Raw genomic sequence first — 202,520 nt, forward strand, 5'->3', positions numbered from 1 at the left:
CAAATTGCCCTTTTTGTTTGGCCTAACCAATGATGCCTTTGGTTATATGTTAGCTAAAGTGGATTTTAATAGCTTTAAACGCTATGATTATGTTACAAGAACTAGTTTAGGAGAAATGACGGCAGAGATTTACATGGATCAAGCATTGCAATTGATTCAAGCCAGTCCCAAACCAGTAACGAAATAATCTATTATTCCAGAATTGATTTAAATTGCTGACCTAATTTTGGGATCAACCATCAACCTTACAACCTTGTGTTTTGTAATATGAAAAAACTAAGACTACTTTTAAGCGCATTTATTGCCACAAGCATCTTGACTACTTTAGCCATGGCTCAGCAGTTAGAACCTACATATGCAGAAAAATTAGGCTATCCTAAAGGGAAAAAAGTAGTTATTTTTCACGTGGATGACTGCGGAATGTCATATTCATCCAATCAAGGAGCTTATAAATCCATTGAACAAGGCGTGGCGACTTCCTGTAGTATCATGATGCCATGTCCATGGGCAGCTAGTTTTATTCATTATATCCAGAAAAATCATCCTAATCTAGATGCTGGTCTGCATTTAACGTTGACTTCAGAATGGAAGGATTACCGTTGGCCGGCATTGTCAGGTTTTCAACAAGTACCTACGTTAAGTGATGGTGATGGTTGTTTATGGCATAGTGTTGAACAAGTAATCAAAAATGCGAGTCCTGATGAGGTAGAAAAGGAAATTAGGGCTCAAATAGAACGTGCTACTCGCTTGGGTTGGAAACCAACGCACCTTGATTCCCATATGGGAACTTTGTTTGCTTATCCTCCATTCTTAGAGCGTTATTTAAAAGTAGGTATGGAATTAGGGATCCCTGTGATGTTCCCAGGGGGTAACAATAAAATGTTGATTGAATCTGTCAATAAGCCCTATATCAAAAAAATGAAAGCAGAGGGTAAATGGAAAGAAGGCATGCCTTTACCATCGGCTAAGTTTGGTTTGACGGATTTAGTTGCTGAATCTAAGAAGATTGGTGAAATGCTTTGGAAAGCAGGATTACCGGTATTGGATGATTTACATTCAGATAGTGGAGATTGGAAGCCAGAAGGAAATGCAACTCCTGCCGAATGGGGAAAATACAAAGCAGATCAATGGATTTACCAATTGGAACACATGAAACCTGGCGTGGCGATGTTGATCGTACATAGTAGCGATATTACGGAAGAATTTAAGTTTATCAGTGGTTCAGGAGGTTCTCGTTTAGCTGATATGAACTCCATGATGCATCCAGATTTGAAAGCCTATATAGAGAAAGAAGGTATAATCTTAAGTACTTTCAGAGAGTTGATGGAGCGTCGTAAAAAAGTAAAATAATCACATGAAGTTTTTAAAAATTATTATTGCCCTGCTAGTGTTGTCTTTTCAATCGCTAGCACAGAGTACAGCTATTGTCAAATCGATGCTTATTTTTCCAGGACAAGACAAACATGTCCATGGAAGTAGCTTGGTTCGTTTGCCGAATGGAGATTACTTATCTGTTTGGTTTTATGGCAGTGGGGAAAGGACCGCAGATGATGTTAAATTAATGGGATCCCGACTTAAAAAGGGAGATTCCCAGTGGAGTGAACCATTTTTAATGGCAGACACACCTAATATTCCAGATTGTAATCCAGTTCTATTTCTTAATAAGGAAAATAAACTATTCTTAGTATGGATTGCCGTTCAGGCCAATCAATGGGAGCAGTCGGTATTACGTGTGCGGACATCCATGAATTATTCTAAAGAAGGAGCGCCAGTTTGGGAATGGCAGGATAATATTTTATTAAAGCCAGGGAATGATTTTGCTACTGAGGTGAGTAAAAAATTAAAGCAATTGCCAGAGCACCATATTGGTTGGGCAGGATATGCGCCGAAATATGATGATATGATTTCCAAGGCAAGTGTAGATCCAGTGAAAAGAAGCTTTGGTTGGATGACGCGCATTAAGCCACTTATTTTAGAGAGTGGACGTATTATTTTGCCTCTATATTCAGATGGATTCAATTTTTCATTGATGGCCATTTCAGATGATCAAGGAACTAGCTGGAGACCAAGCTTGCCTTTGGTAGGTCGTGGACCCATTCAACCTGCCGTTGTAAAAAAGAAGAATGGAAACTTGTTAGCTTATTTACGTGATAGTGGAGATAATCCTCCTCGAGTGCATATGAGTGAGTCGGCTGATCAAGGAGAAACCTGGTCGCCATCCGTTAAAACTGATATTCCAAACACGGCTAGTGTCGAGCTTTTGGTACTGAAAGACGGCCGTTTGGCATTTTTGGGAAATGACATCATCGATGGGAGATACCGAATAGGCTTGTTTTTATCTGATGACGAAGGAAAAACGTGGAAGTGGAAGACTTATTTGGAAAATGTAGCTCCCGGAAAAGGTAGTTTTTCTTACCCTTGTATGACACAGAGCCCTGATGGACTATTGCATATTACATATTCATCTCACATAGAGAAAGATCAAAAATCCATCAAATATGTGGTGGTAGACCCGCAGAAAATCAAATCTGAGTAGTGAATTTAAACCTAAACCTATATAATGAAAATCAGTAAATTAAATGTGTTAGTATATGTGTGTCTATTATTGGCCACGCATTTAACTTGGGCTCAAAATAAGGCCAAGCAACCTGTATATCAGGATACCCCATTTTGGCAAGATTATAGTGTCAAATATTACCTTTCCAAAGATCAGGCTATTGATTTAAGTACAAGTTATTCAGACAGAAATGGTAATATCATATTGTTTGGGTCTACTGGCACTCTTTTACCACATGATGGGCAGTTTTTGTACCCTGGTTCTTTGATTAAAGATACCAAATACCGGACAAGTGCTCCTAAGAAAATGGCAGCCTTAACATCTTATCAAAAGCAATTTGTTTTATTGGATGATAAGGCGGTTTTAAGTCATGCTTTTGCTGGAAGTATATACTCTAAACATGAATTAGCTAAGGCCAATCAAGTAGTTGGAGGAAAGGATTTTGCTTTTTTAATTTCAGATGGCACCAGTATTCACTGGGTGAAAGATTCCAAAACATTGTTCAAAGGAAACTTGTCAGGCGATCAAGTGTTGGACATGAAATATCATGCATCTAGCCAGACGTATTTCATCTTGGGAAAACAAGGATTGTATCAATTTTCTCCAGCATCTGGAAGTATTTCAACATTAGTAAGTGGTGGACCTTTCACCGCTTTTGATGTGCTTGAAAATGCTCCAAAAGTTTATGTAGGAGGAAATGATGGGTATCAGATTTATGATATATCCACAAAACAAGTAGGAGAAAAGCAGCAAAAATTACCTTGGACAGAAATTACAGCAATAAAAGCCATTGGAGATAAAATTTGGTTTGGGTCTACCAAAGGGGCATTTGCTTTAAAGAAGGACGGGAAATTTGATTATTATAATGGAGAAAGGTGGTTGCCAAGTAATGTCGTGAAACACATTGCTGAAGGCCCTAAAAATTCAGTTTTAGTTACAACAAGCGCTGGATTGGGACAAATCTGCTTTAAGAAAATGACTTTGCACGACAAGGCAGTTTTTTATGATGAGCAGGTGAGAAAACGTCACATTAGAAATGGCTTCAATGCATCTTTGGATGGGATTCAAAAAGGTAATTTAAGTACAGGGTATTTGGCTGATTCAGACAATGACGGACTTTGGACATCGATGTATTTGGGAGGAGAAATTTTCCGATATGCAGTGACCAAAGATCCAGAAGCATTACAAAATTGTCGAGAGTCTTTAGATGCCATGGAGCGATTATATAAATTAACTCCAGTTCCTGGATTCCCAGCTCGTTCATTTGAGCGTCGTGGTTTTATTTCTAGTTTATCAGATCCAGAGCGTTGGCAGCCATCACCAGATACAGAGTGGGACTTTAAATCTACTACTAGTAGTGATGAGGTGATAGGGCATATTTTTGCTTTTGGTGCTATGGCAGAGTTGGTCGATGATCCTGATTTAAAGAAGCGTTCGATTGTATTGATAGATACCTTGATGTCGCATATTTTGAAAAATGATATGTACCTGATCGACTTTGACGGAAAGCCAACTATGTGGGGAAAATGGAATCCAAAATATGTCAATTCTTTCCCAACGAATGTGGGAGATCGTAAATTGAATTCTTCCAATATTACTTCTATGCTTCAAACGGCATATCATTTTACGAAGAAAGAAAAGTATAAGCAAAAGGCCTTAGAGTTATTGACTAAATATGGCTATTATGAAAACTTAATGCGTCCATTTAGTGTATTAGGAAGAGCAGGAAAAGATGCAGATGCCCATGCTCAAAACATGTCAGATGGTTGGAATCACTCCGATGATGAAATGTATTTTGTGGGTTATTGGGGATTGTATCGTTATGCTTTTAATGATAGTTTGAAAGCGAATTTCAAAAAATCCATCTTAGATCACTGGCAAATTGAGCGTCCAGAGAAAGAAGGAGCTTGGAATATTTTTACAGCTCTAACAGGAACCAAGCAATTCGATTTAAATGAAGCAGCCTGGTATTTACGTGAGCATCCTATGGATATGATTGACTGGGCAATTCAAAATAATCATCGTAAAGATATTGTGAAGGTTGCTGATAATTTCCGTCGTCAAACGACACAGGAAGTATTACCTCCAGATGAAAAACCGATTATGCGCCACAATGCCAATCAGTTTAATATGGACCGCAATGGAGGCAGTGGTTTATCAGAACATAGTGCAGGAGATATCTGGCTTTTACCTTATTGGATGGGCCGGTATTTAGGGGTTATATCTGCGCCTAAAAAGTAATTTTTTCTTAACGTTGTCAAGGTTCAAAACCTTGACAACGTTGAATTTTTCAATTTAGTTTCCCAAAAAATATCGATAAACTGATTTTACGTGATCGGTTTGAATTAGATCTACTCCCAGTTCTTTTGCTTTTTTATAATTGGCAGCTTGGTCGAGCGGTCCTAACACATCGGAATAAACTCGGATATTTTTTTCATGGATGTCTTTCACTAACTGAGCATTCATTTTTAGCCAATTGACATCAAATGCATAAGGGGCCAAACGTTTTATTTTAGCATACATTTCATCTGCTTTATTTAAGCTCGGCATTCTTTTGCTTAGGGGATCTTCCATTTTTAACTTTTCTAAAAAATCATCATCTCCGTAGTAAACGGATTCCTTATCAAGATGATATTGTTTCATTAATTTCAACAAGGGTTTTGGATCCACTTGCTTACAGTCTACGTAAATGTAGGTTTTCGTATTTTTTTGCTTGTTCCATTTTTCTACTAATTGTAGCGTTTCCTCCAAAGTAGGAATTCGTTCATCTGGGAATTGCCCTTCCCAGCCTTTATTAGCTTTTAGTTGCTTGATTTCTGCTAAAGTCAAGTTAGCAATGGGGCCTGTGCCATTCGTTGTACGGTTCAGTGTTCCATCATGTAAAATGACTAATTGATTGTCCTTGGAAGTACGAACATCAATCTCAATAAAATCAACCCCCATATCCAATGTTTTTTGAAAAGTGGCAAGGGTATTTTCAGGTGCTAAGCCCGAGTTTCCTCGGTGTGCGGAAATTCGAAGTTTTTGTTGGGATTTAAAGGACCATGCCTCGATTTGATTGGGGCTATTGGACCGTTGGCAGGACATGATACTAGCCATGGACAATGCCATGAGCCAAATGTTTTTTTTCATAGTAAATAGGTTGTCTTTGTGTTAAAAAGGAATTCCTTTTTTCAAATCAAAATTACGGATCTAATGCCATTTTTAAATGAATATTTGGCCTATTTGGATAAAATCTGAGTAAATTTTTAAATACGTCATTTGATGAGATTTTTCTTTCTTTTTTAGAACAGAAATTGAAGCTAGTTGAATATCAATTTATTGGACAATAACGTTGAAAATTCATTCGTTACGACAACGCTGTCAAGGTTTCGAACCTTGCCAGCGTTAGGAATTTTCATTAACTTCATTACCTATTTACAAGCCCTCAAAACCTATGAAAGCGCATTATTTTTTAATCCTCGCTGGACTGATGATGGCTTGTCAACCTTCTAAGCCTTCAAACACAGCCATGAACCCAGAAAATAGCTTTGGTTACGATTATGATTTATTGAAAAATGATCCCACGACTGTCTTACTGAAACAAGGAAACCAGCAGGTTTTGATTGTTGGAAAATACCAGGCTCGGGTGATGACCAGTAGTTCCCAAGGGGAGGAAGGATTTAGCTATGGTTGGATTAACCATAAGCTTATAAAATCGGGTAAATTAGGGCCTCATATGAATGCTTTTGGAGGGGAAGAGCGCTTTTGGCTAGGGCCAGAAGGTGGGCAATTTTCCGTGTATTTTAAACAAGGAGATCCCTTTACTTTTGAACATTGGCAGACTCCCGAAATAATCGATACGGAGACTTATCCTTTGGTAAAATCGGATAGTCAAAAGGCCTTATTCCACAAGGATTTTGAAATTGAGAATTATTCAGGAACAAAATTCAAGGTTTCGCTAGATCGAGAAATTAAATTATTAAGTGAATCGGAAGCCAAAACGTACTTACAAATCCCATTGGAAGGAATTTCTTGGGTGGGCTATCAAACGGATAACGTATTAAAAAATACAGGGCAAGATTGGGCTAAATCCACCGGTGTTTTATCAATTTGGTTGTTGGGTATGATGAAGGCTTCCGACCAAAACACAATTTTAATTCCTTATCAAAAAGGACAAGAAGCGGCCATCAATGCTGCCTATTTTGGTCAGATTCCAGCGGATCGTTTGATCAAAAAAGACGGCATGCTTTATTTTAAAGCAGACGCGAACTCGAGAGGGAAATTAGGTATTCCTCCTAAAGCCTTGGTGCCTTTGGCGGCAAGTTATGATGCAGCCAATCATATTTTAACGATTCTTCAATTTGATTACCATGGGGATCAAGAGTATGTCAATTCCATGTGGGAAATTCAGGAAAATCCCTTTCAAGGAGATGCCCTAAATGCCTATAATGATGGTAAAAATGATACAGGAACTCAGATGGGAAAATTCTATGAATTGGAAAGTTCTTCACCCGCTATTGCCTTAGCCCATGGGCAGTCATTGCGCCATGTACAAAGAACATTTCACTTAGAAGGTTCGGAAGAGAAATTGGATCAGGTATGTCAAAAACTATTGGGGATCAAATTGGTGGATCTACCTTGGAAATAAGTTAAGTGTATATTGGGAATTTTATCCCTGAAATCACATAAAATCTTGATTAAACGCAAGAAGTGTTTTGAATTTTGAAAAAGAATTGTCTTTTGGTTTAATTTGTTCAAATACTTGGAATGAATGACGATTTTAATAGATGGTTATTCCAAAATTGAACCAATATGAATTCAATCATCTTTAGTTGGCGCGCAAGTGCTTCCGTATTATACATGCACATTTTGTATGTTGCACATTTAAAGTTAGACGAATATTCTTTTTACCATAATCTTACTTTTTTCAATCAGATTCTTCTTACAACAATACTTGTCATTTTACCCATCTTGATTTACATCAAATGGGTATTTGGAAAGGAGAATTTTGTTTCAAATCAATGGTCCTTGATTTATGGTATAATACTTTTAATTACATTATTTTCCTTTAGAATATTTATCCCTGAATACTTACTTTTTCAGCTAGGATTTAGTTTTATCAATCTGTTGATTTTGGGAATTATCCAAAAGTCATTTAATCAATCCAAAACATAGAGTTAAGGTGTAGTTATGATGGATTAGGTTCTACTCCTCATCCATCATACTTCTACGTTGCTTAGCCGCTTGTTTAGTCGTTTTGATGCGGTAATTGAATGTCAAGTTGAATTGTGTTAGACGACCTTGAAACTCTGATTTGGTGTAAAATCCAGTACCTCTCGTCTCAGACCGCATGATTCTAGAACTGAATACATCTAAGATATTCAGCGTTAAAGTTCCATTGCCTTTCATGATGTCTTTACTAGCCGACAAGTCCATCCATGCAATGTAACCTCTTGAACCCTGTGGGGTATTTTGTGGCGCTTCATAATTGGCTCTCAATTGAGCATCTACTCCTCCTCCTAGCTTAAAGCGGGATGTATGACGCGCAAACCAAGAATAGGTATCACTCACATAGTTGGGATCAATGTTGCTGGCATCTGCCTTAGCGCGGAAAATATTGACACTCAAATCGGCCTTCCATATTTTACTTAGATTGGAAGATCCAGTAAATTCGGCACCCATGGAAACTTCATTTTTGAAGTTTTGAGGTAAAGTAACCGAATAGCCATTGGCATCTACCTGACGGATACGATCTATTTTTCCATCAGTATTCCGATAGTAAATGGATGAACTGATACTGCCATTTTCATAGTATTTCACATGACCTAAATCAAACACATCGGTGAATTGAGGATTTAGATTTGGATTACCTGAGAAATAGTTTCGGTTGTCAGAATAGGTTACAAATGGACTTAACTCATTGTAAGTAGGTCTACGAACTCTTCTGGAATAGCCTAGTTGGAATGAATTATCTGCCGACAAAGAATAGGTAAAATGGGCACTTGGGAACAAATTGGCGTAGTTCCTTGGGTTTTTCTCATGCGTTTGCAATAGCTCTGTACGGATGTCTGTCATCTCCCCACGGATCCCCACTTGATAGGAGAATTTCTTGATTTTGGTTCCCCAAATGGCATAAGCAGCTGTGATGTTTTCATGGTAAACAAAATTGTTTTGTAAACCAGGTACTACCGTGAATTCTCCCGTTTCTTGTTTTTGAGTGACAATGTAATCATTGGTCATATCACGGAAACTCGTACGTAAACCCGTTTCTATTTTACCATCCTTTCCTACCGGATTCACATAATCTGCCTGTAATATCCATTGGTGTTCAGCTTCATCATTAAGTGATTTTTGAATTCTAGAATTTTCTGGAAAAGCACTTCCATCAGGTCTTTTACCTACTTGAGTAAATAATTGGTCCGAACTTTCCCAATAATCTAAATAGCGTAAATCAGCAGTAAACTCTTTGCCTTTTCTAGCAAACGATTTTTTGAAGGTCAAGGCATACTCGGAATTTGGCTCCGCTTCTTTTTCGTCTTGCTGGCGATCAGTAATGCTATATAAATTGCTCAAGCTTTTTTGGTAGTCCAAATAATGAAAATCTGAAATACGGCGAACATCGGTTCTTCGAAAAATATATGAACCAGTTAAAACCGTTTTTTCATTGAAAAAATAATCTGCTCCTCCGCGGATATTATTGACCATACCTCTCACATTATTTTGAGAAGTTTGTTGCAAATAATTGGTTTGTCCAGGTGTATAAACTTCTTGGTAAATATTTCCTCTGCCAGGTGTTCTGCGGTAAAATAATCCGTAATTGAGAAAGAAATTCAATTTGTCCTTGCGGTAGTTGACAATCGCTGTAGCACCGAAATTCTCGGGATATCCCGTCGTAGTTTCAATGGCCCCATTAAATCCTTGGTTTTGATTTTTCTTCAAAACAATATTGATGATTCCCGCCATACCCTCAGCTTCATAACGCGCAGAAGGATTCGTAATAACTTCCACTTTTTCAATCAAGTTTCCTTGTAAAGATTGTAGTCCACCTGCTCCACTGATTCCTACCAAAGTAGAAGGTTTACCGTCAATTAATATGCGGACATTGTCACTTCCTCTTAATTTAACCCCACCCTCACCGTCTACTTGAATGGAAGGCAGGTTGCCTAAAATTTCAGAGGCCGTCGCACCACGATTGGCTAAATCTGTGCCAACATTAAATATACGTTTATCCAAAGCCAATTCCATCGAAGCTTTTTGGCCTTTGACAGTTACCTCTTCTAAGGTTTTAGAAGAAGATTTAGCTTCCAAAATACCCAAGTTGATGGTATGATTTTCTTTATTAATACTAATTCCTTTTTGAGTAATGGTTTCAAATCCCACACTTTCAATGACCACATCATAGGTACCATAAACTACTTCGGTAGAAAATTGGCCTTTGTCATCTCCTATTCCACCCGTAATTAATTTTTGAGCTCCCGCTTGAAATATGCGAATGCTAGAAAATGGGACAGGTGCTTTGGATTCTTTTTCAATGATTTGACCTTTAATTTTACCTTTTGGTCCTACTTGGGCTAAAATCGAAAAACTTAGGATTGTAAGAATGAATGTGAAGCTAACTAGGTGTTTAAATTTCATGTTAATTTTATTGACAACCCGAATATGGGCCTTAGAGGTATTAATTTTGGTAAAAATCGACAAAATGGAGATTAATTACAACGTAAATCCAGATAGCGACTTAATAATCAGGGCAGATCAGCGTTTAGGAAAAGGAAATATTTTTGCTTTGGGTAGACAAAAAAGAGTAGTTTATCTATAATTTAATAGCCATCTAAGGAATAAATTTAAATTTCGATATCAAATAACCCTAATGAAATAGCATATGTTAAGATCCCTTGGCCTTGCAGCCCTTTCTGTTACCTCTCCCCAAATTACGTCCACTCAATCTTCTGGTATTTATGTTTCTCAAATGGATCATTTGTTGGGAACTTCCTTAGATCTTAAAATAGCGGCATCGCATTATGGAGCGGCTAAAAAAGCAGAAGCCAGTTTACTAGCGGAAGTGAAACGCTTAAGTCAAATTTTGGGTACTTATCACCCTAGTACCGAGTTTAATCAATGGATGACGAGTCAAGGGGAGTTTAAGCCTGTATCTAACGAATTATTGGAAGTTCTTCAGCACTTTGATGCTTGGCATCAAAAAACAGGAGGCTTGATTAACGCCTCCGCAGAAGAAATCACGCATGTTTGGAAAGAAGCTGTTCATAATAACCAGTTACCTCAAGAAGAGCATATTCAAGCAGCGGTCAACATAGCTCAACAAAAACATTGGGAAATCAATGAGGCTGAACAAAGCATTGCGAGAACCAGTCAAGCTGCCTTACGCTTACATTCATTTGCCAAGTCGTATGTCATGCAAAAAGCTGCTGATATCGCTTTAGCTATGGATGGGGTGAATGGAATTGTATTAAATGTCGGTGGAGATATCATCGTTAAAGGAAATGGGGTAGATCAAATTTCGATCAAAGACCCTCGAAATTTCGCAGAAAATGCCGCACCACATTCCCAAATATTGGTAGAAAATAAAGCAGTAGCCACTTCTGGAGATTATCAAAGAGGGTTCGAAATCAATAAACAATGGTTTTCTCATGTGATGAACCCTTTGACTGGCCAACCTGCCTCTGAAATCATCAGTGCGACTGTTGTACATCCGGATGCCGTAACAGCGGGGGCTTTATCTACGGCCTTTCAGGTGATGAGCCCGGCAGAAAGCCAGCATTTAGCTTCCTCTATCCCTGATACCGATTATTTGATTTTGACGAAGTCGGGAGAAGAATATACAAGTCCCAATTGGAATAATCTTTTAGCCTCGAATGCCCCCAATTTCCGTCCTTCAAGTTTAAGTACGAATATCTTGATGGTCAATCAAAAGGAAAAAATGTGGACAGATAAGCAGGAATTGCAAATTAAATTCGAGTTAGCCAATTTTGAAGGGCGCTTCCGTCGTCCCTTTGTGGCTGTATGGGTAGAAGATGAAAATCATAAGCCAATCAGACGCATCGCATTGTGGTTTAATAAGCCAAGATGGTTGCCAGATTTACGTTCATGGTATGCAGCACAAAGAGAAAGTGCGATTGATATTGCTTCTTTGGCGAGTGCGACTCGTTCACCTGGAGAATATACGTTGGTGTGGGATGGAAAAGATGATGCTGGGCAATTTGTGAAACAAGGAAAATATACGGTGTACATAGAGGCCGCTCGTGAACATGGGACATACCAATTGATGAAACAAGAAATGAATTTCAATGGTAAAGATCAAAAGCAAACGCTTTCTGGTAATGAAGAAGTAACGGGTGCATCATTAAGTTATGTAGCCAAATAAATTAGATTCTATTATTATTAAGAGCCCACGAGTCATTCATGGGCTTCTTTTAACCAAGCATATGAGTACACCCAATTCTAAATTAAAACCTAAGCAAAGTAAACTTCGTCGTTCTACTGCAGAAATCTCCCGCTGGCTACACATTTATTTATCCATGTTCAGCTTTGCGATTGTCTTATTCTTTTCTGTGACGGGTTTAACCTTGAATCATCAAGAGTGGTTACCTGAGAAATCCGATGTTCAGGAGCAAAAAGCGAAGTTGAATGTGGCTTGGGTGAATCAAGTGGATACGGCTAAAATTGCCAAATTGGAAGTAGTGGAACATCTACGAAATACCCATGGAATCAAAGGGCAATTGAATGATTTTAGAATTGATGATGCCGAAATTTCGGTTTCATTTCAAGGGCCAGGCTATACAGCTGATGTGTTTATTGATCGAGAATCTGGGGCTTATGATTTAACTGAAACCCGCATGGGATGGATGGCTGTCATTAATGATTTACATAAAGGTAGAGATACAGGCAAATCCTGGGCTTGGGTGATTGATATTTCGGCCATATTCATGATATTCATTTCAGCTACGGGCTTAATCTTGTTGTTATTTTTGAAGAAAAGAAAATCATCTGGGTTAATTTGGGCACTGATCGGCTTAGCGCTTTCCTATGGAGTCTACCATTTTTTAACTTAAAATAGACTTTTTTGCTAAGAGAGAGGTATTGGAAATGAGATGGTTTTTACCATTATTTGTCATTGATTTGAGCAAAACCCTATCCCAATGTTTGAGAACCTTATTTCTTATTTTGACCATATACCGAGTAGCCATCGTGCCCTCATTTTAGCCGGAGGTATCAGCTTTTTTTGGTTGTTAGAATACGCCATGCCTTTGGTGTCTTTTCGCTACAATAAGTGGAAGCATGCTGGTATAAACCTCTTATTTACCTTCACCACCATCGTGGTTAATTTTGGCTTTGCACTTTGGATTGTGAAACTGAGCGACTGGACCATAGCAAATCAAATAGGTGTTTTACAATGGTTTCCTATGGGAAATTGGGGCCAATTGATTGTGGGATTATTGCTATTAGATCTAGTAGGAGCCTATTTTGTACATTGGGTAGAACATAAAGTAAAAGTGATGTGGAAGTTTCACATGGTGCATCATGCCGACACGATGGTGGATACCACCACGGCCAATCGACATCATCCTGGCGAAAGTGTTATTAGAGCATTGTTTACTATGCTTGGCGTGCTAGTTTGTGGTGCACCCATGTGGTTGGTTATGATTTACCAAAGTTTATCAGTGGTATTATCTCAATTCAATCATGCCAATATTCGCCTGCCACAATGGCTAGATACGCTTATCAGTTATGTGATTGTTTCACCGAATATGCATAAGGTACACCATCATATGAGTCGTCCACAAACAGATTCCAATTATGGAAATATATTCGCCATTTGGGATCGCGTATTTGGGACTTTCAATCGTACTTCTGTGAGCCAGGTACAATATGGCTTAGATGTTTTGGATAATCAGCGAGATGGGGATTTGGGCTACCAAATAAAAGCTCCATTTGATTCCAACATCAAAACGGATTATTAGTAAAGCTCTACGACCATTTCTACTTCTACCGCAGCATTATTCGGTAATACGTTGACGCCAACCGCTGAGCGAGCATGTTTTCCTTTGTCGCCAAAAACGGCCACCATTAAGTCAGAAAAGCCATTCATGACCTGTGGTTGTTGAGTAAAGCTAGGATCTGAGTTAACAAAACCAGTTACTTTCAAGATGCGTTTCACTCTGCGTAAATCACCTAATTGGCCTTTTAAGGTAGATATTAAAGCAATTCCAGCCATTTTCGCTGCTGCTTGACCCTCTTCTACACTTAGTTTATTACCTAGCTTTCCTAGCACAAATCCGCCTTCTGCCTTCTCTGGTAAATGCCCTGATAAATAGGCGATATTTCCTGCCCGAGTAAATTTGACATAATTAGCTAAAGGTGTGCTGGGTTTCAGTAAAGTGATACCTAAAGCTTGAAGACGTTCTTCGGGGCTATCAGGTTTCTTGATAAATAAAAGACACACTGGAGCTGCAACTGCGATGTCCTGTTTGCTGTCCGTTAATAAACCTGTCTGCTGATTAACAGAAAATACTTGAATTCTATTTTCGGTTTGACTGGCCACAAATAACCATTTCCCGCTAGGGTCATAGCTGAAATTTCTTGGCATTTTTGCTACTGTTTGGTAACCCATTGACTTCAATGTCCCATCCGCTTGTATCGCAAAAAGAGCTAGGTTGTCACTAGTAATTCGATTGGAACTAATCAACCATTTCCCATTGGGAGAAATATGTATGTCGGCACTAGCTTTAACGGCTACTTTTGTACTTGTATCAGAAACAATGTTTTGAATTTTGTCCAAGCCATGAGCATTAATTTTAAAGACATCAACTGTACCATTTAGTTCATTGATGACATAGGCGAGCTGTCCATTTGGATGAAAAATCATATGACGTGGACCGTTACCTGCACTCACCGAAATGGATTGATAATTTTCGGACAATGTTCCATCAGGTAAAATAGGATGCCAATGGATTTTGTCAGAACCTAAATCGGGCACATATAAGCTTTTTTGATCGGGAGAAATGGCCACCATGTGGGCATGTGGTGTGTCTTGTCGGCCAGTTACTACGCTGGAACCTTTATAAAAAAAGGATTGAGAAGCAGGTAGCAGCCGGCCATTCTCTTCTGTTTTAAATACATTGAGCGAGCCACTTCCATAATTAGCCACATAGACCGTTTTACTTGCCTCATGGTATTTGACAAAACATGGACCATCGCCGATGGTTGGGCTAGAATTTAATTTGGTATATGTGCCATTGGCATTTCGGGCATAGGCACTAATGGCGGATTTCCCTCCACCTTCTTCTGATACAGAATATAATAAATTTCCATCAGCCGAAAGTGCTTGATACGATGCATTAGGGTTTTCTCGAATGTAGTTGGGTTTCGTTTTGGCAGTAGCTAAATCTAAGTCAAACACTTCGATACCTGGGTTTTTGGCTTTGGTATAGGAACCAACAATTAATTGATATTGGGTAGAATCTGAACTGCCAAAAGCGAATAAGGTATGAATGAATAAGAAGATGGAACTTAACATAGGAAATAGGTTTTTGTGCAACAAGATACGAATGTCCGCAAATTTTGGGTATTTTTCCCAGAACAATTTTCCTAAATCTAATTTTCAATACGATGAAGAAGGTTTTGCTACTGCTCTTTTGGGCATTTCAATCTTGGGCCCAAAATCCCCAAGCTCCCCGGTTGATTGTTCGTGGAGATGATATGGGCTATAGTCATTCGGGTAATTTGGCCTTGATGCAATCCTCCTTGCAAGGGATCCAATCCTCCATTGAAGTGATTGTTCCTTCACCTTGGTTTCCGGAGGCGGTGCAGATGCTACAAGCAAATCCTTCTATTGATGTGGGAATACATTTGGCAATTACGAGTGAGTGGGATAAAGTTAAATGGAGGCCTTTAACAGAGGCCAAAAGTTTGCGTGATCCAGATGGGTATTTTTTTCCGATGGTGTATGCTAACAAAGATTACCCTGGCTTGGCGATAATAGAAAATAAGTTTACGTTGGCAGATATTGAAGCAGAATTTAGGGCTCAAATAGAATTAGCCATCAAAAAAATCCCAAGAATAAGCCACATTTCGTCGCACATGGGATGTTCCAGAATAAATGAAGAAGTGATTGAAATGACCAAAAAATTGGCCAAAGAATATCATTTAATTTATGATAATACGACATACCCTTTTGAGCGAGCTACTTATGCAGGTCCTAGCCAAACATCTGCTCAAAAGATTACCAGTTTTATCCAGATGCTTCGGAAACTTCAAGCAGGCAAGACTTATTGTTTTGTCGATCATCCAGGTTTAGATGATGCAGAATTGAAGGCCGTTTCCCATATTGGATATGAGGGAGTGGCTGCGGACCGACAAGGCGTTACGGATGTATTTACGAGTCAGCAGGTAAAAGCCGCCATTCGAGAATTAGGGATTCAAGTGATTGCATACCGTGATTTGGGACCTAAACCTTGATAGAAATCATATGACCGATAAATAATTTATTCATAGTAGCAGGAAAAGTCAGTTAACAAATTTTTGTACCTTTGAAATTGGGATCATTGAAATGTTCTTTTTGTATCAAATTTGAAAAATGTACGTATGAAATTCTTTAAGAAAATTAATTTTACGACCGAACAAGAGACCATTGCTGAATTAACAGAAGCGGTTAAGCAATATAAAGTAATCCATTTGGCAGGCTATAATTTGCCAATTCCTTTGGAACAATTTTACATCAATTTTGCGGACTCTATCGGTACTCCTTTTAATGAGGACGAAGATTTGATTACAGGAGAAAGAAAGGACAACCGTTGGATAGATATTAGTTATGATCCAGCTATTCCAGATCGTTATAGAAGTAGTAATACCCGTCAGCCATTACATACAGATGATTCCTATGTGGAACTAGGCGATGAAAAATCCTTGCAGTTTTTTTACTGCACATCACGTGCTGCCCGTGGAGGTGCAACCACATTTTTTGATTTACCAGATTTGGTAGATTGTTTAAAAATAGATGGTCAAGAGGAACTATTGGAGCGTTTGATGACCATTACAGTGAATTTTGATAAGGCTGGTCATAAGAAAGTACGTAAGATTTTAGACCAAGATGAATTGGGTTGGTTGGCCAACTGGAATTATTTCTGTGTTGATAAAGACAATACACCTGAAGCCCTTCAATTAGTAGAAGATTTTCATCAATTTTTAGAGACTCGGGTTATCAATGCGGGTTTGGTTTTACCTGTTCAATTAGAACGTGGAGAGGCGGCATTTTTTCATGATGATCGTATTTTACATGGAAGAAATGCCTATTTCGCTTCACAAAAGGGAGAACGTTGCTTGATCAAAGGTAAGATTATATTAGAGCCAGATTTTCAATTGTCCTAGGACATGACGAAAGCTAGCATTCATCGTTTTTCGAATCGTTTACATCAGAAATTAGGTCTAGGTACTTGGCAATTGGGCGGTCCCAATATAGTTCAAGGAAAGGCTATGGGTTGGGGTGAAATTAGCGAAGAAGAATCCTTAGCCATTTTGAGTGCTGCTTTTGAGGCGGGTATTCAATTCATAGATACAGCTGATTCTTATGGTAAAGGATTATCTGAAATCATTGTGGGTAAGGCTCTTCGAGAAGTGAGTTATCCCCAAGATATCATTGTTTGTACCAAATTTGGGAATGTATATTTGTCAGATGGTACTACAGGGCAGGATTTTTCCCCTGAACACCTTTTTGCTAGCGTGAAAGCTAGCTTGCAACGCTTACAGCGTGAGCACATCGACGTCTTGTTGTTGCATTCTCCTCCAGATAATTTTGATTGGGCGAACTATGATCGCGCTCCCTTTGAAGATTTAGTTAGCCAAGGACTTATTCGTCAGTATGGGGTAAGCTCTAAAAGTGTGTATGGGGCAAAACGAGTGATGGATGCGGGATTTGGATCCGTAATAGAAGTAATTTATAATGCTTTGGACCGCCGGGTCGATGAGATTTTACGTTCACATCCTCATCAAGCAGCATATGATATTATCGGTCGGGTACCTTTGGGTTCGGGCTTTCTAAGTGATCGTTTATTAACAGAGGACCCTCAATTTGGCGAAGATGATTACCGATCTCACATGGCATATCGGGATAAAAATTGGATGGTAGAAAATGCAAGAAAATTGGCTTTTTTAGCAGATTTACCGGGAGGATTGTCAGCTAATGCCTTGCGATTTACTTTACAAAGCCCGAATATTTCGGTTGTTATTCCGGGTGCTCGATCAGTGGCTCAGGTTCAATCCAACGTGTTGGCGGCAAATTTACCAGCACTCAGTGAGGCATATATACATCGCATTGAACAATCTGTTCCTTCCGTTCCTGATTGGTGGAAGCCTAGCAAGTAGATTAGTTAATTGGTTTGTTACCTAGATTTGTCAACTTTTCAAAAGTTGACAAATCTAAGTGGGGATTTCCTCTAATTCCAAGCAAGCTATAATCAGCTTTCTGATAAATTTTCGTCAAGAAAGGAGCAAATTCGCTTATTTTGATTTATTTCATGGTAACTAATGATGACCTATGGCAAAATATGTACTTTGGATCAACTTGTTTTTACTTGTTACTACAGGATTTGCTCAAACATCTAAAATCCAAAAGAAAGACGTAGAAGGAGCAGCCAAGATTTTCGACCTGAATTTTACCAGTAATGAAATCGATACCTTATTGTCGGATGTACAAGACAATTTAACCATTTACCAAGAGCAACACCGAGTTCATTTGCCCAATTCCGTTCCATTAAGTCTATGGCAAACAGTACTTCTTCCAGGAGTAAGCGTCAATAAAAATCAACATCCTATCGCATGGACGCAAGCCCATGGAATAGAACTACCCAGCAGACAATCGGCTTTGGCATTTTATACCATTCCTCAACTTGCCGAATTAATCAAAACGAAAAAGATCAGCTCTGTCCAGTTGACCCAATTTTATATCGATCGGATCAAGAAGTACGGAGATACTTTACAATGCCTCATTTCTTTGACAGAATCCCTCGCATTAGAACAAGCGAAGCAGGCCGACGAGGAGATTGCCCATGGAAATTACCGGGGCATATTGCATGGCATACCCTATGGACTAAAAGATTTATTTGCCGTCAAAGGAACTAAAACCACCTGGGGTGCGGCACCCTACAAAGAGCAAATGATTGAGGAAGACGCTTTTGTCTATCAACAATTGCGGCAAGCAGGGGCCGTATTAGTGGCAAAATTTACATTAGGGGCACTAGCTATGGGAGATTATTGGTATGGCGGTAGAACCAAAAACCCCTGGAACCTAGCCTTAGGATCTTCTGGTTCCTCAGCAGGATCTGCTTCCGCTACCGTAGCTGGATTAGTGCCTTTTGCTATAGGTACTGAAACCTGGGGAAGTATTGTTTCCCCTTCCACCGCATGTGGTGCCTTGGGACTACGTCCAACTTTTGGAAGGGTGAGCCGCACTGGAGCTATGGCGCTCAGTTATAGCCTAGATAAAATTGGCCCGATTTGTCGCAATGCCGAAGATGCCGCCATTGTTTTTAATGCCATTCGAGGTACAGATGGCCTCGATTTGTCTGCTACCGAAGCGGCGTTTAATTATTCCAATCAGTTGAATATCAAAAAGTTGAAAATTGGATATGCCAAAAACTATTTTGATAAACTGAAAGATTCTACCGCCAATGAATGGAAGGTAATACAAGTACTTCAACAAGCGGGTGCTACCATCGTACCTGTCGTATTTCCAGAAAAGCAGTTTTATCCATTCCAAATGATGGACATTATCATTGGAGCAGAATGTGCCGCCCAATTTGATGAATTAACTCGATTTAATGTCGATGATGAATTGACCATGCAAAGAAAAGGCGACTGGCCTAACCAATTTAGAACGGCTAGATTCATTCCTGCCGTAGAATACATCAATGCCCAGCGTCATCGATATCTATTGATGCAACAAGTCAATTATCTATTCAAAGATTTTGATGTCATCATCAGTCCAAGCCTTTTTTCAGGCAACCAATTAGCTATTACAAATCTTACAGGTCATCCTGTGGTTTCAGTTCCGAATGGATTTGACAAAAAAACGAATAAGCCGACCAGTATTAGCTTTTTAGGGAACCTGTTCGACGAGGCTACTATTTTGGCTTTAGCCAAATTATATCAAGATGTTACACCTTGGGACAAAATGCATCCAGAGTTGTTTAAATAAAGAAATACTCTCAAACTGGGTTTTGGTCTTCAAATAAAATGCATTCATTTTCTAGTAATCAGGGTAGATAAAATAAGATTTTTTTGAGAAATACTTATATTAGCTTTATCTATTCTAAACTATGATAAATGCAACACAAAAAGAGGCATACCATCGAGACGGTTACTTGATTATGCCTCGACTTTTCTCCCAAGAAGAGATCGATTTACTATATTCCGTGGCCACGGATCAATCTGTGGTTAATCAGGCTTTTGATCTAAATGACCAATCAGGTAAAAAAACGAAACTAACACTTTGGTTTACCGCCGGTGACGATTCTTTTGGCTTAATGTCGCGCAGTAAGCGACTGGTGGAAGGCGTGCAAACTTTATTAGGCGAAGGCGAAGTTTGTCATTTTCACTCCAAAGTCATGCAAAAAGAACCTCGCGTAGGAGGTTCTTGGGAATGGCATCAAGATTACGGCTATTGGTATAAAAATGGTTTCTTGTTTCCTGAAGCAATGATATCGGTTATGGTGGCTCTAACTGATGCCACGATAGAAAATGGATGTTTACAAGTCCTTAAAGGAACCCATAAAATGCAACGCTTCGAACATTTGTTTGCCGGAGAGCAACAAGGGGCAGATATGGATTTTGTGAACGAAGCAGAAAAAATTTCAGAGCTTGTTTATTGCGAGCTAAAGGCCGGTGATGTGTTATTTTTCCATAGCAATATTTTACATCGCTCAGAAGCTAATTTATCCGAGCATGCGCGTTGGTCAGTGATTTCAGCCTATAACCTTTCTTTTAATAAACCTTTCAGAGAAAAGCATACTTCCTGCATTGAACCAGTACAAGTAGTGGATGATACGGCTCTTTTGGCCAGTGGTCAGCGCGTCGTGAATCAAGCGGATTTTTTAAGTAAAGACAAAGAAATAACCTTACAAGATTTAAAATAAAATGGCACAAGTTTGTATTCTAGGAGGTGGATTTATTGGACGATTTTATGCGGATTCATTAACAGGACGTCGTGGGAAAGACCAGGTGAGCGTGGTTTATGCCCGAAAAGAAGAAACGGCGATTCGTTTTGCCAAAGATTTTCAAGTCGCTCATTACACGACTAACATGGAGGAGGCGATTGCTCATCCAGCTACCGAGTTTGTGGTGATTGCTTTACCGAATTACCTGCACGAAGAAGCGGTGATGCTCTGTGTCAAACATAAAAAAGCGGTGTTATGCACGAAGCCTTTAGGGAGAACAGCAGATGAAGCTTTGCGAATGACCCAAGCTTGCGAAAAGGCAGGTATATTTGCAGGATACCTAGAGGATCTTTGTTATACTCCTAAATTTTTGAAGTCACTAAAATCCATCCAATCGGGTGCTTTAGGACGTATTTTATGGGCCAAATCAAGAGAAACACATCCAGGACCACATTCAGATTGGTTTTGGGATATTCAAAAAGCAGGAGGAGGCGCTGTGCTTGATTTAGGATGTCACTGCATCGAAATAGCACGGAATTTCATAGGAAAAGACGTGAAACCTGTAGAAGTGATGTGCTGGGCAGATACCCAAGTGAAACCCATCGATGCCGAAGATCATGCCATTGGTTTGGTCAAATATGAAAACGGAGCTATAGGTCAATTTGAAGTATCCTGGACTTTTCGGGGAGGAATGGATTTACGTGATGAAGTGATGGGAACGGAAGGAACCATTTGGATCAATTCATTTTTAAGAACGGGCTTCGAAATGTTTACCTCAGGAGCAGGCAAATCTTATGTAGCAGAAAAGGCAGAGAGTGATTCAGGTTGGCAGTTTCCCGTCGGTGATGAGGCGCATGAATTGGGTTATACCAATATGTTTACCGACATGTTTGATGCCTATGAAAAAGGAGAAAGTCCTATGGAAACTTTCTATGATGGTTATGTGGTGAATGCCATCATTGATGCCGCTTATCGTTCCGCTAAAACAAAATTGTGGGAACCCGTTCAATTGCCTGAATGGAGAGGTCAAGAAGGTCTTAGTAAACCTTCTGTATTCCAAGAGTATGATGCCGACCATTGGTTTATCAAAGAAGAAATTTTGCCTAATGGTGACAAGAAAGTAATCTTAAAAGTGAAAGCTACAGGGGAAATTATCGAAAAAGAAACTTGGGTATAATGGCCAAAATCATCGTTATCGGCAGTTCAAATACCGACATGGTTATCCAGTCGGAAAGACTTCCTGCTCCAGGAGAAACAGTCTTGGGAGGAACATTTTTTATGAATCCAGGTGGCAAAGGAGCGAATCAGGCTGTGGCAGCAGCTCGTTTAGGAGGGGAGACGTATTTTGTTGCCAAAGTAGGGAAAGATGTTTTTGGTGAAAGCGCCCTCAAGCAATTTACTCTAGAGGGAATACACAGCCAATTCATTTGCCAAGATGATAAACAACCATCGGGTGTTGCATTAATCAATGTGGATGCTCAGGGGGAAAATTGTATAACGGTGGCTTCAGGGGCAAATGCCCGACTCATGCCTTCCGATATAGAAGCAGCCAATTCGCTCTTTCAAAATGGCAATTGGCTTTTGTTACAGCTTGAAATCCCATTAGAAACCGTTATTTATTCGATTGACAAAGCTCATCATGCGGGCTTATCTGTGGTACTAAATCCAGCACCAGCCTGTGCTTTACCTGAGACTTTGTATGCTCATATTGACATCATCAGTCCCAATGAAACAGAAACGGAATTTTTGACAGGAATCCGACCAGTGGATGAAGCTAGCTTATCGTTGGCCTGCGACTATTTTCTTTCCCGTGGGGTGAAACGAGTAGTGATTACTCGAGGGTCTAAAGGGGCTTATTGGAAAACACAAGAAGCTTTTGGCCATGTTCCTGCTCAGCATGTAGTTGCCGTGGATAGCACCGCTGCAGGAGATTGTTTCAACGGGGCCTTGGTCGTTGCCCTTTCTGAAGGAATGGCTTTTGATCAAGCTATCGCTTTCGCTTGTAAAGCGGCTGCATTATCTGTCACTCAATTAGGGGCTCAAGCCTCCATGCCAACACGAGAACAATTATGAAAAAACTCATCCTGCTCTTCTTATGCATTCCCTTTTTTCTAACAGCTCAAAGCAAGAAACAAAAGGTCATTTTTGATTGTGATTTAGGAGATGATATCGACGACGCTTATGCTTTGGCCTATTTATTAACCCAGCAGGATAAGTTGGATATTTTGGGAATCACGACCTGCTATGGTAGAACAGACGATAGAGCCCGTTTGGCCCTAAAGATATTGCATGAAACAGGTCAAGGACACATACCAGTTTTTATGGGTAGAAATACCTCTCATATTGACAAAAGAGCGAATTGGTATGCCGACCAATTTTCTTGGGCTAAAGGATTTGACAAAATAAAACCTCAGTCAAAACCTGCTGCCGATTTCATCATCGAGCAAATCAAAAAATACCCGAATGAGGTGGTGATATTTTCCGTAGGGCCAGTCACTAATTTCTCAGATATTATCCAAAAAGAGCCCCAGATTTTAAAGAAAGCGAAACATATTTATGCCATGTTTGGCTCTTTTGATGTAGGCTATAATCAAAAGAAGCCTATTGATGCAGAATGGAATGTGAAAGTGGATGTTCCTGCTTCACAAAAGTTTGTACAATCTGGAGCAAAGATTACTTATGCGGGCACCGATGTGACTTCCCAAGTAAAACTTTCCGCAGAAAACCGTCGGATTTTGAAGGAGAAGAATACCCCCTTGACGAATGCCCTTACAGATTTATATCAAATGTGGGGTCACGAAACCCCAACCTTGTTTGACCCAGTAGCTATCGCGATGTTATTACATCCCAACTTATTTCAAACGGAGAATCGGCATATTACCGTCGATAATCAAGGATTTACGCGCAGTTCTGACGGAAAGCCCAATGCCATTATTGGGGTAAAAATTCAAGAAGCGAAAGTTCTAGATATTTTGATGGGCCATTATATGAATCAAAAATTTGCTTTAAAACCCTAAAACGATGAAAAAATTCTACTTGGCATTACTTTTTTTGCCCTTCTTGGCATGGTCACAGTCTAAGTCGATCGTCCTTTCTAAACAGACTCTACAAGATAAAATAAAAGGTGGATGGGCTGGACAAACCATTGGTGTGACCTTTGGAGGCCCGATGGAATTTCGTTACAACGGTACCATGATTGATGCCTACCAACCTGTTCCTTGGTACGATGGCTATTTGAAAAAAACCATGTTGGAAAATGCAGGTCTCTACGACGACTTGTACATGGATTTAACTTTTGTCGAGGTATTTGAAAGAGAAGGTTTAGATGCACCTATAGCTTCCCATGCCAAAGCCTATGCGGAGGCGGGCTATGCTCTTTGGCATGCCAACCAAGCAGGTAGGTATAATATTTTGCATGGAATTGGCGCACCCGCTTCCGGGCATTGGAAAAATAATCCTCATGCGGATTGCATCGACTACCAAATTGAATGCGATTTTGCCGGACTGATGTCGCCAGGAATGCCCAATGTAGCATCCAAAATTTCGGATAAAATTGGCCATATCATGAATTATGGAGATGGTTATTATGGCGGAGTATTTTTAGGAGCCTGCTATACCTTAGCCTTTGTATCCAAGGATATTCCTCACATTATCCAAGAGGCTTTGAAAACCATTCCTAAACAAAGTGCTTACTACCAATGTATCTCTGATGTAGTACGTTGGCATAAGCAATATCCCAATGACTGGACCAAAACTTGGTTAGAAGTTCAGAAAAAATGGGCGCAAGATATTGGTTGTCCAGATGGTGTTTTTGCGCCATTTAATATTGATGCCACGGTAAACTCTGCCTATGTGGTGATTGGCTTATTGTATGGCCAAGGAGATTTTACTAAAACCATGGAAATCACTACCCGCTGTGGTCAAGATGCCGACTGCAACCCTTCTTCTGCTGGTGGAATTTTGGGCACCATGTTAGGTTATGATAAAATCCCAAGCTATTGGAAACAAGGTTTAAAAGAGGCAGAAGGAATCGATTTCAAATATACGAGCACTTCATTAACTGATGTGTATAGCATTGGTTTCAAACATGCCTTGCAAAACATAGAAAGAAACGGGGGTAAAATTGTTGGAGACCATGTATATATCCCAATGGAAGCTCCTAAAGCGGTGGCATTTGAAAAGAGTTTTGATGGGGTTTATCCGACTCAGAAAATCGGAGTAGGCAAAGTATTGAAAGATGAATACCAATTTGAGTTTACAGGAAAAGGTTTTGTCGTGAGAGGCGAGACAGCCAAATGGGCATCCACTTCGAATCATAATTTTGACATGGAAGTGTATGTAGATGGTAAATTGATGGAGAAAGCCCAATTGCCAACGGCCTTTACGACTCGTCGACATGAGTTGACTTGGAACTACGATTTAGCACCGGGTAAGCACCAAGTTCGCTTGAAACTATTGAATCCAGTAGAAGGGCAGGAAGTGCGTATGATGGACGTGATTGTCTATGATGCACCAGGTAAAAAATTGACCGATACCCAGTTTTACCGATTGGGGAATTTGCATTAAACCTCTAAATAGGATACTATGTTTATCATCGAAAATTATTTGACGGCCGTTTTACTGTGTATCGTAACGATGCTGTGCTGGGGTTCTTGGGCCAACACCCAGAAGTTGACCAGTAGCCATTGGCGATTCGAATTGTTTTATTGGGATTATGCACTAGGGATTTTGATTTCAGCGATTTTATTTGCTTTAACGCTTGGAAGCGTCGGTGACGAAGGCCGAAGCTTTATCCCTGATTTGAACCAAGCTACCCAAGAGAACCTATTTTCGGCCTTTCTAGGTGGAGTGATTTTTAATGGGGCTAATATTTTATTAGTGGCTGCTATTTCCATTGCAGGGATGTCGGTTGCTTTTCCCGTAGGTATTGGTATTGCCTTGGTATTAGGTGTATTGGTGAATTACCTAGCTGCTCCACAAGGAAGCCCCATCTTGATCTTTGGTGGAGTAGCCTTGATTTCATTGGCTATTATTTTAAATGCCCGAGCCTATAAACAATTGAATGAAGGAGGCTCTGAAAAATTATCTAGCAAAGGTTTATTCTTATCTGTTATCAGTGGTTGTTTAATGGGTTTGTTTTATAAATACGTGGCAGCCTCCATGGCTACTAATTTTGTGACCCCTGAAGTTGGCAAATTAAGTCCTTATACCGCCTTGGTCTTATTTTCCGTAGGTGTTTTGCTGAGTTCTTTTTTGTTCAATACTTGGCAAATGAAAAAGCCATTTTCAGGAAATGCAGTAGGCTTTGGGGATTATTTCCAAGGAACCTTTCAAGACCATGTAATGGGGATCTTGGGAGGAGGTATCTGGTTCATTGGAATGGCCTTGAGTATTTTAGCTTCCGAAAAAGCAGGCCCAGCGGTTTCCTATGGTTTGGGCCAAGGGGCTACGGTGGTAGCGGCTATTTGGGGAATATTTATTTGGAAGGAGTTTGATAAAGCCAAGAGCTCCACCAAAAGTATGCTTAACTGGATGTTGCTCTTATATATCGTTGGTTTGGCTTTATTGATTGGGGCGAAGTAAAAAGAAAAAGTTGTTTTGATTTAAAGGAAATAGATACAATTTAACCGATTCATTCATCGTATTACAACATACACGTTATTTTAACATCATGAAGAATCTCGTATTATTGGTATGTATATTCCTTGGAATCTTTTCCTGTAAAAATTCCACGCCAGACCCTTTGAATGAATCTAATTTCAAGATCAAAGCAGGTTTTATATGCGGATGGGGCTCAGGAATTGATACCTTGGAAATTGCGAATCAAACAGTTCGATATACGTATTATGTGCCACGTAATTCATTGAAGCCTCAAGTTGTTAAGTCTAGGAAATTATCCGACCAAGAATGGGCAGAAATCAAAAATGTGGTGAATTGGTCTCAATTTAATCTCTTGAAATATAAAGCATGTAACGTTTGTTTTGATGGTTGCGATGAGTGGATTGCCATACAGAACGGGGATTTGTCGCACCAAATTACATTTACCAAGGGGCTAAAAATTGATACCATAAGCCCATTGCAAAGTAAAATAGCCCAATTAAAAACCGAGTTGGGTAATTAGGCTTAACCCATCCCAAGAGGGAACCGAACATTTTTTGAAACGAATATCCAAGACATGAAAAAACAACTACTCCTTTTCTTTTCTTTGCTCGGATATTTCTCCCTGCCAGCCCAATCTAAAAAGCCCAATATTCTCTACATTTTGGTGGATCAATGGAGGGCACAATCCATAGGTTATGCGGGGGATCAAGTGGTGAAAACACCTCATTTGGATCAATTAGAAAAGGAAAGCCTCAATTTGCGAAAAACGGTTTCCGGTATGCCTGTTTGTTCCCCTCATCGCGCCTCATTAATTACCGGTCAATACCCCCTAACGCATGGGGTTTTCATGAATGATGTTTTGTTGGATTCCAATAGTACCACCATTGCCAAAACATATAAGCAAGCAGGTTACCAGACGGCATATATCGGTAAATGGCACATGGATGGACATGGTCGGAGTTCGTATATTCCGGTATCGCGCCGACAAGGTTTCGACTATTGGAAGGCTTTGGAATGCACCCATGATTACAACCATTCGGAGTATTATTCAGGGGATTCTCCTGTCAAAAAAACCTGGGAAAGCTATGATGCCATTGCTCAGTCGGAGGATGTTGTGAAGTACTTAAAGGCTCAGTCGAAATCTTCCCAGCCTTTCATGTTGTTTATCTCCATCGGTTCTCCTCATGATCCCTACCAAACCGCTCCTGAGAAGTACCGTAACATGTACGAAAATGTAGAAATTAAGTTGCGAGATAATGTACCCCAAGAAAACAGAGAGAAGGCCATCAAAGATGCACGAGGTTATTATGCCCACATGACAGCGATTGATGATTGTGTAGGTCAAATGTGGCAGGCACTGAAAGACCAAGGATTAGATGAAAACACCATCCTGGTATTCTCTTCTGACCATGGAGATTTATTAGGTTCACATGGGGCTTGGAACAAGCAACAGCCTTATGAAGAAAGTATTCGAGTGCCATTTCTATTGCATTATCCTAAGGTTTTCGGAAAGAAAGGAAAAAAGCTGGATGTCTTATTGAATACACCTGATATCATGCCAACACTTTTAGGTTTGACTCGGATGAAAGTGCCTAAAACGGTGGAAGGTCGGGATTTTTCTTCCATATTGACAGGCAAGAAAAAAGATGATGTTAGCTATACGCTGATTTCTTGCGTACAGCCTTTTGGCCAATGGCCAAGAACTAAAGGTGGACGGGAATACCGTGGTTTAGTATCTAATCGATATACCTATGTCAAAGATTTACAAGGGCCATGGCTTTTATTCGATAACAAAAACGACCCCTTTCAATTGACTAATTTGGTCAATCAAACCAAGGTTAGGGAGGTTCAAAGCCAGATGGAAATGGCTTTGCAGGCGGAGTTGAGAAAACGAAAAGACGAGTTCAAGTCGGGCCTATCTTATGTCAAACAATGGAATTATTTGATTGATGAAACCGAAACAGTTCCTTACCAAAAGGTCAATTATCAAGGAATTCCGATCAAGGATTTGTCCACAGGTTATCCTCAAAACACGAAATAAACATGAAAAGCTGGATCATTTTTGTCTTGTTATGGCTACCATTTTGGGGAATATCTCAAACAAAAAAACCCAATATCATTTTCATTTTGACGGATGATCATCGATGGGATGCTTTGGGCTATGCTGGAAATAAAGTGATCCAAACGCCTGTCATGGATGATTTGGCCCGAAAGGGTATTTACTTTAAAAACGCATTTGTGACCACGCCTATTTGCGCAGCTAGTCGGGCGAGTATCATCACAGGAATGTATGAAAGAACGCATCAATATACGTTTGGACAAGGTGACATCAAGCAGGCCTATGTAGCTCAATCTTATCCAGCTTTGTTGAAAAAAGCAGGTTATTATACTGGATTTTATGGCAAGTTTGGAATACAATATGCCTCATTTGCCTCTTTATTTGATCAAGGAGAAAGTTATGATCGGGATGATAAGTTGAAGGATTATCGGGGTTATTTTTATAAGACTTTAGGAAAAGACTCGGTGCATTTAAGTCGGTATACTGGCCAAAAAGCTATGGATTTTATAGCACAAGTGCCGAGCGATAAGCCTTTTTGTTTATCACTTAGCTTCTCCGCCCCTCATGCTCACGACCCCTCAGAGCTGCAGTATTTTTGGCAACCAGAAGTAGATCATTTATATCAAAACGTGACAATAGCCCCGCCTATCATGGCCACCGATGCGGACTTTTTAGCACAACCAGAATATGTGCGAACAGGAGAGAATAGAACCCGCTGGCATTGGCGATTTGATACTCCTGAAAAATACCAAAGAAGTGTGAAAGGCTATTACCGAATGATATCGGGTGTAGATTTGGAAATAGGGAAGATTCGAAAAATGCTGGTAGAAAAGGGTTTGGACAAGAATACCATCATTATTGTGATGGGAGATAATGGCTATTTTTTGGGAGAGCGACAGTTGGCAGGGAAATGGTTGATGTATGATAATTCGCTTCGTGTACCAATGATCGTATATGATCCAAGGAATCCCAAACACCAAGACATTCAGGATGAAGTATTAAATATCGATATAGCTCCTACCATCTTTGGATTCGCAGGCTTGTCGATTCCAAGTACTTGGCAAGGACAAAATTTGGCTTCTTATGGACATGGGGAAAGACCTGCCAAATCGAGAAAGGATTTTTTGGTAGAACACCTTTGGAAGGTAAAAATTATTGCTTCAAGTGAAGGAATTCGATCCAAACATTGGAAGTATTTCCGTTATCGAGACCACTTGGATCGAGAAGAATTGTATGATTTGAAGCAAGATCCTTTGGAGAAAAAGAATGTAGCTTCTGTTTCAAAATACCGAGATATATTGACGCTCATGCGACAAAAATTGGATCAAAAAGTGGCTGAATTGGAGAGCAAGCGATTAAATTAGTCTTTTAAGTAAAAAATATTTTTTAAGGGATCTAATTCCTTTTGACCCCTCTCTCCGTGATCAGAAAACACGATGACATGTGCTTGAGGATCCTTTTCTTCCAATCGTTGAATCATATTTTTTGCATACAGATCCGCTTCATTTATTTGGTGCTGGTACACGGTATCATGATTCATCACATGATGAAAACTCAGGAAATGTAAAAATTCTAGATGCAGTTTTCCGGAATGAACCTGCTGGAATAATTGCTGATGGTAATGAGCGAAATAGGATGGACTGCCAATTACATTTTCATCGGGAAATAGGTTTTGAAATGATTTTTCCACAATTCTGTTCACGCGAGGTTTAGGAAAAACAGCAAAAAAAATGGACGCACTACTGGGTTCAAACAGGATGCTATGCAATCCGATTTGCCAATTTTTAGGAAAAATTTGATGTAAGTAATTCGTAATATGGTTTTTCAACAAAGCGCTATTGAGAGCCGTAAACTCTTGAGGACAATATTCCAGGCTTAAGTATTGTCTGATTGAACATGGAGTATAAGCTATTTGGGCATTAATCGGTTGTTGGATAAAATGATGACTTTTTAAAATATCGTCAATTTGTGATTTCCAATGGTTTTTTTGTTGGTTTAAATCAGGATACCCATCTAAACAAATGAGATAAATATCTTTTTTGTCCTCTTTCCATTGCTTTAATTGATCAATGATGGGAGAGCGAAATGCTTGGACATGCGCGTCATATTGATAAGCTTTCCAAAGGGAGTACGGAAGAGTTTGAAAAGTGAAAATGACGCCAATGAAAAATATAGCAGTTGCCGTTTTTAGCCACTTGAAATGAAGAATACAACCAATAAATAGGAGATAAATGGAACTAAAAAGTAATGTTCTGTAAGGAAATAGACGTAAAAATGTAGGTAAATGTGGGAGGAGATAGTCAAAAAAAAGGACATCTACTGCAATGGGGAAAAGGGCCAATTGAAAACACAAAGTGTATTCTAAAGCGTATTTCTGGTTGATATACCAAGCGAATGCAAGGAGAGGTAAAATCAGGATATGGCCATTCATTCCTTGGAATTGTTCTAGCAAATACTGAAAAAAGGTATAAGCTAGAAATAGGAAAATGATGATTCGAATGGTTTTAATCTGTTGGGGATTCATGCCATTTACTTTCTTATTGCCAAAAATAAGGTTCGAGTCGAATCCTCTAAATTTACTTCCTGTTTAATATCAAAATTCACGGCTAATTCACTTCTAAATGCATCTAAATGATAGTTTGGGAATGTCATTCCCATTTGCTTTTGGAGTGTTTGTGCTTTGGAATCTTCTAAGGGGACAAATTCAACGATAAGGTATTTTTGACAAAATAACCCAATAAGCGATATCACTTGAGAAATGGAATAATGATTTGTGATGCATAAATGGTGTACAACGGCAAGAGCTAATGTCATCTCAGATTTTCCGCGTTTAGCTAAGTTGGAGAATTCTTGAAAATTATTTCCGAGGTCTGGACTCATTTGGGTTAAATCCGCTACTACAGGATAGATGTTACTAGTAGCATGCTTAGTAAGCAAGGTGTCTAAGTCATCCACGCAATTACTCGCACTTTCTATGGCGATTACCTTAGGCACATGGGATGCTGCAATGAGGCTAAACTCCCCATTATTTGCCCCTAAATCACTTAGAGATTGAGGTTTAGTTTGTTTAATCCAACTTTCAATCTGTTCTTTTTTGTGTTTTAAATAGATGGGAGATTCAATGGACTTTTCATAATAGGATGACCAATGCGTGTTAAATTGATAAGGTTTTTCCCAGCTAAGGAGTGATTTTTCTATCCATTTGAATAGAGATAGTAACGATTGTTTTGAAAATCCTTTTCTTAAGTTTTTTTCTCTGTTCTCAGCATGATCTTGTGGTTGAAACCGACTGTGCCAATGGAGATGAACTAAAATGCTAGGGTAGAAATAAGATGAAATGGGCAATTGTTTACTAACAAATTCCAATGGCAAGCCTTTGATATGAGACCGATAAATTCTTGACCAAGCACTTCCATTAAACTTCATCAAAGTAAATGGCGCAAGAAACTCCTCACAAAATTGACGATAGGAAATCCAAGGACTTTTGTCTTTGAAAAATATAAAAGAACTGGTATCAAATAGTAATGCATTTCCTCGGAACATGGAAAAATTATAAGGTGTTGCATCTTTCAATACCATACCGTATTGTAGCGCTATTTGATTAATTTGTAAATAGGCAATAATGCATTTTTTCCATTGGCTGAATGACCATTCAAAAGGTAAAATGTGGTAGTCGAGCTGCACAGGTTTTAACTCTTTTACGTAGCCATCTGGTAATTTTGTGCCAGGAAATTCCTCATGAGGAATTAAGAGATTCTTATCCGTTAATTCTTGATATAGACCAGACTCCATCAAATGCTGGTATTCTGAAATATATTGTTGGTGTATTAAACGATGGAATTCTCCCTCTCTTTTGATGACTACTGCTGCTGGATCTTTATATGAATATGGAGGCAGTTCAAACATGCTGTTATTTACGATTCATCATTCGACGAAAAAGAGAAGAAACATAAATTTTCATGTTTGAAAAGAAAAGGATCACGGTTAATAATCCACTTAAAATGGCTTGGAAGAATAAGCTGCCTGAGCTAGGGTCTATGTATAATAATAGAGTTGACATGAGTTATTATCTGGTTTTTGAGTTTAGATCGATATATTTCTGCAAAATTATGTGATATATACGAACAGGTCTTGTCGATAATCTTCACAATTCACGGATTGGTCTATTCTAACCTTTTGGGAAGCAAAAAGGGGATAATTGGCTTAATTCATTGAATAGAAGCATTATAACAGAGAATCTCTCTTTAGTGAATATCCATAATAGATGTTCAATAGACTCAGATCCAGTCTATTACTTGGAACTTATGGTTAGCTGATGTCTAAATGGGGTGAATCCCGTAATATAAACTGAAGGTGCTTGTGCAAAAGGTAAGCCTCCTCTTAGATGAATGGCCTTATGTTCTGCTTTGCCTGGTCCAAAAAGAATACGATCTTCTCCTAGAATGTATTTTCCTTCCGCCTCTTTCAATAGATATGCATTGCTTTCCTTTCCACTGGGCATAACTCCTTCGAATTTTCCATCACCCCGAAAGATTAGCTCTAGACTTACAGGAACGCCGTCGGTTCCTTTCATGTCAATGTCGACACTTAATCCAGTAGGAGTTTCCTTTATTTGTATGCTTGTTTCTAAGTATTGAATTTCACTTTGTTTGCGATTACTTCGAGGCATTTTTTCCCAATCTCCACTAGGGTCGATTTGTTCTTTGCTATGTGGTTGAAAATAAGGGCCATCTAATTTTTGTTGAAGTAACCAAGTGTCTCCTACTTGCTTGATTTCATTGGATTGAAATTGACCTTTTCCGAAAAATGAGGCAGCTAATCGAAGTCCTTGCAAAATGGCATTTCCATGATGAAAAGTCAGGAAATTAGGATTATTGATCAAGATGGTGGAATCCCATTGATCTCTTCTAATTCTAACTAATCCAGAATATGGGAATGATTTAACGTAGTTGGTAGGAATGCTATTTCCTGCGGGTAGTTCTTGCCATAAAAAGGGTTCATCCAAAAAGTTTTCTATATGCGTGCCAATCCTAGGGAAATAGGCTTTTTCAATGAGACGACACATGGCAGCAAATCGGGGATTTTTATCTAAAATGGCCAAATATCGGAACCCATAGTAGTAATTTTCAAACATATTAATGCCGCCTTTGTCTTGTCGGTTCGAGGCATCTGTGACAACTTCCATATTAGGATGGACGTAATATAAAGTCATTTCTAGATTCTTTCGAACCGCATCTAGTAGCTCTGTTTTCTTAAATCCATGGACAATTGAAATGAGCGCTTTGTTGATGATAGCCGAATAGATACCTGCACTTTTTTCGGTGTATTGTCCATCTGGATCTAAATCAATATGCTCTTGCAGCCACTGTTCGGCTCGGGCTTTATACCTTGGGTCTGGCCAGATTTGATATAGTTTGGCCAAAGCACCTGAAACGACCCAACGATGGTTGGGAGTATGGACACCACCCACCACCAACGATTCCCCGCAGCGCTTTAAAAACGTTTCTAAGGGGTTCATTAGGCTCGAATAGCGATTATCTACATTGTTTTTTTGTAATAAAACATAAGCGACACTTAGCTTTTCGACACTAAATGCCGTGTCTGGTGGCGAGTGAAAATTGGTACTTAGTAAGTCAATGGTGCCATCTGTATGCTGCATTTTTAGCAAGCATTGACATGCCTGTATAGCTTTTTCAACATGGGCTTTTGATTCGAAAAGACTAGACTCAGGGCTAATAACTGCACAAGCTACTTTTACAATATAATAGCCTGTGGTTTGTGGATTAGGAATGTCATCTCCATCGCGGAAGCCTCCAAAATAGTGGTGCTTAAGGTCCGTAATCCGAAGCGCTTCATAGCGAGGAAAATCTTGGTCATTTTGTTGAATGATTTTACTTAGCCAAGCGGGTTTTTCTACTTTAAGCTTAGTCCCATAAGCCCATTGAGCACTGGATAAAGTTCCTAAACTCATGGCCCCAATTTGTACAAATTTTCTTCTTTTCATAGGAAATTACTTATGAGAAATTTTTTGATATTCTAGGGCAAACATGATAAATGAACCAATGCCAAAACCTTGACCTTCTACGATGGGTCTTCCATAATAATAGTCTTTCATCCCTACGCATGTTCCTCCAGAAACTCGACTGGGACATAAATAGGAGCCTTTGGGTTGAACTAAACTATATTTTTTTAAACCTTGATAAGCAAGGTGTATGGAGGGTAAATACTCTTGGGAACTTAGTAAACCAAGTTCAATGCCTTTGGACATAGAATAGGCAAACATGGCGGTACACGAGCTTTCTTCCCAGTTTTTGGCATCCTGAGGATATAGTAAGAGTTGATACCAATGACCGGTTTGTTTGTTTTGTAAAGAAGGCAAGGTTCGTATGATGGCCAAAAACTCGTTTTTTAACGGCTCATAATAGTTGGATTTGGGACTAATGTTGCTAAGTACATCAACTAAAGTCATGGTGACCCAGCCATTCGCCCGTCCCCAATATTCGCTGCTTTTTCGAGTCTTTTTGTCGGGCCACCCTACCACACTGCAGCCATCATCATAATCTTGTTCATCATCATCCCAGGCATGTACCCAAAGCCCGGTTTCTGGGTTTGCTAAGGATTGGCTGTGAGCTTTAATTTGAGCGTACATGTGGGCTAGGTATTTTTCTTCGCCCGTGGCGCGGTACATTTCCATTAGGAACATGTTGAGCATATAGACCGTGTCGTCCCATAATTCGACGGTTTCTGTCCGATGAGAAATTCCACCGTTTTTGGATCTTGGCGCATTTAGGTAATCTTGGTAAATGGCCTGAGCTTTTATTTTGTATTTTTCTTCTTTGGTTACGCGTGCTAAAAAAGCCATTCCTATCCCAGAGGCGATGGCATTAGGGTGTTTTCCATTAGCGACATCGTATGTTTTATCCATAGCTGTCCGAATGTATTGGAGGTATTGGGACTTCTCAGATGCCGGTTTTGTTTGGTATAAATGAATTAATGAATTCAGAAAAGTTGCTTGACCCCAATCCCAGACGTATTTTTCTGCGGGCATATATACTTCTCTGCCATATCGGTCTAAGGAATCAATCCAAGTTTGGGCTTGAATGGGGAAGACTGCAAAAAATAGGAGAATACTGAAGAAAAGACATTTTCTCATCGCTTAATCATTATTTAAAAGGTCTAGAGCAAAAAAAGGGAAAATGATGGTGGTGAAGCCAAACATTTTCCCTTCAAGATAGAAATTTATATCCTTTATTCTGTGCAAAAATTCATATAAATAGTTATATGAGCCAAAATTGTTAGGATTGTTTTCTCTTTTTCATTACCAAGCTATCAGCTGGGTAATGCGCCTTTAAGCTATCCATTTGAGCTTTAGCCCAAGTGATTAAAACTTCCCTCTGTTCTTTGCTGAGATTAGCTTCCTTGTGTAGTCCCAAATAGGTATATGATTCCAATGGCATTTCTTTTTCTTCTACTGTCTCTGCAATTTCTTCCAATTTATGGTTTTGTACCGCAATAGGTAATTTGGTGAAAGTGGAAAGGTTTAAATGTTTCTTCCCATCATTGATATGATGTGTTAAGAAAAATCCAACTGGCTGAATATTATTATACCATGGATAGGTACTTTTATTCGAATGGCAGTCGTTACATGCTACTTGTAAAATATGATTGACGTTTTCAGGAACTAAGTATTTCGTAGAGATGGCATATGTCTCATCGTTAGTTTCATTTTTTTCTTGATGGATAAATTGTATACCAACCAATAGTACGATTAGGGCAATTAGAATTTTCTTTTTCATGGGTATTGTGGGATTAGACTCGGGTTCTTATTCATCTAAATTAAAGAAAATTGTGAATTTTTCCCCCAATTATACTCAAGTCGTGTATTTTCTGGTAAATAAAATTAGTTTCGAAAGAATAATATAGGGGCAGAGGCGTTGACATTTCAGAAAATTCTTTAGAATTTGGGTATCTACGGAAGATTATGTCTTTTATATAATCAATTAGATATTTAGTGTTATATCTAATTATGTCGATAAGTGTCACATCCATCAAGAATGAATTTCTATTTTACAGTCATACTAAAATGGATTTGCATAGTAAAAATGGAACGCATGATTGGAATTCGTAGTTAACTTATTGAATGTCCATCAAATTTGGATATTTCTCCTGTTGTTCAAAATGATTAGCCTATGCCAAATAAAAATAGTACTGTCAAAAGCCGGAATATATCCTTTTTAAAGGATCTCATTCTCATTACTCTTGGAATATTCTCTGCCTCATTTGGTTTTAAGGGCTTCTTGTTGACCAATCATTTTATTGATGGAGGAGCTACGGGTATATCGTTATTGTTAACGAACGTAACGAAATTACCGCTAGCATTTTTATTGATTATCATTAATATTCCTTTTGTACTTCTTGGATTGCGGGTGATGGGTAAGACTTTTGCTATCAAGACAGCTTTTGCCATTTCAGGCTTAGCAGCTGTTGTGGCATTTGTCCCGTTTCCAGATGTAACAAGTGATAATTTGTTGGTAGCCTTATTTGGAGGATTTTTTCTGGGAGCAGGGATAGGTTTGACCATTCGCGGTGGGGCGGTGATTGACGGAACGGAAGTGTTGGCCATTTATTTAAGTAAGCGATTGGGAACAACGATTGGAGATATCATTATTGCTTTAAATGCTTGTATATTTTTAGCGGCTACCTATTTTTTATCCGTTGAAATAGCCCTTTATTCGATGGTTACCTATTTATCGGCATCCAAAACCTTGGATTTTTTCTTGGAGGGATTTGAGGAATATATGGGGGTGACTATCATTTCTACGGAGCATGCTGCCATTAAGGAAATGATTCAAAAGGAGTTGGGTAGAGGTTTTACCGTATATTCAGGAAAAAAGGGATATGGCAAAAAAGGCGAATCTGAGCATGTGGATATTGTGTATACGATTGTTACACGACTGGAGTTAAATCGACTGAATAATGCTATTGAGCAAATCGATAAAGAGGCATTTGTTGTTATGTCCAGTGTCAAAGATACCAAAGGCGGAATGATCAAACAGAGGCCATTGAAACACTAGAAATTCAAAAATAGAAGGGAGATAGAATCTAGAAAAGAGGGATAACTTTCTTGTTTAGCAATAGATTTGCCCTAATTTGACATAAAAAAAGGAATAAACTTCGCTGGCTGGACTTTGATCGTCAGATAGAAAGAAATTCCTTTTTTATTTATTTATTAAGAACACGGAGCAACTAACCATTTAAGGTAGTTGTGTTGTTTGTTCTTCGAAATTATATCAAACGATTTGAATTGTATTCAATTATTTTTAAAATTCATAGTTCCACTTGACAATTGTCAATTTTCAATGAATTTGTCTTATTGCGGGATAGCTTGATAATCTTGGGCTAGTCGGCTTAAGGTTTCTGGTCTAATTCCGAGAAATTCGGCGATGTATTTATTGGGAATTCTTGAAATACTTTCTGCATATCCAGAGGCTAAAAATGCCTCATATCGGTCTTTAGCACTTGGAATACGCGAAATATAGACTCTTTCTTCGGCAGAAACTAGATAAAATTCAAAGAGTGCCCGATATATGGTGGACATATCTGGGAAGTGTTTCAAACAATATTGTAAATCATCAAAATGTAACGATTCCGTTTGCGTGGCTTCGATGGCTTGAATATTTTCTTTACATGGAGTCCTCATGAAGAATCCACCCACAGAAGTAAAAACATGATTTTCCCAATCGACCCACTGGGTTATTTCCTTGGGACCATGTTGGTAAAAACCGCGAACCAAGCCTTTTTTGATTAAATGTAAATGGCTAAATGGTTCCCCTGCTTGGCAAATGAACTCTCCTTTCTTGAAACTATGACTTTTCATGTTAGCCGATAAATATTCTTTTAAATCCTTAGAAATAGGAGTTATGGAATTGAAAAATATCAGACTATATAGGTTCTTTGGAGTTGGTGAAACCATGGTAGAAGATAAGAAACTAGCTGGTGATTGCCATTGTAAATGGATGGACATATCACAAATTACCTTAAATGTAATGGCTAAATCCTTTAAATAAAAAGGAATGAGGCTACAATTTTTTGAGGGTAAAAAAAAACGAGGACTCGTTGCCCTCGTTTTTTAATTAATCTAGGAGTTATGTTATCTATCCAGCGCGGTGCGATTAATAAATACGTAAGTAGAAATATTTGGTTTTACTCCAAAGAAATCAACTACATAATAGTACACGCCATCTGGTAATTTTTTATCTATAGTCAATACATTGTTAGGAGAGCTTTCTCCACCCCAATCGTTTTTATAGTTTTCTGTTTCAAATACTAAATCTCCCCAACGGTTATAGATGCTTAATCTATTACGGAAGTTTAGTATGCCAGGAATCACTAATTTATCATTTACTCCATCATTGTTTGGTGAGATTCCTTGAGGTACGAAAGTATCACAAGTATCTGGGTCCAATCGATTTGGTATACCATCATGATCGCAATCTGGCAAAGCACCATAATTTAAATCATCTTCTAGTATATCTGGAATACCATCATTGTCATCATCTGGGTCGATATAGTCATAGATACCATCTTTATCTGTATCCAATGGACTATTTAGGCTAGTTCCTGCACTAACACTATCAAGAATACCATCATTATCCGAGTCTGTATCTCTGTAATCAGGTAATCCATCTTTATCGGTATCTACCGGACTATCAGGATTTTTGCCTACTTCAATAAAATCTGGAATACCGTCATTGTCACTATCTAAATCGCGGTAATCAGGCAATCCGTCTTTGTCGGTATCAATTGGTTTCGTAGGATCAAGACCGGCTTCAATTTTATCTTTTATGGTATCCCCATCTGAATCTATATCTCTGAAATCATATAATCCATCTTTATCGGTATCTAATGGAGCATTTGTATTTGGTCCAACTTCTACTTTATCAGGAATGGTATCATTGTCAGAATCTGTATCCTGGTAATCAGGTATTCCATCTTTATCCGTATCATCAGGGATGAGAGAATCTTTACCTGCTTCTAGCGTATCCAGAATCGTATCATTATCAGAATCCGTATCTCGATAATCAGGTAATCCATCTTTATCCGAGTCGATAGGGAGGTTGGTATTTGAGCCAACTTCAAGTCGATCTAAAATGCTATCATTGTCTGAGTCTATGTCAATATAGTCAGCTTTTCCATCTTTATCTGTATCAACAGGTTTAGTTGGATCAGTGCCGGCTTCTACCGCATCGGGGATTCCATCGCTATCTGAATCGGTATCTCTAAAGTCATATTTTCCATCAAGATCCGAGTCTACTGGATTGCGTGGACTCGTGCCTGCTTCTACATTATCAGGAATTTTATCATTATCAGAATCTAAATCCCTAAAGTCTTCTACTCCATCATTGTCACTATCCAATGGTTTGAAACCAGGGGCTCCACCCTCAATTTGGTCTGGAATACTATCTCCGTCCGAATCCAAATCTAAGTAATCTGGGGTACCATCTTTATCGGTATCTACTGGAGATTTTGGATTGTTTCCAGCTTCATAGATATCTAAAATACCATCTCCATCAGAATCCGTATCACGGTAGTCAGCTAGGCCATCTTTATCGGTGTCTACTGGTGTACTTGGCTTGGTTCCCGCTTCTAAAGCATCAGGAATTCCATCTCCATCAGAATCTAAATCTTCAAAGTCTCTAGTTCCATCTTTATCTGTATCCACTGGGTTTTCACAAACTACGCTTTCAACTTGATCAGGAATACCATCACCATCCGAATCTAAATCCCGGAAATTAGGGATTTCATCTCCATCGATATCTCCTCCTAATTCAATTCGATCAGGGATACAATCATTATCAGAATCTAGATCAAGGAAGTCAGGAGAGCCATCTTTGTCGGTATCAATAACCGCTTTGTATTGACCGCGATCATCCCAGCCATCGTCATTGTCGTCATTTCTGTTATCACAAGTGGCACATTTATTCTTACCTTCCCAAGCATCAGGAATACCATCTCCATCTGAGTCCAGATCTAAGTAATTTGGTACACCATCACCATCATTATCCTGAGAGCGTTCATCGCTATCTCCTAACCAGTCACCATCTGAATCTTTATCTCGATAGTTAGGTTTTCCATCTTTATCAGTGTCTCCTGTAAGTTCGATGCTATCATTGATACCATCTCCATCAGAATCCAAGTCTAAATAATCGGGTGTTCCATCTTTGTCTGTATCTGGAATTGGAGCAGGATTTGATTCTAAGAAATCAGCCAAACCATTTCCATTGGCATCTCTTGCAGAGCCATTGATATCCACACGTCCATCATAATTGCTATCAATTACCCCACGAGTATTATTGGTTGCCTCCCAAGCATCCATGATACCGTCATTATCTGAGTCTGTATCCAAGTAATTTGGAATACCATCTCCATCGCTATCGATTGTTCTTTCTTGTGAGTCTAAAATACCATCATTATCTGAATCGAGATCAAGGTAATTAGCATGTCCGTCCCCATCACTGTCAATATTCTTTTCGATGATATCTAAAATGCCATCATTATCTGAATCTGGATCTTGGAAATTTGGAATACCGTCACTATCAAAATCTTGACAATCTCCAACTCCAATATAGCCACCATAACATTCCATGTCGTTGGTTATACCGTCGCCATCGCAATCACCTAGGAAGTAACGTTGGTATCCTAATGATCCTTTCACTGGAATATAACCTGGTATTCCTCCAATACAAGAGTTCAACGGAGCGGCATCTGTACCATTGGCAGTTCCATCCCCGTCACAGTCTAAAGCTTTCCAAGTAAGGCTTGCTTTAGAGAAATCTTGACTAGATATTAAATAAGAACAAGGGTCATTTTTATCAGTACCATCCGTTGTTTCTTTTTCATCAGAAACTCCATCTCCATCTATATCATCAGCCACTACGACGATGTTTTCTGCTTGCACACCGGCTCCAGTTGTAGGAGTGAAGGTAAAACCTCCACTGCCAGAACCTCCTTGGTATTTAACACCTAATAAAGAGAAGTCAGCCACACCATTAACAAAGTCAGTTGGGCTTGTCAATTTGATTGTACCTGAAAGTCCGGTTACATTACCAGTTAAATTTGTAACAACAACCGTGATATTATTTTGAGATGCATCAAAGTTTTTCACTACGTTACCATATTGATCAAGTGCTTTTAATGATCCAACTAATGGCTGACCAACTGTTTGCTGAGGAGCAAGTGTCACTTCTAACTTAACAAATGTAGAGTTAACAACTTCCACTTGTAATTCCCCTTCTCTTGGTGTATTAACCACACCGTCTGTTGCTGAAATGGTAGCGGTTTCTGCTTTGTATAATATAATTACGGCGTTAGCGATACCATTCGTAAAGGTTAAATTAACCGTGCTTCCAAATTCTGCCAGCGTACCAACAGTTGAGTTTAGACTGATGATGTTGGAGCCTGGATTTTGAACAACGGTATTTCCAGCAGCAGTAGCATTGATATTAACGATAGTAGCTCCTGTTGTTGCATTTGTCTTTTTCACCGTTTGGTTCAATGTTCCTGTACCACCACCAATTGATGTTGGTGTATTATTAGGGGCACCTGCACTAGGCTTATATTGTTCAGATGCTGCGGTTGCTCCTGTGAATGTGATTGGTTTGGTACCAACGTAACCAGATACTACGTTATCGTATTGGTCTAGCGCTCTAATGGTGACAGTTTGTGTTGTTCCCGCCTCTTGTCTAGTTAATCCAGAAATAAAGTATCTGTACAATGGACCTGGACTCACCGTAAATGCATTACTATCACCTACTTTTCCATTCACATTAGAACCTGCACCCGTACCTGTTGCACGCAATACGATACCTGTTTCAGCTTTATTGTATTGAATTCCTGTAATTGTTACAGAACTTGTTCCTGCTAGGATAGTACCTGTATAAGTGCCAGAAATAGTACCTGTACCTGTTTTAACACTTATTGTGATCGTTCCATTGGCTGTAGCTAATACCGTGTTATCATTATCATCGGTTAAGGTTACGGTTATCGTTTGGCTAGAACCCGCTACATAATTACTTAGTGGACTTAGCTTGATTTTAGAACCTATACCCGCACTTACCGCAAAGGCATTGGAATTACCAATTTTGCCATTGGCATTACCCGCACTTGTACCTGTAGCTTTTAACTCTACGCCTGATTCTACTTTATCGTAAGTGACACCAGAAATGGTAACACTTGAGTTGCCATTCAGTAGGGTTCCACTAATTGTACCACCTAATGTACCAGTTCCCGTTTTCACACTTAATGTTACTGTTGTATTGACATCTGCATTTACAAGATTGTCATTGGCATCCACTAATGTAGCAGTAACAGAGAATGTGTTTAATGCTACTTTATCTGTGATTGTAGAGATAATGAATCTATTGGCGCCACCAGCATTGACATTGAATGCATTGGAATCACCAGATTTACCTGAAACATTACCAGAGCCAGAACCTGTTGCGGTTAAAACAACCCCTGATTCTAATTTGGTATAGCTGACGCCTGAAATAGTGACCGTGCTAGAACCAGCCGTTATGGTTCCTGTTAAGGTTCCTCCCAAGGTACCTGTACCTGTTTTTAAAGTTAAGGTAACTGTTCCATTTGCTGTGGCATTCACTGGATTGCCATTAGCATCCGTGAGTGTAACGGTTACAGGGAAGGCTCCACCTGCTGCTTGACTAGCAATCGTACGAACTACTAATTTAGATGCAGCACCAGCAACAGAACTAAATCCAGCGGAAGTACCTGTTAAACTGGTATTATCTGTAGCCGTAATGGTCGTTGATGTGCCAGAAACTGTATGTGTTGTAAAGGTTACTGTCGCAATTCCATTGGCATCAGTAGTGCTAGTTGCTGATGAGAAAGAACCATTGACATCGCTTTTTGACCAAGTAACTGTTTTACCTGAACTAGTAACTGGATTGTTATTAGCATCTACTAATTGGGCAGTAATAGTTACTGTTCCACCCGCAGTTGGAGAAGTGTTGCTACTAGTGACAATGTATTTAGCACCTGCACCAGCTACAACAGAGAATGTATTAGAATCGCCTGTTTTTCCAGTCACATTACCTGATCCAGAACCTGTAGCTGTTAAAGAAACACCTGATTCTGCTTTGGTATAGGTTACACCTGAAATCGTTACTGCACTAGAACCTGAAGTAATAGTTCCTGTAAGTGTTCCTCCAAGTGTTCCATTGCCCGATTTCAATGTTAATGTAACCGTTCCATTCGTAGAAGCATTGACTGGGTTACCGTTGGCATCTGTTAAAGTAACTGTAACTGCGAAAGCTGTTCCAGCTGTTTGACCAGCAATGGTAGAAACAACCAATTTAGTAGCTCCACCTGAACCAGAAGTGATCGTTGGAGAAGTTCCGGTTAAGCTCGTATTATCTGTAGCAGTAATAGTTGTTGTAGTTCCTGCAACTGAATGTGAAGTGAAAATTACTGTTGCAGTTCCATTGGCATCAGTTGTACTAGTAGCTGATGAGAATGATCCATTGGCATCACTTTTTGACCAAGTAACTGTTTTACCTGAACTAGTAACTGGATTATTATTTGCATCCAATAATTGGGCAGTGATGGTTACTGTACCACCGGCAGCAGGGGAAGTAGAACTACTTGTAACTAAATATTTAGACGCGGCCCCTGGCACTACAGTGAATGCATTGGAATCACCCGTTTTACCAGAAACATTACCCGCAACAGAACCTGTAGCAGTTAATACAACACCTGTTTCCGCTTTGGTATAAGTTACACCTGAAATGGTTACTGCACTAGAACCCAAAGTGATGGTCCCTGTCACTGTACCTCCCAAAGTACCCGTACCTGTTTTTCTTGTTAAAGTAACGGTTCCGTCAGCCGTAGCTAAAACAGGGTTACCATTGACATCTGTTAATGTAACTGTCACAGAGAATCCCGTTCCAGCAGTTTGTTGAGCTATATTGGAAACGACCAATTTTGTAGCAGTACCAGCTGTATAAGTTATGGTAGATTGTGTTTGAGAACCCGTTCCACTTTTAACAGCAGCAGCACCTAAGGTAGCCACGAATACACCTGAACCAGCGGCAGTAGGAGAAGTGACAGTAGCGGTATAAGTACCATTGCTATTATCAGTAACTGAACTAATAGTACCAGAACCTGAAGATTTGGTGATGGTGACAGTGGAGCCCCCAGCAGTTAAGTTATTACCATTAGCATCTTTAGCAGCTACGGTTAACACCTGTGTGGTAGAACCATCAGCTACAATGCTAGCCGAAGTCGGAGTCAAGGTAGAAGCAGTAGCATCTGCAGCCCCTGCAACAACATTGAATGCATTCGAATCACCTGTTTTACCAGAAACATTACCAGCAACAGAACCTGTAGCAGTTAATACAACACCTGTTTCAGCTTTGGTATAAGTTACACCTGAGATGGTTACTGCACTAGAACCTAAAGTTATGGTTCCTGTTACTGTACCACCTAAAGTACCCGTACCTGTTTTTCTTGTTAACGTAACAGTTCCGTCTGCCGTAGCATTCACGGCATTACCGTTTGCATCGGTTAAAGTAACCGTTACGGAGAATCCTGTACCAGCCGTTTGTTGAGCGATAGTAGAAACCACTAATTTAGTAGCTCCACCAGAACCCGCAGTGATGGTCGATGTAGTACCAGTCAAGCTAGTATTATCTGTTGCTGTGATGGTGGTAGAAGTTCCTGCAACCGTATGTGCTGTAAAAGTTACGGTAGCAGTTCCATTGGCATCAGTTGTACTTGTTGCTGATGAGAATGAACCATTGGCATCGCTTTTCGACCAAGTAATGGTTTTACCCGAAGTACTTACTGGGTTATTATTAGCATCTACTAATTGGGCCGTGATGGTTACTGTACCTCCTGCAGCAGGGGAAGAAGAACTACTTGTAACTAAATATTTAGAGGCGACCCCAGGCACCACGGTGAATGCATTGGAATCCCCCGTTTTACCATTGACATTACCTGCAACAGATCCAGTCGCAGTTAATACAACACCTGTTTCCGCTTTGGTATAGGTTACTCCAGAGATACTTACTGCACTAGAACCCAAAGTTATGGTTCCAGTCAATGTACCTCCTAAAGTGCCCGTACCTGTTTTTCTAGTTAAAGTTACGGTTCCATCTGCCGTAGCATTCACGGCATTACCGTTTGCATCGGTTAAAGTAACGGTTACGGAGAATCCAGTACCAGCTGTTTGTTGAGCGATAGTCGAAACGACTAATTTATTAGCTGTTCCTACAGTAGAACTAAATCCAGCGGAAGTACCTGTTAAACTAGTATTATCTGTTGCCGTAATGGTCGTGGATGTGCCAGAAACTGTATGTGTGGTAAATGTTACTGTCGCAGTTCCATTGGCATCAGTTGTACTAGTTGCCGATGAGAAAGAACCATTGACATCGCTTTTCGACCAAGTAATGGTTTTATTTGAAGTAGTAACTGGATTGTTATTGGCATCTACTAATTGGGCCGTAATTGTCACTGTACTTCCTGCAATTGGAGAAGTGTTACTACTGGTTACAATATATTTAGCACCAGCTCCCGCTACTACGGTGAATGCATTGGAATCGCCTACTTTACCATTGACATTACCCGCAACAGATCCTGTGGCAGTTAATACAACACCTGTTTCTGCTTTAGTATAAGTGACCCCAGAGATCGTTACAGCACTATTGCCAGATAAAATAGTTCCAGTTAGTGTACCACCTAAAGTACCCGTACCTGTTTTTCTAGTTAAAGTAACAGTACCATCAGCCGTAGCATTGACAGGGTTACCGTTTACGTCAGTTAAAGTAACTATTACTGAGAATCCTGTACCAGCTGTTTGTTGAGCTATATTTGAAATAACTAATTTAGAGGCTCCACTTGCATCCGATGTGATATTGGATGTAGTACCTGTTAAACTTGTATTGTCTGTTGCTGTGATCGTAGTAACAGTATTCGCCACTGTATGTGCTGTAAAAGTTACAGTCGCAGTTCCATTGGCATCGGTTGTACTAGTTGCCGAAGAGAATGATCCATTGACATCACTTTTCGACCAAGTAACGGTTTTATTTGAAGTACTTACTGGATTATTATTTGCATCTACTAATTGTGCCGTGATGGTTACTGTTCCACTTACCACTGGAGAGTAATTACTACTAGTTACTAAATATTTAGACGCGGCCCCAGGCACTACATTGAATGCATTCGAATCACCTGTTTTACCAGACACATTACCAGCAACAGAACCTGTGGCAGTTAATACAACACCTGTTTCAGCTTTGGTATAAGTCACTCCAGAGATAGTTACGGCACTTGAACCCAAAGTCATGGTTCCTGTCACTGTACCACCTAAAGTACCTGTACCAGTTTTCAAGCTTAGCGTCACTGTACCATCGGCGGTAGCATTGACAGGGTTACCGTTTGCATCCGTTAGAGTAACAGTTACAGCGAATGCAGTACCAGCTGTTTGTCCAGAAATAGTCGAAACGACTAGTTTAGTAGCAGTACCAGCGGTATAAGTTATAGTTGATTGGGTTTGAGAACCTGTACCACTTTTCACAGCGGCAGCACCTAATGTTGCCACAAATACACCAGAACCAGCGGCAGTAGGAGAAGTGACAGTAGCGGTATAAGTACCATTGCTATTATCAGTAACCGAACTGATGGTACCAGTACCCGAAGATTTAGTAATGGTGACAGTAGAGCCACCAGCAGTTAAGCTATTACCATTAGTATCTTTGGCAGTTACCGTTAACACCTGTGTGGTAGAACCATCAGCTACAATGCTAGCCGAAGTAGGAGTCAAGGTAGAAGCAGTAGCATCTGCAGCCCCTGCAACAACATTGAATGCATTCGAATCACCTGTTTTACCAGAAACATTACCAGCAACCGAACCTGTAGCAGTTAATACAACACCTGTTTCTGCTTTGGTATAAGTCACTCCTGAGATAGTTACAGCACTTGAACCCAAAGTCATGGTTCCTGTCACTGTACCACCCAAAGTACCCGTACCTGTTTTCAAGCTTAGCGTCACTGTTCCATCTGCCGTAGCGTTGACAGGGTTACCGTTCACATCCGTTAGCGTAACTGTTACAGCGAATCCAGTACCAGCTGTTTGTCCCGAAATAGTTGATACAACTAATTTAGTGGCAGTACCAGCGGTATAGGTAATGGTTGATTGAGTTTGAGAACCTGTTCCACTTTTCACAGCGGCAGCACCTAATGTTGCCACAAATACACCAGAGCCAGCGGCAGTAGGAGAAGTGACAGTAGCGGTATAAGTACCATTGCTATTATCAGTAACCGAACTGATGGTACCAGTACCCGAAGATTTGGTGATGGTGACAGTGGAGCCACCAGCAGTTAAGTTATTACCATTAGCATCTTTGGCAGTTACGGTTAACACTTGTGTGGTAGAACCATCAGCTACAATACTAGCCGAAGTAGGAGTTAAAGTAGAAGCAGTAGCATCTGCAGCCCCTGCAACAACATTGAATGCATTCGAATCACCCGTTTTACCAGAGACATTCCCAGCAACCGATCCTGTAACAGTAAATACAACACCTGTTTCTGCTTTAGTGTAAGTGACTCCTGAAATGGTTACTGCACTAGAACCCAAAGTTATGGTTCCAGTCACTGTACCACCCAAAGTACCTGTACCAGTTTTCAAGCTTAGCGTCACTGTACCATCGGCGGTAGCATTGACAGGGTTACCATTCACATCTGTTAATGTAACAGTTACAGGGAATCCAGTACCAGCTGTTTGTCCAGAAATAGTTGAAACAACTAATTTAGTGGCAGTACCAGCGGTATAGGTAATGGTTGATTGTGTTTGAGAACCTGTACCACTTTTCACAGCGGCAGCACCAAATGTTGCCACAAATACACCAGAACCAGCGGCAGTAGGAGAAGTGACCGTAGCTGTATAAGTACCATTGCTATTATCAGTAACCGAACTGATGGTACCAGTACCCGAAGATTTGGTGATAGTGACAGTAGAGCCCCCAGCAGTTAAGTTATTACCATTGGCATCTTTAGCAGTCACGGTTAACACCTGTGTGGTAGAACCATCAGCTACAATGCTAGCCGAAGTAGGAGTTAAAGTAGAAGCAGTAGCATCTGCGGCCCCTGGCACAACATTGAATGCATTCGAATCACCCGTTTTACCTGAAACATTCCCTGCAACAGAACCTGTGGCAGTTAATACAACACCTGTTTCAGCTTTGGTATAAGTGACCCCAGAGATAGTCACAGCACTATTCCCAGTTAGAATAGTTCCAGTTAGTGTACCACCTAAAGTTCCCGTACCTGTTTTACGAGTTAATGTAACGGTTCCATCCGCAGTAGCTAAAACAGGGTTACCATTGACATCTGTTAATGTAACTGTCACAGAGAATCCTGTTCCAGCAGTTTGTTGAGCTATATTGGAAACGACCAATTTAGTAGCAGTACCAGCAGTATAGGTAATGGTGGATTGTGTTTGAGAACCCGTACCACTTTTCACAGCGGCAGCACCTAATGTTGCCACAAATACACCAGAACCAGCGGCAGTAGGAGAAGTTACCGTAGCGGTATAAGTACCATTGCTATTATCAGTAACCGAACTAATAGTACCAGAACCAGAAGATTTAGTGATGGTGACCGTAGAGCCCCCAGCAGTTAAGTTATTGCCATTAGCATCTTTAGCAGTCACGGTTAACACCTGTGTGGTAGAACCATCAGCTACAATGCTAGCCGAAGTAGGAGTCAAGGTAGAAGCGGTAGCATCTGCAGCTCCCGGCACAACATTGAATGCATTCGAATCACCTGTTTTACCAGACACATTACCTGCAACCGATCCTGTGGCAGTTAATACAACACCTGTTTCTGCTTTGGTATAGGTTACTCCATAGATAGTTACAGCACTATTACCAGTTAGAATAGTTCCAGTCACTGTACCACCCAAAGTACCTGTACCAGTTTTCAAGCTTAGAGTTACTGTTCCATCGGCTGTAGCTAAAACAGGATTACCGTTTGCATCCGTTAGAGTAATAGTTACAGGGAATCCAGTACCAGCTGTTTGTCCAGAAATAGTTGAAACAACTAATTTAGTGGCAGTACCAGCGGTATAGGTAATGGTTGATTGTGTTTGAGAACCTGTACCACTTTTCACAGCGGCAGCACCTAATGTTGCCACAAATACACCAGAACCAGCGGCAGTAGGAGAAGTGACCGTAGCTGTATAAGTACCATTGCTATTATCAGTAACCGAACTGATGGTACCAGTACCCGAAGATTTGGTGATAGTGACAGTAGAGCCCCCAGCAGTTAAGTTATTACCATTGGCATCTTTAGCAGTCACGGTTAACACCTGTGTGGTAGAACCATCAGCTACAATGCTAGCCGAAGTAGGAGTTAAAGTAGAAGCAGTAGCATCTGCGGCCCCTGCGACAACATTGAATGCATTGGAATCACCTGTTTTACCAGAGACATTCCCAGCAACCGATCCTGTAACAGTAAATACAACACCTGTTTCTGCTTTGGTATAGGTAATTCCAGTAAATGTAACATCACTTCTTCCACTAAATATGGTACCGGTCAATGTGCCACCTAGAGTACCTGTACCCGTTTTCAAGCTTAGAGTCACTGTCCCATCCGCTGTCGCATTTACTGTGTTTCCATTGGCATCGGTTAAGTTTACGATAACACTGAAAGTTGCGCCAGCTGTTTTGGTACCAATATTGGTGATAACTAATTTAGAAGCAGCTCCCTCAGAATAAGTTATGGTGGATTGAGTTTGAGAACCAGTACCATTTTTTACTTGTGCTCCTCCTAATGTAGCTACAAAAACTCCCGTTCCTGTTGAGCTAGGAGAAGTTACTGTAGCAGTATATGTTCCATTACCTACGTCACTAACGCTACTGATACTTCCTGTTCCAGATTGTTTTGTAATGGTTACTACATCACCTCCTGTACTTCTCGTATTTCCATAGGCATCTTTCGCCGTAACAGTTAATACTTGTGTGGATGAACCATTAGCAGTAATATTAGCTACAGTTGGGGTCAAGGTAGAAGCTGTTGCATCAACTGCACCAACGGTAACTGCGATGTTATCTGTAGCATCTGCTATACCAGCTCCAGCATCTGCTGGGGTGGCATCAGACATTGTTACGGTATAGGAAGCAACGGTATTCTTCTCGAACCAGAAATTAACGGTAGAAGAGCCATCTGCAAAATCAATGCTTGTTATGACGTTACCTCCACTTGCGGCATCATAAAATACACCGCTATTGGTAGAAGTTAAATAAGCTGTTAGGGCTCCTGTTGTATAAGGCAATAATCCTGCATCTAATCGAGTACCAACATAGGCAGCTCTAGTGCCAGTGGTGATATCTGCAGGACTGTTTAAGGTAAAGCTAGTAGCACCTGTGGTTTCTCCAATAAAAAAGTCAGAGAATGAGTTAAACCCTTGTCCTTTAATAGTTTTGGTTGTTCCATCGACACGCACATGTCCACTTGGGGCTTTCCAAGAGCCTGAGTTTTTACGAACAATCATGTTAGCAAGGCTGGCTGACCCTGCAATATCACCATTAGGGAATCCTAATGTAATGTTATAAGTAGTAAAGCCATTAGCTGCGGCTCCACTTCCATCTGTTACACGCCATTTTCTTTTGACGTATTTATCTCCACGAATACCAGAACCATTAATGGATGCATTATCAGCTAAAGAATTGGTAGAAGATTCAATGGTTAAATCTGTAGAAGAGGATGTTCTACCTACAAAATCTAAGGTTACGGGAGTATATGCTGTGGCATCACCAATTGGAAATTCAACGGATGGATCTGTTTGTTTTGGAATAACTCGAGAAATAGTACCTTCCACATAGCGGGTATCAGCGGCACCTGTAATAGTGGCATCAATGGGGAAAATGAGCTTTTTATTATTACCCATTACCACATGTCCTGATACCAAGTTTAATGTATTATTGATGTTTAAATCAGAAGGTATCGTTAATGAAGACCCTCCAGTTACATTGACTTTCAGTTCTTTTAAACTTTGTCCACCAGATGCAAAATCCAATGTAGGACTTCCACTTGTCGTGTTAACGTGTAAGGTAGAAAGTGTCGTTCCTTTTAATTTACCTCCACTTGAACCATTAACGGTTTCATTTAATGTTAGGGTATTATTGTCTCCAATGGAGAATGCACCACTTTTTAAATAGAAGTCTTTAGCAATGCTAACATTACCATGCATGATCTGACCCGTATAGGAGTTATCCCATTCGAAATTCAAAAATGCTTGATCAAATCCTCCAGTCAATGAAGTTGAACTTAGTCCAGTGACTTTCGTTAAGGCACTACTTGTAAGCGTATTCCATAATGCTTTTGGTATAGCTCCTCCATCTCTTGCATGCCAATAGGTACCACCATGGAAATTAGGTAAGAATCCATTACCAGACTCATTGGTATTTGTAAAGGTTCCACCAGAGTTTTTAAATGTACCATGCGTATGGACATTGTACTCTCCATCTATACCTGAATGGTGATTTAAAGTAAGGGTTCCGCTTGTTGTAAGATCAAAAGTACCATCGATAATCATACTATATAAGGAAACATCTTGGCTTAGCGTCGTGGTGATTCCGGTTGGTATTTTAACGATATCATATTTGTCATAGATGTATTTAATCCCTACCGTATCTGTAAAGGAGGTACCTCCATCCGAGGATATGGCCCAGGTTACAGCATTCCAATTTCCTGTTGTTTTCGGAGAATATATTTTTCCTTCTACAATTCTAAAAGCAGCACTAGTGCCAGTTGTTAAACTTGGGCCACCTACAGTATATTTAGCTGCTTTGATGGTAGCATTTGTGTTAACGGAATATGGATTGGTTGTTTTATCAATTGTTGATACTTTATATCGAACATATGAGATATCGGTATAATAGGAACTGGTTGGGATAGTTGCTTGAATAGGATTAGATTGAACCACATTAGAAGCGTTCGTTCTTTCAATTCCATCAGAAGTCCTATCAGTCGCTCCAATAAATAAACTTAGTTCTACTCCAATATTAGATGGCGCTGGAGAGAAGTTACCATAGGCATCTAATAAATTTACTCGGACAATATTGTTATTGATACCCAACACACCAACAGATGGAGTGATATCTGTCACTGTAATCGTTGTTGGGGTATTTGGGGATATGATAAATGTATTTGAAATAGTTTCAGTGAGCGATCCACTAGTAGCTTTTAACTTATATGAAGAGGCACTTGATTTATTGATCGAAATATCTGAGAAAGTAGCCTCACCAGCTACGGCAGCCTGAGTCAAGGTCCCTGAAAGTGTGCCCGATGCAGGATTGGTATCGATTGACAAAGTAATATTGTCCGTGGCTGTAGTTGGGTTGCCTGCTGCATCTAGTATCTGAACTTTGATGGCTGGACTGATGCTAGAACCTGCAGTGGCATTACTTGGTTGTACACTAAATGCCAATTTCGCAGCACCTGAATTGGAAATATTAAAGGTGTTGGAAGTGGCGCTTGTTAACCCGGAACTTGTAGCAGTCAGGGTATATCCATTGGCTGTATTATTGATGGACAAGTCACTAAATGTAGCGACTCCACTTACAGCGGCAACTGTTTTGGTGCCAGATAAGGTTCCTGATCCAGCATTGGTTCCAAAATCAATGGTAACGTTAGCGGTAGATGTGGTTAAATTACCATTAATATCTTCGATTCTAACTTTTACAGCTGGATTAATAGAGGCCAGTGATGCCGTGTTACTTGGTTGAACTTGAAATGAAAGTTTAGCTGCTGCCCCTACTGTATAAGTAATGACACTATGTTGTCTAGAACCTGTACCATTTTGAACATTGGCCCCATCAATGGTTGCGATGAATTCACCTGTACCAACAGTCGTTGGGGAAGTAACTGTTGCGGTATAAGTTCCATCTCCAACATCACTAACTCCACCTACAACACCTGTTCCCAGATGTCGTGATATAATTACGGTAGCACCACCAACTCCCACATTATTACTATTAGCATCTTTAGCAGTGATGGTTAACACCTGAGTAGAAGAACCATTGGCTGTAATACTTGCAGCAGTAGGAGAAATGGTTGATTTAGCAGCGTCTACTGCTCCCGGATTCACTGAGAATGCATTGGAATCACCTGTTTTGCCAGAAACATTTCCTGCAACAGATCCAGTGGCAGTTAATACAACACCTGTTTCTGCTTTGGTATAAGTTACCCCAGAGATAGTCACAGCACTATTACCAGTAAGAATAGTTCCAGTTACGGTACCACCTAAAGTACCAGTACCTGTTTTTAATGTTAAGGTTACGGTGCCATCTGCTGTAGCATTCACTGTATTACCATTCGCATCTAATAATGTGACAGTAACGGCAAATCCCGTACCTGCTGTTTGTGTAGAAATGTTAGAAATGGCTAATTGAGTAGCAGCTCCTGCGACAACATTGAATGCATTAGAGTCACCTGTTTTACCAGAGACATTACCTGCAACCGATCCTGTGGCAGTTAATACAACACCTGTTTCTGCTTTGGTATAAGTGACCCCAGAGATAGTCACAGCACTATTACCAGTTAGAATAGTTCCTATTAGTGTACCACCTAAAGTCCCCGTACCTGTTTTACGAGTTATAGTAACGGTTCCGTCCGCTGTAGCTAACACAGGGTTACCATTGACATCTGTTAATGTAACTGTTACAGAGAATCCTGTTCCAGCAGTTTGTTGAGCTATATTGGAAACGACTAATTTAGTAGCAGTACCAGCAGTATAGGTAATGGTTGATTGTGTTTGAGAACCCGTACCACTTTTCACAGCAGCAGCACCTAAGGTAGCCACGAATACACCAGAACCAGCGGCAGTAGGGGAAGTGACCGTAGCGGTATATGTACCGTTCCCATTATCAGTAACCGAACCAATGGTACCAGTACCAGAAGATTTCGTGATGGTGACCGTAGAGCCCCCAGCAGTTAAGTTATTACCATTAGCATCTTTAGCAGTTACGGTTAAGACCTGTGTACTAGAACCATCAGCTACAATACTAGCCGAAGTAGGAGTTAAAGTAGAAGCGGTAGCATCTGCAGCACCTGGCGTATATGTAATGGTTGATTGTGTTTGAGAACCCGTACCACTTTTCACAGCAGCAGCACCTAATGTTGCCACAAATACACCAGAACCAGCGGCAGTAGGAGAAGTGACAGTAGCGGTATAAGTACCATTGCTATTATCAGTAACTGAACTAATAGTACCAGAACCAGAAGATTTAGTGATGGTGACCGTAGAGCCCCCAGCAGTTAAGTTATTGCCATTAGCATCTTTAGCAGTCACGGTTAACACCTGTGTGGTAGAACCATCAGCTACAATACTAGCCGAAGTAGGAGTCAAAGTAGAAGCGGTAGCATCCGCAGCACCTGGCGTATATGTAATGGTTGATTGTGTTTGAGAACCCGTACCACTTTTCACAGCAGCAGCACCTAAGGTAGCCACGAATACACCAGAACCAGCGGCAGTAGGGGAAGTGACCGTAGCGGTATAAGTACCATTACCATTATCAGTAACCGAACCAATAGTACCAGAACCCGAAGATTTGGTGATGGTGACCGTAGAGCCCCCAGCAGTTAAGTTATTACCATTGGCATCTTTGGCAGTTACGGTTAACACTTGAGTAGAAGAACCATTGGCGACAATACTAGCCGAAGTAGGAGTCAAGGTAGAAGCAGTAGCATCCGCAGCCCCTGCGACAACATTGAATGCATTAGAGTCACCTGTTTTACCAGACACATTCCCTGCAACCGATCCTGTGGCAGTTAATACAACACCCGTTTCAGCTTTGGTATAAGTGACCCCAGAGATAGTCACAGCACTATTACCAGTAAGAATAGTTCCAGTTAGTGTACCACCTAAAGTTCCCGTACCTGTTTTACGAGTTAATGTAACAGTTCCATCCGCAGTAGCTAAAACAGGGTTACCGTTCACATCAGTTAGAGTAACAGTTACAGCGAATCCCGTTCCAGCAGTTTGTTGAGCTATATTGGAAACCACTAATTTAGTTGCAGTACCAGCGGTATAGGTAATGGTTGATTGTGTTTGAGAACCCGTACCACTTTTCACAGCAGCAGCACCTAAGGTAGCCACGAATACACCAAAACCAGCGGCAGTAGGGGAAGTGACCGTAGCGGTATAAGTACCATTGCTATTATCAGTAACTGAACCGATGGTACCAGAACCAGAAGATTTAGTGATGGTAACAGTAGAGCCCCCAGCAGTTAAGTTATTACCATTGGCATCTTTAGCAGTTACGGTTAATACCTGTGTGCTAGAACCATCAGCTACAATACTAGCCGAAGTCGGAGTCAAGGTAGAAGCAGTAGCATCTGCAGCACCTGGCGTATATGTAATGGTGGATTGCGTTTGAGACCCCGTACCACTTTTCACAGCGGCAGCACCTAAGGTAGCCACGAATACACCAGAACCAGCGGCAGTAGGAGAAGTGACCGTAGCGGTATAAGTACCATTGCTATTATCAGTAACCGAACCAATAGTACCAGAACCCGAAGATTTGGTGATGGTGACAGTAGAGCCGCCAGCAGTTAAGTTATTACCATTAGCATCTTTGGCAGTTACGGTTAACACTTGAGTAGAAGACCCGTTGGCGATAATACTAGCCGAAGTAGGAGTCAAGGTAGAAGCAGTAGCGTCTGCAGCACCTGGCGTATATGTAATGGTGGATTGTGTTTGAGAACCCGTACCACTTTTCACAGCAGCTGCACCTAAGGTAGCCACGAATACACCAGAGCCAGTAGCCGTTGGAGAAGTGACAGTAGCAGTATATGTACCGTTCCCATTATCAGTAACTGAACCGATGGTACCAGAACCCGAAGATTTAGTGATGGTAACAGTAGAGCCACCAGCAGTTAAGTTATTACCATTAGCATCTTTGGCAGTTACGGTTAACACCTGAGTAGAAGACCCATTGGCGACAATACTAGCCGAAGTCGGAGTTAACGTAGAAGCGGTAGCATCCGCAGCACCTGGCGTATATGTAATGGTGGATTGTGTTTGAGACCCCGTACCACTTTTCACAGCAGCAGCACCTAAGGTAGCTACGAATACACCAGAACCAGTAGCTGTTGGAGAAGTGACAGTAGCGGTATAAGTACCGTTCCCATTATCAGTAACCGAACCAATAGTACCAGAACCAGAAGATTTGGTGATGGTGACAGTAGAACCGCCAGCAGTTAAGTTATTACCATTAGCATCTTTGGCAGTTACGGTTAACACCTGAGTAGAAGACCCATTGGCTACAATACTAGCCGAAGTCGGAGTTAAAGTAGAAGCGGTAGCATCTGCAGTACCTGGCGTATATGTAATGGTGGATTGAGTTTGAGAACCCGTACCACTTTTCACAGCAGCAGCCCCTAAGGTAGCTACGAATACACCAGAACCAGTAGCCGTTGGAGAAGTTACCGTAGCGGTATATGTACCGTTCCCATTATCAGTAACAGAACTGATGGTACCAGTGCCTGAAGATTTAGTGATGGTGACAGTAGAGCCCCCAGCAGTTAAGTTATTACCATTAGCATCTTTGGCAGTTACGGTTAACACCTGAGTAGAAGAACCATTGGCGACAATACTAGCCGAAGTGGGAGTTAACGTAGAAGCAGTAGCGTCTGCAGCACCAGGCGTAATGTTAAAGTTGGATGAAGTAGCACCAGTTAGCACTCCACTTGTTGCAGAGAAATTATAACCTGTTCCTGTTTTGTTGATAGACAGATCATTGAAAGTAGCTATACCATTTACTGCATTTCTAGTTACTGTACCAGATAAAGTTCCAGATCCAGGGTTCGTATTTATGGCTAAAGTTACACTGTTGGTAGCTGTGGATACTAAATTATTGGAGGCATCCTCTACTCTTACAGTCACATTCGACATGGTTGCTCCAGCAACAGTATTGGCTGGTTGGGTCCCAAACGTTAATTTACTTGGAGTTGATGTTACAATGTTGAACGTGTTTGATGTAGCAGTGGTTAGCGCTCCACTGGATGCAACAAGAGTATACCCTGTTCCGGTATTGTTAATACTTATATTAGAGAAGGTCGCTTCACCTGCTACTGCTGCTTGAGTTAGTGTCCCAGAAAGGGTTCCAGAAGCAGGATTGGTTCCTATGGCTAAAGTTACATTGGCTGTTGAACTTGTCAAGTTGCCATTGGCATCTTCAATTCTTACTTTAATAGCAGGTGAAATAGAAGATGCGGCTGTAGCATTACTTGGTTGAACGGAGTAGCTTAGCTTACTGGCTGCTCCTGCGTTCACCACAGTACTTGCTCCAGTATTGGCTGTTAGTGTAGCAGCTTGGTCAGTAGCAGTAACAGTTTGATTTCCGGCAGTTTTAAATGTTAGGGCAAATTGTTTTGTTCCACTTGCCAAAGCAGCACTACTTGGAAGGGTTGCTTGCCCATCTGAAGAAGTAATAACAGCAGTGGGGGTAGCGGAGGAAACAAGATTCCAATAGGCATCCACCGCATTGACGGTAAAGTTAAATGAGGAACCTGCAGTTTGAGCTGTTGGTGTACCTGTTTTACCAGTAGTTGTACCCGGAGCAGCTGTTTCTCCTGGCATGATTACTTGTAGTTTATTGACAGTTCCAGCGGTTACAAGTGTCGTAGAACCTGTATTGGCCGTTAATGTGGCAGCTTGGTCAGTTGCCGTTACGGTTTGATTTCCTGCTGTTCTGAATGAAACAGTAAATGTACCTGTTCCGGCACTTAATGCTGCGCTGGAAGGATGCGTATCATTTGGATCACTGGTTGTAATGACTACAGTAGGAGTTGAAGCCGTAATTTTGTTCCACCATGCATCCACGGCATTGACGGTAACTGTTGTGTTTGAACCAGCAGCTTGGTCAGTTGGAGTGCCCGTTTTACCTGTTGCTGAACCTGGATCGGCTGTTTCACCAGGCATTAAGACTTGTAATTTAGCTACGGGGCCTACTACATAACCTACTGAAGCAGATCCTGTTAGGATGGATTCAAATCCTGAGGCCACAACTGTAGCTTGATAATAAATGGTTTGCGGGGCAATGGTGCTACTTACTGTAAAAGTAGCGATACCACTGGCATCCGTTGTTGCACTCGACGGACTAATGGTTGATTTAGTGGTTGGACTAATTAAGCCGACATCTGAAAATTGAGCTAATGTAACAGTGGCACCAGTTAAAGCTGTACCCCCAGCATTTTTTGCTGTTACGGTTAAAGTCGTAGTTCTTTGGTCTGCAATGACACCTGTTGTACTTGCAGGAGTTAATGTAGAATTAGCAGTAGATGGAGCGTTGGTCGTAGCATAACTGTCCAAAGCGGTACCCGCTGGGCCATTATTACCACTTAATGAGGAAGAAGAAGTATAGGCATTTGTTGTTGCATTAACTAATAAGACAATGATATATCCTTGATTGGATAGTGTAGTTCCTGAACTATATTGGTTAAAGTACACGGAGTTAGGGCTACCACTTTGATCACGCCAGTTGATTTCACCTGTTACTGGTGATGAAATACTTCCACCTGTAGTTTTGTAAGTAAAAGTTACTACAGCCGAGCCACCACCACCAGCAGTACCTGAAAAGTTACAGTTAGTACCTCCACCAGAACAAACGGTTTCAAAACGGAAATTACTCCCACTAACTTTAGCGCCATTGATATTGACAGTTGAACCAGACCCTTTAGCGGCTGGCCATATACTTTGAGTCACTAAAGCAGCTTCCTCAACATGAATTGTTTTTCCGTAAACTAAAATACGGTTGCTATCATCGCGCAATTTGGCTCCTTTAATTTCTTCGAGGGCCAATGTATACCCCATTTCTTGGGCAGCAAATAAGGCTCCTTCATCACCAGGAGAGTCAATTTCTCCATTTAAATAAAAGTCAATCGCATGTCCATATTCTTGCAATAATAAGCCCACCATCTGGCGATCATTGGCTTCTGGGTAAAAGAATGATGCTTTACCTGCCACGTATTCTTCATTGAAGAATATGATAGGTTTACCCGTTGGACCGTGGTTGGCATAGGCTGCCATGGCTCCATTGATAACCGACCAATTTAATAACTGAACAGGTATATTAAACCCCTGATTCAAAACAGCATTACGCAGTTCTTCTACTTTTAAAGTAAAAGCTAAATCCGATTTTGATTTATTTCCAGGGAAATAGGAAAATAATAAGTCTTGGTAATTTGATTTTTGAAACAATTGAAACAAGAGCTTATTTACCTCTTTATTGGCCTGAATGATACGCAGCTCTTCTGGACTTTTAGGCTTACCTGGAGTTTGATCAAAAAATACCACATCCATTCCTGCCTGAGACTTAATAGGTGCATGGAAGTTTAACGACAACTCGGTGGAAGTGTTAATTTTTGGATAATCTAATGCGGAATTTTTCTCCATGCCATTTGCTTCTAGCGTAGAAACCAATAGCATTGAAAGAAACACCAAAATTGATAGCAAAGATGGGAACCGTTTCAATGTTTTAAAATAGGTATTGTGAGACACTTTCATATAATTTTTGAGAACACAGATTTTCTAATCAAATAGTTAACATAGATAATTTGTCCAGAGGATTAGTCCCTGAATGAATTAACAGAAGCAAAAAACAGGATTGAATTTGTATGATATTCCTCACCAAATACGGTCAGTGCATCACATAGACTTTGCAGCCGAGTAGACGATTTTTTCATATATAATTTAGGAACAGGATACAATGCCTCAGAGATTTTTACGTTCTCTTTGAGATTATAATTCACGTAAATCTAATAATTGCATTTTTGTTGTAGAAATAATCTGTATCGACATTTGTACTCAATTAAAAATTTTGAACAAATGAAATGGTTTGGAGGCTCCCTGGGCAGATTTTAAAAATTGTTCGAAAAACGCACTTTTGGGGAATCTTAGAAAAGTTCAATTATCGGCAAAAATCGAAAAATTGTTTGAATTTAAATTTGGAAACAGGATTAGGCTGTTGGATAGAAAAAATGAACTCTGTTTTAACACAAGTTTGGCTTATTTTGAATCCTAAAGAGCCTATTTCCATGTAGTTTTGAATTAGTTTTTGATTAAACCAATCAAAATTTGAAATGGAATATGACTCAAAAAGGCGCTTTATTGAGTAAAAATAGTAGGCTTGTAAGGTGGAAAGATGCAAATATGAACACCTCTATTCTGGTTTTTTAATTGGGATATTTAGGGTATCCAGTGGCCATTTTCCCTTCCATCCTTGGTCGATTATTAGCTTAGGCAATTTTTCATGAAGAAATTTTATACCTTTTTCGCTAATCTTTGTTTGCCATAGGTAAACTTTTCTCAATCCTTTTAATTTAGCGATAGCCACAACACTTTCATCTGTTAGGTTTGTCCCAACTAAGTTCAACGTTTCTACGTGTTGGAGTGAGCTTAAATAGCTAAGACCTTGCTGAGTGATTCGAGTATGGTCTATTTGTAGATGTATCAATCTTGGGTATGTACTGATTTGTTGCAGGAATGAATCCGTTATTTTCGTTCCTCCCAATTTTAGGGAAACCAATTGTTCCTTGATACCGTCTAAGTCTTGTAACTCTTTATCTCCTATATTCTTGGCATTAATCGCATTGACTTCTAAGAATGGTTTTTCGGCGCTAAGCGCGATGACTAATACATGATGCTTTCTCAACTTCTCGATGTCTGCTTCATTGGCAGCAGCTATTTGCTCTTTTAAAATAGGCGAAATATAATTTTCAGTGCTTTTATTTTCTTGGGTATATTTTGTTAGTATCGTTTTGATTCGAGCATCAAAGGGGATTTCCGAGATCTTTTTGTTGAAATGTGCTCCTTCTTTTACCCACCATTGCAGCAGTGTGATTTCATCCTCTGTTAAGTTCACTTTCCCTTTGGGTGGCATATGATCTTCATGGGAAGGATCTAACAAGATCCGTTTGATTAAGTCGCTTTCTTCGGGTTTGCCAGCCACAAAAATGACTCCATTGGCTCCACCTTTTAGCATGTATTCTGGACTATCCATCCGAAGTTTGCCTTTTTGCTTTTCGGCATTGTGACATGACCAACATTTTTGTTTTAAAGTTGGTTGAATCAAATCTTGATAAATGAGCGCTTCCTGCAAGTTTTTGATTTTTATTGGCTGCTCTTTTGTTTGTTCATTTTTTTGTTCTCTAGGAGCCATGCCTAACCATGCCCTCCAGGGTTGAGGCAGGTAAGTACTTAAATAATCGGAACCATGAGTTAAGTTTCCCCCTAAATGCCCTGTCCACATCACTAAGATAAATGCTAGGGTCAATCCTGGTTTAAAGAATCGAGACATGAAGGAATCAAGGGACCAAAATTGGGCCATATAGGCTAGTGCCAATGAACTCAAGGCTAGACTAATACCCAACCATTGATGTAAAAACAGCGTATCCGTATCATATTCTCCAGCCAAGGATAAGCACCAACCCATGGTACATGAAATAAGTGCAGTAATTCCCGTACTCCATAAAATGGGGGCAATGGATTTTTGTCTCGAGACTTCCTCTTTTTTGGAAAATACATATAAAATCATTCCCATGAGGAGCATACCGATAGGTAAATGCACCAACATGGGATGAAAATGACCAAAAAATAGAATCCAATCAGGAATTCCCTCCGAGTCCAACAGCAGCATCATATTAGCCGATACGTTCCAATTTAATAGGGTAAGTTTTTTGAGACGCCCATTGTGCTACATAGATGTTGTCGTCAGAATCCGCATATACATCATGTGGATGGATGAATACTTTATTCTCATCATCTTTATGCTGTCTTTGTAATACCCCATTTTTATAAATAGGTTCTGAACCTCCAGGTGTAGAGACAACTTTCATGTCTTTGTCCAAAATTTGTACATAACCAGACCCTGGCCAATTTCCATCTCCACTGCGGAAACAAGCAGCCACGATATGATCTCCATGTAGATTAGGTCGACAAACAAATGAACCAGGAAGGTGATAACGTGTGATGAACTTGCCATCTAAAGTAAAGCGCTTTAAGCTATTATTCACTCGGTCGGTTACTAAGAGCGTCCAGTTTTTAGGATCACGGGTATCCACTAAAACACCATGACAGCAGTTGAATAGGTTGTCATCGTAATCATTGGTTTTACCACCAAAATGACGGATGTATTTACCTTTGGCATCATATTGAATGATATAATTGGCCCCATAACCATCCGCCACATAGATGTCTCCATTTTTTGGGTTCACGGCTGTTTCTGTAGGAACGAATTGATGTGGATGATCATACACACCAGTTTCTTTAGGATATTCAATTTTGAAAATTTCTTTTCCTTTCAAATCAGTTTTAATGACTTGATGACGTGTATTATCGCAAATCAATAAAAACTGTTCTCCTCCTTCATTTAAAATAGTTAGACCGTGCGCACCCGGGTAAGTATGTCCCCAGGAGTCTAATAACTTTCCTGATTTATCATAAATCAAGACATTGTTTTTGGTTTCATTGGTTAATAAAAACAAACGACCTTTGGCATCTTCCACCATCTCATGGCAGTCGTTGACAGGGTTTTTGCCAGCATCCAAGATACCCCAATTAGGAATAACTTTAAATTTATAATTGTTGTGACCTATAACGATTTCGCCAGGTTTCGGGGCAATTTTTTTCATAGTGTGTGAGGTTGATAAGAGGCTACCGCCAACTAAAACGGAGCTAGTTTTTAAAAAATCTCTGCGTTGAATGGATTTGTTCATAGGATTTTGAGAGGTTGTGGAGTATTACGGTTTATTGATACTTTCATCTAGGTTAAATAGAATATTACTAACAAGCGTTCGCGCGATTAAAGCAGACGCATCTTGGGGAATGATATTATCCGGACAAAGATGTAAAAATTCTTGGCACTTACGAATGTCCTTTTGATAGACTGGATGTACCTGTCGGTAAAAATCCACCAAATGTTTCTTTTTTGCCGAAGGGATTTCTTTCCCAAAAAGCTGATAAAATGCCTTCTCAATGAATTTTTCTTCATTTTCTTGAGGAAACTTCCGGGCAAAGAATAATGCACATTCCATAAAAACAGGATCATTTAAGGCATTGAGTGCTTGCATCGGGGTATTGGTTCGGATTCGTCTGGACAAACAAATATCACGAGTTCCCGCATCAAAAGTAACCTGTGTGGGATAAGGACTGCTACGTCGCCAATAGGTATATAATGACCTACGCCATTGGTCCTCACCATCACTTTTAGTCCATTTCATTCCACTGTATGGAGCATTCCAAATCCCTTCAGGCTGCTCAGGCATGACGCTGGGGCCACCGATTTTAGCGGATAATAATCCTGACCAAAGCAAAGCTTGATCACGTAGTTGTTCAGGACTTAGTCGGATTCTAGGGCCATGACTCAAATATCGATTATTGGGATCTTTTTCAATAGACTCTTTGGTGAACTCGGAGCTTTGTTGGTAAGTGGCCGACATCACTAGGTATTTTAAAAATTCTTTGGGCTTATATTGATAGGTAAATTGGAATTGGTAAGCTAAAAAATCCAACAGTTCTTGATGACTAGGGGAAAGTCCCTGGCTACCCAAATCTTCCAATGTTTCTACTAATCCAGTGCCAAAGAGTTGTTCCCAGAATCGATTAACTGCCACCCGAGCGGTCAATGGATTTTGAGGGCTGCTCATCCATTGAGCTAATTCCAATCTATTTCGAACAGGTTTCTGGTATTGCTTAGCGAATAAGTTTGGGATGGATCTTTCCACATATTTACCGGGTACCAGCCAGCTTCCTCTTTCAAATACGGGCGTGTTCCTTTTAAATTCAGCTGGATTTTCCAATAATACGGGTGTCGTGCCCTCTGGTTGAGTACTGATGAGTTGTTTGGCCAATGCTAAAAAGGACGTATTTTTTAATGCTTCAGGTGTTTTAGGTAGTAACATCCAATAACCTATAACAGCTGTATTTTGGTCGGGCTTACACGTTTTATTATTAAATGACCAATAGAGATCTTGTTTCCCTGCTAAAGCTGGAATGGTATAAAAGGCATAGGTCCAGCCATGCGCCCAATTTCCTTTTTTGAGACCATCTTTTTCGGATAAGGTCGTATCCAGTTTTATTTGAGCTACAATCTTCCCTTTCAAAGAGCCTTGTCGAATGACCAATTGAGAGGGAGCATCATTGGTATTTTTGTAAGCAATCAGCATCTCTGTTTTATCATTCATTGGTACCGCCTTAAATCGAACTGATCCTCCAGGACGAACAGCTAAATACTTATTGTCTTGGAGCGCACCATTGATAAATTCATCTGCCCAATGTGGATGTATTTTGGGTTCTACAAATTGGATCGTTTGTTTCCAAGTTTGATGTTCTTTGGGAAATTTACTTTTAATAAAAAGGAGGAGGGAGTCCACTCGCTTTTGATCGGACGATTTGAAATGTCGGTAATAAGGAGATTCATCTGGTACATCCTCATCCCTTGTATTATTGAAATAAGCCATGTATTGGTAATATTCGTCATGACGAATAGGGTCATAGGGATGAGAATGACATTGAACACATGAAAAACTGGTTCCTTGTAATGTTTCCCAAGTGGTATTGACCCGATCTAATATGGCAGCTACTCTAAATTCCTCATCTTCTGTTCCCCCTTCATCATTATTGGCAGTATTCCGATGAAATGCTGTGGCGATGTATTGACTTTCATTCGGATTGGGTAATAAATCCCCAGCTAATTGTTCGGTGATAAATTGATCATATGCCTTGTTTTGGTTAAAGGATTCAATGACGTAATCGCGGTAGCGCCAAATACTTCGTTTATCATCTTTTTCATATCCTTTCGTATCAGCGTATCTAGCTAAATCCATCCACATGCTGGCCCACTTTTCCCCAAATCGTGGAGATTTCAATAGCTCATCTACTTTTCTTTCATAAGCATCTTTTGAATCATCCATCTCAAATGCTTTAAACTCCGCTTCTGTTGGACTAAGACCAGTTAGATCTAGGCTTAGTCGCCTTAATAAGTCGGCCTTTTTTGCTTTAGATTGATGACCTAGGTCCATTTCGGCTTGTTTGGCCCCAACAAAATGGTCAATTTCATTTTCTTCCCAACCGACTTCTATGCCTACCCACGAAAGAGCTTGTTTCCACCAAGAGCTATAAGGCACTGCTGGTTTCTTGACAGGTTGATAGGCCCAATGTTCGCCCCATTCGGCACCTTCTTTGACCCACTGACTTAAAATGTCGATTTCTTTTTTGGATAAGGGGGGCCTTTTATAAGGCATTTTTTCTTCAGGGTCTTGTAAGCTCAAGCGTTGAATGAAGCTTGATTTTTCTGGATGCCCGGGTACGATGGCCGCAGCATTGAATTTCGTTTTTCCTAAAGCTTCCTCCCGAAACAAAAGACTAAATCCACCTTGTTTTTTGACACCCCCATGACAGCTGATACAGTTTTTATTGAGGATGGGCTTAACTTGGGTGTTGTAGTCGATACGCGACTCCTTTTCCCAAAACTGCTTTCCCACAAAAAAACCAGCCAAACCTAAAATAGAAATGATGATTAGGTTTTTCATGCCAAAATAGGGTCAATTACTTTGCCGAAAACGTCTGTTAGACGGAAATTTCTACCTTGGAAAGGATAGGTAAATTCCTCATGGTTGAAACCCAAACACTGGAGAATTGTAGCCTGCAGATCATAAACAGATGTTTTGCCTGAAATGGTTGAATAACCTAGGTCGTCCGTTTCACCATACGATACCCCAGGTTTGATACCACCACCAGCTAACCACATGGTAAAAGCTTCTGTATGATGGTCTCTTCCAAAGTAAGCTAGTTTTTTACCCTCTCTATTTTCTTGCATCGGGGTTCGACCAAATTCGCCTCCCCAAACCACCAAAGTTTCATCTAATAAGCCACGTTGTTCTAAATCTAATAATAGCGCTGTAGCGGCTTTATCTACTTGCCTGCATTTTTGATGTAAACCATAATCCACAGAACCATCTAATCCCGTTCCATGTGTATCCCAGCCCCAGTCGAAAAGTTGCACAAAGCGCACGCCTTGTTCTACGAGCTTTCTAGCCAACAGGCAATTATTGGCAAAGGACTCTTTCCCCGGTTCTGTTCCATACATTTCATGTATATAGGCAGGCTCCTTGTTGATGTCCATTACTTCTGGAACCGAGCTTTGCATTTTATAAGCCATTTCATATTGGGCTATCCGTGCTACAGTCTCTGGATCCCCAAATTCCTGATAGGTTTCTTGATTAATCTGATTAATGGTTTCAATACTAGCTTTTCGAATATCAGAATTGACACCCGCAGGGTTTTGAATAAACAAGATAGGCTCACCTTCCGACCGACATTGTACGCCTTGGTAAATGGAAGGTAAAAATCCACTTCCCCAGGCCGACTTTCCTGCATCGGGATTTTTGCCACCTGAAGCTAAAACAACGAAACCGGGTAAATTTTGGTTTTCAGTACCTAAGCCATAACTTACCCATGAGCCCATGCTGGGTCTACCAAGCCGGGCTGATCCGGTATGCATTAATAGCTGAGCGGGGGCATGGTTAAACTGGTCGGTATGCATTCCTTTCAGAAAGCTCACTCGGTCAGCCTGGCTGGCTAAATGAGGTAGATAATCAGAAATCCAATGTCCGGCTTGTCCTCTTTGTTCGAAATGTGCTTTGGGGCCTAATAAATTGGGAACCCCTCGAATGAAAGCAAATTTTTTGCCTGCCAATAATTCTTGAGGGCATTCTTTCCCATCGAATTTGGCCAAACTGGGTTTGTAATCAAAAAGCTCCAGCTGGGATGGCGCACCTGCCATGTGCAAAAAAATCACGGATTTGGCTTTCCCCAATTTAGGAGAGCTTTTGGCTGCTAATGGAGAGGCAAATGAAGCTCCAGAATCTGAACTGCAATTTGTCAAAAAACTACCTAATGCTAAGGACCCCAATCCCGTACCAAGACTACTTAGAAAGTGTCTTCTGGTAGCTAGTTGGGCTTCACGTTGGATGGCTTCTTGTATGATTTTGTTCATGACTTTAATCCATTATTGCTCTTCCTTTTGTTTCTGGCAAATAAATAATTCCAATGATCACTGTTATAGCAGCAAGAGTAATCGGATAAAAAATACCCGAGAAATTCGAATGAGTGACCGCACCGAGCCAAGTAGCTACAAATGGGGCACATCCCCCAAATACCCCATTAGCAAAATGGTAAGGAATGGAAAGCGATGTATATCGGATTTTGGTAGGAAATAATTCCACCAAAAATGCCGCGATAGGACCGTAGGCCATGGCCGCAAAAGTGACTAAAAGAATGCAAATAAATGCCAGTTTTACCGTGCCCGTGGTAGTTAGATGATATGCCCCATCAATGAGCGTCCCCTCTTGTCCAACAATATCCGACATCCAAGCAAACAAGGGATAGTAAAAAATAGCGGCTAGCGCCATTCCTCCCAACATGATTTTTTTCCGCCCAATGCGATCAGATAGACTACCAAAAACGACAAATAGTGGAGTACCAACCACCAATGAGGAAGCAATAATCAAGTTGGTTGTGGTGAAGTCGACCATCAAGATTTTATTAATAAAGATTTGAGCATAGAATTGACCTGTATGCCAAACGACGCCTTGTCCAACGATAGCTCCAAACATGGCAATTAACATCAAGCGACGATTGGATTTACTAGCAAAAGCTTCTCGTAAAGGGTTTTCAGATAAGCGACCTTCTTTTTTTAGTCGAGCAAAAAGAGGGGACTCATGCATATTTCTACGGATGAAATAAGACACAATGACTAAAATACCAGATAGGGCGAAAGGGATTCGCCAGCCCCAAGCTTTGAATTCAGCATCTCCCATAATTTTTTGACAAATCAGAATAACGATGATGGAAACAAAAAAACCTAATGTGGCCGTAGTTTGAATGTAAGCGGTATACTTTCCACGATGCGCATCGGGCGCATATTCGGCCACATAAGTAGCGGCACCACCATATTCACCACCTAATGCAAGGCCTTGAATAATGCGTAATAAAAGTAAAATGGCTGGAGCTATTAAACCGATGTCGGAATAACTTGGGATAAATGCAATGGCAAAAGTGGACCCTCCCATCAAAATGAGGGTTAATAAAAAAGTATATTTTCTTCCGATTCGATCCCCTAGTCGACCGAAAATGATGCCACCAAATGGTCGAGCTACAAAACCCGCTCCAAAGGCCGCTAAGGTAGAAATAAAGGCTGCCGTAGGGTCATCTTTGGGAAAGAAAGAAAGGGAAATAATGGCTGAAAGGCTACCAAAAATATAGAAATCATACCATTCAATGACGGTTCCAACGGAGGAGGCAATGATTACTTGCCAAAGTTTCTGAACAGGAATCTTATTATTATCGAATTCGGGATTCGAAGTAGTCATATAACTAAAGGTTTAGAAAATATGAAATTAACAATATTGCCTCGAAAATCCTAATCTGAAATGCTGTGATCGCCTAAGGCTGTCAAGGTTTCAAACCTTGACAGCCTTTAGGCTTGAAAACGATTTTTCACGCAAAAAAATTATATATTTGAGATACTTACCAATATACTGATATCTTGAATAATTCTGTTTCCATCAAGGATATAGCCAAGAAGTTTAAATGTGCGCCATCTACCATTTCGCGGGCATTGAATGACCATCCTGCTATTAATATAGAAACTCGGAAAACCATTCAAGAGTATGCCTTGAAGGTTGGGTATCAAAAAAACACGCTTTCTCTAAGCTTGTTGAATAATTGTTCCATGACTTTGGGACTCGTTTTGCCATCCATCACTCACTACCATGAGTCTTCTATGTTAGAAGGAATGGAGGAAATACTATTGAAATCAGGGTATTTGTTGAATATCTGTGTGAGTAATGAATCCCACACCATTGAAAAGGAATACATTGACCGATTGCTAGCAAATCGGGTGGATGGCTTATTTATTTCGATGGCTCAGGAAAGTTATGACCAACAATTAGGAGAACATATTGATCGAGTAATTCAAAGATCATTGCCAGTCATTTTTATTGATCGACCGAACCATGGTGTGGCTTCGGACCGTGTGGTGACGGACGACTATCAAGGAGCATTTATGGCAACGAAGCATTTGATTGACATGGGATGCCAACGTATTGCTCATTTGCATGGACCTTCGGGAATCAGTGTTTCTCAACAACGCTTTTTGGGTTATCAGGATTGTTTGATTGCTCACGGTCGGCAAGTTGAGGCTGATTTGATTCAATACGTACATTTTTCAGCCGAGAGTGCTATTCAGGCTACTCGAATTCTAATGCAATCGGATTCGAAGCCAGATGCCATATTTGGGGTGAATGATGAAGTATGTATTGCAGCCATGTTTGTTTTAAGGGAAATGGGAATTTCAGTTCCTGATGAAGTAGCTATTGTTGGATTTGATGATATTCCATTAGCATCTTTTGGTCACCCTCCATTAAGTTCTGTTTCTAGACAAAGCCGGAAAATTGGAGAAGAAGCAGCCAAATTGTTTTTGTCCAAAAAAGATCAAAAGCTAGAACCAGTTACGATTTCCTTAGATCCTAAGCTGATCATTCGAGAGTCCTCGCTTCGTTCTTAGCTGGAATTAACAATACCTTAATATGCTAATTCTTGAGTAATGAGCTAATCATTCTACTTTTACGAGATTGTAATAGCCATATGGCCTCAAATGCAAACGTTTGCGTAAAATTTTGTGAAGATATTACAATTATTAATAGGTAAATTTCAAAAATTTTTAAACCCAAAAATTACCATTTCAAAAAATCAATTCATGAAAAAACAATTACACGATCCATTATGGTGTGCGTTGTTACGAAATGCAAGTACTCGTATAGTACTATTTTTTGTAGCTAGCATATTCATGCTTGGGGCATTCGATGTGAATGCACAAGCGGGTAAACAAATTAAAGGTCGATTGATTGATGCCACTACGAAAGAGGCACTCATCGGCGGTAACGTAATTCTTAAGGGAACAACCAAAGGAGTTAGTACTGATGTAAATGGTGCGTTTACTATTTCTGTGCCGAATGACAATTCGGTATTAGTAGTTCGCTATTTAGGTTATGCTACTCAGGAAGTAACAGTAGGTTCTAAATCATCATTAGAAATTGCCATGGTCGCTAATTCAGCTGACTTGGCTCAAGTAGTTGTGGTAGGTTATGGTACTCAAAACAAGCGTGATGTAACTGGATCGGTTAAGTCGGTTCAAAGTGCTGCGTTTAATAAAGGTATCATCAACTCTCCAGAACAATTATTGCAAGGTAAAGTTGCTGGTGTGAATGTAACATCTGCAACAGGTGAGCCAGGCGGTAGCCAAGGAATTACCATTCGTGGACCTGGAGGTATTCGTACAGGTAGTACTCCTTTATTCGTTATTGATGGTTTAGCTTTGGACAATTCAAGTACAGGTGGTGGTAATCCATTGAACTTCTTGAATCCACAGGATATTGAAACCATTGACGTATTAAAAGATGCTTCTGCAACAGCCATTTATGGTGCTCGTGGAGCCAATGGTGTCGTATTGATTACTACTAAAAAAGGTAAAGCTGGGGTTTCAACGTTGAATTTTAGCTCTAGTTTAGGTGTTTCCAGTATTGCTCGTGCATTGCCAGTATTATCTGCATCGGAATTCCGTAAGCAAGTAGTGGCTAATGGCGGTAACTTGGAAGATTTTGGAGGAAATACAGATTGGCAAAAAGAAATTACTCGCCAAGCATTGACTCAAAACTACAATTTGAGTTTAGGTGGTGGAGCTAATAAGCTTTCTTACTATGCTTCTTTTGGAGCACAAGCTCAACAAGGTATTTTGAAAAACAATCAATTAGATCGTTACACAGGACGTATCAACGTAACTCAGAAATTCTGGGATGATCGTTTAGTAGTTGATGCAAACTTGAACGTGACTAACACAAATAATGAGCGCCCATCGGTAGAAGGATTATTAGGAACAGCGATTTCGAATAACCCAACGCTTCCTGCTTATGCAGCGGATGGTACATTAGCTCGTTATGCTACTGCTTCTAACCCATTGTTAGGCTTGACATTGTTTAAAGATATCACGACGATTAATCGTACCATTGCTAGCATTTCTCCTTCCTTGAAAATTGTGAAAGGATTAGTATATCGCTTGAACTTTGGTGTGGATAATTCAACATCAACTCGTGATGTGGAATCGTTGGGAAGTAATATCCCTAAACAAGATGGTCGTTTAGATTCTTATTTGGCTAGTAATACTAACCGTTTGATTGAAAACTATTTGACATATACTTACGACAAAGGAGATCATAATTTCTCTGCTTTGGTAGGTCATTCATATCAAAAAATTCAAGTTCAATATCGTAACTGGAGTATTAATAAATTCCCAGCAGATTTGCCGATTGACCCAATCTACAATCCTGGCGTAGGTCAAGAATTGACGATGGCAACCAACAAACCAGGTGGTTCAGCATTTATCAATGAGTTACAATCTTATTTCGGTCGTTTTAACTATCAATTTAAAGATAAGTATTTAGTGACGGCTACGGTACGTGCTGACGGTTCATCTAAATTTGGTGCTAACAACAAATACGGAGTGTTCCCTTCATTCTCATTAGGATGGAGAATCTCTGAAGAAGCATTCTTGAAGAACACAAATATCAGCAACTTGAAATTACGTGCTGGTTGGGGACAAACAGGTAACCAAGAGATTCCTTCGAAGATTACTCAACCTTTGTTTACTTCAACAATTTCTGGTACTACTTCTTATCCATTGGATGCAACATCGACTTTCCCTTCAGGGATTACTTATTCTCGTTTAGCTAATCCAGATATTCAGTGGGAAGTATCTACGCAAAGTAACGTTGGTTTAGATTTTGCTTTCGGAAATGGAGCATTCTCTGGATCGATTGATTATTTCAACAAAGTTTCTAACAACATGTTATTGGAAGTTATTCCTTCAGACCCAGTTCAACCTGCTTCTTCAGTTTGGGCAAACGTGAAAGATATGAAGATCAATAACAGCGGTTTGGAATTGGATTTGGAATACAAAGGAACAACAGAAACTGGCTGGAAATATAGCTTAGGAGGTAACTTAACGTTGATTAAAAACGAAGTAGTTGGATCTCCTTACACAGTTATCCCTTCAGGTTCAGCTTCTGGTTCAGGTCTAACTTCAGCTACCATCAATGGTTATATCAATGGTCAGCCTATCGGTACGTTCTTCTTGAAAGAATTTACTGGATTTGATGATAAAGGTATGAGCGTTTACCGTGATGTAGATGGTGATGGTATTGTTACTGATAAAGATCGTATTGCTGCAGGATCAGCTTTGCCATCTACTCAGTATAACTTCTTTGGTAATTTAGGTTACAAAGGATTTGACTTGTCATTACAATTCAACGGAGTTGCTGGAAATAAAATTTATGATAACACGGCAAACTCTGCATTCTACAAGTTGAAAATTGCTAAAAACTCCAACACTACTCCAGCCGCTTATGCTGATTCGAGAGAGTCTAATAGTAATGCGGCTCCAGTGTCAACACGTTTCTTAAAAGATGGTGGTTTCTTACGTTTGAACAACGCTACGTTGGGATATACATTTAACACCCAGAAGTTAGGAATTAGTAAGTGGGTTTCAGCTTTACGCTTGTCTGTAACTGGACAAAACTTGTGGATTGCTACCAATTACGATGGATTTGATCCAGAAGTTAATAAGGATAGTTCTATGAACGGAGTATTATCTTATGGAATTGACTACTTGAGCTATCCAAAAGCTAAATCTGTCATCTTCGGCTTAAATCTTACATTTTAATCGTTAAACAAAAATGAAAAAGATAGGAAAAATAACCATAGTTCTTTTTGGTATGATGGCTTTTTACAGCTGTACCAATTTGAATGAGATCATTTTAGATGAGTACAATGCCACTACCGTTACTGATAAACAGGCGGCAGACGGAATATTGGCTCCTGCATACGCTTTATTGCCTAGTATTTACCAACATACCAACTTGTTTGCTTTAACTGAAATTTCTACAGATGAGGCTATCCTTCCATATCGTGGAGGTACTGACTGGGGTGATAATGGTATCTATTTGTCTTTGCATCGTCACCAAACGACGAGTACTGATCCTAACGTAAGAAATACTTGGAACTTGATTTTACAAGGACTTTCTCGTTCAGTAACTGCAATCAACTCTTTGAAAGTAAACAAGGACCCATCAGCTAATTTATACATTGCTGAAGCTCGTGGAATGCGTGCTTACTACAATTTATTGATGTTGGATTTGTTCGGTATTGCTTTCCAAAAAGAAGAATTGGGAGATGTATCGACTATTTTGAGAACGGACAAAGCGGTAGAATATATCCGTACAGAGTTATTGGCAATTGAGCCAATTGTAGAAACAACTACAGGTCCTGGTCGTATTACTAAAGGTGCAGTTTGGGGATTATTAGCCAAATTACACTTAAATGCGGCGGCTTACCGTGATCCTTATGGAGCGACGTTGAATCATTCAGCTGCTGATATGGACAAAGTAATTGAGTATACAGGAAAGATTATCAGTTCTGGACAATATGCTTTATCATCTGATTATTTTGCGATTTTCGGAAATGATAACCATACTAACAAGGAGTTGATTTTCGCTGTAGATCAACGTGCTGAATTGAATGGACACAACCGTATGTCTTATTTCTCTTTAGCCAATGATCAACGTCCATTACCTGCTTATCCAGCGGCTAACGGTACTGACGGTCCAGCTATTACGCCAGACTTCTATCGTTCATGGGTAAATGCTTATGGAACTGTTGATCCAGCTGATGCAGATCCTCGTTTTTATAAGAAAAATGTTGACCCTACTGTAGAATGTGTGGATGGTAATTCATACAACATTGACCGCGGTATTTTAAGAGGTCAACAATATGGTTTAGTTTACCAAAGTGGTGCATTTGTAAAATGTGCAGATGGTAAATACAAAGTTGGGCCATTGTATAATACACGTGGTAAAGCTCCATATCCTTTAGTGATACATTCATTAGATGTGAATTTCACTACAGCGGGTAGTGATTATAGCACAGGATATCGTGTAGAGAAATATGAGTTCTCGAAGAAGTCTTCTTCAGGACGTAACTTTGGTGAGGCAGATATCGTAATCATTCGTTTAGCGGATGCTTATTTGATGCGTGCTGAGGCAAAATTGCGTAAATCTGATGCAGCAGGTGCATTAGTGGATGTAAATGCTGTTCGTGCAGCACGTACAAAGCCTGCTCCAGCTTTAACAAGCATTGATTTGAATACCTTACTTCGTGAGCGTGGATTCGAATTCTATTGGGAGAATCAACGTAGAACGGATTTAATTCGTTTCGGTAAATACGAGGATTCATGGACAGAGAAAAATAGCACAGATAAAAACATGCGTTTATTCCCTATCCCTCAAACTGCGATTGACGGTGCATCCAACTTAACGGGTTACCTGAAACAAAATCCAGGGTATTAATATTGGTTTTTTTGCTTAACGCTGTCAAGGTTTTAAACCTTGACAGCGTTGGTAAAAATCCCCAGAAATTGCCTCTAAACCTATTCAAGTATTTGATAAAATTGGCAGTTTCTCCATGTTTGGAATACATTCGTTGATTTAATTATTTATAAAGGGTCTGAATTTAATCAGACCCTTTTTTTTGTATTTATTCTTGAAAAATCAATATTCTGATTAAATTTGTTTTCTTATCAATTTGATTGAGTAAACGGAATCTATCAAGAACATATTAACCCATAAAACTATGCTTACAAGAAGAGATGCCATCTCCCAAATAGCCTTGATGTTAGGGGGAGCTATCACTGCTCCGACATTGATGGCTATGGAAGCGAAACACAGTGGCAAGGCAGCCTTGGCTGATACATTTAGCCTGTCGGAAACACAAAGGAAAATTGTGGCCGCGGTAGCAGAACATATTATTCCTAAAACATCTACTCCTGGAGCTATTGAAGCGGGAGTTCCTGCTTTTATTGAATTAATGTTAAATGATTGTTACAAATTACCAGAGCAAAGAAGCTTCTTAAAAGGGGTTTCTGATTTAGATAAAGCTGGTTTTTTAAGTCAAAATGCAAGTGGTCAAGTGGCTATGTTGAAACTTGTAGAAAGCAACACTAAGGAATTGATGAATTCCTATCGTGTTAGACTTCAAAAAGTGGGCGATAATGTGGACAAAGAAACACTGGAAGGAAATACAGGAGTACCATTCTGGAGACTCATCAAGGAGTTAACACTACTGGGTTATTTTACTTCTGAAAAAGGAGTTACATCTTCTTTCGAATACGTAACCGTTCCAGGCAAATTTGAACCAACCAAATTGAAGCCAGGCCAAAAGGCATATCAATATTAATTTGACCATTTACCATTACTCACATGAATCTTAACATAGATGCAATAAAAAGCCAGACCTTTGACGCCATTGTCGTGGGATCCGGTATATCAGGTGGCTGGGCTGCCAAAGAATTAACTGAAAAAGGATTAAAAGTTGCTGTTTTAGAGCGTGGTCGTGAGATTAAACACGTGGAAGGATATGAAACAGCTTTGAAAGATCCCTGGGATTTCCCTCACCGTGGTCGTCCAACCAATATGGCTGCTGAAGAATATTGGGCTGGAATGCGTACTGGTTACACGCCAAATGAAGAGCATCGTTACTTGTTTGAAAACGATAAACAAAATCCATATATCGAGAAAAGAGGTGGATTTGATTGGATTCGTGCCTATCACACGGGTGGTAAATCCTTACTTTGGGGTCGCCAATCGTATCGTTGGAATAAAGAAGATTTTGAGGCAAATGCCAAAGATGGTATTGGAACAGATTGGCCAATCCGTTATGAAGACTTAGCACCATGGTATTCTTATGTAGAGAAATTTGCAGGTATTTCTGGTCAAAGAGAGGGATTAGATGTATTGCCAGATTCGGAATTTTTACCAGCCATGGCCATGACTGCTCCCGAGGAGCATTTTAAAAATCAGGTTAATAAGAAGTTAGGTCGTCCAATTACTATTGGTCGTGTAGCTCACTTAACGCAGCCAGGAGCACATCATACAGCATTAGGCAGAGGTGCATGCCAATATCGTAATAAATGTATGCGTGGTTGTCCATATGGTGGATATTTTAGCTCATTGTCAGCGACATTACCTGCTGCAATGCGTACAAAGCGTTTGACCATGATTCACAATGCCATCGTTTCGGAAATCATTTATGATGAAGCAACTCAAAAAGCAAAAGGTGTTCGTGTGATTGATCAAAATACAATGGCGGTAACGGAATATTTTGCTAAAATTATTTTTGTTAACGCAGGTGCTATCGGTTCTACTTCCATTTTGATGAATTCTAAGTCGAGCCGTTTTACAAATGGACTAGGAAATGATAGCGATCAATTAGGTCGTAACATCATGGACCACCATTTAGGTGTAGGAGCTTCTGCTCAAATTGAAGGTTTCAATGATGATTACATGTTTGGAAATCGTCCTAATGGTTTATACATTCCTCGTTTCCGTAACTGGGGAAGTGATAAACGTAGCTATATCCGTGGTTTCGGTTATCAAGGAGGTGCTAGCCGTGCAGGCTGGGGCCGTGGTACCAACATGGATGGTTTTGGAGCTGAGTTCAAAGAAAGCTTAACACATCCAGGTACTTGGTCCATTGGTTTTGGTGGTTTTGGAGAAATTCTTCCAAATCCTAATAACCGTTTTGTCTTGAGTCAAACTCAAAAAGATAAGTGGGGAATACCAGTGCTTGAATTTGAAGCGGAATTTGGCGAAAATGAAATCAGAATGCGTCAAGATATGATGAATGATGCAGCTGAAATGTTAGAGGCCGCAGGTTTCAAAAATGTCAACGCTTACAATAATTCAAATACTCATATTGGATTAGGTATTCACGAAATGGGTACCGCACGCATGGGTCGTGATCCTAAGACTTCGGTCTTAAATAAGCATAATCAAGTTCATAACGTGAAAAACGTATTTGTAACAGATGGTGCTGCTATGGCTTCTGCATCTTGTGTGAATCCATCTTTAACATACATGGCTTTAACCGCTCGTGCTGCAGATTTTGCAGTAAGCGAATTGAAGAAACGTAATTTATAATGATATAACTGGTTTGAGAAAGGGGGCTTACAGGCCCCCTTTTTTTGTGAATATACGTTTCTTTCATGGGAATGGAATCTTGTTCATTCAGCTGGACCTGGATCGGTTTTAGTAGAGTAAAATACATGCAGAATCCCTAATTTATTGTTAATTTTGGTACCCTATGTCAGTTTCCTCTACTTATCGATTAAGCATTTTTGATTCCATTGATGATGGCCATCATACGGATTATTTGGCCTATTTGATCCATCAGTTTAGTCAAAAGCCTGACGTAGAATTATTGCTAATAGTGCCAGAAAGCTTTATCCAAAGTTTCAAAAAGAACCGTCAAATTTGGGGTTTTGATTTAGGGAATAACATTCATTTTCACCCTTTAGATGCTCCCACTGTGCAAAGACTTCATGGTCAATCTATTTATAAGCGCTCCCTCGCCGAATGGAATTTGTACGTGGACATCAGTGAAGCTTGGGAAGCAAGTCATGGCCTATTAATGTATTTTGATTATTTCCAATTGGGTATGTTATTTGGCAAAAAGGCCCATTTCCAATTAGGAGGCATATATTTTAGACCTAACTTTTATTATAGAAAGGCTTCTTGGACAAGTGCTTTTATTAAGAAATGGATGTTACGTTTGTCGACCTTTCGATCATCCATGAAAGTACTATTTAGCTTGGACCACAAGGCAGTCAAACATATCCGTCCTTTGCTAGGGAAAACCCAAGTACTGCGCATTTCTGATCCAGTTAGAGCGTATGAGGTAAGTGCAGAGGAGCTTAGTACGTTTCGAGAGCAATGGCATATTCCTGCCAATAAAAAAGTCTGTTTAATCTTTGGTTACTTAGATCCTAGAAAAGGGATAGAAGCATTTATGCAGGCAACGCAGCATTTAACAGCGGATGAGTTAAGTCAAATTTGTTTATTAGTAGCAGGTGCTATTAGTCCGGCTTATCAAGCTCATTTGGAACAGCTATTTCAACAATTTCCAGAAGTAGAAGTTATTCCCATCTTTCAAGAAATTAAGGGCAAAGACATTCAATTATGCTTTGAAGCAGCTGATTTGGTATTGATGTTATATCAAAATCATGTGGGAATGAGTTCTGTTTTAGTTCGGGCAAGTATCTCTCAAAAAGTAGTGTTGGGGACCCATTACGGATTGCTTGGTAAATTGATCCAAAGCATGCAGTTAGGTTTGGTCGTGGATGCTCAAAATCCCATTCAAATTGCTGAGCAGTTGGAGCAATACCTGAACTTAGGGATAGGTTATTCGAAAGAGCAAATGGAAAAAATGGCACATGAAAATTCCGAGCTGGCATTTGCCAATACCTTGTATCAAGGCTTGTTTCTATAAGGCCAAATACTTGATTTCTCCTTGAAGATTTTTGAGTAATGATTTAGTTCTTTCTGGGCGGGCATCAGTAATGAATACTTGTCCAAAATGATCTTCCGCCATCATTTGTACCAATCGCTGAATTCGTCGGTCATCAAGTTTATCAAAAATATCATCCAATAATAAGAGAGGTTTTCTAGGGTGTGCTTGAGCTAAAGTATCAAACTGGGCAAGTTTTAGAGCCACAACAAAGCTTTTTTGCTGTCCTTGTGAACCAAATTTTTTCAATGGAAAACCATTAATTTCAAAACTGAAATCATCACGGTGTATACCTAAAGTGCTTCTTTGGGCGGCCAGATCTTGGGCTTCTACATTTCTCAAAGAGGCATCCAATTCTCCCAAAGGGAAGGAGCTTTCGATGTTGATATTGACTTGCTCTCGATCATCAGATAATTTGGCATAATGTGCCTGAAAATTGGGTAAATATTTTTTCAGAAAATCCACTCGTGCCTGAGCAATCGTTTCACCTAATTGGACCATGGGTTCATGGTAGCTATCGAGCTGTATTCGATCGACCATTCCTCGTTCAGCAAAATGCTTTAAAAGCGTATTCCTTTGTTGAACGATACGATTATAGCGCAATAAATTATCCAAAAAAGCACGATCCATTTGAGCCATCATCCCATCAAAAAACCGCCTACGTTCTTCACTTCCTTCTCGGATTAAATCCGTGTCATATGGGTCCATGAGGACAACTGGGAAATTGCCAATGTGGTCAGCGAGTCTCGGATAAGCCTTTTGGTCACGCAGAAAGCTTTTTTTCTGACCTCGTTGGTAGGCGCAAGTTATTTGTGTTTCACTGGCTGGAAGCTTGGAAGAATCTTGTTTTTGGTAGACAAAATTTCCTTGAATCATAAAATAATCCTCTCCATGTTGAATGCACAAAGGATCCCCAACGCCCCGAGCGCTTTTAGTCATGGAAAGAAAATGGATGGCATCTAGGAGATTGGTTTTTCCTATTCCATTCTCACCTACAATGCAATTGATGTTGGAGATAAAATCAAATTGAGCTTCCGCATAGGACTTAAATTGTTTGACCTGTAAGGATTTAAGGTACATGCGGGCTTAGAAATGAGGCTTGAATCGTAAAAATAACGAATAATCGTGGATTTTACGGATTGATTTAGGCTAAATCCTCTCATTTTTTGGCAGCTTAATGCTTTTGTTTTAATTTCGTAGCTGATTCGGTCGGTGGGTATTTCCCCATTCGATTAAGCAAATGAATTTTTGAATAATATCATGGCAAAGAAAGAAACAAAAGCTCCTAAGTATTCGAAAGAGACCTACCGTTATTGGTATGAGTCGATGCAATTGCAACGTAAGTTTGAAGAAAAGTGCGGTCAATTGTACGGAATGCAAAAAATCAAAGGCTTTTGCCACTTGTATATTGGACAAGAAGCTTGTTCTTCTGGTTCAAAATCGGCTTTAAAAGAAGGAGATAAATACATTACCGCTTACCGCGATCACGGTATCCCATTGGCATTAGGGACTTCCCCCAATGCAATTATGGCGGAGTTATATGGTAAAATTACCGGTGCTTCCAAAGGTAAAGGTGGATCTATGCACATCTTTGACAAGAGTGTTGGATTTGTGGGTGGTCACGGAATTGTGGGTGCTCAGATTCCTTTAGGTGCAGGATTGGGATTTGCTGAAAAATACAATAAAACAGGAAATTTAGCGATTTGTTATTTTGGTGACGGTGCCGTTCGTCAAGGAGCTTTGCATGAGACCTTTAACATTGCTATGACATGGAAAATCCCAGTGATTTTCGTTGTAGAAAATAATGGTTATGCCATGGGTACTTCAGTGGCTAGAACTTCTAACGTGACTGATTTATACACGATTGGTGAGGCTTACGATATGCCATCAGAGCCAGTGGATGCCATGGATGTGGAGGCTGTACACGAAGCCGTTTCTCGTGCAGCGGCTAGAGCTCGTGCAGGTGAAGGTCCTACGTTCTTAGAATTTAGAACATATCGCTACCGTGGACACTCGATGTCGGATCCTCAAAAATATCGCTCCAAAGAAGAAGTAGAAGCTTACAAGGAGCGTGATCCTATTGAGCAAGTTAAAATGACTATTTTGGAAAATAATATTTTGACTCAAGCTGAATTAGACGAGATTGATGCGAAGATCAAAATCCAAGTACAAGAGTCTGTTGAGTTTGCTGAAAATTCACCGTTCCCTTCCAAAGAGGAGGCATACAAAGATGTGTATGTTCAAGAAGATTATCCGTTCATTGAAGAATAATCATTGATATATAAGGAAAAGCCCGAAGAGATTCGGGCTTTTTTTTTGAATAAAATGTTGGATTATTTGTCTGAAATGAGTTTTTCTACGGCCAAAAGCTCATCCCTGAATTTAGCTGCCAATGGGAAGTCCATTTCTTTAGCGGCCTTTTCCATTTCTTTTCGGATGCTATCTCGTTGCTTGACTAGGTCGCCTTTCGACATATACGCTAACAAAGGATCTGCGGCAGCTAGTTTTTCTTCTGGCTGAATCAAGTAATTTTTATTAGGCTTGGCCATGCGATCAGCAATGGATGTTTGTTCTAAAATCTCATCATGACTGCGCCAAATGGTTTTAGGTGTAATCCCATTCGCCTCATTGTATTCCATTTGAATGGCTCTTCTACGGTTGGTTTCTGAAATAGCCTTTTCCATAGAACCTGTAATCCGATCGGCATACATTAAGACCTTACCATTTTCATTTCTAGCCGCTCTACCTATAGTTTGGATTAAGGAACGGATATCACGTAAGAAGCCTTCTTTATCCGCATCCATAATGGCTACCAAGGATACTTCAGGCAAGTCAAGGCCCTCTCTAAGCAGGTTAACACCAACCAATACATCAAATACGCCAAGCCTAAGTTCGCGCAATATTTCTACTCGTTCCAATGACTTTATTTCAGAGTGGATGTAGCGGCCTTTCACCCCAACACGATCCAGGTATTTGGAAAGCTCTTCCGCCATTCTTTTGGTCAAGGTCGTTATAAGTACCCTTTCCTTTTTCTTAACGCGATCATATATTTCATCCAACAAATCATCAATTTGATTTTTGGTTGGACGAACCTCAATTTTCGGATCCAAAAGCCCTGTTGGACGTATAATTTGTTCTACAACGACCCCTTCTGATCGACGCAATTCATAGTCGGAAGGAGTTGCTGAAACAAAAATCGTTTGCCCGATGATGCCTTCAAATTCTTGAAAAGTTAGGGGGCGATTGTCCATGGCAGAAGGGAGCCTAAATCCATATTCCACCAAAGATTCTTTACGTGATCGATCGCCACCCCACATGGCTCTAATTTGAGGCATGGTAGCATGACTTTCATCGACTACCATCAGGAAATCTTCTGGGAAAAAGTCGAGTAAACAGAAGGGTCTTTGACCCACTTTTCTTTGGTCAAAATACCTAGAATAATTCTCAATACCCGAACAATAGCCTAGCTCTCGCATCATTTCCAGATCAAATTCCGTTCTTTGTTTGATGCGCTCTGCTTCCAATAGTCTACCTTCTGATTCAAAATGGTTGATTTGAGCAACGAGGTCAGCTTGTATGAAAGAAATGGCTTGATTTAAGGTTTCTCGCCCAGTAACAAATAAGTTAGCCGGAAATATAGCCACCATTTTTTCAGTCGAGATTTTTTTGCCTGTCCATGGATCGATTCGATGAATTTCTTCAATTTCATCTCCAAAAAAGATGAAGCGATAGCCAAAATCGGCATAGGCTAAAAAGATATCTACGGTATCCCCTTTTACTCGAAAAGTACCCCGTAAAAATTCTCCTTCTGTACGAGCATATAATATTTCCACTAAGCGGAAAAGGAATTGATTTCTGGAAATGGTTTCTCCTACTCCAATTCTTAAAATGGAATTTCGGTATTCATCAGGGTTTCCCATACCATAAATACAAGATACGGATGCGATGACGATAATATCTCTCCTTCCTGACATCAAAGAGGAAGTGGTGGCCAGTCGTAGTTTTTCAATCTCTTGATTGATGGAAAGGTCTTTTTCTATATAAGTTCCAGTGGTTGGAATGAAAGCTTCGGGCTGGTAATAGTCGTAATAAGAGATAAAATATTCCACCGCATTTTCTGGGAAGAAAGACTTAAACTCCCCGTATAATTGGGCGGCTAAGGTTTTATTATGGCTTAAGATGAGCGTTGGCCTATTTATTTGCTGAATGACATTGGCAATTGTAAATGTTTTACCTGAGCCAGTTACTCCCAAAAGAGTTTGGGCGGCTTCGTTTTTATTTACCCCTTCTACTAATTGTTTGATGGCGGTGGGCTGGTCACCTGTGGGTTGGTAAGAAGATGTTAATTTGAAGTCCATGTGCAGGCAGATAAAATCGATGTTCAAATTAGGTATTTTGAGCTGATTCTCCTTAATTTAAATTTAAAATAGTCGATGATGCAAAAATGGTTTTTTCTAATCTCGGGACTGATATTACTAGTCTTTTTGGCATGTAAGCAGGGTGCCGTGGCGCCAGAACCTTTAAATATTCAGGATATAAAGCCAATTCCTGCTAAGGAATATAGCTTTACTGAAAATCCGATATGGGCGGATGAGTTTAACCAATCAGGCTTACCAGATGATCAAATTTGGTCCTATGATGTAGGGGGCTCTGGTTGGGGAAATAATGAACTTCAATATTATACGAAGGCGGATTTGGATAATGCACATGTTGAAAACGGTGTGCTGACGATAGAGGCTAAAAAGGAAAGTTATGAAGGGAAAAATTATACTTCGGCAAGGTTAGTCACTAAGGGCAAAAAAGATTTCTTATATGGTCGGATAGAAGTTCGAGCTAAATTACCAGCAGGACGAGGCAATTGGCCTGCAATTTGGACTTTGGCTAGTCAATCGGAATATGGTCAAACGTATTGGCCAGATAATGGAGAGATAGATATCATGGAACATGTTGGCTATGATCCTGGGGTGGTGCATGCCACGGTACATACTAAAGCTTTTAATCATGTAATTAATACGCAAAAGGCAGCAATAACACAGGTGCCGGATTTTGATCAGGTATTTCATGTGTACCGCATCGATTGGACGCCTGAATATGTGAAAGCTTTTATCGATGGGAAGGAATATTTTACTTTTCAAAACACAGGAAAAGGTTGGGAAGAATGGCCATTTGACAAAAAGCAACATTTGTTGTTGAACATTGCCGTAGGCGGAAATTGGGGTGGTCAAAAAGGCGTTGATGATTCAATTTTCCCTTCCAAGATGTTGATAGATTATGTGCGAGTTTTTGGATTGAAAAATTAATTTTTTCCCCTAACGCTGGCAAGGTTCCAAACCTTGACAGCGTTGGGCTTAGAACGTTTTTTTCAACAAATTAATTGCATCATTTCTATCAAGTAATTGATAATAATTATTTGGGCTGGTTTGAATGAAATAAGCTATTTGATTGGAATTGTTTGTCGAATTTTAAGTTTAGGAATCAAAGGGTAATCATCAATTTCTTCCGAGGAGTAAAGGTATGTTAAAGAGGATAAAATTTGGGCTGTTAGGAATTATGGTAAGTTTATCCACTTGTCAAACCTCAGAACCAGTAAATATGAGTGAGTTTACAGAGAATCCCATTTGGGAGGATAATTTTGATTTAGAAGGGTTACCTCATTCCAGCCGCTGGGCTTACCAAGTTGGGGGAAGTGGTTGGGGAAATAATGAATTACAATATTACACAGATGCAGATTTAGACAATGTTCGGGTTCAAAGCGGGCTCTTGTCCATAGAAGCTCGTAAAGAGGCTTTATTGGGAAAAAATTATACCTCAACTAGGCTAGTTACTTTGGGTAAGTTTGATTTTCTCTATGGTCGAGTCATTGTTCGAGCTAAATTGCCAGCGGGTAGAGGGACATGGCCAGCTATTTGGATGCTTTCTTCGGAAAACAAATATGACCCTAGCCATATTCCAAACAATGGAGAAATTGATATCATGGAACATGTTGGGTATGATCCAGGACAAGTTCATTCGGTCATACATCGCTTTAATTCCAATATGGGATTGGTACCCTATCCAGAATCCATCACAGCAGTGAGTGATTTTAATACAGCTTTTCATGAATACCGCATGGATTGGACGCCAAAGTACATTAAAACATTTTTGGATGGTAAGGAAACGTTGAGTTTTACAAATTCAGGAAAAGGATGGCAGGATTGGCCATTTGATCAGAAAATGTATTTATTAATGAATATTGCTGTAGGAGGAAGTTGGGGAGGTTTAAAAGGAGTTGATGATCAAGTATTTCCAGCCAAAATGGAGGTAGATTATGTACGAATATATGCTTACAAACAACAATAATATGAGATATCCAAAGGCTGCGGAGGCATTTGACAGATTGTTATGCATCATGGATGATTTAAGGGAGAAGTGTCCTTGGGATAAGAAACAGACAATGGATACTTTACGGCATTTGACCATAGAGGAAACCTATGAATTGTCAGATGCGATTTTGGAAGGCGATCAAATGGAGGTTAAGAAGGAAATCGGTGATTTATTTCTGCATTTGGTCTTTTACAGTAAAATTGGTTCTGAGAGTCAAGCTTTTGATGTCAAAGATGTCTTAGATAGTATTGCAGAAAAGTTGATTTCTAGGCACCCTCATATTTATGGAGATGCCAAAGCAGATACGGAAGAAGAGGTTAAAGCGAATTGGGAGGCATTGAAGTTAAAGGAGGGAAATGAGTCTGTATTGTCGGGAGTGCCTGGGTCATTGCCTGCCTTAGTTAAAGCGATGCGTATTCAGGAAAAAGCAAGAGGGGCTGGTTTTGATTGGGAGGAAAAAGAACAGGTTTGGGCTAAAGTAGAAGAAGAATTAGGAGAGTTTAAAGAAGTATTTGTGGGTAAAGAATTGTCTTCAAGACAGAAAGAGGAGGCAGAAGGAGAGCTTGGCGATTTGATATTTAGTTTAGTCAATTTTGCTAGGTTTATCGATATCAATCCTGAAACGGCAGTTGAGCGGACAAATCGGAAGTTTATTTATCGATTTCAGTATTTGGAAAAGAAAGCAAAAGAAGCGGGGAAAAGTCTATCCGAAATGACCCTTGCCGAGATGGATGTGTATTGGGAAGAGGCTAAAAAAAGCAACGCTGTCAAGGTTTAGAACCTTGACAGCGTTAAGCTAACGAATGAGATTTGTTATTTAGTATGCCCCATTAATGAGCAAACTGATAAACTGTTTTACTCGCATAAGTTTGACCTGGACGTAAAACAGTGCTTGGGAAACTAGGATGATTAGGAGAGTCTGGGAAATGCTCTGTTTCTAAGCAAAAGCCCATTCTTTTCGTATAATTCACGCCGTATTTACCCGTGTACGTGCCATTTAAAAAGTTACCTGTATAAAATTGTGTGGCGGGTTCAGAAGTTGATAATTCGATACTTCTGCCTGAAACTGGGTCTACCACCTTGCCAACTTTGGCAAAAACTCCAGGAGCTTTATCAAAAACCACGCAGTGGTCATATCCACCACCTCGTTTGATTTGAATATCATCTGCATCAACTCGTTCTGAAATAAGATGGGGTTGTAGAAAATCAAAAGCTCCACCTTTTACATCAACTAGTTCGCCCGTTGGGATTAAAGTTTCATCAACGGCAACCAATTTGTTGGCATTCAATTGAACCTGGTGGCCAGTAACATCTCTTTTGGCATTTCCAGATAAATTAAAATACGTATGATTACTTAAGTTAAGTACCGTAGCCTTGTCTGTGGTGGCTTTATACTCAATTCCTAATTCATTAGCAGGACTTAAGGTATATGTTACTTGAACTTGTAAGTTACCAGGATAACCTTCCTCACCATCTTTTGAAAGGTATGACAAAACTAATTTGGAACCTTTGTCGTCACCTTCTGCGGCTAAGACTTTCCAAACAACTTTATCAAAGCCTACTTTACCACCATGCAGGTGATTTCCCATGTTTTGGGTATACAATTCGTAGTTTTTGCCGTCTAAACTAAATTTTCCTTTAGCAATTCGGTTTCCATATCTTCCAATAATGGCTCCAAAATAAGGAGAACCTTTTTCATACTCTTGAAGCGTTTCGTAACCTAATACAACATCTTCAATTTTATTGTTTTTGTCAGGGCATAAAATTTTAGTGATAATACCTCCGTAGTTCATGATCTGAACCTCCATGCCAGATTTGTTTTTCAGGGTATATAGGGTAACAGCTTCTCCGGCTTGTGTTTTACCGAATGGTTTGGATGTAAGGGACATAGGGCCTTTAATAGGTTTTGCGAATAAAGAAATGGATAAATTTTGAATACAAAGAAAGGCAATTGGTAGCCAAATGGCGAGTTTTTTCATGTTGTCATGGTCTTGAGGCTTCTAATTTAAGGAATTCAGTTGAATTTGAAATTATTTTATTTATCTTTGCACCCCGTTTAAAAATTAATTATTAATCTAAATTTCAGCATGTTAGCCCAGCATGTTGATGTACCTAGGGCAAAAATTATGTCTAATAAACAAAAAGATTTCGACTGGGATCAGGTCGATGGTAAAGGTTTCGGTGGTAATTACACTGCTGAGCAAAAGAAACAAATGGAAGCAGCCATTGAGGCTACTTTGAATTCGGTTACTGAGAAGGAAGTGGTGAAAGGTATTGTGGTAAGTAAAACAGACCGTGAAGTTATTGTTAATATTGGATTCAAATCTGATGGTTTGGTATCTGCTTCTGAGTTTCGTGATATGCCAGATTTGAAGGCTGGAGACGAAGTAGAAGTGTATATTGAAAACCAAGAAGATTCAAATGGCCAATTGATTCTTTCTCGTAAGCTTGCAAAAGTGATGGGAGCTTGGATCAACATTGAGCGCGCTTTAGAAGAAGATACCATTATCAATGGTTTTGTAAAGCGTCGTACCAAAGGTGGTTTGATCGTAGATATTTTTGGAATCGAAGCTTTCTTGCCAGGTTCTCAAATTGATGTTAAACCTATCCGTGATTTCGACATTTTTGTTGGAAAGAACATGGAGGTTAAAGTGGTTAAGATTAACCATACTAACGACAACGTAGTTGTTTCTCATAAAGTATTGATCGAAAAAGATCTTGAGGAGCAACGTCAATTAATCTTGAACAACTTAGATAAAGGTCAAGTATTAGAAGGTGTGATCAAAAACATGACTAATTTCGGTGTGTTCATCGACTTAGGTGGTGTAGATGGTTTATTGCACATTACTGATATCTCATGGGGTCGTATCAACCACCCACAAGAGGTGTTGAAGTTAGATCAGAAGATCCAAGTTGTCGTATTAGATTTCGACGAGAACAAGAAGCGTATTTCTTTAGGTATGAAGCAATTACAAGCTCATCCTTGGGAAGCATTAGCTGCTGATGTTGAAGTTGGTTCTAAAGTAAAAGGTAAGATTGTTAACGTAGCAGATTACGGTGCATTCTTAGAAGTATTACCAGGTGTAGAGGGTTTAATCCACGTGTCAGAAATGTCATGGTCTCAACACTTACGTAATCCACAAGATTTCTTGAAAGTAGGCGATGAAATGGAAGCAGTAGTGTTGACATTGGATCGTGCTGAGCGCAAGATGTCTTTAGGTATCAAGCAATTGACAGAGGATCCTTGGACTAAAACTGATTTATTGTCTAAATATGCAGTTGGTACTAAGCACAAAGGAACTGTACGTAACTTAACTAACTTCGGTTTATTCCTTGAGTTAGAAGAAGGAATCGATGGTTTGGTACACGTTTCTGATTTATCTTGGACTAAGAAAATCAAACATCCATCTGAGTTTGTAAAAGTAGGAGATTCATTAGATGTTATCGTAATCGAATTAGATGCTGATAACCGTCGTTTGGCTCTTGGTCACAAACAATTAGAAGAAAACCCTTGGGATACATTTGAAAGTGTATTTACTGTAGGTTCTTCTCACAAAGCTACTATCATCTCTAAAAATGATAAAATGGCTGTGTTAGAATTGCCATACGGTATCGAAGGTTTATCTCCATTGAAGCAATTGACTAAAGCAGATGAGTCAGTAGCGGAAGTTGGTGAGGCATTGGATTTCATTGTTACTGAATTCCAAAAAGATGATCGTAAGATCATTCTTTCTCACACACGTACTTTCACTGCTCCAACTGCAGAGGAAACAGCAGCAGCTGCTAAGCCTGAAAAGAAAAAGGCAGCCGCTAAGTCTTCAGAAAAGACAACTGTTACAGCTGAGAAATCAACAATGGGTGATATCGGAGCTTTATCTGCCTTGAAAGAGCAGATGGAAGGTGCTGAGCGTGCTCAAGCGATCAAAAAATTGGAGAAAAAATCCAAGAAAGCTGAATAAGTAAATTAAGGTTTGCTGGAAGGGGTTTGCGAGAGCAAGCCCCTTTTTTTATGCCTAATATGGATTAGTTCCATTGAATCAATGAATTGGTATAATTGAGCAAATTGGTAAAATATCAAGAAATAGATTTGTCTTTTGAAGTTTTTTTGGCAATTTTACTAGGCTAAATGCAGATTTGTCAACGTTTGAAACGTTGACAAATCTTTGATAATTAACAACCTTTAAAACTAGCAAATACTATGAGTAATCATTCTAGGCGAGATTTTATTAAAAATGCGTCTGTCGCAGCTGCCTCTTTTTACATTGTCCCGCGCCATGTACTTGGAAAAGGATATCAAGCACCATCCGATAAATTGAACATCATGGGTATTGGTGGTGGAGGAAAAGGATATAGTGATATCATGAATTCCTACAACAAAGGTGCAGAGAACATTGTTGCTATAGTGGATGTGGATGATCGTCAGGTGGCTAGAATCAAGAAAGACTTACCAAAAGCGAATTTTTATAAAGATTTCCGTGCTGCCTTAGATAAAGAAGGTAATAACGTAGATGCTGTTATCGTATCTACTCCAGATCATACCCACGCTACCATTGCTATGGAAGCGATGCGTCGTAAGAAGCACGTTTATGTTCAGAAGCCTTTGGCTCATGACATTTATGAGGCTCGTATTATCGCTGAAAAAGCTCGTGAAATGCAAGTGGTTACCCAAATGGGAAATCAAGGGTCTTCAGGTGATGGTGTTAGAACCATGATTGAATGGTTCGACGGGGGTGTTATCGGTAAAGTTCACTCAGTTCAAGTTTGGACTAACCGACCTGTATGGCCACAAGGGATTAAATACCCATCTGCTGGTTTTGAAGTACCTAAAGAATTAGATTGGGATTTATGGTTAGGACCTGCTAAATACCGTGAATATAATCCAGCCTTATTGCCATTTAAATGGAGAGGTTGGTGGGATTATGGTACTGGTGCTTTGGGAGATATGGGTTGCCATTTATTAGATCCTCCATTTAAAGTATTGGGTATCCGTGATGCCATAGACGTAGAATGCTCTGTTGGATCCGTATTCTTGAATGATTGGGTTCCTGAGTGGATTCCAGAAGGATGCCCTCCGTCATCTATGGTGACCTTACACTATGCTGCAACGAAACGCAATCCTTCTCCAGTAACCTTAACTTGGTATGATGGTGGCTTACGTGCTCCTCATCCAGAAGGAATTCCTTCTACAGATACTATCGGAGATCCAGACGGTACCAATGGGGTGATCTTGATTGGTTCTAAAGGAATCATGACTTGCGGAACCTATGGTATGTATCCTAAAGTTTACAAAAATGGTAAACAAGTGCCTGCAGAAGAACTTCCAAAAGCTAGATTACCTCGCGTAGCTGGTGGAGATGGTGGACATAACACGCAGTGGGTAGAAGCTTGTAAAGCAGGTTTTGGAAAAATGGAAGTTAGTTCTCCATTTGACTACGCTGGACCATTTACAGAATCTGTTTTGATGGGTAATTTAGCTATTCGTTCGTATATGTTACGTGAAGGCGAAGGTCGTACTGCTAAATACATTGGTCGTCAAAAATTAAATTGGGATGCAACTAATATGCGTATTACCAATTTTGACCCAGCGAATCAATTCGTAAGAAGAGAATACCGCGCAGGTTGGACCTTGTAATAAAATTTTAATTTGATAATGATGAAAGGACGGGGATTTCCCCGTCCTTTTTTTACTTTTGCCTAGCAAAATTCTTCACTATGAAATTCGACTCCAATTTACCCAAATTAGCTGTTTTACAAGAAGTTCAAGCTTATGTTGAAGCAGCAGGATATCGAATCGTAGACCATGATTTTACCAGGCCTTGGGGAGGGTTCTTTGTGCTGGATGAAAGTCAAACAGGTAAATTTGTATCTCAATATTTTCCACAATTGAGTCTTGATGACATTCAAATCACCCAGAAACTCAGCCCTAAGTTTTTAGTGGTTGCCCCCAACCAACGCCTATCTTGGCAATACCACTTTCGTAGAGCGGAAATTTGGACGGTTGTTCATGGCCCCATAGGTGTGGCCATTTCATCTACCGATGTGCAAGGTGATTATGGTGTATATCAAGAAGGAGAAGTCATTGAATTGCCAACAGGTAAAAGACATCGCCTGATTGGATTGGATCAATGGGGATTAGTGGCAGAAATTTGGCAACATACCGATTTAGCTCATCCTTCGGATGAATCCGATATTGTTCGTTTGCAAGACGATTTTGGCAGATAAGCTCGACGCCATTCATCACTTCTGCAAACCGATAATCTAAAAATAATACAAAAAACTTTGTAGTACTTAAAAGTTTCCTTAGTTTTACGCTCTCGATTTTAAATAAAAGAAAGAGCATGAAATGTAGAATACTTGAAAAGGGAGCAGAATTGTACTTTCGATACGGGGTTAGATCCGTAACGATGGATACGATTGCTACGGAATTGGGCATTTCTAAAAAAACGATTTATCAACATTTTCCAGATAAAGATGCCATGGTGTATCAGGTATTGGAATCTTTTATTCAAAATGATCAATGTAAGTGGGAAGATTTGAATAAAAGTTCCAAAGATGTGATTCATAAAACCTTGCTATCGTTGGAAATTATGAAGACCACCTTATCTGAAATGAATCCTCGTCTCATGTTTGAAGTGAAGAAATACTTCCCTAAGGCATACGACTTATTTACTAAATATAAAGAGGATTGTATTATGAATTCTCTTAAAGTGGATTTGAAAACAGGGATAGAACAAGGTTATTTCCGCCCAGAAATTGAGATTGAATTAATCGCGCGACTCCGTATGGGAGAAGTGGATTTATCGTTTGATCCTAACTTTTATTCACATAGTAAACTTTCCTTTTTTGATACGCAACAAATTTTATTGGACCACTTCATGCGAGGTATCCTCACAGAAAAAGGTCTTTCTCTCTACTTATCTTACCAAAATAACAACTAACATGATTCGCCAAAAACTCTACTTTATCGGGCTGTTTTGTTTCTTGTCACTAACGGGTATGGCTCAAAGTTTCAGTCTTAAAGAGGCTGTAGACTATGCTATCATCCACCATGTGCAAGTGAAAAATAGCAATTTGGATTTGCAAAATGCGAGTGCAAAAATTAATGAAATCAAAGCTATTGGATTACCTCAAGTTAATGGAGGAGTAACCTATACGAATAACTTGATCATTCAAAGGATGTTTATTCCTGCCAAAACCTTTAATCCTAATGCCGCTGACGGCGAAATCGTTGCTGCAGAATTTGGAGTGAAGAATTCAGGTATGGCAAATATTGGATTAAGCCAATTAGTCTTTGATGGAACCTATTTGTTAGGCCTCAAAGCTTCTGAGGTTTACAAAGAGCTATCCACAAAAAACTTGATGCAATCTAAGCAGCAAGTGGCTGAAGGTGTCATGAAGGCATATTATGGAATTCTTGTGAACGAAAAGCGTTTGCAAATTTTGCAAGCCAATGTAGGTCGTTTAGATACTTTATTGAAAGAAACTAGAGCCTTAAATAAGCAAGGTTTTGTGGAAAAGATTGACGTTCAACGTTTGGAAGTACAATCCAATAACCTAAAAACAGAATTGGACAATGTCATCCGTATCCAAGATTTAGGATATTCTCTATTGAAATTCCAAATGGGCTACCCGATGGAAGAACCTATTCGTTTGTCGCTTACCTTAGAACAAGTGGATATGAAATTTAATCCTCTGGAGGAGAATTTGCCATTCAACTACAGTAATCGCATTGAATATTCCATTCTTAAAACACAAGAAGGTTTAGCTGAACTCGATGTTCGTAGTCAAAAGGCAGGATATTTACCTCGACTTTTATTCAATATGAGTTATGGATTTACCTCAGGTCGCAAGTATTTCAGTGATTTGGTTGGTCAGCCATGGTTTGATAACTCTTCTTTAGGATTCACATTGCAAATTCCAATTTTCGATGGGTTTTCAAAGAAGTATAAAACAATTCAGTCGCAGAATAACTTACAAAAAGTTCGTCAGAGCTATGATTTAGTGAAGTCATCCATTGATTTACAACGTAGCCAATCCTTGATTACTTTGAAAAATTCGTTGGAATCATTGAAGGAGCAAAAATCTAATTTGGATTTGGCGAATGAAATTTCCCGAGTGACTCGCGTGAAATACCAACAAGGTGTAGGTTCAAATTTAGAAGTGTTGAATGCCGAATCTTCGATCAAAGAATCTCAAGCCAATTACTTTACTTCCCTTTACAACGCCTTAATAGCTAAGGTAGAATTGGAGAAAGCCAACGGTACATTATATTCAGAATAACACGATTTAACAAATATCATATGAAAAATCTTACCATTTTATTAGCTGCCGTATTAATGGTAGCATCTTGCTCTAAGTCAGTAGATAAAAAACAAGAGTTAGCTGATTTGAAGAAGCAAGCTCAAGAAATTAGTGCTAAAATCGCTACCATCGAAAAAGAGATTGGCAAGGAAAGTCCTAAAGCTGCAGAAAAAGTGGTTGCTGTAGGTGTTAGCCCAATTCAAGCTCAAACGTTCAACCACTTTGTAGAAGCTCAAGGCTCTGTTTTAGCAGAAAATACTGTTTTAGTAAGTCCCCAGACAGCTGGAGCTATATTGACTTTACCAGTGGTTGCTGGGCAAGCGATCAAAAAAGGACAATTGATTGCAACCTTAGACAACAATATTTTGAAGGAATCCATGGAAGAAGTAAGACATCAATTGTCTTTAGCTAAGATACTTTTCGACAAGCAAAAGTCTTTATGGGATCAACAAATTGGTACAGAGGTGCAATATTTGAGTGCTAAGTCTAACAAAGAGTCATTAGAAAAACGCCTTGTAACTTTACAGGCTCAATTGGCGATGTCGAAAGTAATTGCTCCTATTTCAGGAACGATTGAAATCGTTCGCCAAAAAGCAGGTGAAATGGCTTCTCCTGGTTTGCCAATTGTTCAAATCGTGAATTTAGGCAATTTGAAAGTAGCTGCTAAAATTTCGGATACTTATGTAGGTTCTGTGAAAGTAGGTGACCCAATCGTGATTAAATTCCCAGATATCAACAAAGAAGTTAAGGCTCGTATAACTTTGGTTTCTCAATTGGTGAATCCATTGTCTCGTACCTTTGATATCGAAGCACGCATTCCAAATGTAGGCAATGAGTTAAAACCAAATCAATTGGCCGTAATCAACATCAATGACGTTTCTAAAGCAAAGGCCATTGTATTAGATGAAAATTTAATCCAAAAAACAGAAAAAGGGAACTTGATTTATGTGGCAGTTGACGAAGCAGGAAAGAAAGTAGCACGAGCGCGTCAAGTTTCGATTGGCTTGTCTTATAACGGTCAAGCTGAAATTACTTCTGGTATCAAGGCGGGTGATCAAATCATCACACAAGGCTATCAAGATTTAGTTGACGGTCAAGCCATTTCATTCTAATCTGAAAGAATCCACAACATGGAAAAAAATATAAAAAACGAGCAATTGCCCGAAGGAAAAGGACTAATCTATAATATGATAGAATGGTTGGGGCATAATCGTACGACCATTTACATCTTTACCTTCATCATTTTTGTAGCGGGTATGGGTATCTATAAGCAATTGCCTAAAGAGCAATTTCCAGATATCGTAGTTCCACAAATGGTAATTCAAACTGTCTATGCTGGAACAACTCCAACTGACATTGAGAATGTGATTAACAAACCCATTGAAAAGCAATTAAAAGCAGTCACTGGGGTTAAAAGCGTGAAATCGAACGCCTTGCAAGATGTATCTGTGATCATCGTGGAGTTCAATACGGATGTTACAGTACCGGTGGCTAAACAACGAGTTCAAGATGCGGTAGATAAATCCATAACGGATTTGCCTAAAGACTTGACCCGACAACCATCTGTGGCTGAGGTGAACTTTTCAGAGTTCCCTATCATGAACATCAATATAGCTGGGGATTATCCATTGGATAAGCTGAAGAAATACGCGGAAGATTTGCAAGATGAGATCGAAGGAATGCCTGAAATTAATCGGGTGGATATCATTGGTGCATTAAAGCGTGAGATTCAAATCAATTTGGATTTAGCTAAAATGCAGAGTTACGGTTTGACTTTCTATGATATTCAATCTGTAGTTCAAGGAGAAAACGTGAACATTTCAGGAGGGGAACTTCCTGTCAATGGAGTGAGACGTTCCTTGCGTGTGACAGGTGAGTTCAAAAGCATGGAGCAATTGTCTAACATCATCATTCGTTCCAGTACTGGTGCGGTCGTACGTTTAAAAGACGTAGCTGATGTACAAGATAGCTTTGAAGAGAAACAAGATTTTGCTCGTCTTAATAATAAGTCAGTAATTACGCTAAACGTCATCAAACGTGCTGGAGCTAACTTAATTGATGCTGCTGATCGTATCGAAAAGACCATTGATGAATATAAAGAAACACGTTTTCCTAGCGGATTGACTGTTTCTATTACCGCTGATCAGTCGGAAAGAACTCGTGGAGATTTAGCGGATTTGATCAACACCGTAATCTTGGGTTTCGTTTTCGTAGTAATCGTATTGATGTTCTTCATGGGTGTGCGTGATGCTGCTTTTGTGGGATTATCAGTGCCATTATCGGCCTTATTGACATTCTTGTTCATGCCAGGTTTCGACTTCACCTTGAACACCATTGTGCTTTTCGCCTTCTTGTTGAGCTTAGGTATTGTGGTGGACGATGCCATTGTGGTCATTGAAAATGCTCACCGTTTGTTTAACAATTTTAAGAAATTGAGCATTGTAGAGGCGGTAAAATTAGCAGCTTCTGAAGTTTTTGTGCCAGTATTATCTGGAACATTAACGACGATTTCGCCATTCTTGCCTTTGTTGTTCTGGCCAGGTATTGTTGGGGAATTCATGAAATTCTTACCCATTACCTTAATCATTACTTTATTTGCTTCCTTATTTGTGGCTTATGTAATGAATCCAGTTTTTGCCATGTCATTCATGAAGCGTCATGATGAAGAGGTGAATGATGTCAAGAATCCTAAATTTTCGGATATCCGTAAAACCGTATTTGTTCTATTGAGCCTTACCCTAGGTGGTTATGTTTTAGGCTTTAAATTGGGTCATTTTGGTTTTGGTAATTTCTTCCTTTTTGCGGTAATTATTTATGTGTTTAACCACTTTATCGTTACTCCTAAATGGATTGTTCCATTCCAAGATAAAACGTTGCCAGCCTTTAAAAATGCTTATCGTCGAATAATTTCTTGGGTATTGGAAGGCAGCAGACCTATTTATGCCGTATTAGCTTCTTTTGGTCTATTGGTATTCTCATTCGTACTATTTGGTATCGTGAAACCTAAGGTGATTTTCTTCCCATCCGGTGACCCAGATTATGTATATATCTACGCCAAAATGCCAATTGGAACGGATGCCGTAGTGACGGATTCCATGACCAAGGTCATAGAAGGACGAGTGTTTACTTTCTTGAAGAAAGAGCAGGCGATGAGAATTGTTAATTCTGTTATTTCTAACGTAGGTAAAAACGCAGGAGATCCAATGAATCCTGATCGTAGTGCTACTCCACATAAAAGTAAGGTGACGATTGCCTTTGAGAAAGTTCAAATGCGAGCGGGTTTATCGACGCAAGATTTATTAACCAAATTGCAAAACTCATTCAAAACAAATCCAATTCCTGGAGTTGAAATGGCGATTGAACGTGAAAGAAATGGCCCTCCTACAGGTAAGCCTATCTCGATCGAGATTTCTGGGGATGATTTTGGGGTATTGTTGGACTTAGAGAAAAAAGTACTGAATACGATTCAAAAAGCAGGAGTTCAAGGTATTCAAGAGTTGAAGTCGGACTTGGTAACTAATAAGCCTGAAATTATCGTTGATGTAAATCGCGAGAAGGCAAGTAGAGAAGGAATTTCTTCAGCTCAAGTGGCGATGGCTATTCGTGGAGCTTTGTTTGGTGTTGAAATATCTAAATACCGTGATGTTAAAGATGAATATCCAATTCAATTGCGATTAAAAGGGAACTCTAGAAATCAGATAGAAAAATTACTTTCTATGAATATTACGTACCGTGATATGAATTCAGGAGGTCTATTACGTCAAGTTCCTTTGAGCTCAGTAGCTGATATTCGTTACGCTTCTTCATTCAGTCAGATTAATCGTAAAAACCAAGAGCGTGTTGTAACCTTAGGTTCCGATGTAATTGAAGGTTATAATGCCAATGAGATTGTAGCGGAATTGAATGGCATATTTGAAACCATGGAATTGCCTCAAGGCTACAAGATTAAGATGGGTGGAGAGCAAGAGCAACAGCAAGAAACGGGGGCATTTTTAGGAATTGCCTTTATTTCGGCCTTGATTTTGATTTACTTAATCTTGGTTACTCAGTTCAACTCAGCAGTGAAACCTATCATCATTTTTGCTACTATTTTACTTTCCTTGGTTGGGGTAATTTTAGGATTCTTAGCTTTTGGTATGACATTCTCTGTATTGATGTCGGGTGTGGGAGTGATTGCCTTAGCCGGAATCGTTGTGAAAAATGGTATCCTGTTGATTGAGTTTATCGAGGAATTACGATTTAAGCGCGGATATGATTTGAAAGAAGCTATCATTGAAGGAGGAGGAATTCGTTTGACTCCCGTATTATTGACAGCATCTGCTGCGGTTTTAGGTTTGATACCTTTGGCCCTAGGTTTGAGTATCGACTTTGCCGCCATGTTTACCGAATTGAATCCTCATATTTTCTTTGGATCTGATTCAGCCGTATTCTGGGGAATTTTAGCTTGGACCATCATTTTTGGTTTGACTTTCTCAACGGCTTTGACTTTGGTAATTGTTCCATGTATGTATTATTTATCGGAACGTATCAAGCAAAAAATCCGTAAAACAGCTTAGTACAATTTTAATTTATATTTTGGGGATTAGATAGAAAGACCTCGGACATTGTCCGAGGTCTTTTTGTTAATACAGAAAGATCAAATGAGTTGAAAATTCCCTTTCTACTAAAGAGTTTTAGAGCTTTGTTTATTATCAATTTCTTGGACAATATGGGTGAAATCTCATTCGTTAAAACGCAACGCTGGCAAGGTTTCGAACCTTGACAGCGTTAAGGCTAGATACATCCGCATAAATAATCAAATTAATCTCATTAAATTGAAAGTCTTAATGTGCTGGCACTATGAAAAAACTACTCTTACTATTATTATTCCCCTTAAGCCTTTTTGCTCAAGATAGACCTTATGGTAAATTATGGGCTACTCGTTCGGAAGTTATTGCCCAAAATGGCATGGCGGCTACTTCTCACCCATTATCTACCCAAGCAGCTTTAGATGTATTAAAAGCTGGAGGAAATGCCATTGATGCTGCCATTGCTGCTAATGCGATGGAAGGTGTCGTTGAACCTCATGTGAATGGAATTGGTGGCGACTTATTTGCCATCGTTTGGGATGCCAAAACAAAAAAACTGTATGGTTTAAATGGTTCAGGCAGATCTCCTAAATCATTGACCTTGGCCGAATTGAAAAAACGCGGATTGAAATACATTCCAAGTGTGGGGCCTCTTCCAGTAAGTGTACCTGGTTGTGTTGATGCCTGGTTTGAGCTACATAAGAAATTTGGTTCGATGCCTATGTCTAAAGTACTAGAAAAGGCAGTATCCTATGCTAGAAATGGCTTTCCTGTTCATGGGGAATTTGCCTCTGCCTTGCAGCGAGTAGAAGCAAACTACGGACGCTTTCCTAATGTTGCGCAGCATTACTATCCCAACGGCAAAGCGCCTGTGGTCGGTGATGTGTTTAAAAACCCTAACCTAGCCAATACCTTAGAGAGAATCGGAAAGGAAGGTCGTGATGCTTTTTACAAAGGCGACATGGCTAGAACCATGGATGCTTTCATGAAGAAAAACGGCGGTTTCTTGAGCTATGAAGATTTAGCCACACATACGTCTACTTGGATCGATCCAGTATCGGTAAATTACCGAGGTTTTGATGTTTGGGAATTACCTCCCAATGGACAAGGTATAGCAGCTTTGCAAATGTTGAATATTTTGGAAGGATACGATTTCTCTAAAATCAAACATGGTAGTGCAGAACATATTCACTTGTTTACCGAAGCCAAGAAATTGGTATTTGAAGACCGAGCCAAATACTATGCTGATCCGGAATTCGCTAAAATTCCTGTGGCTAATTTAATCTCCAAATCTTACGCTGCAGAGCGAAGAAAATTGATTCAAGCAAATCGTGCTGCGAAACATTATGATGCAGGTAATCCTGCCTTAAAAGATGGGGATACGATTTATTTGACCATCGCCGATAAAGATGGCAACATGGTTTCTTTGATTCAAAGTAATTACCGCGGTTTTGGTTCAGGAATGATGCCTGATGGATTAGGTTTTATGTTTCAAGATCGTGGGGAAATGTACAGTTTGAATGAAGGAGAAAACAATACTTTCGCTCCAGGAAAACGTCCTTTTCATACCATTATTCCGGCTTTTGTCACCAAAGATGGACAGCCTTTTATGAGCTTTGGAGTAATGGGTGGCGCTTTTCAGCCGATGGGTCATGTGCAGATTGTCATGAACGTAGTAGATTTTGGTATGAATATTCAAGAAGCTGGCGATGCTCCAAGATTAAATCATGAAGGCTCGTCTGAACCAACGGGTGAAGCCATGGAATTGACAGGAGGAACGATCACTTTGGAAAGTGGATATCCTTATGAAGTCATTCGAGAATTATTACAAAAAGGACATCAAGTAGGTTTCATGAATGGAATCTATGGAGGCTATCAGGCTATTCGTTGGGATCCTATCAGAAAAGTATATTTTGGTGCGTCGGAGTCTAGAAAAGATGGACAAGCCGCAGGTTATTAAATTATATCCATGGTTATTTTAGCAAAACGTGTTTTTACAGGTCATGAATGGTTGGTGAATCAACAAATCCATGTACATCAAGGCCGCATCCAAGAAATTAAATCAGTAGAAGGAGATCTACAAGGAAGTGGTTTTATTTGTGCCGGATTCATCGATTTACAAGTCTATGGAGGAGGAGAGCTCTTGTTTTCCAACCATCCAACGGAAGCATCCATTGCCAAGACCATTGAAGAACATCACAAAACAGGGACTACTCATTTTCAGATTACGTTAAATTGTTCTCCCAAAGAAACCATGTGGAAGGCCATTGATTCTTGTAAAGCCTATTTGGCCAAAGGAGGAAAAGGTTTAATTGGATTGCATTTGGAAGGACCATTTTTTAATCCCATCCGAAAGGGAGCACACAAAGAAGAATTTGTCCAAAAGCCTAGTGTGGAGTACATCCAAGAAATTGTACAGCGTGCCGGAGATTTGCCGATTTACATGACCATTGCTCCTGAAATGTTTTCTGAGGAGGAATTGGACTATATCATCAAAAGCACCATTATGGTGTCTCTAGGGCATTCTGATGCGACTATTGATCAAGCCAATCAGGCATTAGCCAAAGGCGCGAATCGGATAACTCATTTATTTAATGCCATGTCTCAGTGGCAAAGTCGGGCCCTAGGTTTAGTCGGAGCAAGCTTTTCGAGCGAGGCATGGACTAGTATCATTGTGGATGGCTTGCACTGTGATTTTCGTTCGGTAAAATTGGCCAAAGAATTGAAGAAACATCGATTGTTTTTGATTACAGATGCTGTAACACATGATGTGTCAGGCCCTTATTTATTTGATAAAAAGGATGGTAAATTTTCTAATGAAACTGGCACTCTTTCAGGCTCAGCTTTAACGATGGAACAGGCCATTCAGAACTGCGTGCATCAGGTGGGAATGGATGTGGAGGAGGCAATTCGCATGGCTACGCTTTATCCAGCTCAAGTAGCCAATTTAGAACAGGATTTGGGGACGATTGAAGTGGGTAAAAAAGCCTGCTTGATACATATGAGTGATGATTTAAAAGTCCAACAAGTATGGTTGGATGGAGAACCTTTGATGGATTAATATGATTAGCTTTCCTTCCAAACAAGCGCAAGTTCAAACCACTATTTTTACAAAAATGTCGGCTCTGGCAGCGGAACATGGGGCTTTGAATTTATCTCAAGGCTTTCCAGGATTTGATTGCTCCGAGGAACTTCAGGCTTTATTGGCTTTTTATTCCAAAGGCCATAATCAATATGCCCCCATGGCTGGTGTACCCGTTTTTAAGCAAAGTATTGCTGATAAAAGCAGTCTTTTCTATGGCATTGATATAGACGCGAGTAAAGAAGTCACCGTTGTTTCAGGTGCTACCGAAGCTTTGTTCTGTGCCATTCATTGTTGCGTGTTTCCAGGTGATGAAGTCATCATGTTTGACCCAAGCTACGATGCCTATGATCCCGCTGTTCGATTGGCAGGAGGAATTCCTATACACTTGTCCATGGATGCCAAAAACGGCTTTCAAATTGATTGGGAAGAGTTGGCGCGTACGATTACTCCTAAAACTCGGGCTATCATGGTCAATAGTCCACATAATCCTACAGGATCCATTTGGACTGAAAATGATTTAGATGCATTGGCCGAAATAGTGAAAGGAACCAACATTCTGATTATTTCCGATGAGGTGTATGAACACATTGTTTTTGATGGACAAAAACATTACTCTGTATTACTCCACCCAGAGCTTCGTCAACGGAGTTTTGTTTGTGGTTCTTTTGGGAAAACCTATCACATTACGGGCTGGAAGATTGGGTATTGTTTAGCCCCAGAATACTTGACTAAGGAGTTCCAAAAATTGCATCAATGGGTGACTTTTTCCAGTGCTACTCCTTTGCAATATGCCTTGTCTGACTATTTGAAAGAACCCTCCCATTATTTAGGCCTTTCGGATTTTTACCAAAGAAAGAGGGATTTATTTGCCTCGGCTTTTGAAGGCAGTAAATGGAAATTATTACCAAGCCATGGGAGCTTTTTCCAATGCATGGACTACCAGGAAATTAGTGATGAAAAGGATGTGGATTTGGCAGAAAGATTGACCAAAGAAATCAAAGTAGCCTCCATTCCCATTTCGGTATTTTATGAAAAAGCGCCTGGAGATACGATTTTGCGTTTTTGTTTTGCCAAATCTGATGAGGTATTATTAGAAGCAGCACATCGACTGGTTCAATTATAGTTTCAAGTTTTCTCCTATTCGAACTAAATGAGTCGAAGCCTGCATGATGGCCTCCTCTAAACTAATGGGTGGGACCAAAATGGGGTAAACCGGAATATGCTGCATGGATTCAGGTATTTTGTCCCTGTCTTGTAATCCTCCACATACTAAAATAATGGGTTTTTGAAGTGCTTGGCTGTGTTGAATGACAGTGGAGATTAATTTCCCTTCCCAAGATTGTACATCGATTTTCCCCTCACCACTGATGATAACGTCGGCTTGGGAGGCATGTTGATCAAAAGCAACTAAATCCAATATCCAAGCAGAAGCTAAATGTATGCTTGCCTGTAGAAAGAACATGGCTCCGGCCCCTAATCCTCCTGCAGCTCCTGCCCCTGGGCTTTGAGCGATTTCATTATTGGGGAAGAATGTCGACATATTAATTAAACCATTGTTTAACTGTCTAATCATTTCTTCGTCAGCTCCTTTTTGCTTGGCAAAAACGTGCGCTGCTCCTTGTGGCCCATGTAGTACATTGCGCACATCGGTGGCCACTTGAAACTGAATTTGCCTTAATTTGTTCTCAATTGGACTAGGAATGATTTGGCGGATATGCACCAAATTTTCACCTCTAGGAGCTAATTCATTGCCTTGCTCATCTAAAAAAAGAAATCCCAATGCTGCGGCCATTCCCATGCCTGCATCATTGGTAGCTGAGCCTCCAACCGTTAAAGTGATTTGTTTAGCTCCCAGTTTCAAGGCGTGTAGGATAAGTTCTCCTGTGCCAAAAGTGCTGGTTACCCCAGGGTTTCGCTCTTCTTTTTTAAGTAATTCTATTCCAGATGCGCGCGACATTTCAATGAAGGCATGCTGCCTATCCTTTACCCATAAATAAGGGGCTTCGATATCACGAAAAAGAGGATCTTTTACCATGACCTTTACCCATTCTCCTCCGAAAATTTCTTGGATAACATCCAAGGTTCCTTCCCCTCCATCGGCCAAGGGCAAAGACTGAATGAAAGCCTCAGGATGGGACTTTTTAATCCCTTGAGCTAAGGCCTGACAGACTTCTGCCGCGGTAAGGGAATCTTTAAATTTATCAGGGCAAAGTAATACGCGCATCACATGAATTTGAGTTGAATTTACCAACAATTTGCCTAAATCCATGAATTTATTCCTTAGAGCTTTCTCGTCGGGAATCCTTTCTGTATTTTTGGCTTTTCAAATAGAGCCCTATGTCTTCATCATTCCGATTTTATTGCTTTTTTGTGTTGCTAGGGCTATTGACGTCCTGTACCAAACAGCCTGATTTAACGGGTTTTGATGTAGAAAAATTTGTGCAAGATGAAGCAGGTTGTCAAGGAAATAGAGCCTCACAAATAGCTTGGTTAAAAACCCACAAAGAGAATTTAAAAGGGGTAAGCTCAAATGACATCGAGGATATTTTAGGTAAACCTGATATCCAACAATTGGCAGATCGTAATCAAGAATATTACGTTTATTTCTTGGAAAAAGGGCCTCATTGTGATAAAATCACGAATCCTTCACAAGCCTATTGCATAGCTTTCCGATTCAGTGCCATAGGATTGGCTACGGAAATTACTTTTCAAAATGGTTTGCCTTGATTATTTGGTAAACCAACCCACTATTGTACTGGAGAAACTTACGATAAAGCTAAAGATTAGTGGAGCTACAAATCCGCTTACCTGAAATCCAGGAACATAAAGTTCCGTCAAGTAAACTATCGCCACGTTGATCACTAAAGAAAACAAGCCTAATGTCAAGAAGGTGATAGGGAAGCTAATGATGTGTAGGAAGGGCTTAACAAAGGAGTTTAGAAAGCCCATGACCAATGCCACAAGAAGCGCTGTGGTGAATCCATCCACTACAATGCCTTTTAGATAGCGAGGAATGATTAGAATCACTCCAGCAATGATGATGTAACGAATGATGAATCCAATCATGTTATTTAGCGTGTCTTTGTTGTAGCAATTTAACAATTTCTTCTAATCCAATACCTCGATCTTCTAACAATACTAATAAGTGGAAAACTAAATCAGCAGCTTCGCCTTTGAATAATTCATCATTATTAGACATGGCTTCAATCACCAATTCCACGGCTTCTTCTCCCACTTTTTGCGCCACTTTATTGGTCCCTTTTTGGAATAAAGATGCAGTATATGAAGTGTCAGCAGAAGCTCCTTTTCTAGAACGAATGATGTGTTTTAAATAATCCAGCCAAGCTGCGTTATCTTGATTGGAGGTATTGAAACAAGTATCTGCACCCGTATGACAAGCTGGGCCTACGGGATCCACTTGGATTAATAAGGTGTCTTGGTCGCAATCCAACAAGATGTTTTTAACATGAAAGAAATTGCCTGAAGTTTCACCTTTAGTCCATAAGCGCTCTTTTGAACGGGAATAAAAAGTGACAATATTATCGGCCTGTGTTTTGAAATAGGCTTCCTCGTTCATATATCCAAGCATTAATACTTGCAAGGTGGAGGCATCCTGAATAACAGCAGGTAGTAATCCTTTAGAAAAATCGGGGCTTGAGTTCATTTTATCAAAAATTCTTGTGAATTTATTAAATACGCATCGGAATTCCTTTGCTGGCTAGGTAATTCTTTAAATCTAATATGGCTATTTCTTTGAAGTGAAAAATACTGGCCGCTAAGCCTGCATCTGCTTTTCCTTCCGTAAATACCTCATAAAAGTGTTCCATAGTTCCAGCACCACCTGATGCAATAATTGGGATAGAAGAATTGCCAGAAATGGTGGAGGTAAGTGCATTGGCAAAACCTGCTTTGGTTCCGTCAGCGTCCATACTGGTCAATAAGATTTCCCCTGCTCCTCTATTTTCTACTTCTTTGGCCCAAGGGATGGTTTGAATCTCGGTAATTTTTCTTCCTCCATGTGTATGTACCCAATCAGTCCCATCCACCCAACGTGTATCTATGGCCACAATAATACATTGTGAGCCAAATTGTAAGGCTAATTCATCAATTAAATCGGGATTTCTAACAGCTGAAGAATTGATGGACACTTTGTCTGCACCAGCATTTAATAAGGCTGAAACATCTTGAATGGAGGATATTCCACCACCTACCGTAAATGGAATATTGACATGTCTAGCCACTTCTCGAACCAAGTTAACTAAGGTTTTTCGGTCATCTACCGTAGCCGTGATATCCAAAAATACCAATTCATCAGCCCCTTCTTGAGCATACAAGGCTCCAAGTTCTACGGGATCTCCCGCATCTCGCAAATCCACAAAGTTGGTTCCTTTAACAGTTCTACCATCTTTGATGTCCAAACAAGGAATAATTCTTTTGGTTAGCATGTAGATTCTTTGGCAAAGGTGGCTAATTCAGCTAAACTAATTCGTCCTTCATAAAAGGCTTTTCCAACAATCACGCCAAAAATATTCATATCGCGCAGTCGGTATAAATCATCTAAACAAGCTACCCCGCCACTGGCAATGAGCTGTAATTCGGGTTCTTGTGCTTGAATCTTTTCGTATAAATCAAAACTTGGTCCTTGTAAAAGACCATCTTTAGCCACATCCGTAGAAATCACATATTTCACACCTGCCGCACAGTAATCTTTCAAGAAATCAAAGATGGATATATTGGAATTTTCTTGCCAACCCGACACGGCAATTTGCTCATGGTGGGCATCGGCTCCTAAAATGATTTTATCGGAACCATATTTTTTTAACCATGCTCTCACTAATTCGGGCTGCCTCACGGCTATACTTCCCGCTGTAATTTGTTTGGCCCCAGCAGAAAAAGCCATATCAATCATTTCATCAGATTGAACTCCACCACCAAAATCAATATGTAGATTGGTTCCATGGGCAATTCTTTCCAATACATGTGCATTGACAATTTTTTTGGCTTTAGCTCCGTCTAAATCTACCAAATGCAATCGTTGGATTCCTGCTCCTTCAAATTCTTTCGCAATCTCCAATGGGTCAGAATGGTATACCTTTTTTTGAGCATAATCACCCTGGGTCAAGCGTACACATTGGCCTCCAATTAAGTCTATGGCAGGAATAAGTTGGAACATCATTTATAAAGCGAGAAAATTTTCAATAATTCGTTGGCCTGCCATTCCACTAATTTCAGCGTGGAACTGGGCAGCATAAAAATTGTCCTGGTGAAGCATCGCTGAAAATGGCTGAACGTAGTCACAAACGGCGGTGGTTAAGGGATTCACGGGAACATAAAAAGAGTGAACAAAATATACGAATTCCTCTTTTTTTAAGCCTTCCATTAAAGGGTTGTCTTGATTGGCATGAATGGAATTCCATCCCACATGCGGGATTTTCAATTCATGGGATTGAAAGCGTTTAACCTCCACATCAAATACACCCATGCAAGTAGTATCATTTTCTTCTGAATGCTTACACAGTAATTGCATACCAATGCAAGTGGCCAAAACAGGTTGTTTTAATTGAGGTATAAGTAGGTCAAGGCCTTTTTCTTTCAAATGGGCCATTGCTGTACTTGCCTCACCCACACCCGGAAAGATTACTTTATCAGCTTGGCGCAATATTGCTTCATCGTCAGTCCAAGTATACGGTACCCCGATTCGATCGAGTGCGTACATCACGGAGGCAACATTCCCTGCATTGTATTTGACGATGGCAATTTCCATGGGCTTTCTTTCTGGGTAAATAGCCTTGCAAAGGTAGGCAAATAGGCTGGATTATGAAATTCCCCTATCTTTGTTGTTCCATCTATTTCCACATGCGCTTCCGGAAAAAACTTTTTTTTGAAATTGCTTACCTGCTGTGGATGGGTTTATTACCCTTTATTTCTAGTCTTGCTTTAGGCTATTTGGCAGTTTCTAATCCAAGCTTTTTTTTGAATTTAAGCCTAAGCCAACAAGTGCTATTTTGGATATCCACCGTATTTGTGATGGGTTTAGCATTATGCCCTACGACTTTTTTGGCGCTGTTTGTAGGCTATATTTGGGGTTTTCAAGGTATTTGGCCATTGATTGTGGCTTATAGCTTAGCTTCTATACTGGGTTTTGGAATGGCTAAATTGTGGAAAGGACATGCCATGATTCGATGGATTAAACGCACGAAAAAAGGAGCTCAGTTTTTGTCTAATGTACAGGCTCAGTCCTTTTCTTGGGTTTTTCTGGCCCGACTTTCGCCCATATTCCCCTTTGCGATAACCAATGCCATGATGTCTTTTTTGGGGGTAAGTTTTCTAGATTTTTGTTTGGCAGGGATGATTGGGATGTTACCTCGTACGGCATTGGCTGTTTGGACTGGTACTCAAGCTAAGAGCTGGGAATATCTGCTGCATCATCCGGAGTCATTTTCCTGGCAAGATGGAGCTAGTTTAGTTTTATTGGTTTTATCAGGACTGGGAATGTACTTTCTGGCCAGAAGACAGGTCAAAGCCTAGGCTGCAGGGTCTCCTTTCTTAAATTGAAAGAAATGTGAGATATAAGGCGTAAATTTGTCTTTCCTATTCCATCTTCGGAAGAGGCATCATCTTAATCAAACTATTTTGACATTTAAAGAATTAGGTCTGGCCGACAGCCTTTTAGCAGGAATCGATTCCATGGGCTACAAGACCGCTACTCCCGTACAATCGCAAGTGATACAACCAATTTTGGAAGGGAGAGATATTATTGCTTCAGCTCAAACTGGTACAGGTAAAACGGCAGCATTTTTGCTACCTATTGTGAATAAAATCATTACCGAACCGCATGCTGAAAACCAAATCAATGCCTTAATTATAGTTCCTACTCGTGAATTGGCTATCCAAATCGCTGATAACATGGAGGGTTTAGGATATTTTACCAATGTTTCCTGTATTGCCGTATATGGCGGAGGGGATGGAAAATCTTTTACGACTGAAAAAACAGCCTTAACAAGTGGTTGTGATATCGTGGTATGTACTCCTGGCAGAATGATTGCTCACTTAAATATGGGTTATGTCAATCTCAAAGAGGTAAAGTATTTAGTGTTGGATGAAGCTGACCGTATGCTGGATATGGGCTTCCAAGACGATTTAATCAAAATCACCTCTTTTTTAAGTCCAGAGCGCCAAAATCTATTATTTTCTGCCACTATGCCACATAAAATGCGGGAATTGGCCAGAAAATTATTGAAGAATCCAGTTGAAATTAATATTGCTGTTTCGAAACCCCCAGAGCAAATTGTTCAAGAAGCCTTTGTTGTCTTTGAAGAACAAAAATCTCCTTTGATTAAGCATTTGTTACGCTTGAAGGACTACAGTAGAGTGATTATTTTTTGTTCCAGAAAACAAAACGTAAAAACACTAACAAACGACTTAAAAAGGGCCAAATTCAAGGTGGAAGAAATTCATTCAGATTTGGAACAAGATGTAAGAGAGCAAGTTCTACAAGATTTTAGAAATAAAAAGACAACGATTTTGGTGGCTACTGATATTTTAAGTCGGGGTATTGACATCGACGAGATAGAATTAGTGATCAATTATGACGTACCCAACGACGGGGAGGATTATATCCACCGCATTGGACGTACGGCTCGTGCCGAAAGTCAAGGCACAGCCTATACCTTAATCAGTCCTGCTGAACAAAGAAAATTTGCTGGTATTGAGCGATTATTAGAAAAAGAAGTCATCAAATCCCCCATTCCGGAAGAATTTGGAGCTGGTCCCGCTTATGAGCCAGCCTTACAAAAGGCCGGCGATAAGGGGCGAAATTTTTCTGGTCCTAAAAAAGGAGGCAAGAAATTCTGGGGAAAAAAGAAAAAGTAAAGGCTTATTTCTGAGCCTTTACTCCTGTTGTTCCTCCTTGTGCTAAAGTGATATCAACGGGTACATTGGACTTCCAACTTCCTCGTGTAAAATCAGGGACATTCATGGAGCGAGATCTGTTTTTAACGGACATCTCACTTAATGGTCCAATAGAGCTCCAGGCAGCTGCATCATAAACGTTTTGATCCAAAGGTAATCCATTGCGTAAGCAATCAATCAGGCGCCAATCCATCATAAAGTCCATTCCACCATGCCCGCCAATTTGTTTGGCTAGTTCACCAATCTTAGCGACAATCGGAGGGGCATATTTTTTCTCCAATTCAGCCATTTCAGCAGCCGAAATCCAATTGTGATGGTGGTCTGAAATTTTCGCATCCGGATATTTGACTGCCATACCTTTGGTTCCGCTCAATAAGTGAATACGAGAATATGGTCGTGGAGTAGAAACGTCGTGTTGTACCATCATCGTTTTGCCTTTTATGGTTCGGATGGTGGTGGTATTCATGTTTCCACGGAAACTTTTGTTCGTGAATTGTTGGTAGAAAGGGTCCTTGGCTGCCAATTCCACAGCACGTGGGTGCATGGAGAAATCATTGGTTGACGTAGATACCAAATAATCCATTTGATCTCCTCTGTTGATATCCAATAATTGACAAATAGGTCCTAATCCGTGTGTTGGATATAGATTACCATTGCGTAGATTTTCTTTCAATCTCCAGCTTTGGTAATAGGTACTTTGGGTGAAATTATGATCTAATAAATCATGTAAATAAGCTCCTTCCGCATGGATTATTTCGCCAAAATATCCCTGACGTGCCATGTTGAGGGTCAATAATTCAAAGAAGTCATAACAACAGTTCTCCAGCATCATGCAATGCTTTTTCGTCTTTTCTGATGTCTCAACCAATTGCCAGCATTCTTCCAAAGTTGTGGCTGCAGGAACTTCCACGGCCACATGTTTTCCTTGTTTCATGGCATAAACGGCCATTGGGGTATGTAAATGCCAAGGAGTAGCGATGTAGATCAAATCAATATCAGGGCGGTCGCACATGGCTTTCCAAGCTTCCTCTTTTTCGGTATAGACAATGGGCTGAATTCCCATTTTACCTAAAGCATTGAGAGCGGCATCTGTCTTTTCTTTTCTGATATCACAAACAGCAACAGTCTTTACTCCGTCAATGCGGTTAACCCGTGTGATTGCTCCGGAACCGCGGTTCCCTAATCCGATAAATCCAATGCGGACCGTTTCAATTTTAGGGGCAGCGTAGCCCGACATGTTAAATGCTTGTTTGCCTTGCTCTACCTGCATGCTGGTAGCCAAGTCTTTGATTTCCCATTTGGCAGATCCACCCAGTGCGGCTAATCCACTCAATTTGAGAAAATCTCTTCGATTATTATTCATAGTGTTTTAATAGGTTTTTGGTCAAATTATATAGCTTGAGAGTCGATCACTTGAACCTTCCCCCAAAGATGCTTGTTGTCATCGATGAACTTCTTGTGCAAAGGATGGTATAAATATTCTTTTTCTTTTTCGGCATTAGCAAAAGTCAATACCACAGAAAAAGTATAACTTCCCTCGGTAACAGGTTTGTCAAAATCCGTAATGATGGGTTTGCCAACATGGGCTGACTGTATCATGGGAAGACCTCCCAGTGATTTGAGGGCTTTGAATAGTTGGGTTTTTTCGGCTTCGTTGTTGGGGTTTTTAGCCCAAAACAATACATGGTGGATGAAGTTCATAGAAGGAGTAGCTGCTGAACCTGTTAGTGCTGAACCTGCGGCTAAAAGGCCAGATTGTTGTAAAAATTCGCGACGATTGTTCATGTGTTCATTTAAATTTAAACTCAAATTATTATAATTCAATTCTACCATGAAAAATTCAAAAATCAAAGTAATCGTAACGGGGGTTACCGGTATGGTGGGGGAAGGCGTCATGCACGAATGTTTACTTTCACCTCATGTGGAAGAAGTATTGGTCATTAGTCGCCGTCCATCAGGCAAATCTCATCCGAAATTAAAAGAGATTATTTTGAAGGATTTTTATCAAACGGAAGAGTTAGAAGATCAAGTAAAGGGATATGATGCTTGTTATTTTTGTTTAGGAGTTACTTCCATTGGCAAAAATGAGGCGGAGTATACCAAATTGACCTACGACTTAACTTTGGGTTTTGCTAAATCCTTAGAAAAACATAATCCCGAATTAACGTTTGTTTATGTATCAGGAAAAAGCACAGATTCCACAGAAAAAGGAAGTTTGATGTGGGCTAGAGTCAAAGGAAAGACAGAAAATGATCTTAAGAAATTACATTTTAAATCGGCTTATGCATTTAGACCTGGAATGATTCATCCTATCCCAGGCTTGCAACATGCTTTGCCGTTTTATAAATATATTAATTGGATGTACCCATTTTTACGTTGGGTAGCTCCGAATATGGTATGTACTTTGAAGGAGTTAGGGCAAGCAATGTTGGCTGTTACGATTCAGGGATATGACAAAACCACCATAGAAGTGGCAGATATTGTTCATTTAGCAAAAGTTCTCGAGGAGGAATAGCCAATTTTTTCCCTGAATTTGGCTAATTTTATAGGAAATAAATGTAATACCGTGAATAAGAAAGTTGTACTAATGATATTAGATGGTTGGGGCATTGCTACCAACCCCAAGGTTTCTGCCATAGATGCAGCCAATATCCCTTTTGTTAAATCTTTGTATACTCAATACCCTCATTCTAAATTGGAGGCGTCTGGTTTAGCTGTTGGCCTTCCTGAAGGTCAAATGGGGAACTCAGAAGTTGGTCACATGAACTTAGGGGCTGGTCGTATTGTCTACCAAAATTTGGTTAGGATTAATAAAGCAGTGACTGAAAATACCTTAGGTCAAGAGCCTGAATTAGCGAAAGCTTTCGAATATGCTAAAAAAGAAGGTAAAGCAGTGCACTTCATGGGTCTTGTTTCTGACGGTGGAGTTCACGCACATATTGAGCATTTAAAGTCTTTATTAAGTACAGCTCAAGAAGCACAATTGCCACATGTTTTTGTTCATGCGTTTACGGATGGACGAGATACTGATCCTAAGTCTGGATTGAAGTTCATGACAGATTTAGTTCAACATTGTGATAAGACCGGCGCTCATGTAGCCTCAGTTACTGGCCGTTATTTTGCTATGGACCGTGATAATCGTTGGGAGCGTGTGGCTTTAGCTTACCATGCCATGGTAAATGCTGAAGGTCATTTGACGCAAGACGTCATTCAGTCCATAAAGGATAGCTATGCCGCTGATGTAACAGATGAATTTATTAAACCAATCATTGCAACGGATGCCCAAGGTACTCCACTGGCTAAAATTGCTGAAGGAGATGTGGTGATTTGTTTCAATTTCCGTACTGACCGTGGACGGGAAATAACGCAAGCTTTGACGCAGAAAGATTTCCATGAGGAAAATATGCATCGTTTGAACTTGTATTATTTGACTATGACGGAATACGACAAAGAGTTTAATAACGTGCATGTCATATTCAATGATTCTAACTTACCGATGACCTTAGGTGAGGTGTTAGAAGGAGCGGGTAAAAAGCAAATTCGTATTGCAGAAACAGAAAAGTATCCACACGTTACCTTTTTCTTTTCAGGAGGTCGTGAGACGCCGTTTGTGGGTCAAACGAATATCTTAAGAAATTCTCCTAAGGTGGCAACCTATGATTTACAGCCTGAAATGTCAGCTGCTGATTTAAGGGATGCTTTGATTCCTGAACTGGAAAAAGAAGAAGTTGATTTTGTGTGTTTGAATTTTGCTAATCCAGATATGGTGGGTCATACAGGTGTTTTCCCTGCTGTAGTTAAAGCAGTAGAAACTGTAGACCAATGTGCAGAAGCAGTTGTGAAAGCAGGTTTAGCTCATGGGTATAGTTTTATCATCATTGCTGATCATGGAAATGCTGATGTGATGATTAATGAAGATGGTTCACCGAATACGGCACACTCCACTAATTTGGTCCCGTGTATTTTAGTCGATGCACATGACCACCCTACCTTGTCAAACGGAAAGTTAGGTGATATTGCCCCAACAATCTTAAAGTTAATGGGAGTAGAGCAACCTAAAGAAATGACAGGAGTTGCGTTATTTTAATTAATTTCTGTCACATTTACGTTTTTGTATTTGAATCATTGGATCGATTGAATATATGGGAAAGGTTATCATTTTTGGAAATACACAGTCAGCCGAGTTAGCTTTATATTATTTACAAAATGACAGTGAGCATGAAGTAGCAGGTTTCACTGTGGAAGAACAGTATATTAAAGAGCCCGAATTTCATGGATTGCCCTTAGTGCCATTTGAAACGGTAGAAAAGCAATTCTCACCTTCGGAATACTTGTTTTTTGCGCCTATGACAGCGGCTGGGATGAATCAAGTTCGGGCAAGGGTGTATGAGCAAGGTTTAGAAAAAGGGTATAAATACATTTCCTATATCAGTTCTCGTGCCACCGTTTTGACGGATAAAATTGGAGAAAACTGTTTCATTTTGGAAGATAATACGATTCAGCCTTATGTGCAGATTGGAAACAACTGTGTGTTATGGTCGGGCAACCACATTGGACATCATAGTCGTATTGGGAATCATGTATTTTTTACTTCCCAAATAGTCCTTTCTGGTAATTGTCAAGTGAATGACTATTGTTTCTTTGGCGTTAATGCTACTATTCGTGATAGCTCAGTAATTGGCGAAGGTACCTTCGTTAGTATGGGTGCTACGGTCATGAAACAAAGAACTGATCCTTGGAGTGTTTGGAAAGGAAATGCGGCGGAGAAATCAACGATTTCCAGTAAGGATTTGAAGTTTTAATTTCCTAACGCTGTCAAGGTTCCAAACCTTGACAGCGTTGTGGAAAACGATTCAGATTTAACCATATTGTCCAAGAAATTGATAATCAAAATTAACGAATACAAATCTTATCTTATCGGTAAAGACATAAAAAAAGCTCCCATTTGCTGGGAGCTTTTTTGTTAGGGTTCCAAAGGTTTATTTTCTTCATCGACGATGACAAAAATATCTTCATTGGGTCGTTTCATTAGATATTTTTCACGCGCATATTTTTCCAACAAGGCTGGGTTTCCGACCACCATTCGGCGCTCTTTTTCCAATTCTTTTAATTTTTGTTGGTAAAAGGCTTTCTCATTCTTCATCACTCTAAGTTCGTTCCACAGACGGTATTGTACCCGAAGGTCATTAGTATCTAAAAAGAACATCCAAACCAGCATAATACTAGTAGAGATTACATAGAAGCGATATTTTCCAAGAAAAAGCCCTTTAACGCGATCCATGATCTTAGAAATTCAAACCTGGGAAATAAGCGTTAGCACCTAATTCTTCCTCAATACGAAGCAATTGGTTGTATTTAGCCATACGGTCAGAACGTGAAGCAGAACCAGTTTTGATTTGACCTGTATTTAAAGCTACAGCCAAGTCAGCGATGGTCGCATCTTCAGTTTCTCCTGAACGGTGTGACATGATGTTTTTGTATGAATTACGTTTAGCTAGGTTAACTGTATCAATTGTTTCAGTTAAAGAACCGATTTGGTTTACTTTCACTAAAACAGCATTAGCTACACCTTGCTCAATACCTTGTTGTAAACGCTTCACATTCGTAACGAATAAATCGTCACCAACTAATTGACACTTAGAACCGATCAATTTAGTTTGCTCAGCCCAACCAGCCCAATCATCTTCAGCCATACCATCTTCAATCGAAATGATTGGGTATTTGTTCACCCAAGTCTGCCAATAAGCAGCCATTTCCATATTGTTCAATTGTTTACCATCAGATTTTTTGAAAGTATACAATCCAGTTTTCTCATCAAAGAATTCTGATGAAGCAGCATCCATAGCAATGAAGATTTCCTCACCTGGTTTGTAACCTGCTTTTTCAATCGATTGTAAAACGATTTCGATAGCCTCTTCGTTTGACTTGATGTTTGGTGCAAAACCACCTTCATCTCCTACGTTGGTTGAATATCCTTTGCTTTTCAATACTCCTTTCAAAGCATGGAAAACCTCTGTACCCATACGTAATGCATGTGAGAAACTTTCTGCCTTAGCTGGCATTACCATAAACTCTTGGAAGTCGATGCTATTATCAGCGTGAGAACCACCATTTAAGATGTTCATCATAGGCACAGGAAGCGTATTAGCATTTACTCCACCGATGTAACGGTAAAGTGGAAGACCTGCTTCTTGAGCTGCAGCTTTAGCTACTGCCATAGAAACACCTAAAATAGCATTAGCTCCTAATTTTCCTTTGTTATGTGTACCGTCTAATTCGATCATCAAACGGTCGATCATGTTCTGCTCAGATACCTCTAGGCCCCATAATTCCTCTGCGATAGTTGTGTTTACGTTTTCTACGGCTTTTAAAACGCCTTTTCCTACATAAACAGATTTATCTTCATCGCGTAATTCCACTGCTTCATGGATACCTGTAGAGGCTCCAGAAGGAACGGCTGCACGACCGAAAGCACCATCTTCTGTTTTGATGTCTACTTCGATTGTGGGATTTCCACGTGAATCTAAAATTTGTCTTGCGTGAACGTACTGTATTGCACTCATCGTATAATTATTATTGTGAATAAATGGATTACGTTGTAATTGATTAAATTGCCCTGCAAAATAACGTAATTTTTAGATAAAATCACTGATTTACCGAAAGTCAGCTGCTTAAATCGCTGATAATTAATCAAATAATAATGAAAGCTAAATTTCTTTTTTCCTCATTTTTCACTTTTACACTTCTTTTTTCTTCACAGCTAAATGCTCAGACAGCTGAGGTAGAGGTCTTTGAAAAAAAGATTCAAGAGACTCCTAATGCAATATTGTTGGATGTGAGAACATCTGGCGAATTTGGTGGAGGCCATTTGCCCAAGGCAACAAATATTGATTTCCGTTCTGCTGATTTTGCGGAGCAAATTAAGAAATTGTCCAAGGATAAGCCTGTACTTATTTACTGCCTTTCAGGAGGACGCTCGGCACAAGCAGCAGAATTAATGCGTAAAGAAGGATTCCAAGTGACAGAATTGAAGGGAGGGTATTTGAAATGGACGACTAAATTGAAACCTTTGGAAGGTGTGCCTATTGTGGCTCATGACAAAGGTTGGGATTTAGCTGATTTTACTAAGAAGATTCAAACAGAAAAGGCCGTAGTGGTGGATTTTTATGCCAAATGGTGTGCTCCATGTCTTAAAATGATGCCTACTGTAGATAAACTTACCCAAGATTATTCGAGCAAGGTAACTGTCTTAAAAGTAGAGGCTGATGGTAATCAAGCCATTTTACAATCCTTTGGAATTGACGAAATCCCGAGCTTTTTGGTTTTCCAAGGTGGAAAATTGCTCCAAAAAACATCGGGATTCCGCGAAGAAGCTCAATTAAAAGAGCTTTTTGATCAATCTATTGGGACCATTCGGTAGGTTGTCTTTCCCAGCGATGATTTTTAAGTTCTTCCAAAAGGCTAGGAGCTAAACCCTGGCCGTCAGAAGTACCAATGTTGCTTTTCACATGCTTTAATTTTCTCATGCCAGGGATAATGGTTCCCACATCTGGATTCGATAAGATAAAGCGAAGAGCCATTTCGGGCATGTCCATATTCACTGGGACCAATGGTTTTAACGCATTCGCGTGATCCACACTGGAGGTTAAGTTTTCTGGAACGAAATACGTTGAACGCCAATCGTCGGCAGGGAAAGTGGTATTATAATCCAATAAGCCCGTTAAGCTTCCTTCATCCAATGGTACACGTGCAATGATACCAATGTCTAATTTTTGACAAAGTGGGAACAGTTGGTCTTCAGGGTTTTGGTCAAAGATGTTGTAAATCACCTGTACTGAAGAAAACAAGTTGGTTTCCAGTGAGCGCAGGCAGTTATTCGGTTCCCAACGGTTGACAGAGATTCCCCAATGTTTGACCTTCCCTTCTTGCGTTAATTTTTGAACTGCTTCTTTCCAATCGTCATTATCTGCCCATGCATCTTCCCAAACGTGGAATTGCTGTAAATCAATTTGCTCTACACCTAAGTTTTTCAAGCTTTTTTCCGTGTATTCAATGATGTGCTGAGCAGGGAAACAATCCTTTAATTCGAAATGTGATTTGGAAGGCCAAATAAAGTTTTTAGGTGGAATTTTAGTGGCGGCATATAATTGTTTTTCGGCATGTTTTTTAAGCAATGAACCTAAAATTTGTTCAGATAATCCTTCTCCATAGCCCCATGCTGTATCAAAGAAATTACAGCCTAATTCTACGGATAATTCCAAGGATTTTTGAACTTCATTATCGTCGGAACCTGTCCAACCGGCTAAGCCCCACATGCCGTAGCCTACCTCACTTATTTGCCAATTTGTTTTGCCAAAACGTCTGTATTTCATGTCGTGATTTTTTTCTTAAAGGTAAGGATTTTCTAAGAGCCGCCTGACCTGAAAAATAAGTATTTGGGTATATTTTGGAATATGTTTTAATCAAGTTTTAGTTAAAATTTTTGACAAATTATGTTTGAACAGGTTCTAGAATGTTAACAAATTGTTAAATTAAAATGCCCTAATTGTTATTTAAAAGCGTTAATAACACAAATAACGTGAATTATGAATTTTTATTTAAGAACATTGGGTAGCTTTACATCGTAAATGTTCCCTGTGTCAGTTTAATCTACTTAATTTATGAAAAATATAAAGCCTGTTTCTAGTGACGAGAAGTTATTGATAAATTTAGGAACCTTTAAAGTTTGCCCTAGTTGTATTCTTTTTATTCGAGGAGAAGGAAACTATTCCAATATATTTCTGAAAGATGGTCGTAAGGTTCTTTCTTGTCGGACCTTGAAATTTTTTGAAACTTTATTACAAGATTATGGATTCATTCGCCCATCCAAATCAGCATTAGTTAATCCAACATGTATTTCATCTGTAGATTTAAAATACGGTAAAGTGATTAAGTTGACGAATGATGTCAATATCTCTATTTCTCGTCGCCAAGTACGACCTTTGCGCGACTTCCTAAGTAATCATGCTTTAGCTGGGGCATCGTAGAACTTCTTAATCTACGTAAGTTTCTCGCATTATTTTTTTCAGTTCGATCATCTCACTGGCGTCTAGAAATTCCAATGTTTTGATGATGCGTTTTCTGTCAATGGTGCGGATTTGGTCCAGTACGACCCAGCCTTGAGTATCATTAAAAATGACAGGAACTCGAGTTGGATAAGTTTTACTTTGAGTAGTCATGGGTGCAATGACGATAGTCTGCAAATATTGATTCATCTCATTTGGAGAAATAACAACACACGGACACGTTTTTTTCATTTCACTTCCTTGCGTGGGATCCAAATTGACAAGCACGATTTGGTATTGCTTTATTTCCATGCTTCTAAGGATTCATCTTCGAATACATCGGGTATCAGTAATTGATCTTCTTGGTTTTCACTCATTTGTCGGAATGCCTCAGTCCAGCCTTTTCTAGCCTTTTGAATAGGTTTTAAAACAATGCAATCTTCCTGTAAAATGAGTTCAATGCTGTCTTCTATTTGATATTTTTCGAGCATTGTTTTCGAAAGACGTATGCCTTTGGAGTTTCCTATGGGTATAATGGATATTTTCATATGAACATTTTTGTAATTACAAAGTTATTACAAAAATGAATATTCCAATGTATTTAACTTAGTCTTTCAGAGTATGAATCAGAGCTTACTATCATTTACATGATCTAGATTGATTCGAATTTGAGCATTGAATTTGATAAAATCTAGCTGCTAGGAAAATATACAGTTTGTTGATAATTGGTCGGATTAATATTCTTTTAATTGTCTCTTTGGAAAAAATTATAAAGCTTGTCCTTATTTGAATAACTCCTTTATCGTTTTCATGGCTATGAACATTTTGCTACTATCGGGTAATGAAATGAAACCAAATTGTTCATAGAAGATGCTGGCTTCTGAATCGATGGGATCCACTACAACGGCGAATGAGCCCATTACAATAGAAGCTTCCAAACATCTTTTGAGTGCATCAATAAGTAAGATTTTTCCTAATCCCTTACCCTGAAATTTATTATCTATGGCAAGTCGTCCTACAAGACTAATGGGAATAGAAGTGTAAGAGGGAGGAAGTTTTTTTTGGATGTACTCAGGGAAATGATGTAATGGAATGCTATAATTGGAGAGTGTATAGAAACCTTGAATCAGGTTTGATTTGGGTTCGGCCAATATAAAACACGCAGCAAGTTTCCTTTTGACATCTTGTGAAGCTTGTGTTTTTAGATAGTTGTTAAGTAAGTCTTTCCCGCAATCAAAGTCGGCTCGTTTGTGTTTGGAATTAAGTAATTCAATCATGGCTAAAGCTTAGCTGACCATTGTTGGTATTCTTTCAAGGCTTTCTTCAAACTTTCTTTGGGTTTATTAGCATGTGTTATGGCGTCAAAAAATAATTGAGCATCCTTTTCACTGGCAAGAATCAACTCTTGTTGCTGGATGATCTCTTGAGCTTTTTCTTGAGCAGATTGAAATACAAAATCACTGAGATTTCGGTAACCACCTAGTGTTGCTGCTTTTTCAAACAATTGTTTTTGCTCTTTGGGAAGCCTTGCATCAAACCGACTTTGTTCTTTTATGCTGCTTTTCATTCTTTCCATTTTTCACAAATGTACGTATTTTGTACGTACAAAAATAGTATTTTTAAGTTAGGTTATTTTTCTGAATTCATTGTAAAATAGTCAAATTGAATTGATTCAATCTAGTATACTGAAAAGATAATCAGTTAATTGATTGTTGCGTTTGGGATTTCAAATCTTGAAAGTGAAACTTTTTGAAATAGGGCATCAAATTCAGTAGGATTAATCCGCCAGTAAAAAACTTATTCCCCAATTCATTTCATTTATTTCTACGAATAGTTAAATTCGTGGATATCTATTTTATCATATTAATACAATGGAAAGAAGAATATTTTTAAAAGGCTTAGCCTTAGGAGTTTCGGGCCTATACGCTCACTCCAGCCTTGCAGCCAATCCTTATTTAGGACCTTTGGGTGTACAACTATACACTGTCCGTGACGCCGTAGCCAAAGACCTAGAAGGATCCTTGGAGAAATTGGCTGGACTTGGATATAAAAACCTAGAAATCTACGGATACAATGGTACTTTCTTTGGCAAAACGGCCCATGAATTTAAAACCATTCTAGATCGTGTGGGCTTAAAAGTAGTTAGCTCTCACCATACTTCAGGTATCGCTATCAAATCCAAAGGTACATTGTCTGACGGATGGCAAAAGGCTGTAGAAGATTTACACCACGTGGGTGCAGAGTTCATGGTATGTGCATTCTTATTCCCGAATGAGCGTAGTGCAGATCATTACAAGGCCCTACCAAGTTTATTGACTAGCTCTGGAGAAGCCACTAAATCGGCAGGTATCCAGTTCGCCTACCATAATCACGATTTTGAATTTGTGAAGTCGGCAGATTTTGTTCCTTACGATTTCATTTTACAAAATACTTCGCCTGATTTGGTGAAAATGGAAGCTGACTTATATTGGTTTGGTCGTGCGGGTATAGACCCAGTTGCTTATTTTGAGAAACACCCAGGTCGTTTCCCTCTATGGCACGTCAAAGATATGGAAGCAGGAACTAAGGTATTTACTGAGGTTGGAAATGGTACCATTGATTTTGATCGCATCTTCGCAGCTAGAAAGGCAGCTGGCTTGAAATACTGGTTTGTAGAACAAGATGTAAGTAAGCGTGATCCTTTTGAAAGCTTAAAAATCAGTCGTGATTATTTAGCGAAGAAGAATTTTTAGGATTCTTTTTCTTCCATAAATGGTTCCCAAAAGCTAGGATTGTACTTTTCCCAAGCGTGGCAACCAAAGGGTAATTTCCCTGCATTGAGCTGAAGGCTGATTTGTGGGTTTTGTTCAAAGGCAAATGCCAAGGCCTCTTTCCAAGTAGGTAATTTGAGCAAGAAGCGAAGGGGAAAAGCTCTTTTATGGTAAACAGAAAAAAGCGAATCTTCGTTGGCTGGCCATGTGCCGAACAGCCGATGATACCAGTTTAAAAATTTGATAATGGGGGCCACTTTTCGTAAGGATAGGCCCCCATTCATCATAATGGGCTCTATCAGCGGCCATTGAAAAGCGTCCTTATTTTCCCAATGTTTCTTCTTTAATTTGGGTGCTCCAATATAATCATAGCCTTTTTGGCACCAAGCTACCAATTCATCTTGGAACACGTAGGCATCTAATTGATAGATTAGAATAAATTCATGTTGGCTAAAACGCGCGTAAAAAGCTGGGTCAATCAATAAATGATTGTAGGATTTGGTACTGGTAAAAAAAGATGGGGGGAAAAATTCTAATGATGCATCCGGAAAATATTCCTGTACATAGGGAGCTTTTAGCCCTTCTGGTAATACAAAATGGATGGGATAGTGGCCTAATATTTTTTTACACTGGAGCAAAGACTTTTGTTCCAATGCCGAAATGGATTCTTTGTAAATAGGAATAACGATTCCCACCAATGTTTGCATGTTATTCAACGATATCTCCTAATACTGGATGCCACCACTTGCCTCCGTCATGCAATTTATAACCTCCTTGCAAAACTCCTTTCAAAACGGGCCAAATTCTTAGTAATCGGTTATTGGCTAGCTTGGCGCGCATTTGGTAATGTAACATCCGACTGGCCACTTTTTCCAAGGCATTTTCAGGAGCTTTTCCACTGGCTTTCAGGTAAGTGTATAGGGCAGAGGAATCGGTTGCTTTTTTCTCGATCTGAACTAATTTAGCCTTTCTAGAACGCTTGAAACGATCCAAGAGCGAGACTGCCTTTTTTTCGCTTTTGAGGCCCACCTGTTGGCTATCATGTTCTCTATATTGGATTAAAGGCTCTTTTACAAAAGCAATTCGATTGGTCATGGACAAATACAAGGCGATCCAGCCATCGTGAATCAGTTCAGGAATGATGTGTGGGGTTGGGAACACTTCTTTTTTTACCTGAGAGCGAATGGCTAATGTGGCACCTGTAACGACATAGCCTTTTAATAAAATATCAAATGAGTTGCCTGATTTCCAAAGTTCTTGTAATGGCTCAATGAATTCTATTTGTTCGAAGCTAGTTTTACCCGTAGGTTTTCCGGCCCGGTCAATCATGATGGCATTGGAGAAAACGGCATCTATTTCAGGATAATTTTCGAAATAGCGAACTAAGGTTTCTACTTTATGGGGCAACCATAGGTCGTCCTGATCACTAAAAAAAATGAGGTCTCCACTACATGCCTGCACACACATTTCAAAGTTCTTGCTACTTCCTACATTCTTTTCGTTTTGATGAATGTGTACTTGGAAAGGCACTTTTTGTTTGAAGGCTTCTAAAATTTCAATGCTTTTGTCACTTGAACCATCGTCAAAAACAACGAGCTCATGTATGGCTTGAGTCTGTGAAGCTATACTTTCCAGTTGGTATGGGAGGTATTTTTCGCCGTTATAGGTACAAAGAGCAACTGAAATATGGGGCATTCAAACAGATTAAAAATTCAATATAAGGAAATAACGCTGTTTACATAGGAACGTAAACCACTTTTTTAGTCTCAAAATATTCTTCGTTGAAGATTTCTCCCAACTCAAATATCTTATGTTTTTTACCAAATTCGGCCAATTCTTCTGTTAAATCTCCACCTTTTAAACAAAATATGCCATTTCTCTGGGTATGAAAATGGTTAGGACTAATCTTGTTTTTGACCCAATAATAAAACGGGGTGATACGAGTAACGGCTCTACTGACAACAAACTCAAAGTCTTGATCTAGGTCTTCAGCTCTAGTGTGTAGAGCAGTGACATTCTCTAGACCCAGCGATGAAGCTACGCCTTCTACTACTTTGATTTTTTTACCGATACTATCTACTAAGGTAAATGTACATTGAGGAAATAAAATAGCTAAAGGAATGCCAGGGAAGCCACCGCCTGTTCCTACGTCAAGGATTTCAGTGCCTGGTCGGAAATTAATGATTTTAGCTATTCCTAAAGAATGAAGCACATGATGTAACATCAGGTTATCGATATCTTTTCTAGAAATCACATTGATTTTTTCATTCCATTCTTGGTATAAAGGATAGAGCATTTCGAATTGCTCCAATTGTTTGGATGTCAGTTCTGGAAAGTAATTTTTGATGATATCGGCTTTCATTTCTTTTTCAAAGTGCAAAGATACGTAAATGCCTTGTTTAAAAGAATGTTTCGAAATTGGATATGGCTAGATTTACTTGAAGGATGTTATTGATTTCTACATTATTTTTAGTGGCATTGTTAAAACGGAATATACTTTGTTGCATATAACCCATTTCTACCGACATATTGGAGTTGATACGATAGCCAAGACCTATTAATAATCTGTTTTGATCGAAGATATTGAGGTTAGGAACATTTTCGCCCATATTGATCATTAGCTCATTATAAGCTTGTACATACCAAGTTTTATCTTCCATTTTGGCTTTTCCAAGGGGCATACTTCCTTTGATTTGGTAGCGGAATCTTTTTCGGTACGTGCTGGTAGAAAAATCGCCACCATATATGAAGCTTTTATCCTCCACGGCTTGGTTAGCTCCTAGCCAACGAAATTCATAGCGTAAGCGGTGGTCGATGCGCACTCGATTTAGTTGTTGAGTTAAAATAACTTGGGGAGAGACCCGCAATTCAGAAAAGAATGCGGAGGGTTCCCCATTACTAAAGCGATTGGTTCCAATCCAGCCTAGTGGCATCAAGGAGAAACGTACAGCCGGACTCATTTGGTAATGAATATAAGGCCTGAATACATGTTGGTTCAAATTATGATACGGATTACCCGTCGTAGTAGCAGGATTATAATCTCCTTGTTGGTCCTGTCTTCTTTGTTGGTTTTCTAATTGCCAACTGAATTTACCAGCTATTTTACCTGATATGTTTAGGTCAGTCCAGCCATTTGAAATATGGTAATATTGCCTAGGTGATTGTGCTTTTGCGCTTAGGACACAAAATATAAGCACAAGCTTTAGGCTTAGGCTTAACTGTTTCATGGATTATATTGGTGTGTAAAAAAAAGGGAAGCTTTTGGCTTCCCTCAAAATTACAAGCTTTTATCCCGTAATCCAACGGAAAAAGACGAACAAACCTGCCGCCAATACGATGGTTACTGGGAGAGTTAATACCCAAGCCATGACAATATTTTTGACGGTTCCGCCTTGTAGATTTTTGATACCTTTAGAAGCCACCATCGTTCCAGCGATACCTGAGCTCAATACGTGCGTAGTACTAACTGGCCATTTGTATGCCGTTGCTAATCCAATAGTCACCGAGGCAATTAATTCGGCAGAAGCACCTTGTGCATAAGTTAAATGGTGTTTACCAATTTTTTCTCCAATGGTTACCACAATTCGTTTCCAACCTACCATCGTTCCAAGACCTAAAGAAAGAGCCACCATCCACATCACCCAGTTTGGAGCGAAGTCGGTCACTGCCGCAATACCTGTTCCTGAGGTTGCACCAAAGGCAAAGAAAGCGGCCTTATCTCCAGCCGTAGCTTTTTTGAATGCTTTTTTATCAGCTTCCGACAAGGCAATAGATTCACTTTCAATCAATTTTTTGGCATGCTTATTGATGTTTAATGCCGCTTTTCTAATGTCAAATTTTTGCTTGGTAGATAAATTACTGGTTTGAATGTTTTTTGTTAAAAGTAGTTCGTGCAATGCTTTAGATGAACCCATTACAGTACGATAACTTTCTTGCTCCTTAATAGATAAGGTTGTTGTGTCGATTTTGGCAGAAATAATTTCAACTTGATTTAAGTCTTTTTGTAAGCGCTGTAAATCTAAGGTAGAATTGATAGCAAAATAGCCAGGTAAAAAGGCGATAAGTATCACCATAACAAGACCTATACCTTTTTGACCGTCATTACGTCCATGGAAAAATGAAACCAAAGTACAAGTTGTAATTAGAATAGCACGAATCCACAGGGGAGGAGGAGAATTCTTTTTAGGTTCTTTAAAGATTTCTTTATTCTTGATGGTCTTTTTCAGGATGTACATCAATACGATAGCCAATGCAAAACCAAATAAAGGAGAGAGTAATAAGGCTTGACCAATTTCTTGGGCTTTGTCCCAGTTCACTGCACTGACATTGGTTTGATTTTCAGGTAATATTGCGTGTCCAACTCCAATACCAATGATAGAGCCAATTAAGGTATGCGAACTAGAAGCGGGAATTCCAAAATACCAAGTACCTAAGTTCCATAATATAGCTGAAAATAACAGCGAGAGCGCCATCGCCATGGAATGGTACACATTGGTATCAATGAGCAGTTCGGTGGGAAGTAGCCCGATGATACTCATGGTAACACCGACACCACCAGTTAATAGACCCACAAAATTCATGAATCCAGACCAAACAACGGCTTGTGTGGGTTTTAATGAATGGGTGTAGATAACAGTTGCCACGGCATTTGCTGTATCATGGAATCCGTTTACGAATTCAAATGCGCAAGCAGCAAACAGGCATAAAAAGAGTAAGAAGAATAAGGTAGGATCTAACCCAAACATATCGTATTATTTAAGGTATATTGGTGCAAATATGGTCGCAAAACTATGGCTTAGCAATGATGTTAATGTTAAGTAATTGTTAAATTCTTTATTTCTTTTTTCTGCGGGCTTTTTTAGCCTCTGAGAGTAATTTTTTAGCGTCTGTATATTGGCTTGTTTTTTTATCGGCCTTATCCATTACCTCTTTACAGTGGTCCACCGCTACATCATAATCACCCTCTTGATAAGCAATTCTCGCTAAACCTAAGACGGAAGCCCAATAGTAACCTGACTCTAAGGAACCAGTTTGAATGGAGAAATCCATGCATTTCTGGAAATATATTTTGGCTTCAGCAGGATTTCTAAAAATATATAATTGATAATACCCCAAAATATAGGAGGCATAACGGCCAGATACCCCTTCATAGCCTACTTGATGATTGTCGATTTTACTCAGAATACTTTTAGAAACTTCCATCGCCTCGTCTAATTTCCCTAACATGAAGGCCGAACGGGCGTGGTATCTTTCGAAGAAAGGATTATCGGGATAATTTTGATGCGTGTATTTAGCAAGTTCGTAACTCTTTTCCGACATGTTTTCCATGGCATAGATTTGCAAAAGAAAATAGCGGGCTTCTGTTCGGGTATAAAAGGCTTGGTAACTAACCTTTTCTAATTGCTCGATGCCTTGTTGCTTATTGGCTTTAGGGAAAAGCCAAAGTACTGGACGCAGTAGTTTGAAGTTTTGCCTAATGAAATGGTAATAGTAATTGTAGAGTCCGTCGCCAAACATCAGTTCAGGACTGAAATCAGCAAATTCCCGGGAGTATTCTAAGTATTTCAAGGCACTTTTAGCTGCCAGAGTGGCACGAGCCCAATGTTTGCGTTCAGCATGTAAACGGCCTTTGAATCCATAGGCAGCCGCCATAAAGAAAGCGGCTTCTGGGTTTTCGGTGTCATCCCAAATTTTCTCTGCTTTGGAAATACTCCGATCCATGTATTCTAATAGCCTGTCATCATACACCTCATTTTGGGTATTGGGTACCATTTTCCACCATTGCACGAGTCCCAAAAGGAAGTCGGGCAGCGGATGATCAGGATGTTTGACTTTGAGGTAATTGAATTCCCTTTCGGCTTCTGGGAATTTGAAGTTGTACATTTGATTGATGGCATTGGTTGCTTCAATCTGTACTTCGGAAGTTAATAAAAGCATTCCTTTGGAACGCTCTTTTTCTGCTTCTTCGGTTTTCTTCCACCATTGACCTAAGCTAAGGAAAGATAGTGAAAGAAAACTTAGAAGTAGTACATATGATCTAAGACGATATCTCGATCTCATCTCCATTGTGGTTCAGAAACTTAAAGTCAGTAATACCTAGGGAAGAATCTTCTGTAATGTGAATCCAAGACTTAAACGTCATGAACCATTTCATTCGTATAGAAGGGAATCCTTTAGTAAAGTAAGCACTTAAGAATGGATGAACCAATAAAGTGAGTTTTTTCTCATTTTGTTTGGTAACCAAATGTTCCACATGCTGGGCAATGATCTCGGAAACGGCGATACTAGCCGTGATAGTGCCGGTACCTCCACAACTAGGGCAGGTTTCATGTGTGGCCACGTTCATTTCTGGACGCACACGCTGACGGGTGATTTGCATCAATCCAAATTTAGTCAGCGGCAAGATGGTGTATTTGGAACGGTCCGTTCTCATTTCATCACGCATGATGTCCTGAATTAACTTACGGTTATCCGCTTTTTTCATGTCGATGAAATCGATCACGATAATACCACCCATATCACGAAGGCGTAGTTGACGGGCAATTTCCTTAGCAGCTTCGCGGTTAACGCTTAAAGCGGTAGCCTCTTGGTCATCTTCAGAGTTGGATTTATTTCCCGAGTTCACATCGATGACGTGCAATGCTTCCGTGTGTTCGATGATTAAATAACCTCCAGCAGGTAAAGAAACGGATCTTCCGAAAAGCATTTTCAATTGCTTCTCGATCCCCACTTGTTCAAATAACTTGGTTTTACCCGTATGTAATTTGACTATTTTTTCTTTTTCTGGAGCTACTTGATGCACATAACCTTTGGCTTCATTGTACAAATCCTGGTTATCTACGATGACATTGTCAAAATCGTTGTTTAGCAAGTCCCTTAACATCGAAGTGGCACGGCTCATTTCACCGATAACACGATCTCTAGGTTTGGCATCTACTAATTTAGCGATACCATCTTCCCATTTAGAAATAGAATCACGAAGGTCGCGCTCCATTTCTTCCACAGCTTTACCTTCCGCAACGGTTCTTACGATGACCCCGAAATTTTTCGGTTTGATGGACGACATCAATTTCATCAATCGGCTTCTTTCTGCTTTGGACGTAATTTTCTTTGAAATATTGACGCCATTAGAGAAAGGAACTAACACTAAGAATCTTCCAGCGATGGAAATATCACAAGAAAGGCGTGGGCCCTTGGTGGAAATAGGTTCTTTAACGACCTGTACTAAGATGAGTTGATTACGGGTTAAAACCTTATCGATTTTACCTAATTTATCTATTTCCTCTTCTATTTTAAAGTTCTCCAACTTGATGTTTTTGCCCTTTTTATTCATGACATCACGTGAGAATTTCTGCAGTGAGTTCAAGTTAGGGCCTAAGTCATGGTAATGGAGGAAAGCATCCTTTTCATAACCAATATCAATGAAGGCAGCGTTAAGACCAGAGACTAATTTTTTGACAGTACCGAGATAGATATCACCCACGGAGAATTGAGGTTCCGACTGTTCTATGTGATATTCTACAATCCTTTTGTCTTGCAAAAGGGCAATTCTATCCCCTTTGGGGGTAGAATTAATGATTAATTCATTACTCACAATATATTACGAGAAGAATGTTAGACGGGACAGACTTATCCCTACGCTAATATATATAACAAACACCAAAAACAGGCCATTTGGGATGGTCTGTTTTTGGGTTACCTAATTACGCTACCAAAAGGAGGTAATTATACTAACTATTTCTTCTTGTGACGATTCTTACGAAGACGTTTTTTTCTTTTGTGTGTTGAAATCTTATGACGTTTTCTTTTCTTTCCGCAAGGCATACCTGTTAGCGTTTAAATTTTTGAATAATGTAAGAAGTTGATTTTCAACCTCAATGTTTTTGCATTTCTGCGAGCAACTCTTGGGCAGCTTTGGTTTCTTCAGGGTCTTTGCTCTTGTCAAGGACCATCCGAAGCACTTTCTTTGCCTCATCTAATTTATCTAACTGGGCCAAGCAAAAGCCGAGGTTTAAGGCAGCTTTATAATTGGTTGGTTCCAGCTTCAATATCTGTGTGAATCGTTCTTGACCTTTGCCAAATTGATTCGATTTAATGGATAAAATCCCCAGATTAAATAAAGCTGGCACAAATGTCGGCTCTTGTTCAATCACTTCCCTCAGTAAGGTAATCCCTTTCATCGGAGTGGGTGTATCCACATAAGTCATCGCCAAATTCGTTTTAACCAAGAGGTTTGACGGATCTTTTGATAATACTTGTTCAAAATAAACACGTGCTTTTTCTCCCATGGCTTTGCCCTTTGTCGGGTTCAGTGCATAAGTTTGGGCCTCAAAATACAATTGGCCTGCACGTAAGAAGTTGTTCAGGGCAGGATGCTGATCGGCGAATTGTCCTGCATAATAAGCAGCACTATCGTAATGATTAGCTCCCACAAATGTGTTGATTAATTTATCTAACACACTAGACTGAGAAACCTCTGTTTTTGCTTGACTCAATTCAGATTTCAACTTAGCTACTGCTGCTTGTTGAGCATTTGTCAACGGTGCAGCATGCGTATCTTCTGATTTTGTCGCGCTTTCTGCGGTATGTTCATCCTGGTGATCATCGCCCTTCGCATCGCGATTGGCTCCACCAGCAGGAGCATTACTCGTAGTATTACTCACATTTCCCTTAGGTAATTGAAATATGAGGGCGGTTAACCCAAGGCCAATAACAAGAATGATCACATAGGATTTCTTCATCTTTCTAGACCTGAGGCATTACACCTTATTTAGCAGGGTCAGTGCTCGTTTTAACTTGTTCAATGAACACTTTAGCTGGTTTAAAGCTAGGTACATAGTGCTCGTCAATAGTAATTGCCGTGTTTTTAGAAATATTTCTAGCAATCTTTTTAGCTCTCTTTTTGTTAATAAAACTTCCAAAACCACGAACATAAATGTTCTCTTGTTTGGATAAATTATCTTTTACAACTTCGAAAAACTTTTCTAACGTTTCAGAAACATCTTTTTTGTCAATCCCTGTTTTGCTGGAAATTTCAGCAATTACATCTGCCTTGGTCACGGTAATTAATGCTTTAAATTATCAATTTTGTTCTAATCGCTTTCCCTTTCTTTAAAAGGGACACAAAAGTAATGTTTTTCTTGAAGAATAGAAATGGTTGTCAATGATTTAATTGATTTTTTTAGCAAATCAATGTCAAAATGCTCCCTTCTTTCTTTGTATCTTTGAATCATCCCATGCAATCTATAAATCATCACCCTTTTACAAAAGGCCTATTAACTTGGTATCGGCAACATGCCCGTGAATTACCTTGGCGACAAACCCAAGACCCTTATGCTATTTGGTTGTCGGAAGTTGTATTACAGCAAACACGCGTAGCCCAAGGATTGCCATACTATTTAAAATTACTGGAGGTTTTTCCAACCGTTGAATCTTTAGCTCATGCGGATGAGTCGGTTTTATTTCGACATTGGCAAGGTTTAGGCTATTATTCCCGAGCCAGAAATTTACATAAAACAGCGAAACTGGTCGTGTCAGATTTTCAAGGAAAATTTCCGACTACTTATGATGCGTTAATCCAATTACCAGGTGTGGGACCATATACTGCGGCTGCCATAGCCTCTTTTGCTTTTGGAGAAGCTAAACCCGTCGTAGATGGAAATGTCTTTCGGATATTGGCCCGTTATTTTGGTATTGAAACAGACATCTTACATAGTTCTGCTAGAAAGGAGTTTACCGAAGTAGCTCAAGAGTTAATCCCCAATGACTTAGCCGCCGAATTTAATCAGGCAATCATGGATTTTGGCTCTTTGCAATGTAGCCCTGCACCATCATGTGGTAGTTGTCCATTGAGCCTCACTTGTTTTGCATTTCAACAAAAACGGATTTCAGATTTTCCAGTAAAGCAAAAGAAAGCCAAGCAGCGGAATCGATATTTTAACTATTTCATTGTAGAACAAGGTAAAAGAATTTTAATCCGAGAAAGGAAAGAAAAGGATATTTGGTCCGGTTTATGGGAGTTTTATTTGGTTGAATCGCCTCAAGTGGAGGAACTGGAAAGCATCATGGAAATGGATGAGAATTTATCTACGCTCCTCCAAGGAGCTACCATACAGTCGTTGAAGTCTCCTAAATTACATATCCTTAGCCACCAAAAGATCCATTGTCGGGCTTGGCATATCCAAGTTCCTGATAATCTTGACATTAGCATGCTGGATGGATTTCAATGGATTCAGCCTGAGGACTTTGAAAAGCTAGGAAAATCGGTCTTGCTTTTGAATCTGATAACTGATAATTTGCATCTGCAGATTTTTAATGATTCAATGCCACGATAATTTTGTTTTGGCAAAGGGTTTGCCGATAATCATTTAAAACAAACACATTATGGCAGGAGTAAACAAAGTTATTTTATTAGGCAATTTGGGGGGAGACCCAGAAGTGAGAGCCTTACCTAGTGGTATTAAGGTAGCGAATATTAATATAGCTACTTCCGAATCCTATCCAGGAAAAGATGGGCAACGGGTGGAGCAAACGGAATGGCACCGTGTAGAGCTATGGGATAATTTAGCCAACATTGCAGAGCAATATTTGCGAAAAGGAAATCAAGTGTACATCGAGGGGAAAATTCGTTCAGAAGAATGGCAAGATAAAAATGGGGCTACGGTGCGTGGTTACAGGATTCGCGCTACCTCCATTAACTTGATTGGTGGCAGAAATGATCGTCCCGCCAATGAAGCATCAGATGCTAGACCTCGACCTGAAGCATTGCCAACGGCCGATAAATCAGCCTCGCCTTCTCCGAATTTTCCAACATTAGCAGATTCAGGAGACGATGACCTCCCATTTTAATATTCTGGGCTAGAAGGGAATAGATAAAAAAACTATTCCCTTTTTTTATAAATTTGCATAAATTTAGCTTTACCCTATGGAGGCCGATCCCTTTTCGAATGTCTTGTTGATTGCTTTTGAGCCCAACATCAGCGCGCCTTCCATCATCTTCATAAGCCTTATTTTATTAGCTTTAATTCTGCTTTCTGCCCTGCTTTCAGGCTCAGAGGTGGCCTTTTTTTCCTTAAATGCGGAACAAAGAATCGCGTTAAAAGAAAGTGCAACAAAGAAAGAAAAAACACTTAGCCGACTACTCGATCAGCCACAGCTATTACTTGCTACACTTTTGATAGCCATTAATTTTGTGAATATTATTTTTATTACCTTGGCGAACTACCTAACTCAACTATTGATTGGGGAAGAGTCTGTTAATACCTTGATTGTCACGTTGTTTTTATTGTTTGGAGTGACATTTATCATCGCCTTTTTTGGAGAATTGATTCCCAAAGTCTGGGCACAACAAAACAATTTGATTTTTGCTCGATATACTGCTCCATTGATTGACTTTTTCACCTTTGTGTTTAAGCCACTTTCTAGGGTTTTATTAGGCATTTCTAATTTGATTGAAAGTCGGATTGAGAAGAAGTCCTATTATTTGACAACGCACGAGCTGAATCAGGCGTTGGAGATAACTACGGATGAGAATACAACAGAGAGAGAAAAAGACATTTTACGGGGTATATTGAATTTTGGGAATACCTCGGTAAAAGGTGTGATGAAAGCTAGGAGAGATATTGTTGCCTTTGATACCGAAATGGATTTCCATGAATTAATGGATAAGATCAATAAAAATGGATATTCTCGAGTACCTGTGTATGCTGAAACGATAGATAAAATAGAGGGGATATTATACATTAAAGATTTATTGGAGCATATTGATCAAGACGAGAATTTTGATTGGTTGTCCTTATTGCATCAACCCTTCTTTGTCCCAGAAAACAAGAAAATTGATGATTTGCTTTACGATTTTCAAGAAAAACGGGTACACATGGCCATTGTGGTGAATGAATACGGAGAAACGGAAGGTTTGGTGACTATGGAAGATATTATAGAGGAAATTGTAGGGGATATCAACGATGAATTTGATGAGGAAAAGTTAGATTATAAAAAGCTGGATGAACATACTTATTTGTTTGAGGCTAAAATTTCTTTAAATGATTTTTGCCGTGTTTTTGACGTAGATGTCTCTATTTTCGAAAAAGTAAAAGGAGAAAGCGAAACCTTGGCAGGTTTGTGTATCGAGTTATTTTCTCGTATTCCGCATGCAGGGGAAGAAATCGTTTGTGAACCTTTTGTCTTTAAAATTCAATCGGTGGATACCCGCCGAATTAAAAAAATTAAGGTTAGCCTTAATGCTATTCCTTTGCCACCTGAATCTGATGAAAAAACTAATTAGTTCGTATAAACGTTTTCTTTTTTTACTACCCTTAAGCTTATTGCTGACAGCATGTCCTGGACCTGCTCCAACACCAGATCCTGGTGTTACGGAATCCAGCTATGAAGATGGGGTAGATCGAGGTATTATAGAAAATCCTGAATTAGATGAGGCTTCAGGAATTGTGGCAAGTAAAAAGAATGATGGTTTTTTATGGTCGCACAATGATTCTGGAGATAGTAATCGACTTTTTTTGATTGATACTTTTGGGAAAGGGATGAAGCAATTTGTCATTCAAGGAGCAGAAAATAGAGATTGGGAGGACATAGCTTTGATATCAGATAGTAATGGAAGTGCCGTGGTATACATTGCTGATTTTGGTGATAATAATGCTACGTATAGCTCATACGCCATTTATTGGTTTAATGAACCGAATGTTTCTTCAATCAATAACGCAACCATCACTGGGGTTCAGAAATTGACATTTACGTTACCTGATGGCTCTCGAGATATGGAATGTTTGTTGGTAGATCAAAAGACCAAGGATGTATATATTATTTCCAAAAGAGAAACTAAAAAAAGACTGTATAAGATCCCTGCGGGAAGCTTTACCAATCAAGCCAACGTGAAGGCTGAATTTGTGCAAGAATTGAATTTTTCGGTACCATTTTCTACCATCGATAAAATTGTAACAGCCTATTATATTACGGCAGGAGATATATCGCCAGACAATTCAGAGATTTTAGTTAAGAATTATTTTGAATGCTACTATTGGAAGCGTAGGGCCAATGAAACAATCCCTGAAGCTTTAGCTAGGACAGCGAAACAAGTTCCTTATGTAGGAAATCCAACGGAACCTCAGGGAGAGGGAATCGCTTTTGCTGCCGATGGCGGAGGGTATTACACCATTTCTGAGAAAGCTACGGCCCCCGTTCATTTATATTACTACAAGCGAAAGTGAAAATTGCTCACTGGTTTCGATTAGGGATCCTTGCCTTGATTGTCTGGGCATGCCAGTCGCTCTATATCATAGATGCACAAATGGCTAAAACGAATTTTTCGGCAACAGTCGATGAAGGAGTTTTGGAAAACATTGAAATTGATGAAGCATCTGGGATGGTAGCTAGTCACTTAAATCCAGAGTTATTTTGGGTAGTCAATGATTCTCAAGATTTAAACCGAATTTTTTTAATTGACCGTTACGGAACGGGCAAAGTCGAGTTTTTGCTTCAAGGTGCTCAAAATAGAGATTGGGAGGACTTGGCTTCTTGGTATAAAAGTCCCCATGAATCCTATATCTATATTGCCGATACAGGTGATAATAAGCAGGAATATAGCTCCTATTTTATTTATCGATTCAAAGAATTTGATATACGAGGATCTAATATGGTTACTCGAATTATCAAACAGGTGGAAAAATTAGAATTTAGACTACCTGACGGATCAAAGGACATGGAATGCTTGTTAGTGGATCAGTTGAATGGAGATATGTACTTAGTTAGTAAGCAAGATGATCGTAAAAGCTTGTTTCGGATTAAAGCTAATAGTTTTAAGAGTAAACAAGTGGTCGAGGCAGATTTTGTTAGAAAGTTGAATTTTTCAGAACCTAGTTCCGATTTAGCTATCTTAAAACAACTCTATAATATTACGGCTGGGGATGTGGCGACTAACAACCAGGAGGTTATTATTCGGAATTATTTAGAAGTTTATTATTGGAAAAAAGGGAAGCATGAGAGCTTAGGTGAAGCACTGAAACGTCCGCCCAAAATTGTGCCTAGCAAATTAGAACCTCAAGGAGAGGCGCTTGCTTTTTCACAAAAGGCCGATGGTTTTTATACCATTTCGGAGGTAGCGAGTTCCCCCGGTCCTGTTCATGTTTATTTCACTCCCAAGAAATAAGCTAAGCTTTCACCATTAATTTGGCAAAACTTAAGAGTAAGGTTTTTTCTCCTACTCCCTTTTCAAAATCAATCACAGCTTTTCTTTCAGCACCATTAATTTCAATTTTTTTGATCAAGCCAAAACCGAATTTTTGATGCTCTACTTGTTGACCCGCCTCCAATTTTAGGGGATCTGTAGGGATGAAATTGCTAGAAGCTACATGTTGGTAATTGGTGTTTTGTTTTGGCTTTTGGATTAATTGGGCAGCTGATGGACTCGTTGAGCTTGAAACAAAGCCCGTTTTCTGGACAGGTCTGAAAGCTTGAACCTCCTTTTTGCCAGGTGTTTTCGCCATTTTTAAATAGGTACTATCAATTTCATCCAAGAATCGACTAGGCTCACAGGATTTTAATCTGCCGAATTGATAGCGAGATTCTGCATAGGAAATCATCAATTTTTTTTCAGCTCGTGTGACGGCTACATAGAATAGGCGACGCTCTTCTTCTAAGTCGGCTTGACTTTGCAGCATCATTTGACTTGGAAACAAATCTTCTTCCAAGCCAACTAAAAAGACATGTTTAAATTCTAATCCTTTAGCCGAGTGAACTGTCATTAAAGTAACCTTATCTCGATCATTGGGATCTTCTTGGGTATCGGCATTGGTTAAAAGAGAGACCGACTGTAAAAAAGTGGCCAGTGATTTATCTTCATTCTCTGGATCATCCACAAATTGCTTGATGGCATTTAATAATTCTTGTAAGTTTTGATAACGGGCTAGTCCCTCTACGGTCTTATCCTCATAGAGTTCGCGTAAGAGTCCTGAGGCTTTGGCCACGTGATTAGCTATTTCATAGGCATCTTTATGCTCGACCTCCGTCATTATTTTGAACGATTTGATTAAATCGGCAAAGTTTTCGATGGCGGCCGTACCTCTTGCACCTTGGTAGGTTTGAATGTTGGAAATGACATCCCAGATGGAGCAATTATTTTCTGCTGCTGTTACCACAATTTTTGCGATTGTTGTATCGCCAATACCACGTTTGGGAAGGTTGATGATACGTTTAAAAGCTTCTTCATCTTGTTGGTTCACGACAAATCGCAAGTATCCCAACACATCTTTGATTTCTTTTCTTTGGTAGAAAGATAAACCTCCAATGATGCGGTATTTAATGTTTAGTCGACGTAGCGATTCCTCAAAAGAGCGGGATTGAGCGTTTGTTCGATATAAAATGGCAAAATCTGACCAATGTAAACCTTCTTTTTGCTTGGTTTCAAAGATGGTGGAGGCAATCATTCGGCCTTCTTCATTATCGCTTCCAGCCCGGATAATTTCTATTTGGTCTCCAATTTCATTCGAAGTAAAAACGTTTTTCTCGAGTTGGTTTTTATTTCTGGAAATGATAGAATTGGCTACAGCCACAATGTTTTTGGTAGAACGGTAGTTCTCTTCCAATTTAATTGTGGTTAAGTCGGCATAATCCCTTTCAAAATTCAAGATGTTTTGAATATCAGCTCCTCGAAATGCATAAATACTTTGTGCGTCATCACCCACCACGCAGATATTGCGATGTACGGCTGCGAGTTTTTTGGTTAATAGGTATTGAGAAACGTTGGTATCTTGAAACTCATCAACCATCACATGTTTGAATTTGTGTTGGTATTTGTTCAAAACATCCAAGTGATCTCTAAAAAGGATATTGGTTTGGTACAATAAATCATCAAAGTCCATCGCATTGGCTTGAAAGCAACGAATGCAGTACGTACGATAAATTTCCCCCATTTTAGGGATACGAGCCATGCGATCTTCCTCGCCGAGAATGGCACTATTTAGGTATTGTTCAGGACTAATTAATCGGTTTTTGGCTCCAGAAATTCGGTTTAAAACCAAATTGACCTTATAAACTTTATCGTCGAGGTTCAATTCTTTGATGATGGTACGAAGTAAAGACTTGGAATCATCGGTATCATAAATGGAAAAATTAGAAGTATAGCCTAATTTCTCTCCTTCGAAACGTAATATTTTGGCAAATACGGAGTGGAAAGTTCCCATCCAGATGTTTTTTGCCTCTTTTCCAATGACGGATTCGATACGATGGCGCATTTCGCCAGCGGCTTTATTGGTAAATGTTAATAGCAATATTTGGAATGGATCGATGCCTTGTTGAATGAGGTGAGCCGTTCGGTAGGTTAACACACGGGTCTTGCCAGATCCAGCTCCAGCGATAATCATTAATGGGCCTTCCGTGTGTAAAACAGCTTGTCGTTGGGGCTCATTCAAGCCAGCCAAATAATCCATAAGGGAAATTTAATTGATGGGAAAAAATAGAAATTAAAATTACGAATTTTTGAGCAGGGGCTTGGTATACTAACTTATTTTTTGGGAGGGTATTTTAGAAGAAAATAAAAAAGGCGCCCTTGGGCGCCTTTTTCTTCTTGGGGATAATCGCTTACTGAATAGCAATCAAATCTCTTCGAGTTTCAGTTAAAATATTGAAAGTCTTGGATTTGATGATGTTTTTACGTGAATCGAAGATAACCATTTTGTATCGGCCATCATTTAGGTTAGAGAAATTGAATAATTTCTTTGAACTAAGTGACTCGCGAGTGATTTGGTTATTGTCTTCATCGTAAATGACCACGAACAAGGGTGAAGTGATATCCGAGCTAACTAGGAACTTCATTTTACCTACTTGATCAATGTTAACAGGAAGAGCGAATTCTGCGGCATGTGCAGAAGAGACAGACAAAACAGCGGCTACAACGAAAGCGGCTAAGGCGTTTTTTGTGATGAAATTTTTCATAATGTTGATAATTGATAAATGCTTGATTAATAAAATCTTAGGCGGAATCTTTCCGTTTGTTGGTTCAAAACTAGACTTTTCATATTAACTCCAAATTAAATACGCAAAAAATTTCACTTTTTTAAGAATATTCCTCTTAAAAAAATTATATTTCTTCGAATAATTCAATTATTGGGGTTTCTCAAAATCATATTTCGTTTTCTGAATAGCCATGTTAAGGAATCATTATGTAGGGGCGACCTTATTTAACGATTTCGCAACAGAGTGGTAATTCAACGATAACTTTCAGGGGGTAGAGACTGGGTAATTTTGTAGCGTTAAATAATCACCAGTATTAATGCTATCATGAATTCATTCATTAAATACACCAATCTATTATTCATCAATTTATTTTTTGGATTTACCGTATTAGCTCAAGGATCGGGCACTATTAGAGGTACCATTAAGGATGCTAAGACGAAAGAAGATATCATTGGCGCTACCGTTTTCATCACGGGTTTATCGAAAGGAGCTGCTACGGATGTGAATGGTTTCTTTTCCATTAGTAATGTTCCTGCGGGAGATCACACCATCAAAATCTCATTTGTAGGATATAAATCTAAAGTTTACGAAAATGTTCAAGTTAAGTCGGGTCAAATTACGGAGCTTAACTTAAGTATAGAAGAGGAATCGTCTACCCTGGCTGAGGTAAAGGTGGTCGCCCAGAGGTTAACTAATACAGAAGTATCAGTTATTTCGGAAATCAAGGCAGCTCAACTCGTAGTAAGTGGTATTTCTGCTGCTCAAATCACGAAGACTTTAGATCGAACTGCCGCTGAAGTAGTTAAGCGAGTTCCAGGGGTTACTATTTTCGGAGATAGATTCATCAACATCCGAGGGTTAAATGAGCGTTATAATACGGTTCAATTGAATAACACATTTGCTCCATCCATGGAGACAGATGTACGCTCATTTTCTTTTGACATTATTCCTGCAGGGCAAATTGATCGAATATTGGTATTTAAAAGTCCAGCAGCGGAGTTGCCAGGGGAATTTGCTGGTGGAGTAGTAAAGATTTTCACAAAGAGTATTCCAGAAAAAAACTTCTTGACAGTTGATTTTAGTAATTCTTTCCGAGATGGGACAACAGGCCAGGCTTTCCGTGCACCTACTCAGGGAAGTAATTATTGGACAGGTTTTAATCAAGGATATAATGATTTGCCAGCTGGATTTCCTGCTTCAAAGCAAGAATTGCTTCAAGCATCAGGTGAACGATTGTCACAGATTGGACGATTATTGAAAAATAATTGGGTTCCTGTTAATTCAACGGCCAATCCAGATTTACGCTTTTCATTATCCAGTGGATTGAAATTTGATTTGGGGAATATTAAAGTGGGTAATATCACTGCGGTCAACTATTCCAGTTCCAAAACCATCTACCAAATGGTTAGAAATGATTTTGGATATAGTACCATTGCAACAACAGGGGAGCCTGATTACGTATTTAATTTTAATGATAAGCAATATTCATCGGCTATCCGATTCGGCGTATTGCACAACTGGGCATTTCGTTTGTCAGATCACCATAGTTTAGAATTCAAGAACTTATTCAATCAATTAAGTAATGCTCAATTTGTAGATCGGATAGGTATAGACAATGGATCTAATTGGGATATTCAATCTTTTGATCAAGTATATAGAGGTATTTATACAGGACAATTGGGAGGAAAGCATGATTGGAATGACGGTAATACCAAGTTAGACTGGGTAATTGGATATAATACATCATTTAGAGATCAGCCTGATTATAAGCGTTTTAGGTATACGTTGGATGGGGCGAACAAATCCTTATATGTTCCTTCTGGGGCTGCCCAGACTTTTAACTTAGGTAGAACGAATATTATATTAAAAGAGAATGCTCTGACTGGGGGAATCAATTTTACACAAAAATTCATTGTTAGTGCGGGTCAAGATGGAGCTAAGGGGAAAGAATTGGAGCTTAAATCAGGTATTTATGTCGAGTCTAAAAAACGTGATTTCAGTGCCCGAAATTTAGGTTATGTAAGGGCCAATAGTTCTCTATTCAATATTGGACAATTACCGATCGATCAGATTTTTGCCGAAGCCAATATCAACTCAACCAATGGAGTAAAATTAGATGAGCAAACAAATCCCAATGACTCTTATCAGGCAACCAATGATTTGTTTGCAGCCTATGTACAAGGAGGTTATGCGATAGGTTCTAAGTTTAATTTGGTAGCAGGAGTAAGAGCTGAAAATAACAGTCAGCGATTAAACTCGTATGATTTGGTAGGTCTACCCTTGAAATACGATAATACGGTTTTAAATATATTGCCATCATTTAACTTGTCTTACAACTTTAATGAGAAGTCCTTACTACGATTGGCATATGGAAAAACCATTAATCGCCCGGAATTCCGTGAAGTAGCACCTTTCTCCTTTTATGATTTTGTAAATAATCGTAACATTTCTGGTAATCCGAGATTAAAGAATGCGTCCATTCAGAATTTTGACTTCCGTTTTGAAAGATACCCTACTCCATCGGAGGTACTAAGCATTGCTTTATTCTATAAACAGTTCACCAATCCTATTGAAGTTGTTTTTGCTTCTGGTTCAAATCCCAATTTAGATTTTGAAAATGCGGAAAGTGCATACAGTGCAGGTTTGGAAGCTGAAATCAGAAAGAATTTATCTGCCGAAAACCCGAATAGTTTTTTGGGGAAATCAAGTGTTGTATTTAACGGAGCCTATATTTTAAGCAAGGTTAGTCTTGGTTCAAAGGCGAGTGCCAATCAATCGGATAATCGTCCACTACAAGGTCAAAGCCCATACATCTTAAATGCGGGATATAACTATACTGATTCGAAGAAAGGCTTGCAGTTGAATTTATCCTACAATGTCATCGGTAAAAGAATTTATGCCGTAGGAAATAACTATGGATATAATTATCCGGATTGGTATGAAATGCCTCGTCATGTGGTGGATTTTACATTCTCACAGCGAGTAGCCAAGAATGTGTTAGTCAAAGGAGGAATTAGTGATGTATTGAACAACAAAAATATTGTCTTACAAGACGGAAACTTGGATGGGTCATTTGATGCTTCCAAGGATCAAATTATTCAATCATTTACACCCGGAAGAGTTTATTCTGTAGGAATCATTTATACCCCTTTTGGATTTTAAAAAGCTTTTAACAATCAAATTAATTATAACACTAATGAAAAAGTTTACCAACAACATGTTAAGATTATTAACTGTCATGGCAGTAGTAATGCTTGGATTTTCTGCATGTCAGAAAGACGAGGAAATATTTCCTATTCCTACGGTAACTCCGGCAGGAACTTTATCAGGTATTCCAGGTGCTACGGTATCTGTGAAAGCATCCATCAGTGCACCGGCAGGATTAAAGTCAATTACGGTTTTAAAGAATGGTCAAGCTTTTGATTCAAAAACATTTACCGGAGAAAAGACTGCGGAGTATGCTAAGGATTATGTGATTGATGGAACAGCTGGCTCTGTTGTTACTTTCTCCATTCAAGTAACGGATTCAAAAAATCAAGTTTCAAGCTTGACTCCAATGACGGTGAATGTTACTGCTATACCTCCCAAGACAGTTGTTGAAGTTTCAGGTGTTCTAGAAGGTAACATCACTTGGACTGCAGATAAAATTTACAAATTAAAAGGATTTGTTCGTGTAGGTGAAGAGGCGGTATTTGGAACGATCACTAAAAAAGGAGTTTTAACGATTCAAGCAGGAACTACCATCATAGGTGAGCGTGCTTCCAAAGGAGCTTTGATTGTACAACGTGGAAGCAAAATTATAGCAGAAGGTACAGCAGATAAACCTATTGTATTTACATCTGAGCGTAATCCAGGAGAGCGTGAGGCAGGAGATTGGGGTGGTTTAGTACTTTGTGGCCAAGCTCCTAATAACTTACCAAATGATGCGTCTAACCGTCAGTTAGAAGGTGGTTACGGTGCTTTCCATGGTGGAACAGATGCAGCTGATAATTCAGGAATCTTGAAATACGTTCGTTTGGAGTTTGCTGGAATTCCAATTAACCCTAATCAAGAAGTTAACTCTTTAACCTTAGGTTCAGTAGGTTCGGGAACAGTTATTGACTATGTACAAGCATCTTTTGGATTAGATGACTCATTTGAGTGGTTTGGTGGTACCGTTAATGCGAAGCACTTAATTGCTTACAAAGGATTGGATGATGACTTTGATACAGATAATGGATTCTCAGGATATGTACAATATGGTTTAGGTATTCGTGGTTCTGCAATTGCGGATCAATCAGGATCTAATGGTTTTGAGTGTGATAATGATGCAAATGGTTCAGGTAACACTCCATTTACTTCGGCCGTTTTTGCTAATATGTCCATCATTGGTGCAAAAGGAGCAGTTAATATTGCTATCGATCCATTATTTCAGCATGGAGCACAAATTCGTCGTAACGCAAAGCAAAAAATCTATAATACTGTTATTACTGGATATCCTTACGGTGTTTATATCGATAGCCAACGTGGTAGTGCTAAGGTGAATGCGGCTAATGGAGAAATTGATTTCCAAAATGTTATTCTTGCTGGTGTTGAAGGTTGGGGTCCAGGTGGATTTGGTTTAGGCTGGTCTGTCAATGTTAGACCCATGGGTGTTGCTGTTCCAGGTTTTGAAAACATGGCTTCAGGTACTAACGGTGCTGCTATTTTGATTGGAGACAAAACTCCGGAAGATTGGTTTAAGTCATTAGTAGGAAATAAGATTTTAGCAACTAATGCGAAAATGGGTCTTTCTACTACTTTATGGTCTGCAGGACGTCCAACGCTTACTTTGGCTACTGGTACTGATGAATCTTTAATCGGTCCAAAATTGAAATCTGATCTTCCTGCGTTTTTTGATGCCACCGATTATGTAGGTGCATTTAAGTCAACAGACTGGACTTTAGGTTGGTCAGAATTTGCTCCACAATCTGTGGTTTACGTTAAATAAGGAAAATGTAACTAGGAGCTAGTGAATAGCTAGCTCCTTTTTTTTATGAAATATTACACCATACTCATTCTACTAGTTTTGTTGAATGCTTGTCAATCAAGTGATTCACCGTCATATTATTTTGATACTGCTAAACAAGATTCTTTGGTAGTTCAAATGATAGCTTATATAGGTCCAAATGCCTCTCAGGCTACGGATAGCACAAGGTTAAATCCAGAATTTAAGTCGGAGTACGCCAAGAGTTTAGCCAATTACCAATTGGTAAAATTGGTTAAGAATAAAGAAGGGAAGTATTTCTATTTCATGATTCGTCCCGTGGCTAATCTATTACAATACCGTAGAGGAGTGATTGGGAGTTTCCTATTAGATGAAAAATCTGGGAAAATACTAAGTTTTAAAGAAGAAGTTAATACACCCCATTTAAAGGAAGATGTGGTTAAAGAAAGGGGAGAGTTTCTTTTTAGAGAATATGTTACCAATGGGAATTTAAATGAGTATTTGGCCATGAAAGACTATGTTGAATGGCCAGATAGCTCCTTAAAATACAATGAGCACTTGAATAGATGGGTCATCCCAAATGGAAAGTTTTAAACAATATTATATTGGTGTAATACGGCAAATGTCGAGGGGCTTCCTCTCGACATTTCTTATTATTTTTTTGATTTCCATTTCTTGTACCTACGATCAGAATCCATTAAATACGTCCAAGGTAGATTGCAACGTGCAAAATTTGAAAAGTATCTCTTATTCAAGAGACGTATTTCCTATCATTCAATCCAACTGCCTTAGTTGTCATGATGCAGTCAATCATTTTGATGGTGTGGTCATTGAAAACTATCAGCAGATTTCAGAATCTTGTCGCTTAGGAGAAATGATGGATGTTATAACGACCCATTATGCAGGTTCATTACCCCACATGCCCAAAGGTGGGCAGTTAAAATCTTGTGAAGTTGAAGTGATTCGTTTGTGGATTCAACAAGGTTTAATAAATAATTAATTGCATTTTTTTGCGATAAATCAATAGGTTAACAATTGCGTAAACACTTGTTAACAATTTCTTTACATACCTAGGCTACCGTTAATACTACCTTTGCGGCATCAAAAACCAATATAATGACAGTAAGGATTTCTAAGGCGGGATTTTTGTTTCTCGTAGTATTATTTTCAATTGTATTTTTCCAATCCAATGCTCAGATTACCACTTCCTCTTTAAATGGAAAGGTAAAAGACGCTAAAGGAGAGGAAATTCCTGGGGCAAGTGTACAATTAGTTCATGTACCTACCGGGACGCGCTATGGAGTAGCAACTCAAGTGGATGGCAATTTTCTATTAGCCAATATGAATCCAGGAGGGCCATATACCTTAACTGTTTCCTTCGTAGGATATCAGACATTTAGAGCAGAGAATATTAATTTGACTCTTGGATCCAATCCTTCAGTGAATGTGGTCATCAGTGAAGAAACAACTACTTTAACCGAAGTCGTGGTGAAAGCAGATAAAGGGGGTACAAAGTCTGGAGCTATTACTCAGTTGAATGAGTCAACCATTAAAGCTGTTCCTACCCTGAATCGTAGTTTGACTGATATGACCAAACTTACCCCACAGGGTTCTTCTAGTAACTCATTTGCAGGAACTAACTTTCGTTACAATAACGTAACGGTGGATGGAACAATCAACAATGATGCCATCGGTTTTAGTCCTTCATTAGGTGGGCAATCTGGAACTTCTGGGATGCCTGGCTCAAGTACAAGAACGAATCCTATTTCATTAGATGCCATTCAAGATGTTCAGGTTTATGTAGCTCCTTACGATGTTAAAATTGGAAATTTTACGGGAGGGTCCATTAATGCAGTAACAAGAACAGGAACTAATCAAGTAAAAGGGTCAGTCTATGCTTACGGAAGAAATTCTGTTATGACAGGTCCCAACAATGCGGGTGATGGGTCTAAGATGTCTAGTGACTATTCTGACTATCAAACAGGTTTCCGTTTAGGTTTACCCTTGATAAAGAATAAGTTGTTTTGGTTTACCAACGAAGAAATTACGCGTAGAAATGAACCTCTATTTTATGCAGCAGGGGATCCAGGAACCATCATTGATGCTAATACGGCTTCCAACATTAGTAATTTCTTAAAATCTAACTATAATTTTGATCCAGGTGCATTTGGTGCTTATTCTATTCAATCAATGAGTAATAAGTTATTCAATCGATTTGATTGGAATATTTCAGACAAACATCAATTGTCGATCCGTAATAGTTATGTGGCCTCAGAGGCAACAAACTTAGAGCGAGATGCAGCTAATTTCCGTTTTGGATCTATGGATTTCCGTCAAGTGAATAAAACAAATTCAACTGTAGCTGAATTGAAGAGCCATTTTGGCAGTGCATCGAATAGCTTTATTTTGGGTTATTCAGATATTCGTGATTATCGTGAACCTATGAGTTCCAACCCTGCATTTCCACAGGTAGAGATTGCAGCTAATGGAGGAACCATTTTCTTAGGTAATGAGCGTGAGGCAACTGTCTTTAATATGAAGCAAAAGACATTTGAAATTACGGATAACTTTACTTGGTTTAAGGGAAATCATACGTTTTTAGTAGGAACACACAATGAGTTGTATACCATCAATTACGGGTTTGTCAATTCTTGGAATGGACGAGTTTCTTACAAAAGTGTGGCCGACTTTTTAGCAGCCAATGTGAATCGTGTACGTGGTTCATATAGTTTTACGAATAATGATCGTGATGCAATATTTAATAATCCTTATGCAACATTTAATGTAGGCCTATACAGTGTTTATGCTCAAGATGAAATTCAGGTAACAAGTAAACTGAAATTATCACCTGGTATTCGTTTTGACCTTGCTAGTACAGATTCGCCTACGCTAAGTCCTAAAACGGCGATGACACAAGTTGATCCAAATGCAGGAACAACATTTAGTTCAGCAACTTCATTGAATCAAATATCAAATTCCATTTTTGGTCAAGTATTATTTTCTCCACGTTTAGGATTTAATTATGATGCTTTAGGAGATCGCAGTTTAGTGTTTCGTGGAGGTACAGGTATTTTTACAGGTAGAATTCCATTTGCATGGTTAGGCTATGCATTCTACAATGATGGTGTAGGTTTTGGAGCATTTGATGTTAATAATGTTGCCGGTAAAAATAAGGGAGATGTATTAAAAGATGGGGCAAAGAACTTTGCATTTGCGAACGGACAGGCTAGCTTGACTCAAGTAGATGCCATGGCGAACAATTTCAAAATGCCGCAGGTTTGGAGAAGTAGTTTTGCGGTGGACCGCACCATCAATGGTTATAAGTTTACTTTGGAAGGTATTTATACCAAAACGATTTCAGATTTGAAATTTCAGCAAGTGAATTTAAAAGATTCTGTCAAGTATTATAGCTATGACCAATTAAAGCAAATGCCTATTTATTTATCAGGTGGAGCAACGGGTCAAAAATTGAATTCAGCCTTTTCTAATGCTTACGAATTATCCAATACTTCTGAAGGACACCGATATAGTTTGACGGCTCAAATAAGTAAAAATTATGCAGCTGGATTTAATTTCATGGTGGCATATACTTATGGACAGAGTTTTGACCTAACGAATGGAATTCGAAATTCGATGGAATCTAACTGGCAGTTGAATCAATCATTGTCTCCGAATAGCCCTAAATTGGCATATTCCAATTTTGATATTCGCCATCGTATTATTTCCTCATTTGCCTATACTAAATCTTGGAAAAACGGAAGTGCAACTACGTTATCAGGGGTATTTAGTGCACAATCAGGGGCACCATTTACTTGGGGTTTTGTAAATAGTACGATTGCAAATACACCTCAGGCAGCAGGTCTTGCCTATGTATTCAAAGATGAGCAGGAAGCAGCTAAGTATTTTGTGGACGACGCTAAATTAGGTACGGCGGCAGTTCAAGCGAAAGCCTTTATGGATTTTGTGAATTCAGATGAATATTTAAGTACTCGTAAAGGTGATTTCACGGAAAGAAATGGTGGTAGAACACCATGGAATACGACCTTGGATTTAAAATTGAATCACTCGATTAAAGTAGGAAATGGCCATGAGTTTCAAGTATCATTAGATATTTTAAACGCGACAAATTTGTTGAATAGTAATTGGGGTAGAATTTATTTTTCTCCTAACACATTTAATTCAACGGCTAGCTTAGGTTTAAATCGTGTGAATTCTGGAACAGCTTCTGATCCTACCTATAAGTTCATCGCCCCAACTAATCCTTATTCAGTAGATCAAATGGGATCTAGATGGCAAATGCAATTAGGAGCTAGATATACTTTTTAAAAGGAAAAACGGAAGAAATGAATGTTGTAGCGCTGTCAGGTTTTAAATCTTGACAGCGCTACTGTTTTTAAGGTGTTGGTATGATGCTTATTGTATCAGTTTATTGTTAATGAAAAACGCCTGCGCTTTCTAACGCTGTCAAGGTTTGGAACCTTGCCAGCGTTGCGCAGCTGGCGCAGACTGAACGTTTTTCCTGGAGTACTATTGTATCAATTTCTTGGTAAAATAGAAGGTACTGAAAAGAGCTATACCCATTCCTGCGATTCCCAGTAGGTTAATCCATTCAAAAAATAGATGGGCTAAATTCCAATGTGGGAAAATGAATCCACTGCACCATAGAAGCAAATTGTAACCGACATATCCAGTGGAGTCTACAATGTACATTAGAAAGCCAATATTGGCCTTATGCTTGCTTATCGCCAGCATTCGTTCAAATATGGAGGTAGTGATGGTTAAATAAGGTAAATAAATGCCAAATCCTGTAAGAACTACTAACCAAAAGCTTGACAAGTAATGAAGGCCAATTGTACCACACAAGATGAGTAAAAGAAATCCCATAAAAATGATTCCTAAACTCATATAGAAGGCATGGATATTGTTTTTGATGAATACCAAACTGCCATTAATCAATAATATACCTATGGTAACCCATATTTCGGTTTGTGTAAAAATGGAGGGTAATCCATGAAAACCAAGGTATTCCCAGATTTCTGGTGCAAAGTCGGACCGAATTCCTCTTAACAAAGACGCAAATAGGTACAAAAGACTAATTCCCAGTATTCCTGGCCCCAATGATTTAATTAATCGATTTCTATCTTGGGAAGTCATGGGCGCTCTTTCAGAACGTTCGGCAATGTCCTCTTTCGTAGGTTTAGGGATTTGTTGAAGCATCCACACAAAGAAGAGAAATGGTAAGCTAAATAGTAAGCCTGCTGTAAATGGCATCCAGGTTTCAGCTATGCCTGAATTAAGTAGTAATTTCCCCACTGATTTTGAAACTCCGTCTGCTAAAATAAAACTAGCTCCTAAGCTGGCAATGAATAATTCAGTGTTCTTTTTCCCTTCCAAAAATCCTTGAATATAGCCAAATATCATCCCCAATGGGAGACCATTCATAATCAAGAAAAGCATACTCCATGGTTTGGGGGCCAATCCGAATCCCAATAGGGCAATTTCGGCTATAAAGACACTCCACAAAATAGCTTGAATCCTCTTTGACCAAGTGATAGAAGAAACAAAAAATATACCACCACATTTGGACAGCATATATCCAGCTATTTGGGAAGATATCAATACCGATTTCCAGGGTATACCTAGCCAAGACTGTCCTTCATAAAGGCCAGCTGTAAAGGGCTTTCTAAATCCATATACACAAAAGTAACAACCAAATGCGGCCAACATGGACCAAATAGGATGGGCAAACCAATGGGTATAGGAAGGTGTTTTACCTGGCCTAGTTGGGGAGTGAATGATCATAAGGCAATGGCTTCGATCAATTTCAGGTAATGTGTTAGAGGAAGTACTTGTAGATCTGGTATCTTAGCTGCATCATCGTATTTTCTCAACTGTATGGCTGAATGAAAATGAGGGTTTTGTTCAAATCCCAAACATTCCTGCTCGCTCATTGGGCCGCCTTGTAACTGCAAGCTCAGTAAGGAAGGTTCACTAAGCAATGCCTGATATCCTGCTTCTCGAGTGCATAAATATCGTTTGGCATTTACGTGTAAGTAAATGGGTTCCGTTACTTCATCTTGGAAATATCGACTCAGAAAATCCTTAGCAAGATTTTCATGCATATCATCAATACCATTTTCTGGGGCATCATCTGGGAGTGCATGCAATAGATGCCCAACGTCGTGTAATAAACTAGCCACAATCAGCTCTGAGGAGGCGCCTTCATCTGTAGCTAATTGGGCACATTGTAAGGCATGCTCTAATTGGCTTACTGCTTCGCCACCATATTGAGAATTCCCCAATTCGGCAAACATGATTTGGACTTTTTGAGTAATCTCTTTCATCTGCTATTTCAAGTATTTTATGTAATTTAAGCCCATTGAAAAGCGTAAAAAATACCCTAGAAGCGATTTAAAATAGATTTCATATTGCCATAATATATCCGTAAAATGAACCCAAGTTTCTCCATTAGACAAGCTAAATTAGAAGATGAAAATGCTGTCCTACAATTAGTGGATGAGCTCGAAAATAGGACATCTGATCCAAGGGTTTTCCATCAAATCTGGAATGAGTACCTTGGTCATGCACATACGTTTGTTTGGGTTGTTGAAAGCCAAGAAAATCAACTAGTTGGTTTTTTGAGTGTCATCGGTCAAAACCTATTACACCATGAAGGAATGGTGTATGAAATTCAAGAATTGATTGTCACTGCCGCTTGCCAAGGAAATGGATTAGGAAGGAAGTTAATAGAAATACTCCGAGCTGAGCTGAAAGAAAAGGACGTGAAGTCGATTGAAGTGACGTCGAATAAACGAAGAAAAGAAGCCCATGCTTTTTATGAAGCAATGGGCTTTACTAATTCACATGAAAAGTTTACAATCTATTTTTGAGATAGTCGAAGTGCAGCTTTCATTTTATCAAAAATGGCTGTGTTTTGATATATTCCTTGAAAAGCCTCTGAACCAGGTCCAAATGCAAATACAGGAACCATTTGTCCCGTATGTCCTTTGGTAATAAAAGAGGCTTTGATTTCTCCTGTTGTCATGTCTCCTCCCAATAATCCCATGCCTCCTGTTTCATGATCAGCAGTAATAACCACCAATGTTTCTTTGTCTTTTTCAGCAAAATCTAAGGCAGCTGCTATACTTTTATTGAAATCCACCATTTCAGTAGCTGCGTAATTTGCATCATTGGCATGTCCACCCCAATCAATTTGTCCTCCTTCAATCATCACAAAAAATCCTTTTGGGTTTTTGGAAAGCAATTCTAATGATTTTTTTGAGGCATCTAATAAGACTTCTCCTCTCCCTTCAGAGAATTTTTTCGGGTCGCCAGGAGCATATAAGTAAACAAATTTACCCTGTTTAATGGCATTCATTTCTGCTAAGGATTCCACCACTTGATACTTTTTTGCTTTCAGTGAATCCAAAATATTCTGTCCATCTTTACGCTGGTCAAAGCTTTTTCTCCCTCCTCCCACAACAATATCTACGTCGGTTTTAAGGAAATCCTTGGCAATTTCATCGTGCATATTACGTTTGATTTGATGGGCAATGAATGCCGCAGGAGTGGCATCGGTGATGTCAGCTGTACTAACTAAACCGGTAGCTAGTCCTTTTTTCTCTGCCAACTCCAATAATGTTACATGTGGCGTTTGTGTAGCATCTACCCCAATAGCTCCGTTATACGTTTTTTTGCCTATTGAAAAGGCGGTGGCACCCGCTGCTGAATCCGTTACATAGTTATCGGATGATTGATTTTTATGAAAGCCAATGTGGCGAATTCTCTCTAAAGCTAAATGTCCTTTATTGGCAGTAAGTCCAGCATAAATTTGACTAACACCCATGCCATCGCCAATTAAAAAAATAATGTTTTTAGGGGTGTTTTTTTTAGAGTTTTGCCCAAAAGCAGTTAAAGTAAGTAAGGAAAATAAAATGAAGGGAACGACTTTTTTCATAGAGGTTTAATAAAGTTTTTGAATGTATTCTGCTGTAAATCCGGGACTTGTCGTCATGCCTTTGCCACCAATTCCATTGATTACATGAATGACATCATCCAACGTTTTAGTAAAGATATCTGATTTGTTGGCTTGTAAATAATATCCGGCCCAGGTAGATTCAACATCCCAGCTTTCTACATGAAGAATTCTCTTGGCTTCATTCAGCATCATTTCATTGATTTCAGTGGAAATTTCAAATCCAAAATTGGCTTGATGATGTGCCGGAACATAGGAGTGCGAATCTCCTAAGATAATTGACCCATCATCCGCCTGTTTGAATAAAATATGAATACCATGTTCTTGCAAAAGCTTCTGTTCTGCACTTGTTTCTAATTTGTGAAAAGAAGGACATGAATGAAAGCTTTCATACCGCCGAATCGTTAAGCCTGTCAAAATATTGGATTTAAAGGCTCGCTTTTGTGGGATTAGTCGCATCATTTGAAGCTTACTGATTTTTAAGTCAGCCTGAGCAAATAAGTCTGGGAATAAAAATTGAGTATCTCTGCCACTTGCTAAGATGACTTTATCGGACCAAAATGCTTGTCCATGAGCACTATGAATTTTAGCAATACCTCGCTTTTTTTCTATGGATATAACAGAACACAAAGGTTGGTAATGTAAGCCCATGTATTGAATAAGAAATTCTCGCACTCGGTGTACCATAACCAAAGGATTCAAGGATGCCTCTTCTGGGAAAAAGAGCCCGCCTTTTACATAATCCTTTTTTAAGGAAGGATTAATATCCAAACATTCTTGAGCTGTGTAAAGCTTATTGGTATAATTTCTCTCTGTAAAAAGTTGATGGATTTCTTCTAAAAGAGTCATTTCTTGGTCGTCGGAAGCATAGTACCAAGATCCATTTTTTACCAAAGAAATGTCCGTGTTTTCTTGTAAATCCTTATAGATCTTCAAGGATTTGCGACCGTATTCAAACCATAATGGGAGGGATTGACCTGAAGGGACAGCTTGACCAAAATTCCGAAAACTGGCTTCAAATGGCAGGGAATCTTTTTCTAATAAGAGTACGGTTTTTCCTCTTTTTAACGCATGATAGGCACAAAAAGTCCCAATGATTCCTGCGCCTACGATGATTAAATCATATTTTCTCATGATTTAGTTTTTCAATGATGGGAATTAATTCAGCTATATTATTCAGTAAGCCATCATTTGGATGACCAGCTAATTGCTCTCTAGTATGGGTTCCGTTGCAAACGCCCAATGCCAGACGAACACCTGCATTTTTACCAAAGGCTAGATCTACTGGGGTATCGCCTACATTAATGACTTTGCTTTTATCTGATATGCCAAATCGAAGCATGGCTAATTCTATCATGCTCGGAGAGGGTCTACCTGCTCCTTGGACTTCATCTGGACAAACGGAAAGGTGTATGCCAGACTTGTTTTGGATATTCATGTAGTTCTGATTGAGACTTTTTCCCCAACCTATTTTATCCAATATGATATTTGCCACTTTTCGGTAAAAGCCTGTCGTGAGTGCTATGTATATACCATGTTGGTGTAAGTAGTCGAATAATTCCAAACAACCTTCCGTAGGTTTTACCTCATGGTTTAAGTAATGCTGTTCTAAAATTTGGGTAAAATCTTCGTATGAAGTTTTGGCTTTTTGATTTATCGTAGGGTCACCTTCTCCCAGTTGTTCTGCCCAAAGTGTTTGAAACACGTAGAGCTTGGCATAACCTTGTAAAGCTAATATTCGGTCATCGCTGGAATTCAATCCATTTTTTTGTGCGGCTAATTTAAAGCAGTGTTCTACTTCGTGTTCATCTAAGATGGTAGTTCCAGCCATATCTAGTATGACCAATTGGATATTTTGTGAGGACATGTATAAGTAGATTGAACACGAATTTCCTGTTTTTAAATTATCAATCGATTAGTTGGATGTGAAATAATTGTAAAGATTGAATTGGTATTATTTCAAGTTCATTTGGCACTTCTTGTCGTCTTAATACTGCCTTAATCAATTGTCAATGATTCCTTAACAATTCACTTTTTTTCTTAATAATTTCTTGTTCTAAGACACACAGTTAGCTTACCTGATAGGAATACTTTTGTGGAAAATTTAAGAGGTTGGAATTCAGAGAGCAATCCTCATCCTTGACCATTATTCCATGTTTAGAATTTCTATTGTGGATGATTTTTATCTATCAGTCTAATTAATGGCCCTTTGGGGCTTATCAGGCAAGTTTTTGAAAAACAATGTTCAAGTTGAGTAAGCTGTTTTTGCACCTAATCTCTTCGTCACAATTTAACATTCTTTAAAAACAAAAATCTTTATGAAGAACTTTTTACAAAAATTGTCTCGAAGAAAGATCGCACATAAGTCGATGTGGCTTATGTTGGTCTTTTTTCAATTGACGGCTATTTTGGCAATGGGCCAATCTAGAAGCATTACTGGACGCGTAATATCCAAAGAGGATAATTCTGGGATACCCGGAGTTTCCATCCAAATCAAAGGAACAAATTTGGGAACGAATACCAATGCTGACGGACGTTTTACTTTAGCCGTTAATCCCAATGCAGTTTTACAAGTTTCCATGATTGGTTTCAAAAAGCAAGAAGTGGCAGTGGGAGCTCAATCGGAACTTACCATTATTTTAGTAGGAGATGAAAAGCAACTTCAAGAAGTAGTAGTTACGGCCTTAGGTATCAAGAAAGAAATCAGAAAAATTGGTGTTTCTATTCAGTCTTTAGACGGAGCTGCTGTAGTGAAAGCTCGTGAGCCCAATGCTATCAATGCCTTAGCTGGTAAGGTTGCAGGTTTAACGATTGGTGCACAACCAGAGCTTTTAAGAAAACCTACTATTTCATTACGTGGTAATTCTACTGTTTTATACGTTGTAGATGGGGTTCCAATTAACTCAGATACCTGGAATATCTCTCCAGATGATATTGAAACGTATTCGGTTTTGAAAGGAGCTTCAGCTTCTGCATTATATGGTTTTCGTGGAAAGAATGGAGCAATCTTAATTACTACCAAGCGTGGGTCAAAAGACAAAAGAGGATTCTCTGTTGAGGCAAATTCATCTACCATGATGGAGAATGGATTTTATGCTATTCCTGTTGTTCAGGATGAATATGGCCCTGGTGATCACGGTCGATATGCTTTTGGTGATGGTAAAGGTGGTGGATTAAATGATGGAGATTATGATGGTGGTTGGGGCCCAAAATTCAATGGACAATTAATCCCTCAATATGATTCACCAGTAGATCCAATCACGGGTGTTCGTGCGGGGACTCCTTGGATAAACCGCGGTAAAGATAACTTGAAACGTTTTTTAGAAACAGGTATTTTATCTACGAATAACGTTTCCGTTTCTGCAACAGGAGAGAAATATAACTTGCGTTTTTCAACCTCTCATATTTATCAAAAAGGTATTGTTCCAAATACCAAAATGAATATTACCAATTTCAATATTGTTGCCGATTACAAGTTTTCTGACAAATTGAAATTTGAGTCGAATTTGCAATATAACCGTCAGTATACACCAAACATTCCCGATGTGAACTATGGTCCGAACTCCATCATTTACAACATGGTGTATTGGGCAGGTGCTGACTGGAACGTGGATGATATGCGTAATTATTGGCAAAAAGGTAAAGAGGGTATTCAACAAATTTATGCGGAATATCAGCGTTACAATAACCCTTATTTCATGTCATATGAGTGGTTACGTGGACATTACAAAAATGATATCGTAGGTCAAGCAGCATTACGCTACCAATTAGCTGATGGATTAGAAGTATTGGGACGTACGCAAGTAACGACTTGGGATATGGTAAGAACAGAGAAATTCCCTTATTCAGCAGGTTCATATGGACGTGATGAGCGTCGTGGTGATTACCGTGAAGATCGTCGTTCATTGTTTGAAAACAATACGGAATTATTGGTGTCTTACGACAAGGATATTACGAGAGGTTTGAATACAAAAATCACCGCTGGTGGTAGTATGAGAACATTTCAGTATAAGTCGATGTACGGTACAACGGATTATTTGAACGTGCCTGGACTATACAACTTCGCTAACTCATCTAACCCGGTGAAAGTATTTAACTTTGGTTCTGAAATGCGCGTGTTATCAGCCTATTATTCAGCTGACTTTTCATACAAGAACTTCATTACTGTTTCTACCACAGGTCGTTTAGATAAATTGTCAACTCTACCTACTGGGAATAATGCATTCTTCTATCCATCTGTTTCTGCTGCTACAGTTTTATCAGATTATATTAAGCTTCCAGAAGTGATTTCATTCTTGAAATTTAGAGCTTCTTATGCGAATGTAAAAGATGGTTTGACAGCATCTACAATCGGCACTACTCCATCTGTAGGAAGTGGTAATCCAATTGGATATGGAGATCAATACCAAGCACCATATGATGGACCAGCTTATACAAATGCAGCGGTGTATTCCACCTTCCCATTGTATAATAACCAAACTGCGGCTTCTTACACGAATACCTTGAATAATCCGAACTTAAATCCAAGTTCTACTACCCAAAAAGAATTTGGTATGGATTTACGTATTATCAAAAATCGTTTAGGTTTGGATGTTACTTATTGGAATTCATTAGATGGTCCTTCTATTTTCTCCTTACCAATTTCTACTACCTCAGGATATAGTTCGGCTTTAGTGAATGGAATCAAAACAGAAAAAAATGGTTTCGATATTTCGCTTACAGGTACTCCAATTAAGACAGAAAGCGGATTTACTTGGGATGTTTTAGCTAATTACGGTTCCTATGTGGAGACATTGAATGAGATTTATCCAGGTGTTAATAGCTTAAATACGTTCTTGAAAGTGGGAGATCGTTTGGATAAAATGTACGGTCGTGCTTTTGTTCGTACTCCAGATGGTAAAATTATCAATGATGCTTCAGGTCGACCAATCTACAATCCAGTAGCTCAATATTTAGGAAATACGAACTCGGATTTTGTTTATGGTATCAACAACAAGTTTACGTATAAAAACGTGAGTTTGAGCTTCCAATTTGATGGTCGTGTCGGTGGAGTAATTTCAAACTATACACAAAAGCAGACATACCGCGGAGGTCGTCATATTGGAACGACTACCGGCATATTTGCAGAGGCTCGTCCACAGGATTTTGCTGGCGTGAAGGCATTTGTTGGAGAAGGCGTTCAAGTGAGTAATGGAGTAGCAATTGCTTATGATGTTGATGGTAAAATTACCAACTATTCTGCTTTGCAATACACTCCCAATACAACGAAGCAATTTGTTCAAGATTATGTTTCTAGATATTACAATTCAGATGAAGGAAACTTAATGAGTAGAACATTTAGCATGTTACGTGAAGTGAATTTAACCTTCAATTTGCCTTCAGCGTGGTTCGGTAAATTTGTACATCAAGCCAATGTTTCTTTGGTAGGTCGTAACTTATTTTATTTCGCGGAGAAAACAGACATTGACCTAAATCAATATGTATTTGGAAATGAATCTGGTCCACAAACTCCTTCGGTTCGTCGCTACGGTGTGAATTTTAACATTACTTTTTAATCCATCGAATTATCGATTTAAATGATAAAGCATATGAAAATGAATAAATATATCATAGCTCTTTTTGGCCTTTTGATGGTCACTTTGAGCAGCTGTGAAAAGCCTTTTGATCAGTTGGAAGTTGATTCCAACCGACCTGTACATGTACCTGCATCTTTGGTTTTCCAAGGAGTTGCCTATAGTATGTTCAATGATAATGGTCGCCCATTTAGTGCTGAGATGCGCTGGAACCAATTTTATTGTTCAAACTATAATTATTATGCAAACAATGAATACACATTTGGCCAGATGCCTAATCAGTTTACAACGCTAAAAAATGTGTTGAAAATGGAGGAAGAAGCTAAACGTGCTGGATTGGCAGATGTGAATGGATACGCTGCTTTAGGGAAGTTCTTTAGAGCGTATTTCTACGATCAAATGTCGAAACGTGTAGGTGATTTACCTTTAACAGAAGCGTTGAATGGTATTGATGGTATTTCCCCAAAATATGATAGCCAAAAGGCTATTTATATTCAAATATTAAAATGGTTGGATGATGCCAATACCGATTTAACCAGTTTGATTGCTAAGGGAGAAACTGTTTCTGGAGATATCTATTACAATGGAGATTTGAAGAAGTGGCAAAAGGCAGTTAATGCATATCGTTTGCGTGTATTGTTAACCTTATCTAAGAAAGATACCGATGCTGATTTAGGAGTAAAGACCAAATTTGCTGAAATGATCAGTAATCCAACGAAGTATCCATTGATGTCTTCTATGGCTGATAATTTGGAATTTAAGTGGAATAATTTCAACAAGTATCCATCTAATCCTGACAACTTTGGTTTTGATGCTACGCGCCAAAATATGGCAGCAGCATACGTTAATTTGCTTGCCAATTTAAAGGATCCACGTGTGATGGTAACTTGTGAACCGGCTGGTTTTGAATTAAAATCAGGAAAACAACCTTCGGATTATTCGGCATTCTTAGGCGCAAGTTCGGCAGAAGATTTGGCGGATATGTCAGACAAAGCAGGTATAAATAATGGTGCGGGATTTGCTCCAGGTAAATACTCATTCCAAAACAGAAATCGCTATTACAAGAACTATACGGCAGAAAATACGTTCATTGCAGGATATCCTGAGTTATGTTTCAACATTGCTGAGGGTATTGCTAGGGGATGGGCTACAGGTTCAGCGGAAGATTGGTATAAGAAAGGAATTCAAGCCTCTCAAGCATTTTATGGCATTAAAGATGGAGTGAATACCATGACTTATTCTAAGACAGGTTCTATGGCTGCTGCAGATCAAGTGAATTATACTATTGACTTTTCTTTTGCTGATTATTATGCACAAGCTAGTGTAAAATATGATGCTTCTAAAGCGATTCAGCAAATAGTCACTCAGAAATATGCCGCCTTCTTTATGAACTCAGGTATGGAGGCCTATTTCAATTGGAGAAGAACAGGTTTCCCTAAGTTTGATGTAGGAGTTGGGAATGGTAACTCAAGTCGTATAGCCGTTAGATGGATCTATCCAACAACAGAAAGAACTACGAATGCAACGAATTATAAAGCTGCTATTCAAAGCCAGTTTAATGGAACTGATGATATTAATGACCAAATGTGGTTGATCAAATAGTTAATGGTTAAAATGAGAAATAAGTTATTAAAAAAGCCAGGTATTGCCTGGCTTTTTTGTTTTTTCAAATTACGGTAAGGTTTAATTAATGTTAAGCAAATAGTGGATTTTGTCCTTTTTTTTTGTCGAATGTTAATGAAGGTTTTTTAAAATATTACATAATTATTAAATCATTTTTGGGCCTGAAAATAACCAAGTTAGCAACCTAAATTTACTTTACAGTTAGGTTATACATGGCTAATAGAAAGAAGATATTGTTTTTAACGGGTTCTATGAATCAAACGATTCAGATGCATAAAATTTCTATGTATCTGAGCGAATACGATTGCTACTTTAGTCAGTTTTTCAGTGATGATCCATTCATATCCTATGCTATTAAATGGGGGATTCTGAATGGAACCATTATGGGACGTCCCTTGAAAAGAATCGCAGAAAATTATTTGTTGGCTTATGGCTTGAATATCGATGATAAAGCCAATAAGCATTCCTATGATTTAATAGTTTTTTGTTCAGATTTATTGTTTCCTAAGAAGTTTTCAGGCATTAAAACAATATGGGTTCAAGAGGGAATGATTGACCCATTTACCCCTTTGAGCAGCCTAATTCAGAAGTTAAAATTACCTAGGTATTGGACCATGGGAACCTCTTTAAATGGAACATCAAATTTATGTGATATCTATTGTACGGCATCTGAAGGGTATAAAAGCTACATTACTGAAAAGGGAACAGACTTGAATAAAGTAGTGGTTACAGGAATTCCCAATTACGATCATTTGAAATTACATCTCGATAATGATTTTCCTTACAGTGATTACGTCATGGTGGCAACATCCGACATAAGGGAAACATTTCGTTTGGAGAATCGTATGAAGTTTTTGAGGAGATGTGTTGAAATAGCGGGAGATAAAAGATTGCTGTTTAAACTACATCCCAACGAAAATAAGCGTAGGGCCATGGAAGAAATAAAACGGATTTGTCCAGAAAACACCTTGATTTTCACAGATGGTCCCACCAATGAAATGATTGCCAATTGCTCGGAATTAATTACACAATATTCTACTGTGGTTTATACAGGAATTGCCCTAGGAAAAAAAGTTCATTCCTATTTCAATATCGATGAATTGAACCAATTAATGCCGATTCAAAATGAAGGTATTTCTGCTGAAATGATAGCCAATATTTGTAAGGGTTATATCGAATATTCGGGTAAAGGGGATGAGTATTTAGCTGAAAATACTCCATGGGCTGAAAAATGTGTTAAAGGCTATGAATAGTAAAATTCTGATTTTAGTGCAAGCTAGAACAGGTTCAAGTCGATTCCCCAATAAGGTCTTACAACCTGTGATGGGCAAATCTATCTTGATACATCAACTTGAGCGTATACAAGGAATTCGGACCCAGGCTGAGATTGTGGTGATTACTTCTCAAGAAGAAGCCGATAATGCCATTGTTTACGAGTCAGAAAAGCATGGTTTCCCAGTTTTTAGGGGATCTTTATGTGATTTATTAGACAGACACTATCAAGCAGCTAAAGTATATCAAGCTGATTGGGTGGTTAAAATTCCATCGGATTGCCCCCTAATTGACCCAAGGATTATCGATCAGATATTGGATTATTGTTATCAGCTGGAAGGAGCATTTGATTATATCAGCAATTTGCACCCTGCCTCATATCCTGATGGGAATGATGTAGAGATAATGACTTTTTCTGCTTTGGAAAAAGCTTGGAAAGAAGCAAAACGACCGCTAGAAAGGGAACATACAACGCCTTATTTTTGGGAAAATCCAGAGCTGTTTCAACTAGGGAATTGGGTGTGGGAAAGCGGTTTAAAGTATGATATGAGTCATCGATTTACGATGGATTACCCAGAAGATTTAGCATTTATAGATCAAGTTTACCAACATTTATATTCGATCAACCCACTTTTTAGCTTAGAGGATATTCTATCCTTATTACAAGCGCATCCAGAAATTTACCAGATTAATTCGTCCTATGCTGGGGTGAATTGGTATAGAAATCATTTACATGAATTAATGACGATTGGAGCTGAACAAACTAACATGAACCATGAATACAGAAAAACGAATTAAGCTTGAAAGCTTTGCTTTACAAGTAAGAGAGCGAATTGTGCCATTAGCCACTGAAGGTGGATGCTTTTTAGGTGCGTCTTTGTCGGCAGTTGATATATTAACCTATCTCTATAACTCTTTTTTAAAAATAGACGGAGAACATTTGTCGGATGAAAGCAGAGACTATTTGTTTTTATCAAAAGGGCATGATGTGCCTGCTTTATATGGTGTTTTTGTGGAATTAGGATGGCTAGCTCCTGAAAGATTGAAAAATCATTTATCTGTTGATGACCATATTTATTGGCATCCCAATCGACATATTCCAGGTGTTGAATTTCATGCAGGTTCATTAGGACAACTTCCTGCTGTAGCTATTGGTGTAGCATTGGAGATTCGTATAAGAAAAGGAAATAACCGCGTGGTATGCATTCTGGGTGATGGCGAATTAAATGAAGGCTCATGTTGGGAAGCATTTTTAGTAGCCCATGCTAAACAATTATCCAATTTGATTTTTGTTGTAGATAGAAATCACTTCCAAGCTAATATGGCCACGGAAGAGTTGATTCCCTTAGAACCTCTTCATGATAAATGCAGAGCATTTGGTTTACATACTTATCGAATCAATGGGCATGACTTTGACCAATTAGATGAAACCTTTTCTCAATTGGAATCCAACCAAGGGCCCTCCATTATTATTTGTGATACAATTCGGGGTAAAGGACTTCCATCTATTGAAGCTAGAGCAGACCGTTGGTTTTGCAACTTTAACTCCCAAGAAATAGGAGAATTAATGGATGAATTACATCAAATTAAGCAGGCAGATATTACATCTCAAACCATTGTAGCTAGATAATTAGAGCATCATGACGTACGAACAATTATTACAAGAAATAGCCATCAATGATCAGCAATATGTCGTCATGACGGCAGAAAACAGGGCCTTGGTTAGAAACTTGCCAAAAGTCTTGGGAGATCGATTTATTGATACAGGAATTACTGAGCAAACCATGATGGGTGCAGCGGCTGGTTTAGCTTTGCGTGGAAGAAAACCTATAGTACATGCTTTGGCGGCATTTCTAACCATGCGGGCATTTGAATTTACGCGCACTTCAATTGGAATCCCCCATTTCCCTGTTAAAATGAGCAGTTTTATTCCTGGATTTTTGTCAGATGGGAATGGGCCAACACACCAGGCCGTTGAAGATATTGCCATTATGAGAGGTATACCTGGCATGGAAGTTTTTGCCCCAGCTGATGAGGATGATTTGGTGAAAATGTTACCCGCAATTTGGGAGACAGAAAATCCAAGTTATGTCCGAATTAATACGACAGCCAATCAATACAAACATTCCATTTTCGAATTAGGTAAAGCTGAGATTATTTCAGAAGGGAAGGATGCAACCATTTTGACCTACGGTTTTATGTTTGAGAACAGCTATCAAGCTATGCTTTCTCTGCGAGAAGCGGGCTTTGATGTGGGACTGGTGAACGTTCGCAGCCTACATCCATTTGATGTGGAAATGCTAAAGGCATTAGTAGGTAAAACTCAATTAATAGTTGCCATAGAAGATCATTTTTTAACTGGGGGATTATTTAGCATTGTAGCGGAGCAATTAGTTACCAATCATTGGTCTGTTCCAGTGAAGGCTATAGCCTTAGATGCTCGTTGGTTCCGTCCAGGTCGTTTACTAGATGTGATAGAATTTGAAGGTTTTGACGTTGCCAATTTAGTTACACGTATTTCAACTTTAATTCAAGAAAATCAATAAGATATTATGCCAAACATGGTTAAGTTTAATGCCGATTTACCACATATTTCTGTTTCTCAATCTTGGTACCAAAGAGGATTGCAGGTACAAAAACCCATTACTCAGACATTAGCCAAAGGTCCGGGGCAATTCTCCAAAGGTGTAGCACCCATTTACCTTCAAAAAGGAAAGGGTTCTCATGTTTGGGACGTGGATGGAAATGAATTCATTGATTATAACATGGGAATTGGCCCATTATCCATTGGCTATTGTATACCTGAAATTGATCAGGCTATCGTAGAACAATTGCAAGACGGCATTACTTTTTCCTTGATGCACCCATTGGAGGTTGAACTTGCCGAAATAATATCGGGAATCATCCCTAATGCGGAGGCTGTAAAATTTAGTAAAACTGGAGCGGATGTTACTTCTGCAGCTATTCGTGTAGCACGTGCATATACTGGTAGAGATAAAGTGTTTTGCTGTGGTTACCATGGTTGGCATGATTGGTATATTGGGATTACATCCCGAGGAAAAGGTATTCCAGATAGTATCAAAAATTTGTCTTTTACTTTCGGTTTTAATGATATTGATAGTATCCGAGAAGCTTTGGATGAAACGGTGGCGTGTGTCATTTTAGAGCCATTTATCTTCGAAAAACCGAAGGAAGGGTTTTTGAAAGAGCTAGCCGAATTATGTCGAGCTAATGGAACTCTACTCGTCTTTGATGAGATGTGGACTGGATTTAGAATAGCATTGGGAGGAGCTCAGGAATATTTTGGGGTAAAAGCTGATTTAGCTACATTTTCTAAAGCATGTGCAAACGGTATGCCATTAGCCATTTTAACGGGAAGAAAGGATGTGATGCAATTATTTGATGAAGAAGTATTTTCTTATACCACATTTGGAGGAGAGTGCTTGTCGTTGGCAGCTGCCAAGGCAACTATTTCATTCATGAAAGAACATGAAGTGCCCAAAGTCTTGGAGGAAAAAGGATTATGGCTCCAGAATGCTTATAATCAATTGACCTCTGATTTGGGAATGAGTCACATCAGTTCTTGTGTCGGATATCCTTGTCGGACCATGCTTACTTATACTGCTGAAGGGCAAGATTCTTTAGTTTTGAAAACATTCATGCAACAAGAATTACTGCAAAAAGGTATTTTATGGGGCGGTTTTCATAACATGTCGTATAGCCATAGTCAGGAAGATTTAGCCTATACCATGGAGGCGTATTCTGAGATTTTGCCTAGGTTAAAATTGGCAATTGAGTCTAATACGGTTAAATCATTGTTAAAAGGAGAGGTGTTAGAAGCTGTTTTTAGAAAAGTTACGGATCATAATATCAAACCTAAAATTAAATAAATGGACTTATTTGATTTACATGGTAAAGTAGCTTTAGTTACGGGGGCTTTAGGATTAATAGGGAAAGAACATTGCAAGGCATTGGCACAAGCGGGAGCTACGGTCATAGTGGCGGATTTGAATAAATCGGAATGCCAAGAATTTGCCAATACATTAGCCAATGGGGCTATAGGTTTAGGAATGGATATCAGTTATGAACAATCAGTCCAATTAGCAGCCATTAGAGTTAAGACCTTGTTTGGCAAATTGGATATATTGGTGAATAATGCGGCTATTAACGACCACTTTCAAGAATCGGCTAATATCTTAGCTACCTCTTCCTTTGAAAATTATCCTCTTACAATGTTTAAAAAATCCTGGGAAGTCAACGTTCTGGGAATGTTTTTGGTTTCTCAAAAAATGGGGCAATTGATGGTAGAAAAGGGGGGAAGTATCATTAATATAGCATCCACTTATGGTTTAGTAGGGCCAGATCAGAGTTTGTACAAAGATCCTCATGGTAATCAAATGTTTTATAAAACCCCAGCATATCCTACTACAAAGGGAGCTGTGATTAATTTTACTCGGTATTTAGCTTCATATTGGGGAGAAAAGGGAATTCGTGTCAATACCCTTTCTCCTGGTGGAGTGGAGAATGGTCAATCGGATTATTTTATTCAACAATACGTACAAAAAACACCACTTAAAAGAATGGCCAAGTCCTCAGATTATGCAGGGGCTTTACTATTTTTAGCGAGTGATGCCTCCGCCTACATGACAGGGGCAAATTTGGTAGTTGACGGTGGTTTTACAGCGATTTAATCTTATATAAAATGCAATTAGAGAGCATTAAATTAGTTTTGACGGATTGCGATGGTGTCTTGACAGACGGAGGGGTGTATTATGGAGAATCAGGTGAAGTCTTGAAAAAATTTAATATTAGAGATGGAATGGGGGTAGAACGATTGCGTAAATTAGGTGGAATTCAAACGGGAATTATCACTGGAGAAATATCACCTTCTTTAGTTAAGCGAGCGGAGAAGCTTCAAATTTCAGAGTTACATGTAGGAATAAAAGACAAAGAAAGAGTATTGTCTGAGATACTAGAAAAATATGGCCTTCAACCTTATCAGGTGGCATATATTGGTGATGATGTTAATGATTTAGTTGTATTGCCTTTTGTAGGCGTATTTTTTTGTCCAGCAGACGCTTTAGATCAAGTAAAAAAAGTAGCATCTAGAGTTCTTTCCATGAAGGGAGGAGAAGGATGCTTTAGAGAAATGGCAGAGCTAATTCTTCAAGCTCAAGGAATATATTAGTTGGAGGCAGAAAACTGTTTTAGACCAATTATTCCAATAACAATCAAGGTTAAGAAAGCGATTTCCATGAAATTTGTTGGTGTTTTAAAATAGAATACATCGGTAATTTTGATGAGGACTAATGAAAATGCGGTCCATACAGCTATTGCTGTGGCTGTAGGTATATCTTTTAATGAAATTGAAAGGAAGTAGATATTGGCAATTCCGAAAATAATATAACCTAGAAATGGGAAAAGCTCTGTTAAAAAAGTGGCGGAGAAAGGAGAATGTTGACTCCAGGCAAGTTTGAATTTTTCAAAATTCATATACTTTAAAGAATAGGTCCAGCCTGTTTCAAAAATTGATGCAACAAATAAATACAGCCAAGGTTTAATCATGTGTCTTCTCGCTTTTTTTCCCAAGGTTCAAATGTCCACCGGTAAAATGCATACCAGTGCTGGGCGAAATAGTTTTTAGGAAATTTATAATACAAGCCCCAAGAACTGGGTTGATTTGGGCTCTCATATAAAGTTCCAAAAATCACATCCCAAAAGCTAAATTTAGTTGAAAAATTTGCGTGGAAGACTTCACGATGATTGGCATGATGCCAAAGATGAAACTCGGGGCCATTGATGATGTATTTTAACTTACCCAGGCTCACTCGAATGTTAGAATGAATGAACATGCCCCATAATCCATCCACTAAACCTTTAATGGGGATAATAATCGGATCTGCACCTAATATGATTATAGGGAGAAATTCAATGGTTTGGTTGATGATAATCTCTATGGAATGAGAGCGTGCTCCTGCAATCCAATCAATTTGTTGATTAGAATGATGAGCTTCATGCGTTCTCCATAATACCTTGTTGGCATGTTGCCAGCGGTGAAACCAGTAAATGTAGAGGTCATGAGTAAATAGAAAGAAAACTAATTGCCATCCGATGGGCCATTCGCTTATAGAAAGATGGAATTTCCCATGGATAGAATGATTGATGGGAGCGATGATGTAATCAAAGATTATTATTTTGAGTAGAAAGCTTTGAATAATGGCATAGGAAATTAGATCCGTCCAGAACCCATCCCTAAAAAAGGGAACACCCTTTCGGTAAGGGTGCTTCCTTTCTAAAAATATTAATAGTACAACTCCTAGAATGAGAGAAACGAAACAAATTATATTGACATCAAGCAATTTCATTTGTTACAACACGTCTACTAACCTATTTTCCGTGATATTAACACGAAGTTTTTTCATGGGGCCAATCTCGCTTTCGTAAACTTGTTTAATACCATTTCCTAAAGACAATTCAGTATCATGTATATCTTTTACTAAGCGAACAAAGCCTTGAGGCTCCACAGAAGCAGCGTGGTCCGACCCCCACATGGCACGATCTAAGGTAAAGTGGCGCTCCACAAATTGAGCACCAATCGCAACTGCAGAAACGGTTGTGCTTAATCCTGTTTCATGTCCTGAGTACCCAATGATATATTCAGGATACATATTTCTAAGGGTCTGAATCATGCGTAAATTCAACTCTTCTGGTTTACATGGGTAGGCAGAAGTAGCATGTGCAATCATTAATGGATAATCACCATATTCTTTAATTAAATCCACAGCAAAACTAATTTCGTCAATACGTGACATCCCTGTTGAAATCATGATAGGTCTGCCTGTTGCACATATTTTACGAATCAAAGAATCGTCGGTTAATGAAGCAGATGCCAATTTATACATCACAGGGTTGAATTGTTCCATGAAATCTACGGATGGCTCATCCCATGCAGAAGCAAACCAATCGATTCCTTTAGACTTACAATAATTATCTATTTCCGAGTATTCCAAAATCCCAAATTCAGTTTTTCTTTTATAATCGATGTAAGTCATTTTACCCCAAGGCGTATCTCTGATAATTTCCCATTGATCTCTTGGAACACAGATTTCTGGAGTACGTTTTTGAAACTTAACAGCGCTCACTTTTGCTTCTACTGCGGCATCAATTAGTTGTTTTGCTATTTCCAAAGATCCATTGTGATTGATTCCAATCTCTGCGATGATGTAACATGGACTACCTTCTCCAATCGTTTTTCCAGTATTTAAAGTAATTTGTTTCATAAGGTCTATTTAAGATTGATATGTTGTGTAAGTATTGGTAAAACGTCCGTCAGGATATAAGTCAATAATGGCGTATCCGGGTTTTGTTTGTTGATAATCTCCAGACCACCAAGCGCCACTTACCGCTCCATTGCAGCAATAGGTTACACCATTATATTCGACACGATCTAGTAAATGAATGTGCCCACTGATGGCTAATTTGACATTGGGGTATTTTAAGAATAGGTCTTTTAATTCACTGGCATCTTCATGCATCCATTTGCCAGGAACAGTCCATTGATTTTTTTCAAATCTTTTTCCATCAAAAAAGATGCAAGCGGAAAGAATAGGGATGTGAGAGACAATCATCACCGGTTTTAATCTAGGAATCTTAGATAATTCACTTTTCAGCCAATCCAATTGTTCTTCATCAATGCGTCCAGTATACCATTGCCCTTCTTGGTTAGGACTAATGCTATCTAAGCTGATCAAATGCCAGGCCCCCAAATCTTTGGATAGGTAGCACTTGTTTTCTTTCAATTCGTCAAGTGCCCATTTTTTGCCATCGATTATACTTTGTGGACTTTCATTTTTGCACCAAATGTCATGGTTACCTATGGATTGGATAATGGGAGTAGAAAGTGAGTCTTTTAAAACTTCATTCCACAGCCTCCATTGTTTTTCGGCAATTCCCCGTCCTCCTCGATGTGCATCCATAATGGCATCTCCACTATTGATAATCAAGTCGGGTTTCAGGGGCAAATTTTGGATATGGGTTAAGCATTTTTCGAGACCTTTTGCCGCACCTATCAAGGGCATCATGTGCACATCAGTTATGTGTGCAATTCTAAATGGTTTAGTATTTGTATGAGAAATGGTATTGGCCATTCCCATAGATGGTAGGCTGAATGAACTGGCAACTAAACCTAAGGATTGTAGTAGAGACCTTCTATTCATAGGGTGGTTGAGTCAAATTTTCTTCTCAAATTTCCTATTTTAGTTTTACCTCAGTTTTTCTTGAAAATTATGGAATTGTGTTTTTTTTGATATAATTAATACCGAATTGTTGCTAGACGATAATCGAACAGTAAAGCCCAGTAAAAAGGGGGGAATGTCAAAGTTGATTAAATTTTTGGCATGGATAATCCCCCATTATTTTTAGGTAATGTCCAGTTAATTCGCTTGGTTAAAATTGATTTCCAAATGCGTTTTTTCTCTTGCTTAGGTTGAATAAGTTCTCTCAAATGAAAGTCCATTAATCTTGAAGATTCTTGAATCCAATCTTGATATTTAGAATAATCAGTATGGTGCACATGTTGATAGTCTTTGAAAAGACTTAAGTCAAATGTTTTGGCAGCTAGTCCAGCTCCTGCATGGGAAGCATCAAAGGCATTGATCATCTGTTCGATGTGGTTGGGCACAGGAACCATCATGGTTGGTTTGGAGAGGTACATAGCTTCGGCGATGGACTCAAATCCAGCCGTAGAAATAAGTCCGGCACATTGGGACATTTTTTCCAAATACTTCTCCGCATTGATGGGATGGAAAGTTAAGTTTTCGGAAAAATGGAAGATTTCCTTATGTGTGGGATGATCCCAAAAACAATCCAACTGAACATCAGGGTTTTGTTTAGACCATGCCATGATGTCTTCAGCTAATCGATAATGTGTTAAGTAGGCTAACCAATTTTTTCCTTGCTTAGCTTGTAGGGCCTTGACTTCTTTACGTAGTAGTGGGGGGATTACCTCTATATTTCTTTGGAGGTCGTTTTCTAAAGGTAAAAAGGAAAGCCCTAATTTTTTCTTGGAGCCTATGCCCGTTATTTTAGTATTTAGATTTAGGAAAAATTGATCTATTTTCTTTTCTGGAATACTTTCAAAATGGCGATTTAGTAATAAATATTGGTGTCCTATGGATAGACAGGGAGTTTTAGAGCCTGTTCTCCATTGGTGAAGTCCTGTAATGGATTCGTAAAAATTGATGATTCCATCGGGTTGATGTGCTTCAATAAATTCAGCTAACTCAGAGGCACTTTTCCAATAAGTTTTGAATTTGGAGAATGCTTGAAAGGCGGTTTTGCCTACTTGGACAGCTTTGCCATTTCCATAACATAGGGAAGGGCTCTCATATTGTAAAAGAGGTTTGTCGCCAATGAAATCTGTAAAAAAACTGGGGATTTTACGATTATTGGTAGAACCAACGGCATAAGCTATGATTTCGTGGCCAGCTTCTTGAGCAATTTGGCTTAACGAAATGGCTTGGGTCAAATGCCCCCTGCCTTCTCCTTGAACGGTGCATATATACTTTCCCATATTAGAGGGTCATTTGATCACTTAAGATTTCTTTTAATTCTGTTTTTAAATCAAAGTCAGGATAGTGTAGAATTTGCCATTCCCCTTGATGCGTTTCCACTAGGGCCGTTAATGATTCCACCCAATCTCCCGAATTCATATAGGAAACTCCATTGATTTGTTTGATTTCAGCTTTATGAATATGCCCACAGATAATACCATCCGCCTCTTGAGCAATGGCTAATTCGACAAGTTTTTCTTCAAAATCGGAGATGAAATTAACAGCCGCTTTTACCTTTTGCTTGATGGTTTGAGACAAAGAATAATAGGGTTTACCTTGTCTTTCACGGAGGTAATTGTACCATTTATTGACCCATAATAAAAAGGTATACCCGATGTCCCCCAAATAGGCTAACCATTTCATCTGACTTGTAATACTATCAAATATGTCACCATGCGTGATAAAATATTTCTTACCAAATGATTTTAAGGTATAGTCTCTCCGAATGGAAAACTGTTTTCCTATTTTTAATGGAATGATTTGGTCTAGGAAATCATCATGGTTACCTCTCAGGTAAATGACTTCAGTATCCCAGCGATCCATCATTTTTAACACAGCACGGAAGAATCCTGTGTGTTTTTTCTTCCACTCGCCTCCTTTTTTTAATTGCCAACCGTCAATGATATCCCCATTTAGAATGAGTTGGTGGCAGGAATAAGCTTTTAGAAATTCATTGACTTCTTTGGCTTTAGACCCCTTACTTCCTAAGTGTAAGTCGGAAATAACGATGGTCTTGTAAGTGGGTTGGTAGTTAACGCTCATCATGCGTAGTTTTTCTACTTCAAAACTACATTGGTTATCAGATGTTTATGTTAGGGGGGCGTTAAGCTATGGTTAAATTTCAGCTGGTTTTTTTCTTAACGCTGTCAAGGTTTTAAACCTTGACAGCGTTGGTAAAATTGTCCTTTTTTGCACAATAGACCAATCAGCTTATTGATATAATTATGTTAAAATAAGCTACTTGATAAAATGAAAAGTATATCAGCTTTATGTTGAAAGTATGAGAGAAAATAGGGTAGATTTGCCTAACGCTGTCAAGGTTTAAAACCTTGACAGCGTTGAGAATTAAAGCCCTAAATTCAAATGAGCCAATGCAGCTAAGCCCTTCCAAATTAAGTCATTTTCAAAATGAATAGCTGAATCTTCTAATCTAGGTGCAAAGTATGGAGCATCTCCTCCACATATAAGTATTACGATTTCGGGATCTTGTTTTCTTAATGCTAAAATATATCCCTGAATTTCTAATAATATCCCATTCATTGTACCAGCAAGTAAATTACTTGATGTCGTTTGACCCAATAAAGGGAAGTCCATTTGAGGAGAAATTAGGGGTAAATGTGCCGTATAATCATGCATGGACTTTGTTCGCATCATAAGGCCAGGACTTATAGCCCCTCCTTTAAAACTACCATCTACAATCCAATTATACGTAATGCAGGTTCCCAAGCAAATACTCAAATGATTGCTAGTAGGAAATAAAGTTTGAGCCCCTTCTGCTATGCATATTCGGTCCACACCTAATGTCGATTTATCGTAATTCGAATAGTCCACCTGCGTCAATGAAGTTGAACTAAGTTGATGAAATGGATCTAAATTTTCTAAGGCATTTATTAGTTCGGTTGGAACATCAATTACACTACTTAGAATGATGGAATCAATGGCCTTATTCTGGCAGATTTGAGATATTGATTCAAAGTTTGTATCACTTAAAATGCCAAAATCAACGATATGATCAGCCTCTACCCAAGCATATTTTAACTGAGAATTTCCAAAATCCAAGCAAAGTACCATCATTCATTTGATTTGTTAACAAAGTTAAATATTTCTTTTTCGTAAATTTGTATACTCTCAAAAACCAAAATTGTGTATCAAATACAAATATTAAAATCGAAGGTGCATCGTGCCACTGTCACAGAAGCCAATATTGACTATGTAGGAAGTCTAACCATGGATGCCGACTTGATGGATGCTGCCAACATGTTGGAACATGAAAAAATTCAAGTAGTTAATGTCAATAATGGAGAACGAATTGAAACTTATCTAATTAAAGGCGAACGAGGATCAGGCATCATTTGCCTCAATGGTCCCGCTGCTAGAAAAGCCGTAGTTGGAGATATTGTGATCATTATTTCTTATGCTTTAATGGACTTTGAAGCGGCGAAAACTTTTGAACCAACTGTCGTATTTCCAAATGCCAGTAATCGTTTGGCTTAATAAGATTCTGCTTCATTGGGGAAGTCTTGATTTTTGACATCAGCCACATAGTTTTTAACGGCCTGAGGAATCAATTCTCCTAAATTTAAATAACGACGTAGAAATCTAGGTTTAAACTCCGTGTTTATACCTAGCATATCATGCATGACCAAAACTTGACCATCGCAATGTTTTCCAGCGCCTATGCCTATACTTGGGATATGTAAACTTTCACTTACCTTTTTCGCTAAATCAGCTGGGATTTTTTCCAAAACTATTCCAAAACAACCCGCTTCCTCCAACATCTTAGCTTCTTCTACTAACAGGTTAGCCTCCTCTTCCTCCTTGGCTCTAACTCCATAAGAGCCAAATTGATATATACTTTGAGGAGTCAATCCGAGATGTCCCATTACTGGGATACCTGCCTTGACTATTTTTTTGATACTGTCTAGGACTTCTTGCCCACCTTCTAACTTAATGGCATGCGCTCCCGTTTCTTTCATAATCCGAATCGCTGAAGAAAGAGCGATTTCACTATTGGATTGATAAGATCCAAATGGTAAATCCACTAAAACTAATGCTCTTTCCGTACCTCTAACGACACATTGAGCATGATAAATCATTTGTTCCAAAGTAATAGGAAGGGTCGTTTCGTGACCCGCCATCACATTACTTGCACTGTCTCCTACCAGCAAAACATCCACACCTGATTGGTCCAACAATTTGGCCATAGAAAAATCGTAACATGTTAACATGGAGATTTTTTCTCCTTGCTTTTTCATGATTTGTAGACTTTGAGTCGTGATTTTTTTAAACTCTTTTAAATAGCTCATGGGGAAATAGTTGATTGTCAATCAGTCGGACCCCGCCAATAAAAGCGGCCACTAATACAACAAAGGTTTGAGAGAGATCTATAATGGGTTCTAAGCTTTTAGGGTCCGCAAAGGCTATGTAATCCACGGATTCAAAGCCAGCATCCAATAATTGTTGAGCAAATTGTCGCTCTAATTCTTTTGTACTGCAAGTTATTTGTTCTTTTATGGCTTTTTGAATCGTATCAAAACCATGATAAATAGCCAAGGCTTGAATTTTTTGTTCAGGGCTAAGTCGAACATTTCTACTACTCATCGCTAAACCACTCGCCTCACGAACGGTTTCACAAGAGATTAATTCTATGGTTGGTTCAAATGAGTATTGAGCTAATAATTGTCGAATGACCGCTACCTGCTGAAAGTCTTTACTTCCCATAAATAGCAAATCTGGTTGAACAGCTTCCAACAGACGATGCACAATCACACAGACACCTTGAAAATGTCCTGGACGATGTGCCCCCTCCCAAAGCTCCTCCAATCTACCTAAGGGATAATGTGGTAATTGATGCATTCCTTCAGGATACATTTCCGAAACCGCGGGAAGAAAAACGGCCTCACAGCCAGCTAATTCTAGTTTTTGTAAGTCCTCTTTTATGGTTTTTGGATACTTTTCAAAATCCTTTGGGTCATTGAATTGGGTGGGATTGATGAATATACTACAAACTGTAACGGCACTTTGTTCCTTAGACTTCTCTATGAGTGATAAATGACCTTCATGCAAAGCACCCATGGTTGGTACAAATCCAATAAGGTCATTTTTCGACCGATGTTCATCGATGAAATCTTGCAATGCCTGTTTTGTTTCAAATATCTTCATGGTCGAATTTGGCACTAAAATTACCTTATTTTGTGCAAATTTCGTTACTTGCCGACCTTTTCCAATGCTATGTTACAGGGTAAAAAAATCATCGTCGGAATTAGTGCCAGTATTGCCGCTTACAAAGCCATACTTTTAGTTCGATTATTGAAAAAAAATGGGGCAGAAGTACGTGTAGTAATGACATCTGCATCCAAAGACTTTGTTTCTCCATTAGTACTTTCCACATTCTCCAATAACCCCGTCTGGATTGATTTTCATGATCAACATATTTGGAATAATCATGTTGAACTCGGCCTTTGGGCTGATGCTTTTATCATCGCTCCAGCTACGTGTAATACCCTGAGTAAAATGGCTAATGGCTTATGTGACAACATTGTTATAGCCACTTATTTGTCGGCCCGTTGCCCCATCTTCATTGCCCCAGCGATGGATGAGGATATGTATAAGCATCCTTCAACTCAGCAGAATCTAGGAAAGTTACAATCCTTTGGTAATCATATTTTATCAGTGAATACCGGGTTTCTAGCCAGTGGTCTACATGGAGAAGGACGCATGGCAGAACCAGAGGAAATTTTGCTGGAACTAGTTGAAAAAATTGGTAGAGGCAAAAGCTGGTATGGTAAAAAAGTATTGATTAGTGCAGGACCTACCCAAGAGGCAATAGACCCAGTTCGCTATATTTCCAATCATTCTTCAGGCAAAATGGGTATTTCTTTGGCGGAGGCCTTTTATTTACAGGGAGCTGATGTAACCTTAATTGCTGGCCCTATGGCCTTGAAACCTGCATTTTCTGGTATTCATTGTGTTTCAGTTGTTTCTGCCAAAGAAATGGAAGAGGCTTGTCTTCGAGAATTTCCTAATTCAGATTGGACTATTATGGCTGCTGCAGTAGCAGATTATAGACCTGCCACTGTAGCAAGCGAAAAAATCAAGAAAAAGGAGAGCACACTAGATATACTGGTAGAAAAAACAACGGATATTTTAGCCTACTTGGGTACACAAAAAAGAAGCCATCAAAAATTGATTGGCTTTGCTTTGGAAACAGAAAATGAAGAAACGAACGCCTTGGATAAGTTACAAAGAAAAAATCTAGATGCGATTGTCTTGAATTCACTAAAACAGCCTGGAGCTGGTTTTGGTTTGGATACCAATCAAGTTCAAGTCTTTCATGCTTCTGGCGAACGACATACTTGTAGCCTGAAATCAAAAGAGGCTATTGCTCAAGAGTTAGTAGATTTATTTCAGCAATGGGAATAAAAAAAGCGTGTCGATTGCTCAACACGCCTAATTTGAAATAAATATTGATTAATCAATATTAGCAGTCTCCAATTTGGGAGCTAAAGAATAGATAATTAGCCAAGCCAAAACATAAGCACTACCACAAAGCAAGAAGATGATGTTATAACCATCGTTGATGTTGCCTAAAAGTTTATATTTATCTAATAAAGACCCCACAATCATAGGGAAGAAAATACCACCCACTGAACCCGCCATACCGCCAATTCCAATCACAGAGCTAACCGCTTTCTTCGGGAACATATCCGTAGCAATGGAATAAATATTGGCACTCCATGCTTGATGAGAGGCGGCAGCCAAAGAGATCAAGGCTACTGCTTGCCAAATATTATCACAATAACGAGCTAACATGATGGGCACTACCGCTAAAGCAAAACCTAGCATAGTGATTTTCCTAGCTCGGAAAGACGGCCAACCTAGGTTAATTAATTTACCCGATAACCAACCTCCACCAATACTTCCCACAGTCGTGGCGGTATATACGATAATCAATTCTAAGCTTGGTTTTTTCAAATCCAATTGGAAACGCTCGGAGAAATAAGAAGGTAACCAGAATAGGAAGAACCACCAGATTGGGTCGGTCAACATTTTTCCAAAGAAAAAGGCCCATGTCTGACGGAAGCCAAATAATTTAGCCCATTTAACAGGTTCCTGATTTTCATCTTTTTCTTCTTTATCGGCATGGATATAATCAAATTCTGCTTGAGATAATTCTTTGTGTTTAGAAGGAACTTCATAAAATAACCACCAAAAAATTAACCAAATAAACCCAATGGCTCCAGTAGCAATAAAGGCCATTTCCCAGCCATAAACACCTAAAATCCAAGGCACTAAAATAGGGGCTGCAACCGCTCCAATGTTGGCACCAGAATTAAAAATACCTGTGGCTAAAGCTCTTTCATTTTTAGGAAACCATTCGGCTACTGTTTTGATGGCAGCAGGAAAGTTCCCAGCTTCACCTAAACCTAATAATCCACGCATGAAAGCAAAGCTCAAAGTTCCTGTTGCCAAAGCATGCAACATAGCTGCGATGCTCCAAACTACGATGGAAATAGAATAACCCAATTTAGTTCCGATTCGATCAATAATGCCGCCAAAACCTAGCAAACTAATCGCATAGGCAGCTTGAAAGGTAATAACGATGTTGGAGTAATCTGTTTCTGTCCAATTAAATTGGTCTTCTAAAACCGGCTTTAATAAACCAATCACTTGCCTATCTAAGTAGTTGATCGTAGTGGCAAAGAATAGTAATGCGCAAATTTTCCAACGGTATTTTCCAATTTCCATAAGGTTGAGGTTTTGTTTGGGTTACAGTTCCCGATAAGTTGTAATTAATTGGGCAATCATTTGTTCAATAGCTTGATAATCTTTTTTGGCAATCAAATCAGCCGGAAATAATTGTGAACCCATACCTACCGCGGCTGCACCTGCATTAAACCATGTACTCAAACTCTCTTTATTTGGTTCTACTCCACCCGTAACCATGATTTGGGTATTGGGCATAGGTCCTTTTAATGCCTTAACAAAAGCTGGCCCCACTACATTACCTGGAAATATCTTAACGATTTTAGCTCCCCAAATTTCTGCTTGACGGATTTCTGTTAATGTCATGGCGCCTGGCATCCATGGAATGTCATGCTTACCACACACTTCCCCAACAGATTCTGTAATGAATGGTTGCAACATAAAATCAGCGCCCATTTGAATAAATTCATTGGCTTGTTTGGCATCATAAATTGTACCAATTCCTAATACTAAATCCGGACATTCTTTCTCCACATATTCCATGGCTTTGGCAAAAATATATGGGGCTTCTTTGCCTCGATTGGTAAATTCAAAAACGCGGATTCCTCCATCATAACAAGCCTTTAATACGCTCGTAGCAATGGATAAATCGGCATTAAAAAATAATGGGACGATAGGTGTCTCTTGAATGCGTTGATATACAACTTCGGAAGAATTTCTTGCCATGGTTATCGTTTTAAGCGTCCTGTCAGGTCTCCCTTCATGACGGTTTCTATTTCATCTAAGTTGGCTAAATTAATATCCCCCTCGATCGTATGTTTTAATGCGGAAGCAGCAACAGCAAATGATAAGGACTGAGCTTCATCTTTCAGAATTAGATTCCCATAAATGTATCCAGCCATAAAAGCATCTCCGCCGCCAATTCTATCTACTATTTGACTTATTTCTACTGTTTCCGACTTCAATACTTGTTTGCCGTTGAATGAAGTAGCCGACAAGGTATTTTGTGATGCTGAAATTTGACCTCTCTTGGTATTAATGATTTTTTTAATTCGAGGAAAACGTGCCATGATTTGTTTACTTACGGATTCCCAACCACTTTTGGTACTTCCATCTGGAACAATATTCAGAATATCTTCGGCATCTCCTTTTCCACAAACGATGATATCACAACCTGCAATCAAATCAGGCATCACCTCTTGTACCGATTTGCCATATTGCCATAAGTTTTTACGGTAATTGACATCGGCAGAAACAGTGATTCCTAAATCATTGGCGACCTTGATGGCTTCCCGACAAGCCTGTGCAGCTGATTCGGAAATAGCTGGACTTATGCCTGTCCAATGAAACCACTGAGCATCTTTTAAGATTTCTTTCCAATTAAATTCTTTGGGATCTAAATGGGCAAAGGAAGAATCTGCTCGGTCATAAACTACTTTACTTGGGCGCATAGCGGCTCCAAATTCAGTAAAATACAAACCTAAACGATTGCCCCCATATTGAACATACTGCATGTCTACTCCCACTTTTTTGAAATAAGAAGTAGCGGCATGTCCCATTTCATGATCAGGAAATTTAGTGACATGAGCTGCAGGAATTCCTAAATGAGCTAAAGCACCAGCAACATTCGCTTCTCCCCCTCCAAAAGTCAAATTGAGCGACTGTGCTTGTACTATTCTCCCATAACCTGGAGGACTTAGTCGCCCCATGATTTCTCCAAACGTAACTACTTTTTTCATGCTTTATTCAAAATTAAAAAATTGGGAGGCATTGGTATATGAAATGTCTTTAACCAATTTCCCTAACCATTCCATATCTGCTGGCAATTCGCCATTTTCTACATCTTGACCAATCAAATTACAAAGTATTCTTCTAAAATACTCATGTCTTGGGAAAGATAAGAAACTACGAGAATCAGTTAACATCCCTACAAAATGACTTAACATCCCCATATTCGACAAGGCATTGATTTGTTTCTCCATGCCGTCTTTTTGATCCAAAAACCACCAACCTGAGCCAAATTGAATCTTTCCAACGATTGTTCCATCCTGAAAATTACCTGTCATGGTCGCAAACAATTCATTATCTCTTGGATTCAAGTTATATAAAATCGTCTTAGCTAATTGGTTCGTTGTGTCTAGCGTATTTAAGAATTTCGATAAGGACTTAGCTTGTTCAAAATCCCCGATAGAATCAAAACCCGTATCAGGGCCTAAACTACTTAAAAGTCGATTATTATTATTTCTCAATGCCCCCAAATGAAACTGCTGAGTCCATCCTTTGGAATGATCTAAATGAGCAAAAAATACCAGCATAGCTGATTTAAACTGCCATTTTTCTTTTTTATTGATGGTTTTGCCAGAATGCAAGCGAGTGAAAATAAGCTCGATTTCTTCTTCGGTATAATCTTCTGCATAAATATGTTCCAAACCATGGTCACTCAAACGGCAACCAACAGAATGAAAGAAATCGTGACGTTCTTGAATCGCATCTTTAAAATCTTGGAGGTGATTGATTTGTTTACCACTTACCTGGCTCAAGGCATTCACATATTCTATGAAAGTTAATTCATCATCCACCGCCATGGCTTTATCTGGACGGAAAGTAGGTAATACTTTGATCTCAAAACCACTCGCTGCGATGGATTGGTGATATGCCAAATTATCGATAGGGTCGTCTGTCGTGCAAAGCGCTTTGACATTCATTTTTCTCAATAAATTCCGAACCGAGTATTCTTTGCTGCGCAATAAAGCGGAACAATGGTCGTAAATGCGCTTACCTGACTCGGCATTAAGTACTTCAGTAACGCCAAAATAGCGTTGCAATTCCAAATGCGTCCAATGGTATAATGGGTTACGCATCGTATACGGAACGGTTTCAGCCCATTTCATGAATTTTTCTTCATCGGTGGCATCTCCGGTGATGTAGCGCTCGTTGACTCCATGTGCCCGCATGGCTCTCCATTTGTAATGGTCGCCATAAAGCCATATTTGTGTTATATTATCAAATTGCTTGTCTTCCGCAATCTGTTGAGGCACTAAATGGTTATGGTAATCAATGATGGGCATGTGGGCCGCATATTGATGGTATAATGTCTGAGCGGTGCTCGACTGCAATAAAAAATCTTCGTTTAAAAAAGCCTTCATCGTGTTTTAATTAATGTAGAATGAAGAATGTAAAAATGAAAGAATATTATTTGAAAATATGGAGTAGAAGCAAAGTCAATTCTGCATTTTTCCCTAATCCCTAATCCCTAATCCCTAATCCCTAATCCCTAATCCCTAATCCCTAATCCCTAATCCCTAATCCCTAATCCCTAATCCCTAATCCCTAATCCCTATTAAAGGTATTTCTTCACCGCATCTTCAAAGCCTGGCAAAGCACTTAAATCATGCCCCCAAAGCTTCTCATCAGCCAATAGTTTTGTTAAGTTTAAATCTTTCCAAGCCTCATAAAAATAAGCAGCATAGTCACATTGTATTGGGTAGAACTCCCCATTACATTCCCCAAAATATTTGCCATCTTCTACTTTTACGGCATGCATAAACTGTAAGTAGGCCGCAAAACCCATGGCAAAAAGCTCGGGAGCTTTCCCAAAAATCTGGTAATAATTCACCAATAGAGGAATATTCCGCATTCTCATTTTGGTCGTGTACTGAACCGTGATATCAATCAATTTATGGTTGATGAACGGATTTTTAAAGCGGTCCAACACCGAACGACCAAAGCGATCGGCAATTTTGAAATCCATTTTATAAGGAATGGAGTGAGCTAATTCCGTCAGCATCAGGTTCATCACCAATTTGCTCAAATACGAATTGCTCATGACATCCTTTACTAAACGGAATCCTAATAAATAGGACATCCCACACATGAGGGTATGTGTTCCGTTCAAGAGACGAAGTTTCAACTCACGGTAAATTTCAATGTCTTCCGCAATCACTACACCTGAATCAACGGATGCAAAACTCAAGATTTTCTTAACGTCTGAACTACCTTGAATAGCCCATAAACGATATACTTCTGAAATGATCACTAAAGAATCATCATAACCTAATTGATCACAAATGGCAGTTCTTGTAGCTGTATCTGGTGCCCCAGGCACAATGCGATCTACCAGTGAATTACAAAAATGGTTGGCGGTTTGTAGCCATTGAATGAAGTCGGCAGAGAGCTGATGATCATTGGCCAATTTCAAAACAATGTCCTTTAACACATCGCCATTATTGATGATTAATTCCGTTGGGATGATGACCATGCCTGATTCTTTGCTTCCACCGAAATGTTGCCAACGGGCATGAAGAAAAGCTACTAATTTAGCAGGGAAAGAGCTTGGACATCCACCACTGATGGCATCATTCGCTACATATTGTATACCTACCTCGGTGGTGTTTGAGATGATAATTTGCATATCTGGACTGCTTGCGCAAGCCAAAATAGTATCCCATTCTTTGGAAGCTGTTAATGTTCTGGAGATGGATGAATTAATCAAATATTCCTCCACTTCTTTGCCTTCATCAATGCCTTTGATGCAATGCGTATACAGACCATCTTGCGCTTCAAAAGCATCTGCACCTCCTTTGGAAGTAGATTTAACTAGGACTACGCGGCCTTTAAAAACACCTTGACGATTGGCTTTATCTACAAAATAATCACATAAACCTCGCAGTAGGACACCGGTTCCAAATTGAAGGATTTTCTCTGGATAAGTAAATACTTCCGGAGAAGGATATTGGAGGGGTAGCTGGGTGTTAATTGCACCTTCGCTAACTAGTTTTTGGTTGAGAATGGGCATGGCCATTAATATAAAAATGGTTAATATACCTTTCTAAAGTAGAAAAGTAAGGGTATTTACCCTATGTATACGTAAAATTTTAGGCCTATTTTAATGGAATAAAAATGCAAACGTTTACGCTTCGCCTATGGGGCCATTGTAGTTCATGGGAAATTGAAAACCAGGGTTGTCCAAGTCTTTGGCGATAGGTCCAAAAGCTTCTTCATAGCGTTGAATATTTTCTTGAAGCGCCATCAGTAATCGTTGAGCATGATCGGGAGTCATGACGATCCTCGACTTCACCTTTCCTTTGGGAATTCCAGGTAAAATTCGAATAAAGTCCATGACAAATTCGGAAGGAGAATGGGCTATCAATGCCAGGTTGACATAAGCACCTTCTGCAATCTCTTCAGGCAATTCAATGTTTAACTGGTTTTCTTCTGGATTTGGATTTTTCATAGCATAAAAATAGGAAGTTTAAATTTAAAGAAATATTAGGAATTATGCGTGTATAAGCGTCTTTTTCAGGGGACTAATTTGGGGAATTATCAATTGATAGTGGCGAACTAAAGGAGGATTATTGGGCTAATTCGATGGAATTCAAACTTGATATTTTAGAGGTAATATTTATTTCTTGCGTTTTCGCAAGAAACATTATTCTTGGAATAGCCATCTTTGCTGAGGCTTTTTTCGCCATTACTTGGCACAATAAGCCCGTTATCCTGTCACCTAACCAGTAATAATTATGAAAGACTTTGCAGGCCGTTTGCTATTTATAGCATTCGTATGTTTGGCGTTTTTGATTGCCATTAATTTCAAAGAGATAAAAAATGGATATCTCGAAGGTAGAAATCACGTTTTATCTAGGCATTTAAAATGAACAAGCTTAATTCTTGGAGCTTGGATTTGATCGTGATCAACCTAGCCATATTTCTGTTTTTTTCTACGAGTACTTCGCCTGTCAAGAAATTGGTCGTCCCCAGTCCAATTCCAAAATTGAAAATTAATAAACGATATCAAGGTGTGGATTTATTTAATCCGATATTACACCAGTCTGGATACATGATTATTGATAAAAAATCGAACAAGGCAAAGGTGTATGAGCGGAAGCGATTGAATGGACAAAGTTTTTATCCTTCTGAATAGTCAAATCAGAATATCTACATGTAGGACCATGAATAATTTACTATCCTTTCGTTGGACGTCTTGGTACGCCAATATCTTCCTTGTATTGGCATCTTTCATCATGCCCGTAGTGGATTTTATCAAAACCTTGGATTGGATTCCCTTTACCTATTTTGTAGTTGATACCCGTTATGTTTTAGTGGCTTTGATTTTAATAAGTCTCTATTTAATAGGACGCATGTTCGTAGATCAAAGTAGGTATCCCTCCCTTTTTCAAGAATCTCGAATAGCTACTTTGGCTATCATTATTTATGGGATTTATCTGTGGTTAGAGCGGCCGTTTGGGTTGGTGGGGTTGGGATAAGGTAACTTGGAATTAGAAATCTATTGATAATTAATATAGAATGTAAAGATGCAATTTTTCCGATTATGTAGTCTATTGGCCCTTTTAATATCATTTTCAAGTTATGCTTTTACTGATTCAACCAAAAAGGAAGAAAAGGTACATTGGAACAAGCAAAAGTCTGATAATGCTTATGCATATGGTTTTACTATAATTGATTATACAACTAGGCCTTATACCATGAGGCAGTTTAATCAAAACTATTTATCTACCTATCGAATTTTTTCACGTGTAATAAATACTAGTTTACCTAAAAAATGGAAATTTCCATTAGCTATATTTAATTTCTTTTTACCTACTAGCTACTTTATTCCTTATACTCATGAAGAAGGTCACCGTTCCGTTTTAACGGCTTTAAATATTGGATCAGTTTCTTCCCCTGTATTTTCCAATGGCGTAGCCAAAGTGACAGGTGTTTCCGATGAAACGTTGATGCACCTCAGGGGCAGTGATTTACCTAATTACATTCGTTTGCATACTGCTGGATTAGAATCTGACTTCTCCTTATTGCAAATGGAAGAGGAATTGCTCATGTTTCAAAAAGAAAAATTGGAAAACATTTATGGCGATTTTTTTGGTAGAAAATTGGGAATAGTGAGTTACATGTTGTTTAGCGGTTTAAATCTAAATAGGCGAATTCATCCATTGGAGAGTAATGAAAATGATCGGGATATAGTTGGTGATGATGTATTAGGTGCGGTTCGCCACTTGCATCGACCTGATATGCCTTTTCAGCGATATACTAACCATCAAGAACTGAATGAAAGTGAAAAGGGGTATTTGAAAAAAGTAGCCTATTTGTCCTTGTTGAATTTACTCAGTCCATTATTCATAGGTAAGACTACCTTGGCGGTTAACCCTACTTTAAATGTTGGGTTTGGGGCAGGCTATATATTGGCCCCCTTTGGAGATATGATGGAGGAGAATGTGTATATCCAAAAAAATCAAAATTGGAATGTTCGCGCCTTTCTGCGACAATTTGGGAATAACCAAAGGTATTTTTGGGGAGGAGGCTTTTCGCTGGTAGATTATCCATGGAAAAACCGATTGATGATAAATGCAACTACCCAATGTTGGAATCAGCCTAAGGGTTTAGATTTTAATACGACTGAGGGTAAAATGGGAGCCTCCTTGGAATGTAAACTAGGTTTGTTGATTCCAACCAAAAAGTCGTCTCCTTTACAATGGATTTCCCTCGACTTAACCTTACGAGCTAAGACACAGGGTTTTGTTCCGCAGGACCCATATTTAGGAGATGCATTTAATGTGGCATTAGGAATGAGTATTTATACTAAATAAGAAGAATAAAAATGAAGAAAAAACTATATTCAATCATAATAATAGGGCTTTTATTCGTCCATGTTGCAAGAGCGAATAGGAGCGTAATGGCTGATTCAAGTAAGAAAATAACGATTTATACCTACCATAATTCGATATTAAAATATTTGTATTTCATACTCAAAAAAGGAAGATTTAAGCTCAATGGTGAATTGATCTAATTACCGGTTATTTCCTATATCAAGAGGGAGTATAGTAACATATCTGAACTGCAGGTGGAAAGCCAAGCCATGTTTAAAAAGCTCCGCTCTACCTATTCGGTGAAGGAAGGTCAGGTGTATTATTTCAAATGCATTCCAATTCCGGGATGGATTAAAAATCACTATAAATTAGAATTAGTGGATGATAAAACGGGTAAACGTGAAATACAAAGTATAGATGAATTCAGAAAGGAGGAGGATTAGCTCATGAAAGATGCCTAATCTCCTACTAAAATACCACCAAATTACTACCTAGGGGGGATTTTTTTAGACCTTTGTCTTAATTAGTTTTGATATGTCATTGCAATGGACAAAGGCGCTTACCGAAAAGCCTGAAAGAGAGTAGGTAAATAATCTAAAATTGAAATAATATGAAAATTAATGACTTAAATAACCTAACCCTACAAGAATTAAATGCAAACGAAATCAAAATAATCACGGGAGGAAGTGAAGAGGCAGTTTTGTTTAGTTTTGTTTTAACAGGTGTTTTAGATGGAATTAAACACAATACTGAATGTCATTTAACCTTATTTGGGAAAAGGATATTCTAATGTAAATAAATAGGGGGTGGCCTACCTGCTCCCCTATTTAATTTAAGGCTATGAAACATTTTTTATTTCTGATATTAATCTCATTTATTGGGAAGTCGCAAGTTTTAATTCTTGATAATACAAGTCAAAAACCAATTTCAAATGTAGAAGTGTTTAATAATAAAGGCATTTTATTAACCACGACGAACGAAAATGGGGAAATTGATTTGATAAAAGAGGAAGATTTCCCAGTTACATTTAGCCATTTTCTTTATCATAATTTTGAAAGTAAGTCTTTTTCTAAAGTTGTAAATCTTTCACCCAAGTCAATTATTTTAAATGATGTTGTTGTAAAAGGTAACCCAAATAAATACATTATCATTGAAGGATATTATAGAGGCTTTCAGACTAAAAATGATACTTTGGATGTTTTTGCAGATGCAAAAATTAAATGGATAATTAGTACATGGGAAAAAGAGAGCGTTGGCTATGAAATTTTAGCGTCTAGGTTTTTATTGTCGAAAAAGTATAAATATTATAAACAGGGAAAAGTATTTTTTGGCATGAGATTAAATACATTACCTCATTTGCAAACAGATTTCAAAAATTTTACAAAAAATACAAATGCTCTCGTTAGTTTTCACTATGAGGAAAATAATGGTTTCGAAAAAGAAATCAAATTTTTAGGTAATTCTTCAAAAATCATATTAAATCAAGATGAAATTTTTTCAACATCAGTACAATATCCATTTGAAAATTTGAAGTTCTTTAATCATAAGCATAAATTAATTTTTTCTTCCAAAAAATCGCATGTTTCAGATAGATATGAAGCAATAGATGAATTTATACCTTCTCAAATTTATTTTTCAAATGAGTTACCACGAAATTTTCAAAAGAAGATATTGATATCAGGAAAGTCAAATTTTGATTCAAATTTTTGGAAGGAATTTGAGGAAAATAGAAATTTCAAAAAACTATCTTCAGCGATTAATAACTCTTTAGAAAATTCTATGGAATTAATTAAATAGTAAGAATCAATTGATCTAATACAAAAACATTTGTTCTATGAAAGCTACATCAATAGCTTAAAATCAATGAAGTTAAAAAGAGTTCTGAAGCAAATTTTGGGTTTTATTATTGGATGGTTATTATCCTCCGCTATACTTAATCATAATGGTTCTATTAAAATCATTGTTGACTACATATTAGTGAACTGGTCTCAACTGGGTTTAATCCTTTTGGCAGCTAATTCAATTGAATTTTGTGTTCATTGAAGTATAATTAAACAATCTATAATTTATAATGTATCCCATTAGCACTGACCTAGAAAATACGGTCGAAAATCTTATTGCCCAAAATAGGCAAAAAGGGGTCTCTTTTTATTTAATTATTATTTTTGTTTTAGGGGCCATTTTAGGTTCTCTGCCCTTCATTTGGGTGGATATTAGTGCTCAAAGCAGAGGTATTATCCGCTCTGCAGATGAAAACGTCCCCATAATTTCCCTAATCAATGGGAAGATTACCTACATCCATCTTCGGAATAATCAACAAGTCAACAAGGGCGATACTTTATTGAAAATTGATTCTGAGATAGTACAAAGTCAAGAAGAGTTAAATCAAAATTTTAGAACACAAACCTTACAATCTATTGAAGATTATGAGCAAATGAGAAAGAGTGCCAATCCTGTAATTATTCAACAGCCCATTCATGAAGAATATGAAAAGTACCTTCAGCAGAAAAGAGAACTTCAAGCTAAAGTCGATTTAGCAGAGATTAACCATCGTAGAAATAAGAAATTATTTGAAGACCGAGTGATCGCATCCGCAGAATACGAACGCTTTCTATTTGATTTGACATTTGCCAAAGAAGCACTATCAAGTTTTGAACATCAGCAATTAGCCATTTTGGAAAAGCAAAAGAAGGATTTACACGATGCTTTGAGAAATTATGATGGGACATTAAATAAACTTCAACTAGAAAAAAAATCATATATCATTACTGCGCCTATAAGTGGCACTATTGTTAATTATAAAGGATTTCAAGCAAATTCATTTTTAGGAGGGGCTGTATCTATTGCGGAAATTTCCCCCAATAACACATTAGTTGTGGAATGCTTGATCTATCCCAATGACATTGGCTTGGTTCATTTGGGACAAAAAGTTCGTTTTGATGCAGATGCGTTTAATTACCACCAATGGGGTTTTATACAGGGTAAAGTAATAGAAATTGATCGAAATGTAAGTGTCCAAGATAAGGAAGTATTTTTTAAAGTAAGGTGTCAGATAGCAAGTACTCAATTGAAATTGAAGAATGGGTATATAGCTCATGTTAACAAAGGAATGACACTCACAGGTCGATTCATTATTACGCGTCGGAATTTATTCCAACTCCTTTACGATAAGGCGGATAATTGGTTAAATCCTGTCCGTCAAAAAAGAATATAATGTCTAAGATAAAGGTAAAACAACACGATATAAAAGATTGTGGTGCGGCTTGTTTAGCATCCATTGGGAATCATTATAGAGTTATAATTCCTATTGCTCAGATTCGAATTTTCGCACAAACGGATTTACGCGGAACGAATGTCTTAGGAATGATTCAAGCGGCCGAAAAAATGGGTTTTACTGCTAAAGGTGTAAAGGGAGGAATGGATGCACTACCTAAAATCCCCCTTCCTGCTGTTGCCCATGTTGTTCTGAAAAATCAATTACACCATTTTGTTGTGATTTATAAAGTGACTGCCAAGTACATTGAAGTCATGGATCCTGCTTATGGTAAAATGGAAAAATACACAATAGAAGCCTTTAAGGATATTTGGTCAGGAGTGTTGATTTTATTGGCACCAGGTGAAGGCTTTAAAAATATTGACAGCACAACTTCCTCTTTTAAACGATTTTGGGATTTAGTTCAACCTCATAAAGGAATTTTGTTTCAAGCCATTATGGGGGCAATGCTGTATACAGTTCTGGGATTGTCCATGTCAATTTATATTCAGAAAATCACAGATTATGTTCTTGTAGATGGAAATTCAAATCTCTTGAATCTCATGAGTGTGGGGATGATCTGTATTGTTTTAATTCAAGCCTACATTGGAAGTAGAAAGAGTATCTTAATGATGCGAACTGGTCAATTAATGGATGCTAAATTAATCTTAGGCTATTATAAACATTTAATGCATCTACCTCAACGTTTCTTTGATACCATGAGAATTGGTGAAATTACATCAAGGATTAGTGATGCCATTAAAATTCGAAATTTCATCAATGATGTAGCCATAGATATGGTAGTGAATACTTTCATCGTCATATTTTCTTTCACGTTAATGTTTATCTATTATTGGAAGTTGGCTACGATAATGTTGTTAATTATTCCTTTCTACTTATCAATATATTTATTGATGAACTATTTCAATAAAAAAGTAGAAAGAAAAATAATGGAAAATGCAGCTGATTTGGAAACTCAATTGGTAGAGTCTATTAATCATGTAAGAACCATTAAAGAGTTTGGTATAGAAGAGTATTCAAATGTAAAAACGGAGAATAAATTTATTAAATTATTGTTTACAGGAATGAAATCTGCCTTTAATTCAATATTTGCAGGAACATCCACATCTTTATTAGCTTCTATTTTTACTGTGGTCTTAATGTGGGTAGGTGCAGGTTTTGTACTTGATAGGCAAATTACTCCAGGTGAATTGTTTTCTTTTTATGCACTCATTGGATATTTTACTTCTCCTGTTTCGTCTTTAATTGGAGCTAATAAATCCATTCAAAATGCATTGATTGCAGCTGATCGACTTTTTGAAATCATGGATTTAGATCGAGAATCTACCGAAAACAAATTTGATCTAACTAGGGAAGAAATAGGGGATATTCGATTTGAAAAAGTGAATTTTTCTTATGGGAGTAGGGCTCAAATTTTTAAAGACTTTGATGCTGTTTTTCCAGTGAATAAAATGACAGCCATTGTAGGTGAAAGTGGGAGTGGTAAAACTACTATTTTTGCAATTTTGCAAAATCTATATGCAATAAGTGACGGTAAGATTTTTATTGGTGGGTTTTCCTTAGATTCAATTCATTATCAAAGTTTAAGAAAGTTGATTGGAGTCGTTCCTCAACAAATTAGCCTTTTTTCTGGCAATATTATTGATAATATTGCCTTAGGGCAATCTTTCCCAGATATAAAAAGAGTTGTTCAACTTTGTCAAGATTTAGGTATTTCTGAGTTCGTTGAAAAATTACCCAATGGGTATCAAACACAATTAGGGGAAAATGGAGCAATGCTTTCTGGTGGGCAAAAACAGCGTATAGCCATTGCGCGGGCTTTATATAAAGAGCCTGAAATATTGTTATTAGACGAGGCAACTTCTTCTTTGGATTCTCAAGCTGAAGGATTAATTCAAGATGTACTTAATAAGTATTTAGCACAAAGTAAAACCATTATTACTATTGCACATCGACTATCTACCATTGTTTCAGCGGATCAAATTTTGGTAATGAAAAATGGACAAATTGTTGAACAAGGGGAATACCAATTTCTTATGAACAATAAACAATACTTCTATGAAATGTCCATGAAGCAAAATTTGTTGATGAAATAACGGTAGGTCTACTTTACATTATTTGTTGAGTAAATACCGTATAAATTCTGACTTCCCTTTTAAGCCCAATTTTTTCATGATATTCCTTCGATGGGACTTAACTGTTGATTCTTGAATATTCAATTGTTGGGCAATTTCTTTATTACTGCAGCCTTGTTGAGCTAATTGCACCACGCGAAATTCACGTAATGTTAATTGAATTTTGGACATGTTATTAGTGGTTTAATTTTATCTAATTTAGTAAATCTATAGTAATAAAAAAATCCCCTCCAGTTTCCTGAAGGGGATCTTAATTCAAGCTAGTTGAAGACTAGTTTTCAACCGAAACCTTCGCCGTAACTTCTGCTTCGCTAGCTACCACTTTAGCTTCTAAAATTGCTTTAACTAATCTACCTGAGTAACAATGAAGTCCTTGTATCTGCGAACTCCCAATCAAAGGAGATTATGAGCTCTGCAAATTCTGAACTTAAATATTTAAGCATGTAATTGATTATGAGCTACAAGAGCGCCAATACAAACCCCTACTAAAAATGTCCAGATAGCATATTTTTCAAAAAATAATTTCAAATAGTCCATTTATAAGTTATTTAATGAGTTAACCAATCTACGGCTTTGTAAACTGCATATCCAACGAGAGCTCCAACTAGTAGAACCCCCACTACGGCACCAGCAACTAATATTAAAGGAGCAGCACCTCCTTCTGTTTTTTCTAATTCAACATTGTCCAATTCTAAGACACCATATTGGTTTAAGTTATTTAAATTAGTCATATTATTTATTTTTATTGGTGATGTGATGCCGCTACTGCAGCTCCTATACCTACTCCTGTTAAAAATACGGCTGCAGTTTGGGTTGCAGTTAAAACAGTATAACCTAAGATAATTATTGGAATAAACCCTCCATCTGATTCCAACATTTCATTAGTGTCCAATTCAATTAAATTTATTTTGTTTAATTCTAAAGAATTCATTTTTTTTAAATTTTTAAATTTCCCCTACTCGTTTAAGGTTTTTCAGGATTCTCCTAGATTGGCCAATCTTCAAGTAAATTTATTAGTTGGGTGTAAGTTGGGCAATACCACCTAAGTAGTATTTTGGTAGTATTTTAGTGGGATCTTGGGCATAATTTTTAAAGGAAATTACTTTTTAAAATAATTATTGCACATCGACCATCCACTATTATTTCAGCGGACCAGATTTTGGTGATGAAAAATGGACAAATTGTTGAACAAGGGAACTTCCAATTTCTTATGAACAACAAACAATACTTCTATGAAATGTCCATGAAGCAAAATTTGTTGATGAAATAACGGTAGGTCTACTTTACATTATTTGTAGAGTAAATACCGTATAAATTCTGACTTCCCTTTTAAGCCCAATTTTTTTATGATATTTCTTCGATGGCACTTAACTGTTGATTCTTGAATATTCAATTGTTGGGCAATTTCCTTATTACTTCAGCCTTGTTGAGCTAATTGCACCACGCGAAATTCACGTAAGGTTAATTGAATTTTGGACATGTTATTAGTGGTTTATTTTATCTAATTTAGTAAATCTATAGTAACAAAAAAATCCCCTCCAGTTTCCTGAAGGGGATCTTAATTCAAGCTAGTTTCGACTAGTTTTCAACCGAAACCTTTGCCGCAACTTCTGCTTCGCTAGCTGCCACTTTTGCTTCTAATTGCTTTAACTCGTCTACTGGAGTAACAATGAAGTCCTTGTATCTGCGAACTCCCGTTCCCGCAGGAATCAAGTGTCCAACAATTACGTTCTCCTTCAAGCCTTCCAATGTATCTTGTTTTGCACGAATCGATGCCTCAGACAATACCTTCGTAGTTTCCTGGAAGGATGCCGCTGAGATGAATGACTCAGTACCCAATGATGCCTGAGTAATACCCTGCAAATTAGCAGAAGATACTGCCGCATGCGCATCACGTACTTTCATCACTTTCATATCTCTACGCTTCAATGAGGAGTTCTCATCACGTAAAGCACGAGCAGAGATAATCATACCTGGCTTGTACTTATCTGAATCACCTGATTCTGTGATTACTTTCTTGTCCATAATCTGATCATTCTCCTCACGGAAGGCAAAACGATCTACGTTTTGACCCTGTAAGAATTGAGTATCACCTGGATCCAAGATTTCAACTTTCTGCATCATCTGACGAACGATACACTCAATATGCTTATCGTTGATTTTTACCCCTTGTAAGCGGTATACATCTTGGATTTCATTCACTAAGTATTCTTGTACCGCTGTTGGTCCTTTGATCGATAAGATATCCGAAGGCGTAATTGCTCCATCAGATAATGGCGTTCCAGCACGTACGAAGTCATTGTTTTGTACCAAGATAAACTTAGTCAATGGCACCAAGTACTTACGCTCTGTTCCTTCTTTTGGAGTTACGATAATCTCACGGTTACCACGCTTGATGATACCATATGAAATAACACCGTCAATCTCAGAAACTACCGCTGGGTTAGATGGATTACGTGCTTCAAATAACTCTGTTACACGTGGAAGACCTCCCGTAATGTCACGAGTTTTACCCGCCGCACGTGGAATCTTCGCAATGATCTGTCCAGCTTTGATTTTGTCTCCTTCATCAATCGCCAAACGAGCACCTACTGGTACGTTATATACCAAATCCTCTTTTCCTTTAGCTACAACCAATACGGATGGGTTCTTAGTCTTATCCTTAGATTCGATAATCACCTTCTCACGTAAACCTGTTTGCTCATCCGCTTCCTCTTTGTAGGTATTGTTTTCCTCAATAGATTCAAACGCAACCTTACCTTCTGCTTCAGATAAAATAACCGCATTGTATGGATCCCAAGCACAAATCTCTTCGCCTTTCTTGATGGTTTGACCATCTTTCACACGAATAACTGAACCGTACGGAATGTTGCTAGAAATCAACAATTGCTTGTTAGCAGGATTGATGATCTGAACTTCACCCGAACGACCCATTACGATCTCTACTGGATTTCCTTCTGAATCAGTTGAACTTACTGTACGAACCTCTTCAAAATTAATCACACCATCAAACTTCGCTTTTACACTTGCATCTAATGATACGTTTTGTGCCGTACCACCGACGTGGAATGTACGTAACGTTAACTGTGTACCTGGCTCACCGATCGACTGTGATGCAATTACACCTACAGCTTCTCCTTGACCCACCATGTGGCCTGTAGATAAGTTACGTCCGTAACATTTCGCACAAACACCATTTCTAGTTTCACAAGTTAATACCGAACGAATCTCAACAGATTCAATGGCAGTCTCATCAATTTTGTTTGCTGCAATCTCTGTGATTTCATCGCCAGAAGCTACAATTAACTCATTGCTAATTGGATCATATACATCATGTACGGATACACGACCTAAGATACGCTCAGATAATGGCTCAATGATCTCCTCATTATCTTTCAATGGGAATACCTGAATACCACGTAAAGTACCGCAATCTTCTTCATTCACGATTACATCTTGAGCAACGTCATGTAAACGACGAGTCAAATAACCCGCATCGGCTGTTTTCAATGCAGTATCTGCCAAACCTTTACGAGCACCGTGTGTTGAGATAAAGTACTCTAATACGTCTAGACCTTCTTTAAAGTTAGATAGGATAGGGTTTTCGATGATCTCACCAACCGAACCTTGTAAGTTCTTCTGCGGCTTAGCCATCAAACCACGCATACCACCCAACTGACGGATTTGCTCACGAGAACCACGGGCTCCAGAGTGCATCATCATGTAGATCGCATTGAATCCTTGGTTATCCTCTTCCATCTGCTTCATCAATGTCTCGGTAATTTTCGAGTTCACTTTTGTCCAGATGTCAATAACTGCATTATAACGCTCGTTATCTGTGATTAAACCCATTAAATAGTTATCCCAAACTGCCTGTACATCTTCCTGAGCTTTCTTCACTAAATGTGCTTTTTCCTCTGGAATTTGAACATCACCAATACCCATCGACAATCCGCCGTGGAAGGCTTGCTGGAATCCTAAATCTTTGATATCATCCAAGAATTGAGCTGTACGAGCCATTCCACAAATTTTGTGAACTTGAGAAATGATCTGCTGCAATTTCTTTTTAGTCAATAATTCATTGATGTAACCAACTTGCTCTGGTACGCAAAGATTGAACAATACGCGACCTGCAACAGTTTCCACCATTTCGCTCACTAAAGAACCATCTTCCTTACGTACATTCGCTTTTACCACGATGTTCGCATGTTTCGATAATTTCTTTTCGTTCAATGCAATCACCACTTCTTCAAAACCATAGAAACGACGGCCTTCGCCATCTACTTTATGTGTTTCAGTTGATTTTCTTCCTTTGGTTACATAATATAATCCAAGAACCATGTCTTGTGAAGGTACCGTGATCGGAGCTCCATTGGCAGGGTTAAGGATGTTATGTGAGGCCAACATCAACAAAGAGGCTTCCAAAATCGCTTCATGTCCTAGTGGAACGTGAACCGCCATCTGGTCACCGTCAAAGTCGGCGTTGAATGCCGTACAAGTCAATGGGTGTAATTGAATCGCTTTTCCTTCAATTAGTTTAGGCTGGAACGCTTGAATACCCAAACGGTGCAACGTAGGAGCACGGTTTAATAATACCGGGTGCCCTTTCATGACATTTTCCAAAATATCCCAAACAACAGGATCTTTACGATCCACAATTTTCTTGGCAGATTTAACCGTTTTAACGATACCACGCTCGATCAACTTACGGATAACAAACGGTTTGAAAAGCTCAGCAGCCATGTCTTTTGGAAGACCGCACTCATGCATTTTCAATTCTGGTCCAACCACAATTACCGAACGACCTGAGTAGTCAACACGCTTTCCTAATAAGTTTTGACGGAAACGACCTTGCTTTCCTTTCAACATATCAGAAAGAGATTTCAAAGCGCGGTTACCTTCAGAACGAACGGCGTTTACCTTACGAGAGTTGTCGAACAAGGAGTCAACAGCCTCTTGTAACATACGCTTTTCATTACGTAAAATTACCTCTGGAGCTTTGATTTCGATCAAACGCTTCAAACGGTTGTTACGGATGATTACGCGACGGTATAAATCGTTCAAGTCAGAAGTCGCAAAACGACCTCCATCTAATGGAACTAATGGACGTAATTCTGGTGGAATCACTGGTACCATTTTGATGATCATCCACTCTGGACGGTTATCAATACGGCCAATCGACTCACGGAATGCTTCTACTACCTTCAAACGCTTTAAAGCTTCTGCTTTACGTTGTTGTGAAGATTCAGTATCTGCCGAGTGACGTAAGTCAGCCGATAATTCGTGTAAGTTGATTCGTGACAACAACATGTTCAATGCGTCAGCACCCATCTTAGCGATGAATTTCTGTGGATCTTCATCCGGCAAATGTTGGTTCTCACGTGGTAACTTATCCAAGATATCCAAGTACTCATCTTCAGTCAAGAAATCAAGGTATTGAGAACCTATCTTTCCTTCTTCAGCATACATACCGGCTTGAACCACTACATATCTTTCATAGTAGATCACTTGATCTAATTTCTTAGTTGATAATCCAAGCATGTAACCAATCTTGTTGGGTAAGCTACGGAAGTACCAAATATGCGCAACTGGAACCACCAATTCGATGTGTCCCATACGCTCACGACGTACTTTTTTCTCAGTTACTTCAACACCACAGCGGTCGCAAATGATGCCTTTGTAACGAATACGCTTATATTTTCCACAGTGACATTCCCAATCTTTGGTAGGTCCAAAGATTCTCTCACAGAACAATCCACCCATTTCAGGCTTGTATGTTCTATAGTTGATGGTTTCCGGTTGGGTTACTTCACCATTTGAACCTTCTAAGATCGACTCAGGAGAGGCCAATGAAATGGTCACCTTTTGGAAGTCGCTATTCAGCTTTCTAGTCTTTTTAAATGACATTTTCGTTTAATTTTTTTGGAAAATGATGTTAGTTAAGGGCCGTTGCCAGCCCTATGTATGTTTACTCTAGGGTGATTTCTAATGCTAAACCACGTAATTCATGAATCAATACGTTGAATGATTCTGGAATATTTGGTTTTGGCATATTCTCACCTTTTACGATGGCTTCGTATGCTTTAGCACGGCCGATAACGTCATCGGATTTAACAGTTAAAATCTCTTGCAAGATATTCGCTGCTCCGAAGGCCTCTAGCGCCCATACCTCCATCTCACCGAAACGCTGACCTCCAAATTGAGCTTTACCTCCCAATGGTTGTTGCGTAATCAATGAGTATGGTCCAATCGAACGAGCGTGCATCTTATCATCCACTAAGTGGCCCAATTTCAGCATGTAAATAATACCTACTGTTACTGGTTGATCAAATTTATCACCCGTCAAACCATTGTATAAATACGTACGGCCCCAATCTGGTAAACCAGCTAGAGTTAACTCAGCAGCAACTTCTGCCTCAGTACCACCGTCAAAGATTGGTGTCGCATAACGCTTACCCAATTTTTGTCCAGCCCAACCTAATACAGTTTCATAAATCTGACCTAAGTTCATACGAGAAGGTACCCCTAGTGGATTCAATACGATATCTACTGGCGTTCCATCTTCCAAGAATGGCATGTCTTCCTCACGTACAATACGAGCTACAACACCCTTATTACCGTGACGACCCGCCATTTTATCTCCTACTTTCAACTTACGTTTCTTAGCTACATAAACCTTCGCCAATTTCACGATACCTGCAGGTAATTCATCACCCACCTCTAACACGAAACGCTCACGCTTGAATCGACCAGCGATTTCATTACGACGAATGTTGTAGTTTTTGATTAACTGTAAGAAACGAGCATTTAATTCTGCATCAGCCGTAGTTTCTTCTACGATCAAATCAGAAAGTAAATTGGCTTCTTCTGGTACAGCATAAGTACTCTCATCGCGGTACAAGTTTTTGTCTGGGAATAATAATTCTTCAATGTTTTTCGCACTGAATTTTACACCCTTCTCTACAATCACCGTTCCGAATTTATGCTTGATTCCGTTAGATGTCTTACCGTTCAACAAGGCTACTGTCTTGTCGATCATGATACGACGAATGTCTAACAAATCTTTACCATATTGCTTCATCACTTTTTTCAATTCAGCTTTCGACTTCTCACGCTCTTCTTTATCCTTTTTAGGACGAGAGAACAATTTCGTGTCGATAACCACACCTTTAAGTGATGGAGGTGCTTTCTTAGAAGCATCTTTCACGTCACCTGCTTTGTCACCAAAGATGGCACGTAATAATTTTTCTTCTGGAGTTGGATCAGATTCACCTTTTGGAGTAATCTTACCAATTAAAATATCTCCTTCTTTAACGTCAGATCCTACACGAACTACTCCGTTTTCATCCAAGTTGCGAACCGTCTCTTCCGATACGTTCGGGATTTCAGAAGTTAATTCCTCTTCTCCACGTTTGGTATCACGAACTTCTAATTCAAACTCTTCAATGTGGATTGAAGTAAAGATATCATCGCGAACAACTTTTTCTGAGATTACAATCGCATCCTCAAAGTTGTAACCTTGCCATGGCATGAAGGCCACTTTCATGTTACGTCCTAAAGCTAATTCGCCACCTTGTGTCGCATATCCTTCGCAAAGTGCTTGCCCTTTCGTAACGCGCTCTCCTTTGAAAACAATTGGCTTCAAGTTGATAGTGGTATCTTGGTTAGTTCTACGGAACTTGATCAATTTGTAGGTTTTAGAAGAACCATCAAAGCTGATGACTTTTTCGTCTTCCGTTTGATCATAGTTAACCACAATTTTCAATGCATCAACATACTCAATCACTCCATCTCCTTCAGCTACTACTAGAGTTCTAGAGTCAATCGCCACACGGTGCTCTAAACCAGTACCAACAATTGGCGCTTCTGGTCTTAATAAAGGTACCGCTTGACGTTGCATGTTGGATCCCATCAAGGCACGGTTAGCATCATCATGCTCCAAGAAAGGAATCATAGATGCAGCCACCGAAACAATCTGGTTAGGAGCTACGTCCATGAATTGTGCTTCGGATGGATTAACCAATGGGAAGTCACCTTCAAAACGAGCCTTAACGCGATCAGATAAGAATTTACCTGACTTAATATCAATAGGAGCATTAGCTTGAACAATGTTCTTGCCATCTTCTTCCTCTGCAGTTAAATATTGAACATGGCTACTTACATCTACTTTGCCACCGTCAATAATACGGTATGGAGTTTCAATAAAGCCCATGGAATTCACTTTGGCATGCACACAAAGTGAGGAAATCAAACCAATGTTTGGACCTTCTGGAGTTTCAATTGTACACAAACGACCGTAGTGCGTATAGTGAACGTCACGAACCTCAAAACCAGCTCTTTCACGAGAAAGACCACCTGGTCCTAGGGCAGACATACGTCTTTTGTGCGTAATCTCCGCCAATGGATTCGTTTGATCCATAAACTGAGATAGCTGATTCGTTCCAAAGAATGAATTAATCACCGAAGATAAAGTACGAGCGTTGATCAAATCAACTGGCTTGAAATCTTCGTTATCACGTACGTTCATACGCTCCTTGATGGTACGAGCCATACGAGCAAGACCTACACCGAACTGAGCGTATAATTGCTCACCCACGGTACGAACACGACGGTTGGATAAGTGGTCAATATCATCGACTACCGCACGAGAGTTGATCAAACCGATCAAATACTTCACAATAGAAATGATATCTTCCTTCGTCAATACCTTCACATCCATTGGGATGTCATGGCCTAACTTTTTATTGATACGGTAACGACCAACTTCTCCTAAATCATAACGCTTGTCAGAGAAGAATAAGTTTTGGATGATGTCACGAGCAGTTTGCTCATCCGGTGCATCCGTGTTACGTAATTGCTTATAAATAACTTCAACAGCCTCTTTTTCCGAGTTTGAAGTATCTTTTTGTAAAGTATTGTAAATGATGTTGTAATCAGAAACGTTCACATCATCTTTGTGAAGAATAACGGTAGAAGAACCTGATTCTAAAATCGTTTCTACTTCATTCTCTGTAATAACCGTATCACGCTCGATTAAGATTTCGTTACGGTCAATAGAAACTACCTCACCAGTATCCTCATCTACGAAGTCTTCCTGCCAAGTTTTCAAAACCCTCGCAGCCAAACGACGACCAACAATTCCTTTAATGATTTTTTTATCAACTTTAATTTCTTCAGCTAAGCCAAATAAATCTAAGATGTCTTTATCATTTCCGTAACCAATAGCACGAAGCAATACCGTTACAGGAAACTTTTTCTTACGATCAATGTATGCGTACATGACATTGTTTACGTCCGTAGCAAATTCAATCCAAGAACCCTTGAATGGAATAATACGAGCCGAATACAATTTCGTTCCATTTGTATGCTTCGACTGAGCGAAGAATACACCTGGTGAACGGTGTAATTGCGATACAATAACACGCTCAGCTCCGTTAATCACAAAGGATCCACGTTCTGTCATGTAAGGAATATTTCCCAAGAAAACCTCTTGTTCGATGGTTTGGAAATCTTCGTTGTCTGTATCATTACAGATCAATCGCAACTTGGCTTTTAAAGGCACTGAATACGTTAATCCACGATCAATACACTCATCAACCGAATATTTCGGAGGATCTACAGAGTAATCAACGAATGAAAGAACGAAATTTTCACGCGAATCCGCGATAGGAAAATTTTCAGCAAATACTTTAAATAAACCCTCGTCCGTGCGATTTTCAGCTGCAGTTTCTAGCTGGAAGAAATCTTGGAAGGATTGGATTTGGATATCCAGAAAATCTGGATAATTGATCACACTCTGCGTTTTCGCAAAGCTGTGTCTTCCGGTGGCAGTGATGTTACTCAAGGCTTTATACGTTTTAATTAATGTGAATAATGGCCCTATGGGCACAAATTCTCCTCCTTTTGGAAGAGATTAATCAAGCTGAACGCCTCGTAGATGAAAAGATGTGGTGTCCCTTGGCCATTTCCCTACGAAAAGAAAAGTTGTTTCGGAACCACTCTTCGGATTTGCCCAGAGGGCTTTAATCCTAAAATAGCCTGCAAAATTACTGATAATTTTCTAATAAACAATAGCTTAGCTAGAAGGCACCACAAAAAAATACTATTCTTGCCATTATGATGTTCTGAACATGTGGAAAAACAAAGTGCATTATTACCTCCGATTTATCTTGGGTATGACCCGCTCCGAAATATTGGGCATGCTGTGTCTATTTATTTTTTTGCTTCTAGTTGATATCTTTTCCCGCTGGATGGAATATCAAAGTAGGCAGCAAGTCATGGTTTCCTTTCAACCTACCTATTGGACCAAGACATTGATTGAGATGGAAAAGTCGAATCAAAGAGTTTATGCTTACCCTAAAAGGAATCTCCCTTCAGCATATAAAGGCGATCATCAACCTTATAAATCCTCTTTATATTCAAACACATGGAAAAGGGAGAAAAAGCAAGTTTGGCAAATTGATATCAACCAAGCTGATTCTTTGGCATGGATAGCCTTACCAGGTATTGGGCCTGCCTTTGCCAAAAGGATATTAGCCTATCGGGAGAGATTGGGAGGATTTCACCGGGTAGCTCAATTGAAAGAAGTATATGGCTTGGATACCCTTTGGGCTAATCAACATATTGCTCAGTTTCATGTCGGGAAAGGGATATTTCGCTACCTATATATTAATAGGGCCGATTGGAAAGAATTTAGACATCCTTATTTGCCATATCGACAAGCCAATTTGGTATTGAATTATCGTAAACAGCATGGGTCATTTCAAAATTGGGAAGATTTGAAAAAAGTACAACAGCTTGATGAGGCGGTTTGGCAAAAGCTAAGTCCTTATCTTTCATTTGAACCTTGAGAAATATGCCGTACTTTTGTGTAAATTTTACACTTCATTATATATAAGAATATGTCAACCGGATTTTTCAAGGTACCTCAACCAACCAACGAACCCATCTACTCGTATGCTGTAGGTAGTTCAGAGCGCCAATTATTACAAGATACACTTCACACATTACGTAATAAACAAGTGGAGGTTTCCATGCGCATCCACGGTAAATCAGTTCAAGGGTCAAAGAAAGTTGCCATGACTGCTCCACACGATCATCAACATATCTTAGGATATTATTATGAAGGAGGAAAAAAAGAAATAGCTGAGGCGATTGAATCTGCTTTATCAGCCAAGGCAGCTTGGGCAGCATTGACATGGCAAGAACGAGTATCCATCTTTTTAAAAGCCGCGGATTTGTCGGCCAATAAATACCGTATGGAACTGAATGCCAGAACCATGTTAGGTCAATCCAAGAATGCTTATCAAGCGGAGATTGATTCAGCTTGTGAATGGGTAGATTTCTTGCGTTTTAATGCCCATTATGCGGCTCAAATATATGCGGATCAACCAATTTCCTCTCCAGGAGTTTGGAATCGTTTGGAATATAGACCATTGGAAGGATTTGTGTATGCCTTAACGCCTTTTAATTTTACGGCCATAGCTGGGAATTTACCAGCAGCACCAGCCATGATGGGAAATACAGTAGTTTGGAAACCGGCCCCTCAGCAGATTTACTCCGCAGCTTTATTGATACAAATATTGGAAGAAGCAGGTTTACCAGCTGGCGTGATTAATTTGGTTTTTGCCGACGGTCCTGAAGCAGGAGATGTCGTATTTAAACATCGTGATTTTGCTGGGATTCACTTCACGGGATCTACTAAAGTATTTCAAACCATTTGGCAGAATATTGGAAATAATATTGCCAACTATAAATCGTATCCACGTATCGTGGGAGAAACAGGAGGGAAGGATTTTGTAGTAGCACATGCTTCAGCAGATGTGAAAGCATTGGTGACAGGATTAATCCGCGGGGCCTTTGAATACCAAGGGCAAAAATGTTCGGCAGCTTCAAGAGCCTATGTGCCAGCCAGTTTATGGCCTGCCGTAAAAAGTCAACTGCAAGCTGATTTGGCTAAAATAAAAGTAGGAGGGACCGAAGATTTTGGGAATTTTGTGAATGCAGTTATCGATCAAAAAGCGTTTGATAAGATTACATCCTATATACAGGAAGCTGAAAATTCGAAGGAAGTAGAAGTAATTGCTGGAGGAGGCTTTGATGCGAGTAAGGGATATTTTGTGGAGCCAACCGTATTATTAACGACCAATCCGCATTACCGCACCATGGAGGAGGAGATTTTTGGGCCGGTATTGACTGTGTATGTTTATCCAGATCAAGATTGGGCTACAACTTTACGTTTGGTGGATCAAACTTCGGCGTATGCGTTAACGGGAGCTATTTTCTCTCAAGATGCCTATGCTTTGTCGGAAGCGGCTAAAGCTTTAGAAAATGCAGCAGGGAATTTATATTTAAATGATAAATGTACAGGAGCGGTAGTGGGTCAGCAGCCTTTTGGTGGTGCGCGTGCTTCGGGAACGAATGATAAAGCCGGATCCTATTTGAATTTGCTTCGTTGGGTTTCACCACGTACAGTCAAGGAAGTATTCTCTTCTCCGACGGATTTTAAGTATCCGTTTTTGGGCTAGAGGGTTTTGAGTAGATAATGATAAATCGAAGTCAAGGATGTAAATCTCTTAGGCTTCGATTTTTTGTTTATTCTTCTACTAATAATCGAATCATGGGGCCAATGCGTCCTTCCTGAAAAGAATTAAAAATCATCCAATTGTTCTGACTGGTTGGTCGGAGAAAAAAGTGCTTTTTAGACGAATATTTACCCATAGCTATTCTATCGGTTTCTCCAGTAGCCATATTTGATTTATCGAAAAAATTCACAACGACAGCTATACCTTCCTTGGGTATAATTAAATCATCAATCTGAATAGGGAACTTATTCCATCCTTCATGATTGGCAGAAAATGCAAGTTCACGTTTGTTTAATTGTTTAGATGGAAGAGTATCAATTCCTACAGAATATAGTAAAATCTGGAAAGTATAAATTTGAGTGTATTTTTTTTCAAAATAGATAAAAATGGAGTTAAGTCTTTTATTGACTATCTGCTCCTCATTGAATATCATTCCAATTTGAGTGGGAGCTTTCGTCAAAAATGAATAATGTTTTTTTCTCGAAGGTTTTTCTGTTTCGATTGCAGCTATTTTTTTCGAAGTTATTTTGACTTCTTCGAGGATAATTGATTTTGTTGAGTCGATATTGGTTTTTTCTTGTGCAGGAGAATTTTCTACGAATAGTAATGATAGGCCAATAACAAAATAAATTATTTTGATTTTCATAACATGCGAAAACAATTTGTCATTTTTTTATTCAATTCTTCAATCAGGGCAGCGTTGAACTTCAGTTCTAATTCTTGAATCAACTTTGAAACCGAAGAAATATTTTACTTCTTCATAATAATATACACAGCCAGAATTATCTGGTAAATGAGAGTGGCTTACCCCCTGAGATCCTCCGTCTAATCCACAGTTTGATGAACTCCAACCAAAAAATCTCCAATCAGGTTCACAAGGATTAGGTGCTTCAAATCCTAGTGCAATTAATGGCAGCCCCAATACCACTAATATATAGAATAGTTTTTTATATTTTTTTGTAAAGTATATAACTACATGTTTCATTATGTTAAGACTTTAATTCTCATCCCTACTCTTTTCTGGTTTTTCGGGATACACCAAGGTTGGCCAACTTGATGTAAAGCTCTTGGTTTTTTAAAAGTCCTTTGTAGGGAATGATGTCCTATGGTTCTCCTATTTTTCTCCTATTTTTTGAAATATTTCTGTTTTTAGAAGGAGGGATTATTCACAAATAGGATCAAGCCTTAAAATTTCGAATGAATCTTCTGAATTCTTTTTTTCCATGGCTTCCAATCTTTCGAGCGATGTTTTCTCGATGTTTTTTGATGGTGAATTCAGAGATGTGAAGTTTTTCGGCAATCTCTTGGGAGGAGTTTCCTTGTTGGATTAGAAAAATAATCTCGAGTTCACGGAGCGTAAAATCTCCATTTTGGACTTGGGGAATCATGTGAAGTTATTATTAGGGTTAGGTTATTGTGGGGGCAATAATACTGTAAATTATGAAATAACGAAAGCAGACTAAATTTTTTCAAAAATTTTCTCTTTGATATTCAGCGAATTAGTAATAAATCTCAATTTTTTTTGTGTAATGATTTGGAATAAGGAAAATAAACCTACATCTTTGCACTCCGATTTAGCGACTACAACGGCAGTCGTTCGAAG

The 202,520-nt window shown here is 39.1% G+C and carries 157 protein-coding genes (1 of these 157 running past the window's edge); 83 read left to right on the forward strand and 74 right to left on the reverse strand.

All coding sequences use genetic code 11. The annotated features are described in order from the left end of the window. The 4 genes from EWU22_RS02570 to EWU22_RS02585 form a co-directional block, all read left to right on the forward strand. Window positions 1-187, forward strand: partial view of a hypothetical protein gene (locus EWU22_RS02570; RefSeq protein ID WP_130924283.1) — the end only. The gene continues 1,112 nt to the left of window position 1, outside the view; 187 of the gene's 1,299 nt are visible here — the last part of the coding sequence; the start codon falls outside the window, past its left edge; it ends in the stop codon at window positions 185-187. Between the two features lie 80 nt (window positions 188-267). Next, window positions 268-1,350 carry a polysaccharide deacetylase family protein gene (locus EWU22_RS02575; RefSeq protein ID WP_109321824.1) on the forward strand — a complete coding sequence of 361 codons (1,083 nt, stop codon included), beginning with the start codon at window positions 268-270 and terminating at the stop codon, window positions 1,348-1,350. 4 nt (window positions 1,351-1,354) lie between these two features. Next, entirely contained in the window at window positions 1,355-2,536 is a 1,182-nt protein-coding gene (locus EWU22_RS02580; RefSeq protein WP_130924284.1) for a sialidase family protein, read from the forward strand. A 24-nt stretch (window positions 2,537-2,560) separates the two neighbouring features. After that, window positions 2,561-4,798 (forward strand): hypothetical protein, encoded by a 2,238-nt coding sequence (locus EWU22_RS02585; RefSeq protein WP_130924285.1) that lies wholly within the window; start codon window positions 2,561-2,563, stop codon window positions 4,796-4,798. 54 nt (window positions 4,799-4,852) lie between these two features. On the opposite strand, the gene EWU22_RS02590 is transcribed toward EWU22_RS02585, so the two are convergent. After that, window positions 4,853-5,689 carry a glycerophosphodiester phosphodiesterase gene (locus EWU22_RS02590; protein WP_130924286.1) on the reverse strand — a complete coding sequence of 279 codons (837 nt, stop codon included), beginning with the start codon at window positions 5,687-5,689 and terminating at the stop codon, window positions 4,853-4,855. A 304-nt stretch (window positions 5,690-5,993) separates the two neighbouring features. On the opposite strand from EWU22_RS02590, the gene EWU22_RS02595 reads away from it, so the two are divergent. After that, window positions 5,994-7,187: a DUF6786 family protein gene (locus EWU22_RS02595; RefSeq protein ID WP_130924287.1), complete on the forward strand. Its 1,194-nt coding sequence runs from the start codon at window positions 5,994-5,996 to the stop codon at window positions 7,185-7,187. 557 nt (window positions 7,188-7,744) lie between these two features. Here the strand turns inward: EWU22_RS02595 and EWU22_RS02600 are convergent. After that, window positions 7,745-10,174, reverse strand: coding sequence for an outer membrane beta-barrel family protein (locus EWU22_RS02600; protein WP_109321830.1), 2,430 nt, complete (start codon window positions 10,172-10,174; stop codon window positions 7,745-7,747). Window positions 10,175-10,418: 244 nt separating this feature from the next. On the opposite strand from EWU22_RS02600, the gene EWU22_RS02605 reads away from it, so the two are divergent. The 3 genes from EWU22_RS02605 to EWU22_RS02615 all read left to right on the forward strand — a co-directional run bounded on the left by EWU22_RS02605 (window position 10,419) and on the right by EWU22_RS02615 (window position 13,515). Next, the gene (locus tag EWU22_RS02605; protein ID WP_130924288.1) at window positions 10,419-11,918 is read left to right on the forward strand and encodes a DUF2271 domain-containing protein; all 1,500 of its coding nucleotides are present in this window, start codon (window positions 10,419-10,421) and stop codon (window positions 11,916-11,918) included. A 61-nt stretch (window positions 11,919-11,979) separates the two neighbouring features. Beyond that, window positions 11,980-12,606 carry a PepSY-associated TM helix domain-containing protein gene (locus EWU22_RS02610; protein ID WP_130924289.1) on the forward strand — a complete coding sequence of 209 codons (627 nt, stop codon included), beginning with the start codon at window positions 11,980-11,982 and terminating at the stop codon, window positions 12,604-12,606. Between the two features lie 87 nt (window positions 12,607-12,693). Beyond that, window positions 12,694-13,515 carry a sterol desaturase family protein gene (locus EWU22_RS02615; RefSeq protein ID WP_130924290.1) on the forward strand — a complete coding sequence of 274 codons (822 nt, stop codon included), beginning with the start codon at window positions 12,694-12,696 and terminating at the stop codon, window positions 13,513-13,515. On the opposite strand, the gene EWU22_RS02620 is transcribed toward EWU22_RS02615, so the two are convergent. After that, window positions 13,512-15,071, reverse strand: a complete 1,560-nt coding sequence (locus EWU22_RS02620) for an Atu1372/SO_1960 family protein (RefSeq protein WP_130924291.1) — start codon at window positions 15,069-15,071, stop codon at window positions 13,512-13,514. The genes EWU22_RS02615 and EWU22_RS02620 overlap by 4 nt on opposite strands. 92 nt (window positions 15,072-15,163) lie before the next feature. Here EWU22_RS02620 and EWU22_RS02625 point away from each other — a divergent pair, with 92 nt between their 5' ends. The 13 genes from EWU22_RS02625 (at window position 15,164) to EWU22_RS02685 (ending at window position 29,727) form a co-directional block, all read left to right on the forward strand. After that, entirely contained in the window at window positions 15,164-16,012 is an 849-nt protein-coding gene (locus EWU22_RS02625) for a polysaccharide deacetylase family protein (protein ID WP_130924292.1), read from the forward strand. Between the two features lie 126 nt (window positions 16,013-16,138). Continuing rightward, the gene (locus tag EWU22_RS02630) at window positions 16,139-16,921 is read left to right on the forward strand and encodes a TauD/TfdA family dioxygenase (protein WP_130924293.1); all 783 of its coding nucleotides are present in this window, start codon (window positions 16,139-16,141) and stop codon (window positions 16,919-16,921) included. Between the two features lie 3 nt (window positions 16,922-16,924). Beyond that, window positions 16,925-17,914, forward strand: a complete 990-nt coding sequence (locus EWU22_RS02635; RefSeq protein ID WP_130924294.1) for an aldo/keto reductase — start codon at window positions 16,925-16,927, stop codon at window positions 17,912-17,914. A gap of 172 nt (window positions 17,915-18,086) precedes the next feature. Next, window positions 18,087-19,745, forward strand: coding sequence for an amidase (locus tag EWU22_RS02640; RefSeq protein ID WP_130924295.1), 1,659 nt, complete (start codon window positions 18,087-18,089; stop codon window positions 19,743-19,745). 121 nt (window positions 19,746-19,866) lie between these two features. Then, window positions 19,867-20,682 carry a phytanoyl-CoA dioxygenase family protein gene (locus tag EWU22_RS02645; protein WP_109321840.1) on the forward strand — a complete coding sequence of 272 codons (816 nt, stop codon included), beginning with the start codon at window positions 19,867-19,869 and terminating at the stop codon, window positions 20,680-20,682. A gap of 1 nt (window position 20,683) precedes the next feature. Beyond that, on the forward strand, window positions 20,684-21,880 hold the full coding sequence (locus EWU22_RS02650) for a Gfo/Idh/MocA family protein (protein ID WP_130924296.1): 1,197 nt from the start codon (window positions 20,684-20,686) through the stop codon (window positions 21,878-21,880). Next, on the forward strand, window positions 21,880-22,776 hold the full coding sequence (rbsK, locus tag EWU22_RS02655) for a ribokinase (protein ID WP_130924297.1): 897 nt from the start codon (window positions 21,880-21,882) through the stop codon (window positions 22,774-22,776). Before EWU22_RS02650 ends, rbsK begins: the two co-directional genes overlap by 1 nt. Then, window positions 22,773-23,720: a nucleoside hydrolase gene (locus EWU22_RS02660; RefSeq protein WP_130924298.1), complete on the forward strand. Its 948-nt coding sequence runs from the start codon at window positions 22,773-22,775 to the stop codon at window positions 23,718-23,720. Before rbsK ends, EWU22_RS02660 begins: the two co-directional genes overlap by 4 nt. A gap of 4 nt (window positions 23,721-23,724) precedes the next feature. Then, entirely contained in the window at window positions 23,725-25,269 is a 1,545-nt protein-coding gene (locus EWU22_RS02665) for an ADP-ribosylglycohydrolase family protein (RefSeq protein WP_130924299.1), read from the forward strand. 18 nt (window positions 25,270-25,287) lie between these two features. Then, window positions 25,288-26,286, forward strand: coding sequence for a GRP family sugar transporter (locus EWU22_RS02670; protein ID WP_130924300.1), 999 nt, complete (start codon window positions 25,288-25,290; stop codon window positions 26,284-26,286). Between the two features lie 88 nt (window positions 26,287-26,374). Further along, window positions 26,375-26,824: a hypothetical protein gene (locus EWU22_RS02675; protein ID WP_130924301.1), complete on the forward strand. Its 450-nt coding sequence runs from the start codon at window positions 26,375-26,377 to the stop codon at window positions 26,822-26,824. 54 nt (window positions 26,825-26,878) lie between these two features. Continuing rightward, window positions 26,879-28,345 carry a sulfatase family protein gene (locus EWU22_RS02680; RefSeq protein WP_130924302.1) on the forward strand — a complete coding sequence of 489 codons (1,467 nt, stop codon included), beginning with the start codon at window positions 26,879-26,881 and terminating at the stop codon, window positions 28,343-28,345. A 2-nt stretch (window positions 28,346-28,347) separates the two neighbouring features. Next, the gene (locus EWU22_RS02685; protein WP_130924303.1) at window positions 28,348-29,727 is read left to right on the forward strand and encodes a sulfatase family protein; all 1,380 of its coding nucleotides are present in this window, start codon (window positions 28,348-28,350) and stop codon (window positions 29,725-29,727) included. Here the strand turns inward: EWU22_RS02685 and EWU22_RS02690 are convergent. The 6 genes from EWU22_RS02690 to EWU22_RS02710 form a co-directional block, all read right to left on the reverse strand. Continuing rightward, a complete protein-coding gene (locus tag EWU22_RS02690; protein WP_130924304.1) occupies window positions 29,724-30,887 on the reverse strand; it encodes a hypothetical protein in 1,164 nt (387 codons plus the stop codon). The genes EWU22_RS02685 and EWU22_RS02690 overlap by 4 nt on opposite strands. A gap of 5 nt (window positions 30,888-30,892) precedes the next feature. Next, window positions 30,893-32,269: a class I SAM-dependent methyltransferase gene (locus EWU22_RS02695; protein ID WP_130924305.1), complete on the reverse strand. Its 1,377-nt coding sequence runs from the start codon at window positions 32,267-32,269 to the stop codon at window positions 30,893-30,895. 4 nt (window positions 32,270-32,273) lie between these two features. Further along, window positions 32,274-32,423 carry a hypothetical protein gene (locus tag EWU22_RS13190; protein ID WP_161566774.1) on the reverse strand — a complete coding sequence of 50 codons (150 nt, stop codon included), beginning with the start codon at window positions 32,421-32,423 and terminating at the stop codon, window positions 32,274-32,276. Between the two features lie 231 nt (window positions 32,424-32,654). Continuing rightward, the gene (locus EWU22_RS02700) at window positions 32,655-34,367 is read right to left on the reverse strand and encodes a hypothetical protein (RefSeq protein ID WP_130924306.1); all 1,713 of its coding nucleotides are present in this window, start codon (window positions 34,365-34,367) and stop codon (window positions 32,655-32,657) included. Between the two features lie 6 nt (window positions 34,368-34,373). After that, entirely contained in the window at window positions 34,374-35,516 is a 1,143-nt protein-coding gene (locus tag EWU22_RS02705; RefSeq protein WP_130924307.1) for a glycoside hydrolase family 88/105 protein, read from the reverse strand. Window positions 35,517-35,658: 142 nt separating this feature from the next. Continuing rightward, complete coding sequence (locus EWU22_RS02710; RefSeq protein WP_109321852.1) at window positions 35,659-36,159, reverse strand: heme-binding domain-containing protein; 501 nt, start codon at window positions 36,157-36,159, stop codon at window positions 35,659-35,661. Between the two features lie 393 nt (window positions 36,160-36,552). On the opposite strand from EWU22_RS02710, the gene EWU22_RS02715 reads away from it, so the two are divergent. Next, window positions 36,553-37,437: a YitT family protein gene (locus tag EWU22_RS02715; RefSeq protein ID WP_130924308.1), complete on the forward strand. Its 885-nt coding sequence runs from the start codon at window positions 36,553-36,555 to the stop codon at window positions 37,435-37,437. A 296-nt stretch (window positions 37,438-37,733) separates the two neighbouring features. Here the strand turns inward: EWU22_RS02715 and EWU22_RS02720 are convergent, their stop codons facing one another. From EWU22_RS02720 to EWU22_RS02750, 7 genes are all read right to left on the reverse strand, one after another. Beyond that, a complete protein-coding gene (locus EWU22_RS02720; RefSeq protein ID WP_130924309.1) occupies window positions 37,734-38,387 on the reverse strand; it encodes a Crp/Fnr family transcriptional regulator in 654 nt (217 codons plus the stop codon). 126 nt (window positions 38,388-38,513) lie between these two features. Beyond that, window positions 38,514-59,834: an invasin domain 3-containing protein gene (locus tag EWU22_RS02725; protein WP_161566775.1), complete on the reverse strand. Its 21,321-nt coding sequence runs from the start codon at window positions 59,832-59,834 to the stop codon at window positions 38,514-38,516. 766 nt (window positions 59,835-60,600) lie between these two features. Then, on the reverse strand, window positions 60,601-62,079 hold the full coding sequence (locus EWU22_RS02730) for a c-type cytochrome domain-containing protein (RefSeq protein ID WP_130924311.1): 1,479 nt from the start codon (window positions 62,077-62,079) through the stop codon (window positions 60,601-60,603). Window position 62,080: 1 nt separating this feature from the next. Beyond that, window positions 62,081-63,154: an NHL repeat-containing protein gene (locus tag EWU22_RS02735; protein ID WP_130924312.1), complete on the reverse strand. Its 1,074-nt coding sequence runs from the start codon at window positions 63,152-63,154 to the stop codon at window positions 62,081-62,083. 24 nt (window positions 63,155-63,178) lie between these two features. Beyond that, window positions 63,179-65,968 carry a DUF1553 domain-containing protein gene (locus tag EWU22_RS02740; protein ID WP_130924313.1) on the reverse strand — a complete coding sequence of 930 codons (2,790 nt, stop codon included), beginning with the start codon at window positions 65,966-65,968 and terminating at the stop codon, window positions 63,179-63,181. Beyond that, entirely contained in the window at window positions 65,965-67,434 is a 1,470-nt protein-coding gene (locus EWU22_RS02745; protein WP_109321861.1) for a DUF1501 domain-containing protein, read from the reverse strand. Before EWU22_RS02745 ends, EWU22_RS02740 begins: the two co-directional genes overlap by 4 nt. A 4-nt stretch (window positions 67,435-67,438) precedes the next feature. Continuing rightward, the gene (locus EWU22_RS02750) at window positions 67,439-68,809 is read right to left on the reverse strand and encodes an MFS transporter (protein ID WP_130924314.1); all 1,371 of its coding nucleotides are present in this window, start codon (window positions 68,807-68,809) and stop codon (window positions 67,439-67,441) included. A 176-nt stretch (window positions 68,810-68,985) separates the two neighbouring features. Between EWU22_RS02750 and EWU22_RS02755 the strand changes: the two genes are divergently transcribed. The 6 genes from EWU22_RS02755 (at window position 68,986) to EWU22_RS02780 (ending at window position 78,872) form a co-directional block, all read left to right on the forward strand. Continuing rightward, entirely contained in the window at window positions 68,986-70,005 is a 1,020-nt protein-coding gene (locus EWU22_RS02755) for a LacI family DNA-binding transcriptional regulator (protein ID WP_130924315.1), read from the forward strand. 282 nt (window positions 70,006-70,287) lie between these two features. After that, a complete protein-coding gene (locus EWU22_RS02760) occupies window positions 70,288-73,215 on the forward strand; it encodes a SusC/RagA family TonB-linked outer membrane protein (RefSeq protein ID WP_130924431.1) in 2,928 nt (975 codons plus the stop codon). A gap of 13 nt (window positions 73,216-73,228) precedes the next feature. Next, entirely contained in the window at window positions 73,229-74,896 is a 1,668-nt protein-coding gene (locus tag EWU22_RS02765; protein ID WP_130924316.1) for a RagB/SusD family nutrient uptake outer membrane protein, read from the forward strand. A 283-nt stretch (window positions 74,897-75,179) separates the two neighbouring features. Further along, window positions 75,180-75,782 (forward strand): gluconate 2-dehydrogenase subunit 3 family protein, encoded by a 603-nt coding sequence (locus EWU22_RS02770; protein ID WP_130924317.1) that lies wholly within the window; start codon window positions 75,180-75,182, stop codon window positions 75,780-75,782. Window positions 75,783-75,805: 23 nt separating this feature from the next. Further along, the gene (locus EWU22_RS02775; RefSeq protein WP_109321866.1) at window positions 75,806-77,524 is read left to right on the forward strand and encodes a GMC oxidoreductase; all 1,719 of its coding nucleotides are present in this window, start codon (window positions 75,806-75,808) and stop codon (window positions 77,522-77,524) included. A 163-nt stretch (window positions 77,525-77,687) separates the two neighbouring features. After that, window positions 77,688-78,872, forward strand: a complete 1,185-nt coding sequence (locus EWU22_RS02780) for a glycosyltransferase (protein ID WP_130924318.1) — start codon at window positions 77,688-77,690, stop codon at window positions 78,870-78,872. On the opposite strand, the gene recF is transcribed toward EWU22_RS02780, so the two are convergent. Further along, window positions 78,867-79,970, reverse strand: a complete 1,104-nt coding sequence (gene recF, locus EWU22_RS02785; protein ID WP_130924319.1) for a DNA replication/repair protein RecF — start codon at window positions 79,968-79,970, stop codon at window positions 78,867-78,869. The two genes, EWU22_RS02780 and recF, sit on opposite strands and share 6 nt — an antisense overlap. 180 nt (window positions 79,971-80,150) lie before the next feature. On the opposite strand from recF, the gene pdhA reads away from it, so the two are divergent. Next, the gene (pdhA, locus tag EWU22_RS02790; RefSeq protein WP_109321869.1) at window positions 80,151-81,161 is read left to right on the forward strand and encodes a pyruvate dehydrogenase (acetyl-transferring) E1 component subunit alpha; all 1,011 of its coding nucleotides are present in this window, start codon (window positions 80,151-80,153) and stop codon (window positions 81,159-81,161) included. A 62-nt stretch (window positions 81,162-81,223) separates the two neighbouring features. Here the strand turns inward: pdhA and uvrB are convergent, their stop codons facing one another. Further along, window positions 81,224-83,248: an excinuclease ABC subunit UvrB gene (gene uvrB, locus EWU22_RS02795; protein WP_130924320.1), complete on the reverse strand. Its 2,025-nt coding sequence runs from the start codon at window positions 83,246-83,248 to the stop codon at window positions 81,224-81,226. A gap of 78 nt (window positions 83,249-83,326) precedes the next feature. Between uvrB and EWU22_RS02800 the strand changes: the two genes are divergently transcribed. From EWU22_RS02800 to mazG, 3 genes are all read left to right on the forward strand, one after another. Further along, window positions 83,327-84,190: a glycoside hydrolase family 16 protein gene (locus EWU22_RS02800; protein ID WP_130924432.1), complete on the forward strand. Its 864-nt coding sequence runs from the start codon at window positions 83,327-83,329 to the stop codon at window positions 84,188-84,190. A gap of 292 nt (window positions 84,191-84,482) precedes the next feature. Then, window positions 84,483-85,229 (forward strand): glycoside hydrolase family 16 protein, encoded by a 747-nt coding sequence (locus EWU22_RS02805; RefSeq protein WP_231962621.1) that lies wholly within the window; start codon window positions 84,483-84,485, stop codon window positions 85,227-85,229. Window position 85,230: 1 nt separating this feature from the next. Further along, a complete protein-coding gene (gene mazG / locus EWU22_RS02810; RefSeq protein ID WP_226998251.1) occupies window positions 85,231-86,031 on the forward strand; it encodes a nucleoside triphosphate pyrophosphohydrolase in 801 nt (266 codons plus the stop codon). A 52-nt stretch (window positions 86,032-86,083) separates the two neighbouring features. Here the strand turns inward: mazG and EWU22_RS02815 are convergent, their stop codons facing one another. Continuing rightward, window positions 86,084-87,232, reverse strand: a complete 1,149-nt coding sequence (locus tag EWU22_RS02815; RefSeq protein ID WP_130924322.1) for an aldose epimerase family protein — start codon at window positions 87,230-87,232, stop codon at window positions 86,084-86,086. A 147-nt stretch (window positions 87,233-87,379) separates the two neighbouring features. On the opposite strand from EWU22_RS02815, the gene rpsA reads away from it, so the two are divergent. From rpsA to EWU22_RS02865, 10 genes are all read left to right on the forward strand, one after another. Then, a complete protein-coding gene (rpsA, locus tag EWU22_RS02820) occupies window positions 87,380-89,212 on the forward strand; it encodes a 30S ribosomal protein S1 (RefSeq protein WP_109324884.1) in 1,833 nt (610 codons plus the stop codon). A gap of 239 nt (window positions 89,213-89,451) precedes the next feature. Then, window positions 89,452-90,885, forward strand: a complete 1,434-nt coding sequence (locus tag EWU22_RS02825) for a Gfo/Idh/MocA family protein (RefSeq protein ID WP_130924323.1) — start codon at window positions 89,452-89,454, stop codon at window positions 90,883-90,885. A gap of 80 nt (window positions 90,886-90,965) precedes the next feature. Next, window positions 90,966-91,475 (forward strand): cupin domain-containing protein, encoded by a 510-nt coding sequence (locus EWU22_RS02830; RefSeq protein WP_130924324.1) that lies wholly within the window; start codon window positions 90,966-90,968, stop codon window positions 91,473-91,475. 116 nt (window positions 91,476-91,591) lie between these two features. Beyond that, entirely contained in the window at window positions 91,592-92,191 is a 600-nt protein-coding gene (locus EWU22_RS02835) for a TetR/AcrR family transcriptional regulator (protein WP_130924325.1), read from the forward strand. Window position 92,192: 1 nt separating this feature from the next. After that, entirely contained in the window at window positions 92,193-93,533 is a 1,341-nt protein-coding gene (locus EWU22_RS02840; protein WP_231962623.1) for a TolC family protein, read from the forward strand. Window positions 93,534-93,553: 20 nt separating this feature from the next. Further along, window positions 93,554-94,666: an efflux RND transporter periplasmic adaptor subunit gene (locus tag EWU22_RS02845; RefSeq protein WP_130924326.1), complete on the forward strand. Its 1,113-nt coding sequence runs from the start codon at window positions 93,554-93,556 to the stop codon at window positions 94,664-94,666. Between the two features lie 75 nt (window positions 94,667-94,741). Then, window positions 94,742-98,110, forward strand: coding sequence for an efflux RND transporter permease subunit (locus EWU22_RS02850; protein WP_231962671.1), 3,369 nt, complete (start codon window positions 94,742-94,744; stop codon window positions 98,108-98,110). Between the two features lie 283 nt (window positions 98,111-98,393). Beyond that, window positions 98,394-100,082, forward strand: coding sequence for a gamma-glutamyltransferase (gene ggt, locus EWU22_RS02855; protein WP_130924328.1), 1,689 nt, complete (start codon window positions 98,394-98,396; stop codon window positions 100,080-100,082). Between the two features lie 9 nt (window positions 100,083-100,091). After that, window positions 100,092-101,183 carry an N-acetylglucosamine-6-phosphate deacetylase gene (gene nagA / locus EWU22_RS02860; RefSeq protein ID WP_130924329.1) on the forward strand — a complete coding sequence of 364 codons (1,092 nt, stop codon included), beginning with the start codon at window positions 100,092-100,094 and terminating at the stop codon, window positions 101,181-101,183. A 1-nt stretch (window position 101,184) separates the two neighbouring features. Beyond that, window positions 101,185-102,330: a methionine aminotransferase gene (locus EWU22_RS02865; RefSeq protein ID WP_130924330.1), complete on the forward strand. Its 1,146-nt coding sequence runs from the start codon at window positions 101,185-101,187 to the stop codon at window positions 102,328-102,330. Here EWU22_RS02865 and EWU22_RS02870 read toward each other — a convergent pair. Then, entirely contained in the window at window positions 102,325-103,476 is a 1,152-nt protein-coding gene (locus EWU22_RS02870; protein WP_130924331.1) for a glycerate kinase, read from the reverse strand. The genes EWU22_RS02865 and EWU22_RS02870 overlap by 6 nt on opposite strands. Window positions 103,477-103,544: 68 nt before the next feature. On the opposite strand from EWU22_RS02870, the gene EWU22_RS02875 reads away from it, so the two are divergent. Beyond that, window positions 103,545-103,934 (forward strand): hypothetical protein, encoded by a 390-nt coding sequence (locus EWU22_RS02875; protein WP_231962625.1) that lies wholly within the window; start codon window positions 103,545-103,547, stop codon window positions 103,932-103,934. Here EWU22_RS02875 and EWU22_RS02880 read toward each other — a convergent pair whose 3' ends face one another. The 5 genes from EWU22_RS02880 to hisH are packed head-to-tail and all read right to left on the reverse strand — an operon-like array spanning window position 103,935 to window position 106,971. After that, a complete protein-coding gene (locus EWU22_RS02880; protein WP_109321884.1) occupies window positions 103,935-104,273 on the reverse strand; it encodes a phage holin family protein in 339 nt (112 codons plus the stop codon). 1 nt (window position 104,274) lies between these two features. Further along, window positions 104,275-104,871 carry a bifunctional phosphoribosyl-AMP cyclohydrolase/phosphoribosyl-ATP diphosphatase HisIE gene (gene hisIE, locus EWU22_RS02885; RefSeq protein WP_109321885.1) on the reverse strand — a complete coding sequence of 199 codons (597 nt, stop codon included), beginning with the start codon at window positions 104,869-104,871 and terminating at the stop codon, window positions 104,275-104,277. Between the two features lie 25 nt (window positions 104,872-104,896). Beyond that, entirely contained in the window at window positions 104,897-105,652 is a 756-nt protein-coding gene (hisF, locus tag EWU22_RS02890; RefSeq protein WP_130924332.1) for an imidazole glycerol phosphate synthase subunit HisF, read from the reverse strand. Continuing rightward, window positions 105,646-106,380, reverse strand: a complete 735-nt coding sequence (hisA, locus tag EWU22_RS02895; protein WP_130924435.1) for a 1-(5-phosphoribosyl)-5-[(5-phosphoribosylamino)methylideneamino]imidazole-4-carboxamide isomerase — start codon at window positions 106,378-106,380, stop codon at window positions 105,646-105,648. Before hisA ends, hisF begins: the two co-directional genes overlap by 7 nt. A 3-nt stretch (window positions 106,381-106,383) precedes the next feature. After that, window positions 106,384-106,971, reverse strand: a complete 588-nt coding sequence (gene hisH / locus EWU22_RS02900) for an imidazole glycerol phosphate synthase subunit HisH (protein WP_130924333.1) — start codon at window positions 106,969-106,971, stop codon at window positions 106,384-106,386. 92 nt (window positions 106,972-107,063) lie between these two features. Between hisH and EWU22_RS02905 the strand changes: the two genes are divergently transcribed. Both EWU22_RS02905 and EWU22_RS02910 read left to right on the forward strand, forming a co-directional pair. Continuing rightward, complete coding sequence (locus tag EWU22_RS02905; protein WP_161566776.1) at window positions 107,064-107,735, forward strand: TVP38/TMEM64 family protein; 672 nt, start codon at window positions 107,064-107,066, stop codon at window positions 107,733-107,735. Between the two features lie 105 nt (window positions 107,736-107,840). Then, window positions 107,841-109,079, forward strand: coding sequence for a DEAD/DEAH box helicase (locus tag EWU22_RS02910; RefSeq protein ID WP_130924335.1), 1,239 nt, complete (start codon window positions 107,841-107,843; stop codon window positions 109,077-109,079). A gap of 4 nt (window positions 109,080-109,083) precedes the next feature. Here the strand turns inward: EWU22_RS02910 and EWU22_RS02915 are convergent, their stop codons facing one another. Next, on the reverse strand, window positions 109,084-110,481 hold the full coding sequence (locus EWU22_RS02915; protein ID WP_130924336.1) for a Gfo/Idh/MocA family protein: 1,398 nt from the start codon (window positions 110,479-110,481) through the stop codon (window positions 109,084-109,086). A 26-nt stretch (window positions 110,482-110,507) separates the two neighbouring features. After that, a complete protein-coding gene (locus EWU22_RS02920; protein ID WP_161566777.1) occupies window positions 110,508-110,903 on the reverse strand; it encodes a Dabb family protein in 396 nt (131 codons plus the stop codon). A gap of 46 nt (window positions 110,904-110,949) precedes the next feature. Here EWU22_RS02920 and EWU22_RS02925 point away from each other — a divergent pair, with 46 nt between their 5' ends. The 3 genes from EWU22_RS02925 to EWU22_RS02935 are packed head-to-tail and all read left to right on the forward strand — an operon-like array spanning window position 110,950 to window position 113,920. Beyond that, window positions 110,950-111,633, forward strand: coding sequence for an NAD-dependent epimerase/dehydratase family protein (locus EWU22_RS02925; protein WP_130924338.1), 684 nt, complete (start codon window positions 110,950-110,952; stop codon window positions 111,631-111,633). 51 nt (window positions 111,634-111,684) lie between these two features. Beyond that, window positions 111,685-113,205, forward strand: a complete 1,521-nt coding sequence (gene gpmI, locus EWU22_RS02930) for a 2,3-bisphosphoglycerate-independent phosphoglycerate mutase (protein ID WP_130924339.1) — start codon at window positions 111,685-111,687, stop codon at window positions 113,203-113,205. 55 nt (window positions 113,206-113,260) lie between these two features. Then, window positions 113,261-113,920 carry an acetyltransferase gene (locus EWU22_RS02935; RefSeq protein WP_109321893.1) on the forward strand — a complete coding sequence of 220 codons (660 nt, stop codon included), beginning with the start codon at window positions 113,261-113,263 and terminating at the stop codon, window positions 113,918-113,920. A 161-nt stretch (window positions 113,921-114,081) separates the two neighbouring features. Here EWU22_RS02935 and EWU22_RS02940 read toward each other — a convergent pair whose 3' ends face one another. Both EWU22_RS02940 and eno read right to left on the reverse strand, forming a co-directional pair. Beyond that, a complete protein-coding gene (locus tag EWU22_RS02940) occupies window positions 114,082-114,399 on the reverse strand; it encodes an FtsB family cell division protein (RefSeq protein ID WP_109321894.1) in 318 nt (105 codons plus the stop codon). Window positions 114,400-114,403: 4 nt separating this feature from the next. After that, on the reverse strand, window positions 114,404-115,681 hold the full coding sequence (gene eno / locus EWU22_RS02945) for a phosphopyruvate hydratase (protein ID WP_109321895.1): 1,278 nt from the start codon (window positions 115,679-115,681) through the stop codon (window positions 114,404-114,406). Window positions 115,682-115,818: 137 nt separating this feature from the next. On the opposite strand from eno, the gene EWU22_RS02950 reads away from it, so the two are divergent. Further along, on the forward strand, window positions 115,819-116,538 hold the full coding sequence (locus tag EWU22_RS02950; protein WP_130924340.1) for a thioredoxin domain-containing protein: 720 nt from the start codon (window positions 115,819-115,821) through the stop codon (window positions 116,536-116,538). Here EWU22_RS02950 and EWU22_RS02955 read toward each other — a convergent pair. Further along, complete coding sequence (locus tag EWU22_RS02955; RefSeq protein ID WP_130924341.1) at window positions 116,519-117,490, reverse strand: aldo/keto reductase; 972 nt, start codon at window positions 117,488-117,490, stop codon at window positions 116,519-116,521. The genes EWU22_RS02950 and EWU22_RS02955 overlap by 20 nt on opposite strands. A gap of 288 nt (window positions 117,491-117,778) precedes the next feature. On the opposite strand from EWU22_RS02955, the gene EWU22_RS02960 reads away from it, so the two are divergent. After that, window positions 117,779-118,144 (forward strand): LytR/AlgR family response regulator transcription factor, encoded by a 366-nt coding sequence (locus EWU22_RS02960; protein WP_130924342.1) that lies wholly within the window; start codon window positions 117,779-117,781, stop codon window positions 118,142-118,144. Between the two features lie 6 nt (window positions 118,145-118,150). Here the strand turns inward: EWU22_RS02960 and EWU22_RS02965 are convergent, their stop codons facing one another. From EWU22_RS02965 to EWU22_RS02980, 4 genes are all read right to left on the reverse strand, one after another. Continuing rightward, the gene (locus EWU22_RS02965) at window positions 118,151-118,474 is read right to left on the reverse strand and encodes a type II toxin-antitoxin system PemK/MazF family toxin (RefSeq protein WP_130924343.1); all 324 of its coding nucleotides are present in this window, start codon (window positions 118,472-118,474) and stop codon (window positions 118,151-118,153) included. Beyond that, window positions 118,465-118,710 (reverse strand): AbrB/MazE/SpoVT family DNA-binding domain-containing protein, encoded by a 246-nt coding sequence (locus EWU22_RS02970; protein WP_130924344.1) that lies wholly within the window; start codon window positions 118,708-118,710, stop codon window positions 118,465-118,467. Before EWU22_RS02970 ends, EWU22_RS02965 begins: the two co-directional genes overlap by 10 nt. A 234-nt stretch (window positions 118,711-118,944) precedes the next feature. Next, window positions 118,945-119,439, reverse strand: a complete 495-nt coding sequence (locus tag EWU22_RS02975) for a GNAT family N-acetyltransferase (RefSeq protein WP_130924345.1) — start codon at window positions 119,437-119,439, stop codon at window positions 118,945-118,947. Between the two features lie 2 nt (window positions 119,440-119,441). Further along, a complete protein-coding gene (locus EWU22_RS02980; protein ID WP_130924346.1) occupies window positions 119,442-119,729 on the reverse strand; it encodes a type II toxin-antitoxin system TacA family antitoxin in 288 nt (95 codons plus the stop codon). A gap of 304 nt (window positions 119,730-120,033) precedes the next feature. Between EWU22_RS02980 and EWU22_RS02985 the strand changes: the two genes are divergently transcribed. Next, a complete protein-coding gene (locus EWU22_RS02985) occupies window positions 120,034-120,894 on the forward strand; it encodes a sugar phosphate isomerase/epimerase family protein (protein ID WP_109321903.1) in 861 nt (286 codons plus the stop codon). Here the strand turns inward: EWU22_RS02985 and EWU22_RS02990 are convergent. The 9 genes from EWU22_RS02990 to EWU22_RS03030 form a co-directional block, all read right to left on the reverse strand. Then, window positions 120,891-121,619: a DUF5672 family protein gene (locus tag EWU22_RS02990; protein WP_130924347.1), complete on the reverse strand. Its 729-nt coding sequence runs from the start codon at window positions 121,617-121,619 to the stop codon at window positions 120,891-120,893. The two genes, EWU22_RS02985 and EWU22_RS02990, sit on opposite strands and share 4 nt — an antisense overlap. A gap of 1 nt (window position 121,620) precedes the next feature. Then, window positions 121,621-122,607, reverse strand: a complete 987-nt coding sequence (locus EWU22_RS02995; RefSeq protein ID WP_130924348.1) for a glycosyltransferase family 2 protein — start codon at window positions 122,605-122,607, stop codon at window positions 121,621-121,623. 40 nt (window positions 122,608-122,647) lie between these two features. Further along, window positions 122,648-123,274, reverse strand: coding sequence for a 16S rRNA (guanine(527)-N(7))-methyltransferase RsmG (gene rsmG, locus EWU22_RS03000; protein WP_130924349.1), 627 nt, complete (start codon window positions 123,272-123,274; stop codon window positions 122,648-122,650). A gap of 37 nt (window positions 123,275-123,311) precedes the next feature. Further along, complete coding sequence (locus EWU22_RS03005; protein WP_130924350.1) at window positions 123,312-124,139, reverse strand: DUF2490 domain-containing protein; 828 nt, start codon at window positions 124,137-124,139, stop codon at window positions 123,312-123,314. 60 nt (window positions 124,140-124,199) lie between these two features. After that, window positions 124,200-125,657, reverse strand: coding sequence for an inorganic phosphate transporter (locus EWU22_RS03010; RefSeq protein ID WP_130924351.1), 1,458 nt, complete (start codon window positions 125,655-125,657; stop codon window positions 124,200-124,202). A gap of 88 nt (window positions 125,658-125,745) precedes the next feature. Beyond that, a complete protein-coding gene (locus EWU22_RS03015; protein WP_231962627.1) occupies window positions 125,746-126,972 on the reverse strand; it encodes a tetratricopeptide repeat protein in 1,227 nt (408 codons plus the stop codon). Next, the gene (locus EWU22_RS03020; RefSeq protein WP_130924352.1) at window positions 126,950-128,506 is read right to left on the reverse strand and encodes an Rne/Rng family ribonuclease; all 1,557 of its coding nucleotides are present in this window, start codon (window positions 128,504-128,506) and stop codon (window positions 126,950-126,952) included. Before EWU22_RS03020 ends, EWU22_RS03015 begins: the two co-directional genes overlap by 23 nt. A gap of 280 nt (window positions 128,507-128,786) precedes the next feature. Continuing rightward, window positions 128,787-129,653: a tetratricopeptide repeat protein gene (locus EWU22_RS03025; RefSeq protein WP_109321910.1), complete on the reverse strand. Its 867-nt coding sequence runs from the start codon at window positions 129,651-129,653 to the stop codon at window positions 128,787-128,789. A 25-nt stretch (window positions 129,654-129,678) separates the two neighbouring features. Beyond that, window positions 129,679-129,972 carry an HU family DNA-binding protein gene (locus EWU22_RS03030; protein WP_109321911.1) on the reverse strand — a complete coding sequence of 98 codons (294 nt, stop codon included), beginning with the start codon at window positions 129,970-129,972 and terminating at the stop codon, window positions 129,679-129,681. A gap of 176 nt (window positions 129,973-130,148) precedes the next feature. Here EWU22_RS03030 and mutY point away from each other — a divergent pair, with 176 nt between their 5' ends. From mutY to EWU22_RS03055, 5 genes are all read left to right on the forward strand, one after another. Then, window positions 130,149-131,246 carry an A/G-specific adenine glycosylase gene (gene mutY, locus EWU22_RS03035; protein ID WP_130924353.1) on the forward strand — a complete coding sequence of 366 codons (1,098 nt, stop codon included), beginning with the start codon at window positions 130,149-130,151 and terminating at the stop codon, window positions 131,244-131,246. Between the two features lie 49 nt (window positions 131,247-131,295). Next, complete coding sequence (locus tag EWU22_RS03040) at window positions 131,296-131,760, forward strand: single-stranded DNA-binding protein (protein WP_109321912.1); 465 nt, start codon at window positions 131,296-131,298, stop codon at window positions 131,758-131,760. 76 nt (window positions 131,761-131,836) lie between these two features. Next, window positions 131,837-133,195: a gliding motility-associated protein GldE gene (gene gldE, locus EWU22_RS03045; protein ID WP_130924354.1), complete on the forward strand. Its 1,359-nt coding sequence runs from the start codon at window positions 131,837-131,839 to the stop codon at window positions 133,193-133,195. After that, window positions 133,179-134,135 (forward strand): PE-PGRS family protein, encoded by a 957-nt coding sequence (locus EWU22_RS03050; RefSeq protein ID WP_130924355.1) that lies wholly within the window; start codon window positions 133,179-133,181, stop codon window positions 134,133-134,135. Before gldE ends, EWU22_RS03050 begins: the two co-directional genes overlap by 17 nt. Beyond that, complete coding sequence (locus tag EWU22_RS03055; protein WP_130924356.1) at window positions 134,132-135,073, forward strand: hypothetical protein; 942 nt, start codon at window positions 134,132-134,134, stop codon at window positions 135,071-135,073. Before EWU22_RS03050 ends, EWU22_RS03055 begins: the two co-directional genes overlap by 4 nt. Window position 135,074: 1 nt before the next feature. On the opposite strand, the gene EWU22_RS03060 is transcribed toward EWU22_RS03055, so the two are convergent. Then, entirely contained in the window at window positions 135,075-137,351 is a 2,277-nt protein-coding gene (locus EWU22_RS03060; protein ID WP_130924357.1) for an ATP-dependent helicase, read from the reverse strand. 151 nt (window positions 137,352-137,502) lie between these two features. Continuing rightward, entirely contained in the window at window positions 137,503-137,856 is a 354-nt protein-coding gene (locus EWU22_RS03065; RefSeq protein WP_109321917.1) for a hypothetical protein, read from the reverse strand. Between the two features lie 345 nt (window positions 137,857-138,201). On the opposite strand from EWU22_RS03065, the gene EWU22_RS03070 reads away from it, so the two are divergent. From EWU22_RS03070 to EWU22_RS03090, 5 genes are all read left to right on the forward strand, one after another. Continuing rightward, the gene (locus tag EWU22_RS03070; protein WP_130924358.1) at window positions 138,202-141,039 is read left to right on the forward strand and encodes a TonB-dependent receptor; all 2,838 of its coding nucleotides are present in this window, start codon (window positions 138,202-138,204) and stop codon (window positions 141,037-141,039) included. A gap of 34 nt (window positions 141,040-141,073) precedes the next feature. Beyond that, window positions 141,074-142,846, forward strand: a complete 1,773-nt coding sequence (locus EWU22_RS03075) for an Ig-like domain repeat protein (protein ID WP_130924359.1) — start codon at window positions 141,074-141,076, stop codon at window positions 142,844-142,846. A gap of 45 nt (window positions 142,847-142,891) precedes the next feature. Beyond that, complete coding sequence (locus tag EWU22_RS03080) at window positions 142,892-143,437, forward strand: hypothetical protein (protein WP_130924360.1); 546 nt, start codon at window positions 142,892-142,894, stop codon at window positions 143,435-143,437. Window positions 143,438-143,567: 130 nt separating this feature from the next. Continuing rightward, the gene (locus EWU22_RS03085) at window positions 143,568-143,843 is read left to right on the forward strand and encodes a hypothetical protein (protein WP_130924361.1); all 276 of its coding nucleotides are present in this window, start codon (window positions 143,568-143,570) and stop codon (window positions 143,841-143,843) included. Window positions 143,844-143,959: 116 nt separating this feature from the next. Beyond that, window positions 143,960-147,169 (forward strand): TonB-dependent receptor, encoded by a 3,210-nt coding sequence (locus EWU22_RS03090; protein ID WP_130924362.1) that lies wholly within the window; start codon window positions 143,960-143,962, stop codon window positions 147,167-147,169. A 201-nt stretch (window positions 147,170-147,370) separates the two neighbouring features. On the opposite strand, the gene EWU22_RS03095 is transcribed toward EWU22_RS03090, so the two are convergent. Together EWU22_RS03095 and EWU22_RS03100 are read right to left on the reverse strand one after the other, a co-directional pair. Continuing rightward, window positions 147,371-148,645: a DUF5690 family protein gene (locus EWU22_RS03095; RefSeq protein ID WP_130924363.1), complete on the reverse strand. Its 1,275-nt coding sequence runs from the start codon at window positions 148,643-148,645 to the stop codon at window positions 147,371-147,373. Next, window positions 148,642-149,187 carry a phosphonate degradation HD-domain oxygenase gene (locus tag EWU22_RS03100; RefSeq protein ID WP_130924364.1) on the reverse strand — a complete coding sequence of 182 codons (546 nt, stop codon included), beginning with the start codon at window positions 149,185-149,187 and terminating at the stop codon, window positions 148,642-148,644. Before EWU22_RS03100 ends, EWU22_RS03095 begins: the two co-directional genes overlap by 4 nt. Window positions 149,188-149,292: 105 nt before the next feature. On the opposite strand from EWU22_RS03100, the gene EWU22_RS03105 reads away from it, so the two are divergent. Then, entirely contained in the window at window positions 149,293-149,733 is a 441-nt protein-coding gene (locus EWU22_RS03105) for a GNAT family N-acetyltransferase (protein ID WP_130924365.1), read from the forward strand. On the opposite strand, the gene EWU22_RS03110 is transcribed toward EWU22_RS03105, so the two are convergent. From EWU22_RS03110 to EWU22_RS03120, 3 genes are read right to left on the reverse strand one after another with little or no spacing between them, the layout of a single operon-like run. Next, window positions 149,724-150,800 carry an alkaline phosphatase gene (locus EWU22_RS03110; RefSeq protein ID WP_130924366.1) on the reverse strand — a complete coding sequence of 359 codons (1,077 nt, stop codon included), beginning with the start codon at window positions 150,798-150,800 and terminating at the stop codon, window positions 149,724-149,726. The two genes, EWU22_RS03105 and EWU22_RS03110, sit on opposite strands and share 10 nt — an antisense overlap. A 6-nt stretch (window positions 150,801-150,806) precedes the next feature. Beyond that, complete coding sequence (locus tag EWU22_RS03115; protein ID WP_109321927.1) at window positions 150,807-151,952, reverse strand: TIGR03364 family FAD-dependent oxidoreductase; 1,146 nt, start codon at window positions 151,950-151,952, stop codon at window positions 150,807-150,809. Beyond that, window positions 151,939-152,685: an HAD family hydrolase gene (locus EWU22_RS03120; RefSeq protein ID WP_130924367.1), complete on the reverse strand. Its 747-nt coding sequence runs from the start codon at window positions 152,683-152,685 to the stop codon at window positions 151,939-151,941. The genes EWU22_RS03115 and EWU22_RS03120 overlap by 14 nt, the downstream gene beginning before the upstream one ends. A 451-nt stretch (window positions 152,686-153,136) precedes the next feature. Between EWU22_RS03120 and EWU22_RS03125 the strand changes: the two genes are divergently transcribed. The 9 genes from EWU22_RS03125 (at window position 153,137) to EWU22_RS03165 (ending at window position 164,474) form a co-directional block, all read left to right on the forward strand. Further along, window positions 153,137-156,373 (forward strand): SusC/RagA family TonB-linked outer membrane protein, encoded by a 3,237-nt coding sequence (locus EWU22_RS03125; protein WP_130924368.1) that lies wholly within the window; start codon window positions 153,137-153,139, stop codon window positions 156,371-156,373. 33 nt (window positions 156,374-156,406) lie between these two features. Continuing rightward, window positions 156,407-157,993: a SusD/RagB family nutrient-binding outer membrane lipoprotein gene (locus EWU22_RS03130; RefSeq protein ID WP_130924369.1), complete on the forward strand. Its 1,587-nt coding sequence runs from the start codon at window positions 156,407-156,409 to the stop codon at window positions 157,991-157,993. 233 nt (window positions 157,994-158,226) lie between these two features. After that, the gene (locus EWU22_RS03135; RefSeq protein ID WP_231962628.1) at window positions 158,227-159,267 is read left to right on the forward strand and encodes a hypothetical protein; all 1,041 of its coding nucleotides are present in this window, start codon (window positions 158,227-158,229) and stop codon (window positions 159,265-159,267) included. Next, on the forward strand, window positions 159,260-160,084 hold the full coding sequence (locus EWU22_RS03140; protein WP_130924370.1) for a cytidylyltransferase domain-containing protein: 825 nt from the start codon (window positions 159,260-159,262) through the stop codon (window positions 160,082-160,084). The genes EWU22_RS03135 and EWU22_RS03140 overlap by 8 nt, the downstream gene beginning before the upstream one ends. Then, on the forward strand, window positions 160,062-160,916 hold the full coding sequence (locus EWU22_RS03145; protein ID WP_130924371.1) for a transketolase: 855 nt from the start codon (window positions 160,062-160,064) through the stop codon (window positions 160,914-160,916). Before EWU22_RS03140 ends, EWU22_RS03145 begins: the two co-directional genes overlap by 23 nt. Window positions 160,917-160,926: 10 nt before the next feature. Beyond that, the gene (locus EWU22_RS03150; RefSeq protein WP_130924372.1) at window positions 160,927-161,832 is read left to right on the forward strand and encodes a transketolase family protein; all 906 of its coding nucleotides are present in this window, start codon (window positions 160,927-160,929) and stop codon (window positions 161,830-161,832) included. Between the two features lie 6 nt (window positions 161,833-161,838). Further along, on the forward strand, window positions 161,839-163,176 hold the full coding sequence (locus EWU22_RS03155) for an aminotransferase class III-fold pyridoxal phosphate-dependent enzyme (protein ID WP_130924373.1): 1,338 nt from the start codon (window positions 161,839-161,841) through the stop codon (window positions 163,174-163,176). Continuing rightward, window positions 163,177-163,977, forward strand: a complete 801-nt coding sequence (locus EWU22_RS03160) for an SDR family oxidoreductase (RefSeq protein WP_130924374.1) — start codon at window positions 163,177-163,179, stop codon at window positions 163,975-163,977. It abuts the gene before it with no gap. 11 nt (window positions 163,978-163,988) lie between these two features. After that, entirely contained in the window at window positions 163,989-164,474 is a 486-nt protein-coding gene (locus tag EWU22_RS03165; protein ID WP_130924375.1) for a KdsC family phosphatase, read from the forward strand. Here the strand turns inward: EWU22_RS03165 and EWU22_RS03170 are convergent. The 7 genes from EWU22_RS03170 to EWU22_RS03200 form a co-directional block, all read right to left on the reverse strand. Next, on the reverse strand, window positions 164,471-164,779 hold the full coding sequence (locus EWU22_RS03170) for a DMT family transporter (RefSeq protein ID WP_231962630.1): 309 nt from the start codon (window positions 164,777-164,779) through the stop codon (window positions 164,471-164,473). The genes EWU22_RS03165 and EWU22_RS03170 overlap by 4 nt on opposite strands. Window positions 164,780-164,847: 68 nt before the next feature. Beyond that, window positions 164,848-165,651 (reverse strand): sterol desaturase family protein, encoded by an 804-nt coding sequence (locus tag EWU22_RS03175; RefSeq protein WP_130924376.1) that lies wholly within the window; start codon window positions 165,649-165,651, stop codon window positions 164,848-164,850. 3 nt (window positions 165,652-165,654) lie between these two features. Continuing rightward, window positions 165,655-166,566 carry an N-acetylneuraminate synthase family protein gene (locus tag EWU22_RS03180; RefSeq protein WP_130924377.1) on the reverse strand — a complete coding sequence of 304 codons (912 nt, stop codon included), beginning with the start codon at window positions 166,564-166,566 and terminating at the stop codon, window positions 165,655-165,657. Window positions 166,567-166,575: 9 nt separating this feature from the next. Continuing rightward, window positions 166,576-167,502, reverse strand: a complete 927-nt coding sequence (locus EWU22_RS03185) for a metallophosphoesterase family protein (RefSeq protein WP_130924378.1) — start codon at window positions 167,500-167,502, stop codon at window positions 166,576-166,578. A 167-nt stretch (window positions 167,503-167,669) separates the two neighbouring features. Continuing rightward, window positions 167,670-168,857, reverse strand: coding sequence for a glycosyltransferase family protein (locus EWU22_RS03190; protein ID WP_130924379.1), 1,188 nt, complete (start codon window positions 168,855-168,857; stop codon window positions 167,670-167,672). Window position 168,858: 1 nt separating this feature from the next. Beyond that, the gene (locus EWU22_RS03195; RefSeq protein ID WP_130924438.1) at window positions 168,859-169,659 is read right to left on the reverse strand and encodes a UDP-2,3-diacylglucosamine diphosphatase; all 801 of its coding nucleotides are present in this window, start codon (window positions 169,657-169,659) and stop codon (window positions 168,859-168,861) included. Between the two features lie 303 nt (window positions 169,660-169,962). After that, window positions 169,963-170,691, reverse strand: a complete 729-nt coding sequence (locus tag EWU22_RS03200; RefSeq protein ID WP_130924380.1) for a type III pantothenate kinase — start codon at window positions 170,689-170,691, stop codon at window positions 169,963-169,965. Window positions 170,692-170,760: 69 nt separating this feature from the next. Between EWU22_RS03200 and panD the strand changes: the two genes are divergently transcribed. Further along, a complete protein-coding gene (gene panD / locus EWU22_RS03205) occupies window positions 170,761-171,111 on the forward strand; it encodes an aspartate 1-decarboxylase (RefSeq protein WP_109321934.1) in 351 nt (116 codons plus the stop codon). On the opposite strand, the gene panB is transcribed toward panD, so the two are convergent. Further along, window positions 171,108-171,923, reverse strand: coding sequence for a 3-methyl-2-oxobutanoate hydroxymethyltransferase (gene panB, locus EWU22_RS03210; protein WP_130924381.1), 816 nt, complete (start codon window positions 171,921-171,923; stop codon window positions 171,108-171,110). The genes panD and panB overlap by 4 nt on opposite strands. Next, the gene (panC, locus tag EWU22_RS03215; RefSeq protein ID WP_130924382.1) at window positions 171,901-172,779 is read right to left on the reverse strand and encodes a pantoate--beta-alanine ligase; all 879 of its coding nucleotides are present in this window, start codon (window positions 172,777-172,779) and stop codon (window positions 171,901-171,903) included. Before panC ends, panB begins: the two co-directional genes overlap by 23 nt. 30 nt (window positions 172,780-172,809) lie before the next feature. Here panC and coaBC point away from each other — a divergent pair, with 30 nt between their 5' ends. Continuing rightward, window positions 172,810-174,039, forward strand: coding sequence for a bifunctional phosphopantothenoylcysteine decarboxylase/phosphopantothenate--cysteine ligase CoaBC (coaBC, locus tag EWU22_RS03220; RefSeq protein ID WP_317127079.1), 1,230 nt, complete (start codon window positions 172,810-172,812; stop codon window positions 174,037-174,039). A gap of 48 nt (window positions 174,040-174,087) precedes the next feature. Here coaBC and EWU22_RS03225 read toward each other — a convergent pair whose 3' ends face one another. The 6 genes from EWU22_RS03225 to EWU22_RS03250 all read right to left on the reverse strand — a co-directional run bounded on the left by EWU22_RS03225 (window position 174,088) and on the right by EWU22_RS03250 (window position 180,556). Next, window positions 174,088-175,365, reverse strand: coding sequence for an MFS transporter (locus tag EWU22_RS03225; protein WP_109321938.1), 1,278 nt, complete (start codon window positions 175,363-175,365; stop codon window positions 174,088-174,090). A gap of 21 nt (window positions 175,366-175,386) precedes the next feature. Further along, window positions 175,387-176,049 (reverse strand): bifunctional 4-hydroxy-2-oxoglutarate aldolase/2-dehydro-3-deoxy-phosphogluconate aldolase, encoded by a 663-nt coding sequence (locus tag EWU22_RS03230; protein ID WP_130924384.1) that lies wholly within the window; start codon window positions 176,047-176,049, stop codon window positions 175,387-175,389. A gap of 2 nt (window positions 176,050-176,051) precedes the next feature. Then, the gene (locus EWU22_RS03235) at window positions 176,052-177,062 is read right to left on the reverse strand and encodes a sugar kinase (RefSeq protein ID WP_130924385.1); all 1,011 of its coding nucleotides are present in this window, start codon (window positions 177,060-177,062) and stop codon (window positions 176,052-176,054) included. A gap of 3 nt (window positions 177,063-177,065) precedes the next feature. Continuing rightward, window positions 177,066-178,469, reverse strand: coding sequence for a glucuronate isomerase (gene uxaC / locus EWU22_RS03240; protein ID WP_130924386.1), 1,404 nt, complete (start codon window positions 178,467-178,469; stop codon window positions 177,066-177,068). Window positions 178,470-178,663: 194 nt separating this feature from the next. Continuing rightward, on the reverse strand, window positions 178,664-180,118 hold the full coding sequence (locus tag EWU22_RS03245) for a tagaturonate reductase (protein ID WP_231962636.1): 1,455 nt from the start codon (window positions 180,116-180,118) through the stop codon (window positions 178,664-178,666). Between the two features lie 114 nt (window positions 180,119-180,232). After that, window positions 180,233-180,556 carry a DUF3467 domain-containing protein gene (locus tag EWU22_RS03250; RefSeq protein ID WP_130924388.1) on the reverse strand — a complete coding sequence of 108 codons (324 nt, stop codon included), beginning with the start codon at window positions 180,554-180,556 and terminating at the stop codon, window positions 180,233-180,235. A 417-nt stretch (window positions 180,557-180,973) separates the two neighbouring features. Between EWU22_RS03250 and EWU22_RS03255 the strand changes: the two genes are divergently transcribed. The 8 genes from EWU22_RS03255 to EWU22_RS03285 all read left to right on the forward strand — a co-directional run bounded on the left by EWU22_RS03255 (window position 180,974) and on the right by EWU22_RS03285 (window position 188,294). Then, the gene (locus tag EWU22_RS03255; protein ID WP_130924389.1) at window positions 180,974-181,243 is read left to right on the forward strand and encodes a hypothetical protein; all 270 of its coding nucleotides are present in this window, start codon (window positions 180,974-180,976) and stop codon (window positions 181,241-181,243) included. Window positions 181,244-181,271: 28 nt separating this feature from the next. Further along, a complete protein-coding gene (locus tag EWU22_RS03260) occupies window positions 181,272-181,586 on the forward strand; it encodes a hypothetical protein (RefSeq protein ID WP_130924390.1) in 315 nt (104 codons plus the stop codon). A 48-nt stretch (window positions 181,587-181,634) separates the two neighbouring features. After that, a complete protein-coding gene (locus EWU22_RS03265) occupies window positions 181,635-182,924 on the forward strand; it encodes a hypothetical protein (RefSeq protein ID WP_130924391.1) in 1,290 nt (429 codons plus the stop codon). A 269-nt stretch (window positions 182,925-183,193) separates the two neighbouring features. Then, on the forward strand, window positions 183,194-183,367 hold the full coding sequence (locus EWU22_RS13205; protein WP_161566778.1) for a hypothetical protein: 174 nt from the start codon (window positions 183,194-183,196) through the stop codon (window positions 183,365-183,367). A gap of 167 nt (window positions 183,368-183,534) precedes the next feature. Then, the gene (locus EWU22_RS03270; protein ID WP_130924392.1) at window positions 183,535-183,714 is read left to right on the forward strand and encodes a hypothetical protein; all 180 of its coding nucleotides are present in this window, start codon (window positions 183,535-183,537) and stop codon (window positions 183,712-183,714) included. A 50-nt stretch (window positions 183,715-183,764) separates the two neighbouring features. Then, complete coding sequence (locus tag EWU22_RS03275) at window positions 183,765-184,721, forward strand: hypothetical protein (RefSeq protein ID WP_130924393.1); 957 nt, start codon at window positions 183,765-183,767, stop codon at window positions 184,719-184,721. Window positions 184,722-184,995: 274 nt separating this feature from the next. Beyond that, a complete protein-coding gene (locus EWU22_RS03280; protein ID WP_130924394.1) occupies window positions 184,996-186,138 on the forward strand; it encodes an HlyD family secretion protein in 1,143 nt (380 codons plus the stop codon). Beyond that, window positions 186,138-188,294 carry a peptidase domain-containing ABC transporter gene (locus EWU22_RS03285; RefSeq protein WP_130924395.1) on the forward strand — a complete coding sequence of 719 codons (2,157 nt, stop codon included), beginning with the start codon at window positions 186,138-186,140 and terminating at the stop codon, window positions 188,292-188,294. Before EWU22_RS03280 ends, EWU22_RS03285 begins: the two co-directional genes overlap by 1 nt. Before the next feature lie 18 nt (window positions 188,295-188,312). Here EWU22_RS03285 and EWU22_RS03290 read toward each other — a convergent pair whose 3' ends face one another. From EWU22_RS03290 to rpoB, 6 genes are all read right to left on the reverse strand, one after another. Beyond that, the gene (locus EWU22_RS03290; RefSeq protein WP_130924396.1) at window positions 188,313-188,504 is read right to left on the reverse strand and encodes a response regulator transcription factor; all 192 of its coding nucleotides are present in this window, start codon (window positions 188,502-188,504) and stop codon (window positions 188,313-188,315) included. A 377-nt stretch (window positions 188,505-188,881) separates the two neighbouring features. Continuing rightward, entirely contained in the window at window positions 188,882-189,064 is a 183-nt protein-coding gene (locus tag EWU22_RS03295; RefSeq protein WP_130924397.1) for a class IIb bacteriocin, lactobin A/cerein 7B family, read from the reverse strand. Between the two features lie 11 nt (window positions 189,065-189,075). Continuing rightward, complete coding sequence (locus tag EWU22_RS13210) at window positions 189,076-189,264, reverse strand: bacteriocin (RefSeq protein WP_130924398.1); 189 nt, start codon at window positions 189,262-189,264, stop codon at window positions 189,076-189,078. A 357-nt stretch (window positions 189,265-189,621) separates the two neighbouring features. Beyond that, the gene (locus EWU22_RS13600; protein ID WP_130924439.1) at window positions 189,622-189,738 is read right to left on the reverse strand and encodes a LuxR C-terminal-related transcriptional regulator; all 117 of its coding nucleotides are present in this window, start codon (window positions 189,736-189,738) and stop codon (window positions 189,622-189,624) included. Window positions 189,739-189,911: 173 nt separating this feature from the next. Continuing rightward, complete coding sequence (gene rpoC, locus EWU22_RS03310; protein ID WP_109321946.1) at window positions 189,912-194,240, reverse strand: DNA-directed RNA polymerase subunit beta'; 4,329 nt, start codon at window positions 194,238-194,240, stop codon at window positions 189,912-189,914. Between the two features lie 61 nt (window positions 194,241-194,301). Next, window positions 194,302-198,177, reverse strand: coding sequence for a DNA-directed RNA polymerase subunit beta (gene rpoB / locus EWU22_RS03315; RefSeq protein WP_109324898.1), 3,876 nt, complete (start codon window positions 198,175-198,177; stop codon window positions 194,302-194,304). 286 nt (window positions 198,178-198,463) lie between these two features. Here rpoB and EWU22_RS03320 point away from each other — a divergent pair, with 286 nt between their 5' ends. Both EWU22_RS03320 and pruA read left to right on the forward strand, forming a co-directional pair. Beyond that, on the forward strand, window positions 198,464-199,183 hold the full coding sequence (locus EWU22_RS03320) for a ComEA family DNA-binding protein (RefSeq protein ID WP_130924399.1): 720 nt from the start codon (window positions 198,464-198,466) through the stop codon (window positions 199,181-199,183). A gap of 51 nt (window positions 199,184-199,234) precedes the next feature. After that, window positions 199,235-200,860, forward strand: coding sequence for an L-glutamate gamma-semialdehyde dehydrogenase (gene pruA / locus EWU22_RS03325; protein WP_130924400.1), 1,626 nt, complete (start codon window positions 199,235-199,237; stop codon window positions 200,858-200,860). 67 nt (window positions 200,861-200,927) lie between these two features. On the opposite strand, the gene EWU22_RS03330 is transcribed toward pruA, so the two are convergent. From EWU22_RS03330 to EWU22_RS03340, 3 genes are all read right to left on the reverse strand, one after another. Next, window positions 200,928-201,563: a hypothetical protein gene (locus EWU22_RS03330; protein WP_130924401.1), complete on the reverse strand. Its 636-nt coding sequence runs from the start codon at window positions 201,561-201,563 to the stop codon at window positions 200,928-200,930. A 39-nt stretch (window positions 201,564-201,602) separates the two neighbouring features. Then, the gene (locus EWU22_RS03335) at window positions 201,603-201,902 is read right to left on the reverse strand and encodes a hypothetical protein (protein ID WP_130924402.1); all 300 of its coding nucleotides are present in this window, start codon (window positions 201,900-201,902) and stop codon (window positions 201,603-201,605) included. Window positions 201,903-202,095: 193 nt separating this feature from the next. Continuing rightward, complete coding sequence (locus EWU22_RS03340; protein WP_130924403.1) at window positions 202,096-202,305, reverse strand: response regulator transcription factor; 210 nt, start codon at window positions 202,303-202,305, stop codon at window positions 202,096-202,098. Between the last annotated feature and the right edge of the window lie 215 nt (window positions 202,306-202,520).

Origin of the sequence: Aquirufa nivalisilvae, assembly GCF_004307455.1 — a bacterium.
GTDB lineage: Bacteria > Bacteroidota > Bacteroidia > Cytophagales > Spirosomataceae > Aquirufa > Aquirufa nivalisilvae.

Coding starts and splice junctions, on each gene's coding strand:
- EWU22_RS02935 (WP_109321893.1), top strand. CDS start 113,261: ATGGGAAAGGTTATCATTTTTGGAAATACACAGTCAGCCGAGTTAGCT.
- EWU22_RS02750 (WP_130924314.1), bottom strand. CDS start 68,809: ATGACTACTTCGAATCCCGAATTCGATAATAATAAGATTCCTGTTCAG.
- EWU22_RS02770 (WP_130924317.1), top strand. CDS start 75,180: ATGCTTACAAGAAGAGATGCCATCTCCCAAATAGCCTTGATGTTAGGG.
- EWU22_RS03145 (WP_130924371.1), top strand. CDS start 160,062: ATGAATACAGAAAAACGAATTAAGCTTGAAAGCTTTGCTTTACAAGTA.
- uxaC (WP_130924386.1), bottom strand. CDS start 178,469: ATGAAGGCTTTTTTAAACGAAGATTTTTTATTGCAGTCGAGCACCGCT.
- EWU22_RS02605 (WP_130924288.1), top strand. CDS start 10,419: ATGTTAAGATCCCTTGGCCTTGCAGCCCTTTCTGTTACCTCTCCCCAA.
- EWU22_RS02825 (WP_130924323.1), top strand. CDS start 89,452: ATGAGTAATCATTCTAGGCGAGATTTTATTAAAAATGCGTCTGTCGCA.
- hisF (WP_130924332.1), bottom strand. CDS start 105,652: ATGCTAACCAAAAGAATTATTCCTTGTTTGGACATCAAAGATGGTAGA.
- EWU22_RS02760 (WP_130924431.1), top strand. CDS start 70,288: ATGCTTGGGGCATTCGATGTGAATGCACAAGCGGGTAAACAAATTAAA.
- EWU22_RS02710 (WP_109321852.1), bottom strand. CDS start 36,159: ATGAAAAAGAAAATTCTAATTGCCCTAATCGTACTATTGGTTGGTATA.
- EWU22_RS02660 (WP_130924298.1), top strand. CDS start 22,773: ATGAAAAAACTCATCCTGCTCTTCTTATGCATTCCCTTTTTTCTAACA.
- EWU22_RS02905 (WP_161566776.1), top strand. CDS start 107,064: ATGCGCTTCCGGAAAAAACTTTTTTTTGAAATTGCTTACCTGCTGTGG.
- EWU22_RS03070 (WP_130924358.1), top strand. CDS start 138,202: ATGAATTCATTCATTAAATACACCAATCTATTATTCATCAATTTATTT.
- gldE (WP_130924354.1), top strand. CDS start 131,837: ATGGAGGCCGATCCCTTTTCGAATGTCTTGTTGATTGCTTTTGAGCCC.
- EWU22_RS03025 (WP_109321910.1), bottom strand. CDS start 129,653: ATGAAGAAATCCTATGTGATCATTCTTGTTATTGGCCTTGGGTTAACC.
- EWU22_RS02650 (WP_130924296.1), top strand. CDS start 20,684: ATGGCACAAGTTTGTATTCTAGGAGGTGGATTTATTGGACGATTTTAT.
- eno (WP_109321895.1), bottom strand. CDS start 115,681: ATGAGTGCAATACAGTACGTTCACGCAAGACAAATTTTAGATTCACGT.
- EWU22_RS03225 (WP_109321938.1), bottom strand. CDS start 175,365: ATGGAAATTGGAAAATACCGTTGGAAAATTTGCGCATTACTATTCTTT.
- EWU22_RS03010 (WP_130924351.1), bottom strand. CDS start 125,657: ATGTTTGGGTTAGATCCTACCTTATTCTTCTTACTCTTTTTATGCCTG.
- EWU22_RS03110 (WP_130924366.1), bottom strand. CDS start 150,800: ATGAAAAAAGTCGTTCCCTTCATTTTATTTTCCTTACTTACTTTAACT.
- EWU22_RS02700 (WP_130924306.1), bottom strand. CDS start 34,367: ATGAAAAGAAGAAAATTTGTACAAATTGGGGCCATGAGTTTAGGAACT.
- uvrB (WP_130924320.1), bottom strand. CDS start 83,248: ATGGACTTCAAATTAACATCTTCTTACCAACCCACAGGTGACCAGCCC.
- EWU22_RS02950 (WP_130924340.1), top strand. CDS start 115,819: ATGAAAGCTAAATTTCTTTTTTCCTCATTTTTCACTTTTACACTTCTT.
- EWU22_RS02680 (WP_130924302.1), top strand. CDS start 26,879: ATGAAAAAACAACTACTCCTTTTCTTTTCTTTGCTCGGATATTTCTCC.
- EWU22_RS02625 (WP_130924292.1), top strand. CDS start 15,164: ATGAAGAAGGTTTTGCTACTGCTCTTTTGGGCATTTCAATCTTGGGCC.
- EWU22_RS03255 (WP_130924389.1), top strand. CDS start 180,974: ATGAACAAGCTTAATTCTTGGAGCTTGGATTTGATCGTGATCAACCTA.
- EWU22_RS02975 (WP_130924345.1), bottom strand. CDS start 119,439: ATGATTGAATTACTTAATTCCAAACACAAACGAGCCGACTTTGATTGC.
- EWU22_RS02600 (WP_109321830.1), bottom strand. CDS start 10,174: ATGAAATTTAAACACCTAGTTAGCTTCACATTCATTCTTACAATCCTA.
- EWU22_RS03335 (WP_130924402.1), bottom strand. CDS start 201,902: ATGAAACATGTAGTTATATACTTTACAAAAAAATATAAAAAACTATTC.
- EWU22_RS02720 (WP_130924309.1), bottom strand. CDS start 38,387: ATGTCCATCCATTTACAATGGCAATCACCAGCTAGTTTCTTATCTTCT.
- EWU22_RS03100 (WP_130924364.1), bottom strand. CDS start 149,187: ATGAAAGAGATTACTCAAAAAGTCCAAATCATGTTTGCCGAATTGGGG.
- EWU22_RS02670 (WP_130924300.1), top strand. CDS start 25,288: ATGTTTATCATCGAAAATTATTTGACGGCCGTTTTACTGTGTATCGTA.
- EWU22_RS02915 (WP_130924336.1), bottom strand. CDS start 110,481: ATGAATAATAATCGAAGAGATTTTCTCAAATTGAGTGGATTAGCCGCA.
- pruA (WP_130924400.1), top strand. CDS start 199,235: ATGTCAACCGGATTTTTCAAGGTACCTCAACCAACCAACGAACCCATC.
- pdhA (WP_109321869.1), top strand. CDS start 80,151: ATGGCAAAGAAAGAAACAAAAGCTCCTAAGTATTCGAAAGAGACCTAC.
- EWU22_RS02880 (WP_109321884.1), bottom strand. CDS start 104,273: ATGATTGGATTCATCATTCGTTACATCATCATTGCTGGAGTGATTCTA.
- EWU22_RS02610 (WP_130924289.1), top strand. CDS start 11,980: ATGAGTACACCCAATTCTAAATTAAAACCTAAGCAAAGTAAACTTCGT.
- EWU22_RS02575 (WP_109321824.1), top strand. CDS start 268: ATGAAAAAACTAAGACTACTTTTAAGCGCATTTATTGCCACAAGCATC.
- EWU22_RS02920 (WP_161566777.1), bottom strand. CDS start 110,903: ATGAACAATCGTCGCGAATTTTTACAACAATCTGGCCTTTTAGCCGCA.
- EWU22_RS03330 (WP_130924401.1), bottom strand. CDS start 201,563: ATGAAAATCAAAATAATTTATTTTGTTATTGGCCTATCATTACTATTC.
- EWU22_RS03075 (WP_130924359.1), top strand. CDS start 141,074: ATGAAAAAGTTTACCAACAACATGTTAAGATTATTAACTGTCATGGCA.
- EWU22_RS03250 (WP_130924388.1), bottom strand. CDS start 180,556: ATGAAAAATCCAAATCCAGAAGAAAACCAGTTAAACATTGAATTGCCT.
- EWU22_RS03165 (WP_130924375.1), top strand. CDS start 163,989: ATGCAATTAGAGAGCATTAAATTAGTTTTGACGGATTGCGATGGTGTC.
- EWU22_RS03080 (WP_130924360.1), top strand. CDS start 142,892: ATGAAATATTACACCATACTCATTCTACTAGTTTTGTTGAATGCTTGT.
- EWU22_RS03190 (WP_130924379.1), bottom strand. CDS start 168,857: ATGGGAAAGTATATATGCACCGTTCAAGGAGAAGGCAGGGGGCATTTG.
- hisH (WP_130924333.1), bottom strand. CDS start 106,971: ATGGAAATTGCCATCGTCAAATACAATGCAGGGAATGTTGCCTCCGTG.
- panB (WP_130924381.1), bottom strand. CDS start 171,923: ATGAGCTATTTAAAAGAGTTTAAAAAAATCACGACTCAAAGTCTACAA.
- EWU22_RS03065 (WP_109321917.1), bottom strand. CDS start 137,856: ATGAAAAATTTCATCACAAAAAACGCCTTAGCCGCTTTCGTTGTAGCC.
- EWU22_RS02815 (WP_130924322.1), bottom strand. CDS start 87,232: ATGAAAAAACTCGCCATTTGGCTACCAATTGCCTTTCTTTGTATTCAA.
- EWU22_RS02995 (WP_130924348.1), bottom strand. CDS start 122,607: ATGCCCCATATTTCAGTTGCTCTTTGTACCTATAACGGCGAAAAATAC.
- EWU22_RS03320 (WP_130924399.1), top strand. CDS start 198,464: ATGTGGAAAAACAAAGTGCATTATTACCTCCGATTTATCTTGGGTATG.
- EWU22_RS02590 (WP_130924286.1), bottom strand. CDS start 5,689: ATGAAAAAAAACATTTGGCTCATGGCATTGTCCATGGCTAGTATCATG.
- EWU22_RS02620 (WP_130924291.1), bottom strand. CDS start 15,071: ATGTTAAGTTCCATCTTCTTATTCATTCATACCTTATTCGCTTTTGGC.
- EWU22_RS02875 (WP_231962625.1), top strand. CDS start 103,545: ATGTCTTCATCATTCCGATTTTATTGCTTTTTTGTGTTGCTAGGGCTA.
- EWU22_RS03105 (WP_130924365.1), top strand. CDS start 149,293: ATGAACCCAAGTTTCTCCATTAGACAAGCTAAATTAGAAGATGAAAAT.
- EWU22_RS02830 (WP_130924324.1), top strand. CDS start 90,966: ATGAAATTCGACTCCAATTTACCCAAATTAGCTGTTTTACAAGAAGTT.
- EWU22_RS03195 (WP_130924438.1), bottom strand. CDS start 169,659: ATGAGCGTTAACTACCAACCCACTTACAAGACCATCGTTATTTCCGAC.
- EWU22_RS03295 (WP_130924397.1), bottom strand. CDS start 189,064: ATGACTAATTTAAATAACTTAAACCAATATGGTGTCTTAGAATTGGAC.
- EWU22_RS03130 (WP_130924369.1), top strand. CDS start 156,407: ATGAAAATGAATAAATATATCATAGCTCTTTTTGGCCTTTTGATGGTC.
- EWU22_RS02730 (WP_130924311.1), bottom strand. CDS start 62,079: ATGATGCTGCTGTTGGACTCGGAGGGAATTCCTGATTGGATTCTATTT.
- rbsK (WP_130924297.1), top strand. CDS start 21,880: ATGGCCAAAATCATCGTTATCGGCAGTTCAAATACCGACATGGTTATC.
- EWU22_RS03280 (WP_130924394.1), top strand. CDS start 184,996: ATGTATCCCATTAGCACTGACCTAGAAAATACGGTCGAAAATCTTATT.
- EWU22_RS03160 (WP_130924374.1), top strand. CDS start 163,177: ATGGACTTATTTGATTTACATGGTAAAGTAGCTTTAGTTACGGGGGCT.
- EWU22_RS02595 (WP_130924287.1), top strand. CDS start 5,994: ATGAAAGCGCATTATTTTTTAATCCTCGCTGGACTGATGATGGCTTGT.
- EWU22_RS02615 (WP_130924290.1), top strand. CDS start 12,694: ATGTTTGAGAACCTTATTTCTTATTTTGACCATATACCGAGTAGCCAT.
- EWU22_RS03285 (WP_130924395.1), top strand. CDS start 186,138: ATGTCTAAGATAAAGGTAAAACAACACGATATAAAAGATTGTGGTGCG.
- EWU22_RS03115 (WP_109321927.1), bottom strand. CDS start 151,952: ATGAGAAAATATGATTTAATCATCGTAGGCGCAGGAATCATTGGGACT.
- ggt (WP_130924328.1), top strand. CDS start 98,394: ATGAAAAAACTACTCTTACTATTATTATTCCCCTTAAGCCTTTTTGCT.
- EWU22_RS03125 (WP_130924368.1), top strand. CDS start 153,137: ATGAAGAACTTTTTACAAAAATTGTCTCGAAGAAAGATCGCACATAAG.
- EWU22_RS02940 (WP_109321894.1), bottom strand. CDS start 114,399: ATGGATCGCGTTAAAGGGCTTTTTCTTGGAAAATATCGCTTCTATGTA.
- EWU22_RS03120 (WP_130924367.1), bottom strand. CDS start 152,685: ATGTCCTCACAAAATATCCAATTGGTCATACTAGATATGGCTGGAACT.
- EWU22_RS02870 (WP_130924331.1), bottom strand. CDS start 103,476: ATGGATTTAGGCAAATTGTTGGTAAATTCAACTCAAATTCATGTGATG.
- EWU22_RS02805 (WP_231962621.1), top strand. CDS start 84,483: ATGAGTGAGTTTACAGAGAATCCCATTTGGGAGGATAATTTTGATTTA.
- EWU22_RS02690 (WP_130924304.1), bottom strand. CDS start 30,887: ATGAATCCCCAACAGATTAAAACCATTCGAATCATCATTTTCCTATTT.
- EWU22_RS03230 (WP_130924384.1), bottom strand. CDS start 176,049: ATGGCAAGAAATTCTTCCGAAGTTGTATATCAACGCATTCAAGAGACA.
- EWU22_RS02990 (WP_130924347.1), bottom strand. CDS start 121,619: ATGCAAACATTGGTGGGAATCGTTATTCCTATTTACAAAGAATCCATT.
- EWU22_RS02580 (WP_130924284.1), top strand. CDS start 1,355: ATGAAGTTTTTAAAAATTATTATTGCCCTGCTAGTGTTGTCTTTTCAA.
- EWU22_RS03170 (WP_231962630.1), bottom strand. CDS start 164,779: ATGAATTTTGAAAAATTCAAACTTGCCTGGAGTCAACATTCTCCTTTC.
- EWU22_RS03290 (WP_130924396.1), bottom strand. CDS start 188,504: ATGTCCAAAATTCAATTAACATTACGTGAATTTCGCGTGGTGCAATTA.
- EWU22_RS02980 (WP_130924346.1), bottom strand. CDS start 119,729: ATGAAAAGCAGCATAAAAGAACAAAGTCGGTTTGATGCAAGGCTTCCC.
- EWU22_RS13190 (WP_161566774.1), bottom strand. CDS start 32,423: ATGTCAACTCTATTATTATACATAGACCCTAGCTCAGGCAGCTTATTC.
- EWU22_RS02675 (WP_130924301.1), top strand. CDS start 26,375: ATGAAGAATCTCGTATTATTGGTATGTATATTCCTTGGAATCTTTTCC.
- panC (WP_130924382.1), bottom strand. CDS start 172,779: ATGAAGATATTTGAAACAAAACAGGCATTGCAAGATTTCATCGATGAA.
- mutY (WP_130924353.1), top strand. CDS start 130,149: ATGCAATCTATAAATCATCACCCTTTTACAAAAGGCCTATTAACTTGG.
- EWU22_RS02745 (WP_109321861.1), bottom strand. CDS start 67,434: ATGAACAAAATCATACAAGAAGCCATCCAACGTGAAGCCCAACTAGCT.
- EWU22_RS13205 (WP_161566778.1), top strand. CDS start 183,194: ATGTTTAAAAAGCTCCGCTCTACCTATTCGGTGAAGGAAGGTCAGGTG.
- EWU22_RS02645 (WP_109321840.1), top strand. CDS start 19,867: ATGATAAATGCAACACAAAAAGAGGCATACCATCGAGACGGTTACTTG.
- mazG (WP_226998251.1), top strand. CDS start 85,231: ATGAGATATCCAAAGGCTGCGGAGGCATTTGACAGATTGTTATGCATC.
- EWU22_RS03270 (WP_130924392.1), top strand. CDS start 183,535: ATGAAAATTAATGACTTAAATAACCTAACCCTACAAGAATTAAATGCA.
- EWU22_RS02845 (WP_130924326.1), top strand. CDS start 93,554: ATGAAAAATCTTACCATTTTATTAGCTGCCGTATTAATGGTAGCATCT.
- rsmG (WP_130924349.1), bottom strand. CDS start 123,274: ATGAAAGCCGATATCATCAAAAATTACTTTCCAGAACTGACATCCAAA.
- EWU22_RS02685 (WP_130924303.1), top strand. CDS start 28,348: ATGAAAAGCTGGATCATTTTTGTCTTGTTATGGCTACCATTTTGGGGA.
- EWU22_RS03175 (WP_130924376.1), bottom strand. CDS start 165,651: ATGAAATTGCTTGATGTCAATATAATTTGTTTCGTTTCTCTCATTCTA.
- EWU22_RS03200 (WP_130924380.1), bottom strand. CDS start 170,691: ATGATGGTACTTTGCTTGGATTTTGGAAATTCTCAGTTAAAATATGCT.
- EWU22_RS03060 (WP_130924357.1), bottom strand. CDS start 137,351: ATGGATTATTTGGCTGGCTTGAATGAGCCCCAACGACAAGCTGTTTTA.
- rpsA (WP_109324884.1), top strand. CDS start 87,380: ATGTCTAATAAACAAAAAGATTTCGACTGGGATCAGGTCGATGGTAAA.
- recF (WP_130924319.1), bottom strand. CDS start 79,970: ATGTACCTTAAATCCTTACAGGTCAAACAATTTAAGTCCTATGCGGAA.
- EWU22_RS03005 (WP_130924350.1), bottom strand. CDS start 124,139: ATGAAACAGTTAAGCCTAAGCCTAAAGCTTGTGCTTATATTTTGTGTC.
- EWU22_RS03095 (WP_130924363.1), bottom strand. CDS start 148,645: ATGATCATTCACTCCCCAACTAGGCCAGGTAAAACACCTTCCTATACC.
- EWU22_RS13210 (WP_130924398.1), bottom strand. CDS start 189,264: ATGAATTCTTTAGAATTAAACAAAATAAATTTAATTGAATTGGACACT.
- EWU22_RS02965 (WP_130924343.1), bottom strand. CDS start 118,474: ATGGAAATAAAGCAATACCAAATCGTGCTTGTCAATTTGGATCCCACG.
- hisA (WP_130924435.1), bottom strand. CDS start 106,380: ATGTTCCAACTTATTCCTGCCATAGACTTAATTGGAGGCCAATGTGTA.
- EWU22_RS02585 (WP_130924285.1), top strand. CDS start 2,561: ATGAAAATCAGTAAATTAAATGTGTTAGTATATGTGTGTCTATTATTG.
- EWU22_RS03090 (WP_130924362.1), top strand. CDS start 143,960: ATGACAGTAAGGATTTCTAAGGCGGGATTTTTGTTTCTCGTAGTATTA.
- rpoC (WP_109321946.1), bottom strand. CDS start 194,240: ATGTCATTTAAAAAGACTAGAAAGCTGAATAGCGACTTCCAAAAGGTG.
- EWU22_RS02775 (WP_109321866.1), top strand. CDS start 75,806: ATGAATCTTAACATAGATGCAATAAAAAGCCAGACCTTTGACGCCATT.
- EWU22_RS02715 (WP_130924308.1), top strand. CDS start 36,553: ATGCCAAATAAAAATAGTACTGTCAAAAGCCGGAATATATCCTTTTTA.
- EWU22_RS02865 (WP_130924330.1), top strand. CDS start 101,185: ATGATTAGCTTTCCTTCCAAACAAGCGCAAGTTCAAACCACTATTTTT.
- hisIE (WP_109321885.1), bottom strand. CDS start 104,871: ATGAACTCAAGCCCCGATTTTTCTAAAGGATTACTACCTGCTGTTATT.
- EWU22_RS02780 (WP_130924318.1), top strand. CDS start 77,688: ATGTCAGTTTCCTCTACTTATCGATTAAGCATTTTTGATTCCATTGAT.
- EWU22_RS03180 (WP_130924377.1), bottom strand. CDS start 166,566: ATGAAACAAATTACTTTAAATACTGGAAAAACGATTGGAGAAGGTAGT.
- EWU22_RS03140 (WP_130924370.1), top strand. CDS start 159,260: ATGAATAGTAAAATTCTGATTTTAGTGCAAGCTAGAACAGGTTCAAGT.
- EWU22_RS02695 (WP_130924305.1), bottom strand. CDS start 32,269: ATGTTTGAACTGCCTCCATATTCATATAAAGATCCAGCAGCAGTAGTC.
- EWU22_RS02955 (WP_130924341.1), bottom strand. CDS start 117,490: ATGAAATACAGACGTTTTGGCAAAACAAATTGGCAAATAAGTGAGGTA.
- EWU22_RS02705 (WP_130924307.1), bottom strand. CDS start 35,516: ATGAGAAAATGTCTTTTCTTCAGTATTCTCCTATTTTTTGCAGTCTTC.
- EWU22_RS03340 (WP_130924403.1), bottom strand. CDS start 202,305: ATGATTCCCCAAGTCCAAAATGGAGATTTTACGCTCCGTGAACTCGAG.
- EWU22_RS02635 (WP_130924294.1), top strand. CDS start 16,925: ATGACGAAAGCTAGCATTCATCGTTTTTCGAATCGTTTACATCAGAAA.
- EWU22_RS02725 (WP_161566775.1), bottom strand. CDS start 59,834: ATGGAGAAAAATTCCGCATTAGATTATCCAAAAATTAACACTTCCACC.
- EWU22_RS03155 (WP_130924373.1), top strand. CDS start 161,839: ATGCCAAACATGGTTAAGTTTAATGCCGATTTACCACATATTTCTGTT.
- EWU22_RS02985 (WP_109321903.1), top strand. CDS start 120,034: ATGGAAAGAAGAATATTTTTAAAAGGCTTAGCCTTAGGAGTTTCGGGC.
- EWU22_RS02640 (WP_130924295.1), top strand. CDS start 18,087: ATGGCAAAATATGTACTTTGGATCAACTTGTTTTTACTTGTTACTACA.
- EWU22_RS02925 (WP_130924338.1), top strand. CDS start 110,950: ATGAAAAATTCAAAAATCAAAGTAATCGTAACGGGGGTTACCGGTATG.
- EWU22_RS02740 (WP_130924313.1), bottom strand. CDS start 65,968: ATGAAAAACCTAATCATCATTTCTATTTTAGGTTTGGCTGGTTTTTTT.
- EWU22_RS02835 (WP_130924325.1), top strand. CDS start 91,592: ATGAAATGTAGAATACTTGAAAAGGGAGCAGAATTGTACTTTCGATAC.
- EWU22_RS03185 (WP_130924378.1), bottom strand. CDS start 167,502: ATGAATAGAAGGTCTCTACTACAATCCTTAGGTTTAGTTGCCAGTTCA.
- EWU22_RS02765 (WP_130924316.1), top strand. CDS start 73,229: ATGAAAAAGATAGGAAAAATAACCATAGTTCTTTTTGGTATGATGGCT.
- nagA (WP_130924329.1), top strand. CDS start 100,092: ATGGTTATTTTAGCAAAACGTGTTTTTACAGGTCATGAATGGTTGGTG.
- EWU22_RS02735 (WP_130924312.1), bottom strand. CDS start 63,154: ATGAACAAATCCATTCAACGCAGAGATTTTTTAAAAACTAGCTCCGTT.
- EWU22_RS03135 (WP_231962628.1), top strand. CDS start 158,227: ATGGCTAATAGAAAGAAGATATTGTTTTTAACGGGTTCTATGAATCAA.
- EWU22_RS02850 (WP_231962671.1), top strand. CDS start 94,742: ATGATAGAATGGTTGGGGCATAATCGTACGACCATTTACATCTTTACC.
- EWU22_RS03260 (WP_130924390.1), top strand. CDS start 181,272: ATGAATAATTTACTATCCTTTCGTTGGACGTCTTGGTACGCCAATATC.
- EWU22_RS02630 (WP_130924293.1), top strand. CDS start 16,139: ATGAAATTCTTTAAGAAAATTAATTTTACGACCGAACAAGAGACCATT.
- EWU22_RS03245 (WP_231962636.1), bottom strand. CDS start 180,118: ATGCCCATTCTCAACCAAAAACTAGTTAGCGAAGGTGCAATTAACACC.
- EWU22_RS03265 (WP_130924391.1), top strand. CDS start 181,635: ATGCAATTTTTCCGATTATGTAGTCTATTGGCCCTTTTAATATCATTT.
- EWU22_RS02840 (WP_231962623.1), top strand. CDS start 92,193: ATGATTCGCCAAAAACTCTACTTTATCGGGCTGTTTTGTTTCTTGTCA.
- EWU22_RS03050 (WP_130924355.1), top strand. CDS start 133,179: ATGAAAAAACTAATTAGTTCGTATAAACGTTTTCTTTTTTTACTACCC.
- EWU22_RS03015 (WP_231962627.1), bottom strand. CDS start 126,972: ATGAGATCGAGATATCGTCTTAGATCATATGTACTACTTCTAAGTTTT.
- EWU22_RS02800 (WP_130924432.1), top strand. CDS start 83,327: ATGCAAAAATGGTTTTTTCTAATCTCGGGACTGATATTACTAGTCTTT.
- EWU22_RS02665 (WP_130924299.1), top strand. CDS start 23,725: ATGAAAAAATTCTACTTGGCATTACTTTTTTTGCCCTTCTTGGCATGG.
- EWU22_RS03040 (WP_109321912.1), top strand. CDS start 131,296: ATGGCAGGAGTAAACAAAGTTATTTTATTAGGCAATTTGGGGGGAGAC.
- EWU22_RS02970 (WP_130924344.1), bottom strand. CDS start 118,710: ATGAAAATATCCATTATACCCATAGGAAACTCCAAAGGCATACGTCTT.
- EWU22_RS03150 (WP_130924372.1), top strand. CDS start 160,927: ATGACGTACGAACAATTATTACAAGAAATAGCCATCAATGATCAGCAA.
- EWU22_RS03275 (WP_130924393.1), top strand. CDS start 183,765: ATGAAACATTTTTTATTTCTGATATTAATCTCATTTATTGGGAAGTCG.
- EWU22_RS03235 (WP_130924385.1), bottom strand. CDS start 177,062: ATGAAAAAAGTAGTTACGTTTGGAGAAATCATGGGGCGACTAAGTCCT.
- EWU22_RS02960 (WP_130924342.1), top strand. CDS start 117,779: ATGAAAAATATAAAGCCTGTTTCTAGTGACGAGAAGTTATTGATAAAT.